The organism is Dictyobacter formicarum (assembly GCF_016587435.1).
Map to the genome: position 1 here is coordinate 1 of NZ_BNJJ01000020.1, position 173,917 is coordinate 173,917.

137 protein-coding genes, 5 tRNA genes and 3 pseudogenes are annotated in these 173,917 nt (G+C 51.0%); 75 read left to right on the top strand and 70 right to left on the bottom strand.

Annotated features, from left to right (window positions below; all coding sequences use genetic code 11):
- On the top strand, positions 1-497 hold a 497-nt coding region (locus JMI88_RS28735), incomplete at its 5' end, for a rhomboid family intramembrane serine protease (protein ID WP_201365394.1).
- 238 nt (positions 498-735) lie between these two features.
- On the opposite strand, the gene JMI88_RS28740 is transcribed toward JMI88_RS28735, so the two are convergent.
- Positions 736-1,425, bottom strand: coding sequence for a serine hydrolase (locus JMI88_RS28740; protein ID WP_373323986.1), 690 nt, complete (start codon positions 1,423-1,425; stop codon positions 736-738).
- Between the two features lie 373 nt (positions 1,426-1,798).
- On the opposite strand from JMI88_RS28740, the gene JMI88_RS28745 reads away from it, so the two are divergent.
- Together JMI88_RS28745 and JMI88_RS28750 are read left to right on the top strand one after the other, a co-directional pair.
- Positions 1,799-2,512, top strand: a complete 714-nt coding sequence (locus tag JMI88_RS28745; RefSeq protein WP_201365396.1) for an MBL fold metallo-hydrolase — start codon at positions 1,799-1,801, stop codon at positions 2,510-2,512.
- A gap of 10 nt (positions 2,513-2,522) precedes the next feature.
- Complete coding sequence (locus JMI88_RS28750; protein ID WP_201365397.1) at positions 2,523-2,900, top strand: DoxX family protein; 378 nt, start codon at positions 2,523-2,525, stop codon at positions 2,898-2,900.
- 122 nt (positions 2,901-3,022) lie between these two features.
- Here JMI88_RS28750 and JMI88_RS28755 read toward each other — a convergent pair whose 3' ends face one another.
- Positions 3,023-3,448, bottom strand: a complete 426-nt coding sequence (locus tag JMI88_RS28755) for a DUF4288 domain-containing protein (protein ID WP_201365398.1) — start codon at positions 3,446-3,448, stop codon at positions 3,023-3,025.
- Positions 3,449-3,604: 156 nt separating this feature from the next.
- Positions 3,605-5,077, bottom strand: a pseudogene (locus tag JMI88_RS28760) (phytoene desaturase family protein); the annotation flags it as partial.
- Between the two features lie 163 nt (positions 5,078-5,240).
- Between JMI88_RS28760 and JMI88_RS28765 the strand changes: the two are divergent.
- Positions 5,241-5,993 (top strand): lysophospholipid acyltransferase family protein, encoded by a 753-nt coding sequence (locus JMI88_RS28765; RefSeq protein WP_201365399.1) that lies wholly within the window; start codon positions 5,241-5,243, stop codon positions 5,991-5,993.
- 29 nt (positions 5,994-6,022) lie between these two features.
- Positions 6,023-7,204 carry a glycosyltransferase family 2 protein gene (locus JMI88_RS28770; protein ID WP_201365400.1) on the top strand — a complete coding sequence of 394 codons (1,182 nt, stop codon included), beginning with the start codon at positions 6,023-6,025 and terminating at the stop codon, positions 7,202-7,204.
- A gap of 42 nt (positions 7,205-7,246) precedes the next feature.
- Here JMI88_RS28770 and JMI88_RS28775 read toward each other — a convergent pair whose 3' ends face one another.
- From JMI88_RS28775 to JMI88_RS28785, 3 genes are read right to left on the bottom strand one after another with little or no spacing between them, the layout of a single operon-like run.
- Positions 7,247-8,107 (bottom strand): carotenoid biosynthesis protein, encoded by an 861-nt coding sequence (locus tag JMI88_RS28775; RefSeq protein WP_201365401.1) that lies wholly within the window; start codon positions 8,105-8,107, stop codon positions 7,247-7,249.
- 9 nt (positions 8,108-8,116) lie between these two features.
- Positions 8,117-9,433: a TolB-like translocation protein gene (locus JMI88_RS28780; protein WP_201365402.1), complete on the bottom strand. Its 1,317-nt coding sequence runs from the start codon at positions 9,431-9,433 to the stop codon at positions 8,117-8,119.
- Positions 9,434-9,492: 59 nt separating this feature from the next.
- Entirely contained in the window at positions 9,493-10,320 is an 828-nt protein-coding gene (locus tag JMI88_RS28785) for an alpha/beta hydrolase (RefSeq protein WP_201365403.1), read from the bottom strand.
- A 340-nt stretch (positions 10,321-10,660) separates the two neighbouring features.
- On the opposite strand from JMI88_RS28785, the gene JMI88_RS28790 reads away from it, so the two are divergent.
- The 4 genes from JMI88_RS28790 to rnhB all read left to right on the top strand — a co-directional run bounded on the left by JMI88_RS28790 (position 10,661) and on the right by rnhB (position 13,555).
- A complete protein-coding gene (locus tag JMI88_RS28790; RefSeq protein ID WP_201365404.1) occupies positions 10,661-11,797 on the top strand; it encodes a cystathionine gamma-synthase in 1,137 nt (378 codons plus the stop codon).
- Positions 11,798-12,106: 309 nt separating this feature from the next.
- On the top strand, positions 12,107-12,376 hold the full coding sequence (gene rpsT / locus JMI88_RS28795) for a 30S ribosomal protein S20 (RefSeq protein WP_201365405.1): 270 nt from the start codon (positions 12,107-12,109) through the stop codon (positions 12,374-12,376).
- A 68-nt stretch (positions 12,377-12,444) separates the two neighbouring features.
- A complete protein-coding gene (gene rplS / locus JMI88_RS28800; RefSeq protein WP_201365406.1) occupies positions 12,445-12,879 on the top strand; it encodes a 50S ribosomal protein L19 in 435 nt (144 codons plus the stop codon).
- Positions 12,866-13,555, top strand: coding sequence for a ribonuclease HII (gene rnhB / locus JMI88_RS28805; RefSeq protein ID WP_201365531.1), 690 nt, complete (start codon positions 12,866-12,868; stop codon positions 13,553-13,555). The genes rplS and rnhB overlap by 14 nt, the downstream gene beginning before the upstream one ends.
- A gap of 47 nt (positions 13,556-13,602) precedes the next feature.
- On the opposite strand, the gene JMI88_RS28810 is transcribed toward rnhB, so the two are convergent.
- Entirely contained in the window at positions 13,603-14,322 is a 720-nt protein-coding gene (locus JMI88_RS28810) for a phytanoyl-CoA dioxygenase family protein (RefSeq protein WP_201365407.1), read from the bottom strand.
- Positions 14,323-14,436: 114 nt separating this feature from the next.
- Positions 14,437-15,279, bottom strand: a complete 843-nt coding sequence (locus tag JMI88_RS28815) for a helix-turn-helix domain-containing protein (protein ID WP_201365408.1) — start codon at positions 15,277-15,279, stop codon at positions 14,437-14,439.
- 176 nt (positions 15,280-15,455) lie between these two features.
- Here JMI88_RS28815 and JMI88_RS28820 point away from each other — a divergent pair.
- Positions 15,456-15,541: transfer RNA gene (locus JMI88_RS28820), tRNA-Ser, on the top strand.
- 7 nt (positions 15,542-15,548) lie between these two features.
- Positions 15,549-15,634 (top strand) — tRNA-Ser (locus tag JMI88_RS28825).
- A gap of 516 nt (positions 15,635-16,150) precedes the next feature.
- On the opposite strand, the gene JMI88_RS28830 is transcribed toward JMI88_RS28825, so the two are convergent.
- A complete protein-coding gene (locus JMI88_RS28830) occupies positions 16,151-16,588 on the bottom strand; it encodes a transposase (protein ID WP_201365409.1) in 438 nt (145 codons plus the stop codon).
- Between the two features lie 353 nt (positions 16,589-16,941).
- On the opposite strand from JMI88_RS28830, the gene JMI88_RS28835 reads away from it, so the two are divergent.
- The 3 genes from JMI88_RS28835 (at position 16,942) to JMI88_RS28845 (ending at position 21,273) form a co-directional block, all read left to right on the top strand.
- Positions 16,942-20,382, top strand: coding sequence for a phage tail protein (locus JMI88_RS28835; RefSeq protein ID WP_201365410.1), 3,441 nt, complete (start codon positions 16,942-16,944; stop codon positions 20,380-20,382).
- Between the two features lie 84 nt (positions 20,383-20,466).
- Positions 20,467-20,706: a hypothetical protein gene (locus tag JMI88_RS28840; protein WP_201365411.1), complete on the top strand. Its 240-nt coding sequence runs from the start codon at positions 20,467-20,469 to the stop codon at positions 20,704-20,706.
- 57 nt (positions 20,707-20,763) lie between these two features.
- Positions 20,764-21,273, top strand: coding sequence for a hypothetical protein (locus JMI88_RS28845; RefSeq protein WP_201365412.1), 510 nt, complete (start codon positions 20,764-20,766; stop codon positions 21,271-21,273).
- A gap of 199 nt (positions 21,274-21,472) precedes the next feature.
- Here JMI88_RS28845 and JMI88_RS28850 read toward each other — a convergent pair whose 3' ends face one another.
- The 7 genes from JMI88_RS28850 to JMI88_RS28880 form a co-directional block, all read right to left on the bottom strand.
- Positions 21,473-22,099 carry a hypothetical protein gene (locus JMI88_RS28850; RefSeq protein WP_201365413.1) on the bottom strand — a complete coding sequence of 209 codons (627 nt, stop codon included), beginning with the start codon at positions 22,097-22,099 and terminating at the stop codon, positions 21,473-21,475.
- 49 nt (positions 22,100-22,148) lie between these two features.
- Positions 22,149-23,192 carry a hypothetical protein gene (locus JMI88_RS28855; RefSeq protein WP_201365414.1) on the bottom strand — a complete coding sequence of 348 codons (1,044 nt, stop codon included), beginning with the start codon at positions 23,190-23,192 and terminating at the stop codon, positions 22,149-22,151.
- A 451-nt stretch (positions 23,193-23,643) separates the two neighbouring features.
- The gene (locus tag JMI88_RS28860; protein WP_201365415.1) at positions 23,644-24,300 is read right to left on the bottom strand and encodes a hypothetical protein; all 657 of its coding nucleotides are present in this window, start codon (positions 24,298-24,300) and stop codon (positions 23,644-23,646) included.
- Between the two features lie 607 nt (positions 24,301-24,907).
- Positions 24,908-26,026 (bottom strand): hypothetical protein, encoded by a 1,119-nt coding sequence (locus JMI88_RS28865; protein ID WP_201365416.1) that lies wholly within the window; start codon positions 26,024-26,026, stop codon positions 24,908-24,910.
- Between the two features lie 131 nt (positions 26,027-26,157).
- Positions 26,158-28,590, bottom strand: coding sequence for a DUF4129 domain-containing transglutaminase family protein (locus tag JMI88_RS28870; protein ID WP_201365417.1), 2,433 nt, complete (start codon positions 28,588-28,590; stop codon positions 26,158-26,160).
- Between the two features lie 175 nt (positions 28,591-28,765).
- On the bottom strand, positions 28,766-29,419 hold the full coding sequence (locus tag JMI88_RS28875) for a histidine phosphatase family protein (RefSeq protein WP_201365418.1): 654 nt from the start codon (positions 29,417-29,419) through the stop codon (positions 28,766-28,768).
- Between the two features lie 123 nt (positions 29,420-29,542).
- Entirely contained in the window at positions 29,543-30,862 is a 1,320-nt protein-coding gene (locus tag JMI88_RS28880) for an MFS transporter (protein ID WP_201365419.1), read from the bottom strand.
- Between the two features lie 261 nt (positions 30,863-31,123).
- Here JMI88_RS28880 and JMI88_RS28885 point away from each other — a divergent pair, with 261 nt between their 5' ends.
- From JMI88_RS28885 to JMI88_RS28905, 5 genes are all read left to right on the top strand, one after another.
- Positions 31,124-32,419, top strand: coding sequence for an efflux RND transporter periplasmic adaptor subunit (locus JMI88_RS28885; RefSeq protein WP_201365420.1), 1,296 nt, complete (start codon positions 31,124-31,126; stop codon positions 32,417-32,419).
- Positions 32,416-33,198 carry an ABC transporter ATP-binding protein gene (locus tag JMI88_RS28890; RefSeq protein ID WP_201365421.1) on the top strand — a complete coding sequence of 261 codons (783 nt, stop codon included), beginning with the start codon at positions 32,416-32,418 and terminating at the stop codon, positions 33,196-33,198. Before JMI88_RS28885 ends, JMI88_RS28890 begins: the two co-directional genes overlap by 4 nt.
- Positions 33,195-34,511: an ABC transporter permease gene (locus tag JMI88_RS28895; protein ID WP_201365422.1), complete on the top strand. Its 1,317-nt coding sequence runs from the start codon at positions 33,195-33,197 to the stop codon at positions 34,509-34,511. The genes JMI88_RS28890 and JMI88_RS28895 overlap by 4 nt, the downstream gene beginning before the upstream one ends.
- Before the next feature lie 287 nt (positions 34,512-34,798).
- Complete coding sequence (locus JMI88_RS28900; RefSeq protein ID WP_201365423.1) at positions 34,799-35,098, top strand: GlsB/YeaQ/YmgE family stress response membrane protein; 300 nt, start codon at positions 34,799-34,801, stop codon at positions 35,096-35,098.
- Positions 35,099-35,199: 101 nt separating this feature from the next.
- Positions 35,200-35,490, top strand: a complete 291-nt coding sequence (locus JMI88_RS28905; RefSeq protein WP_201365424.1) for a Dabb family protein — start codon at positions 35,200-35,202, stop codon at positions 35,488-35,490.
- Between the two features lie 126 nt (positions 35,491-35,616).
- Here the strand turns inward: JMI88_RS28905 and JMI88_RS28910 are convergent, their stop codons facing one another.
- Positions 35,617-36,429 carry an anti-sigma factor gene (locus JMI88_RS28910; RefSeq protein WP_201365425.1) on the bottom strand — a complete coding sequence of 271 codons (813 nt, stop codon included), beginning with the start codon at positions 36,427-36,429 and terminating at the stop codon, positions 35,617-35,619.
- 149 nt (positions 36,430-36,578) lie between these two features.
- Entirely contained in the window at positions 36,579-37,277 is a 699-nt protein-coding gene (locus JMI88_RS28915; protein ID WP_201365426.1) for a sigma-70 RNA polymerase sigma factor region 4 domain-containing protein, read from the bottom strand.
- A 602-nt stretch (positions 37,278-37,879) separates the two neighbouring features.
- Here JMI88_RS28915 and JMI88_RS28920 point away from each other — a divergent pair.
- A complete protein-coding gene (locus JMI88_RS28920; RefSeq protein WP_201365427.1) occupies positions 37,880-38,599 on the top strand; it encodes a universal stress protein in 720 nt (239 codons plus the stop codon).
- A 35-nt stretch (positions 38,600-38,634) separates the two neighbouring features.
- On the opposite strand, the gene JMI88_RS28925 is transcribed toward JMI88_RS28920, so the two are convergent.
- Positions 38,635-40,758, bottom strand: coding sequence for a thioredoxin domain-containing protein (locus JMI88_RS28925; protein ID WP_201365428.1), 2,124 nt, complete (start codon positions 40,756-40,758; stop codon positions 38,635-38,637).
- Between the two features lie 210 nt (positions 40,759-40,968).
- On the opposite strand from JMI88_RS28925, the gene JMI88_RS28930 reads away from it, so the two are divergent.
- On the top strand, positions 40,969-41,706 hold the full coding sequence (locus tag JMI88_RS28930) for a TetR/AcrR family transcriptional regulator (RefSeq protein ID WP_201365429.1): 738 nt from the start codon (positions 40,969-40,971) through the stop codon (positions 41,704-41,706).
- A gap of 48 nt (positions 41,707-41,754) precedes the next feature.
- Here the strand turns inward: JMI88_RS28930 and JMI88_RS28935 are convergent, their stop codons facing one another.
- From JMI88_RS28935 to JMI88_RS28945, 3 genes are all read right to left on the bottom strand, one after another.
- The gene (locus tag JMI88_RS28935) at positions 41,755-42,681 is read right to left on the bottom strand and encodes a serine/threonine-protein kinase (protein WP_201365430.1); all 927 of its coding nucleotides are present in this window, start codon (positions 42,679-42,681) and stop codon (positions 41,755-41,757) included.
- A 23-nt stretch (positions 42,682-42,704) separates the two neighbouring features.
- The gene (locus tag JMI88_RS28940) at positions 42,705-43,460 is read right to left on the bottom strand and encodes a protein phosphatase 2C domain-containing protein (RefSeq protein ID WP_268906034.1); all 756 of its coding nucleotides are present in this window, start codon (positions 43,458-43,460) and stop codon (positions 42,705-42,707) included.
- Positions 43,461-43,580: 120 nt separating this feature from the next.
- Positions 43,581-44,348: a vWA domain-containing protein gene (locus JMI88_RS28945; RefSeq protein ID WP_201365432.1), complete on the bottom strand. Its 768-nt coding sequence runs from the start codon at positions 44,346-44,348 to the stop codon at positions 43,581-43,583.
- Positions 44,349-44,972: 624 nt separating this feature from the next.
- Between JMI88_RS28945 and JMI88_RS28950 the strand changes: the two genes are divergently transcribed.
- The 14 genes and pseudogenes from JMI88_RS28950 to JMI88_RS29015 all read left to right on the top strand — a co-directional run bounded on the left by JMI88_RS28950 (position 44,973) and on the right by JMI88_RS29015 (position 64,247).
- On the top strand, positions 44,973-46,511 hold the full coding sequence (locus JMI88_RS28950; RefSeq protein WP_201365433.1) for a TIR domain-containing protein: 1,539 nt from the start codon (positions 44,973-44,975) through the stop codon (positions 46,509-46,511).
- Positions 46,512-46,693: 182 nt separating this feature from the next.
- Positions 46,694-47,032, top strand: a complete 339-nt coding sequence (locus tag JMI88_RS28955; RefSeq protein ID WP_201365434.1) for a hypothetical protein — start codon at positions 46,694-46,696, stop codon at positions 47,030-47,032.
- 15 nt (positions 47,033-47,047) lie between these two features.
- Positions 47,048-48,757, top strand: a complete 1,710-nt coding sequence (locus JMI88_RS28960; protein ID WP_201365435.1) for a hypothetical protein — start codon at positions 47,048-47,050, stop codon at positions 48,755-48,757.
- A gap of 539 nt (positions 48,758-49,296) precedes the next feature.
- Positions 49,297-49,662: a hypothetical protein gene (locus tag JMI88_RS28965; protein WP_201365436.1), complete on the top strand. Its 366-nt coding sequence runs from the start codon at positions 49,297-49,299 to the stop codon at positions 49,660-49,662.
- A 62-nt stretch (positions 49,663-49,724) separates the two neighbouring features.
- Positions 49,725-51,194 carry a hypothetical protein gene (locus JMI88_RS28970; RefSeq protein WP_201365437.1) on the top strand — a complete coding sequence of 490 codons (1,470 nt, stop codon included), beginning with the start codon at positions 49,725-49,727 and terminating at the stop codon, positions 51,192-51,194.
- Between the two features lie 505 nt (positions 51,195-51,699).
- Positions 51,700-51,990 carry a WXG100 family type VII secretion target gene (locus tag JMI88_RS28975; RefSeq protein WP_201365438.1) on the top strand — a complete coding sequence of 97 codons (291 nt, stop codon included), beginning with the start codon at positions 51,700-51,702 and terminating at the stop codon, positions 51,988-51,990.
- Between the two features lie 96 nt (positions 51,991-52,086).
- Entirely contained in the window at positions 52,087-52,452 is a 366-nt protein-coding gene (locus tag JMI88_RS28980) for an EsaB/YukD family protein (RefSeq protein WP_201365439.1), read from the top strand.
- Positions 52,453-52,513: 61 nt separating this feature from the next.
- Positions 52,514-56,605: a type VII secretion protein EccCa gene (eccCa, locus tag JMI88_RS28985; RefSeq protein WP_201365440.1), complete on the top strand. Its 4,092-nt coding sequence runs from the start codon at positions 52,514-52,516 to the stop codon at positions 56,603-56,605.
- Positions 56,606-56,625: 20 nt separating this feature from the next.
- Entirely contained in the window at positions 56,626-58,386 is a 1,761-nt protein-coding gene (locus tag JMI88_RS28990; protein WP_201365441.1) for a serine/threonine protein kinase, read from the top strand.
- A gap of 52 nt (positions 58,387-58,438) precedes the next feature.
- Positions 58,439-60,070, top strand: a complete 1,632-nt coding sequence (locus JMI88_RS28995) for a serine/threonine-protein kinase (protein WP_201365442.1) — start codon at positions 58,439-58,441, stop codon at positions 60,068-60,070.
- A 128-nt stretch (positions 60,071-60,198) separates the two neighbouring features.
- On the top strand, positions 60,199-60,861 hold the full coding sequence (locus tag JMI88_RS29000) for a DNA-3-methyladenine glycosylase family protein (protein WP_201365443.1): 663 nt from the start codon (positions 60,199-60,201) through the stop codon (positions 60,859-60,861).
- A 322-nt stretch (positions 60,862-61,183) separates the two neighbouring features.
- Positions 61,184-61,381 (top strand): annotated as a pseudogene (locus tag JMI88_RS40925) (DnaJ domain-containing protein); the annotation flags it as partial.
- Between the two features lie 1,697 nt (positions 61,382-63,078).
- The gene (locus JMI88_RS29010; RefSeq protein ID WP_201365445.1) at positions 63,079-63,333 is read left to right on the top strand and encodes a hypothetical protein; all 255 of its coding nucleotides are present in this window, start codon (positions 63,079-63,081) and stop codon (positions 63,331-63,333) included.
- Positions 63,334-63,350: 17 nt separating this feature from the next.
- Positions 63,351-64,247 carry a zinc-ribbon domain-containing protein gene (locus JMI88_RS29015; RefSeq protein WP_201365446.1) on the top strand — a complete coding sequence of 299 codons (897 nt, stop codon included), beginning with the start codon at positions 63,351-63,353 and terminating at the stop codon, positions 64,245-64,247.
- Positions 64,248-64,340: 93 nt separating this feature from the next.
- Here the strand turns inward: JMI88_RS29015 and groL are convergent, their stop codons facing one another.
- Positions 64,341-65,966 carry a chaperonin GroEL gene (gene groL / locus JMI88_RS29020; RefSeq protein WP_201365447.1) on the bottom strand — a complete coding sequence of 542 codons (1,626 nt, stop codon included), beginning with the start codon at positions 65,964-65,966 and terminating at the stop codon, positions 64,341-64,343.
- A 94-nt stretch (positions 65,967-66,060) separates the two neighbouring features.
- Entirely contained in the window at positions 66,061-66,351 is a 291-nt protein-coding gene (groES, locus tag JMI88_RS29025; protein ID WP_201365448.1) for a co-chaperone GroES, read from the bottom strand.
- A gap of 650 nt (positions 66,352-67,001) precedes the next feature.
- Here groES and JMI88_RS29030 point away from each other — a divergent pair.
- The 4 genes from JMI88_RS29030 to JMI88_RS29045 all read left to right on the top strand — a co-directional run bounded on the left by JMI88_RS29030 (position 67,002) and on the right by JMI88_RS29045 (position 71,025).
- Entirely contained in the window at positions 67,002-67,565 is a 564-nt protein-coding gene (locus JMI88_RS29030; RefSeq protein WP_201365449.1) for an acyl-CoA carboxylase biotin carboxyl carrier protein subunit, read from the top strand.
- Between the two features lie 69 nt (positions 67,566-67,634).
- Positions 67,635-69,305 (top strand): acyl-CoA mutase large subunit family protein, encoded by a 1,671-nt coding sequence (locus tag JMI88_RS29035; RefSeq protein WP_201365450.1) that lies wholly within the window; start codon positions 67,635-67,637, stop codon positions 69,303-69,305.
- Positions 69,306-69,375: 70 nt separating this feature from the next.
- A complete protein-coding gene (gene murI / locus JMI88_RS29040) occupies positions 69,376-70,278 on the top strand; it encodes a glutamate racemase (RefSeq protein WP_201365451.1) in 903 nt (300 codons plus the stop codon).
- Positions 70,279-70,392: 114 nt separating this feature from the next.
- Positions 70,393-71,025: a phosphatase PAP2 family protein gene (locus JMI88_RS29045; RefSeq protein WP_201365453.1), complete on the top strand. Its 633-nt coding sequence runs from the start codon at positions 70,393-70,395 to the stop codon at positions 71,023-71,025.
- Between the two features lie 95 nt (positions 71,026-71,120).
- Here JMI88_RS29045 and JMI88_RS29050 read toward each other — a convergent pair whose 3' ends face one another.
- The 11 genes from JMI88_RS29050 to hisD form a co-directional block, all read right to left on the bottom strand.
- Positions 71,121-72,914, bottom strand: a complete 1,794-nt coding sequence (locus JMI88_RS29050) for an ABC transporter ATP-binding protein (protein ID WP_201365454.1) — start codon at positions 72,912-72,914, stop codon at positions 71,121-71,123.
- A complete protein-coding gene (locus tag JMI88_RS29055; RefSeq protein ID WP_201365455.1) occupies positions 72,911-74,656 on the bottom strand; it encodes an ABC transporter ATP-binding protein in 1,746 nt (581 codons plus the stop codon). The genes JMI88_RS29050 and JMI88_RS29055 overlap by 4 nt, the downstream gene beginning before the upstream one ends.
- 321 nt (positions 74,657-74,977) lie before the next feature.
- Positions 74,978-75,487, bottom strand: coding sequence for a flavoprotein (locus tag JMI88_RS29060; protein WP_201365456.1), 510 nt, complete (start codon positions 75,485-75,487; stop codon positions 74,978-74,980).
- A 109-nt stretch (positions 75,488-75,596) separates the two neighbouring features.
- On the bottom strand, positions 75,597-77,000 hold the full coding sequence (locus JMI88_RS29065; protein WP_201365457.1) for a complex I subunit 1/NuoH family protein: 1,404 nt from the start codon (positions 76,998-77,000) through the stop codon (positions 75,597-75,599).
- Positions 77,001-77,075: 75 nt separating this feature from the next.
- Positions 77,076-78,227, bottom strand: coding sequence for an NADH-quinone oxidoreductase subunit D (locus JMI88_RS29070; RefSeq protein ID WP_201365458.1), 1,152 nt, complete (start codon positions 78,225-78,227; stop codon positions 77,076-77,078).
- Between the two features lie 18 nt (positions 78,228-78,245).
- Positions 78,246-78,413: a hypothetical protein gene (locus tag JMI88_RS29075; RefSeq protein ID WP_201365459.1), complete on the bottom strand. Its 168-nt coding sequence runs from the start codon at positions 78,411-78,413 to the stop codon at positions 78,246-78,248.
- Positions 78,414-78,572: 159 nt separating this feature from the next.
- On the bottom strand, positions 78,573-79,325 hold the full coding sequence (locus JMI88_RS29080) for an NADH-quinone oxidoreductase subunit C (RefSeq protein ID WP_201365460.1): 753 nt from the start codon (positions 79,323-79,325) through the stop codon (positions 78,573-78,575).
- On the bottom strand, positions 79,316-79,684 hold the full coding sequence (locus JMI88_RS29085; protein WP_201365462.1) for an NADH-quinone oxidoreductase subunit A: 369 nt from the start codon (positions 79,682-79,684) through the stop codon (positions 79,316-79,318). Before JMI88_RS29085 ends, JMI88_RS29080 begins: the two co-directional genes overlap by 10 nt.
- A gap of 95 nt (positions 79,685-79,779) precedes the next feature.
- Positions 79,780-82,371, bottom strand: coding sequence for a protein phosphatase 2C domain-containing protein (locus tag JMI88_RS29090; RefSeq protein ID WP_201365463.1), 2,592 nt, complete (start codon positions 82,369-82,371; stop codon positions 79,780-79,782).
- Between the two features lie 48 nt (positions 82,372-82,419).
- Positions 82,420-84,261 (bottom strand): serine/threonine-protein kinase, encoded by a 1,842-nt coding sequence (locus tag JMI88_RS29095; protein WP_201365464.1) that lies wholly within the window; start codon positions 84,259-84,261, stop codon positions 82,420-82,422.
- A 515-nt stretch (positions 84,262-84,776) separates the two neighbouring features.
- Positions 84,777-86,081: a histidinol dehydrogenase gene (hisD, locus tag JMI88_RS29100; RefSeq protein WP_201365465.1), complete on the bottom strand. Its 1,305-nt coding sequence runs from the start codon at positions 86,079-86,081 to the stop codon at positions 84,777-84,779.
- Positions 86,082-86,789: 708 nt separating this feature from the next.
- Between hisD and JMI88_RS29105 the strand changes: the two genes are divergently transcribed.
- Positions 86,790-87,341, top strand: a complete 552-nt coding sequence (locus JMI88_RS29105; protein ID WP_201365466.1) for a hypothetical protein — start codon at positions 86,790-86,792, stop codon at positions 87,339-87,341.
- A 15-nt stretch (positions 87,342-87,356) separates the two neighbouring features.
- Here JMI88_RS29105 and recO read toward each other — a convergent pair whose 3' ends face one another.
- The 6 genes from recO to JMI88_RS29135 form a co-directional block, all read right to left on the bottom strand.
- On the bottom strand, positions 87,357-88,169 hold the full coding sequence (gene recO / locus JMI88_RS29110; protein WP_201365467.1) for a DNA repair protein RecO: 813 nt from the start codon (positions 88,167-88,169) through the stop codon (positions 87,357-87,359).
- A 58-nt stretch (positions 88,170-88,227) separates the two neighbouring features.
- Positions 88,228-88,301, bottom strand: a tRNA-Cys gene (locus JMI88_RS29115).
- A gap of 11 nt (positions 88,302-88,312) precedes the next feature.
- A tRNA-Gly gene (locus JMI88_RS29120) sits at positions 88,313-88,384 on the bottom strand.
- Between the two features lie 77 nt (positions 88,385-88,461).
- On the bottom strand, positions 88,462-88,608 hold the full coding sequence (locus tag JMI88_RS29125; RefSeq protein WP_201365468.1) for a hypothetical protein: 147 nt from the start codon (positions 88,606-88,608) through the stop codon (positions 88,462-88,464).
- 8 nt (positions 88,609-88,616) lie between these two features.
- Entirely contained in the window at positions 88,617-90,884 is a 2,268-nt protein-coding gene (locus JMI88_RS29130; protein WP_201365469.1) for a helicase-associated domain-containing protein, read from the bottom strand.
- Positions 90,871-93,282, bottom strand: coding sequence for a helicase-associated domain-containing protein (locus JMI88_RS29135; protein ID WP_201365470.1), 2,412 nt, complete (start codon positions 93,280-93,282; stop codon positions 90,871-90,873). Before JMI88_RS29135 ends, JMI88_RS29130 begins: the two co-directional genes overlap by 14 nt.
- A gap of 267 nt (positions 93,283-93,549) precedes the next feature.
- Here JMI88_RS29135 and prmA point away from each other — a divergent pair, with 267 nt between their 5' ends.
- Positions 93,550-94,470, top strand: coding sequence for a 50S ribosomal protein L11 methyltransferase (gene prmA, locus JMI88_RS29140; protein ID WP_201365471.1), 921 nt, complete (start codon positions 93,550-93,552; stop codon positions 94,468-94,470).
- A gap of 4 nt (positions 94,471-94,474) precedes the next feature.
- On the top strand, positions 94,475-95,275 hold the full coding sequence (locus JMI88_RS29145) for a 16S rRNA (uracil(1498)-N(3))-methyltransferase (RefSeq protein WP_201365472.1): 801 nt from the start codon (positions 94,475-94,477) through the stop codon (positions 95,273-95,275).
- Between the two features lie 82 nt (positions 95,276-95,357).
- Here JMI88_RS29145 and JMI88_RS29150 read toward each other — a convergent pair whose 3' ends face one another.
- The 6 genes from JMI88_RS29150 to JMI88_RS29175 all read right to left on the bottom strand — a co-directional run bounded on the left by JMI88_RS29150 (position 95,358) and on the right by JMI88_RS29175 (position 101,545).
- Positions 95,358-95,603, bottom strand: a complete 246-nt coding sequence (locus tag JMI88_RS29150; protein WP_201365473.1) for a hypothetical protein — start codon at positions 95,601-95,603, stop codon at positions 95,358-95,360.
- Between the two features lie 136 nt (positions 95,604-95,739).
- Entirely contained in the window at positions 95,740-96,636 is an 897-nt protein-coding gene (locus JMI88_RS29155) for a GNAT family N-acetyltransferase (RefSeq protein WP_201365474.1), read from the bottom strand.
- A 108-nt stretch (positions 96,637-96,744) separates the two neighbouring features.
- A complete protein-coding gene (locus JMI88_RS29160) occupies positions 96,745-98,478 on the bottom strand; it encodes an acyl-CoA mutase large subunit family protein (RefSeq protein WP_201365475.1) in 1,734 nt (577 codons plus the stop codon).
- 34 nt (positions 98,479-98,512) lie between these two features.
- Complete coding sequence (locus JMI88_RS29165; RefSeq protein WP_201365476.1) at positions 98,513-99,697, bottom strand: acetyl-CoA C-acetyltransferase; 1,185 nt, start codon at positions 99,695-99,697, stop codon at positions 98,513-98,515.
- 110 nt (positions 99,698-99,807) lie between these two features.
- Complete coding sequence (locus JMI88_RS29170; protein ID WP_201365477.1) at positions 99,808-100,836, bottom strand: hypothetical protein; 1,029 nt, start codon at positions 100,834-100,836, stop codon at positions 99,808-99,810.
- Between the two features lies 1 nt (position 100,837).
- Positions 100,838-101,545 carry an RNA polymerase sigma factor gene (locus tag JMI88_RS29175; protein WP_201365478.1) on the bottom strand — a complete coding sequence of 236 codons (708 nt, stop codon included), beginning with the start codon at positions 101,543-101,545 and terminating at the stop codon, positions 100,838-100,840.
- A gap of 273 nt (positions 101,546-101,818) precedes the next feature.
- Between JMI88_RS29175 and JMI88_RS29180 the strand changes: the two genes are divergently transcribed.
- On the top strand, positions 101,819-103,696 hold the full coding sequence (locus tag JMI88_RS29180; protein WP_201365479.1) for a S53 family peptidase: 1,878 nt from the start codon (positions 101,819-101,821) through the stop codon (positions 103,694-103,696).
- Between the two features lie 111 nt (positions 103,697-103,807).
- Here JMI88_RS29180 and JMI88_RS29185 read toward each other — a convergent pair whose 3' ends face one another.
- A complete protein-coding gene (locus JMI88_RS29185; RefSeq protein WP_201365480.1) occupies positions 103,808-104,866 on the bottom strand; it encodes a hypothetical protein in 1,059 nt (352 codons plus the stop codon).
- Positions 104,867-105,419: 553 nt separating this feature from the next.
- Between JMI88_RS29185 and JMI88_RS29190 the strand changes: the two genes are divergently transcribed.
- The 11 genes and pseudogenes from JMI88_RS29190 (at position 105,420) to nfi (ending at position 117,627) form a co-directional block, all read left to right on the top strand.
- Positions 105,420-105,986, top strand: a complete 567-nt coding sequence (locus tag JMI88_RS29190; RefSeq protein ID WP_201365481.1) for a HEPN domain-containing protein — start codon at positions 105,420-105,422, stop codon at positions 105,984-105,986.
- 89 nt (positions 105,987-106,075) lie between these two features.
- On the top strand, positions 106,076-108,856 hold the full coding sequence (gene ppdK / locus JMI88_RS29195) for a pyruvate, phosphate dikinase (RefSeq protein WP_201365482.1): 2,781 nt from the start codon (positions 106,076-106,078) through the stop codon (positions 108,854-108,856).
- 415 nt (positions 108,857-109,271) lie between these two features.
- On the top strand, positions 109,272-109,850 hold the full coding sequence (locus JMI88_RS29200; RefSeq protein WP_201365483.1) for an HdeD family acid-resistance protein: 579 nt from the start codon (positions 109,272-109,274) through the stop codon (positions 109,848-109,850).
- A gap of 209 nt (positions 109,851-110,059) precedes the next feature.
- Positions 110,060-111,244, top strand: a complete 1,185-nt coding sequence (locus tag JMI88_RS29205; RefSeq protein WP_201365484.1) for a hypothetical protein — start codon at positions 110,060-110,062, stop codon at positions 111,242-111,244.
- Positions 111,245-111,272: 28 nt separating this feature from the next.
- Positions 111,273-113,564, top strand: coding sequence for a formate dehydrogenase subunit alpha (gene fdhF, locus JMI88_RS29210; RefSeq protein ID WP_201365485.1), 2,292 nt, complete (start codon positions 111,273-111,275; stop codon positions 113,562-113,564).
- Between the two features lie 15 nt (positions 113,565-113,579).
- A pseudogene (locus JMI88_RS29215) lies at positions 113,580-114,101 on the top strand (4Fe-4S dicluster domain-containing protein); the annotation flags it as partial.
- Between the two features lie 275 nt (positions 114,102-114,376).
- Entirely contained in the window at positions 114,377-114,919 is a 543-nt protein-coding gene (locus tag JMI88_RS29220; RefSeq protein ID WP_201365487.1) for a QcrA and Rieske domain-containing protein, read from the top strand.
- Complete coding sequence (locus tag JMI88_RS29225; RefSeq protein ID WP_201365488.1) at positions 114,916-115,239, top strand: hypothetical protein; 324 nt, start codon at positions 114,916-114,918, stop codon at positions 115,237-115,239. The genes JMI88_RS29220 and JMI88_RS29225 overlap by 4 nt, the downstream gene beginning before the upstream one ends.
- A gap of 47 nt (positions 115,240-115,286) precedes the next feature.
- Positions 115,287-116,003: an HPP family protein gene (locus JMI88_RS29230; protein ID WP_201365489.1), complete on the top strand. Its 717-nt coding sequence runs from the start codon at positions 115,287-115,289 to the stop codon at positions 116,001-116,003.
- Positions 116,004-116,112: 109 nt separating this feature from the next.
- On the top strand, positions 116,113-116,874 hold the full coding sequence (locus JMI88_RS29235; RefSeq protein ID WP_201365490.1) for a class I SAM-dependent methyltransferase: 762 nt from the start codon (positions 116,113-116,115) through the stop codon (positions 116,872-116,874).
- Positions 116,875-116,907: 33 nt separating this feature from the next.
- A complete protein-coding gene (gene nfi / locus JMI88_RS29240) occupies positions 116,908-117,627 on the top strand; it encodes a deoxyribonuclease V (protein WP_201365491.1) in 720 nt (239 codons plus the stop codon).
- 29 nt (positions 117,628-117,656) lie between these two features.
- Here the strand turns inward: nfi and JMI88_RS29245 are convergent, their stop codons facing one another.
- The 3 genes from JMI88_RS29245 to mnmG all read right to left on the bottom strand — a co-directional run bounded on the left by JMI88_RS29245 (position 117,657) and on the right by mnmG (position 121,920).
- A complete protein-coding gene (locus JMI88_RS29245) occupies positions 117,657-118,868 on the bottom strand; it encodes a sensor histidine kinase (RefSeq protein ID WP_201365492.1) in 1,212 nt (403 codons plus the stop codon).
- A 20-nt stretch (positions 118,869-118,888) separates the two neighbouring features.
- A complete protein-coding gene (locus JMI88_RS29250) occupies positions 118,889-119,572 on the bottom strand; it encodes a response regulator transcription factor (RefSeq protein ID WP_201365493.1) in 684 nt (227 codons plus the stop codon).
- Between the two features lie 281 nt (positions 119,573-119,853).
- Entirely contained in the window at positions 119,854-121,920 is a 2,067-nt protein-coding gene (gene mnmG / locus JMI88_RS29255; RefSeq protein WP_236023115.1) for a tRNA uridine-5-carboxymethylaminomethyl(34) synthesis enzyme MnmG, read from the bottom strand.
- Positions 121,921-122,221: 301 nt separating this feature from the next.
- On the opposite strand from mnmG, the gene JMI88_RS29260 reads away from it, so the two are divergent.
- The 5 genes from JMI88_RS29260 (at position 122,222) to rlmD (ending at position 126,851) form a co-directional block, all read left to right on the top strand.
- Positions 122,222-122,304, top strand: a tRNA-Leu gene (locus JMI88_RS29260).
- Between the two features lie 610 nt (positions 122,305-122,914).
- A complete protein-coding gene (locus JMI88_RS29265; RefSeq protein ID WP_201365494.1) occupies positions 122,915-123,685 on the top strand; it encodes an RNA polymerase sigma factor in 771 nt (256 codons plus the stop codon).
- The gene (locus tag JMI88_RS29270; protein WP_201365495.1) at positions 123,666-124,253 is read left to right on the top strand and encodes an anti-sigma factor family protein; all 588 of its coding nucleotides are present in this window, start codon (positions 123,666-123,668) and stop codon (positions 124,251-124,253) included. Before JMI88_RS29265 ends, JMI88_RS29270 begins: the two co-directional genes overlap by 20 nt.
- A 47-nt stretch (positions 124,254-124,300) precedes the next feature.
- Complete coding sequence (locus tag JMI88_RS29275; RefSeq protein ID WP_201365496.1) at positions 124,301-125,299, top strand: DUF8173 domain-containing protein; 999 nt, start codon at positions 124,301-124,303, stop codon at positions 125,297-125,299.
- A 190-nt stretch (positions 125,300-125,489) separates the two neighbouring features.
- Positions 125,490-126,851, top strand: a complete 1,362-nt coding sequence (gene rlmD, locus JMI88_RS29280) for a 23S rRNA (uracil(1939)-C(5))-methyltransferase RlmD (RefSeq protein ID WP_201365497.1) — start codon at positions 125,490-125,492, stop codon at positions 126,849-126,851.
- 138 nt (positions 126,852-126,989) lie between these two features.
- Here the strand turns inward: rlmD and JMI88_RS29285 are convergent, their stop codons facing one another.
- Positions 126,990-128,597, bottom strand: coding sequence for a PH domain-containing protein (locus JMI88_RS29285; RefSeq protein WP_201365498.1), 1,608 nt, complete (start codon positions 128,595-128,597; stop codon positions 126,990-126,992).
- A 44-nt stretch (positions 128,598-128,641) separates the two neighbouring features.
- On the bottom strand, positions 128,642-129,196 hold the full coding sequence (locus JMI88_RS29290; protein WP_201365499.1) for a hypothetical protein: 555 nt from the start codon (positions 129,194-129,196) through the stop codon (positions 128,642-128,644).
- Positions 129,197-129,711: 515 nt separating this feature from the next.
- Between JMI88_RS29290 and gyrA the strand changes: the two genes are divergently transcribed.
- Positions 129,712-132,306: a DNA gyrase subunit A gene (gene gyrA / locus JMI88_RS29295; protein WP_201365500.1), complete on the top strand. Its 2,595-nt coding sequence runs from the start codon at positions 129,712-129,714 to the stop codon at positions 132,304-132,306.
- A 193-nt stretch (positions 132,307-132,499) separates the two neighbouring features.
- Here the strand turns inward: gyrA and JMI88_RS29300 are convergent, their stop codons facing one another.
- The 3 genes from JMI88_RS29300 to JMI88_RS29310 all read right to left on the bottom strand — a co-directional run bounded on the left by JMI88_RS29300 (position 132,500) and on the right by JMI88_RS29310 (position 136,573).
- Entirely contained in the window at positions 132,500-134,236 is a 1,737-nt protein-coding gene (locus JMI88_RS29300; protein WP_201365501.1) for an MptA/MptB family glycosyltransferase, read from the bottom strand.
- 62 nt (positions 134,237-134,298) lie between these two features.
- Positions 134,299-134,673, bottom strand: a complete 375-nt coding sequence (locus tag JMI88_RS29305) for a hypothetical protein (RefSeq protein WP_201365502.1) — start codon at positions 134,671-134,673, stop codon at positions 134,299-134,301.
- Between the two features lie 205 nt (positions 134,674-134,878).
- Entirely contained in the window at positions 134,879-136,573 is a 1,695-nt protein-coding gene (locus JMI88_RS29310) for a glycosyltransferase family 39 protein (RefSeq protein ID WP_201365503.1), read from the bottom strand.
- A gap of 921 nt (positions 136,574-137,494) precedes the next feature.
- Here JMI88_RS29310 and JMI88_RS29315 point away from each other — a divergent pair.
- Positions 137,495-139,042: an MptA/MptB family glycosyltransferase gene (locus JMI88_RS29315; protein ID WP_505712015.1), complete on the top strand. Its 1,548-nt coding sequence runs from the start codon at positions 137,495-137,497 to the stop codon at positions 139,040-139,042.
- An 87-nt stretch (positions 139,043-139,129) separates the two neighbouring features.
- On the opposite strand, the gene JMI88_RS29320 is transcribed toward JMI88_RS29315, so the two are convergent.
- On the bottom strand, positions 139,130-140,659 hold the full coding sequence (locus JMI88_RS29320; protein WP_201365505.1) for a hypothetical protein: 1,530 nt from the start codon (positions 140,657-140,659) through the stop codon (positions 139,130-139,132).
- Between the two features lie 403 nt (positions 140,660-141,062).
- Positions 141,063-142,250, bottom strand: a complete 1,188-nt coding sequence (locus tag JMI88_RS29325) for a M24 family metallopeptidase (RefSeq protein WP_201365506.1) — start codon at positions 142,248-142,250, stop codon at positions 141,063-141,065.
- 308 nt (positions 142,251-142,558) lie between these two features.
- Between JMI88_RS29325 and JMI88_RS29330 the strand changes: the two genes are divergently transcribed.
- The gene (locus JMI88_RS29330; protein ID WP_201365507.1) at positions 142,559-144,157 is read left to right on the top strand and encodes an LCP family protein; all 1,599 of its coding nucleotides are present in this window, start codon (positions 142,559-142,561) and stop codon (positions 144,155-144,157) included.
- Between the two features lie 135 nt (positions 144,158-144,292).
- Positions 144,293-145,201 (top strand): peptidoglycan editing factor PgeF, encoded by a 909-nt coding sequence (gene pgeF / locus JMI88_RS29335; protein ID WP_201365508.1) that lies wholly within the window; start codon positions 144,293-144,295, stop codon positions 145,199-145,201.
- Positions 145,202-145,384: 183 nt separating this feature from the next.
- Here the strand turns inward: pgeF and JMI88_RS29340 are convergent, their stop codons facing one another.
- From JMI88_RS29340 to JMI88_RS29360, 5 genes are all read right to left on the bottom strand, one after another.
- The gene (locus JMI88_RS29340) at positions 145,385-146,884 is read right to left on the bottom strand and encodes an acyl-CoA carboxylase subunit beta (RefSeq protein ID WP_373323987.1); all 1,500 of its coding nucleotides are present in this window, start codon (positions 146,882-146,884) and stop codon (positions 145,385-145,387) included.
- Between the two features lie 300 nt (positions 146,885-147,184).
- Positions 147,185-147,637 (bottom strand): hypothetical protein, encoded by a 453-nt coding sequence (locus tag JMI88_RS29345; protein ID WP_126551303.1) that lies wholly within the window; start codon positions 147,635-147,637, stop codon positions 147,185-147,187.
- A 15-nt stretch (positions 147,638-147,652) separates the two neighbouring features.
- Positions 147,653-147,892 carry a hypothetical protein gene (locus JMI88_RS29350; RefSeq protein ID WP_236023117.1) on the bottom strand — a complete coding sequence of 80 codons (240 nt, stop codon included), beginning with the start codon at positions 147,890-147,892 and terminating at the stop codon, positions 147,653-147,655.
- 211 nt (positions 147,893-148,103) lie between these two features.
- A complete protein-coding gene (locus JMI88_RS29355; protein WP_201365511.1) occupies positions 148,104-149,738 on the bottom strand; it encodes a GAF domain-containing sensor histidine kinase in 1,635 nt (544 codons plus the stop codon).
- 452 nt (positions 149,739-150,190) lie between these two features.
- Complete coding sequence (locus JMI88_RS29360) at positions 150,191-151,582, bottom strand: TolB-like translocation protein (protein WP_201365512.1); 1,392 nt, start codon at positions 151,580-151,582, stop codon at positions 150,191-150,193.
- 590 nt (positions 151,583-152,172) lie between these two features.
- Here JMI88_RS29360 and JMI88_RS29365 point away from each other — a divergent pair.
- The gene (locus JMI88_RS29365; RefSeq protein ID WP_201365513.1) at positions 152,173-152,871 is read left to right on the top strand and encodes a TPR end-of-group domain-containing protein; all 699 of its coding nucleotides are present in this window, start codon (positions 152,173-152,175) and stop codon (positions 152,869-152,871) included.
- Between the two features lie 43 nt (positions 152,872-152,914).
- Here JMI88_RS29365 and JMI88_RS29370 read toward each other — a convergent pair whose 3' ends face one another.
- Both JMI88_RS29370 and JMI88_RS29375 read right to left on the bottom strand, forming a co-directional pair.
- The gene (locus JMI88_RS29370; RefSeq protein ID WP_201365514.1) at positions 152,915-154,582 is read right to left on the bottom strand and encodes a sensor histidine kinase; all 1,668 of its coding nucleotides are present in this window, start codon (positions 154,580-154,582) and stop codon (positions 152,915-152,917) included.
- 10 nt (positions 154,583-154,592) lie between these two features.
- A complete protein-coding gene (locus JMI88_RS29375; RefSeq protein WP_201365515.1) occupies positions 154,593-155,342 on the bottom strand; it encodes a response regulator transcription factor in 750 nt (249 codons plus the stop codon).
- A 251-nt stretch (positions 155,343-155,593) separates the two neighbouring features.
- On the opposite strand from JMI88_RS29375, the gene JMI88_RS29380 reads away from it, so the two are divergent.
- The 8 genes from JMI88_RS29380 to JMI88_RS29415 all read left to right on the top strand — a co-directional run bounded on the left by JMI88_RS29380 (position 155,594) and on the right by JMI88_RS29415 (position 165,590).
- On the top strand, positions 155,594-156,286 hold the full coding sequence (locus tag JMI88_RS29380) for a hypothetical protein (RefSeq protein ID WP_201365516.1): 693 nt from the start codon (positions 155,594-155,596) through the stop codon (positions 156,284-156,286).
- 517 nt (positions 156,287-156,803) lie between these two features.
- On the top strand, positions 156,804-158,201 hold the full coding sequence (locus tag JMI88_RS29385) for a hemolysin family protein (RefSeq protein WP_201365517.1): 1,398 nt from the start codon (positions 156,804-156,806) through the stop codon (positions 158,199-158,201).
- 233 nt (positions 158,202-158,434) lie between these two features.
- Entirely contained in the window at positions 158,435-160,858 is a 2,424-nt protein-coding gene (locus tag JMI88_RS29390; RefSeq protein WP_201365518.1) for an FtsK/SpoIIIE domain-containing protein, read from the top strand.
- 3 nt (positions 160,859-160,861) lie between these two features.
- The gene (locus JMI88_RS29395; protein ID WP_201365519.1) at positions 160,862-161,992 is read left to right on the top strand and encodes an FtsK/SpoIIIE domain-containing protein; all 1,131 of its coding nucleotides are present in this window, start codon (positions 160,862-160,864) and stop codon (positions 161,990-161,992) included.
- A gap of 96 nt (positions 161,993-162,088) precedes the next feature.
- Positions 162,089-162,853: a 2-phosphosulfolactate phosphatase gene (locus tag JMI88_RS29400; RefSeq protein ID WP_201365520.1), complete on the top strand. Its 765-nt coding sequence runs from the start codon at positions 162,089-162,091 to the stop codon at positions 162,851-162,853.
- A 244-nt stretch (positions 162,854-163,097) separates the two neighbouring features.
- A complete protein-coding gene (locus tag JMI88_RS29405; protein ID WP_201365521.1) occupies positions 163,098-163,910 on the top strand; it encodes a hypothetical protein in 813 nt (270 codons plus the stop codon).
- 327 nt (positions 163,911-164,237) lie between these two features.
- Complete coding sequence (locus JMI88_RS29410; protein ID WP_201365522.1) at positions 164,238-164,984, top strand: hypothetical protein; 747 nt, start codon at positions 164,238-164,240, stop codon at positions 164,982-164,984.
- 66 nt (positions 164,985-165,050) lie between these two features.
- A complete protein-coding gene (locus JMI88_RS29415; protein WP_201365523.1) occupies positions 165,051-165,590 on the top strand; it encodes a hypothetical protein in 540 nt (179 codons plus the stop codon).
- Between the two features lie 115 nt (positions 165,591-165,705).
- Here the strand turns inward: JMI88_RS29415 and JMI88_RS29420 are convergent, their stop codons facing one another.
- The 4 genes from JMI88_RS29420 to JMI88_RS29435 all read right to left on the bottom strand — a co-directional run bounded on the left by JMI88_RS29420 (position 165,706) and on the right by JMI88_RS29435 (position 168,337).
- Positions 165,706-166,686, bottom strand: coding sequence for an NAD(P)H-quinone oxidoreductase (locus JMI88_RS29420; RefSeq protein ID WP_201365524.1), 981 nt, complete (start codon positions 166,684-166,686; stop codon positions 165,706-165,708).
- Positions 166,687-166,904: 218 nt separating this feature from the next.
- Positions 166,905-167,429 (bottom strand): YceI family protein, encoded by a 525-nt coding sequence (locus tag JMI88_RS29425; protein ID WP_201365525.1) that lies wholly within the window; start codon positions 167,427-167,429, stop codon positions 166,905-166,907.
- Positions 167,430-167,795: 366 nt separating this feature from the next.
- The gene (rpsU, locus tag JMI88_RS29430) at positions 167,796-167,981 is read right to left on the bottom strand and encodes a 30S ribosomal protein S21 (protein WP_126551285.1); all 186 of its coding nucleotides are present in this window, start codon (positions 167,979-167,981) and stop codon (positions 167,796-167,798) included.
- A 5-nt stretch (positions 167,982-167,986) separates the two neighbouring features.
- Entirely contained in the window at positions 167,987-168,337 is a 351-nt protein-coding gene (locus JMI88_RS29435) for a zinc-ribbon domain containing protein (RefSeq protein ID WP_126551284.1), read from the bottom strand.
- Between the two features lie 387 nt (positions 168,338-168,724).
- Between JMI88_RS29435 and JMI88_RS29440 the strand changes: the two genes are divergently transcribed.
- The 3 genes from JMI88_RS29440 to JMI88_RS29450 are packed head-to-tail and all read left to right on the top strand — an operon-like array spanning position 168,725 to position 172,406.
- A complete protein-coding gene (locus JMI88_RS29440) occupies positions 168,725-170,152 on the top strand; it encodes a UDP-N-acetylmuramoyl-tripeptide--D-alanyl-D-alanine ligase (protein ID WP_201365526.1) in 1,428 nt (475 codons plus the stop codon).
- A 28-nt stretch (positions 170,153-170,180) separates the two neighbouring features.
- Positions 170,181-171,308, top strand: coding sequence for a D-alanine--D-alanine ligase (locus JMI88_RS29445; protein WP_201365527.1), 1,128 nt, complete (start codon positions 170,181-170,183; stop codon positions 171,306-171,308).
- Positions 171,309-171,332: 24 nt separating this feature from the next.
- Positions 171,333-172,406, top strand: coding sequence for a dipeptide epimerase (locus JMI88_RS29450; RefSeq protein WP_201365528.1), 1,074 nt, complete (start codon positions 171,333-171,335; stop codon positions 172,404-172,406).
- Positions 172,407-172,481: 75 nt separating this feature from the next.
- On the opposite strand, the gene JMI88_RS29455 is transcribed toward JMI88_RS29450, so the two are convergent.
- On the bottom strand, positions 172,482-173,917 hold a 1,436-nt coding region (locus JMI88_RS29455), incomplete at its 5' end, for an ABC transporter ATP-binding protein (protein ID WP_201365529.1).

The window sequence follows — 173,917 nt, forward strand, 5'->3', positions numbered from 1 at the left end:
ATTATGGCGCGCAGGCAAATCCTTTGATCATCAATAACGGCCAATACTGGCGTCTCTTCACCGCCATGTTCCTGCATGATCCCTACAGCATCTACCATATTGCGCTGAATATGCTCTCGCTCTACTTCGTAGGTCGAGGCGTCGAGATCATCTATGGAAAGTGGCGCTACCTGGTCATCTACCTTGTGTCAGGTCTGCTGGGCAGTATTACCTTCCTCGTGCTGGACCCCAATGCCGTCGCGGTCGGAGCCTCGGGCGCCATCTTTGGCATCTTCGGAGCCATTGGCATGTTCTATCTGCTCAATCGGCGCGCGCTGGGAGCAGCTGGCACCGGAGCCATCGGCCAGTGGTTATTCTGGCTGGTGCTCAACCTGATCTTCGGCTTTGCCCCGGGCTCAGGTATCGCCATCTGGGCACACGTCGGCGGCTTGATTGGCGGCATGATCCTGGCTTACATTTTGATGCCTCGCTCACGCCGTGGCCGAATATTCTTTTAAGCCACTTTTTCCGCAATAATACGAAAACAAGAAGTAAACAGTTCTAATGCTGCCTGCTTCTTGTTTTCTTAATTACACTAAAAATAGGGAGTCGGGCTTGCAATCTCGCTGTGACCCGGCTGAGTCACATTGATCCTATCAATGTACCGTTACTATCACCACGGCACAAAGACAGGGTGATCCTATCCATGCCCTTTACCCCCCTGCTTGACTCCCTTACTCCTTCAACCATATCTTATCAGTGGTCTTTTCTCAGCTCTACCCAGTAGCTGAGCGCCATTCCAAGACGTTTTCCAGGCGTTCTCTCCCTGATGGGGATAACAATTATCGCCCCGGTGAGCATCTCGTCACGCTGTTTGAGGTCCAGGCAGAGATGATGAAGGTAGCGGCTCGCATCTGATGTATGAATGTTTCCCATCATTATGCCTTCAAAGAACTGCTCCTTGAATCGCGCCTTGTTGACCAGGGTCTTTAATTGCGTCCCAAGCGGGGCATGGACATCGCCGCTCTCTTTGAACCAGAGCGTGAGCGGGATATCGCCTTCGTAGGTGTGTACATGCCCATTCCACTGTCCCAGGAGGTGGGCATCAGGTTTGAAATCCGCTTCAGACTTGTCTGTTTGTTCCTGCTCCTGTTGCTCTATCTCCCTGGCATGTTTCTCCGCATAGGTAGGCAGCAGAACAGACAGAATATCCGCTACGACCTGCTCCTCAAGATCTCTATTGCCATTGGTATTGGTCAAGATAGCCACTGCTATCCCGGCCGCTGGCACTAACTTCAGCAGCGTGTTGACTCCGTCCATGCCTCCGCTATGTCCAATTATGAAATGATCCTCTACCCCGTCGTATATTCTCCAACCAACACCATATCTTGCGAGGGCGCTCTGACGGGCACTCGGAGCATGCATCTCATCCAGCGTTTCCTCTATATTCTCGCTGGCTGAGAGTGCGTCTGAAAGCCATAGGGGTCGCGCCTTCGGCCCCTGGCGCTACGCGCCTTCGGAGCTCAAAACAGTTTTATGATGTCGTGCCAGACCTGCGCTAAGCGCAGGTCTGGCACGACATCATAAAACTGCTCGGGCGCGGATGCGCCCGTCCGCAAGGGAGCGCTTTACTTCCCATCGTAATGGACTTCAGACACTTTCTGAGATGGAAGAAGAAAATAAACACCGCTTGTATGTTTATCTAAGCTCTGCTATAATTTTGTTTGAAAATATAAAGAACCCCCCTTTGTTATTGTTTCAGCGAGAAAATTGCACGTATTATGCCCCCTGCATCGCAGGAGAAAGAGATTTGTGCATTATGAAAGTAAGATCGCATGGAGAGCACTTATTTCAACTCAGTCATCTTGGTTTCGTAAACTGCTACCTGGTTCGTGAAGAGGATGGTTTCACACTGGTTGACACAGCCATGAGCGGCTGCGGGAAACCGATCGTTCAAGCGGCCCAACAGCTTGGTCACCCCATTGTCCGTATTTTGCTCACGCATGCCCACGTTGATCATGTCGGTGCGCTCGACGAGCTCCATGAGCTGTTACCCGAGGCAAAAGTTTTGATCACCAGCCGCAGCGCACGTTTCCTGGCCGGCGATATGAGCCTGGATCCTGATGAGCCCCAGGATAAACTGCGCGGGGGCTGGCCTCCCTGCAAAACCCGCCCCTCGCAGGTTCTCGAAGAAGGCGACCATGTGGGATCGCTCAGTGTGATCGCGACTCCGGGGCATACGCCCGGACATGCCTCGTTCCTTGATACACGCGATAAGACGCTGATCGCGGGCGACGCCTTTCAAACACTGGGAGGCGTAGCCGTCTCGGGCAAATTCCAGCCTCTCTTCCCTCTCCCTGCGCTGGCCACCTGGCATAAACCAAGCAGCCTGGAGAGCGCGCGTAAGCTCCGGGCCCTGGAGCCGACACGACTCGCAGTAGGACACGGTCGTGTTCTGGAACAGCCACTGACCGCGATGGATCGCGCGATTGAGGCGCTAGCCAAAGATCTGGCCCGAAAAGCACAGAAGTAGAGGCCGGCGCATGTTTCTAATTGGTCTCATCGCACAAATCATCCTTGGCCTCTTTTTCACGCCCGAAGGCGTGATCAAGTGGACGCACATCGGACCCTCTGCGGCACGCTTTGAGCATTTCCGCTATCCCCGCTGGTTCCGCTATCTGACGGGCGTGTGTGAGTTGCTGGCGGGCATCGGCCTGCTGATTGGTCTCTGGTTTCCGCTGTTAGCGGTCCTTGCAACCTTGCTCTTATGCATCGTCATGATAGGTGCCCTCTACTCGCATGCCATCCGCGGCAAAGATCCTCTATCCGATCTGCTTCCAGCCACGGTATTCCTTATCCTGGCATGCATCGTGCTTGTAGCCCACGGGGGATATATCGTAACGCTCCTTGGAGGTCGGTAAATAGACGGTTTTCATAGCAGGTACACATAAAACGCGACCGGGTGAGTGTAAAAGTCACCCGGTCGCGTAATTTTCATAAACCACTGGCTGATTTAGCCATATGCCCCATGTGGTGGATGAGATTATTGATTATGTTCGGAGTTGCGGATGATGCGCATGGCTTCTTCCAGGATATAGGGAGTGTCGGATTCGTCGGTCTGGAAGACGCCCAGTTGGTCTTTTTCAGGCAGCATCTCCTCGATTTCGTCTTCGGAGACGCCAGTCATCTCCTCGTAGGCGATTTCAGCCCCGTCTTCGAGCTCGTCCAGGATAGCGTTCAGGTCGCTGAGACCACGAAAAGTGACCTTTACCTGCTTGCCATCGGGACTTTCATAGACGTCATTGAGCTCTTCACCTTTGGCCAATGCTTTACGATATGCCTCCTCAGGTGAGTCTGCGCGGATCAGAATGAGATTGTTGTGGACCACATTCTCGCTCTCACCTTCAATCTTAATCTCTTCAACCAGTTCGGCCAGATACCATTTTACATTGTCGGGAATATTCGCCATGAGGAGGCTCCTCTCTATCTCATACCTTATACATAGCCCATAATCTACCAGATCTTTTCCTGCATTTTTTAAGCAAGCGGTTGTGCAAGCATTCTAACACGAACCCAAAGACAAGTATATACTTTGGTCAAACCAAAACTTGAAGCACACTGTTAGCTATCCATAGTCTTCGGCGATCAGATGGGCGACGATCTTACCGGACAGCATCACCAGGGGAACGCCACCGCCGGGATGGGTGCTGCCACCTACAAAATAGAGTCCCTGTATATCTGAGGCCCGGTTGCCGGGCCGCGTAAAGGGAGCCATACGGTCATTCGAGGACAGTCCATAGATAGAGCCTGCGTTGGCTCCGTAATTACGCTGAAAATCCTCGGGCGTCAGCATGTGCTCATAAACAAGGTGCTCTCGGATGTCGCTCAGATCAACCTGGGGATAGCGGGCCAGCGCATCCAGGACCAGGTCGCGGTACGCAGGTGCATCTCGCTGCCAGTTAGAGTGAGAGGTCAAATAAGGGGCGTTGACCAGGATAAACAGATTTTCATGCCCAGCCGGGGCCTGGCTGGCGTCGGTCTGCGTGGTGGCGCAGACATAGATCGTGGGGTTGCGCAAGGGAAGTTTGCGCTCAAACAGGTCGACAAACTCGGCCGGGTAGTCATCGGAGAAGAAGATATTATGGTGGGACAGCGCGGGATATTGCTTGCGCGTGCCCAGTAGCAGCACAAAGCCGGAGCTGGATGGTTCCAGCTGCTCTAAACGCTGCGCATAGCGCGGCTGGCGCACGGACGGCGAGAGCAGTTCGCGATACGTCGTCACCACGTCGCTATTCGCCACCACCAGATCGCTGCGCAGGACGCGGCCATCGCTCAACACGACACCGCTGGCATTGCCGCGCTCAACCAGGATACGGCGCACCTCGCAGCTGGTCTCGATATGCACACCCAGTTCCCTGGTCAGCTTCTCCAGCGCCCGGGCCAGCGCATAGATGCCACCACGAGGATACCAACCGCCATCCGCCATCTCGACATAGGGGATAATGCTATACACCGAGACAACATGATAAGGAGAAGAGCCATTGTAGGTAGCGTAACGATCAAACAGCTGACGAATATGGGCATCTTCAAAGAAGGTGCTGATATGCTGGTCTAAGGTAGTGGGAGAGAGCGCCGTCAGCACGGCCTTGACACGCCCGGGCAGGGAGACCTGCCCCCCTGTTGCCATGCCAGAATGTCCCTGCCAGACAAAGCGTAGGAAGGTCTGAACCACATCCAGTGGACTGCCCAGACTGTTGTAGAGGAAAGGATCGGCCGAGGCCGCAAATAGCGTGCGGGCGGCATTGAAGAAGCGCCAGAAGGCCTCGCTATCGTGTTGACTGAAGCGGGCAATCTCCTGAGCAAAGCGCTGCTGATCGCGCCAGGCATGCAGAATGGCACCATCGCGATAGAAATAGCGGCAAGTCTCATCCAGGGGCAGTAAATCCAGATAATCCTCAAGGCGACAACCAGCTGTCTGAAAGAGCTCGCGCAGCACATAGGGCATCGTAATCAGCGACGGACCGGTATCAAAACTAAAGCCATCCTGCTCGATCAGGTTCAGTTTGCCGCCTACGCGTGGCTGGCGTTCCAGCAGCGAAACAGCGTGCCCCTAAGCGGCCAGGTGAATAGCGGCCGACAACCCTCCAATACCCGCTCCAACAATTAAGATCTTTTTATATACAGACATACTCATACCTCGCTATAATATTCTCAAAGAAGATGTTAGCATCAAGCCTTGATGGGTAAGGAGACAGCCATAAATGATACTTGCTCATAAGTTTCCGTTGGGCGAGAAACTGGTCTGGCTATTAATATATACATCGTTACGCAGGCATTTTGACCGGGTCTTTTTTCGCATGCACAATACGCTCTCAGAAGAGCAGCGCCAGTTCCCCATCATTATATGCGCCAACCATTCCAGCTGGTGGGACGGCTATGTGGCGGCACTGGTCGAGCGGCACTTACACCTGGACGGCTATTTGATGATGGAGGAAGCGCAGCTTAAACGCTATTTCTTTTTCCGTTGGATCGGCTGCTTCTCGGTTGACCGCCACAATGTGCGCTCAGCCATGCAAACCATCAACTATGCAGGCAAGCTGCTCAAACAGCGACGGGGACGCATGGTATGGCTCTTTCCGCAGGGCGAAATCTCCCCCAATGACTACCGGCCACTCACCTTTTTCAGTGGAACCGCCCATATCGCCAGGGTGGCAGCCCCCGCACTGATATATCCAACAGCTATTCGCATTGAATACCTGGCCGAGCAGAGACCCGACCTCTATATCAGTATGGGCGAACCGCTGATGATCGGCGAAACGGAACTGCAGACGCGCGGCTTCTTAAAGCACTACACCGCATGTCTACAAGAAAAAGTTACCGCCGAACTGGATCAGTTACATAAAGACGTCACTTATAGCAACTATAGCGGGTTTACCCAGATCTTGCGCGGCCGCGCATCAACCAATAGAGTATTTGACGCGATGCTCTTGCGCAAGCAAATACAGCACCAATAGAGGTAAACATGGCCCCTATAGAGCAATTTATGTCTGTCGCCATCCAAGGTCTGGTCGGTATTCTCTTATTTATTTTACTCATCAACTTTAGCATCTTACTGGTCAATCTATGCACATTTATGCGCCTGCGTGTTCCACAGGAAACCACGGCGGACGGCGAGGAACCGCTGATCTCGGTTCTGATTCCGGCGCGCAATGAGGAAGCTAACATCGAGGCGTGCATCCGTTCGTTGCTCAAGCAACAGTATCAGCAGCTCGAAATACTTGTACTGGATGATCAGAGCAGCGATCAGACGGCGGCGATTGTGCAGCGCCTGATGGCCGGGCTCGCGCTCCACCAGGCAAACCGCCTGCGCCTGCTCCAGGGCACCGCCCTTCCCCAGGGATGGATAGGCAAGAATTTTGCCTGCCATCAACTGGCCCGACAGGCACAGGGCGAGTATATCCTCTTTACCGACGCGGATACCATCCATCAGCCGAACATGGTAAAGGCGGTGATCGGGCAGATGCAACGCCTCAAAGTTCAGTTGCTCACGGCGCAGCCGCAACAAATTCTGGGAGGCCTGGGCGAACAATTGGTCATTCCATTGCTCAACTTTACGATCATGACCATGCTACCAGTAGCTTTGATATACCTGCGCCGCGAGCCCAGCCTGGCGACCGGAAATGGGCAGATGCTCTGCTTTCAGCGTAGCGCCTACCAGGCGATTGGCGGCCACGCCTCAGTCAAAGGATGCGTTCTGGAAGATGTCTTGCTGGCGCGCTCCATCAAGGCGGCTGGCTATCGCATGGCCTATGCTGATGCCATGGAGCTGATTCGGTGCCACATGTATCACTCAATGGCTGAGGTCTGGTCGGGCTTCTCAAAAAATCTGTTTGCCTTTTATAACTATTCGCTGCCCTTTGCCCTGGGCGCTCTGCTTCTCAACCTGCTCCTCTTTGTCGCGCCCCCGTTTATTCTCGCCGCCAGCCTGCTGCTGGCGGCAAGCCCGCTTCTCAACGTCCTGGCTCTGCTGCCAACGCTGCTGCCCATCGTGATGCGCATGTTGCTGGCCCTGCGCTTCAATCGACAGGCCCGAGGCCGGGCCCTGCTGCTCAGCCTGCTCCATGCCCTATCGATCATGCTGGAATGCCTGATCTTACTCAACTCGATCCGCTGGTACTATCGCAAATCGGGCACTACCTGGAAAGGGAGATATTATCCCGCATAATCGGAGGCAAGAAGATCATGCTCCCAGCATGCTCGTCCGAACCTATGTGTGATGGAACGCGAGGGGGAAGCGATAGAGGAGGATAATCAATAAGCCGGCGCAGAGGGAGCTGACGGTACCCCAGTAGTAGCCATGGGTAAGATCTATGAGGCCAAACATAAGCAAGCTGCAGCTAAATAGTATGCAGGGGACCAGCATTGCCAGTCGCTCAACTTTTCCCATCTTCTGCACATTCGTCCAGACCACCCGTTCGTCTTGAGAAAACTGTAGAGCATTTCTCCCTGGTTGCAATATCACATCCATCACGACCACAAGCACGAACGCGACTACAAACCATGCCACAAAATTCATCAACGGCACCCCATAGTAGTCCATTTGGCCTCGCGCCATCCACTGCCAGTACAACACAACATGAGCCGCTACAGGTTCAATCGCCAGATCCAACAGCGTCGCCAGTATCGCGCCAGACAATGCCCCCCCTACATTTATGTCACGTTTAGAAGGTAGACGGCGTTTCACAATGCCATAACCACCCAAAACAATAAGTATCCAGGCAAACATCACAGCCAGAGGAACACCACCGGGCAGGCGAGGAAATAGAACCGGCGTGTAGTGATAGACGCCAAAGGGAAAACCTGTATTGACGCCCAGGGTTTCAACCAGGTATGAAAGCACAATGATAGCTGCTCCAGCACATAAGGCGCGCACAAAGCCATAGCACAACATGGCGGCCAGCACCAAAATGCTGCCCTCTAAAAAGAGCAGAAAGCTGCCCGCCCAATCCAGGGAAAAAGGTGGCCTGACGTCAAAAGCTACCCCGATGACCGCAAAAGGATAACAGAAACAAAAAAGCCCTATCAGTACAACAAATAGGGCCCCCAAACCTGTCGAGATATGCTTCACAATCGCCTCTTATATCGCCGCAATAATATCAGCATACGCTCCGGTGGCTGTGATGCGCGCAACACTGTGCTGCTGGATATCCAGAGCGTAGAGCGCATTGTCGGCATAGAAAGTGATGGTGTGGTCATCCAGCCAGCTCCCTGTCTCCACATAATGGGCCGTCGAGGTCGCCAGGAGCTGTGGTTTCGCCCCGCCAGCGCCATGCAGGTCAACCGTATACAGGGCATATTGACGCGGAAAATGCTTCAGACTGCTCACAGAAAACTCAGTATAGGTCAGTTTCTGAGCATCGGGACTGAACTGTGGAGTTGACACCCAACGATATGCAGCAGCATTTTCCAGATCACCTTGCTCAGGCAGGATCGTCTGAGCGTTGCCAGGCCACGCCTGCGCTCCATCAATAGACGCTACAGACAGGCTATTCGCGTAACTCAGCGATGAAATATCATTGGGAGCATTCTCTTCTTGCAGCGGAACGTAGCCCTGGAAAGTGGAGTAGAGCAGGTTGTTGCCCTGCGGTGCCAGCGCCAGCGGCCCCTGCTGGTTGGCGTCGCTCAAGTAGGGCTGGGGCCGCGACGACGTGCCCTGGCCAAGGTTGAACTTCCAGAGGCCATAGCGCGCCCTGCGGTGGTCGCCGCGATCATTGGTAAGCAGGAGGGTATGGGTATCGTTGTTCGGGAAAGCAAAGGCCCGGTAGCAAGGACATTTATCGGCGGGCTGTTGGTAGACCCGGCTGGTCTGATCCAGTTTGCCGGCGTACAGTGAGATCGTGCCGCTACCATCTTTTGGCGCGCTACTCCAGGCCAGCGTACTCCCATCAGAACTAACTACCATCGATGTGATCACCTGGTCGGACGGCAGAGAAGCGATCTGTGTGGCGGCTCCTCCCGACAGGTTCATGCGCCAGATGCCATCACCGCTGTAAAGCAGCTCTTTCTGGGCGGTCACCACGGCAGGAACAGCTCGATTATAGATATAGCCAGGTGTCTGAAGGGCATGCGAGGCTCCTCCACCGGTAGCGATTGTATAAATATGATCGGCTTGCTCATAGAGCAACGTGCGCCCCGCAGGTAACTGGAGCGAAGAGAGACCATCACCATTGGGAGTCTGCACTGGCGCAGCAGCGGCACTGGATACCTCCAACCCGGGAGTACTACTGGTCGCTGGCCAGCCGCGCCAGATCTGCCGCCCACTGATGGCGAGCACCACGCACAACATAAGAAGAAAAAGAGCGGCACCGCCTCTGGAGATAAATGTCGATTGCCATGTTCGTTTCTGTTTAGTCTCTGGCTCTGATGTTGGTGGATTACTAACATGTGGTTTCAAGGTAGTCTCTAGCTCCAAAATACTATACAGGTATACCAGCAAATTATAAGGAAGAGGAATCACACTTCAGCGGGTAAATGCCGCTGAATAAAAGCCAGTGTGCGCGCAAACACCTCGTCGCGATCGTGATCCTTCATGATAACATGGTATGATCGGTGAAACGTTACCAGTTGCTTTTCCTGCGAGCCAATCAAGCGGTAAATGGTTCTCCCATCACGTGCTGGTACAACATGATCATGAATGGCCGTCATAATGAGAATCGGCGCTGTCACATTGGGCAACTCAGCCCGTAACAACGGTAAGTATTGTAGCATACTTTCAACCGGTGCCATAGGTGTATGGCGATAAACTCCCCTGGTGTATTTGCGCCGGGCCTGGCGATTGCGTACATCTTCGCGCACAGTAGGCAACCAGGGCGTAAAGCGCTTGATCACACGTACCGCGGTCAACATACCTGGATACATGGAGATCGGCGCGCACATACTCACCAGGCCAGTTACCTGCTCGGAGGCGGCTACATGCAGGCAGAGCGCGCCACCCAGAGAATGTCCAATCAAGAAGACATGTTCGCAGCGCTCCTGCAACGCATGCAGCGCAGAACGTACCGCCTGCGCCCATTCCGGCCAGCCAATCGGCAGCATATCCCGCACATCAGTACCATGACCGGGCAGCAAAATCACCTCCGTGCACAATCCCTGTGCCTGCAGCAACTCGCCCAGTTCCTCCATATCGCTCTTTCCCCCATTGAGTCCATGCACCAGCAACACTCCCACTCGATCAGGACAGGGGGGCATAACAAGCTGATCGGTCAGTATCTCGACCAGATTAGTAATAGAAGGATGATGACTTCTATTGTGCTCTACCGAAGGTAATTTATGAGCATCCATATATTTAATCCCTGCATTTCACGAGCAGCTTTATTATTATAGGAACGATATACACATCTTCTATAAATAGGACGAATCTCCTGCTAAGCGGGTTGCAGGAATATTTATGTGCTTATCGTTGTAATCATCTATAGATGCCTGACGTGACATCATTTGTCAGGTGTATACATAGCTAGCCTTCAGGCCCATCCACAAATGAAGAACTGTATGACCTTACGTTCTGTGAGATATTACCTACATCAATTGTGCTTTCGGGGCTATGATGATATAGTTGATCAAGATTATGCGGCGGTCCCACATATCCGATGTATGCGGGGAGGCTGTTTGGGGAGTAAAACCAATGAAGTTTTCAACAAAAGCAATTCACGCGGGGCAAGAGCCAGATCCATCCACAGGCGCAATTATGACCCCGATTTTTCAAACATCAACCTATGCCCAGCATGGACTGGGTGGGCATAAGGGTTACGAATATTCGCGCTCTGGGAATCCTACGCGTACCGCCCTGGAAGACTGTATCGCTGCGCTGGAAAATAGCGAGTATGGCCTGGCCTTTGCCTCTGGCCTGGCTGCAGAACAAGCAATATTGAGCCTGCTTAAAACAGGCGATCACATGGTCTCTTGCGATGACCTGTATGGTGGCACCTATCGTATCTTTGAGCGCATCTTATCGCGCTATCAGATCGAGACCAGCTATGTGTCGGCCGCTTCAACGGCGGACTATGAAAAAGCCATTCGCCCGAACACGAAATTGATCTGGTTGGAAACCCCTACGAATCCACTGTTGCGCCTGGTAGATATTGAGGCGATCGCCAAAATTGCCCACCGCCACAACACCCTGGTGGTGGTAGACAATACGTTCTCCAGCCCATACTTCCAGCAGCCGCTGGATCTGGGGGCGGATATCGTGCTGCACAGCACCACCAAATATATCAATGGCCATAGCGACGTTGTTGGCGGGGCCGCTGTTTTTAAGGATAAAGAGGTCTACGAAACCGTCAAATTCTATCAGAATGCGGCCGGCGGCGTCCCGGGTCCCTTCGACTCCTGGTTGACTCTGCGTGGTATCAAAACCCTGGCCGTACGCATGCGCCAGCATGAAGAGAACGCCTATGCCGTGGCCCGCTTCCTCTCAGAGCATCCACGTGTTGAGAAAGTATACTATCCGGGCCTGCCCTCTCATCCCGATCATGAACTGGCCAAACGCCAGATGAAGGGCTTCGGAGGCATGGTCTCGTTCCAATTTACGGGCACGCTCAAGGATGTCGATCAGGTCGTACGGCGCTTAGAGGTCATCACCTTCGCCGAAAGCCTGGGCGGCGTCGAGTCACTGATTTGCCATCCAGCCAGCATGACCCATGGCTCGATCCCACGAGAGATTCGCGAGTCGCGCGGACTCACAGACACGCTGCTGCGCCTTTCGGTCGGCATCGAGGACGCCGAAGACATCATACGCGACCTGGAACAGGCGCTGCGTTAACCATACTCGTAGGTGCGGACCCTTGCGATCGCTTGGAGCCTCCAGGCGACCCCGTTGCCCCACGCATCGCGGGCTCTCGAAGAGAAGCGCGGCCGGGCACGGGGGCAAGCCGGGGCAAGCCCGGCACCTACGACGACGATGGTCGCGCTTGCAAAAATAGGACGGACACTCGACGTGTCTCTCTCGTTTGACATTGTAAAGAGACTTCTGCTATAATCTACGGGCACTCAGTCCGACAGATATGTCGGCATTTTTATAGTGAGAAAGCCCGCGCGAAGGGGCAGATGTTCCGGGGAGGATTGATTCTACATGCCCAATAATGCAGCTGCAGAAAAGCGCATGCGTCAGGAACAGAGACGCCGTGCATTCAATCGCAGCACAAAATCGATTGTAAAAACACAGGTTACCAAAGCTCGTCAGGCAATCAGCATCGAAGATGCTAATTCGGCAGAAGCCGTACGCCTGGCCGTCAGCGAGTTGGATAAAGCCGCCAAAAAAGGTGTCATCCACAAGAATAATGCGGCACGCCGCAAATCGCGCCTGATGAAACAGCTCAATGCTATTAACGCAGAAAAGTAAATGAAAGCGCCCAATGCTCTGCCACCCAGCAATTCATGTCGAGCACTGGCGCATAGGAGGTCTTAGGGATGGCTGACAAACAAGTCGTAACAAAGCCAGCAGGGCGGGCGTTACTTACCGCTGTCGAAAGTGCTCAGTTACGGAAAGATGTACCTGAACTGAAGTCGGGCGATACCGTCCGCTTGCAAGTTAAAGTAGTTGAGGGGAACCGCGAACGCTTACAGCCGTTTGAAGGTGTGGTCATGCGCCTGCGCGGTAGCAGCGTCAATCGTAATTTCACCGTACGTCGTATTACCAACGGTGTTGGTGTCGAACGTACATTCCTGGTCAACTCTCCTCGTATTGAGAAGATTGAAGTGCTTCGTCACGCGCGCGTACGCCGCAAACAACTCTACTATCTGCGCGGCCTGACTGGCAAAGCTGCTCGCTTGAAAGAGATTCGTCCATTGAGTGCCAAGCAGGTTGCAGCTAAAGAAGCCGCCAAGAATGATGCAAACGCGTAAGAAACAAAGTCCTACACTTGAGGAGGAAATGGCCCTGTTTGAACGGGGCCATTCCTTTATAGCCGGACTCGATGAGGCTGGCAGAGGTTGCCTGGCAGGTCCGGTCGTTGCGGGAGCTGTTATTTTACCTCTCTCAGACAATACCCTGGAACTTTTTGCGGGTATCAATGATTCCAAACAGCTCTCAGCAGCCGCACGTGATCGTTTTTACGATCACATTATGCAGCACGCGCTGGCGGTCGGCGTCGGTGTTGTTTCAGTCGCTGTCATCGATACGCGCAATATTTTACAGGCCACCAAATATGCCATGGAGCTGGCACTGCAACAACTCTCGCCAACCCCAGATGCCCTCCTGCTCGATGCCATTTATTTACCCAAAGTAGCGCTGCCCCAACGCTCGATTATCAAAGGTGATGCCCGCAGCCTCTCTATCGCGGCCGCCTCAATTATTGCCAAAGTTACCCGCGATCGCCTGATGGTAGAGCTGCATAAAGAATATCCCCATTATGGCTTTGATCAGCATAAAGGCTATGGGACCGCCGCTCACGTGGCCGCACTACATACCTATGGAGTAACACCGCACCATCGCCGCAGTTTCTCCCCGATCAGCGAAATGTTCGGGCTTTTCGCCTCTATTGACAGCGTAGATGTATCCACCGATCTAAGCGAGCAATAACATTAGGAGAGGAAGGCGGTCGATACGCACCCTCCTCTCTACTCACATCAGACCAGCGTCGGCTGGCCACCACGTGCGACTACCACTCGATTAAATGGCTCACCGGTCACGCCATGACGGGCATGTGCCACTGAATACTGGATCACATAGCCTTTGCGCACAGTAGAGCTGACGTTGGGTCCACTGCGATGAAAGAGCAGCGAATTAAAGACGACCATGCCACCTTTTTGTAGTGGCACCGGAACACCAGGGTCGTCTCCAAAATAGCACTGTTTGCCAATGTCGGTATCGGTGTGTTCAATTACTCCCTGCTTATGGCTGCCAGGAATAACCCAGACACAACCATTCTCTAGAGTCACATCATCCAATGCCAACCAGCAAGTTATATATACAGCTGGATCGGTTAGCGTATAACCTGTATCCTGGTGCCAGGGAAAATCTCGCTTAGCCTCTGGCTTTTTGTAGACCGACTGATCCCAGTACAGTGAAACGTCGTCGTGCAACAGGTCAAAGGTAATCTGAGCAAACTTCTCCTGGGCCACAAACTTCATAATCTCCGGATCCTGAGCCGCCAGATGGGCCGTAAACGAAATCTCTTTAGGCCGACTGATGCCTTCTCTACCATGCTCCAGCATTTGCTGCTCATGAGTGGCTGCAAAACGATCGATGCGCCCACACAGCGCATCAATCTCATCGGCCGCAAAAAAGTTGGGCAAAAGAAAGAAACCCTGTTCATCAAACTGTCGTTGCTGCTCTGCCGTAACCATACCAATGCCTCCTTACAAAAATACTCTGTATGAATAAATAACTAGCCATGGCTGGTTCAGAAACCGCGACACCAGCAATAGCATGATGACAGTGTACATAATATCTCTTGCCACCTACAATGGACGCATATAACTCTCCTTTGCACTTTTTGCACTTTCCCGATAATTGCCAGGAGGTTGGCCATAATATTGGCGAAAAACACGACTAAAGTAACCTGCATCACCCAGGCCGCATTGCAGGGCGATGGCATGCAATGATAGGTTAGTTGTCTCCAACAGGCGCTGCGCCTGCTGCAAACGAAGGTCGCGCAGCATCTGCATTGGAGAAACGCCGTAGATACTTCTAAAAGCACGATCAAAATAACCAGGGTGTAAGTAGACCAGAGCCGCCAGGTCATCGCGAGTCAATTTTTGCTCTAGATGCTGTGACATGTAGCCAATAACATCCGTAAAACGATCGCTTGGCGTGAGCAAGGCAGCAGGACGTGGAGGGCTTCCCTGTTGCTGCCAGGCCTCTAAAACTATACTACACAGTTGTAAAGTATAGGCCGAAATCTGGATATGACGAAAAGGAAGGCTTATATCGGTCCAGCAAGTAAGCAAGCGCCCAAAGACAGCAGAAAAGGAGGTAGTAGCCCTCAGTGAAATCACCGGCGAAACTGGATAGAGGCGAAAAAGATCAATATGGCGAGACGTCACGGCATCGAGCAGCAACCACTGGTGCGTCCCTGGACCCGCGGCCTGCTCGGAAAACGGGAGTTGAGGAGGATGTATCATCACATCGCCAGCCCGAGCTCTCCAGGATTCACCACAGCAGCTAGTAATGACATCTCCGCACACCACATAACTAATTACCCAATGCGGATAGACCTGATCAACGATATCTAATGAAGCGTACGACGCATGCTCCGCCATATATAGTGACAGCTGTAGTTGTTCATGAACAGTCTCGGACATCAAGCCATCCTCCCTCACAGGTATCCTGCATCTATATCATAAAAATCCAGCTTATTATACATACACACAGCCCGCAGAAGAAAGTACGTCGAATTTTGAGGGAGAGAGCCAGAAAACTCAAATTTTGAGCAATTTAGTTCTTGCCACATCCACAGAGATGTGTTATAGTAGTCCGCGGAGAGATGTCAGAGTGGTCGAATGTGCCGCTCTCGAAAAGCGGTAGGGTTAACAGCCCTCGAGGGTTCGAATCCCTCTCTCTCCGCTTTCCTGGAGGAGTCTCATAGTGGTCTAGTGAGCACGACTGGAAATCGTGTAAGGTGAATAGCCTTCGTGGGTTCGAATCCCACCTCCTCCGCCCCATGCCCCAACCTGCTTCTAGCCTGACTTCTTGAAAACCCACAACTCATTTGACAGCAAAACTAGTTCTCCATCAAGTTTCGTGATTCAGAAATTGCAGAGCACAGCATCTCGCCAAAGAAAGGCCTTCAGAGCGGATACGCATTTTTTCGTTGCCTTGCTGATGGGCTTGGATCACCAAAGTTGACGGCCCAGTGCTACGTAAGGTGATACCAGCCACCATGTTCTCTTTGATTGCTGTTATCAACCCCTTATCAGGAGGTCATCCATATATCAAAGTATGATCATCAGTAAATCTATTAATACTTTATATTTCCTTAACTCGAATTTTAAATTCATAATCGTCCTTTAACCACATCTCAACTTACAAGCAACCCCCTTTCTCCTACAATAATCTTATTGATCGTATAACATCTTATACTTTCAATAATCCATTCCAATTGGTATTCCTCTTTTGTCGTCTCTCTCAGGTAATTTTGTTGGTTTGTATTTTAAGTATTAGTGTGTGTCGGAGTTACGAAGCCAGGGAACGGAAAGAAGTCAAGCGAGTCGAAAAAGATTTTTTTTCGCCATCGAAGCCGCGTTTGCTGCCTCGCACCGGACTGGTTTTGATGGATTGGCTATCGATGATGGCCGCGCCAGGTTCCTCCTCGCGCTTCATCTGGGTTTGTACGCGCTTGCGCAGGGTCGTCATGGCCTTTTCCCAGGTCCCGTCCCGTTTCCAGCGACGGAAGTAATGGTACACGGTTTTGCCGTTGGGCAAATCATGAGGTATCTGTCTCCACGAACAGCCTGTTCGCAGCACGTAGAAGATGCCATTGACGATTTCTCGTCGTGCGATCGGCTCACGGGGCGAGAACGCTCCTGGTTCTGGGATCAATGGGGCCAGGATTTTCCACTGGGCATCGGTCAAATCCGATGGGTATGGCTTTCGGGTCGGCTGATTGGTCATCTCAACTGATCCTTTCTGGTTGCTTGATGATCTCCTTTCCTTTTTTCTATCGGCTGGTTTCTCAGTTCCGACACTCTCTTAGAAAAAACAGTGATGCAAAGTTTCTTAGGCGAAAACGGGTCCATATTAGCATTCAGGCATCTTGCTTCTGCCCATTCTTGGCTCAATGTTTCTGCTCACTACTGTAGCGATAGTTTGTTGATTTGGGAATTTTGCTCGATTGAGGACAGCCGTCTGTGTTGCCTCTGACCTTATAGAGCCAGGTGTCATCGGCCATCTGAAAATGAGCGAGGATACGGCATTTCCCGAGTCTACAAACTACCGGTAAATTGCTGTAAACAAGGAGATACAATATGCACGCTCTGACGCCCCCCCCGGTTAGCAAGACCCCTGGTTCACCCCCTCCATCTTCAACTGGCAAAAGAGGGAAGGCACAGTCCCTCATCATTTCGTTTATCATCATTGCCCTGTTGCTCTCTGTCGGTGCTGGAACCTTTGTGACAACTAAGCTGAAGCAAGGGAGCATAGCGTATGCGGCCCCAGCCAACACAGCGGTGACAACCTACAAAAATGACATTTTACGCACGGGGCAGAATCGCAATGAAACGATTCTCAATACCAGCAACGTCAATCAGAACCAGTTTGGCAAGCGAATTGAGTATACAGTCGATGGACAGGTGTATGCTCAGCCGCTCTACCTCCCGAATGTGAACATCGCAGGGACGGTCCACAACGTGGTCTTCGTGGCGACCGAGCATGATAGCCTCTATGCCTTTGATGCTGATCAGATCAGTTCCACACCCATATCGACCTTTCTCTGGCATCGCAGCTTCATCAATCCGCCAGCGGTCACCACAGTCTCCAGTAGCAATGTGGGTTGCGGTGACATCAATCCAGAATACGGCATCACCGGTACCCCGGTGATCGATCCCTCGACGAACACGCTCTATGTCGTCGCCAATACCCTTGAAAATGGGGTGAACACCTACCGACTCCACGCCATCGATCTAACCACGGGCAATGACAAGCCCGGCAGCCCGACGCTGATCCAGGCGTCCGTCCAGGGAAGCACGGGCACGGTTACCTTCAATTCTGTCATACAGATGAATCGACCTGGTCTGCTCTTGCTCAATGGAGTCGTATATATCGGTTGGGGCTCACACTGTGACAACGATATTGCACATTACCACGGCTGGCTCATGGGCTACAGCGCCTCGACATACCAGCAGGTGACGATCTACAATGACACCCTCAATGGCAAGGGGGGGGCAATATGGCAGTCAGGGCAGGGCATAGCCGCCGACAGCAGCGGCAATATCTATGTCATGACCGGTAACGGGACCTTCGATGTCAATACCGGTGGAGTTGATCTGGGTGATAGTTTCATTAAGCTGAGCACGCTTGGTGGTCTCAAGAAAGTAGACTATTTCACTCCGTTCAACCAGTCATGTCTGAGCGCGGGGGATATCGACCTGGGCTCCGGTGGACCTGTGTTGCTGCCAACCTCGAATGAGATGGTGGGAGCTGGCAAGGAGGGACGCGTCTATGTGGTTAGCCAGGCTAACCTGGGCCAGTACACTCCGGACCCGAACTTGAACTGCGGTACCTCTGAAAAAAACCGAACCGATATCGATAAGATTGTGCAGGAGCTGCCCCCGAATACGGCTAGTGGTGGTGTCTTTGGGTCACCATCGTACTGGAATAGCCCGGCTGGAGAGTTCGTGTACCTTGTGGGAATACACGATCACGTGAAGGCGTTCCGGCTAAACAACGGGCTGCTCTCGACCTCGGCGTCCTCACAGTCACCCGAAAGCTTCAACTACCCCGGCGGCGATGTCGCTATCTCCAGTAACGGGAACACAGCAAGCTCGGGCATAGCGTGGACGATTGGACCCAATGCCGTTCTCTACGCCTACGATGCCACTAATCTAGCAAAGGAACTCTACAACACGAGCCAGAACAGCAGCCGTGATGGGCTGCCCAGCTACACGAAATTCAGCGTGCCAACCATTGCCAATGGCGAAGTCTTTGTGGGAACCCACAGCACCCTGAATATCTATAGCCTACTTTCTACACCACCACCTACTAGCTGCCCCACGAACTGGAGCTGTGCAGATATCGGCCAGCCAGCCCTTGCGGGAAGCCAATCGCTGAGTGGAGGCACCTGGACGATCCAGGGAGGTGGCAACGATATCTGGAGCGGGTCAGATCAGTTCCACTTCGTGTGGCAATCGCTGGCGGCTGATGGCAGCGCGAGCGCGCATGTCCTCTCGCAGACCGTCACCAGTGACTGGGCCAAAGCAGGTGTCATGCTGCGGCAGAGCAGCGATCCTGGCTCGGCATACTACCTGGTTATAGTGACACCGAACCACGGCATCAATGTGCAGTACCGGACGGCTCAGGGCGCTGGTGCTCAACAGCTTGTTGCTGTGGCAGGTACAGTGCCAGCCTACCTGAAGGCGGCCCGCTCTGGCACGACCTACACCGCGTACACCTCTAGCGATGGCAACAGCTGGACGGCAATCAGCGGGTCGAGCATCACGCTGAACATGAGCGGCTCGATCCTGGCAGGCCTGGCCGTCACCTCTCATAACTCGAATGCTTTGAGTACCGCCACTTTTGATACCGTCAGTATCAGTACGACAACACCACCATCTAGCTGCCCCACGAACTGGAGCTGCGCGGATATCGGCCAGCCAGCCCTTGCGGGGAGCCAATCGCTGAGTGGAGGCACCTGGACGATCCAGGGAGCCGGCAACGATATCTGGAGCGGGTCAGATCAGTTCCACTTCGTGTGGCAATCGCTGGCGGCTGATGGCAGCGCGAGCGCGCATGTCCTCTCGCAGACCGTTACCAGTGACTGGGCCAAAGCAGGTGTCATGCTGCGGCAGAGCAGCAATCCTGGCTCGGCATACTACCTGGTTGCAATGACACCGAATCACGGCATCAATGTGCAGTACCGGACGGCTCAGGGCGCTGGTGCTCAACAGCTTGTTGCTGTGGCAGGTACAGTGCCAGCCTACCTGAAGGCGGCCCGCTCTGGCACGACCTACACCGCGTACACCTCTAGCGATGGCAACAGCTGGACGGCAATCAGCGGGTCAAGCATCACGCTGAACATGAGCGGCTCGATCCTGGCAGGCCTGGCCGTCACCTCTCATAACTCGAATGCTTTGAGTACCGCCACTTTTGATACCGTCAGTATCAGCACGACAACACCGCCATCTAGCTGCCCCACAAACTGGAGCTGCGCGGATATCGGCCATCCAGCCCTTGCGGGGAGCCAATCGCTGAGTGGAGGCACCTGGACGATCCAGGGAGGTGGCAACGATATCTGGAGCGGGTCAGATCAGTTCCACTTCGTGTGGCAATCGCTGGCGGCTGATGGCAGCGCGAGCGCGCATGTCCTCTCGCAGACCGTTACCAATGACTGGGCCAAAGCAGGTGTCATGCTGCGGCAGAGCAGCGATCCTGGCTCGGCATACTACCTGGTTATAGTGACACCGAACCACGGCATCAATGTGCAGTACCGGACAGCTCAGGGCGCTGGTGCTCAACAGCTTGTTGCTGTGGCAGGCACAGTGCCAGCCTACCTGAAGGTGGCCCGCTCTGGCACGACCTACACCGCGTACACCTCTAGCGATGGCAACAGCTGGACGGCAATCAGCGGGTCAAGCATCACGCTGAACATGAGTGGCTCGATCCTGGCAGGCCTGGCCGTCACCTCTCATAACTCGAATGCTTTGAGTACCGCCACTTTTGATACCGTCAGTATCAGTACAACGGTGCCGTAGTGTTGTGCATAAAAATTCGGTGACAAGGAACTGGCAGAAGTTAAGGCAGCTCTACCATTTCTTAACCGTAATACCACCGCACAGGTGTTTAAACCTGAGCTGCGGCGCCTGGCAGGCTGCGGCGAAAGCTACTCGGCTCAAGCCCTCCTGCAAGCGCCGCCACACATCGCCCCTGGCAATGCCGTCGTGGTCAACGGCGTGACGCTCACGTGGCCCAATGTCGCGGCTGGGTCCCAGGATAACTACAAGACGAAAGGTCAAACTGTTCCGGTGACGCCAGTGAATGGCGCAACCACCCAGGCATTTCTAGAAGGGAGCTCTTAACATGATGTTATATACTACATGCATTGCAGGGGCCTTACGTCTAGGAAGGAAAAGAGCATGCTTCGATACCGGCTGATGCTGTTCGTTCTCTTGATTATGGCGATCTTGAGTAGTTGCGAGGATACCCCTCAACCGACACCACCGACTACTTACGTGACACCGTCCTCAACCAGCGCACTGACGCTCACATCGACCACGGCACCCGATCATTTCCCGACTGGTGCTCTGGCCGCGTTGATGGCACCGCCGGCACCACCAGGTACGGCAGAAGTTATGGCTAAGAGTTACTACCAGGCCCTCAAAGATCATCAATACATTGCGGCCTATGCCGACCTGGACGCCAACGCAACCGACACCACCACAGGGCAGAAGCTTACCCTACAGGTATTCATTCAAATTGCCCAGGATAGTGAGAACGCTGGAGGTCCTATCAGCAGCTTTAGCGTGGCGGCACATCCACCGCTGGTGGTTATGACGGTTTCACGCAGTGGAGGACCCTATCATGTGCATCTTCAGGTCAAGCAAGAGGGTAGCGCTTGGAAAATAACCTCGCTGGATAGGATTTAGAACCTAAAGAGCTCTATAGGGAGTTACAGTAATATCTGGGGCAACACATACGTTAAGGGTGGCGGTGAGTCAAGATGAGTAGGATATTTCGTGTGAAAGCGGCGGAAAATACTTTATGTGGTGCCGGGAAAGTGTGTCTTAAGAGCCCTCGATTCGTCTCGGATCTCTTAAGACACACTTTAAAGCGCTACAGCCTGGCTTAGTGGAACTGATGGGTTACGAGGTTAAAGGTCAGTTGAGTACCGTTCTGGCTGCGCAAGAGCAAGAGATTGCCGTTGGTCGCAGTGATGGTCAGAGTTGTAGTTCCATTGGGGGCCAGGAAAGTCTTCAGTGGGTGCAGGTCAAATGCGCCCTGCGCATTGACCGTCTCGGTATAGAGCACAATCCCGCCTGTTCCAGGTGTGCTGTCAGGATTCGTTTTCGCTCCCGCATAGGCCAGCACCCAGTCGCTACCTACTGGCCCCTGCCACATGTTGCGCACAGTGAAGACGCTCGCGGGGAAAGGGCCCTGACGCATACTGACGATCCCGGCCTGACGAGTCGGTGCAGGTTGAGCCGCTGGAGCTTGATTCTGGGACCCTCCCTTTTGATGCATATGCGCACGTCCAGCATCGATTAACTTCTGAACATTTTGCTCTTTGATCCTTGCTGCTCCTGGTCCGCCGCTCATCTGAGCAGCGCTAGCTATTCCGATGAAGCAGATAAAAGCAACAACGCTAATAGCGCAAATAGCCACCCATTTGATCTTGCTGCGCGAATGTATCTGTGGTGCACGGAATCTATCCGCGCGGTACTTTGTAGAGGGAACACGCGTGCCTTTTTTCATGATTATTCCTCCTGAACGATAAACCTGTAAGAACGATCTCGTGCCCTTGCTATTCCTGGTGGATTTCCAGCGAGAAAGGCATATTCTGTGCCGTGGCAGAATTGTTGTTGAGATCGGTCCAGAGATTAGACCAGGCCTGCGCCGGGGTCAAGGTTGAGGTGTCCAGGTCGTATTCATCCAACGGCCCTTGCATTTGAACTGCACTTCCCTGGGATTGCGCTCCGTACAGGCTGATCATCGCCCACTGGCGTGCCATTGAGGAATAGTAGATTTCTGGCGCAACGATGGCTGGCGGCGATCCCCAGCTCACATACCACTCATCATATTGATTCCATCCATTGTTACAGGAGCCGTTGCCTGTACTATATTGAGGGCAACCGTCAGCCGAACCATAGTTAAGATAAAGATAACCGCTAACGCTGGCAAAACCTTGCGACCAGGAGATTGTCGAAGAAGCGCTACCAAAGCCAGGTTCCATGTCATTGGCACCCATCATAACAACCTGGGAGTCGTATCCCTTCGAATGGTCATAGGCTTGCGCCGCCGCTACCACATTCACCCAGGTCTGTCCTCCGCCATAACTGACATCGTAGTATGAGTTATTCGTCCCAATGCCTAGCTTGAGAACCGAAGTTGTATCGTTTAAGCCGGTACAGTCCCAGTAGCCATGAGCAAACTCTTCTGCTACTGCTTCAATCTGGGCATTGCTAATAGTGATACCATTGATCATCAGTGTACCACTACCATTGCTCAATTGGCCGCCAAAATCTAACACCACTTCACTGTTAATGACAGGCGAATGACTGGCATCAGCCTTACCCATGTTACAACCCCAGTTATAGGAACTGCTGGTACTGGTTGAGTTTACATAAAAACTCCAATCCGTTGGCGGCTGCGCCTGCATAGCGAATGCCTTTGGAGTCCCATACGCCATAGTCACGGCACCTAACAGGGCACATATACCCACCAGTGCCAGGATTCTTGTACGAAAAATAAAGGCTCTCGTACTAAAGAACATACGTACAGGCTTCATCACGCAAATATCCCATGTGTCAGAAAATACCCGAACGGGACGCAATAAATATTGCAACATACATGCTCCTTCCTTTAAGCATGAGCGATAAGAACGGCAAAGGCTACCTGGTCAGATCGCTAAAAAAGACCCTTCCCTGGTCTTTTCCCGTGGGATGCAATCCCAATTTTTGCATGGCTCCTCCATGGTCAGCTTGCGCGTCACTTCATAATGTGACTTGTGCGCCATTTCCTGAAATTTACCATTATAGCCACGAAAAATCCATCTACCGACATTATGTGATGGATATTACTCTAATATATATACAACACTAACCACTATTAAAGCAATACCTTGATCAATTACGGTAAGAGCATAAAAGGGGCCAGCAGTTAAAAAAATTGCGATGGTCGTGAAATTAGCTCTCGATCCATTGACAAAAGTAAATACAAATACAAAGAAAAAAGTATGAGAGCGTCTTTATTCTTTCTCATACTTTTTTCTGTGATGGGCCCCGAATTGATTATTTTTCTTACCAGGAGGCGCAAATGGAACTGCTACTGGCGGGGGCTGCGGTTATAGATGGCGTCGGACATGGCGGGCATGGCGATTCAGGGACGCTGGTGGCAGTTGTCAGCGGAGCTGGCAACGGGGTAGCGGGCGCGGTAGTTGGCGCTGGTACCACCGGGGCAGCCGTCGGCGTTGTGTCAGGAATGGGCAGCGGCGTTACGGTCGGTACCACAGTGGCAGCAGATTCCGTCGGAGGGACCAACGGGGGTGTCAGGCCCGCCGGAGGCGTCGGCGGAATTGTAAGATTCCGCGATGGACCGCGATGTATTGTGATATGAATATGGTGTATGCGTGGCTGAGGATGATAGAAGAAAGGTGGGGGTGGAGGTGGCAGCAGACCGGGTAACGTAAATTGGGGAGGGCCAGGGATACGTTGCATCGTCTGATCGTTGGTAGGTGTCACCCATGGCGTCGGCAGCGACGTTGGCGATGGGGGCGGCACTTCTGGTGGTGTAACCTCCGCCGATCTGGTATGCGATTGGGTCAGGACAACGTCATTATTCTGCTCTGCCTCAGATGAGGACATTATCAGTTCCGATGAACGTGAGAACGCCGGTAGTCCGATAAATGCCAGTAAGCAGACCAGGCCAATACTTATACCAAGAGATGTCGCAAGCATTTTTCTGATTCTACTCCGACAAATGATATTCCATAAAGCCATTAGAGTATCTACAAACATACAAATTCTTCCCTTTCCTTACACTTCCACTACTTCTAACAGCGTGTCTGATTCCCACGCCCATCGTGGTCTCTTTGCCTCACACTACGCTCCTGCGGAGCTCAAAAGAGGTTTTTATGTTGGTGCAAAACGTGCGCTGTGCGCACGTTTTGCACCAACATAAAAAAGAGATTGGGGACGCCTGCATTCCCCAGGCCCAGGGACGCTCTGACTCCCAACATATTGGGAATCAGACACTCTCTAAGAAAGTGTCAGATTCCCGTGGCATCCGCATGCACTATGCATGGGTTTGCACACCTCCCGTGCTCAGGATATCCTTTCATGACTGGTGCAGCAGGTGCGCGAATGCGCGCCTGCTGCACCAGTCATGAAAAAGAGAGTGGGGACGCCTGCGTTCCCCAGGCCCAGGGGCGCTCTGATTCCCAATATGTTGGGAGTCTGACACTCTCTAAACGAGTAAACACAATCGAGACAGCGCTAGTAAGCGCAGCTACCTTATGCATTGCTACCCCTTAGATGTAAGTTCATCTCTGGGAATAGAGTGGGCTCAGCATTCCAGGCGGCCACACTCACTGCATACAGGCAAAACCGGCAACTGCACGGTTTCTCTTTTCCTCAACGCTTGCTGCGCGCGCAAAGATTGTGTACTGGCTGGCAGCAAATACTGGCTGGCAGCAGGCAGGATTTTATCCTGAAAATGCCGCCAGATATGCTCCAGGTACATCGCACATTCCAGAGGTCGGCGCATAACAAAAAATTGCTGTCGGCGCCAATAGGTAGTAGATACCATAACCGCTCCTGGCACATGTGAGTATTGGAGCATATGTTCATAGCCCAGCGTAATATGGCGTTGCTGACCCAGGTAGATCAGACGGAGATTGGTCAGGATAAGCCTGCCCTGATCTTTAACCTTTGCTCTGGCCCGCTTACCGTCACCCGGTGGATCATCACACAGTCTGGCCTCGGTACAATAGTGAGCACATTCACCATCCAGTAGTACTGCGGGCACCGCAATCTGCGGCAATGGCTCGGTCTGTAAACTTTTAGCCAGTGCTTCCACATCGAAGCCATAAAAACGTACTTCGCGCTCTCTTTGGAGACGCTGCCGGCGCTGCAGATGTTCTCGATGGCGCTCATCGGTCCATGGCCACGACGTAACGGCATCCAGCGTTAATGGTACCATTGGTGACGTCATGCCAGAAGACGCGATAGTCTCCGCCTCCCCATCTACCACAGCATCAAAGGGTCCAGCCGCTACAGTCGGCTGGTCATGAGCATCATATTCCCAGAAACGCTCCTGCTCTCCCTCTGAGAGCACCAATGGCTGTGGCGTACGTGCAACAGCCGTGGCACGCGCTGGAAGCTCAGGCGTAACATGGACCTCTTCAACGGAATAGCGTAAATGTACCCCACTCCATGTATGCAAATAGGCAATCACTTTTAAAGCCAGGGATATGTCGGCTATACCACGGATCACCACGATACCGGAGATAAATTGCAGTTCCAGGCGCATTGAAGGGACGCCCATAATACGGCGATAGACAGGCTTAAAATTAATCAAGTCATGTAACGAGTATGAGGTTCCCTGGATATCCACATGATCAGGATAAAGCTGTAGTATCTGCCCCCACCCATAGACACATTCCACAATTGGCTCACCAAACATTGCTCACTTACTCTCCCCAACAACCCAACGACTATCCATATCCACTCATAACTAGAAAACGAGATGCCATAGGGAGAGTAACGAGCATTGATACATCCGTGCATGATCACATGATCATATATAGCTCTGTCCTATTTTCCTTTGCGGAAGAGCAGCAGGCGCAGCAGGCGTGCACGCAACGCAGGCCAGGAACGTTTCAGCGAGATCGCTTCTTGCTCGCCCGGCGCATGCGGGGTGGCACCCCAGCGCTCACGAACAAAGAGGTCAGTTAATTGCCAGAGCGAGGCATCTTTTTGCGGTAAATGGTAGCTCAACATCTCGGTATACTCGTAAGGGGTCTGCCAGGACTTCGGTCCCAGTCCAGCCCAACTGGCTACCCGGCAGGCACGCCAGAATAAACTAGAGACAGCCGGACGCGTCGCATCCAGCAACCGGCGGCGCCTGACAATGATGGCGCAAGCAAAAAAGATGATGGCACAAAGCAATAAGCCCAGAGCCAACCATAGCGTCAGCTGTGAACCTGAGTCTTTAGGCTGTGCAGCTTGCTGGTACGTCTGATCTGGTTGCTGCTTCTGTGATGTATGGGTTGGCACAGACTTCAGAGTTGGGGTTGGCTTAAGCGCAGGTTGTGTCGCAACAGGAGTAGGAGCATGATTAGTCGCAAGCTGGGATTGAGTTGAATAACCTGGCGTCGGCTCAAAATCCAACCAGCCATAGCCAGGGAAATAAGCCTGTACCCAGCTATGAGCATCACTACCCGACACAGACCAGACGCCGCGCGTGGGATCATACTTACCAGAGCTAAATCCTGTCACCAGGCGCGTCGGAATATGGAGCAGACGACCCATCACGGCCATCGCACTGGCATAGTAGGTACAATAGCCTGTATGCGTTTCCAACAACCAATCTACCACATCTTTATTGGGTGGAATAGGCGCATTATCGACCGAATACGTAAACACATGGGGATTGTTAAGATGAGATTCAATACGCTTCAAAGCATCATAGGCATTAGTAGCACCAGCTGTCCACTGAGCCGCAGTCTGCGCAACGCGTGAAGAGAGATCCTGCGGCTTTTGTAAATAAGAGATACTCAGCCAATAATAGTAAGCATCTGATTGCCAGAAGTTTGTATCATCATCTGGTAACGGTACGTCATTCACTGTTCCTTGATGGGGAAGAGAGGAAACAACGCGATAGCTCTCATTCTGCTTCAACGGATCAAGTTGCGTCCAGGCACTGGCCGTACTCCCACCACTGCCACCACTGGCATAAATCTGAGTCGGAACGCTGAAGATAATCGGTTGGGCAGGCGCAAACAGATAGTTCTTAGAACCACCAATGGGCTGCGTCAGAGTGACTGTCGTCGACACTATATTACTTGAACTATGCCCACTATCCAGCGGTAACCGCATATTAGCCGCGAATTCCTGTTGCCCAGTATCCCGAGGAGAGGTGGTCCAGGTATTATTGTTAAACTGACTAAGTGTAGAGCTCTCCAGATAATGCGATTTTTTATCAGAGCTCACATAAACCATTACTTCACTGTCAGACAAATGGATGCTATTGGAGATCGCTAATTGATTACCAAAATAGTTGGTGGTATCTGGTGTTGAAGAGGCCAATGTACTTAGAGTATTCCAGGACAGGTCGCCGCTCATCGCCGTATTCCAGATCAGATTAATCCGATCCCAGAGCACTTTACCACTCTCAGGCTGACTCTGTACGGGTAACAACCAGCCTAGAGGCAAGGTCAACAGCAAGATCAGGCAGCTGGCCTGCATACAACGCCCGGTTATTTTACGTAACCAGGCGCGGTCGGTGTATAGACCTTCATTGGTCCACTGCGCAAGTCGAGCGGCTAACTGAATACGAGCAATTAACAGAATCAATGGCGCCAGCATCACTAATAGCAGGTAGTTATAATTGCTCTTAACGTAATTTAAGTTCACCAGCATGATAGAGCAATAGACCAGCGCCACCAGCCAGGGCAAACGAGCCCGATAGACCAGCCAGCTCCCAAAATAGCCTAAAAAGAAACACAGAAAGGCCAGATAAAAAAAGAAGACCATCTCGCTCATCACGCTAGATTCATAAGCCATATGTCCGCTGAAGGCCGCTTGAAGACCCACAAGCACAACCTGAGCTGGCGCGTGAAACGCATAGACGCTAGTGACCCATACAGCCAGCACGTGGCCAATCATGCAGGCCAACAGGTGCAATAAAGCCTGTGGCACATATGGAAGTTTGGATACCACCAGCCCAACAAACAGGCCAACGATAGGACAGATATACAGATAATAGCTAAAATGTACCCACTCGGCGCTGACAATCACGACAACGACACTATAAAGGGCGATAGCAAGTAAGAGAAATGCCAGCCAGCCTTCTTGTGGAACAAGAAAGCGTGTAATAGTGCTCCAAGGGGATGCAGCTGTGCTGGTCGCTCGATGCGGAAATGGAGGCTGCAACGATGAATGGTAGGGAACCTGGTTACGTAGTTCTTGTTGTTTAGATTCAATTTCACTCGGGGCTCGCTGGCTATCAATAAGACTCGAACGCATCGAATACTCCTCTATACGACAAAAAGCCTCCACACATACTACTAGCACTAAATTATGATTATACATTGAGAAGCTGACAAAAACAGTAACTTACTCCACAAAGTAGGACCAAATATTCATATCAACCCATAAATATACACTCTTTGCTTATCAAGACCAATATGCATCAGAAAGCTTAAATGGTAGTCAATTGTAACCAACGTGCCTGTTCCCAGCCGGGATGGGCGTGACTATTCACCAGGCGAACGATAGGCGAGCTTTTCCAATCGATGACGCTAATCGTGGCTGGATCCAAAAAGATGCGGGACAGTGAGGTCAATGGCGCATCCAGTGCCTGGCATAAAAATGCCTTGATCGGACCCACGTGCGAGACCAATACCAGAGTCTGACCCGGGTGGCGCTGCACCAGTTGGGTAACAGCAGCACAAACACGTTCCTGCACCATCACAAAGCTCTCACCCTGGGGAGGAGCCAGCGCTGGATCGCGCTCCCAGGCCAATAACTGCTGCTCATCCTGAGGGCTGCGCGCCAGCACTTCCGCCCGGCTCAAACCTTCCCAGGCGCCAAAGTTCCCCTCACATAACTCATCGACCACCTGCACGGAAAGTTTATGCTGATTGGCAATCGGCACGGCTGTCTGGTAGGCCCGCTGTAAAGGACTGCTATAGATAGCATGTACCTGCACTGCAGCCAGGGTTTGCGCCAATTGCAGCGCCTGCGTTGAACCATGCTCAGAAAGAGCATCATCTCGTACACCAATATAGCGAAATTCGCGATTAGCCAGGGTTTCGCCATGGCGCACAAATAGTAAACGTGTGGCAGCCACCATCGAAATTCTCTCTATCTTTTCCTGTGCAAACAATGAAAACAAGTGCATAAGATCAGCCAGTGCTCATCCCTTATTATCGCACATGCCAAACCCAATGAGAGGAATCTAGAGAGTAATTACCGCTCATCCCTCTACTCCTTGGGTAACGCCAGCATTTTTGCGGCCAAAGAAGATGAGCAGGAAGGTGGGTGCCAACAAGAGGCAGACAGCACCATAGACAAAAGAGGCGGATAAACTGATGCTGGTTTGTAGCCAGCCAGCGATCGCTGGCCCAACGCTGAAACCGATGCTCCAGGTAACCGAGTAGAGACCAGCCAGGGTCGCACGCTGGCGATTTGAAACCTGCTCCATCGCGAAAGCGGCGTAGACTGGCTCGATCAGTGTGCGCATGAAGGAGCGTGCATATTCACCCGTAATGGCCAGCGGCAACGTGGGGGCGAAGCCAATCAAGACCATCAGCGGCGCGCTAAGGTACTGGACCGTGGTGACGAGGCGCAGTTTACTCCAACGCCTGACAAACAGAGGTGCTGTCAATGAGAAGATGCCGCCCGCCAGACCCGAGATAGTAAAAATGATACCCAGGGGTCCGGGAAGCAGGTTGAAGCGCAGTACAAAGTAAACCTGAATCAGGGCCACCACAGCACCTTCACCCATAGTAAATACGAGATCAGGAATCAACAGCTTGAGGAAAAGTCCCACCGAACGACTTTTTTGTACAGGGGCTGGCTCTATTCCCTCTGCTGCTAAGGCTTCGGCTGGCTCAGTTGTGCGCGTATGCCGGGGCTCCTGCAAAAACCAGAGTGGCAGTCCAAAGATAAACGTAAAAGAGGCGGCCGCAAAAACGCCATAGCGCAGAGCCAGCGTACTGGCCGCGGAAACATGCAGTAGTCCGCCGACGAACTCTGGAATAAAGCCACCAAGCAGATTGCCCAACGATCCGATACCCAGCAGCAAAAAGCTATTCAAGGCCAACACACCCACACGCTGCTTTTCGGTTGTGCTCTCGGTCAACAGGGGTAAGTTCGTCACCCAATAGGCAGTCGAGACAAATCCTTGCAAGAGATTAATGATGATCAACCAGGGAGCTGAGGTAGCCAGGGCCAGCACGGACAGTGTCAACGGAGATAAAAGGGCGGTCAGCAGTAAAACAGGTTTGCGACCCCAGCGATCTGCCAGTATGCCCACGGGCACCGCCCCGATCATCGCCCCAATCGCCGCCATAGCACTAAAGATACCAATAAAATCAGGCAGATAGCCCAGACTATGAACGTAATAATTAAGCGTGAGCGCTGCAATACTAAGCTGGAAGCCTTTCCCCAGGGTAAAAAATAGCAAGAGATAGACATTGCGAGGCAGGTACCAGAACTCTTTCAGTCCTGTAAGTATTAACTTTGTCTGTTTATCAGCAACAGATGGCGTCGAGGGATCAGAAACCGAGGACATAACAACTCCTAATTGACAATCGCAGATCTACAGAGGTAGCCTATCACACTCCTTGCCTCTCGACAATGAACAAAAGGACAGTCAAGGGGTTCATTTCGATGGTTATTTCTTGAGGTTTTTTTTACATTTCGGCCAATTTCATCATTTTTTTCTTTACAAATTTCACGCTTTTTCTTGAGTTCTAAATGTTAAACTAGCGATACAAATCCTTGAATAGTCATGTATAGAATTTTTAAAATTTAACCAAAGTAGGAATGAGCAATGGCTGAAAATGTAGAGATACAATCCCAACCTCTTTTCGATGAACCAGAAGAAGAGGATGCCTTCACCTTTGAAGAGTTTCAACACCAGCAGAAACGCAAACGTCCCAAAACGTTATTGACCATCTTGATTATTTTGTTAGTGATTGTCCTGGCAGCTGGTGGTTTGCTGTACTGGCGCACTACCCAAAAAGCCAGTATCAGCTATACCCAGGCATATGTGACTACAGGCAACATCGCCCAACAAATCTCTGCAACCGGCCCGGTACAGGCTAAAGCAACGTATAATCTGAATTTCACGACCAGCGGCCAGATTAATCAGATCAATGTAAAAGTAGGGGACCAGGTTAAAGCTGGTCAGCAACTGGCCACCATCACCCCTACAAATCCGCAGCAAAATAGCGCGTCTCTGACCACGTTGACCGCACCGGCCAATGCCACGGTAGCAGCCATCAACGGCTACGTCGGCACCACGGTTGGCAGCGGCAGCAATAACAACTCCAATAGCTCCAACAGTTCCGGCAGCTCCAATGCATTGATAGTGCTGACGGACACCAGTGCGCTACAGATTGTGGCCCAGGTCAACGAGTCAGACATCGGCAACGTCAAAGTTGGCCAGTCGGCTCAGTTTACCGTTGCTGCCTATCCCAACAACACGTTCCAGGCGACTGTCGCCTCAATTAATACCGTTGGACAGTCCAGCTCTGGTGTAGTGACCTACCCGGTCACCCTCAGCGTCACTATGAGCTCACTGAATAACATCCATCTGCTGCCATTGATGACCGCTACTGCCAATATCACCACCGAGCAGCAGACCAATGTGCTCCGTGTACCAGCCGCTGCGCTCACCTTTGCGACCACAGCCATACAAAATGGTTATATCAGTCGGACAGCGTTGCGTAGTCTGCGTAACGGTGGTGCGAACCAGCAGGGCAACGGTGGCGCGAGCCAACAAGGAAACGGCAGTTCATCCGCAACCACAGGTAAGCCGGGGATGGTGCTCGAATTACAAAATGGCGTGTTGACACCCGTTATGGTAACCACAGGCTTGAGCAATGGACAATACACCCAGATCCTCTCAGGCTTGAATGAAGGAGACCAGGTAGTAACCAATGCCACCGGAGGCAGCGCAACACAGAACAACACAACGGGTCAGCAGCGTAATGGTGGCTTTGGTGGTGGCTTCGGTGGTAATGGTGGCTTCGGCGGCGGGGGCGGTGGCTTCCGCAATGGCGGTGGGGGCGGTGGCTTCCGCAATGGCGGTGGCGGCGGCAACGGTGGAGGTCAAGGTCAATGATAGAGGCCGATTCACAAGAGATGCATAAAAAAGTCGCCACGCGCATCCAGATCCGCTCTTTGTACAAATACTATACAATGGGGCGAACCGTGGTGCCGGCCTTGCGTGGGGTAAATCTGGAAATCAAGCATGGTGAGTTCGTTGCCATCATGGGCCCGTCTGGCTCCGGGAAATCGACTTTCATGAACATCCTGGGTTGCCTGGATAGGCCAACGCGAGGCGAGTATAACCTGGATGGAGTGTCGGTCGGGCAGATGAGCAATACGGAGCTTGCGGACGTACGCAACCAGAAAATTGGCTTCATCTTCCAGAGCTTTAACCTGCTGCGCTGGATGTCTACCCAGGCCAATGTAGAGTTACCACTGGTGTATGCAGGTATCTCCAAAGAAGAGCGAGAGGCACGATCCAGGCGCGCCCTCTCGCTGGTCGGGCTGACGTCACGAGCCAATCATCGTCCCATGGAGTTGTCAGGAGGCCAACAGCAACGCGTGGCGATTGCCCGCTCGTTGGTAACCTCTCCCTCCCTGATCCTGGCTGACGAACCAACCGGCAACCTGGATTCACATACAAGCCTGGAAATTATGCGCATTATGCAGGAATTAAATGCTCGCGGCATGACCATCGTGCTGGTCACCCATGAACAGGAGATCTCTGACTACTGCCAGCGAAAAGTCATTTTTCGGGATGGGCGCGTGGTTGATGATCTGGTCAATCCGCAGCCTCTGAATGCCAGGGAACAACTCTCCGCGCATATATCGACAGAGCAGGTGCAACCATGAGCATATCAAAACAACAGCGTCAGCCAGAGAGTCTTCGCAGGCCATCAGCTAAAGAGCCGATCATGCCTCCCATCAAACGGACACAGCGGCGACGTGGTCGGAGCAGTTATGCGCTGGTACAGAGCATCAGTAGCGCAATGGAAGCCTTGCGCGCCAATAAGCTGCGTTCACTACTGACGTCTCTGGGCATCATCATCGGCGTCGCGGCCGTCATTATGATGGTCGCTACCAGCGAAGGCAACGCCGCCACCATCAACGGGCGTCTCTCAACCTTGAATCCCAATCAATTAAATATTCGTGGTGGTGCTGCCGCCACCGGTGGTGTCCGGCAGGGCGCAGGTACCCAACAGGTACTTACGCAGAGCGATGCTGATGACCTGGCCAGCCAGGTACCGGGTCTGGCCGCCGTCAGCCCCATAGTCAACGTTAATGGACAGGTAATTTACCAGAACCAGAACTGGTCCACCAGCGTGCAGGGTGTCTATCCCAATTATCAGCAAATCGGGAGCTGGCAACTGCAAGAAGGCAATTTCTTCACCAGCGCGGATGAACAAAGCAATGCCTCCGTGGCCGTATTGGGACAAACAGTGGTGGATAATCTGTTTACCGCCCAGGGTATCGATCCATTGGGCCGCCAGGTACGCATTGGCTCATCGACCTTCACCGTGGTTGGGGTTCTGGCCACGAAAGGTGCGAATGGCGCGACCAATGCCGACGATGTCATCTATATCCCATTCAGTACGGCCATCAACCGCCTTGGAGGCAGCCAGAGGCCGCTCGCGATCACGGTGCTGGTCAGTCAAGGCCAAAACGTCACAGATGTACAGGCTAATGTACAACAATTTCTACAGGGACGGCATGATGCCAGCGAATTTACCATCCAGAATCAGGGTCAGCTACTGCAAACCGTACAAACAGCCGCCCAATCCCTGACCATTCTGCTGATCAGTGTGGCAGCCATTTCCTTGCTGGTCGGTGGCATTGGCATCATGAACATCATGCTGGTATCGGTGACCGAGCGCACGCGTGAGATCGGCATTCGCATCGCCCTGGGAGCCTATCCCAGCGACGTGATGGCTCAGTTTCTCATTGAAGCACTGATACTCAGTGCCCTTGGAGGTATCGTGGGCATCGCGCTGGGCGTGCTGGGAGCCTTCGTTGCTTCACAGCTGACCGCGCAACCACTGGTTATCGATCCATTGGCCATCTTACTCTCCTTTGCCTTTGCGGCAGTGGTAGGTATCGTCTTTGGCTTCTATCCTGCGCAACGCGCCGCCCGGATGGATCCCATTAACGCACTTAGAACCGAGTAAACCAGATCCGCAGGACAGCAAGCGGCTTCCCAGCGGCAGGTACAGCTACAGGTATGTGAGACTTGAGCACCATGCTATGGGAAGCCCCTCCTGGCAACAAATCCACCGTATCACCTTCCCTCTTCGCGTCTGGCTATTTTCTGTAACTCCTGGCCTTTTTCTACGTATACACCACAGTATTGAAGATAAGCATCTGCCTATGCCTGCTGCTATCTGGATGTTTTTTAGATAGTATTCATATCCATGTTTTTGTGGAATCGGCAGCGAAGATGCGGGAGGAAATTAACATGAACATTTCTTTTCACACCATACATGTTACCGAGATATTACAACCCGGCAATTTGATTGCCTGGATACTCGTAGGATTGATTGCCGGTGCACTGGCAGGTACGGTCGTGCGCGGTCGGGGTTATGGGTGCATCGGCAATATCATCGTAGGACTGGTTGGTTCCGTCATTGGGAGCATCCTGGCAAGCGCGTTGGACCTGGGCACGTTCCATTTCTGTGGCAGCATCTTCATTTCCTTCATCGGGGCCGCCATTTTTGTCGCCATACTACAGCTACTCTCAGGAGGCGATCGCAGATAACGAGCAGACCGAACCACCATTTGTCCATCAGGTACCCCCATCAAACGTAATAAGATAGGGCTTGCATAGCCTGCAGTTTATGGAGGACGGAGGAACAACCGATGATCACACATATCGTTTTGATTCAACCCAAGGCAGAAACATCAACTGAACAGCTACAAACCGTTCTTGAGCAAATAAAAGCGCTCAAGCAGCTCATTCCTGGCATTCACGATGTTCAGGTTGGAAAAAACCTCGGTCAAAATACACAGGGATATACCTATGGCATGGTCATGCATCTGGAAAGTATGGATCACTTGAAAACTTACCTGTCGCATCCCGCCCACCTGACGGTGGCCAAAGAACTTACGCAGATCAGTCAGAACCTGATCGTGTTCGACCTGGCCCAGTAAAAGCATGCGTTTCGTGCCTTCGGCCCCTGACACTACGCTCCTGCGGCGCTCAAAAGAGGTTTGTTACATTGGTGCAAAAAGTGCGCTGTGCGCACTTTTTGCACCAATGTAACACTTTATCGCCGATTAGCGCACTTCGATATGTAATCTTTCGATTACCAGCGCCGTCTCAGGCAAATAGATAATCATAAGATATTCTCCACCCGGCACCGCCCCAAATACAATGGTCCCTTGGTCATCAACCTGCGCAGAAAATAGTGGCTGATCCATATAGGTGGGCAATTGCTCAATATGGACAGCATATTCGCCTATGTTCTCCTCCATACTGCTGGGTGGCATAGCACGATATAATTCAACCTTGATACCTGCGAAGACAGAACAACCATCTCCACCATTCTTAGAGAACAGAGAGCCAGTGAGAACAATGCTATCTTGATAATCTTGCTTCGCCTGTAATGAGAGAGTCACCGTATCAGTTTGATGGAAATAGGGCCAGACCCGTATGCGCGATGCGGGTGGCTGTAGAGCAACCGGTGAGCACCAGTTCGCCAGCTCACTGATATTATCCTGCTGGGCGGGTAAGGAGGAAGAAAGGAGGTTGGGCTCGACAAAGGGTACCGGCGAAGCCAGAAAACTATGTGTTTCAGCTACGTTGACAGCACAGAGGGGACACGCTCTCACATGTGCTCTAATCTTCTCCTCCTCATGCGCAGACAACATCCCGACGCAATACTGGCTTAAGGTTGTCATATCGGGACACTGGTAGCGGTAGAGATGGGTAAGCAAAAAGTCATTGGCAGTTGCATACCTGTTCAGGCGCTGCTGACAAATAGCGCAATCCGCCAGGTGTTCCTTTGCTGTCGGTGACAAAGCTTCCCCATCAAGCGCATATCGCAACAAATCCTCGTCTTTCGGTGCAACCACGCACAGACAATCCATTATTCCCGGTCCTTCATATAAAGTTATTCCATTTAATGAGTTTTTTCAATTGCAATTTAGGCTTTCGCTGTATAAAACGCTGGATAACATATTTTTTGTAGCATCATTTCGAAATTGCCCAATAAAAGCCCCAGGATTGAGCATGCTCGTCAGGCAAGCATGCTCCCATCTAGTTTCCAGCGAATCTTATCTGCATTGCGCAGAATACGTTCCATAATGTTGCGCTTGAGACGATAAATCTCTTCCTCACATTGGAACTCACCAGGACAGTAACGAATGATTTCTCGTGGTTTGAGATTACAGTGAAAATGTAAATAGGCAACACGCTGCTCGCGCTCTCCCGGTAAGATGCTTTTAATCGTTTCCCAGAGCTCATTCTCGTGGTAGCGATCCTCAACCTGTGGCTCATCTGGATGCCCGTAATCAGGCATGCGCTCTATATTGGCACGCGCAAAGGCGCGTAACGTGTCCATGATGGCGCAGTGCAGGCAGAGCCGTAAGTAGCTTAGCGCGCTGGCAACCGTTGAAAAGGTTAGAGATTGATCGCTGACCGCCTGCCAGAAACGTCGAAATGCATCATCGACATAGGTCTGTTCGGCCTCATAGCGCAAAGCCAGTTCGCGATGCGAATGACCGCCCAGCCACAGACGTACATTGTCACTAAATTGCCGCTGTAATACAATCCATGCCTCGTTATCCCGCAGTTGGACCGCGCGCCGAAAAATTTCCAGGCAATAACTATCGTCGCAGGGTTCCTTCCGGCGATACTTACTCATCTCACGTATACAGCATTCTGTCAGGGCCGTCAGAGTCATCTCGCCGAGTGGCTTTTCTATCTCAATACTCATTGCTTTAATCTATTCCCTTCCAGCTGTAGCTGAAACACGATACACTATTTCATTTTCTGCTATATTAGTAGACGCAACTTTTTGCACTTTATCAAATCCATCACCCTCTATATCCTACATATGCTCTATATGTGAAATCCCTTTTTTATATTTGAAGCCGGGATAAATCTTTTCTACAAGTAAAGTCCATATACCAGGCTACAAACTGGCTCGAAAGCAGGATATCAGGTAGATGCACGTCGATATATAGAGTTTACTTTCTGTAATGGCTGACCACCGCAACCTACCAACAGATGCTCCACAACTATTGATATCCGCAATCCTTATGCGCTTTTAGGCTTTAAAAGCATAATTTGCTTTAGCGGCAAAAATCTTTTAAGCCTGACGGAGTGGGCAGATAAAACAGTACTTGTCCACTTGCCAATCAGTATAGATGACTTCAATGGCAAAGAAGATATGTCATTTGTCCCATTTCTTGCCCCTTTTTTCCAAAGAAGGTATAATGAATATATACATAAGAGTACAGTTAAAGCACCATTCACACAATGTAGTACTCAACAGTAAAAAAGTGAACCGTCACACACAAAGGCGGTGGCGTTCCTATGAACAAGCGTATTTTGCTCGGGGTCGATACTAGCTTTTCCACCACTACGCAGTGTGCAATCTGCGCAGTAGGTGATCTATTTGAATCAAATACCTCCTTTGATATTTTTCTTCTTCATGCGATACAGAGCACTCACGTCATTACTGAATATCCCGGGCATTTTACTGAACAATACGCATTCATTCCGCCCACAAGTGAGCAGAAAAAGCACGCGGAAGAGGTACTCAAAAAGGCGCGTGCCACCCTGGAGCATCTGGGATTTGATCTTAAGCACATCGAGATGATGACCAGCATCGGTTCTCCGGCCGAAGAGATTGTGCGCGTGGCACGTGAACGGCACGTCAATCTCATTGTTGTGGGAAGTCGAGGGGATGGCTGGCGCGATCGCTTGCGCCGCATGCTATTAGGGAGTACCTCGCGCCGCGTTCTTCAGCTCGCAACCTGTCCTGTTATGGTTGTACTACCAACGCCGCCGCTGAAAACGCATGACCTTGTTCCCTGGTATGAACAGGCCATCCAGGGCTATCTCAATGAGCAAAACAGCTTCCTGACCGTCCTGACGGCCAAAGAGGTCGCGACCCTATTTCCACCGCCTCAAAAGAAATCCATTGGCACCCAGGAGATCAATGCAGCCGAAAAAGCCCTGGAGCAACTGGCCAGCAAAGGACTACTCTGCCGCCGCGAGATCCAGGGCGAAGTACACTATATTAACGATTAGTTAGCTTTAATAATACCGGTAGAATCGGTCAGGGTTTATAGCAATGCCGCTAGCTCGCCGGGCGTTGTCACGGGTGCCTGGCAGGCGAAATTCTGGCAGACATAGGCCGTGGCATGTTGCTCTTTAAGCGGCCGATCAGCCAGGAGAGGGATAGCCATACTGGCCTGCTGGTCTGCCGGTTGAGCGCAGGCCAGCACACTCTGCGGTAAATAGCGCGCATTAATACAATCCAATAATCTCTGCGTATCGGCAGCCTGGACCTCACCCACCACAGCCAGTTCTTTCACTGGCGAGAGGGAAAAATCTAAAGCACACAGCACCTGCCCAAAGGCCTGGGGATGTTGCACCATAATCTCTGCCAGCGTCTGTAGATAGCTGTCAGCGCGCTGCCGATAGCTATTATCGCCTGTAAAGGCCGCCAGGTGCAACAGTACATCTGCCGCCACGCTATTGCCTGCCGGAGTGGCGTTATCCATAATATCTTTTGGACGGCTAATCAGGGTCTCATGATCCGTGCCAGTATCAAAGAAGCCACCCTGTTCATCGGCGAAAAGCTGGATAGCCTGATCCATCAAGGTGCGGGCCTCGGTAAACCAGCGCGTCTCGAAACTGGCCTCATATAGGGCCAGCAGCCCATCAGCCAGGAAAGCATAATCTTCGAGATAGCCCTGTAGTCTGGCTCGACCATCCTTGAAGGTCCGCAATAGCCTGCCGTTCTGGCGCAGAGTATCCAACAGGAAGGTAGCATTTTTCTGGGCAACCTGGAGATAATCGGCACGTTTCAAGTAGCGGGCCGCCTCAGCAAAACTGCGTAGCATCAAGCCATTCCAGGAGGTAAGCACTTTTTCATCACGCCCTGGCTTGATGCGCTGCTCGCGCAGGCGAAACAGCGTGCTACGACCTCTTTGCAAAGCGGCCTGCAGAGTCGAAATATCGATCTGGGCTTGCTGGGCCGCCACCTGGTCGTCCTGCACGCGATTCAGAATATTTTTGCCCTCAAAATTGCCATGCCGGGTCACCCCATAATAGGCCATAAACAGGGCCGCATCCTTTGGCGACAGCGTGCGTTCAATCTCTTCCTGCGACCAGAGGAAGAACTTACCCTCCTCGCCCTCGCTATCAGCATCCTGCGTCGAATAAAAGCCACCTTCAGGTGAGGTCATTTCACGCACCACATAGTCCAGTGTCTCTTCCACCACACGCCGATAGAGGTCATTGCCGGTCACCAGGTATGCATGCAGATAAAGCTGGCTGAGCAGAGCATTATCATATAACATCTTCTCAAAATGCGGCACCAACCACTTCTCATCGACAGAATAGCGATGAAAACCACCCCCCAGTTGATCATAGATACCACCAGCCGCCATACGTTGCAGGGATGTCTCAACAACTTCCAGAGCCTCGGGCAGTCGCGCATCCCGTGTAGCCCCCACCTGTCCAGCTTGACGATGCAAATGCATGCGCAACAGAAATTCAAGCGCCATCGTATTGGGAAACTTGGGAGCCCTTCCAAAACCACCATAACGAGCGTCAAAATCCTCAACTAGTTGCTGCTCGGCGCCCAATAAACTATCCAGCAAAGGCGTGCCGCCCCCCTCCTCTCTCTGTGTCAACACGCTGCCACGACGGTTGAGATGTTCCACCACCTGCGTCGCTTGTTCCTCTAGTTCCGCCCGCTGATGCGCAAAAGCGTTGGCGATACTCATCAGGACACGCGGAAAACCGGGCATCACCTGTGGGCCATAACGTCGATCCTGGGGAGGGAAATAGGTTCCTCCATAGAAGGGACGACCATCAGGCATCAAGAACATGGTCATGGGCCAGCCCCCCTGGCCGGTCATGGCCTGAACGGCCTGCATATAGATGGCATCGATATCGGGTCGCTCCTCACGATCAACCTTCACCGGAACAAAATACATATTCATCAGGGCGGCAATTTGCTCATTCTCAAACGACTCGCGCTCCATCACATGGCACCAGTGGCAGGCCGAATAGCCCACACTCAATAGAATTGGCTTATCCTCTTGCCGCGCCTTCGTCAGGGCATCATCACCCCAGGGATACCAGTCAACTGGATTGTGAGCATGCTGTAATAAATATGGACTCGTCTCGTTAATGAGGCGGTTGGTATGCTTGTAGGAACTTTGACTCTCACTCATAAAAATACTCCTGTGGAATCAGACACAATTGCACCATGGTCATTGTACGACACAAACGATGAAATAAGAAGCACAAAACAGCGGTCACTTGCCAGCCCTTGATTTTTCGCAATTCATGGTTATATTCTTTAATAGAACCATATGACCGATTATCAATATTTAGTCATATGGTCACAAAGGCAAAAAAGCAGCATCTTGAGGAGGAGACAAGTGGCAGAGAACAGCGAAGCCGACCAGGCTGAACAAAACAAACAACAAGAGCGGGCTAATCGCATTCTGGATGCGGCATCAGAGCTCTTGCAGCGCTGGGGCTATAAAAAAACCACCATCGATGATATCGCCAGGCAGGCCGGGGTGGCCAAGGGCACCATCTACCTGCACTGGAAAACCAAGGAAGAGCTTTTCATGGCCTTGCTTATACGCGAAAAAATTGTTGAAAGTCGTAAAGCACAGGAGGCAATGCAGAATGATCTCGAGGGCATAACACTCTACAGCATGATCAAATATTCCCTGCTATGGTCCCTGCGCAATCCACTGATAAAAGCCATCATGCTCCGCGATACAGAAATGCTGGGGGATCTAGTCCATACCCAGCTGAGCCAAGAGAGTATCCAACAACAGATGGAGGGCTTCAACACCTACATGACATATATGCAGCAACAAGGATTGATTCGCAAAGATATTCCAGTTAAAACCCAGGTACATATGCTCGAAGCCATCGCGCTCGGTTTCTTAATAAGCGACCAGTTCCTGCCTGATGAATACCAGATCTCACTGGAAGAACGGGCCGAAATGGCGGCCGAGACCGTGCGCCGCACTTTTGAGCTACGTGGTCCTACCGAGGTCGAAAAACAGGAGGCCGCCAGTCGCTTCAATCAATTTATGAGTTCCGCAGAAGCATTTTTACAGAAGGAGATGGGGAATGAAGGACCTGTTTCAGGTCAATAACCTGGCGCATTTATCCTTTATGCTCGAAAAACAAACAATTTCTACGATTTAACCATCCCAACGTAACCGAAGGAGGCACATAACCCAGGAGCGGAAATCCGGACAGCGGGACAGATTGGATGAATACCAGGCCTGTTCAAAGAGCTCGTGCAGGCCTGGGTACATGCTTCGCAGAGTCTGGCGCACTGCTCTTAAACGCTGCGTCATCTCTTCGCGTGCTCCTGGATGCTTGAATTGGAAAAGAGACTCGCCATCGGTCAATGCACGGATGAGAGGATTCCACCAGGTCAACATTTCCACGAGCAAGATCGCGCCGGCGAAACGATCCCCAAGCAGATAACTCTGGCCTTGTCCATCAAGGCGCGGATGTTGATATCCAGCCCATCCCTTGCTCGGCTGCGCCACCGGCGGCGTCCCTTTCACATACATGCCCTCAAGATCTATCAATTCGACATGCTTGTAGTTCACAATTATTACATTATCTCCAGCGATATCTGTGTGAGCCAGGCCGTTTGTTTCCAGGCTCCATAAAACATATGCCATGGTAAGAGCTAATTCTTTTGCCCGCTCGAGGGAATACTGCGAGCAGAGTTCTCCATCATCCATAAAGCCTGCCCACGTTCTGCCCGAGATCCAGGGCATCAGAATGGCATATTCCAGGCTCGGATGGGTTGCAATCAGCTCTGGAAATACTGTTTTCAACAGACAAATGCGATTCGCGGCCGACAAACCAGGAAGATGTCCAAAGGAACTTTGCCTGGATACCTTTTGCTCAATGGACGGATCAACTGCCCCGGGATTCGGGACCTTTAAAGCCCAGAGAGTTTTATCTGCTTCTTTTTGTAGCTGATATGTTGTTGTATTTATGCGTACAATTTTATTTACTTCATCCGGGAGTACAGGATGTGGTAAAAAACGATAAGTGTCTCTTTTAATGATGAGTTTGGTTTGTATATCCGGGCAAAATGTATTCATGATCTTCTGTTTTCTTTATCTAGTTATGCTAACAGGTTATTCCAGCACAATTTAAGCAATGTCATATCATCATTCCTGGGCTGTTGTAATAAGAGCTGTATACGTGCTTTTAGCTCTTCGTCGCTCAGATAGATCAAGTCTGGTCCAATCGCGTCAAGTCCATCTGTGTGGATAATCAATGGATCAGGTCGATGTAGCGTGCTGGTACAAACAGTAATCTTCCCCTGGGTGCCTTGTTTTGTCGACCAGCGGTTTGTATCTTCGCCGTGATCTCCTAGCTCCCGATACTGATTCTGCCCACTGAAAGAATAGCCAGTCACGTTTCCCATCCAGCAAAAGAGCGCCGGCATATATTGTGGCGTAGCAGTTGCAGGTGCATAATCGATGCGACCAGCGAGAAACACGGTTCCACTGCCATAGAGATCGCGCTGCTCATTGATGATCTCACATTCCCAGGCAGATAGCCCGGCAGGAAGCTTCAAATGAGCAAGCGTAGTATGTGCACTCTCAGCCCATTGAGAAAAACTCGAACGCAGCGAGGGAAGCAAAATAAGAGGATCTTGCGGTATTTGCGGCAATATCTGCAACCACTTGACCAGGCGACGGGCAAAGTAGCGTGCCGCAAAATGCCCCTGATAGGAGCTACCTACGCCATCACAAACGCAGAAGCAGAGCGATGCTGTGCGCCATGAAATCACGAGCCTGACAAAGTCCTGATTGAAGGATCCTTCCAGTTGAGATTCAAGGCAGCGTGTTGAAAGGCAATGAATAGATAGCATAGGTTCACATGTAGTGCGTATGAAGGTGTCTGTGCGGAGTGCGGTTTCGATTACAGAATAATCATTCGTATGGTTGGCATACAGCACAGTATATACTCCTCTTCCAAGAATAAATCGAACTTATAACTGAGTCGCAGAGGAAGCGGCGATAGCTAATCGCATCAGTTCAGTTTGTGTGCCGGGAAAAAAGAGCGCCGCACCCTTCTGAAGTTGGTAGCCAGCGGACCTATTGATGTTCAGGCGGTAGTTTTCAGGTAAAGGTGACGATAGAGAAAATAAGAGCCTGGCATAATTATCAGCAATATCTTTTGCTCTTTGTACCCCTTCCCATTGTTGCCAGTTCGTCACTGGTTTGCGCAGCAGTTTTGCAGTCATAAGCACATTTTCTACCAGTACCGGACCATCATCCACTCGCATTTTCTGAATACGTTGCACAATGGGCGCTGGATCTTGTGTGGTGCGCAACGCGTCCGTAAGATGACAAACGAGTGGAGCAGGACTACCTTGATAGGTCTCCAGATGCTGTTGCAGAAGTTCTTCTACCGCGCTAAAGCCCGCAGCTGTATCTGTATCTTCTCCGCCCGCTACCAGTTCTGGTGGGCCACCAACACGCATTAGCTCCGGGAGGGTACGAATGCCTTGCAGAATATCAAGAACAGTTGTGCTATAGGCAAATATGGCAATATGATAACGTGGCTGCACTTTGTTATCTCTCATTGAACGCAAAACCATCGCTTTGATACCTTCGCGTAATGTTGCATTAACCAGATCGATTTTGCTCATCGTTGACCTGGGCCCACAAGGATCATTCATAGATGCACTTGCATCTATGAGATAGATCACCAGTGCAGGGGTAAGCCTCGTTGCTGGCTGTAGATACTGTTCCATAAATTCTCAATGCACTCCTCTTCATCAATCTCCTAAAAATAGCAAAAAATGTTCGCTTCTTTCTGGATAATGGAAGGTATACAATACTGTCCCAAAAACGCTATAGCACTTTTTGAACAGTATTGTATCAGTAATAGTACAGACGAGCAAGGGATTATCGCTACATTGGACATGCATCACTATACAATCTGCTTTCCGAACCATGTGATTGAAGATCCGAGTGACTAGCACAAAATCCAAAAGAAGTTTGCCAACCTGCTGCTCGCAAGAATGGAGGTGCTTACCAGACCCAAATTTACCAATCAATACAGGACTGTTCGCGATTATGTAGACAAATCCTCAGTTTATATACATAATTGAAGTTATATATAGACAATTGTCTTCGTCAATCATCTACATAACCTCAAGAAGGTCTAAGAGAAACGATGACATTCCTGTAAATGTTGCAGAAAAACAGCCTTCGACTTCTGAAGAGCCTTCCAGGAAGCACAAAGCTCCTGAGAAGCCTGTGACTTTAACCTTTGCGAAGTCGTCACACCTACGTACATATTTTTAAGCTGCATATATTGCTATATTCTTTCGTTTGAGTCAGAAAATACAGTATACCTATCTCAAGGAGCACATATGGCATCGACTCGTATCTTCGTTAGCTATGCGACAGCAAAATCATCTCGGAATGAGCGAGATATTGCAGCGCAATTTATCCTGGATCTCCAAGCTGCCAAAGCAGAGGTTATAACCGCCAGTGAAAGCATTTTTGATGAAAACTTTATGCAATTCCTCTATACAGAATTGCCTCAGTGCCAATACGTCATCCTGGTGCAGAATGCCGAAGCAATCCAATCATCACGAGTACAATCTACCATCAACCTTGCGCTAACCCTGGTTTCTCAAGGGCGCATACAGGAAGTATTACGCCTCGTTGTGGCACCTCCTTCACCAGATGGAGAACCTCGTGCGGTAGCTAAGCTTCGAGCATTCGACGCTACCCAGGATTACTTGAGAGCGAGAGATAGGCTATTACTGCACCTTAACTTGCTGACACTTGAGAAAGATCCAGATGAAACCTTCATTGCTTCACATGAAATGCGTAGGTCATTGAATGAAGCGGCCCCAATGGTCATAGATGGCTCAACCAACAAGGCCGCTTCATCTATGGTACCCACACATACCCAGAGAACTGTTGAGCCTTACCCGACAGACCTTTCTAATGAAAGAAATGGGCAGATATATCCCAATCTGAATGAGCAGCAAGCGCCACCACCTGTCGGGAAAGTCACACAGTCCACGCCACCTCCAGAGCGGAAAGGAAATTTTCTGTCCAGCAGACAGAAGCAAAGGCAGATAGATCGGCCCGTGCCACTACGAGAAAAGTATCAAATTGCGCCTGTCTGGATAATTATCTTTTCTGTTATCCAGGTACTCACCTTGATTTTTGCAATTGGAGTGCTCATCTGGGGTAGAACAACAACGACAATAACCCCGGTGGTAAAGGCAACACCGACTGCCGCCCCTTCTGCATTTACCAATCAACTTAACACTCAGATTCTCGCGGCAACGCAGTCGCAACAAAATCCTTATGGAAAATCTAATAAGCTGGTAGTCAACGACGCACTCGATAACAACTCCACTGCCAATGACTATGGCTGGGACAACCTCAATAATGATAAATCGATTAGCTGCCATTTTGCCAACCAGTCTTATCTACTCAGCGCCAATGGTCCTGGTAGCTGTCTGGCAACCAAGACGAGCTATAAGAATCTGACCTATCAGGCACAAATGACGATAGAGCAAGGGCAGGTTGGAGGACTCATCTTTCGCGCCAATATCGCACAACAGACTTATTTCAAGTTCGAAATTACAGTGAATGGGGACTATGTTATAGAGCGCAACGATCGCAATAACCTGGATTACCAGATACAAAGCGGTTTTAGTCCCGCCATTAAACAGGGACTCAACCAGACAAATCTTATTGGCATCAATGCCAATGGCCAGACATTGGACTTTTATGTGAACCTGCAGCATGTTGCCTCTATACAAGACAGCCATAATCAGGCACCTGGGAGTATCGGTGTTGTCGCCAGTGGGCCAAACGAAGATTTTCCAACGCAGGTTTCCTTCAAATATGCCAAGGTATGGAGTTCTGAAGAACCGAACAGTTAAAGCTGAGGACGAAACCTTTCCATACAACTAAAGTCTCGTAATAATACTAGTATTTATAAAAGGTAGTTAGTATCATTGTGAGCTATTACCTTTTTTTGACAAGATGTGCATGCTAAAATATCCATATATTTATTTTTTCTATATGGATCAGAAGTAGCAATTAAATCCAAGGAGAGAAGTCATTGGCACACGAAACCGATTTTCAGATTGATACGATCTCGGTCCAGGAACTGGGTACAAGTATTCTGAACGGTGCACAATCCGTGCAGGATTCTCCCGATCCAGTAGCACTTGATGCTTTCAAGAAAGATATAGCCACAGTCGTGCCTGAAATGCCGCAGATCCTTCAGGGAAAGCTTTCCCAATTCAATAACAATTTCCATCAGGCTTATACAGACGTCCTGACGCAGCGCAGTGATATTGGGCGTATTCTGCTTAACACCGCCACCGCCGCTGATAAGCAGGAGGTGAGCACGGTGAATGTATTCACCGATATCGCCCCCACGACACTTATCCCATAACAGAAGGAAGACACTATGACGAAGTTTGAGGACGTAATCCAGCCACTGCTCACCGGTCTAGAAGACCTGAGCAAGAAGAGCAGTACGGCTTCCAATCACTACAACACAACCACCAATCAGTTCCAAACCTATGTCTTAGACCATGTTGATGGCGCGACGGGCTCGATGCCCTTTCTCGGCAAAGGGGCCCAGGGCTGTAAAGATGCCGTTAACCGCAACGTTTCGCGTTCCCAACATGTAATCACCAAATTGCAAGATTTTCAACTGGCCTGCGACCAGACGCGCAAATCGCTTGAAGAGCTGTGCCCACCGTATGATCAGGACTCACGCTACTATCTTGCCACCAACGATCTATATGGCAGCATGGGTGGCAATGCGGATCGATACTCGACCTCGATCAGTCAGTTCTTTAACGAGGGCCAGGGCAATTCGCCATACAGCGGGGTTGACCCCGCTAGCGTCAGCGAAACCGTCGTCTGGCGCATTCGCGAAGACACCCTGCCGAGCCTGTGTGGGAATCTGGATCAACTACTCACTCCTGGCAAAGGACAGCAACTGATCGAAGATAACATCAACTATGCTGCTTCCTGTATTCAGAGTGATTTCCAGAACTATAAGTCTCAACAGAATAATTACCTGGACAGTGCATTGAGCAGTAAAGAGATCAATAAAGATGCGTGGAAGTACTATGACACGCAGCTCAACTTCAGCTATCAGACAGCACTGCACTACCTGACCACCATTGTCAACAAAGTGAAACTGGGCTATGGTGAGTGGTTGATGGAGTTCCAAACCATCGTCGGACAATTCCAGGTCGATGTCGATGCGGACTCAGCCATCAACGCTCCAAGCATTGGAGATCTGATCACCGATGTGACAGCGCCCGGCATGACCGGAAAGGTCTACCTATGGCAAACGCCCAATGGTCTGATGGTCGTCGTCAAATCGGGAACCAACCCTGCTGACGTCGAGAAGGCGATCAACCAGTATATCGCATCGCATGGTCTGTCAAAGGATACCGGCGTCACGCTGATTGGTTACAAAGATGGAGGTATCACCCAACAGATGGTTCTGGATGGTGAGAACAAGGGCGGCGAAAACTTTAAGGTGAACAACCTGGTCCTGGTCGGAGAAAAGCCCATGGAGACACTACCAGCAAACCTCAACGTCCTCTCATATACCAAGGTAGACAAAGAGACGCCGGAGCACGAGACGACATGGCTTGGCCTCAAACCTGACCAGATTATTATTCCTGTCTCGTCGGTAGCACTCGCATTCCTTACAGATGGGTTAGGGAATGTAGCGGAGGCCGGGTTGCTAGGAGCCGCAAGGGAGGCCGGGAAAGAGGCAGTCACCCAAGGAGCGAGAGATATCGCGAAAGAAACAATCATGGCCGAGATCTGGAATCACACCATTGGAGCGAGTCCAAGGGCAGGAACACCTGATCAGATGGGGTCATCCATGCCCTACAATATCTACTATGATCCAGGCGATGGAAGCGGAGTCCATAAACCAAGTGTTGAGGAGCTCACCGAGCTAGCTAATGGCAAGGCTTCGCCAAAAGCGAAGTTCTACATTAGCCAGTCATCAGCCGTTCCAGAGGAGAGTGGTGCCAACCTGGACAAATTCACCCACAGCTCCTACCTGAACTCGCAACTCGTACCCGATCCCAATCCTAAGGGTTATGATCATGGTGGCGTCGCCCCGGTCAATACGGGCAATTAAATAGAAAAATGCCGATCATTGCCTTGCGTAGGGCGATGAAAGGCTCATCACATAGGCGTCTTCGTCGATGAGCCACGCAAAAAGCTTTATCACTTTCCAGTCTTCCTGTTAGGGGGACTGGAAAGTGAAGATAACCCCAATCGATCTCAGCGATCCCAGGGATACAATCTGCATTTATTTGATTTATCAGGCCAGATTTCCCCCCTTCTTAAGAAGAAAAATCAGTCAAATCCGAGGTTGACTACCGATTTGTCAACGATTTGTTATATGAATCGCAACCATTTGTCATTCCCTTTGCGATCAATACCAGCTATCCTTATTCACATGTGCGAACGGTAAAGCACTTGCAATCAATGGGCAACATTGACACAATTCCCCGCCAGATCGAAATGGGAAAAGTCAATTTCGCTTTTGGGCAAAGATACGCATCAGAGAAATATATTTAAATTATCACAAGCTTCTACTAAATTTACGAACTTTAACAAATTCATATTACTCTGAATATATTAACGAGCATTTTTAGAGAAAGGACGCAAAAGATGAGCGACACTCCCTTTGCGATGAATACAAATACCACTGACAGCGTTGGTTCCCAGGTGGAAACAGCGGGCAAACAAGATCTCGCTCATGTCAACTGGCTTCAAGACCAGATTAACAACCACCAGGTGGAGATGCCTCTCATGCTGTATACCGCTTTTGAGCAATTTGGGACGAAGATTACCCAGGCTCGCACAGACCTCTTGGATAATCGCGTTGCTATTGGAAAAGCACTGCAAAATGGCTCCATAGCGACGGCGATGAATGAGGTACACCTCAAGGATTCCTTTAGTTCCCATACGACTAATAGCTCGGATGCCTTTCCGCCAGACGCTCCACCAGCCACGCCCCCTGTCACTAGTCCTTAGGGCTTTCTCTGTCCCCTTATTGGAACCCCTATCTTTCGAAGTAGAGAAGGAGCATGACAGCTATGGCAAATTTAACTAGTATCACCCAGGTATTTGTGGATTCACTCTCACAGGTCGCTTCAGCCGCTATGAACACACTCAATCAGGATACCTCCTCGGCACACACTTTCTATCAAACCTGTATGAGACTTGTAGGGAATGTGTCAGGAAACTGGACACAGGTCTACGAAAATAAATTTACCGTTAACAACGGACGCTCGGAACTCATCCAGGCCAAAATCTACGACTTTTACAGCGCCTCACATAGCCTTGGCTCTGATATTGAGTCGCTCTGCTCGCAGTATGATAACCTCTCCTCGCTTGTTGGGAGCGGGATCGACGACGGCATGGGGCAAGTCAATCTCGAACGCTTTCTCCCAGCAGGCGCATTGGAAGGGGTACTCGTTCCAGAACTGGACGCGTTTGCCAGTGAGGTCATCCTCGATTACGTGCTCGATCCAGCAGGCGTCGGTGCCAGCATCTCATCTGCGCTCACTGGCAAACAAAATGAGATCATCAACAATATTACCTCTACATACGACCAGTATATGCAGGATCATAAAAAGGATAAGCAGTTTCAAAAAGATCTGACCTGGTCCCATGAGAGTGCGTGCCAGGCAGTCAGAACACTCACCACACGCCTGCAGACGCACCTGAATGAATGGGCAAACAAGCTCTACCTCCTAGTCAAGGGTTACCAGACCGCGGTCGAGGAGGCCTCAAACATCGACAAGATCGACCTCTCTGATATTGCCTACGAGATCAAACTGAATCCTACGGCTCCGGTCCTGATCTGGCAACTGCCCAACGGGCATCTGGTGATCGCGGTGACAGGGGCGCAAAAAAGCACGGCGGACACGGTGATGCAGTGGATCAGACTCTATCTCCAGAATCACGGTCTGTCCGGGAAACGTCCCTCCGTTACGCTGTTGGGTTTCGATGGAGGAGTTGGAATCGCGCAACAGATCATTGGGGTTGCCTATCCCCAATTGGGCTCAGGGCCATTTTACAACTATTCCACACCCGCCGGCCCGCCTTTTGTGGATCATACTGGTGATCTCCCTTTCACGATCACCAATGCTCTCTTTGCTGGCCAGGGTCTCAACCTTCCTCCCACTGGCACACTCGGAAGTGGAGGGATTCCCTATCAGGCGGTCTCGATAGATCCAGAAACTCCTAACGAGGCAGGTAAGAGACCCTGGTGGAATCTCACTACAGAGCAGTGGACAACAATAGGGATTTTAGGGGCCCTGCAATTGGTGCCAGGAGTCGGCGAAGCTGGAGATGAAATCGCTGCAGGGGAGGTTCTTAATGCGGTGTCGGGACTGGGCAAAGACAAAATTCTCGAGTATGCGGTCTCTTTGGGCTGGAATGTCACGCATAAAGAGGGTGGAGAGGTAGATACGAACGCTGCCAAGGACTTCCTGATCCAGAAGCTCGAGGCCCAGATCCCGGTGGCATATGGTCCCATCTCATCGCCTTCCGGGGGTTAGTAGCCTCTATGTTACGTAAGCTGTCACGAAACGCAAAATAGCGGGCATTATCCGGTTTAACAAGTTTTGTTCATGGTCCTCCATTATTGCTAGATACTGAAACAACCTGTATAATGCAGCATCGTGAAATTCGCATAGGTTCTTCCCATCTTTTCGACTTTCTATAGTGAAAGGTACCATTCTAGTACCAAATTTACTAGAGGCGATTAGTACAAAATAGATTAAATTGTTTTTACGGAATTATATTGATATAATTCAATCTGGGATTCCTATGATACTCACCATTGCGCTCCTTAAAAAGACGTTGAAGAGCGGCGCGAAAGTGTGATACATAGGCTTTCCGAAGGCTCGTCAACGTTTGCAGGGAAGCGGAATTTTCAGCCTTCAGTGTTTTGTACATGAGGCTCACGTGAACAGGTCCCACTTCCCCTTTTTAATGAGGCGGGTTGAAATAGCAGAACATGCCTGCGAACTTCAACCATATATCACAAAAGAGGTGTTTACTATGCCAGAGATTCAGGCGAATACAGCAGGTATACAAAGTGGCGCATCAAAATTTTCCCAGCAGTCTGTAGAGTTAGGTGATCTTATCACCGCTGTTAATGGCACGATTGAAGAGCTGCAGGGGCTCTGGAAGGGCCCCGCGGCCGCTCAATTCGTCGATCTGATGAATGAGTGGCACAAAGATGTCAATGACATCAAGCAGGTACTTGAGACCATTTCACGTAAAGTCAACAGTGCTGGTCTGGGTTATGACGATCTGGATGGTCAGATCCAGCGTTCCTTCAGATTCTAAACCTTCGCTACTCGTTGTAGTCTCTTATAACGTGGGAGCCTGTTTTCTTCAGGCTCCTACGGCTGTATTTTTATCAATAGGTCAGTTTATAAAGCGATGCAAACATTACTTGTGACCATTATTGGATATGAACGCAGATTCGACATGCAGGTGCCGGCGGAGGTACCTGTAGGCAAGTTCATTCCTATGTTGCTCGAAATCTGTGACTTCAAACGCGCATCCATCTCACAACAAGGCAGGCCACAATGGACACTCTCCGTAGCCGACTCAGGTACAGCGTTGCCAGCTATGGCCTCACTGCTCGATGCCGGGGTGGTCGATGGCACTATTCTGCTCTTGCAGGATACGTCCTCAGCGGTACGTCCACGACAAACGTCAGCGCCTCAACAAACATTTCGGCCTGTGAATATCGCGCCCGGGGAAAACACTGGAAATATCGGGGTGAAATGGAATATTCAGTAACAGCTACCTTAGAATCGACCTGATAACATTGATGATGACTAGTGCGGAGTAGAGAGTTCTTATGGCAAAAACAACATTCTATCGACCCGTTAGAAATTATCCTGCATCATTATCTAGTGAGCCTATACAGATTGAAGCCCCTCCGCAATTACCTCAGGATCAAGGGGGTAAGTTAGCTTCAATTGTACAGTATCTCTATCCCGTCTCGGGTATGTTTATCATGCTTATTTCAATGATCTCATACCTGAGCTTTGAAAGGGGCTCACCCAATCCACTCATCATCATCGCCGAGGTCTGCATCATGCCCTTGTCCCTTGGCATCATGTTCCTTTCAACATATTTCCAACGCCGAGCCCAGAAGATACAACAAAAAGCCAGCAATGAGGCATATCGCGGTTACCTTGATAACATCCAGCGCAGACTGGCTGAGCTCAAAAAGCTCCAGGTGCAGCGCAATACGCGCCTCTATCCCGAACCATCCATATTGCCGGAGGTAGTCAGCGGACGACAGGCGCTATGGGAGCGCCGTCCGGCCGATGAGGATTTTCTCACCGTGCGTATCGGGGTCGCGCCGATCGCCCTCTGCTGTCCGATAACCTTTAAAGAAGATTACAAAGCCAGGGTAGAGCCTTCACTGCTGCAAGAAGCGCGCGACCTGGTCAATCATAACAGCCATATTGATGGCCAGCCCCTGGTCATCCCTTTAAGAAACCTGGGATCGATTTCAATTGTTGGACCAAATCCAGCGATACGTACTCTGGCACGAAGCCTGGTAGGTCAACTCGCCACGTTCCATACGCCCGAAGATATATCAGTTCTGGCATATTTTCCTCCCGCCGCCGCTCCCGAGTGGGGCTGGCTCAAGTGGCTACCCCATACACACCGCCTACGGCAGGTCAGTTTAGAACATCCAAATGATGCAGATCCCCTGTGCCTGTTAGCCGATACGGTTGATAATTTCCGGACCCTTTTTGATGCGCAGATCAAGCCAGAACTGGAGATGCGCTACAAACTGCTCAAAGAGAAGAGGCAGGATGGGCATGAACTGTTGATGAAGTTCAAGCACCTCATCTTTATCATCGATGGATTTACCCCTGGTGGTCTTCTTACGCAGATGCCAGAACTTGAGCAGATCATGCGCGACGCCGCCCAACTGGGCATCACAGTAATCAGCCTTGTGAACAGAATGGAGCAAGAACCGCCGGTTCTGCAGGCCCGCCTTTCGATCGCTACAACGTTTCATGATCTCTACCTTTCCTACCAGGAAACGTTCCCTGACGGCAAAGGCATCGAGTTCGTTGCTCTCGATAAGATGGAAATCGATCACTGCGAAAAGATTGCTCGCAGCATGGCGCCGCTCCATCTCGTTGATGGAGAAGCAAGCCTTGACTTCTCACAAAACGTCGGCCTCTTACAGTTGCATAACATTCAGGCCATCGAGACGCTCCAGGTGGCTGACCTCTGGCGCCGGCATCATAACCAGGATCTCTTACGCGTTCCCATTGGATTGCAGAAACACGGTCCCCTCTTGCTGGATATCAAAGAGATGGCGGCGGGCGGCTTTGGTCCTCACGGCCTGGTGATTGGCGCAACCGGATCGGGTAAAAGTGAATTGTTGCGTACGGTCGTCACCAGTCTCGCACTCACCCATGACCCTTACACCGTCAACTTTGTGCTGATAGACTTTAAAGCTGGCGCGGCCTTTGCCGAGTTCGCTGACCTACCACACGTAGCGGGAATCATCACAAATCTGGAAAACGATCCGCTCCTGATCAGTCGCATGTATTCCTCGCTGCTCGGTGAACAACAGCGACGCCAGAATATGCTCAGCCAGGTTGGTGTGCCCAACATCACCGAATATCATAAGCTGTGGCGCAAGAATCCTCACATGGAGCCAATGCCATACCTGATCATCATTGTTGACGAGTTCGCGCAATTGATCGCCAACTACGAAGATTTCCTGGCGCTGTTCACCAAATTTGGCCAGGTTGGACGTAGCCTGGGCATGCACATGATGCTGGCAACGCAGCGTATCGAGGAGGGGCGTATCAGGACGTTGGAAGGTCACCTGCGCTATCGCATCGCCTTGCGCACATTTAAAGCGGAAGAAAGTAGCGCGGTAATTGGAACGCACGATGCCTACTATCTACCGCCATCTCCCGGCAGCGGCTACTTTAAGGTGGATGAGGATATCTATACCAGTTTTAAGACCGCGCTTATTTCACTCCCCTATATACCAATCGAGCAACGCCAGGTTGATCCCATCACGCTCTTTCGTACATTTACAGATACAGGCAAGCTGCTTTCGCCTGATGGCAGGGAAAAGACACAGAGCATGCAAGCGCTAACGGCGCCACGTACAGAGATGCAGATGGTGATTGAGAAGGTTAAACAGGCGCCAGCGCCAGCCATTGGCTGGCGCGTACACGCGGTCTGGCAAGAGCCTTTAAAGGAAAAAATGTCGCTTGCTGATGTGCTGCAGCGCTGTGGGCAAGGCAAATTGGATGGTTCCTCGTTTGCCGCACGTGCGCCCTTTGGGCCACTGTGTGTTCCTATCGGTATGATGGACCGACCAGCGGAACAGGTGCAGGAGCCACTATACCTTGATTTCTCCGGACTGGGAGGCCACCTCGTCGCGGTAGGAGCGCCTCAATCGGGAAAAAGTACCTTGCTCCGTACCCTGATGACCTCACTGATCGTCACGCACACCCCACGCGAAGTGCAGATCTATGGCATCGATTTTGGTGGTGGCCTGTTGCGTGTCTTTGAGCACGCGCCTCACGTGGGCGCTATCTGTAGCCGGGCTGACAGAAATAAGCAGCAACGTGTCCTGCGGCGCATGCTACAGATCGTCGCGGACCGTGAAGCATTATTTGAGCAATACGAAATCGATGGCATGGCGAGCTATCGACACCTCAGACAGCAAGGGAAGTTTGCGCAAGAGCAGTATGGGGATGTATTTTTGTTCATTGACAACTTTGGCCAGTTCCAGAGTGAATGCGAGACAAATGATCCCGAGAGCATTGCCACAGTGACATCACTCATCGCCAGCGGTCTGACCTATGGTGTGCATGTTATTTTAACGGCCAATCAGTGGACAGATATCCGTACCAGATTGCGCAGCAACATTGGCACGCGCCTGGAGTTGCGGTTAAACGATACCAATGACTCGGAGTTTGATCGCAAAGCCGCTGCAATGATCCCAGCGGAAACGCCCGGGCGCGGCTTACTGCCAGAAAAATTGCTGTTCCAGACGGCGCTGCCCATTGTCGGCAACCATAGCTCTGATGATGTCTCGTCGTTTACGATGCAGAAGATACTGGAAGCGTTTATCCAAAAAGCTCATACCAGTTGGAAAGGGCCTGGCGCGCCCAAGATACGTATCCTGCCGCCCGAGGTGCGCTGGTCAGATATGCCCGGCTCGGTCGATGCGCCATCGCAGGGTATCCCTCTCGGCCTGGAAGAGGCCAATATCAGCCCGGTCTTTATCGATATGGTGAACGATGATCCGCACTTCTTAATCCTTGGTGATAGAGAATGTGGTAAAACAACATTGTTGCGGACATGGATTACCGGTATTCAACGCTATTACACACCAGAGCAAGCGCGGATTATCATTGTTGATTATCGTAAGTCGTTGTTTAGTCTAGCGGAAAGCAATCACGTGATTGCCTATGCCTCTACCCTGGATGAAATTAAGAGATGTGTTCAGTTCCTCAATGAAGAGTTTGAGCGGCGTCTGGCCAAAAACGCATCCAGCCCCGTAGAAACAGCAATGGGCGATAGAACGTGGAATGGAGCGCACTATTACCTCTTCGTCGACGACTACGAAATGGTTGCCACGCAAACTCCACAATCAGGGAATCCACTCAATCCTCTTGAGGCCTTGCTACAGCCAGCAAAAGAGGTCGGTATTCACCTGATTCTGGCACGCCGCGTCGTAGAAATCGGTCGCGCTAACTATGATCCTATCTATCGTGGCATCAAAAATATGGAAAGTCCTGGCCTCATCATGCGCGGTGATCCAATAGAAGGACGTCAGGTACTTCATAAACAGAGTGCATCTGATAAATTGCCCACAGGTCGTGGCTACCTTGTGCGCCGTGGGGCGCCAGCCATGCAGGCACAGATAACTAACACCGAAGCATTGTGAGAAGGAAAGAGTTTTAGCACATGACAGATTATGTTGGACAGCAATTTGGGCCTTACCGCTTGCTTCGTTTATTAGGACAGGGGGGCTTTGCAGATGTCTATCTGGGCGAGCATGTTCACGTGGGAAACACTGCCGCCATCAAAATTTTGTATGCACGCCTGATCGACGAATATCACGAGCGCTTCCTGAATGAAGCGCGTACGTTAGCGCGCCTTGCGCATCCCCATATTATCCGTATGCACGACTTTGGGATCGAAGACGGTATCCCGTTCCTGATCATGGAGTATGCTCCCCATGGAACCTTGCGGCAACGGCATCCTTCTAAAACGCAAGTACCGCTCTCCACGGTAGTGAATTATGTCAATCAGATCGCTGAAGGCTTGCAATATGCTCATGACCACAACTTGATTCATCGTGATCTCAAGCCGAGTAATGTGCTCATAGGCCAGAGAGATAACCTGTTACTCAGTGATTTTGGGGTCGCCTTGATCGCTCAGACAACCTATTCTCAGAGTGTAGAAAAGTCCGTTGTCGGAACTATCGCCTATGTCGCACCGGAGCAACTGCAAGGGAAACCACAGTTGGCGAGTGATCAATATTCATTGGGGGTCATTGTGTATGAATGGTTGTGTGGAACGCGACCTTTTCTGGGAACTGTCATTGAGATGTGGGCTCAACACCAGTCGGCCGCGCCGGCGCCATTGCGCCAATACGTTCCCGAGCTTTCGCCAGAAGTAGAACAGGTCGTGATGACCGCGCTATCCAAAGATCCCAGCCAACGCTTTACAAGTGTGCAGGCGTTTGCGACGGCCTTAGAAGCGGCCAGTCGGTCTGAACATATAGCAGTGACCCTTACTCACAACGGACCATCGACACAGGCGCAAACTGCGGATGAAAAGGTTGTCAGGATCAAGGCCGCCGATGGTGGACACACACCTCAATCAGCAGATATTACGGAGCCAGACGAATTAGGACAATCGCCTGACGTTATCTCGGATACGACGAATAAGGATTCCGCAGCCATTCAGCCTGTCACCACAGCTGCGCCTGCCCGGCAGGGACGAAAAAAGAGGATTGGAGCAGCAGTAATAATTGCATTAGTATTGCTGCTGATCACGAGTACGCTTGTATACTCCATGAATAGTGAATCTGCTAACAAACATCTATCCGCTGCCACATCTACAGCGATCCCCACAAATCAATTCGCGGATAAGAGTACGAGCGTTGTCAGAAGCATGCTTTCACCCACTGCCTCGCGTGGTCATGCCACATCTCCCAACGCAACCTTGACGCCTTCTGGCGCAACTTCGAAAAATCCGATAGCTATCAAACCCACTGCAACGTCAGCCGCGCCCACGCCTGTTCCGACCTCCCCACCGCAAAAGACCTTTGCCGTCGATGGCCAGAATCCAACAACCTACACAGTAGGCGGCCATACATGCGCGGCAACACAATCTAATTCAACACAGCAAAGTTTTAATGTGGGCGGTATAACAGGGACATTATATTTTCAGTTTAGTTACACGTGCCACGCAGCCTGGGCCAAAGTTGTATTTTCCAACCCCGTCCCAAAGAACTATGGAAATGCAAAAATTGTCCGTAATAACGACGGAAAATACTATACCTGTGCTAATGGAGGAAATGGGGTAGTAGCATCTGGTCAGACATCTTGCTATACAGGCATGGTCTATGATGGACCTGCCCAGACAGCCTCAGCCTATGCCTCTTTTACATTTTCAAATGGTCAAACAGATGTATCTTCACAATTAGGCCCTTACTAGAGAAGAAGCTTTCAGCTGAGCACAAACTAGAGAGGAAAAAGAGCTTTAGCATATGGCAGACTACACTGGACAGCAATTTGGTCATTATCGCCTGCTTCGCTTACTCGGTCAGGGAGGCTTTGCGGATGTCTATCTGGGTGAACATATTCACCTTGGAAGTTTTGCTGCTATCAAAATTTTGTATACACGCCTGATCGACGAGTATCACGAACGCTTTATCAACGAAGCGCGTACGTTGGCGCGCCTTTCACATCCCCACATTATCCGTCTGCTCGACTTTGGGATCGAAGACGGTATCCCGTTCCTGATCATGGAGTATGCTCCCCATGGAACCTTGCGGCAACGGCATCCTTCTAAAACGCAAGTACCGCTCTCCACAGTAGTGAATTATGTCAATCAGATCGCTGATGGTTTGCAATATGCTCATGAGCACAACTTGATTCATCGTGATCTCAAGCCGAGTAATGTACTCATAGGCCAGAAAAATAACCTGTTACTCAGTGATTTTGGGGTCGCCTTGATCGCTCAGACAACCTATTCTCAGAGTGTAGAAAAATCCCTGGTCGGAACTGTCGCCTATGTCGCACCGGAGCAACTGCAGGGGAAACCACAATTAGCGAGTGATCAATATTCATTGGGAATCATTGCGTATGAATGGTTGTGTGGAACGCGACCTTTTCAAGGAACGCTACTTGAGATGTGGGCTCAACACCAATCAGCCGCGCCGGCGCCACTGCGTCAATATACGCCCGAGCTTCCGCCAGAAGTAGAACAGGTCGTGATGACCGCGCTGGCCAAGGATCCCAGCCAACGCTTTGCGAGTGTGCAGGCGTTTGCGACGGCATTAGAAGCAGCGAGTGGGTCCGAACAGGTATCGGTAATATCATCTAATAGCATGCAGTCTACACAGGCACAAGCCACTGATAATAAGGTTGTCAGGATCAAGGCCACCGATGGTGGACACACGCCTCTACCAGCAGATATTACGGAGCCAGACGAATTGGCACAATCGCCTCACGTTATTTCGAATACAACGCATGAGAATTCCTCTGCCATTGAACCTCTAACCACGACTGCGCCTGCCCGGCAGGGGCGAAAAAAGAGGATTGGAGCAGCGGTGATCATTGCCCTGGCATTGCTGCTGATAGCCTGTTCGCTTGTATATGCTAGCAATAGTGGAAGTTTTGTTTCTACCCCTACAACACACAAAACTCCATCCAGCAATGGAAGTAAGATTGCGAGCAAGGGAACACTCTCACCCACAGCTACGCACATTGCCAAAGCAACTCCAACGCGTCATCCCCGGGTAACCACCACGCGTCATCCCCGGGTAACTCCCACAGTTCCCATAATCTTGCCTACGGCGGCTCCGGCTACCCCTCCTGCTCCAGCTACCCCTACTCCTACTCCAGCGCCACCACCACCGCCACCGCCCGCATGTCCTTCAACTATTCAATCAGGTTCTACAGGGTCATTAGTTAAGACGTTGCAAAATTCTCTCAATGCTCATTACAACGCTCATGATTTTCCTAACTCTCCGTACAACTTTTCACCCCCTCTTACGGTGGATGGAGACTTTGGATCATTAACACAGTCGGCTGTCAAAGATTATCAAAGCGCAAAAGGCCTGCAGGTTGACGGAGTGGTCGGTCCACAAACCTGGCACTCTCTGGGTTATTGCTAGCCCATAGGTGTGCCTACAAGGGGCGCACCTATGGGTCCACAATGATACTGGACAAATGTTCTTATCGCTTCTATACTACCAGCACAGGTTAATGTACAGCACAGACGGTAGAAGGAATTGTGAGATCAATGCAAATCTCATCATATACTGATGTTATCTCAGCAGCGACAGCTTATTTAAGCGATATAGACCCAATTATGAAGGATGTCATTAAACGTGTTGGACCATGCACATTGCAACCTGATCCAGATATCTTCAATGCCCTGGTTGATGCCATCGTTTCACAGCAAATTTCAGTTAAGGCGGCCGATGCGATTATGGCTCGTGTATGCGCGGCCATGCCAAACGGCAAAGTAACACCTGAAAATCTGTTGCCCTTTGATTTTGAGCAGTTGCGAGCACTGGGACTCTCTACCCAGAAGGCTCGCTATATTCTCAACCTTGTTGAGCACGTGTCCAGTGGTCAGTTGCAGCTAGAGAAACTTTTTGAACTTGAGGATGAAGAGATTATACGCCAGTTGACCGCGGTCAAAGGCATCGGACGTTGGACGGCGGAGATGTGTCTCATATTTGTACTCATGAGACCTGATGTACTGCCGGTAGACGATCTGGGTTTCCTTGAAGGTATACGCTTTGCTTATCAACTGCCTGAACGTCCAACCGGGAAAGAAGCGCTGGAACACGGCGAGCTATGGCGTCCCTATCGCACCTTCGCTACCTGGTATATGTGGGGCATCCGCCGCATTGCCGTGAAGAACGAACGTCCACGCACACGGATCGTTTCTCTCTAATTACGTCTCTTTTGAGTTGCAGTCCCCAAACACCATGAATATACGAAAAAGGGTACGAAAGGGCAAGAGCAAGTGAGAGAATATGGTAGAATCGAAGAGATATGCAGAAGTGGTCCACTTCATGCTACAATGTGGCTTTCAGCAAGCCTGCGCTGAACGTCAACTGGTGTGCATAACAGCGCGCACTCTACTATGGTATAGCAGTACAGCTAATATCCATATGTATTATGGATACCAAATATGCTTGTGATTATTGTTGTTTCTGGTAGGCTCAATCTGATCAAAAACGCTATCAGAGACTTGCTATGATACGATAAGAATGATGGATACACCAGAAAACTATTATGCCATTCTAGGCGTTCCCGTTGATGCAGATCATGATACAATCAAGCGCGCCTATCGACAATTAGCACGCCGCTTTCATCCCGACCTGGCAGGACCAGAGGGTGCGCTGGAGATGAAACGTATCAATCGGGCCTATTCGGTACTCAGCGAGGCTGAGAAACGTGAGCAATATGATGTCATTCTAGGTGGTGTGGTCGATCTGCGCAGCAGGGTTGCGCGCCAGCGCTCACGTCCACATGTGCCAGATAATCCAGAGGATGTAGAATTTTCGGGTCTGCATACTTTTAGTACGCGAGGACCTCTGCATGCAGGGCTGGTCATTAAGACCAGTCACGGTATTACATCGGCGGTCCATGGCCGGCGTACCGTCCACGGTATGCAACTGGCCGCTGGATCCCTCGACGGAGCAGGCACGATATGGGAGATCAGCCAGGATAAGGTGGTGGCGTCCGTTAAGTTTAGCAGTGATCCCGCTTTCACGGTTGAGGCGGTGCGCGCACTGCGTCTCTCACAAGCAGGGGCGCTCCTGGCTGGCTGGAATCGATTGGGGCTGCATGTCTGGGATGCCTATACGGGCAACCGCCTCTGGAGCTATCCTTTAACCGACCGGGCCGTCTCCAACCATTATTCGCTGGATGCCAGCCTGCAGGTCACAGCCGCCAACAAACGCGTTGCACGCCTGGCCCTACCCTATCTCAACGAAGATAGCCGCGCGCCGCGCTCGCAGGGAGTACGCAGCAGTGACATCATCAGCCATGAAATGGGGACGCCCGGCAACGCCGTGTTTGAGCGGCTCATCTGTACCGAAGAGGGCACCGACAGGCGCAGCTTCTGGGCCATTCGCATGCGCGCCCTCTCGCAGGATACCCATACGCTGGTCACGCTCTCCTGCGCCCAGATACCTCATGAACAACAACAAATGGCGATTATTCGCCGTTGGAATCTGCACCCGAAAAGTAAACTGGGAAGCAAAGCACCCCAGATCGAGTCCTCTATCCTCATGGGACGCTGTGAGGATTGCTCGCCGCCCTATGTCGCAACACCAGATGCTACCTGGCTGGCCTTTGTCTATGAGGGCGTTAAAATTCGGCTGTGCGATACCATTAACGGTACCTATAGCGAATTTGCCAGTGGCAACATGGGCAGTAGTGCACGCCTGGCTATCTCGCCCAATGCCGAGTGGCTGGCCGTTGCACGCGAAGATAGTGAGATAAACGAAGGTGTCATCGATCTATGGTCGATCACCACCGGCCAGATCGTCCAGAAGCTTTATCATCCCTGGCAGATTAGCGCCCTCAATTTCGCCGAGAATCAACTTATTGTCGCGCTTACCGATGGTACAATTCAACTCTGGCAATAAATGCTGACAATATGCCGATAGAATAGTATGAAGTCCTGACGGGGACTGCTTGAAAAGCAGGCTTTTTGTGCCTTCGGCCCCTGACACTACGCGCCTGCGGCGCTCAAAAAAATTTTGATGCAGTGGTGCAAGCCATGCGCCAAGCGCATGGCTTGCACCACTGCATCAAAACAAGAGTGGGGGTGTCAGCACCTTTACAGGTATAGATTTTTTTGGATTCGTGCCAGGAAAGCTGAATGCAAAGGGCGGCGAGCCCCTTGCCTGGGGGGTTTGGGGGGCTGCGCCCCCAGGCTGGCATTGTGCTATCCTCGCAAATAGAATGGTTGAACACTCCAAATGTACACTGAAGGGTCAGTATGTATCAAATAGTTGCAAATTCTCTCATTCTATTCGATAATTATAGCTAAAGAGGTTGACAATTGCCCGGCTGTTACTAATACTAGTAATCATATCTCTATTTTTGTGTCGATGGCAGAGGGCCACTGACCATCTCGTTCAGAGGAGCTTGAGACGTGATTCGGGAAGGTACATTACTGAGCAAAGAAGCAGGACTGCATACCATTTTTCAAGGTGAAGAGCATAATTATGTACATTGCGTCATTGCAGATAAAATAGACTCTGACCGTCAATTTGAGTGCCGCATACTGGACGAAACGGATATCCCCATCGCCATTGGGGAGCCTATAGCACTAGAGGTATTGAAAGTTGTAACAGAGCGCCAGAGTGGAGTTGTACGTTTTGATTGTCATCTGATACACACACCGTAACAACAGGGAGCGTGACTATGAAATGTTCTCAGTGCTCAGCCGAGCTTCCCAACACAACTACCTTCTGCCCACGCTGTGGAACCAGTATATATACGAGCCATACATCGAGATTCTCGTATTTACCTCCCGGGACTCCACCGTGGCCAAATAATGTTCCACAGCAACTGCCCAATGTCGTAAATACACAAAGCGCGCCAGCGACCTCGCTATCGACCAGCAAGAAATCGACAACCAGATCGGGCCGCAAAGTCGGCAGCGCTATTGGGGTAATTGCTGTTCTTGTGGTAGCACCTCTTATCGCTGCACTGATAACCGCTGCCACACTGTATAGTAACGGACAGCTAAACAGCCTGGCGGACAAACCAGTGAACAAGAGTAATCCAGCAGCGGTAACGCCTCAAGCCACAGCTAAAACGAACTCTCTACCCATCCCAACCTCTTTTAAAACCGCCAAAGACGCCAATCTAAATATATCGATAAAATATCCATCCGATTGGAGCCTCGGTTCGCCCCAGCAATCCACTGCGGCCACCTCGTTATCCATCAATTCGCAGGATCAAATTGGCATTTCCTTTGTTATTAATCGCCTATCCAACTCGGTCACAAGCTCGATCAGTGGGGTAGATGAGTTGAACCAGTCTACGGTGCAAAGCCTCCAGCAAATACAGGGCAGCCACGAGATTCAGACGGTGCAGGCCACTAATGCCAAACCAACCATCGGCGGAGAACAATGGACACAAAAAGATGCTACGCTGCTGGATGGTCAGAATACAAAAATTCACTTTACATCCATTGCGGATAAACATAGCAAGAGTTATTATGTCATCTACTTTTTAGTGCCGGATAGTATTTATCAGGAGGCACTACAGAAGTACCTGAATCCCATGCTGAACTCTGTAAAGTTTCTCTCCTGACACACTCAACGGCTGAGCGCGAGCAGATAAAAACGATCCCTCTGGAAATCTCCAGGAGGATCGTTTCTTTATATTATATTTGCCTGCTGAGAATTAGTATTCAGGAACTGCCGGGGCAGCTGGCTGAGCCTTCTCTGGCAGATCGGTGATCAAAGCCTCAGTGGTCAGGATCATAGCAGCAATGCTGGCAGCATTCTGCAGAGCTGAACGCGTCACTTTAGCAGGATCAGCGATACCAAACTCGAACATGTCACCATAGGCGTCGGTCAGCACGTTGTAACCAATGTGCATGTTGTTCTGCTCACGCTGCGCGCGGCGGACACCCTCAACGACAACCGAACCATCACGGCCACCATTAGCAGCCAGCTGGCGAACAGGCTCTTCGAGAGAGCGGCGCAGGATGCTGACACCGGTAGCGGCGTCACCTTCCAGTTTCAGGTTATCCAGAGCCTCAACAGCGGACAGCAAAGCAACACCACCGCCAGGAACCATGCCCTCTTCGACGCCAGCGCGGGTCGCTGACAGAGCATCCTCAACGCGGGTCTGGCGATACTTCATCTCAACCTCAGTACCAGCACCAACTTTGATTACAGCAACGCCACCGGACAGCTTGGCCAGGCGCTCCTGCAGCTTCTCACGGTCATAATCGCTGGTGGTCTCTTCAATCTGAGCTTTAATCTGGCGGATGCGAGCCTGAATCGCTTCAGGCGAGCCATGGCCCTCAACGATAGTAGTATCTTCTTTGTGGGAAGTAACCAGGCGAGCGCCACCCAGATCCTCAAGAGTGGCACTATCCAGACGGCGGCCCATCTCTTCGCTGATCACCTGACCACCGGTCAGCACAGCAATGTCAAGCAGCATCTCTTTACGGCGATCACCAAAGCCCGGAGCCTTGACAGCCAGAACATTCAGGATACCACGCAGTTTGTTCACAACCAGGGTAGCCAGAGCCTCACCATCGACATCCTCAGCGATGATCACCACTTCGCGGCGACCCTGCTGAACGATTTTCTCAATGACCGGCAGGATATCCTGAATGGCGCTGATCTTCCTGTCAGTGATCAAGATGTAAGGATTCTCCAGGCCAGCTTCCATCTTCTCCGGGTTGGTCACGAAGTAAGGTGAAATATAACCCTTGTCGATCTGCATACCTTCGACATACTCGGTCTCGAAGTTGATACCACGAGACTCTTCAACAGTAATCACACCATCTTTACCGACTTTTTCCATTACTTCAGCGATCAGCTCACCGATCTGCTCATCAGCAGCCGAAATAGAAGCGATCTGGGCAATTTCTTTCTTACTTTCGACTGGTACGGCCAGCTGGCGAATGTAAGAAACAACTGTCTCGGTACCTTTATCGATACCCTGCTTCAACTGCATAGGATTGGCGCCAGCAGCCAGGTTCTTCAAACCCTCGTTCACAATAGCCTGAGCCAGAACGGTCGCGGTCGTTGTGCCATCACCAGCCACATCGTTCGTCTTGGTAGCGGCCTCTTTCAACAGCTGAGCACCCATATTCTCAAATGGATCTTCCAGCTGAATCTCTTTCGCAACGGTTACGCCATCATGGGTAACGTTAGGAGCACCAAATTTTTTATCCAGAGCAACGTTGCGGCCCTTAGGACCAAGAGTAGTCTTTACGGCACCAGCGAGAATATCAATACCCTTTTTAAGAGACCGACGAGCCTCTTCATCAAATACGAGCTGTTTTGCCATGAGTAGATTCCTTCTCCTACATTATCCTCACGCATTCAGGTCAGCGACATGTCAACATACAGTTTGTCCATGTATAGCCTGATGCCAGGAATTACTAACCAACAATTGCAAGAATATCGTTCTCTTTGAGAACCAGGTACTCTTCGCCGTCCAGTTTGAACTCTGTGCCACCGTATTTCGCGAACAGCACACGATCACCCTCATGAACATCTATAGGTGCGCGATCACCATTATCCAACAAGCGACCATTACCAACAGCAACGACAACCCCTTCCTGGGGTTTCTCTTTAGCAGTGTCAGGGATAACGATACCGCTTTTAGTTACTTCTTCTTTTGCCGCGGGCTTTACTACCACACGATCTCCGACAGGACGAATTTTAGCCACGGTTTACACTTCCTTTCATCAATGAAGCTTTTAGTCAGAAGACTTTTTCAGTGCCTCTTCGTCTGGCTCATAATGAATTACACCTGAGATATTAACAGAATGATACAGCGAGTAGTCACAACAACATGGTCCACCGGCCGCGCAACCACTACAACAATAGGTTTGTCCATATTGCACAGTTGGTGGCCAGAGAATTTCAATATCACAGTTCGCACAACGTAACGGCTTCGGCGCATGCACAGAAGCCAATTGAGCAGATTCGCACTGCTTATGCTCACTGTCTTTATTATAGGAGTCCGTGAAATCCTCTTCTCTCTTCATTGTAGTACCTTTGATGTAGCTTCCTATAAAACGCCAATTTAAGAAGAAGCACTGATTTCTATTAGGAATCGATGCCAGGCGTCTTCTACATCATGCAACTTCTCGCATCTGTCATGTATCAATATCTAAGGTGCTGCGTTATTCTTTTCTCTGGCTAGGATTATGCCACAGCAAATGTTAGAACCACATAGGAGAAGTGTTAGAGGAATGTTAGAATTCGCCGCCGCCTTCCCGAAATATCTCTGTCTCGCCTCCTCACAACAGACATGATACAATGGCCTCGTGTACATCTGATAAGAGATGACTTTCAAAGTAGAAGGTAAAACGCCATGCCGTACATTGCAACCATAAAAAATCAAACCTATACGATCACAACCCGGACGCAAGATGACCAGACAGCGGTGACGCTGGATGGGGTAACGCATGCTCTCGACTGGCAACGCATTGCAGCCCTGGCCACTGATGAAAAAGGCAAACAGCCCGAAGGTGGCTACTATAGCCTGCTGATCGCTGGCAAATCCTACGAAGTATTTGTCCGCCGCGTTGTGCAAGATGACGAAAACAATAGCCAGACCTACGAAATTCAGCTAGCCGGACAGTACTTTCTGGTGAGAGTTGAAGATGAACGTACACGCTTGCTGGAAGGAATAGCGCGCACAAATGCCCAGAGTAGCGCCGCCAAAATTAAGGCCCCTATGCCTGGACTGGTGGTCAATACGCTGGCACAGCCTGGAGACACGGTTAACGCAGGACAAACAGTAATTGTGCTGGAGGCCATGAAAATGGAAAATGACCTGCCATCTCCGATTACTGGAATCGTCAAAGAGCTCAAAGTCCAGAAAGGGCAAACGGTAGACCAGGGCCAGTTGCTCGTCATTATAGAAGGTGAATAGCCGGGTTAGTCCGCTTTTGATCTTATGTTATAATTTTCCTGGCATTCATTAGGAGGAGCACGTGTGTCCATGGATATACATGTGAGTAAAAGTGCCGCAGAGTGGCGCAACACGACAGCACGCAAGGTAAGCGAAAAAGCAGCAGCGCGCAAAGCGAAATTCGTAACCAGCTCGGACATCGAGGTCCCGGACCTGTCTACTGAAGAAGATCTTGCTAACTGGGATACGCAAACGCAGCTGGGTTATCCTGGTGAGTTTCCATTTACCCGTGGCGTACGCCCAGGTATGTATCGCTCCAGACTCTGGACGATGCGCCAGTACGCTGGCTTTGCCAGCGCGGAAGAGTCTAACCGGCGCTACCACTATCTCTTGTCTCAAGGAACCACTGGTCTGTCGGTTGCCTTTGATCTCCCAACCCAGATGGGCTACGATGCCGATCATCCTTTCTCCGAGGGAGAGGTGGGTAAGGTAGGAGTGTCAATCTCAAGCCTGGAAGATATGGAAATATTGCTCCAGGACCTGCCCCTCGAACGCATCAGCACATCAATGACCATCAATGCCACCGCCAGTATCTTGCTAGCCCTGTATATCGCGGTCGCTAAAAAGCAAGGGGCCGACCTGCGCAAGCTTTCCGGAACGATCCAGAATGATCTGCTAAAAGAGTATACCGCGCGTGGCACCTATATTTATCCTCCACGCCACTCGATGCGCATTATTACCGATATTTTCAGCTATTGCGCTGAAGAATTACCGCAGTGGAACACGATTAGCATCAGTGGCTATCATATGCGCGAAGCAGGGTCTACGGCTGCTCAGGAGATCGCATTTACATTATCGAACGCGATTGCCTATGTCCAGGCTGCCCTGGACGCCGGCCTGGATGTGGATACATTCGCCGGCCAGCTCTCTTTCTTCTTCAATAGCCATAACAACCTGTTTGAAGAGGTAGCCAAGTTCAGGGCCGCCCGGCGCATGTGGGCGCATATCATGCGCGAACGCTTTCATGCCAAAGACCCACGCTCAATGATGCTACGCTTTCATACCCAGACCGCCGGCTCAACCCTGACCGCCCAGCAGCCTGACAATAATATAGTGCGCACCGCCTATCAGGCCCTGGCAGCGGTACTTGGTGGCACACAGTCCCTGCATACCAATGCCAAAGATGAGGCGCTCTCCCTTCCCACGGAAGAAACGGCACGCCTGGCCCTGCGTACCCAGCAGATCCTTGGCTATGAAACAGGGGTAGCTGATGTGGTTGATCCATTAGCCGGCTCGTATTATGTCGAAACCCTTACCAATGAGCTCGAAAAACAGGCCCTGACATATATCCAGCAGATCGACGAAATCGGGGGCAGCGTACGCGCCATCGAGACTGGCTATATGCAGTCTCAGATCGAGGAGGCGGCCTATCAGTATCAGCTTTCGTTGGAGAAGGAGCAGGCGGTTGTCGTTGGCGTTAACCGCTTTAAGCAGGCCGAGACAGAACATTTTGTCGGACACAAGGTTGATCCGCAGATTGGTGAGCGGCAGGCGCAGAAGCTTGCTGAATTACGGCAGAAGCGCGACAACGAACTGATCAAACAAAAGTTGCAGCAGCTACAACAGGCGGCCGCAGGTAATGATAATCTGATGCCCGCTATTATCGCAGCAGTCGAAGCATACGCGACACTAGGTGAGATCAGTGATACAATGCGACACGTTTTTGGTGAACAACACGAGTTTCGTAGTCTAGCAGAGTAGTAGTTGTAGAGTATAATAAAAATACATGATGAACATCAGGAGTTTAGATGATGGTGCAGGACAACACTCAGTGTTTCCTGCACACGATGCCGAGCGGAGTGAGCACATATTCCGCGACAATGGTCGCAGTGATCCACGTAGCTCCCTGCAAGGGCAGGATCATGAAAAAAAGAATAATATAGCGCTCGCACCGATTGGAGTTTTTGATTCAGGCGCCGGTGGCCTCACCATCTTGTCCGCCTTGCAAAAAGAGCTTCCCAACGAGCATTTCATTTACCTGGGAGACACCGCTAACTGCCCTTATGGTACACGTAGCGAAGAGGAAATTATTGAATTATCCTTGCAGGCCTGTCGTTTTTTAATCAATCAAGGTGTGAAACTGATTGTTGTGGCCTGCAATACCGCCTCGCAGGCAGCGTTAAGCGTACTACGCTCCACCTATTCGATCCCTTTCGTTGGTGTTGTCCCCGCGGTCAAGCCCGCGGCACGGGTCACACGCCGGGGTCGCATCGGTATTGCCGCTACCAATCAAGCCATCAAAGCGTCCTATCTACACCATCTTATTGATGATTTCGCCTCCGATGTTCAGGTCTATGCCGTTGGCTGTCCTGAATTGGTGACGCTGGTCGAGCATGGCGAACTGGATGGTCCCCATGTAGATACCGTCCTGCGCAATGCCTTGAAACCTTTAACCGATAAAGATGTCGATGTGCTTGTGCTTGGATGTACCCATTTTCCCGCGTTACGACCAGCGATCGAGCAGGTAATGGGAAAACATGTGCAGGTCATTGATAGCGGGTCCGCCATCGCCCGCCGCACACATTCCATCCTGGATACAGAAAGGCTGGCACGCCCTTTCGATGGGCAGGAAGGAAACGTATCTATCTGGTGTAGCGGTGAGGCTGAAGAATTCAGCAGGGTTGCCAGTGCCGTACTGGGCTATGAAGTCCAGGCCAGCCAGTCTACATTCTAGCTAGCTGGCCAACAGGTAATGGCGCTAAGAAGCAGAGTGGATTTTATGCTTCCTGGCGCGTTTATATAGACGGGTGCATTGATGCCTATCAAGGAAAGTAAGGAGAATCCCACAATGCTTGACAATATGGCTATTCAAGAAGGCGATGATACTGCGGTTGTCACCAAACCGCTGCACGTTCAAGGTGCGCGGCTCGTGTCAACGATACTATCACCCGCTGTAGTAGCCTTGCCCTTTATTTTATTGATGGCCTTTTCAGCCAACGATCAGAATCCATTTCTTTCTGCTATCATTACTATTTTCTTTCTCTGTGTTGGTCCGATGGCCTACATAACCTTTGGCGTGATTACCGGCAAATTCACCGATGTTGACGTCAGTGTGCGTTCTCAGCGTGTCGGCCCTTTCCTGTTCGGTATTGCATCGAGCCTGGTGGGCTTTTTGATTCTGCATGTAACCAATGGACAAAAAAATCTGGAGTCGGTGCTGCTGCTAGTCTCGATCAGTGGTGTAATCATGATGTTGATTACCTTCTGGTGGAAGATCAGCATGCATGCGTCGGCCCTGTCGGCCGCCGTCACTGCATTGAGCATGGTCTATGGACGCATCATTTTGCCAGCATTCTTGTTGGTTATTCTCGTCAGCTGGTCGCGCGTGATCCTGCGCCGCCACACGCTGGCCCAGGTTATCGCGGGCTCGCTGGTAGGCGTAGGCCTATCCTGGCTCCTGCTCAAAATCCAGGGGTTTTAAGGACTGCGGGCGCTGACGCGCCTGCAATTTTTATGGTGATATATAGAAAAAATACGCGAAAGCGTATTTTTTCTATATATCACCATAAAAATTGGTTAATCCTGCTTTTCTCTATGATCATTGCCGCCGACGAGGGCTGGCTCGCCGTGCCAGAGGCGTCGCATCTCTTCGCTGCTGGCCAGCACTTGCTCCAGTGTGCCTTCGGCTTCGATACGGCCGTCTTTTAGGACGATGATGTGATCAGCCTCACGTAGCGTCGCATGGCGATGCGATACCGCCAGCCGCGTTAGCTGCGGCGCGAAACGAGACCAGAGGAGCTGCTCGGTCTCTACATCCAGTGCGCTGGAAAGATCATCAACCACCAGAAAATCGGCAAAGCGCACAAACATACGCGCCGCCGCCACGCGCTGTACCTGTCCACCAGACAACTTTACCCCTCGCGGACCCACCATGGTGTCCAGTTGTTGCTCTAAGCCTGCGATATCGTTGTCAAGCACGGCGGAGTATAGCGCAGCAGACACGTCTACGGCATCCTCAGGCAGGCCAAGTAGGATATTCTCCTTGAGGGGCAGGCTAAACAGGCGCGGCACCTGCGGCGTGTATCCACAGCGCGGCGGCACAAAAAATGTACCGGGATCAGCAACAGGCTGGCCATTCCAGCAGATTTCTCCACTCTCCGCTGGCAACAAACCTAACAACGTTCGCAAGAGCGTGGTCTTACCTGCGCCGATGCGACCCGTGATCACCGTGAACGATCCTCTCGATAGATGCAAATGAATATCCTTTACTCCCCGCTCGCTGCCAGGATAGGTATAGGTCAGGCCTTTGACGTCCAGAGTCTCAAAACGATGTTGTGACCCTTTAGAAATGTAAGGGAGGGCCGGTGGCTCATGGGAGAGATAGAGTGGTTGATGGTCCACCAATCTCTCATGAGGAGCACCCTGGAGCAATGGAAACAGGCGATCCAGTGATACAACGGCCTGGCTATAGCGGGCGATGGAGGTACCCGACATACGAATAACCTGGGTCAGCCAGCTCAAGTAGGAGATGAACAGGGCCAGGTCACCAATAGTCAGGGTCTGGCTGCGCAGGGCCAGGGCTGCAATCAGCAATATCAGGCCGGTGCCAATATCAGCCGCATTGCTCGATAGCGCATCGATCAACTGGCTGAACAAAGTATCCTTCAAAGTAGCCCGGCGGCGCAGCTCTCCCAACTGGCGAAAGTGGGCCACTACCTGCTTTTCCCTTCCCAGCACTTTGAGCATCTGCACTGCCCCAAATACGTCTCCTAATAGTCCGGTCACCTCTCCTATCGATTCCTGCGTAGCCTTACGATAGCGCTCAATATAGCGGCGGAAACTATTGGCGATCAGCAGAACAGCCACAAGAGGCACAAATACCGCTAGGGTAATCAGCACCGAAACGCGCAAAAGAATGGTCAGTGCAATCAGCATAACAATGATCTGCCCCAACGGATCAAAGAGCCAGCACACAAAGGTTGAAACCTCCATCGTATCGTTGCGCAAACGGCTGATCGCCTCTCCCGGAGAAGAAGGGAGAGCATGGGCTCCTGGACGCTGTAGGATAGAGGCAAAGAGATTATGCCTGAGCAGGGCTTGCAGTGTCTCACCTACTGTGGTCTCGGCAATGATGGCCACAAAAGTACAGCTCATTCTTCCAAGCGCAACGCCAATCAGTAACGCCACCATCCACCAGAGAAGGGATGGCGTGAGGGTATGGCTGGACAATCCATCCAGTATGTATTGCGCTATCAGACCTGGAATCAGCGGAAAAAGATAGAACAGGACTCCATTGAAGATGCCGCTAAACAGGTAGAGCCAGGGTCGATAGTTAGCCAGGCGCCAGATATACCAGGATTTGCGTTTCATGCTAACGCCTCCTCTAAACCAATCCGCAATAGTTGCGCGAAACGCGATGCGGGATCGCGGACCAATTCCTGCCGTAAACCATACTCGCTGCACTCCCCCTGCTCTAAAATCATGATGTGATCTGCCCGCTGCACCGTTGATAGGCGATGTGCAATGATAATGCCGGTGCGCCCCTCCAGCAGTTTGTCGATAGCCTGCTCAAGTAAACGCTCAGTAGCCGGGTCCAGGCGCGATGATGCCTCATCAAGGATCACCAATCCTGGATCGCGCAAAAAGACACGTGCAAAGGCCAGCAGCTGCGCCTCCCCCGCCGAGAGACCGCTACCTCCTGGAGCCAGAACAGTATCCAATCCATCCGCCAGCGATTGATACCAACGGTGCAGGCCCAACGCTTCCAGGGCGACAAGCACCTGTGTATCCTTGATAGCACTATCAAACAAGGTCAGATTATTGCGCACACTGGTATGCAGGATATGTACCTCCTGGGTCACGATCCCGACACGCTCATGCAAGGTATCCAGACTTAATGTGCGAATGTCGATACCATTCAAACAGATGGTGCCAGCAATTGGATCGTACAGGCGCGCCAGCAGCTTCGTCAGCGTACTCTTGCCGCTACCAGTACGTCCCAGCAGCCCGAGCACACTACCGGGAGCCAGTTGCAGCTGAATATGCTGCAGAACCGGCACATTTTCCGCATAGCTAAAAGAGACATCCTCAAATGCCACAGCCAGCGCCGAGGCAGGCAAATCAGTCCTTGAGCCATCCACAATCGTACGTGGTACCTCAAGCAGAGTAGCGACGCGCTGAATGCTGCCCGCCGACTGCTGCAATTCGCGCAGCTGGTTAACGATCTGCTCAATCGGCGTTGTCATCGTGTTTGTATAAATAAAGATCAATAGCACCGTGCCAGAGCTAATGCCCGCGTACCAATACAGGTAGGCGCCAAGCAGCAAAGAAATCACCCTCCCCAACGCATTGACAAGAGTAACAGTCCCCCAGGTCGAAAAATTGACCATTATTGCCAGGCGCAGTTTGTGTAGATGCTTGCGCGCATGGCGCGATAAGCCCTGCAACATATAGAGTGTCGCCCCGCTTGAGCGCACATCTTCAGTGCCGGCCAGGCGCTCCTCCAGAAAACCAAACAATTCGGCGCTGGCCTGCCGCTCCGCCTCCCAATGAGGCGTTGCCAGGCCGCGTAAACGATTGATCACCAGAAAAGCACAGGCAGCAAAGATGGTCAGGGTCAGGCCAACGCGCCAATCCACCAGGAATAATAAAACGAGCACACCCAGCAATAAAAAGAGATTGCCAAAAAGGGTGATTACCATACGCGAAAAGAAATTGCTCAGCGCGCTAACGTCCCCATCAACACGCTCGATCAATTCACCAGGAGCATGGATAGTATGAAAAGTGGAATCCAATTGTAAGCAATGCAGCGTCAAATCAGCACGGAGCGCATTGGTAGCCAGCAGGGCCACATCGGTCGCCACGTAAGCCTCAGCAATCGCGATAACCTGACGCAGGACAGAAAGGATCAGGAAGAAAAGCGCGATAACGATCAAATTCGAGAGCGCGCTCTGTGAGCCAGCACCATCCACAAACGCCCGTAAAATCTGTGGGTTGATCAGAGATATACTAATAGTGCCCGCCAAGAGCAGGATCAGCACCAGGACGCGGGGCCATTGTGGCTTAAGATAGGTCAGCAATAATCGTCGATACGTATCCAGAGAAACAGGCATAGAAATATCCCCTCTATGGGTAGATAACAGCAATAATCGTTGCACTTTAGAAATCCAGAAATCCAGAAATCTAGAAATTCAGAAGCCCAGAAATCTAGCAATCTGGTACATAAAACAGCAAGCGCAGTCAATCGAAGATTGGCAGTAAGTGGTTAAAGAGATAGATAGAGGATAAGAACAAGCATGCGGCTAGCAACGTGGCGAAATCATGCATCGGACCTTTCTAATGTTAATAACGTCAATCCAAGAGTACACGATCTGCAATAGATTGTAAAGGTTTTTCGAGAGAAGATGGGATGTATTTTCAACAAATCAAGAAAATTACCCATTATCAGCTTTATGCAATGCTTGTAACTTTTTTAAAATATGCGCCCAGGGGATATTGTTGTTGGGAGGATAGAGATCAGGACGATAGTGTACCACCACGCCCTGTCTTTGCAGCCGGTTCAGGCTGGGAGTAAACTCGGGGTCCTGCGCTAATTCACCGCTAGCCCGCGGAAAAACCAGGATCGGAAAAGAGCCCTGTCGTGTCCAATCCAGTAGCAATGTTAGTGCATACGTATCGGCCACGTCCTGAGACCATTTTCGCAGGGTGTTAAAAGTGGCAGGAGCCACCACAACGGCCGAGAAACGGGGTAGAGGCAATGTAGGGGCATATACAATAACAGGACGGCCTGTAAGCCCTGTCAGGAGCGGCTGATCGATAAAAGCGCAGGCATTAGGGGTGGCGATAACCCAGACATCCCAGTTGTCTTGTTGTGCCAGTACAACGAAATCCTGCACCTGCCTGGCCGATAGGGCCGCACACACAACCAGTGCCAACGCATTCACAATTATCTCTCTCCTCTTGCATAGAACAACAGGGGCAGGTGAGTCAGCATATTTACTGACCACCCGCCCCTGTTAAAATTCTACTTAGCGCAGGTTTTTGTCCACGCTATTAATCGCGGTTACCAGCAGGCAGAGCAACACGACTCGGCACACCATCGCGCAACGCAGGAACTGGCGTCGCGGCCTTGGCACGCAACTGAGCACGAATAGCTGGAGCCTGGGCACGACGAGTAGTCGCGGTAGTGACACGACCCACCAGCCAGATGAAGCCGAAAACGCCCGCCCAGTTAACCACCGCCAGAATGATCAGGTAGGCCCAGATTGGCAGGCCAGAGGTCACAAAGTAGAGCACGCCAGTAACCAGAATATTGCCCAGTGTAACTGGCATCAAGATCAACCAGGCAAACTGCATCAACTGGTCGGCACGCAGACGTGGCAGCGTACCACGAACCCAGATGAAAACGGCACACAGGGCGTAAATCTTGAAGATAAAGTATCCAAGAGCCAGAATATTACCAACAAAGCCCCACAACAGAGAATGCTGAGCCGTCAACCAGCTCACGCCAGGGCCAGCAAAACCGCCCAGGAAGAGGTAGGAGGCCACGGCCGAAGCGATGGTCATATTACCATACTCACCCAGGAAGAACATAGCCCAACGCATACCACTATACTCGGTCATATAACCGGCGACCAGCTCGGACTCAGCCTCAGGCAGGTCGAAGGGAGCGCGGTTCGTCTCAGCCAGGGCACAGGTATAGTAGATGATCAACATCAAAGGCTGGAACAGGAAGAACCACGTCCAGGGAGTGAAGCCCTGGAAGATGAAGTCCAGTACCGGGATGCCCGTGTTTCTCCATGCTGCATTCTGGAACTGCATGATCTCGTAAGGAGCGATCGAACCAATACCAGGAGTATCATGATGAGGAAAACCAGGCTGGCCAGCCAGGACACTGGTCAGCATAATCACGCCGACAAAAGCCAGTACCAGAGGCAACTCATATGAGATCATCTGGGCGGCCGAACGCAGACCACCAATCAATGAATATTTGTTATTGGAGCCCCAACCAGCCATAATCACGCCGACAACGTCGATTGAGCTCATCGCTACCAGGAAGACCAAACCCGTAGTCAGGGCGCCACCCGGTAGCTGGATATAAGGAGAAAATGGTAGCGCCGCAAAAGTTGCGATAACCGGCGCCATAAAGACAGCCGGCGAAAGCAAGAACATCAGTTTATCAGAGTGCGAAACGTGGATATCCTCTTTAAGTAAGAGCTTACCGACATCCGCCACCGACTGCAGCAGACCCCAGGGGCCAGTGTGGAGAGGCCCCTGCCGGTCCTGCATCCAGGCCAATACTTTACGCTCGGCGAGAACCAGGATCGTGGCGCTGGTCAGAACAAAACCGAAAACGGTCAGGAAGGCAACCACAAACTGCAGGAAGTCCCAGGAAATAATCCCGTTCCACAGCTGTTGCCACCATTGAGCGCTATCGGCGACAATCATTGCAAACATATGAATAACTCCAAAGGTAAAGCAGCACACAGGAGAAAATAATGCTCAATCCTGCGCGCCCCTTCACAAACACTTTTACCGATCGACCTCGCCAAGTACGATATCAGTACTACCCAGAATCGCAATCGCGTCACTCATCTTGTGACCACGCATCAGCTCGGGCACAATCTGCAGATTGACAAACGAGGGTCCACGCAGCTTGGCACGCCATGGATACTCGCCACCATCACTGATCAGATAGACGCCCAGTTCACCTTTACTGCTCTCAACCCCAAAGTAGGTCTCACCACGAGGAGGACGAAGAGCGATCGGCGTACGGGTACTGATTGCTCCACCAGGCATTTTATCAATGGCCACCCGGCAGAGACGAATACTCTCATTAATTTCCTGTAAGCGCACATAATAGCGCGCGTAACAGTCACCTTCCTGGCGTACATAAGGATTGACAGGAACTTCGCGATAAGCCATATAAGGGCGGTTCACGCGCAGATCCCAGTTAACGCCACTGGCACGCAGCATCGGCCCGGTCAAACCATAGGCAAGTGCCTGCTGAGGATCAATATAACCAACACCCTGTGTGCGGGACATGAAGATTTCGTTGCCGCTCAGCAGCGCATCCATTTCCTTCATGTTCTCTTCTAAGCGATCCAGGAAAGCTGAACACTCATCCAGCCAGCCCTTAGGAAAATCATGCAGCACGCCGCCAACGCGCATATAGTTCACATTAAAGCGGCTACCACCCAGGGCCTCAAACAGGGAAAGGATACCTTCGCGATCGCGGAAGGCCCACAGAATAGGGGTCGTCGCACCCAGGTCCAGACCATATGTGCCGATACCGACCAGGTGGCTTGCAATACGCTGCATCTCATTGGTGAGCAAGCGAATATATTGCGCGCGCCGTGGTGGCTCAATTCCCATCAACTGCTCAACCGCACCGACATAAGCCGTCTCGTTCAACATGGGAGACAGGTAGTCCGCATTGTCCATATAGCGAATACCTCCCATATAGGGACGGTTTTCCAGGATTTTCTCTAACCCGCGGTGCAAATAGCCGATGACTGGGGTACAACTCGTGATAGTTTCGCCTTCCAGGGTCATAATCAAGCGCAGCACACCGTGAGTGCTGGGGTGTTGCGGACCCAGGTTCAGCAACATTTCCTGCGTCTTCGTACCCTCGGCCGAAATGCCAGACTGGGCTTGAAGATCAGTATCTTGGTTCGTAGCCATAAGCTTCCTCTAGTTTGTTTATCTTCTTCGTTGCCACTTTCGCAAACGAACGCAGAAGCTAATCGACCACATCAACGCAATCAGCGCCATCATGCCAGCAAAAAGATAACGATTGGGGCTCTCCAGCAGCGTAAAGGTATAGGCCATAAACCAGCATCCAACCGCCACCATCGCACCCATTGCCAATCTTATCGCTCCATCATTATGTGGTGGGACAACCCTTCTAGCAGACACTGCGCCAGATCTGTCCGGCGCGGGTCCTCTACCGCGGGCTCCTGTAGAAATCCTTTGCTGTTTTTTCGACTTTGGCATGATACTTACTCACACGTCCTGGTCGCAACTTCACTACGCGTTTTTATCAGACGACGGACTCGTTCCCGGCACAGACTGGCCAGGCTGCGACGATTCATGCACATTCGCTTCCGTCTGAGCGGCTTCGTTAGCATGGCCAAAGGTAGGAGTTCCTGGATGGAGGCGCTCCTCCTGTCCCTGACCCAGCTTCTTCTGCACGACACGCTCAAGGTTCTGCTGCTGATACTTACCGGAAACAGCCATATTCGGGTCAATCTGGGTTGTAGCACGAGGTTTCACCGTCATAGGAACCTGGTGGAAACTTTTTAAGAGAGGGTAACCCTCGAAATCATCATCGAGCAGCATACGACGCAAATCAGGATGACCAGCAAAACGAATACCATACATATCATAGGTCTCGCGTTCCAGCCAGTTTGCCGTTGACCAGACCGACACTACACTATCGACCTCAGGAGACTCAGAATTGAGGCGTACCTTCAACTGCAGCAATTGGGCGCGAGTCGTCGAGCGAACATGATAGACCGTCTCTAAATGATCTAACATATCGACACCCGAAATACTACTGAGCAGGTCAAAACCAAGTTGATCACGTAAAAAGCGGCAGACCGCCACCAGGTTCTCGTTCTCAACCTCGAGATTCAGGTAATCACCTTTCTGCACCTGAGGCACCACAGGTTTACCAGTAATCTGCGCAATCGGAGCCAGGTCGCGAGCCAGAGCAGCGTTTTGATCACGATAGCCGGTCGTGGCACTGGGAATATTTTTCGAACGTGGTACTAGATCCATCGAGTTACTCCCTTACGCCATGCATATACCAATCCAAGTGCAAGTACAGCAATAAAAAACACTATTTCACAAAAACCAAAAATGCTTAACTGTTCAAAAATTATAGCCCAGGAAATAATAAAAACGATATCTACATCAAAGGCCACAAACAACAAGGCGAAGATGTAAAACCCGAGTGGATACTGAACCCAGGCGGAGCCAATGGGAGTTTCACCAGACTCATAAGTTTGCAGTTTTTCTTTTGTTGCTTTATGTGGAGCAAGTATGTTTGCTGCAGTCGTTGCTACGAGCACAAACACAAATCCTGCAGCCAGCAAGATACCTGCATATAAATATCCAATATTAGCTAGTGTTGACACGAGCTTTTCCTCCCAACAAATACCTCCGCCAATTAGGAGCGGAGGTCAAGAAAATGCTGTCTAGATTATAGCACAGGGAAGAAGGAGCGACAATTTTACTGTAACTGGGGCATCTGTACTGAGTCTGGCTTCGCGATTAATTGGGTACGAGGCATTCCAGTTGTTTCAACTGGCTCAGTGATATGCACAACAATCACACTGACGTTATCTTCTCCGCCACCTTCAAGAGCAGCTTTGATCAAAGCATCGCTCACCATGGTCGGATCAGGATCGGGATTTTTGACCACCGCTTCGATTTTGGGGTCACGCACCATATCCCATAAGCCATCTGAGCAAAGCAATAATTTGTCACCCGGCTGTAAAACTTCTTTAAACGAATCGATCTCGATCACTGGCTTTTCGCCCAGGCTACGATAGATCTGATTGCGCTTTGGATGGGTGTAGATATCATCTGGCTTAATAATACCAGCATCCACCAGACTGGCTACCACCGAGTGATCGGTCGTCACTTTCCGCAGTCCAGTAGCTGGACGATACAGATAAGTACGGCTATCGCCGACATTTACAACATACACCGTGCTATCTACTACTAAGGCGGCAGTAATAGTAGTGCCCATATCACCATTCTGTTGCATATTATGCTGATGCACTGCCACATTGGCTTCCTGCGCACCTTCAGCCATGAGGCGCGCATAGCTCTCATCCTGGAGCAATCCCTGCTCCACGATTTTTGGCAACAGATAATTCACAATAGCCTGAATAGCAGTGCGGCTGGCATCCTCACCGTTCGCATGTCCACCCATACCATCGGCAACCACAAACAAGCCAAACATGGGCGGCTTCTGAGAGCCATTAATCAGGCCCTGCACGGCAAACAAACTATCTTCATTGGGTTTATATTTGCGCTTAATCCCCGGATCAGAACGGGCACCAGCCACGATACCCAGCCGTCGACCGCTTAACTGCCGCATAGCATATGGCACCGTCTTATCAGAGTCTAACTTAGCAGTCTTCTCACTGCCCGCGGGCATATCGACCGTCGGCTGCTCAGCAATTGAGCGACCAGGCACAATAGTCGGTTGCTCGGCGATGGCCCTGGCAGGTACAACTGTCGGTTGTTCGGCAGTCGAGCGTGATGGTGATGCCGGTACGGCAGATCCATAAGTGCCACCATTAGGTGAACCAGAACTGGCAGCCTGACTATGTGCCATAGAACCAGCATCTGCTGAGATCAGCGGTTGCTGGCAATGAGTACAGAAGTTATCTGCCGCCGTTACTTGATCGCCGCAGCGCGGGCAATGTAGCGTCTGTGATCCCAATGCTCCAGTCTTACGGACCGCTGGCTGCGCGACTAAAGGACCAGATTGACTTGTAACTCCCTTGCCCTGGGAAGCCTCCATCTCAGCCAGGCGAATACGCTGGGCCTCAATGGTTGCTCGTTGCTCGGCATCGGCCAGTTCTGAATCCAGGCGTTTCCGTTGCTGGACACGCCCACGCCAGAACCAAAAGAGAGCCAGCACCACCAGCACAAACAATATGCCCACCAGTAGCGCAATCTGCCAGTAGGGAACATTCACTCCAAAGAGAGAGAAACCATTGGCTGGCGCTGGCGCAGATGCCCCACCGGCTCGACTCTTCTCGACGGCAGGTCCTGTGCCCGCCAGAGCAAATTGTTGTGCAGCCTGAAACTTGCTATTAGCCGCATACGCATTTTTAAAATTCGTATGCGCTTTATCCAGCATTTGTTGATAATAAGCATCCATGCCTTTTTTCCAATTGTCATATACAGGACTGACAACAGAAGGATTGCTGACCTTTGGTAGGGTTGCATCCAGGAAAGGTTGCAGCGTATCAAGAGAAAATACGCTGCCGCTATGAGTGCTGCGCAAACCAACCAGCTCTCCCCCTGTATTCACAATTGGAGTGCCTACCTCAAGCGTCTTATCATCTTGTGGTTTGGTGATTGGCGTGCGATATTGCACTAACTGATTTACGTAGGTATCCGGTTGGGCAGAACCAACGGTAGATGTTTGTAAACCATCCAGCGAAGCATCACTTTTGGCCAATGTCAGCGCATGATTCTGCCCGCTGTTATTGGCGCTATTTCCCTGGTTCGCCGCCAGATCAACAAATGGCTGTGGTTCCTGAAGGCCACTGGTAAAAGAAAAGAGCGTTGGACCATCAATGCATGATTTCGAACCAGCAGGACAATGAACAGAGATATCGCCAGCCTTAACATCAAACTTAATGACCTGTTGTGAATTATAAAGACTGCTGGTATAAATAGAAATCTGAGACAATGTCGCCGCTGGCGCAGATGATAGGCAGGTAGCCTTCTTCTCATTATTAACTAATGTGCCATCAGTCAACACCCAGTTTTCATACTGATTAGGGTTTCCACTTTTCACCTGACTTCTGACCAGCACACCCAACCCGGTACACATGATATGTGAATTCGCCGCGGGCCCATTATTATCGGTACCCGTGTACGACATAAGAAGGCGAACAACAGAAACGCCAGCACGCGTAACATCTTGTGGAGGATTCGACGCCGAAGCCTGATGAGCCGCAGCCAGGGCAGTGGAGGAGATCCCCACTTGTAGGAAGATCATGAGCCAAGCGAGTACTGAGAAAACAAGCAGTCGAAAGCTCTTGCATCTCCTAGAGCTGAGACGATGCGTACTCATTGACACTTCCCCTTCATGCCAGATAGACAGTGCATAAAAGATTGCCTCTTACCGTCCTAAACGATTTTTCAAACTAAAAAATAGTTGTTGAACCGCGGGAGTACTTCCCAATGGTCCATTTATAACATAACTACATTCCCGGAAAGCGTCTTCCAGCTTTCCTTCACGCTCATACACCTGACTGAGTAAGAAGCGTGCTCGGGGCTCGGCTGCGTCTAAGATCAACACCTGTACAAATGCGTTCTCTGCTACAGACCATTGATTACTGCGCATAGCTAATTGGCCCAATGAAAAGTATAACCGTAAACGCAAAAGTTCGGGCTGCGCAGGGGCCAGGCGTAATGCCTCCTGATATTCACGAATGGCCGGCTCGATTTGATTGGTCTTCTCAAAGCATTGCCCCAGCCGATCGTGAGTCTCAAAATCCTGAGCATTAATACGGAGAGACTGGGTATAGGCAGAAATGGCCTGGAATGGGTTCTGCCGCAAGAAGTACCAGACATCACCAACCAGTTTATGGGTTTCTGCATCGCTGGGATTCAACTGCAGCGAGCGATTATATGCCTGTATCGCCAGGTCTGGTTGTGGCGGTGTACGTCGCGCGAAGACTTGCCCAAAAATTTTATGTACCGTCGCGTTTTGGGGCTCTAATGTATGAGCCCATTTGATGGCCTCATGAGCAGCCTCGATACGCGCCCCTGTAAGATGTCCCATTGCGGTCGTAATATGTTGCGCTGCAGGGCCGGTAGTCGGCGACGACACTGGCCTGACCGGTGTAAGGCTCGGAGAAGAGTTGATGCCCGGTGTCAGTGGCGCACCCTGTTTTTGGCCGCCGCTTCCAGCTTCATTTCCACGCCCCTGAACTGGATTGGCCAGGGGAGGAACAACCGTAATCGGTGGCAAATTTATCAGGGCACGCTCCAGGTCGGCTGCGCTAGCCCAGCGAAAATTCAACTGTGGTGCCAGAGACCACATGACAACTTGCTCAAATGCCGGCGAGATATCGGGACGCAACGTGCGCAATGCTGGAAATGCAAAGGCATTTGGCTTGTTATTGGCGGCGTCATGTCGCGTCAGCAAGCGATGCATGGTCGCGCCCAGAGCGTAAATGTCGCTTCGCGGCTCGGGCATCCCATGTAACTGCTCGGGAGGAGCATAGCCCAGGGTCATAATCACCGTTGCCTGGCGCTGTGACTGGAATGTACGAGCGATACCGAAATCGATCAATTTAACTTCATCACGGCCGGTCACCATAATATTAGAGGGCTTAAGATCCCGGAAGATAATCGGGGGTATCTGAGAGTGGAGATAGCTCAACACGCTACTGACCTGACGCATCCAACTGCGGGCCTGCGCCTCCGTCACGCCACGCGCTCCATTGACACCGATGACGTTTCCCTTTAGATCCAGAATTTCTGCCAATGTATGCCCATCAATAAAATCCATCACCAGGTAGTTCCGACCATTCTCCGCAAAGAAATCGCGCACACGTGGAATACAAGGATGATTCAGATCTAATAGCAAGGTCGCCTCACGCGAGAACCACTCTACCGCCTGAGCTCGCTCTGTTTCATTATTAAATTCGTCGAGCATTTCTTTGACAGCACATGGGCGATTAAAGCGCGTATCAATAGCACGATATACTGCACCCATACCACCGGAAGCAATTAACTTTTCAATCTTATAGCGGCCGCCCGAAAGTACTACGCCAGGAGCTAGCCTCCTTGGCATAGCCTTGCCCTCTGTTTCGGGCGCCGAAACACTAGAAGATGGCGGTGTGTCTACATGCTGTGCCTTATCTGGCATATTATTCTGCACCCCGGATTGACCGGGTTGTGAGCCACTTATTGGTAATACATGCTCGGAATCGGACGAATAATTATTTGACATACTTTATTTACACCGCGAACGAACTATTTGAACTCCTTTATCAATACAGTAAAAGCTGGATTATGTTAGAGTTCAAAATTATATGCGCTCCATATCTCAAATTCAGGCTTTTATAGGGGGCATTATAACACATCTTTCCTTTAGTGAGCAGGAATTGCATCCAGAGTCCTAGAACGCTGCCACGCTAAATAGCCATTGCAGCATTTCCCAATCAAAAAAGTGCACATAAGGAATTTTAGTATAGGGTGGTAACTCGTCAGGAAAAGATGTTCCCTACAAAGTAAACGTCTTTACAAAGTAAACGTCTTTTCTGACTTTTTTTATCTGTCAACTTCATTGGTTAATGACGCTATGCGTACGGTCACGGATGCAAAAGAGTGTTTGACAACCATGCCTTCGTGCCTTCGGCCTCTGAAAGTACGCACCTGTGGCGCTCAACAAGATCTAGGGTGAGTTGCACGATATGCGCTTGAACGCATATCGTGCAACTCACCCTAGATGAGAAATTGTAGCACTTAAAAGCGATCGCTGACAGCACGGGCGTGCGCGGGGAAACCCTCGAACTCGGCCAGGCGGCGCGTAGTTTCGCTCAACCCAGCGTATCCTTCAGGGGTAACGTAACCCAGTCCGGTACGCTTCAAGAAATCGAACACAGAGGTGCAGGAGAAGGTATGGGCAAAACCACCCGTTGGCAAGATAGCATTGGTACCCAGACTATAGTTGCCTAGCGGAGTTGGCGTATGCGCCCCCAGCAAGATTTCGCCAGCGTTGTTGAGCTGGGGCAAGATAGCAAAGGGATCACGCGTATGGACCTGCAGGTGTTCAGGAGCATATTCATTGGTGAAATCGATCGCCTCTTGCAAAGAAGTCGTTAACACCAGGCCTCCGGTACCTTTGTCGCTCTCAAAACCGGTGCGGCAGAAGGTCTGGCGCGGCTCTGGCAGCGCGGCGATTTTGGCTGGCAATAGTTCCTGTATAGCCTCGATCAAAGCGCGGCTATTGGTAACCAGCAGACTGGAGGAGTCTGGACCATGCTCAGCTTCAACCAGCAGATCACGCGCCACCAGTTCAGGATCAGCGCTATCGTCCGCGAGCAGGATAGATTCACTGGGGCCGGCAGGCAAGCCAACATCCAGTGTGCCATACAGCAACCGTTTGGCGGCCGATACATAAGGATTGCCGGGACCAGTTACTTTACGTACCTTTTCGATCGTCTCAGTGCCATAGGCCAGGGCCGCAATGGCTTGAGCGCCACCAATACGGTAGATCTCATGCACACCACAAAGATCCGCAGCCACCAGCGAGGCAGGATCAACTTCTCCGGTCGGAGCAGGCGGCGTACAGACCACAATACGTGGCACCCCTGCGATACTGGCAGGGGTCGCCAGCATATACATCACAGAAGGAAAAGCACCCTTGCCACGCGGCACATACAAACCTACACTGCTGATAGGCGTAATTTTTTCGCCCGCCATCACGCCCGGAGCCACCTGTGTAAACCACTGCTCATGGGGCATCTGGCACTCATGGAAGGTCCGTACATTTTGAATGGCATGCTGAATAGCCTGGTGAATATCTTTATCAAGCAGATCGTGAGCGCGATCAATCTCCGCACGGCTCACGCGCAGGTTATCGGACGACAACTGTACATGATCGAAGCGCTCCATAAACTCGAGCAGCGCTTCGTTACCACGCGTGCGCACCGCCTGTACAATGGGACGTACATATTCCAGCAAATCATCGATTGCAACTTCCGCACGGCGCAGTAGGCGGGCCCGTTGAGCTGCATCCAGGCTAGCCAATTCATAAAAATGGACCATGATCTATACTACTTCCTTTCATCCTGATCGCATCGCAGCAGGGTATAGGGCCGCTGGCAGCATATTCATCACCTGACAGGGCAACCCACACACAAACAGGGCAGTCCAGCACACACCTTACTGCCTGGTTCATCTTTTCTCATGATACGCGACCGGCAAGAGCATTGTCTATAGCCTCTATTGCAAAGCAAGTAGTGTTCTCGCGCCTTGGCCCCTGATGGTTCGCGCCGTCGACGCTCAAAAAGATTTCTAGTGAATTGCCCGCAGTGCGCCCGGCGCACTGCGGGCAATTCACTAGAAAGAAAGATACGGCCTACCAGCGCGCCAGTGAGGCGCTTCCCATGCCTGTGGCCATGAAACGCGTTCTCGGCACATATCTGCACATCACCATAATAAAAGAGGGGGGCGGGTCGCGCCCGCCTTACAGGTATAGGTTTTTTGGATTCACGCCAGGAAAGCGGGGATGCAAGGGGCGGCCAGCCCCTTGACTGGGGGTTTGGCGAGCATGCCGGGGGCATGATCAAGCTGTGCCCCCAACTCTTCCCTTCCCCGTGCCGCCCGCAGGGCGGCATCAGGGGCATCAGGGGCGTAGCCCCTGAAAAACCTACACCTGTAAGGTCGCGCCCGCCCCCTCGCAGGCTATATTTATATACTAAAACTATGATATGATTGCCAAAACCACAATGCCTAGTAAGGATGAGGTTATTTATGGCACATCAAGACCCTAAACAGGAAATAGTGAACCGGTTGACACGCTTACTGGTTCCACGCAGTAGCAAAGTTCCAGCCGGCAATCTGCATGAGAGCACGCAAGAATCAAAAAACAAAACCCTGCAATTTTTGAAAGAACGCTCCCTGCCCGGTCGTCGAGCCTATATCGCCGTTTTCGAGAATGAGCAGGGAAAAGAAGTATATTTCACCTGCTACGTTGAAGAGGACGCACATGGAAACTGGCAGTTCCGCGGAGCAGCCGGTGATGGCATCATGGGAACGAATCCAGGACCTATAGTCGAACGCGCCTGGGCCAATCTGGGCGGCGGCGGCATGCCCGATCATTTTTACGCCGGTGGCCTGGTCGCAGATCATGACCAGAATGTGGCCCGCGTGCGTCTGATCGCTAAAAACGGCACCGTTATTGAAGATGAAGTTGAGAACGGTATGGTGCTTTTCTTGTCTGGTCAGCGGATCGACCTGCCCATTCAGGCAGAGTTATACGATGCCGCGGGCAACCTTATTTATAGCCATAAAGTGCTGGGATAACGCCGCCAGCATCTGCTACCGCTGCACGTTCAACATTTCCAGGAAGCTCCAGGATTTCAAATCACGCTCCAGGTGGAAGCGGATCAAGCCATGCATAGCAGCTTCGATCTCCGCCTGGAGTCGGGCATCCAGGTGTAAGTTCGGCACCTTACTCCATTCGGTCCTCTGCAGCAGGCGTAAGACCTTCAAAGCATTCATTGAGAGGGATTGAGACCAGAGGTGCGAGCAATTAGGACACAGTGCTCCGCCCAGCGCTGGCGTAAAACCATTTTGCTCTGGTTTCAGCTCGGCCCGGCAGTGAGCACACTGGCGTAGCACTGGCTCATAACCGATATAGGAAAGAAGATAGATTTCGAAGTATCGCAATAGCAGGCGTGAGCGATCCTGATCGTGGGGCGAGGCCGCCTCGCCCTGCGCACGGCGTTGCTGAACCTGCGTCGCATCCGCCTCCAGGATACGTAAAGCCATCAACAACAGATTATAAACATCCTGCTGCTGAGTGTTATCTTCGACAAAACGATCGACTAACTCGGCCAGATAGAAGCCACAGGTCATATGCCAGAGCTCATTACGCAAATGGAAGAAGTTTTCTTTAGTCTGGGCCTGGGTAATGATATCGAAATTGCGGCCCATAGCCAGTTGAAGCTGGCTATAACAGAGCAACTCTAAATGACCAGCTTTCTTGCTGCCTGGGCGGCGTACCCCCTTGGCAAGGGAGCGAATTTTCCCTTTATAGGGGGTGAAAAGCGTCAATACCCGATCGGCTTCACCCAGATCGGTACGCTTCAGGATAATAGCTTCGGCGGAATAACTACGTTGCTCACGCATAGGTGAAAATCCAGGTAGGTGCTAAAAAAAAGAGACGTGGTAGCTACCACGTCTCACTTGGAGGCGACGAGCGGATTCGAACCGCTGGTGCAGCTTTTGCAGAGCCGTGCCTTACCACTTGGCGACGTCGCCGAAAAAGGGGGAGCGGGAGACGGGATTCGAACCCGCGACATCTTCCTTGGCAAGGAAGTGCTCTACCACTGAGCCACTCCCGCATCTGCGTTTCGTTAGGAACTGCAGTACGTTTGTAGGGATAAGATATCATACATGTTCTGGTTTGTCAACAGTTTTATTACATAGTTTTTCCGGCCTTTTCGCCGTCCTGGTTGGTGCTGGAGATGGTCATGAAGCCCCGCTGCTGCAGAAGCGTTAATATCTGGGGCAAATTCTGAGTGGATACGTGTACCAGGCGCTGACCATCCACGATCTCTGAGCCCAACAATGTCGCTATCTCCTGGTCGGCCTGCAGATCCTGCAAAACATCGGCCGGAAGCCGCAGCAGAGGCGCATGCTCAACATAGATCTGTTGTGTATCCGTGTAGCCTCCCCCCATAATTTCAGTCGGATCAACAGTGAGCCTGGAATACCCTCGCGGCAATAGTGCTGCAGAAAGCGCAAAATGTGTTCAAGGGTAATATTCTCTTCCAGGGCACGCTGTAACGATTGAGAGGTCACGCGCAGCCATCCGGTTGTTTCATCTTCTTCACAGAAACGGACAAACTCTGCCAGTACATAAAAATCAAGCACGGCATAGATGGGTTCAAGTCTGCCATCTTCATGCAAGGTCCATTGCGGATCATGTAGCGGCAAAGGAACGGTCTCGAGCAATCCCTGTTCGGGGGCGGCCGAGAAAGCAGGCAAGTAATCATCCTCCCAGAGGAGTTGCTGTACCGCCAATAACTGCTCAGGAACAACCTCGGCCAGCAGAGGCGTCAGACGGCGCTGGAAGAGCGCACGGTGCGCAGGGTCGGCAAAGAAACGATCCAGCACAGCGCTATCCTCAACCTCGATCAGCGTAGCCTGCGGCCAGATCTCGATTCGCCGCACCTGGCGCTCCCACTCCTCAAGTGAATAGCGCACATTCTGCGGTATATTTCCTTCCGCCGCCGATTCTAAAACCACCAGGATCGTTTCTGCTCGCTCCCCACGTTGAATCGCTCGCATGATACTACTCTTCGAGAGATGATACTGCGCGATATGCTCCAGGCTGATACGTTCAGCAAAACGATCCAGTTGCACCAGTAAACCTTCCGAGACCGGAGCCAGCACCAGCACATCAAAGTTTGGCTGGACGATCAAGCGGCTGGCGGGCAGCGCAGGTGGGGACAATGGAATATCGTGCATGATCACGACAGCATCGGCGGAAAACGCAAAGGCGGGCGCCCCTTTCTCGGACGCAAACTGCAACAGTCCCATCCATTGCAAGGGGCCAGCGAGCAGCGTGCGAATAAAACCACCTTCGACCATATGCCAGCCTTCCCGGTGCGTCAACCAGCCACGGCGCAGACGGAAATCCCAGCCATAAGGATTTGATCCCTGAGAGTAGCGTTCAGCACGCAGGCCATAGCGACGCGGGAAGAGTAGATAAGGCACGTGCAACTTTACACGCGCGATAAAGGCCGCCAGATCATGCCACTCGGTTGGCTCCTCGCATAAAACGCGCTCAATCACCTGGTGGCGCGCATGCACTATTTCTTCATGGGCTGGCAGCAATGGATCAGGCGCTGGCCGTATGTTGATATCAGATAGAGTAATCAACTCATTCCAGAAAGTTGTATCGACATAGACACGATAACAACGACGCGCTCGCTCGGCCACTGGCAGCGAAAAAAAAGCCTCGGCAGGCTCGGGCACCAGCATACCGCGCTTGATAGAAAGCAGGCCCAGTTGCATTAATAATAGTCGAATGAACAGCAATTGAGGATGATCGGTCTCCAAACGTAACTGATCCTGCTCAAACGGTAGCGCCATAAAATCCGCGATCTGGCGCAGGCTGGTACGCGATAGCAACCCATTGTTAACCAGCGAAAGGTTGCGGTGGGCCGCGACAAATGACCAGTAGAAATACAGGGTACGCTGAAAAGCCTGCAGGCGCCCATCCTCATCAGCAATCTGCGCCGATGCAGGCAAAGGGGCCGCCTGCTCAAAGCGCCAGCGCCGCCGCACCACGTTCACCAGCGTCTGGGGAACAATCAAGACCCCATCGTGCATACCACTGCTATAATCGCGACCAACAAAATGCGTCTGCCGGCCCCAGAATACCAATCCCAGCAACAGTAGGTGGCGTACCGCCAATTCAAAGGGACCATGTGGATGGGCAGTAGGATAATGAGGAGGCTGCAAAACACCATCGGCCATCACCGCCACGCCCATCAACTCTGATCCTCCTGGTTCGTCCTTCTTCTCAACCCCCGGTAGGCCCGAGCTATGAAAATACAGGGCCAGATCGCGACTATTAGCGCGCCCACCACAGGAAACCAGCTCGCGCAACAGCAGAATTTCCAGCTCGTTCAGCTCTTGTAACAAGTCGCCCAACGAAGTAGCATCCAACAGATAATGCGCCACTTCTAACACTACAGGTGTAGAAGCGGTCGCAGAAAGATCGGAAGGAGCACTGAACACATGGGGAGCCGCTGCAATCTGACGCGCCTTCAGCACTGCCTGCAGATGGTACAGAGGAACAGTCTGCAATAGCTCAAGATCATTCTGGTCCATATAAATCCTCATCATGTATGAGCGGCGATTGTCCACGGCGTTTGAGTTCATCGCTTAAACGCTCGGTCGCGGTTGGTTTCACTACTACGATAGTTGGATGCAGTGGGCGTATCACATACTCATCCAAAGATGTGGTGGCCATCAGTTCACGCATGACGGTCGTATCAATGGTCTCAACAACAGTGACACCGGTATAGATGCGCACGCGGCCATAACTGGCCAGCCAGCGTTCCAGGCGGGCCAGCAACTGCGCGCCGGATCCATCACTCTGTCCTGCACGTGCGACTGCCTGCCGCAACACCTCTAATAAACGCGTCATTTGATAGCCCTGGCTGAGTGCCTGGCTCAAAGCCTGGGGCGTAAAACGATAGCGCAATTGAGAACGCTCAACCCCTGTTGCCTCGGCACACTGCTCAAAGAGCTGAATGATGGGCCAGTAGCGCGCAGAGCAGGGCAACAGAACCTGCCCATCCTCCAGCACCTCCAGCGTTTCCTGGGTAAATTCCTGCACCTTATCCAGATCCAATGGCACGTCATGTAACAGCCAGCGCGCCAGGGCCGTCATACGAAAAGCCAGCAACCGTCCCTGACTGGAGAGCGCCACGTCGCAGAGTCCCCACCAATGGAAGGGGCCCGTGATCAAACGGGCTACATACAGCAACTCCGCACGCTGCCAATCCCCCAGATGTTGTGGTTTCAAGGCTTTGTCAGCATCGGCTTCCAGCCACCAATGGGGAGCGGGCAAGAGCCGCTGCCTGCGTTGTAGCAGCAAAGGATTCAAACGATAGACAAAACGACTAAAGGCAGTAAATTGCATCCATTGTCCGATTGGAGCCTGGGCCAGCAGGTCGGTCAGCGCCTGGCGCGCTTCCATATTCTCTTCAGCCAGTTCGCCAACGCGTAGTACAGGCACATTTAATGGCGTCATACGACAAAGCAGGCGTAACCCGTCTTCCTGTAAAGCAAATAGTTCGGTGGCCGAGGGCGATTGCAGCCAGAGTTTAAATAGATCCGATAATACATCAGCATGATTGGAACCCAGCAGGAGACGAGCCGCATCTGGCAGGATGCGCAGATAAGGCGTTTCGCGCTCGGGTCGCTGGACAATACCCGCCAGGAGCAAGATCTGTGTGGCAAAGCGTAGAAAAGAGGGCGCAAATGATACTTTTTTCTGTAGCGCCGTCAGTAAAGCGGCTGAAGGTAGCTCGTTGGGCTGAGACAACAGAGCGGTATGACCCATGCCCGGTGAGTTTACGTGCACAGTTGGAAACTCTGACTCCGCCATCATAGTCGGAAACCAGGAATCATCAGGCTCAACCTGCATACCATCTAATGCCCGGGCTACCAATAACAGATCGGCCAGAATACGCATTGGCGGCAAAGATTGGACGTGGGGCAAGACGGAGTGCTCATCAGGCTGCTCCGGATCAAAGGAGGTGACAGGCACAAAGATGCGCAAGGCTGTTCGTATCTCAGTGGGCACAAACCAGCCAATATCTAACAGGTTACTCGGACTGTTATTGCGCGCGAGCAGATCGGCATTGAAAGAATTGACCCGAAAAAGCAACGCCTTCCCCTGCAGTGCCAGCAGAGCCCGCTGTAACTGGGCCGCTTGCCCCAGCGAAAAACGCTCAAATAACCCGCGCAAATCATCATCATGAACCAGTCCACCAGCCAGAGACAAGGCGGCTAACAACTGGCGTTGCGGCTTCTCCAGAGTCGTAGCCACCCGGCGCACCACATCTGGCTGCTTGATCGCCTCAACAATTTGCTCGGCCAATTGTTGCTTGGACAAGCCGTTCGTGGTCAGATTATACTCGCGGGCGATGCTGCGCAGTTCTCCCAGACCTATCTGTACGAGAATATTTACCAGGTCGGGGCTATAGCGTATTGCGCTACTCACAGGAGGATTGGGTAGATTATCAGCTTTCAGCGTTTCGCGGACCAGCGGTGGCTTAGGTGCTGCCGGTGCTGGCCTGTTCGTTGGCTTCTCCTGAGGCGCAGGCGGTTTGATACGTGGCTCAAAGATAGCGGGCTGGGCCAGCCAGCGATACAATAGTGCGGCACCATGCGCGCATAGCAACTCTCCCGACTCACCACATGAACAGGAGTTTCGCCAGGAAGTCGCACTCGTCAGTTCAACTTCTACAGTATAGGAACGTGGAGTAGTCGTAATATCCTGTATTGCCACATCCTGCCCATCAACAGCCGACTCAAGTGGATCGATGCCCGGCGGAAGCTCCACAATACCATGCAACCGAGCCCCCTGGCGTTGCGTGCCTCGGATCGTGCCTGTACGATTATATTCTTGTCCGAGAGAAGCTGCGGTCAACCCCGCCATACGGAGGATATCAGCCGCTCGTAGACGCTGTAGTGCGCCAGGTACTCCATTTTCCATCAAAGACAAATTACTCGAAAAACCTATTTTGAACCAACTATATTCGGCTATGATAGCACGAAGTATCTGTTGTGGTCAATCTGACTCATCATATCACACCCTTCAGCAAGGAACAGGAGAGAGAGACCATTGGAACGATCAGTAGCACTTTTGGCTTCTCCAATTCTCTGGCCTACTGTGATATGCTAGAAAAACACAAAAGGCGATCGTTGGCAGCCAGAATACTGTCAGCAGACCTATTCATGCGAAAGGTAGAAAGTTGTTTTCATGCAGTGGTTGGAATTAACAGTACAGGTGCATCCCGAAGCGGTTGAGTCGGTCAGTGAATTATTGAGTAGTTATTCCCGTGATGGTGTCGTGATTGAAGAGCCCTATGAACTGAGTGACGATGGGCAGGAGTACCATATCCTGGTTGGTCAACCCGTTCAAGTGCACGCCTACCTGCCATTAGATGGTACTGAAGAGGAGAAGAAGCAGGAGATTGCTCGTGGGCTCTGGCATTTCTCTAGCCTGGGCGCACATTTTGTAGGTGAGCTACATTCTCGCGTGGTTGATGAGGAAGATTGGGCCAACGCCTGGAAAGATTATTATCACGTTACCCATATTGGGAAACGGCTGGTGATCCGCCCCTCCTGGCGTGAATATACGCCCAAAGAGGATGAGGTGGTGCTGACCCTTGATCCGGGGATGGCCTTTGGTACCGGCGTGCATCCGACCACCCGAATGTGCCTGGAACGGGTCGAACAACTAGTACAGCCAGGTATGCAGATCCTGGACGTAGGCACCGGCTCTGGCATCCTGGCCCTGGCTGCGGCTAAACTGGGAGCCAGCCATATCGATGCCATCGATAATAGCAGCGTTGCCGTCGAAAGCTCAAAAGCTAACGCTGAGATGAATGAGCTTCAATCGCAGATCGATGTAGTACTGGGCGTGCTGGGCGATGCCGAAGCCAGCCGCAAAGAGGGCCACTATGACCTGGTACTGGCCAACATCATCGCCCATATCATTGGCTCGATAGCACCACAACTGGCGCAGGTAGTGGCACCCCATGGCCTGCTGGTTGTCAGCGGCATCATCGAAGCCCGCCGTGCCGACGCTGAAGGTCCATTATTAGAGGCCGGTTTAGAACTGGTTGACGAGACCAGGATTGATGACTGGTTAGCCCTCACCTATCGAAAGCGAGCATAAGTCGATGCACCGCTTTTTTAGCGCTGATTCCAACTTTCATGCGGTTCAGCCCGGGGAGACCGTAACACTGCCCGATAAACTGGCCCACCAGGTCCGCGATGTGCTCCATATCACTGTCGGCGAACAACTCATTCTCTTCGACAATAGCGGCGAAGAATATGTCTGTAGCGTCACCCACAGTAGTCGCGCTGGCATCGAAATCCAGCTCGAAGAGAAGCGCGCAGGGAAAAAAGAGCCAGCGGTACATGTGGTCCTATGTCAGGGATTGCTCAAATCGGCCCGCTTCGAATTTATCCTGGAAAAGGGAACAGAGCTGGGCGTAACCAGCTTCGTTCCTACCCTCTGCCGCCGCTCAATGGCTGGCTTAGAAGAGGCCGGTCCCAAGAAACTACAGCGCTGGGAGCGCATCATTCAGGAAGCAACAGAACAGTGTGGTCGTTCCCGTGTTCCCGAGCTCCAAACCATACGGCCCTTAATGCATACCCTGAACGATATTCCAGCAGGGGCGCTGGCCATTATGCCCTGGGAAGAGGAGCATGCCCAGAGCCTCTATGAAACCCTGCAGCAGGCCCGGCAAAACTGGACCCAGGCAACTGAGCAGAAGCCCATCACCATCGTGATCTTCATAGGCCCAGAAGGTGGCCTGACCGCAGAGGAAATCACGCTGGCCAAACGCGCTGGTGTCAAAATTGTCACACTGGGAAGCCGTATACTGCGCGCGGAAACCGCGGCCCTGATGACCGTCGCCAACGTAATGTACGAATTAGAATCGCCAGCCGGGGGACGTCAGGGGCCGAAAGCATAAAACGCATCGCTCGCAGCACATTTTCAGCCTTCACAATAAAAAAGGAGCGGGCGCTGGCGCGCCCGCTCGCAAAGACGCACTACTAATTCTCGGGATCGGTGCCGTAGCCGTTGAGGACGGCATGGACATAATCTGCCACATAGTGGCGCTCATCCACACCATCGATAATCATACACTCGGCGACGGATACAATCTGGGGCGAAACTTCATGGAGAAAGCTTATAATCGAGCGGCTATTGCGGCGATCGGCATTGGGATCAGTCACAAAGGCATACAATTCATCGGTAAATGCTTCTTCGTCGTTGCGCAGGCGAAAAATGTTGAACATAGTCACGGTACCTTTCAAATGGTCTTCTCTATCTAAAACTTTCTGCGCTACATTTCTACAAAGACGGGGATTTAGTCCTCATTTACCATTAGTGTACGTAATTGAAAATTTACATGTCAAGGTCGAGCATTAAACATCACAGATCCAGTACGTAGTAATCATAGGTGGTATAAATGGTGAAGCCGCACGATTGATAGAGCTGCAGGGCACGGCTATTCTCAACATCTACATCCAGTACGATTCTTCTGTGTGGATCCTGACTATGCAGAATAAAAATGGCTTCCTCCAGCATCTGACGTCCATATCCCCTTCCTTGATAATCCGGGCGCACGCCAAGAGCATAGATACCGACAGCATTCTCAACCGTATCAAGACGAAAACTGCCGACAGGTTCACGGCAACCCACATCTTCGTCGCCAAAGACGGCCAGGTAATAAGGACGGGCAGGATTTTGCAGACAGTGAAGCACACGTCGCCTGGTTGCCTCTTCGCTATCACCAAAGCTTTCAGACTGCACCTTGATCAAGGCCTCAGCTTCACTGGCATCGGCCTTATGCACCTCCAGGTGCTCATCGAAGGCTTTGCGCTGTAGGACAGTGGTCAGCACCATTTCATGTTCAGACTCGCTCAAGGTGGCACCCAGTGCACGTAAAAAGGCGTGTCCCGAAGATGAGTTGCGCTCACAGACCAGTATCAACTGCTTCAGGCCCCGGGCCCGGCTTTCAACGACGGCGATGGTAAGCAATTGCCGAAAGATGCCCCTGCGCCGATACTCGGGATGCACCATCCCGACCACTTCATTCTGTTGCGCCCCCTGATCATCTATCGCTAAATAGCCGACCAGAGCGCCATTATCATAATATAAGAAATCTTTTACGATCAGGCCTGTGCGCTGCTGCAACATCTGCCATTCAATACGCATATGCAACGACTCATGACGCTCACACACGTCAGCCAGTTGCTTAAGCAGTTGAATATCGTTAGCTGATAGCGTCCGCTTTTCAATCAGGCCCTGTAATGGTTCACCAGGCATCTATGACTCCATTCCATACCCGCTGGTACCAATATAACTAAGAATGATAAAGCGGAGCAATCTCTAAAAGAGATGCTCCGCTCTTCATTATGCCACATATGCTACGGTTTAAAAGACGGCGGGCTCCAGATATTCGCCAAAGGCGGCTCGGAACACATCCATCATCTCACCCAGGGTTGCATAGGCTCTGGCTGCGTCCAGCAGAGCTGGCATGGTATTTTTATGCTCGTCGCAGGCACGACGCAAAGCGGACAGGGTACGTCGGACCTCGGCCTGGTTGCGCTCACGGCGCACGCGATTCAGGCGCTCGAGGTGTCTTTGCTGCCCTTCATAATCCACATACAAGGTCGGAACCTTCACAGATTCATCCACTGTATAAGCGTTGACGCCCACAATCTGGCGTTGTTGCTGATCAACTTCCTGCTGATAGCGATAGGCCGACTCGGCAATCTCATGCTGGAAAAAGCCATTCTGAATACAGGCCAGAACACCACCCAGCAGCTCAATGCGGTCCAGATACTGCTGGGCCGCCTGCTCGGTCTGATCAGTCAGGGCCTCAATGGCATAAGAACCGGCCAGGGGATCAACAGTATTGGTCACGCCACTTTCGTGGGCGATGATCTGCTGAGTACGCAGGGCGATCAAGGCCGCTTTTTCAGTCGGCAGGGCCAATGCTTCATCCAGAGAATTGGTATGCAATGAGTTAGTCCCACCCAGCACCGCGGCCAGCGCCTGAATAGTGGTACGCACGATATTATTCTCTGGTTGCTGGGCCGTAAGCGAGACACCAGCTGTCTGGGCATGACAGCGCATCATCCAGGAACGAGGATCTTTGGCACCATATTTCTCACGCATCAATTTCGCCCAGAGGCGTCTGCCAGCGCGGAACTTAGCAATTTCCTCTAGAAAATCATTGTGCACATCAAAGAAAAAGGAGAGTCGTGGCGCGAATTCATCGATCGACAACCCACGTGCGATGGCCGCATCTACATAGGTCAGGCCGTCAGCAATCGTAAAGGCAAGCTCTTGCACTGCCGTGGCTCCGGCCTCACGAATGTGATAGCCACTGATGCTGATAGTATTCCAGCGCGGCATCGAACGCGATCCAAACTCAATCGTGTCGATGACCAGGCCCAGCGAGGGCTCGGGTGGGAACAGGTACTCTTTCTGAGCGATATATTCTTTGAGTATATCGTTCTGCAGGGTGCCACCCAGTTTGGCCATTGGAAAACCGCGCTTTTCGGCATTAACGATATACATGGCCCAGATAGCGGCGGCTGGACTATTGATCGTCATCGAGGTCGTAATCTTATCAAGGGGTAAGTCGGCGAACAACACCTCCATATCAGCCAATGAAGAGATAGCAACACCGCACTTGCCAAACTCACCGGCGGCCATTGGATGATCGGTATCATAGCCGTAGAGCGTGGCCATATCAAAAGCCGTTGAGAGGCCCGTCTGCCCCTGCTGCAACAGATATTTGAAGCGGGCATTGGTATCTTCGGCCGTCCCAAAACCAGCGAACATACGCATAGTCCAGGGCTTGGCTCGATACATGGTCGGCTGCGCGCCGCGCGTATAAGGATATTCGCCAGGAAAACCAATGTCTTGCATATAATTCTGTCTGGACAGGTCTTGTGGCGTATATAGTCGTTGAACTGGCACACCCGATGTCGTTTCAAGCTGCTCGCGCTCAGGAATACGCTGCACAGATTGTTTTACAGTGGTCTCTTCCCACTGCCGCTGCGCTGTCTCAAGGCGAGCAAGCTCAGCAGCATCAAACAGGCTCCTTTGCTCAAGCGAGGGTCGTGTTGTTAGCTCTGAAAATTCTGGATCAGGCATAGGTATTGTGATTCTCCTCTATGAGTTGCAACGACTATACTTCAACGGACATGGCAACGGCACCACCGCCGCCCAGGCACAATGTAGCCAGGCCTCGGCCACCACCCCGGCGCCGCAATTCATAGATCAGTGTTGTCAGGACGCGGGAACCGCTGGAACCGATAGGATGTCCCAGAGCGATCGCGCCACCATTCACATTCACGCGTCCCCAGTCCCAATCCAGCTCTTTGCCGTTGGCCAGGGTCTGGGCGGCAAAGGCCTCGTTAACCTCGATCAGGTCAAAGTCTGAGATGCGCAGACCGGTACGCTCAAGCAAGCGATGAACCGCCCGGGGTGGGGCCGCAAAGATGTAGCGGGGAGTAATGGCGGCAGAAGCATAACCGGTGATGCGCGCCAGAACTGGCAGGCCACGCTCTTGCGCAAAGGCCTGATCAACCACGACAGTGGCCGATGCACCATCGCTCAAACCAGGCGCATTGCCCGCGGTAACCGTTCCGCCAGCCTGGAAGGCCGGCATCAGCTTTGCCAATGCATCCATCGAGGAATCGCCGCGAATGGGCTCATCTGTCTCGACCAGGATGGTATTTTTTTTCTGCTTTATCTCAACGGGCACAATCTCATCTTTAAAACGTCCGGCCGCCGTGGCTCCCGCCGCATGCTGATGACTTTGTAAAGAGAACTGATCCTGCTCTTCACGCGTAACGCCAAATTTCTCAGCGATAATTTCGGCTTCATTTCCCATATGAATATCTTCAAAGGCACACCAGAGGCCATCGTGTACAACACTATCGACCAGCTTGCCATCTCCCATACGGTAACCGGTGCGGGCATTAGGCAATAAATACGGGGCATTGCTCATACTCTCCATGCCGCCCGCCACAAACGCCTGCGCATCACCGGCACGAATGGCCTGGGCCGCCAGCATTACAGCTTTCAAGCCAGAGCCACAAACCTTGTTAATAGTAAAAGCGGGAATATCTTCAGGCAAACCAGCATGTAGAGCTGCCTGGCGAGCTGGAGCCTGTCCAACGCCGGCCGAAACCACATTGCCCATGATCACTTCGTCAATGGCCGTCGGGTCAATACCGGCACGACGCACCGCCTCTTTAATCGCAATCGCACCCAGTTGTGGTGCAGAGAAACTGGCAAGCGAGCTGAGAAATTTTCCGGTCGGCGTCCTCGCCGCCCCAACAATTACAGGATTATGATCAGGCATCATTCTTCTCCTCTTTATATTTTCACGTCGCTGTGAATAGAAAACTGGGGAAACCTCTTAAGTGTATACACACCGTTCACTTTATATTGTACCCTCAGAATGAGGAAGATGCATCATGGATAACCGGGTAATTGACCCATACGGAAATTACCTGGTACTTGCATATCCCACATCGAGGCTGAAACCTGCGAGGGCTGTAGCCATTGTATGGTATCATACATAGGCTCTTGCTTCCCATCAGCTTGAGGGAGGACATTTACTGGCATATAGTGCATATCGAGCAGCAGTACATGGCCATTCTGATAACGGATACGATAGACTTCTTTACCTTGAAAAGTTCCTTTACCCAGGTACGTAGCGCTCCCAACGCCCAAATCATGACGCAATTGAGCCAGGTCAAAAAGAGGCGGATCGTGCATCCACTCCTGGGCATCCCACTGAGCAACATGATGCATCATATCTAGTCCCAGGGCTTTCTGTTGATCGGCCACAACCACAACATCAATTTTACCGCTCATGACGGTCTCCACGTTCACCATGCGCTCGCTCATATTATGATAGGACATGACCTCATAGCGTTCACCGTGGGCATTAGTCATGGTCTGCTTTGAAAACAACACATAGTTGTCCCAGGATACATTGGCGGGTAATGTAAAAGCCTGCACATGCTGGCCTAGCAGCGTTGAGGCTGAGAAAGCGATGGCCAGGATAAGGATGGCAGCGGCAGCTAGGACACCAACCAGGCGCAGCGAAGAGCGCCGCTGACGGCTTTGAGATCTCGGAGTAGCGATGGCCGATAGCGGTGTTGTTTGCGGCCGGCTATTGTGACGGCCAGCGATCGCAGCCATGACGGCCTCATCGACCTGCGCACCGGGTTCTGAATCTGGCAGATGGCGCATCATCTTTGTCGTGCGGCTCATGATTTGCTGCTCTTTTTTACACAGATCGCAGGACTGTACATGGCGCGAAACGATCTCTCTCTGGGGAGGGGTCAGATCGTCCCACACTGCCAGGTATAAGCGTATAGTCGAGCAAGCCACGGGCCCACTACTTCCGATGAGGGGAAGCGGCGGTAAGCCCTGAGGATGATCGATTTTCGACATGCGCTTTTGTTGTGCTTTATTGTTGTTGGTGTTGCTCATATTATTTACTACTCCGCTTGCCAACACCATCTTTACTGACGCGCTGATACTGTTTCGCAAACATCTTCTTAGCGCGCGAAATACGCGTAGCCGCTGCATTGGGTGAAATGCCAACGATCTCCGCAATCTCCTGGTACGGTACCCCTTGAGCCGCGCTCAATGTCAACACCACCGCATACTCTTCAGGAAGAGCTGCCAGGGCCTGGCGAATCAATTCACGCTCAGCGACCTCGGGAATCCCCCCACTATCAGCGAGGAAAGAGATAAAGTCCTCTTGAAATACATTCTCACTGTCCGCATCAACCTGGCGAGAACGCAAACCAAAAGACCACCAGGAAATACGTTTGCGTTTTCTAAGGACATCAACACAGAGATTGGTCGCGATGCGGTACAGCCACGCAGAAAGGTTCTCGCGTTCATACAACCCATTCCAGGAGGTAAAGACGCGCACAAATACTTCTTGCGTAATATCGTCAGCATCCTCCCGGCTCCCGAGCAAGCGATAAATATAAGAATGGATAGGACGACGGAACTGCTCGTACAGCTGTACAAGGGCAGTTTCATCGGTTGAAGTACCAGTCAACGGCTGATTGGCCGATTTATCCACTGTCATGCTGGGGTGTACTTTCTCTCGTTCGCCAATATTCGATAAACCCACATCCACATTAGGTATGAGTAGTATACCAGCAATAACCAGGAAATTGAACATACCAGCCACTCCATCTTACAATGATATGCTACCTTTCATTTGAACGAATATATTGCGGTCCTTAAATACTCACGTAAATATGTCTTCATATTTTCAGTCAAAATAAGCGTTCTTTTGTGTTAGCTAGTACCATCATCCCAATTTCTTTCATCAAAAGCCCTTGAGCAGTATTATAATACAATGTGATATAAAATAAACTCAAAACGTTATTGATGCAGCATATCACATGCCAAAATTGATACCAGGGGTTGGGTTGTAAGGGAGGTTTTTCGCATGTTCCGTTATCCTCACAGGAGTGAGTATTATCCGTCGGATACTATACAATCTTATGGACATATCATTACTATTATTACACCATTGCTTACTTTAGTATGCGTTATGTGTATTATTTCATCTCAACTACTTTATCTATCGACCGCACAAGCTGAGAATACCAATCAGCTTATAGCTATTCCGGGTACGCTCTCTCCACTACTTAAAAACAGCCGCTTCATCGCTCACGCGGATACGCAGCAGCCAATCTGGCTCTCGCTAGGACTACGTCCACGCAATAGCGCTGCCCTCCAGCAAGCGCTGCAAGCAGTAATAAATCCCGTAGGACATCAACCACGCCTGGCTCTGAATACAGACGAGATAATTCGTCGTTTTAGTCCAACGCCTGCCAGCTATACGACGCTGATACGCTGGCTCCAGGCCGCAGGCTTTCACACCATACATACCTATAGGCATCGTTTGCTACTGGACTTTGAGGGTACGATAGGGCAGGCCCAACGCTACTTCCATCTACAGATCAACAAGTATAAAGCTCCTGATGGCACTTTCTACTATTCCAATAACAGAGCGCCTCTACTGCCGCAGGCCGTTGCCAGCCAGGTGATAAGCATCAATGGCTTAAATAACGCGACCAGTTGGACGCATACAGCGCTAGAACAGAAATCGCAACAGTCCTCCAATAATCATTCCTGTCGCGCAAATAATACCAAATCCGCTACCGGGGCGTCCGGCAGCTCAGCAGCGGCGACTGCCAGTCTTGCTGATCTCTATGGGACCCACTATACAGGCGTGGGACAGACGATCGCGCTCTTTGAACTGGGTAGGCCAGCCATAAGCGATCTCCATAGTTACGTAGCCTGCACAGGGCAAAAAGAAACTATGCTAGAGCAAATTGACGCCCCGACACCTGAATCAGCATTTATGCCAGTATCCTATGCCGCAACTATTGATGCAGAAGCCATTCTAGGCAGCGTTCCACAATTGCAAAGGCTCAAAATCTACTCTACCACTAACAATGAAAAAAGCTATCTCGATCAATGGGGACAAATTGTGCAGGATAATCCAGCGGTAGTTTCAACCAGTTGGGGACTCTGCGAGCAGCTGGCACCAGCACAACTGATCCAGCAGGAAGCGCTCTTTTTTCAGCTGGCCGCTCTGCAAGGTCAGAGCATTATAGCGGCCTCTTCGATCAGTTGTCCTATAATCTCCTCACCGGCAACAGCGTCACAACCCGCGGTAAGCGATCCTGCTTCCCAGCCATTTGTGACCGGCGTGGGCGCCACTGCGCTTATTTTTGACGCATCCCATAGCACCCATGATGGACTACAAACGGCTGGCAGGCCAGATCCAGCCAGCACCGAACTGCTCACAACGGGAGGTATCAGCCAGCTGTGGGCGATGCCAGCCTGGCAACACATTCAGGGCATACCCGACCAGGCTGCAAGCCAGCTACCGCAAGTCTGTCCACGCACCTCGACCGAGCATTACTGCCGTGAGGTGCCCGATGTCGCGCTCAATACCGACGCTCGCCATAGCTTCTGGGCCTACTGCAGCGAAGGATGTGCCAGTAACCATCCCTGGCTCAGCATCAACGGGAGCGCCCTGGCGGCTCCTCTCTGGGCCGCCTTTGTAACCCTCAGCAATCAACTATCTCAGCAGCACGGCGGCGGCAACCTGGGCTTTATCAATCCCTTGCTCTATCAACTGGCTAATAATCCAGTCAGCTACGCCAGTAGCTTCTATGATATCATTGCCACTGATGATCACAAGCCAGCCTCACCCGGCATAGGTTATGATCTGACCTCCGGGCTGGGAGAATATCGCGCCCAACACCTGGCGGAGGAGTTGCTAAAACTGATACAACCCGTATCAAAATGACAGCCGCGCTCAAAAGCATAAGCCAGAGAAGCTTTCTTGCAGCTAAATAACGGCCGCCTCTCCTACTAGATCTGGAGAGGCGGTCATTTAGTTATGGAGGGAACAAAATGTTTATGAGTGTGATTCGTCTGTATCAGAGGCCTGCTCATCTGCGCGATGATAAGAGGAGTCGTTAGCTCCAGCCGTGCCAGGAGTGGTTGTATCGGTGCCCGCATAGGCCGAGCGTACAGGCGCAGGTGCGGGTACCGCGCCATTGTATTCTGGCGTCGTCGTATCAGTGCCATACGCTGCCGCAGCGCCTGGATTTCGTCCAGGAGCACTCATATATACAGTATCCTCATCTTCAACTGACGAAGCGCCACCCTGCTCGTTCTCCAGACGACGCTCCTGCTCCTTCAATTCCTCAGGGCTCTTCTTCGTGCTGAACATCTCTGCGGAACCATAGGAACTACCCACCGTTTCATTGTTAGCTGTTGCATTGTTACCAGCGAGTGGATCGGTGGATGCGGGAGTAGCGGCAGGGAATGCTGCAGCCACGGGTAGCCCAGGATTCACGGTGCCAGCAGGACCATTAACGCCGGCCAGGCCAGCAGGATAGACTGCGGGTGGCACAGTATCGGCGGTAGAATTTGTGTAAGTGCTTCCAGCGCGATTATTATCTATCGCCGGAGCATTAGCGCTTACATTAGCATCGTAGGCGCCCGCCTGGTGCAGGATGCGTACAGCATCATCATAGCGTCCTGGTGCGTTGACCGTTACGACCGTACGTCCCTCGTTCAACTGGCCCTCATAGAAGCGGGCTTCATACTCAGGTACACCTAAATGCGTTAAAGAACCAACAAAACCACCAGCCAGCGCACCCAGAGCGACGCCTCCCAATGTCGCAGCGAGAATACCACCAGCGATAGCGGGTCCAAACCCCGGAATAAGTAACGAGGTAACTGCACCAATCACGCCACCAATCACACCTCCGCTGACAGCCCCGGTTGCCGTGGACGGAGCATTGCTAGCATCCTCAACACTATCAGATGGAGCAATATGGGGATCCCGGCTAATAAAGCCGATTTGCTCATCAGTAAAACCAGCGTTACGAAGTTGAGCCATTGCCTGCTCAGCTAACGCCGGCTCCGAAAAGACACCTACTGCGGTTGCTCGTTCTATAGTTAACATATTACGCTCCTCCTTGAATGACTGGAAAGTCCAACCATTTTTCATCAGTGTTAGCGTTATTTAAATCTTAATTATGAATACTACGCTTATACCTACTATCAATATTAAAATATGCTTATCATTATTTTCATTATTAAAATCACTTCAGTACTATTCAGTTTTTACACGAATCATGGCTGAGAACAGATGCACCCGTGCGTTAATATCATCAGATAAAGAAGCGGTGGTGCATTTATCATCAGCAATACTACTGCTTTATTCATCTTCCCCCACAAAGCATTTTAAATTTCTATAAACCTTTTCTATTCCTAAAATATAAGCTATCTATAGTTTTGCTTTCATGTTACAAAACGGCTATAGTGAGCTGAGACGAGCGACAAAAAGACGTAGCAATGCAATCACAGGCAGGAAAAAAATAGATAATCTACACACTTCAAAAGCATTGACACAACACTATAGTTAGGAATACTATGTGCAAGATAGCTGATTAGTGCTATGCAATACGAAACGCATTGGACCCATTTTACACAGCACGTAAAAGGATCACATTATCATGTCACAGATGCAGGATAGCAATCATGGATTGCCCGGTGAGCACACTGAGGATGATATAGAGCAGCAGCTCTTAAATGGTCTTTCATTAAGTTCACCATCTTCGAACTACTCAGGCGTCCATGAGGCAGAATTCCCGGTAGAAGCCGATGAGGAAGACCAGGCCGAGCACCTGGGTAGCGATACACAGGGTGCACTAGGGCTCTTCGCGGAGGCGGCCCAGGATATGGCCACCGCATCGGTCGAGCTTGGTCTTGGACGGCATTTTGCCTGTGTGGATTTCTGTAATCAGGCAGCAGAGAAGGCAGCACAAGCCGTAAGCTTGCTTCGCTTCGGTCGTCGCACCACCTACGATCACGATTTGCGCACCCTGGGCTCTCAAGTAGGTGCTCCAGACGACATTTTATCCGAGATGGAGCGGCTGACCCCCTTTCATCCCGAAGCATTTTATGCTGATACCCCTCCTGAAGAAGCCGATGAGGTCATCAATGCGGAACAGGCTGGCAGCTATGTACAAAGCGCACGCAAAACACTACGTTGGGCACGCTCAATTGTACTCAGCGTATGATTGTTAGTTATTTCTACAAATAACGGATGCAGGCACCTGAAGCCTGTATCCGTGTGTTAGCCCACAACATTAAGTTGGAGGAAGTTTTCATGACACAACAGATTACCCATTCTGAATTGGACGAGGCAGTTAAACGCTCTCCTCGCAAATGGGTCTACCTCTTTAGCGAAGGCAATGCTAGCATGCGCGAATTGCTGGGCGGCAAAGGCGCAGGTGTGGCTGAAATGACCAACGCCGGACTCCCGGTACCTCCAGGATTTACGATCACGACAGAAGCTTGTAACGGCTACTACGATAACAACCGACAATTTCCAGAAGGTGTCTGGGAGCAGGCGAAAGCCGCTCTGGCGATTGTAGAAAAACAGACCGGAAAAGGTTTCGGATCAAAAGAAAATCCATTGCTGGTATCTGTGCGCTCGGGCGCGAAATTCTCGATGCCTGGTATGATGGATACTGTCTTGAACCTTGGTATAAATGACGAGACTGTCCTGGGCCTGGTGGCATTGACAGGTGACGAGCGCTTCGCTTACGACGCCTATCGTCGCTTCATCCAAATGTTTAGCAAAATCGTGCTGGACACCAATCCCCAGGATTTTGAGGTTGTGCTGGAACGCTATAAGCACGAAGCTGGCGTCAAGACTGATGCAGAGATTCCTGCCGCTGACCTGAAGAAGATGGTCACCGAGTTTAAGCAGATCGCAGAGCGCGCCTCTGGTCAGCCTTTCCCCACCGATGTATACCAGCAGTTGCACAAAGCTATTGAGGCCGTATTCTCTTCCTGGAACAATAAACGTGCCATCGATTACCGTAACTTCAACAAGATTCCTCACAACCTTGGCACCGGTGTCAATGTCCAGAGCATGGTATTTGGCAACATGGGCAATAACAGTGGTACGGGCGTAGCCTTTACGCGTAACCCGGCCCATGGTGAAAAGAAGTTGTATGGTGAGTATTTGTTAAATGCTCAGGGTGAGGATGTGGTAGCTGGTATCCGTACACCATCGCCCATCAGCAAACTGGAACAGGATCTGCCCGACGTCTATCAGCAGTTCCTGGAAATCGCGCAACGCCTTGAGAAACACTATCGCGACATGCAGGATCTGGAGTTCACCGTTGAGCAGGGTAAGCTCTATATGCTGCAGACGCGCTCGGGCAAGCGTAACGCTGGTGCTGCGGTGAAGATCGCCGTCGATATGGTCGAAGAAGGTCTAATCACGCCAGAAGAGGCTGTCAAACGCGTTGAGCCTTCACAGGTCTATCAGCTGCTGCTGCCACGCTTCGATGAAGCTGAGAAGAGACGTGCGGAGCAGGAAGGCCGTCTGCTGGCCAAGGGTCTGAATGCCTCCCCGGGTGCAGCTTATGGTAAAGCCATCTTCGACGCTGACCGTGCCGAGGAGCTGGGTAAAGCTGGCACGCCCGTCGTACTGGTACGTCCAGAGACCAGTCCGGACGATGTGCATGGCATGCTGGTTGCTAAAGGTATCCTGACCGCTCGTGGTGGCGCCACCAGCCACGCCGCCGTCGTTGCACGTGGCCTGGGACTCCCCTGCGTCGCTGGCTGCGAAGGTATCCGTGTTAACGAGGAGCAGCATCTCTTCCGCGTGATTGGCTCCGATACAGTCATTAAAGAGGGCGATGACATCTCGATCGATGGTGCCACTGGAGAAGTTTTCGCGGGTATCATCAAAACCGTTGATGCTGATTTCGATAAAGAGACCGATCTAAAAAAACTGTTGAACTGGGCTGACGAGTTCCGTAAACTGGGTGTCTGGGCCAACGCTGACTATCCACGTGATGCCAAACGTGCCGTCACCTTTGGCGCCCAGGGCATTGGCCTCTGCCGCACCGAGCATATGTTCATGGAGCAGGAACGCCTGCCAATCGTGCAGAAAATGATCCTGTCCAAAACGAAAGAGGAGCGCGAGGCTGCACTTGATCAGTTGCTACCATTCCAGCAGAGCGACTTCAAGGGTATCTTCTCGGCTATGGTTGATCCCCAGACCAATGAGGGCTATCCTGTCGTTATTCGTCTGATCGATCCGCCACTGCACGAGTTCCTGCCTTCCTACGAGGAACTGCTGGTTGAAGTAACGCGCCTGGAAACACAGGGCGGCCACGAGGAAGAACTGGCAGAGAAACGCCAGATGCTCGAAGCCGTTGGCGCTATGCGTGAGATGAACCCCATGCTGGGTCTGCGCGGCTGCCGCCTGGGCCTGCTCTTCCCTGAGATCAACGTCATGCAGACCCGCGCCATTCTGGGTGCCGCCGCAGAGCTGGAAAAAGAAGGCAAAAAGCTGCATCCGAAGATCATGATTCCTCTGGTTGGCCATGTCAACGAATTGAAAGAGGTACGTCGCCAGTTGGAGGCCGTAGCTGCTGAGATCGCCAAGGACGCTGGTAAGCCAATTGACTACAAATTCGGTACGATGATCGAGCTGCCACGCGCTGCCCTGACCGCTGATCAGATCGCTTCGGTCGCCGACTTCTTCAGCTTTGGCACCAACGACCTGACCCAGACCACCTTCGGCTACAGCCGCGACGATGCTGAAGGCAAGTTCTTGCTCAAGTACGTTGAGGGCCTGGAAGAGCCTGGCTTGAAGGATAAAGTGAAAATTCTGCCCGTCAATCCGTTCCAGACGTTGGACCGCGATGGTGTTGGACAATTGGTAGCGATGGCCGTCGAAAAAGGCCGCAAGACCAATCCAGACATTGAGCTGGGTATCTGCGGCGAACACGGTGGCGATCCTGACAGTATCGAGTTCTGTAACGAAGTGGGACTCAACTATGTCAGCTGTTCACCATTCCGCGTCCCAGTTGCTCGCCTGGCTGCCGCGCAGGCTGCTCTGTCCCGAGCTGAGAAAGATCGCTAAAAAAGCGGTGGACTCCCATTTTATGGGAGTCCACGCGACGCGTCCGCATGCGTTTCGCACCCTCGGCGCTCAAAAATTTATTCAGTAGTGCAGAAATTGCGCCTTGCGCAATTTCTGCACTACTGAATAAAAAGGCTCGGCCACGCATGCGGACGTCCTCAAGGGACGCGTTGCTGAGATCATAAAATCCTCCTCCCTCTTCCGCCTTTTGGACGATCCTTGCCCAAGCATATATCAACTATTCTCTATTCAGGCTATGCATGGTAACGGCAAACTTAACGAATCTAGCTTCAGCACCACATCACATTCGCGGGTGTTCTAGAAGGCAGCTTTTTCTGGTCGCTACCCATAATGCATCATCATAGGTGAAGCATGCTTTCCAGCCTTCATTGTTTCAAAGCAAGGAGAAGTGATTATGGATACTCGACTCCCAGGCATATCACCAAGGATGTACACAGCTATCCCCTGGTGGATAGCGATGATGGAAGGTATCGCGTTAGTCATCATAGGTCTGTTGCTCTTAATCTCACCCACCATGACCACCCTGGTACTGGTACAGGTGCTAGGTTGGTACTGGCTGATAGGCGGCATACTAAGCTTCGTCAGTATCTTCGTGGATAGGACACAGTGGGGATGGAAACTGGCCATTGGCATATTAGGCGTCTTAGCCGGTCTGGCCGTCATCCGCGATCCATTGTGGAGCACCCTGATGGTCCCCACACTGATCGTTATCTTCCTGGCTGTACAGGCGCTGATTGTGGGTGCCATAGAACTGATCCAGGGATTCACTGGCGGTGGTGTTGCTGCTATAATGTTGGGTATTATTAATATTATCCTGGGCATTGTCCTTTTATTCTCGCCGTTAGCCGCAGCGATGGTTCTGCCACTGGTCCTCGGCATCTTCGCCCTGATTGGCGGCATCATTGCTCTGTATGGCGCATACCGCCTGCAAAAGCAACCTGAGCTAGCAGCGACACAGCCATCGGCAATTTAGCTCCAGCATATTCCGCTGCCCAATACGTCCGCCCCGTTTTTTTGAGCGGACGTATTGGGCTTCGTTATTATGACCACAAAAAATAGCGGTGGAAAAGGAGGTCTGACAAGCCCGGCAGCAAACAGGCAGAGCTTGTATAGTCTGTCAATGTCGTGCTACGATATTCGCAGGTGTTTTGTTGGTGTCTTTTGATGAGAGGATAACGAACCGTGGAACATTCTCTTCCTCATACCCAGGAACAAAGATCCACAGGGCAAGCACAACTGCCTCCACGAAAGCATATCAGGCGGCTGCGCGTGCTCTCAATTGGGGCCGGGGTGGTGGCTGCCCTTATACTGGTAGCGTTGATCGCATTGGGATCGCGTGGCTTTCACTGGTTTGATGCCGCCCTGATTGGTTACGCGGTAGCGACGATCTTTGCGACTGCTGCAGTGACTTATAAATACACATTCTGGCTGGCACGCCCACCAACGGGGCGCTACTGGCGTAGAAGCTGGCAACTTTTCCTATCCTACTCCAATTTCCGCCGCTATACGGCACTCATACCTGCGGCCATCGGCGATCTCTTCGCGCAAACATTTATTCGCAAGCGCGGCCTCTATCGCTGGATCACGCACCAGTGTATCTTCTGGGGCGTGTTGCTCTCATGCCTGATTACTTTTCCTTTAACCTTCGGCTGGCTCCGCTTTACTCAAAGCCCAACCGGCCTCTATCGTATCTGGTTCTTTGGCTTCGGCTTATTCGATTTTCCATCACATTCACTCTTTGGCTTCACGGTTATCCATGCGCTGGACTTTACAGCTGCGCTGCTATTTATCGGACTGGTACTGGCCTTTCACCGGCGCTTCCATGATCTGGCGGTAATAACAATACAGCGCTTTCGCTTTGATATAGTTCCGCTGGCTTTGTTAATGGCGATTGTTGTCACTGGCCTGGCGCTGACCGCCGATAGCACCTGGCTGGGTGGTGCATACTACTGGTACATTTCGCTGACCCACGAGACAGTGGTGGTACTCTGGCTCATTTCCTTGCCATTCGGTAAGTTTTTCCACCTGATCGAGCGCCCCGCTACAGTGGGCATCGAACTCTACTGGCGTACCGGCGAAAGCACAGCCCAACAACGCTGTGCACGCTGTGGTGAGGAATTTGCGCCAGCACGCTTCATTCAGGACCTCAAGCGTACGTTGAATGAGGTAGGCGAGAATTATAGTCTTAATAAACCTTTATCAGCGACCAACACAGTCAGCGATGAGCCGGTGGTCAAAAGTACACCAGAGCAAGAGCAAGCTATCAATATGCTCTGGTGGCAGGACATTTGTCCCTCATGTAAACGTGTGATGCGAGCACAGGCCAATCTGGCCGCGCTCGGACGTGAGGGCAATCAGTTTTTATAAGTTCAATCAGTGGGAAGGGAAAACAGCCATGAGTGTTGATAAAGGGATTTTCCGCCGTCGCCAGCGTCAGGCAGAGGTGTTTGATTACCACACTGGTGAACCGTCACCGACGCCCTGGAAATCAGATGAAGAGATTGATCGCTATGTGCCAACCCATTGCTGCTACTGCGGCGTGCAATGTGGAATGTATCTCAAAGTGGCGCGCGGCAAAGTGGTCGGAGTTGAACCGCGTACCGACTTCCCGCTCAATCACGGAATGCTGTGTCCCAAGGGATCAACCGCGTATCAGACAGTCAACCATCCCGATCGTCTGACCCATCCATTAATGCGCCGCCACGGCAAGGACAGTCCTCTGGAACGGGCCAGTTGGGATGAGGTGTTGGATACGATCGCGACGCGCTTCCGGGAGCTCCAGAATCAATATGACAAAGATACAGTGGCGATCTACAGCGGTTCCTCACTGACTAATGAGAAATGTTACCTGATGGGTAAGTTTGCCCGCGTAGCTGTAGGAACGCGCCACACTGACTATAATGGGCGGCTCTGTATGTCCTCAGCCACCGGAGCCAATGAGAGATCGCTGGGCATCGATCGGGCCGCCAATCCCATCAGCGATATGCTGCACGCCGATTGCATTTTTGTCATCGGGGCCAACGTTGGCGAATGCTTTCCGATCGTCACCAGCTATCTCTGGCAAGCCCGCGACAAAGGCTGCAAGCTCATTGTGGCCGATCCGCGCCAGACGCCAATCGCGCGCACAGCGGATGTCTTTCTTCCATTGCGTTCCGGCACCGATTCCGCGCTACTCAATGGTATGCTGCATGTGATTATCAAAGAAGGATTGATCGACGAAGATTTTATCCGTGAACGGACCGTGGGATGGGAAGAAACCAGGGCGCTGGTCGAGCAGTATCCACCTGAGCGCGTTGCCAGGGTGTGTGGACTGAAGTCAGAGGCGATAATTGAGGCCGCGCGCATGTACGGGCGCGCCAAAGCAGCCCTGATCTACACTGCACGTGGCTTAGAGCATCAGAGCAAAGGCGTTGATAACGGAGTTACAGCAGCAAACCTGGCCCTGGCCACTGGCAATTTTGGGCGACCCGGTGCTGGCTATGGCACTCTAACCGGACAGGGCAATGGACAGGGTGGACGCGAAATGGGTCAAAAAGCTTCGCAGTTACCCGGTTGTCGCGAGGTCGACAATCCTGAGGATCGTGCCTATATTAGCTCGGTCTGGGGCATTGAAGAGAAAGATCTGCCCCACTCAGGCTATCCCGCCACTCTGATGATTCCGGCCATGCTGCGCAAAGAGATTCGCGCCTGCTTTATGATCTGCTCGAATCCAATGGTTTCGCTGCCAGATCAACATACGGTTGAGCGAGCTCTGCGCGGACTCGACCTCTTCGTCGTGACTGATTTCTTCCTTTCGGAAACCGCGGAACTGGCCGATATCGTGCTGCCTGGAAGTAGCTGGGCCGAAGATGAAGGCACCACAACCAGCCTTGAGGGGCGCGTGATCAAATATAACAAGGCCGTTGAGCCTCCGGGAGAAGCCCGGCGCGACTGGGAGATTGTCTGCGATCTGGCACGCCGGTTGGGCAAGGGCCAGTACTTCGACTTCCATTCGCCGCGCGATATCTTTAATGAATTGCGCCTCTGCACGCGGGGAGCTAAATCGGACTACTGGGGCATCACGTATGAGAAGATCGATGCACAAAATGGCGTGTTCTGGCCCTGCCCGGATGCGGAACATCCAGGTACCCCACGCCTGTATCAGCAACGCTTCGGCTTCCCCGATGGGAAGGCGCGCTTCCATCCCATCACTTATGCACCACCTGCCGAGGAGCCGGACGAGGAATATCCGCTGGTGCTGACCACCGGACGCGTCATTTATCATTATCTGTCTGGCAATCAGACGCGGCGCGTCTCATTTCTCAAGGCACAGGCTCCCTATCCATGGGTGGAAATGCATGAGCAGACGGCGAACCGGCTGGGTGTGGTCGATGGGGACTGGGTGACGGTGCGCTCAAGGCGCGGTGAATTGACCGCTCCGGCACTGGTTGTGCGCTCGATCCGACCTGATACGCTGTTTATCCCATATCACTATGGACATACACAAGCCGCCAATCAGCTTACAAATCCGGTGCTGGAACCAATGATGAAGATACCCGAATACAAAGTTTGCGCGGCCTCAGCGACGCGCGCAGAGCAAAAACCAGCCTGGGCCAATGATGAAGATACACAGGCGCTGCTGGAAGCGGGGCGTAAGCGGCATGAGCTACCTGCGGCACAGGCACAAGCTAATCCAACCCTGCGCTAGAGAAAGGATGATAGCATGGCTGAATCGGTAAAGAGAATTTTTCTAGATCCTTCACGCTGCATTGGCTGTCGTTCATGTGTAGCTGCATGCCGCGAGTGCGATACCCACAAAGGCGAGAGCATGATCTATATCGATTATGTGGAGCGACACAACACGGTTGCCTCATCGCCAACGCTCTGCATGCACTGTGAAGATCCATTGGCCCCCTGCGCACAGGTCTGCCCTGCGCAGGCCATTCTGGTCAGCCCTGATGGGGTAGTGCAATCAGCAGACGAAACGCGCTGTATCTACTGTGAAAATTGTGGCTACGCCTGTCCTTTTGGCGTCCCCAAGTTTCATCGTGCCGGACACTATATGCAGAAATGCAACCTCTGCTATGACCGCACCAGCCAGGGAAAAGGTCCGATGTGCGCGACCGTCTGTCCAACGCAGGCTATTTTCTATGGTACCTATGAGGAGTGGTTGGCGGCAGGCCGGGGCCAGCAAGGCGCTAAACCGGTCAATACCTTCTATTTTGGACGGCAGCGCGTCCAGACACGCAACTATGTGACCATGCGTGAACAGGAGGATGAATTGGATCTGATGGCGCTGGTCGAGCAAGCCGATATGGGATTGCACGCGGATCTGCCAGCGGCGACGGCCAATCAATATGCCGAGTCCTGGGTTAATGCGGAGACCGCGGGCATTCCACAGCGCGAAACGCAACCTTCGCCGTGGACACCACTGCAGCCGCTCTCTCCTACGCCTGCCCCCTCACCAGTTCCAGCACAGAGTGAGAGCTAAATCATCTAAATGTCAAAAGGAGCATGTAAATGGTGAAAGAAATGGACCAGCCAGCCCGGACACCTGCTGACAATGCACTGCCGCCCAGTACACCTGAAGAGGAATGGCGCAAAGAGTTCCCTTATCCCTGGAACGAAGATGAAATTGTTACGAGACGCGATACGCTGCGCTTCCTCCTCGCAGGTTCAGGCGCACTATTCCTGGCCACGGGAGCGATTGCCATACTAGGAGCGCTCCCTAAAAATCCCAATGTAACGGCCATCCCCATCGCGAAAGAGGGCGAGCTTGCAGAGCATCAATGGAAGGTCTTTAACTATCCCGACGAGTACATGCAGGGTATCCTGATCAATCTGCCAGGGCATGGATTGGTCGCCTACAGCGATGTCTGCACACATCTTTCATGTGCGGTACTTTATCAGGGCGATGGCAAACTGCATTGTCCCTGTCATGAAGGCTTCTTCGATGCGGCCACCGGCAACGTGCTGGCGGGCCCACCAACACGCCCATTGCCATTAATACAGCTGGCCCGGCAAAATGGAACCATCTATGCCATCAAGGAGATAGAGCGATGAATACCCACAATTCAGTCCCGCGCGTCCGGAAAGCTAATCCAGATGATCCAACAGTGCGGCGACCTCCAATCGGGTCCCGTGGACCCATGCCGGGTCCAAATTTTCTGGGCCTGGAGGGACGGATCGCGATTGTACAGGCTCAAGTCTTCCTGCTGGCTATCATCGTGATTGCGCAGCTCTGGCTCGTCACCGATGCGTTATACGAACTCCTCTCCGGGCGCACCGCTAACCTGGGCTGGTTGACCATCGCCAGTGGTGTAACCTTTGCGCTGGCGCTGTTGATTACCTTCTGGCCACGGCGGCGCATTGAAGGTCATTAGTAGCATCAAAGAGGAGTGTCTACTTTATATGCAAATGGAGTGGAAATATGGAGCCGGAAACCGATAAGCCAGGAACTATAAGCAATCAAACTGGCGACCAGCTAGAAAAACAAGCGGCGGATCGACGTGACCAGCGCTATAGCCGTATAGATGCCGAACATCCCATCGGTGGTGAAATGGCGGACATTCTAAAGGGTCTGCTCGTGCGTCTGCGCCTGCCCTGGCTGGAACAACACTACGCTCAGGTCCGTGTGCTGGCATTGTTCAGCTTTATCAATGGCTGCATCAGCATTGGATTGATGTCGATCCTGGCGCTCATCACGAATTCGCCTTTTATTTTTCCCTCGCTCGGCCCCACCGCGTTTCTTTTCTTCTATACACCACGTGCGCCCAGTGCTTCGCCACGCAATACAATTATCGGACATGCCATCGGCGTGCTGGCAGGCTATTTCAGCCTGCTCGTTACTGGATTGACAATGGCGGGCCCCGCCCTGAGTGTAGGAATGACCTGGCCACGCGTCATTGCCGCCGCCCTTTCTCTAGGCCTGACGGCGGGCCTGATGGTACTCTTTAAGTCGCCACACCCTCCAGCAGGCGCAACGACGTTGATTATCTCGCTGGGTATTCTAACCAAACCCCCACAATTGATCCTACTCATGATCGCAGTTGGCTTGCTCACCCTGCAGGCGATCGCCATTAATCGCCTGGCGGGCATTCCCTACCCGCTCTGGAATCCACTCAAGGAAAATCCAGGTAATCCCTGACGTGGCCCAAGCACAGCCAGACTATAGCTTTTTGCAAGCAGGTGATATGATAAAGCGAACACAGTCGGTGGTTTCGTAACTGGCGCCACTATGGAATAGAGACAGATCAATGAACGCTGAATACGATCTTATTGCTCCTTTTTACGATATCGAGCATGCCCATTTTGATGAAGACCTGGATATGTATAATAACTTCGCGGAGCTCTGCGGAGGAAAAATCCTTGAACTGGCCTGCGGCAGTGGCCGCATCATGCTATCCCTGGCCGAGCAAGGCTATGAAGTGAGCGGGGTAGATAATTCGAGCAAGATGCTGGAGCTAGCACGTGAAGCCTTGCAGGAGGCTGGAGTCGCGGCACGCTGTACATTGGTAGAGCAGGATATCAGTGCGTTACAGCTCAAGCAGAAATTTCGCCTGGCCTTTATAGCCCTTGGTTCCTTTGCCCACATCACCACGCGCAAAGAGCAGCAAAAAGTGCTGGCGGCCGTGCGGTCCCATCTGAGTACTGGCGCTACATTCATTGTAGATATCAGCAACGCCGATGCGCGCTATATGGAAGAGCTAACCGGGCAGGTACTGCATCAGGGTAGCTGGCAACATGAAGATGGTAGCTATTTTACCCATTTTGTCAGTCCAGCTTCCGCTACCAAAAAGCATCAACTTGAACTCACGCATTTCTATGATCGGCATCAGCAGGGAGGCACGGTACAGCGCACAGTTGTTACCACCCATCTGTACCTGTTTGAACGAAGTGAGATGGAACTCTTGCTCGAACAAGCCGGCTTCGTCGTAAAAGATGTATACGGCGATCATGACTTGGGTCCATTCAACCTGGAAAGCCCACGCATGATTTTTATCGCCGAAGCCAGATAATATTCCGATACGGTAGAGAGAAGGATATCAAACATGCCGCGTCCCCCTTTACATAATTGGAACCTGAGCCCTGAAGAAGCGATTGCATTACAGCATGAGCTGGCTCAACATGTTGTATTGGAAGATCATATTGGAGAGATACACTATGTTGCCGGCGTAGACATGGCGATCAACGAAGAACACAACGCGGCCCGGGCTGCCGTTGTGCTCCTCAGTTATCCAGATCTGGAAATTATCGAGCGACACGTTTACGAAGAGCCGATCCGGATGCCTTATGTACCAGGGCTACTCTCTTTTCGTGAGGCCCCGAGCGTAATCGGCGCCTTTGAGCAATTGCGCCAGCGTCCCGATATAGTGATGGTGGATGGTCAGGGGATCGCCCACCCAAGACGCATCGGGATCGCTACTCACCTGGGACTCTGGCTAGAAATCCCAACAATAGGCTGCGCCAAGTCGTTACTGACCGGCAAGTACGATAAAGAAGCGCTGGGTGAAGAAGCGGGCTCCTGGGTTCCTCTCACATATCGCAAAGAGACGATTGGTGCCGTGGTACGCACACGCACGCGTGTCAATCCAATGTTTATTTCGCCTGGGCACCTGATCAGTCTGGAGACGAGCATTCGCTATGTACTGGCATGCGGCAAAGGCTATCGCCTGCCGGAACCAACACGCCAGGCCGACAAACTTTCAAAGGATAATACCTGGATCGAGCCGCCAGATGAGCAGGGGCAGCAGATGAGCCTCTGGTCATAGCTCTTCTTACCCACCCGGGCTGGACGACGCTAAAACTGCTCATGGTCACGATACAAAGGCACAGTAAAGTAGAAGGTGGTACCTTTGTTAACCACAGTATCAAAGCCAATGGTGCCACCATGCTGCTCTACAATCAGTTTCGCAATTGACAAGCCCAATCCATAGCCACCCATTTTAGATTGCTGGCTATGATTAGACTGATAAAAACGCTCGAACACATGATGGCTGTCCTCAAATGGTATCCCATAGCCAGTATCAGAGACAGAGATCATTTCAAAGTGATCATCGTGCTGGCGGGCGCTGATCGTAACCATACCACCGGGAGGCGTAAATTTAATAGCATTTGCCACCAGATTATTTAATACCTGCTTGATGCGTTGAGGATCAATATATAGCGCGGGCACATTCGAGTCGATATCCAGGCGTAAGGCCACCTCGGCCTTTAATGCCTGTGGCTGTAAACTGCGTGCCACCTGGCGCACCAGGCTCAGGAGGTGCACCTCCTGTTGCTTCACTTCAAACTGCCCCAGATCGGAGCGCGTCATAAACAGGATATCCTCAACAATCGAGATCAGCTGTTGCACCCCCTCCTGGGTATATCCCAGATACATGCGCTGCTCTTCATTTAATTCGCCCATATGACCCTGCAAAAGCAAATCAATAAAACCATGCACCGAGTTCAAAGGCGTGCGCAGCTCGTGTGAGACCATCGAAACGAAATTCGAGCGCACCCGATTGGCAACCTTTAACGCGGACATGTCGCGGGCAGAAAAAACGACATAAGAGGATTTATCGTCTAAAGTGATCGGATTGACGCTGGCAGATACCTCATACAGATGATTGGGATCTGTCCCCAAAATAAGTTCTTCGTTGGGTAGAGGACTTTTTTGCTCCAGCGCCCGCACCAGGGGACAACTTGAGGTGCCACATAGGGCCATACGATTGAGGTTCTTGCAGCCCAACACCTCTGTACAACGGCTCCCTACCGTATGCTCTACCGGTTCTTTAAGAGTAGCCGCCGCGGCAGGATTTAGATAAGCAATGTGGAAATCTGGCGTGAGTACAACAATAGCATCTGAAGTAGTAAGGATAGCAGCGTCTAGCACACGATGTCGCTGCTGCGCCAAAGTGCTGATCGCTTTACAATCATTACTTCCCACCACAGGCAAATCAGATGTCATCGGTAAAGATAGATCAGTTGTTTCTTCGACTTGTGCTTGTTTTTGAATACGCTTCCGCAACCTGGCCCCAACCTTTCCCCCTATTTCACAACAAACTTATATCCAATACCTCGCACTGATACAATGTATTGAGGCCGATCGGGATCAACCTCCAATTTCATACGTAAACGACGTATGTATACATCTACGATGTTACTATTATTTTCATTATCATTCCAGACATCAGCCAGTAACTGGTCCCTATTTACTACCTGACCAGAACTGGCCATCAAAACTCGTAACACCTGCATCTCAGTAGGAGTCAAAGTAATTGGGGCACGTCCCCCCACTACAACTTTCAGCTCAGCTGGAAACAGCTCGATCGCTCCCCCACGAATACTTTGATTACCCACTTTTCCATTTTTCTTGATACGCCGCATGACTGCCTGTACACGAGCCACCAGTTCCTGGTGATTATAAGGCTTACAGATATAGTCATCTGCACCAATATTAAACCCATGTAGCTTTGCTTCAATCGTATCCTGGGCGGTCATAAAAATAAGTGGAATTTCGTAACCTTCTGAGCGCAATTTTTCTGAAAACTCGAAGCCACTAATATAGGGCATAGTAACATCAAGTATCAGTAAATCCGGTTCACGTTTTTGAATCATTTGCATGGCTCCACGCGGGTTGTCGGCTGTTTCGACTTCGTATCCCTCTTTACTGAGTACGAACTGCACCAGCGTGTTCGCAAACCGATCGTCATCAACGACAAGAATGTACACAGTTTTCCCCTCTTCTTGATACCTCAGTTTGCCGTGCACCCCCTGTAGATTAACTCTCAATAGATGGTAAGGCCATGGAAATCAGCATTATAGAGAACCTACGGGCATCAGGCTTAACCCGATGTATGGTGCCTGCGAAGGCACCTGTACTTAACAGTTTATGAGCGTATAAGAACCATTGGTGTATGTAGGGGGGAAACACACACCTCTGGTTCTATTGCGTATTGATACATTATTAATGAGTAATATGTGTGTATGTTACACGTTCAATGCGTGTAGTGTCAAGATGAAACCTTTAATGCGCGTAATTTTTCCAATTGGATCATCAGGATGGCAATGTCCGCTGGTGTTACGCCCTCTACCCTCGAAGCCTGTCCCACAGTGCGAGGAAGGGTACGCATAAGCTTCTGGCGCGCCTCGGTACGTAGATGAGGAATGACCTGATAATCGATAGCGTCAGGGATACGCATCTCCTCCAGGCGTTGAGTGCGGCGTACCAGTTGCTCTTGCTTACGGATGTAGTTCTCGTATTTGACCTGCAAGTCTACCTCTTCAGCAGCGTCCACTTCGAGGAGTGGTAGTTGTGCGGATCCAACGAAAGCGGCAGGATCTTCGGCGCTGGCGGCCCGCTCCTGTTCGACGCGTTGCTCCAGCCTGGCAACCTGCTGGTAGCACACCTCCGGTCGACGTAGTAGTTCACGCCCACTCATCATCTGACCAAGTGGTGCAATACCAATCTCTTGCGCGCAGGTCTCAACCAGCCGAGAAGAAGTAAAGCTGACATTATCCAGGCGGGCAAGCGCACTGGCAATAGCGGCCTTTTTCTGCACCACCTGGAAGTAGCGCTCTTCATCAATCAGACCCAGACGATAGGCATGCTCGCTCAGGCGCAAGTCGGCGCTATCTGGACGCAGCAAGAGACGATGCTCGGCGCGCGAGGTATGCAGGCGATAGGGCTCGCTCATAGGTCGCGTCACCAGATCATCGATCAGCACCCCGATATAGGCCTCATGGCGTCCCAACACAAATGCCTCTTCACCAGCCGCAGCCAGCGCTGCATTGATGCCAGCCATAATACCCTGAGCCGCCGCCTCCTCATAGCCAGAAGTCCCATTGATCTGACCGGCCAGGAAAAGTCCTTTTACCGGTTTGGTCTGCATCGTCGGCAATAACTGATCGGGTGGCACATAATCATATTCAACCGCATACCCGACACGCATCATCTCGGCATGCTCCAGGCCGGGAATCGAATGCAACATATCCAACTGCACATCTTCTGGCAGGCTGGTATTCATTCCCTGCACATAGATCTCACCGGTGCGCCATCCCTCGGGCTCCAGAAAAATTTGGTGCGAAACTTTGTCCGCGAAGCGTACAATTTTGTCCTCGATCGAAGGGCAATAGCGGGGACCAATACCCTCGATCACACCCGTATAGAGGGGAGAACGATGCAAGTTATCGCGGATAACCTGGTGGGTCCGTTCGGTCGTGCGTACCAGGTAACAGGGCAACTGAGGCCGCCAGCCATGCAAATCTTCACCGGTCACGGGATAAACAGGATTCGGGCGTCCACCTGGTAGTTGAACATCTTCGTGAGCCGCACGGTCGCGCGAAAAGTAGAGTGGCACGCGGCTACCCGGCTGTGGCTCAGTCTTGCTATAGTCAACGGTCCGGGCATCGATACGCGGTGGAGTTCCGGTCTTAAAGCGCCGTACCTCCAACCCCAATGCCTGCAGGGAATTGGAGATACCCAGGGCCGGGCCCTCGCCAGCGCGGCCGCCTGGCTGTGTCTTTTCACCAACTACTAGCCGACCATTGATAAAGGTACCCGTCGTCAGAACGATTGAAGGAGCCTCGTAGCGCCAGCCATTATTGGTCACGACACCAGTCATCACCGGTCGACCATCGCTGCCGGTGTAGCTAAGCAGTTGTGCAATGGTTGCCTGTTTCAGCTCTAGATTGGGCTGGCTCTCTAACACAAACTTCATCGCCAGGCGATAAGCCTGTTTATCACATTGAGCACGCAGAGCTTGTACAGCGGGGCCCTTACTGGTATTTAGCATGCGTATTTGTATAAATGTGCGATCGGTATTGCGACCAATCTCGCCGCCCAGAGCGTCTATTTCTTTGATCAAATGGCCCTTGGCCGGACCGCCCATCGACGGATTGCAGGGCATCAAAGCCACACTGTCCAGATTCATGGTCAATAGCAGTGTCTTGCGACCCATACGAGCGCTGGCGAGTGCGGCTTCACAGCCAGCATGACCGGCTCCTACAACAATAACATCGTATCTACCCCGCACCAGCTGGTCGGGGAACATATTTTTGCTCTCTGTGCCGTTACTCATAGTGGTTATACCTGGTTGATTCCTTATATATGAACGATTTTTCACTCCTGCACGACTCGTATTATGCCCTAGATACCTGCCCTCGTCAATATTAGAGGCAAGAAACTAGTATCTTCTACTAGAAAGCCCAAAACCAAGAAGACAGGCACCACTATTTCTTGTGTTATCTAACAGGTAAAATAGAGCGAACGACCCGACAGGAAGAGGTAAAAAAACATAATGATCTTCAGAAACACCAAAACTCACGCCAAAAGTGATTGACGCGTAGGCTGAAGCATGGTACTATCAATATACCAAATTCGGGGCGATGGCGGAATGGTAGACGCCGGAGACTTAAAATCTCCTGTCCGCAAGGACGTGAGGGTTCGACTCCCTCTCGCCCCACTCTTCTCTACAAGCGCTTCACAACGTGCCTCAACCACAAAAATGTTCCCATCATGGCGCTACCGCCTCAGAGGTGTTTTTTCTGTTCCCGAAACGATATGTTTCGAGTGGTAAGGGACAAATTCGGGAAGAGTTTTTGTTATTATAATTTGATTGAGACAATTTATTACGTCTATACGATATAGGAAATAGAAATTGTTGTTTACTCCGATACAGATCTGCTAGAGAATGAGCAGTGGACAATCAGTTGTGATCTCAGGCGTAGTGCTGACGAAAAGAAGAAAGCCTCAGTAGTTCAGCCTATCGGTTAAAGCCATCAGGTCTTTTATGAACATAGTGCGCTTAAAAATGAATATATGTTCACAAAATAATGGTGTATTGGCTATAAGTGGCGTGATTCCCTGTGAAATAATGAAATTATTGTCACAAAAAAGGGTAAAAAAGACTGCATGAAGGTACTTTCCTCTTGCCACCAGTGACCTACTAGTGTTACACTTCAACAGAAGATTACAACTTTTTTAGTCGCTGCTCGTAAATGAGCATAGAAGACGCAGTATATTCGTCCTCTTATGATCTGAATCGAGTTTTAAGAATAAATGAGCGGTGACAAATGCTAGAATCAACTGTAAACGCTTCAAATATGCTGGGAGGGATGGGGGCTGGTTCGATCACGCAGCCGGCGCGTAAAACACGTCGTAGCCAGAGTAGTGGAACGCTAACAGGTGCAGCGGGTGTACAGGGTATTGCTAATACTAGTGTGGCCAGCACCAAGACGAAGTCGGGTGCCATTGTGGAATCGATGAGCGACGCAGCGCTCGTCGAACTGGTACTCAATGGCGAACATGACCTTTTCGCTACGCTTGTTGAGCGCTATAAAGATGCCGTACAGAATCTCGCGTATCGTATGCTCGGGAATGTCACGGAAGCTGAAGATGTGACGCAGGAAACGTTTGTGCGGGCCTATACACAGCTCGCTACATATAAATCTGCGCATAAGTTCAGTACATGGTTGCTTTCGATTGCTTCCCACCTGGCTATTGATCAACTGCGTCGACGACGCTTCCTGGCCTTACCACTCGAAGACGTACCTTTTTTAGAGTGGATTGTGGATGTAGGTGTCAGCCCTGAGCAATCAGCTTTACAGGGTGAGCAGCAGGACGAAATACAAACGTATTTGCAACGCCTGCCGAGTAAATACCGGGCAGTCATTGTGCTGCGTTACTGGTATGATTTTTCATATGAAGAGATCGCCAACGCGTTAAAATTAACGCCGGCTCTGGTAAAAGCGCGTTTACACCGTGCTCGCGAATTATTGGCCCGCTATATGCAACAAAAAACTTCCAATGAGGAGGGACCAATCGATGCGCTGCCGCGACGCTAAAAAATGGCTGAGCGCTCAGCGTGATGGCGAATTGGAAGCGTCGCACGCCAAAGCACTCCAGGAGCACCTCGCCCGATGTGCTTCTTGCTATGCTTTTGTGCAAGAGCAGCAACGCATAGATACCATGTTTGGTTCGTCAAGTCTTCGTGTTCGTCAATCCGAAACCTCATTGGTACGTCCGGCCAGCGTTTCAACCGATCAAATCATGCGAGCAATCCAGCAACAAAAGCAGATTACCCATCAGCTTGAGGATCTGCGCCAACGGCAGCAGTCGCGTGTGGCACGTATGCGCACTGCTGGCGCTGTTAGCGCTGCATTAGGCCTCCTCACATTGAGCAGCATTCCACTCTTGTTTCTGGTCATGACGATTCTTCAAACTGATCTTGCACTCAAAACACTTTCCCTCTTCAATGGTGTCATTGACGCAGGCATTGTGCTAGGTGAATATATCCAAACCGGGTTAACCCTCGTCACTCGCGATAACTTGCTGCTGTCAGGGCTTGCATTCGCAGTGGTCGTCATGATGGGGATGTGGCTTCGCCTGATGCGCTCTCCACAAGAAGCGTAAGCAGCGAAGGTCATGGTCAGATGGTGACCATGATAGGGGGTTCTAGTATGCGAAAGGTCTCTCGAAGACAACGATTCATGTTCTTGCTGCCGGGTCTTGTACTCTTAGCAGCATTCTTGATAAGCGGTGGAGTAGAGGCACTAACAACTGGCGTTCCTACGGCATCGGCACATGGGGCAAATGATCACCTGGTAGCACAGGCGGCTCAGCCTCAAGAGGACTGCATTGGGGAACAACGCAAACCCAGTTTCAGAAGTGCTGTAGTGGTGAGTAAAGGAGACGTGGTATGTGGAGATTTGACTTCATTCGGGGGTAATGTCACCATCCATGGTGAAGTCAAAGGCGACGTGATGGTCATTGGTGGAAATATGGTTATCGATGGTGGGGTCGACGGGAACGTGACCCTTTACGGTGGCAACCTCAGTTTTTCCCCTGGCGCACACGTCAATGGAGACATTCATGTTTGTGGAGGTCAACGGTACAAAGAAGCCAACTTACTTCTTCATGGAAGCTACTTTGGCTGTCCAACTGGCGTCGTTGACATGCTTGGAAGTGATGCGGGAGTTCAGTTTCGTTTCTGGTATATTGTGACATGGGTCTTGTTGGGGATGTTACTTACCACCTTGTTACCAGAACATGTCATGATGGTTCTAACGACGATAAAACATAAGGCGCGGCGAAGCTTCGCCCTGGGGCTGCTAAGCATTCTGCTTGCACCGGCTATTTTTGCTGTCTTGCTTGCACTTATCATTCCTATTCCGCTGGCAATTCTGGTCGCAGTCGGACTCATTGCAGCCTGGGCACTCGGATTGGTTGCCACTGGTTGGATTATCGGGAACTGGATCGTGCAGCGCATTCTTCCTCATTACGATACGCGCCTGGTGCAAATCGGCGTTGGTATGGCGATACTGGCTCTGTTTGGATCGTTGCCTTACATTGGCTGGGTCGTCAATATTGGAGTAGGGATTCTGGGGGTCGGGGCAGTCTTTTTAAGTCGCTTTGGGACGCGGCTCTATGGCTCTCCGAAACAACCGCTCTCCTGGTAAAATCAGGCACACATGCAAGGATGCTTCTGCTTGCTATGAGCTGATGCTCAATTATTTATCGGTATCCTTCAACATGCGAGACTCCATTGTTGGGGCTATGTAGTAGTAAGAATTGAAAGACACAAAAACGCTGGAAAGAGGGGGCGGACATTAACGACAGAACCTGTCGTCAGGTGCCGCCGAGGTGAACATGAGTATTGATGTTGAACTTACAGACCTTGCCTACGGAGGAGACGCCGTAGGCCGCTATGAGGGACGCGTCTTGTTTGTTCCTGGAGGAATTCCGGGTGAACGGGTACGCGTAGAGATTGTTGAGGAACGGCGCGGACATGCACGTGCAGAGCTCCTGGAAATCCTTCGCCCTGCTCCTGAGAGGGTCGAACCGGCTTATCCACAACTTACCGATAGTGGATGCCAGTGGCAACATATCGCGTATCCTGCACAGTTGACCTGGAAGGCTCATATTGTGCGTCAATTGCTGGTTCGCATTGGCAAACAGCCAGACGCACTTGTTCATCCAACCATTGGTATGCCAGCCAACGTTCCACCCTGGCATTATCGTAATTATGCTGTATTTACGGTGGGAACGGCGGGCGAGATCGGTTTTAAATTGACCGATAGCCATGATGTGCAGGACCTGGAAGAGTGTGGCCTATTGCATCCTGCATTGGACCAGGTCTATCAATTAGTACGCCGGAAACTGATCGATTATTTTGGTGACACTCTCGGTCAGATGCTGCAAAGCGTAACCATTCGCGGTGCCATTGGGGCGGTCAGCAATTCCGCCACGGGTATCGCACCCAACGCCGTCAAGGCAGTGCCAACCCTGCTCATTTTAAATGCACGCCCTGGCTCGATGATGGAGAACCCACATCAACTGGCGCAGGAGTTAATGACGATTGCACCGGGTATTGTGGGGGTGATTATTGAGCGCGTCGGTGGACGTTATGGACGCGTCTTTGTCGGACAGGAATTCTTGACGGATGTTGTGCTGGGAAGGCGTTTCCGTATTTCAGCGGATTCATTCTTCCAGGTCAATCCAATCCAGACATCGGTCCTGGTTGAGCGAGCAATGGCGGCTCTTGAGCCACAACGCCATGAGGTAGTGCTGGATGGTTACAGTGGCGTTGGACTCTTTTCAACCTTCCTGGCCTCGCAGTGCGCCCGCGTGATTGCCGTTGAGTCACAACCCAGTGCAGTCATGGATGCGCGCGCTGGCTGCGCTTTGAATAATCAGAATAACATTACGGCCCTGGAAGGAACGCTGGAGCGTATTCTTAATCAGTTGCACTATCGGCGCGAGCGTATCGATATTGCCCTGGTTGATCCTCCACGAGCTGGTTGCCATCCCAAGGCGCTGCAGGCACTACAAACCATGGCTCCACGCGCTATCTGCTATGTCTCGTGTGATCCCAGCACGCTGGCCCGCGATATCGCTACCCTGTGCTCTGGTGGACGCTATCGCCTGGTCTCAGCCCAGCCAGTAGATATGTTCCCTCAGACCTATCACATTGAGAGCGTCGCCCTGCTGGTGCGCGCAGGTAAGTGGTAGATGTGAGCACCAGAGGTGCGGAAACATAGTTACATTTATTGGCGCACCAAAGGTGCAAATATATGACTTATTCTATGGGGCAAAACGAGCGACATGTCGCTCGTTTTGCCCTATAGAAAAAAACAGCTCAGGCGCACATTAAATGGAATCTACCAGGGTTGGCCGTTTACTCAAAACGATCTCGATCTGACTTCCCTTCTCCATAACAGTACCGGGAGGGGGACTCTGCTGAATCACCAGCCCCGGCGGAATATTGGGACTATCAACCGCTTCGCCCCGCACAACCACATCCAGGCCATATTCTTTAGCACAGCCCATCGCATCGAATAGATCCAGGTTTTTTAGATTGGGGGCACCAACACGCTGATCGGTCTCCTCCAGTTTGCTAACCACAGTACTAAACCAGTTATATAAAACGTGCTTCTCTTCATTCTCCCGCTTCGCGGCATCAGCTTTTTCTTTGTGCGACTTGATGCCCAGCACCTCATCCTGTAACGTAAAAGGATGGTCCACATAGGAAAGTATCACGTCAGGATTGTTGCCGGGCGTTTCAATGTAGACGTGTCCCACATCAAAGAAACGAGCAAGCACACCAGGCACTTTCACGCGAATATCGCGAATACTCTTATATTCCACTTCCAGGCTGGTCTCGAAGAAAAGACCATAGTGGCGCTCAATATCGATAATGCGGCGATTAGTGAGAATATAGACGTCATCGACGAAATTGGTGTAAATCAGGAAGATAGCCACCAACAAGCCTAAGAGCACCATCCCCATGAAGGTCCACCAGTATTGCCAGATGGAATAGGGAATCAGGCCGGTTCCGGGAGCAAACAGGGTAACAGGAGCCAGCAGCACTAGCAAGCTCAGCGGTAGCGCCAGGTTGCGCCACAGCACATATTGTGAACGCTGGATATACATAACAGTATATTCGCCTGAAACATAGCGTACATCGCAAGGTAGGCGCAAAATGCCGCCAAAAGTGCGACGTGGTCCCAGGAAACGCCCATTGTCACCACGAATAGGCGGAAGATCCTCATCCGCATTGGGCAATTTGGGAACTTCTTTTCCTTTGGCCAGCGATTTGAGAACAGCCGCTAGCTGGGGATCGCGCGGCTCAGGGGGAGTTGGAGGCTTTGGCTTTTTCGCCTTGATCTCGGTCGATATACCCAGAATAGCATCACGGACGGCCTTGGGTCTCGGCACCTCGCGGATATATAGATCACCACCGGCCAGGTATACATGCACCGTGCCAAAGTTGAGCAGGTGACCGGGCATCGTGTCGATGCCAATACCAACCTGCTCAACCTTTTCAATGGGAGTCTGCTGGCGTGTAGGCTCTAATAAGCCGCGCGCATTGATGATGCGTCGATCAGTAATGATATAGGTCTCATACCACCAGCCAATCAGATGCCGATAAAGGAACCACACGCCAGTCACCAGCGTCGCCACAATAGCCATAATCTCCAGTATAATCCAGAGAGATGAAAAAGCAGGATAGGTCACAGCGGTAAAGCTAACCGCAATAATCGCCAGGGCGGAAAGCAAAAATGGCCACGCCGGCTGCATTAAAAACCACCAGTGTCTACGTACAACCATCAATACATTCTCGCCCGGCTGCTGCCCGGGAAATCGCCAGCGCCGATCAGATCCACGCCTTAATGGCGCCAAGCTAAAGCGACGTCGTACCGAACTTATGGGGTTTCCCAGCAGTGTCGTGGTCGTTTTTTTGGGTTTTTCAGCCATTCAGTCACCTCAACGGTCAGCATGGTGTTCGGAACACCATTCCTCTATTTTTTGGCAGCTGTCCTGCGTGAGGCAATCACCGCCACCACAATGGCAATTATTGCAATAAAGAAAATAATCGCCACGTAATTTAAGGGATCAGGTGATTGAACATCAACCGACACAGTTGAACGGCCACCAATTGTTTTAAAGTAATTACTTAAATAACCCAACACAAAAGCCCCCGAAATGACCGCGGGCACGATACCTATAAAACGTTCATGAGGACTGTATGGTCGAGGGAAAGCTTTATTTCCTATATAGTAGCCCAGGGCCACCATAGCAGCAAAAATAATCAAGGACCATAATGGTCCACCTAAAAAGCCTCCTACCGAGGTTGTCTGGGTCTGGCTGGTACCAGCAGCATAGCCAATTACAGCAGGCAAACGGCCTATGAAAGATCCAACGGCATTGCTGGTATCTTGATGGACGAGGAAGGTCGCTAATAAGATAAACACCAGTGAAACAAGCTCACGCCGCCAACCACGTTGAAATCCGGCGACAATAAAGATCAAGATAGCGACAAAGAAGCACTGTTGTTCCGTGAATGGTAATGACATATATTTCTAAATCTCCCCAATATCACCAGAATCGCAGGCGCTACACAACCGGAGAAAGCAACAGCGCTGAAATTTCCCCGTAAATTCCATTCCTGCATTTAATCATACCACAGGTTTTTTATAAAACATAGGGTCTTTGCAGGCAAAATCGTATGTTTGTACACCGCACTATCCATAGTAATATGCCAGCTAAAAAATTCACATACTGCTATAACAGCAATCGGAAACGCTGCTTGATCGCGACTCTCAATACCACCACTAACTCAACCATTCACAGTAATCAGTTTGCCTGAAAAAGAGGTGTCAACCAGGCAGCTTCGCCCATCCGATTGGGTCGGCATACCAGCTGAGAAGAACCTGCTAAAAGCCTATAAAAATTCGTAAATATGCGCCCAATGTGCTATAATAGAGCAGGTAGGATCAAATTTTCTAAGACCCCTCCAAGCAGCTTATATCAATGCTTCAACCCGATATCGCCTTCAGGCTATGTCTTACTTTTTGGTGAGGATGTTTTTATGGAACCGGGCAATGTAAAGCCAGTCAATATCGTTACAGAAATGACAGGAGCCTATCTCGACTACTCAATGAGTGTAATTGTGGCACGTGCGCTCCCAGATGTTCGAGACGGCCTGAAACCTGTTCATCGTCGTGTGCTCTATGCTATGGACCAGATGGGTCTGCAATCAACGAGACAATTTCGTAAGTGCGCAGGTACCGTTGGCGAGGTGTTGAAGAGTTACCACCCCCACGGCGATGCAGCCGTGTACGCTTCTCTTGTTCGTATGGCTCAGCCATGGGCGATGCGCTATCCTCTTGTTCTTGGCCAGGGCAACTTTGGCTCACAGGATGATGATCCAGCCGCCGCTATGCGTTATACCGAGGCTAAAATGGCCGCGATCGCGGACGAGCTGTTGAGCGATATTGAAAAAGATACCGTCGATTTTGAGCCCAATTATGATAACCAGACCACTGAACCTGTTGTTTTGCCAGCGCGCCTGCCCAACCTGCTCCTCAATGGTTCAACAGGTATTGCCGTTGGTATGGCTACCAATATTCCACCGCACAATCTCAATGAGGTCTGCGATGGCATCACCTATCTGATCGATAATCCAGAAGCCACCACCGAAGAACTGGCGCGCATTATTCGCGGTCCAGACTTCCCAACCGGCGGTATTATTCAGGGCCGCGAAGGTATCCGCAATACCTATGCCAATGGCCGCGGTCGCGTGGTGATTCGTGCGCGTACACACGCTGAAGAGACCGAGCGCGGTCGCATCAGTATCATTGTGACCGAGCTACCATATCAGGTCATCAAATCTGACCTGGTAAAGAAAATTGCCGAGATGGCCCGTGATAAAAAGATCGATGGCATCTCCGAGGTACGCGACGAGTCGGATCGCCAGGGCATGCGCATGGTAATTGACCTGAAGCGTGAAGCCAATATGGATAGTGTGCTGAATTCGCTGTTTAAATATACGGCCATGCAGACAGCCTTCAATACCAACATGCTGGCACTGGTAGAGCAACAGCCGCAGACGCTCACGCTAAAGAAGTTCCTGTACCACTATATCCGGCATCGTGAAACTGTGCTGACACGCCGCACGCGCTTTGAGCTGGCCAAGGCTGAGGCACGCAAACATATCCTGGAGGGCTTAAAGATCGCCCTGGATAACCTGGATGCCGTCATTAATATCATTCGCTCATCACGGTCCGCTTACGAGGATGGCCTGACCCAGTTGCGTGAACAATTTGGCCTGTCCGAAGAGCAAGCCAGAGCTATTCTGGATATGCGCCTGGCCCGTCTGGCTTCTATGGAGCGCCAGAAGATCGAAGACGAGCTCAAAGATGTCTTGCAGCACATCGACTACTACCATGTGCTGCTGAGCGATATCAATGAGATTCGCAAGCTGATCAAAAATGACCTGAAAGAGCTGAAAGAAAAATACGGCGATGAACGACGCACAGAGATCGATGCCAATGAAGTCGGAGACTTTAAGCATGAAGATCTGATTCCGAATGAGGAAGTGGTCGTCACTTTGACCGAGAAGGGCTATATCAAGCGCCTGCCTTCTAACACCTATCGCGCGCAACGCCGTGGTGGTCGTGGCGTGACCGGCATGGTCACCCGAGAAGATGATACCGTGCGTCACTTGCTGATCACTCATACTCATGACAGCCTGCTCTTCTTCACCGACCGGGGCCGTGTCTTCCAATTAAAAGCGTATGAGTTGCCAGATGTAAGCCGCACAGCCAGAGGTGAGCACCTGATCAATATGATCGCCATCGAGCAGCGTGAGCGCATTACCGCCATCGTCTCGGTACCTAAGGGTATCAATCGCGATGTGCTGATTGTGGCCACCAAAAAGGGCGAAGTCAAGAAGACCGCAATGAGCGAGTTTGAAGTCGTCCGACGCCAGGGCCTGATCGCGATGAATCTGGAAGAAGATGACGAGCTGATCGGAGCCAAAATGGCACGCACTGGAGACGATGTGCTCCTGATTACAGGCAAAGGCCAGGCGATTCGCTTCTGTGTCGATGATCTACGCCTGGCTTCACGTACCAGCGGCGGTGTCCGTGGTATCCGCCTGGACCAGGATGACAAGGTAGTCTCGTTGAACCTGGTAAAGGAAGATAGCGAGCTACTGATTGTCACGGAGTATGGCTACGGTAAACGCACGCCGGTTGAGGAGTATCCACGTCACAATCGTGGCGGTAGCGGCATCATCACCTCCAGGGTTTCAGAAAAAACTGGCCCGGTGGCAACTGCTCGCGTCGTAACGGAGCAGGACAGTGACTTGATGATCATCTCAGCCAGTGGTGTCGTTATTCGTACCGACGTCAGCACCATCAAAGTCAGTGGCCGTGCTACCCAGGGTGTCATTCTGATGCATGTCAATAAGCATGACTCCATTGTCGCGGTTGCCACCACCAATGGCAAGAAACCCTCTGAGCATGAGGAGGATGAAGTCGAGCCTGCTACAAATGAGGAAGGTGCCAGCAACGAACCAGTCGCGATCGGGGCCCCTGTAGAGAATGCGGAGGCGAATGAAGACGCAGATGTAGAGTCCATTAGCGCCGAGGATAACCCCTCAGAAGAGCCAGAGTTGTAGGTACGTCCCTTGCGGGCGCTTTTACCCTTCACGCTCAGAAAGAAAGAAACTCGTAGGCACACCTACGAGTTTCTTTCTTTCTGAGCACTTTTGCTTATCATCTTCGCCTAGATGAAAAAAATATATTGCCCTTACGGACGCATACGAGCCCGTAAGGGGCAATATATTTGCTATTCAGCGAAGCAATCAACGCTTATTCAACCAATGCGCTACTGGTCGTAGCAGGTGATGGCAGTGGGGTATCCTGGGCCTGCTCGGTACGCTTATTATAACGAGGCCAGAGGTACCAAACCACAATCAACACGACGATAGGTATCCCTAGTATACCGAGATTAAGCCAGATATTCCAGGTTAATGCCGGTGGTTTTAAGAGCAGCAGCATCCAACCGATCAGAGTTGTGTAGTAGGAAAAGAAGGCCGTAGCCGAAAAAGTCAGGGAGAAAGCCAGCAATGTATAGCTAATACGGTTCATTCTGGCTGCTACACAAAATGGCAACAAACCGACCAGCCAGATCAGATACCAGGAAAAGAACCAGGGGGTCGAGAGCAGAAAGCCCGCGAACGAAGCCAGGGTAACCAGCGCAATCGTGCGCGTATCAGGAGCTCGCCAAAGATAGAGGCAACCAACCACAATCGGCAACACCATCGCGAGGAAGTTGATGATATTCCACAGTAAACGGCTCTTGAATATGTTCAACACAGGAAGTAGAGCATGATATAGATTGTAGTTCTTGAAGGTAGACAGTACCGAGCTGATCGAGTCAGACGACGCTGGCAACGTAGTAAAACCAAGCACGATATCGTGAAAACTATGGCCAATCCAGAAGGGACCATAGCAGGCCAGCGTAATCACGCCAAAAACGACCGTCGAGATAATCCCGGATAGCAAGGCCCGTTTCCAGACTAGCTTGTCATTTTTACTATCTGCCTGTATCGTAGCGAAACAAACAGCCAGCACAAAGATGGGGAGCACGACGGCCGCGCTAAATTTTACCAGTACGGCAGCCGTAAAAGCGACCACGACCGGCAGGTAACCACGCCAATCTAAAAAGGTGCCTTTCTGCTGAGCGCGTGCACACAAGTAGAAGCCAAGCAACAGGAAAGTGACCATAAAAACGTCATTGTGTGCGCTAAAAGCTGTCTCCATGAGTACCAGGGGGTTCCAGGCATAGAGAAATGCTCCAAGCAGGACGTATCTGGGAGAACATTTTAGAGCACGCAGCGCCGCGATAATCAATACAATATTGGCCAGGTTAGACAATATCGCGAAACAGCGGAAAGTGACAATCAAATTAAACTGTGTTGAACTACCCACAATAGATAGCAAACTACAAACTGCGAGCCAGATAGGCCCATAAATGGAAACAGTATTATGCCAGTATAGCCACTGATATGTTATATCATGTGGAAAAGCCGATGGTGGAACAAAATAAGGGTTCGCATGATAAAGCATTAATAGACGGCCATAGCTGGCATAAGAATAGACATCTGAAGCCATCATGCCAGGAGTAAGCAGATAAACAACGCTCACAACCAGTACACCCAGCCAGAGCAACCCGAACAGAAATCTCAGTGAACCAGACCTGGCGCGCCGATTGATAAACCAGGCGCAAAAACCATAAGTCACAAACATGATACCCAGCAAAAGCATCATTTCCTTAAAGCCGGTCTTATGTTGGGTCAGGCGAGAATGCACACCAGTTGTCAGGTCCGTAGGAATCCAGCGACCAAACCAGGTTATTTTCTTGCTTATCCACACATTTGTCGAGAAACCAGATAGCGAGAACAGCACAGAATCATAAAATAAGGCGCTTAAAACGAATATGGCGGCCGCGATTAGCACAGGCCATAAAGCAAACGTCTTCTGTTGTTCAGATGCTTTAGCAGGTGATAGAGATGAATCTACCTTTTTTACAACATTTTCTAACAAGAATTACCATCTCCTACAAAGGCTGATCAGCCAACTCAAAATTATTCTAAAGCTATCTATTGTTAATTTACAGTGAGCGACTTTGCTCCTCTACGTATACGCTTCTTTTGACGCACCTGCTGGGCAGACATACGATCCTTTTGGGCTTCTAGCTTGACCAATGGAAAAGGACGATGAAATTGCTTATCAAAAGCTTCGGCCTTCTCATCGGTAAGTTCAGCGCGGCGCTCATAAGCGCGGGCAAAAATATCCCGTTTCATCTCATCTGGCGCATCAACTAACAATAAATGGGCAAGCGCAAAATCAGGCTTTCCTTGATCTGCATATGCATCCGCACATGCCAGCCCATCAACGCCCTGCTCCAATTGCTGCCTGGCACGCTCAAGAAAAACGGTATTGAGTATATTGCGATACAATTCATCAAATGAACTGGACATTTTCGGCTCCATATGTGTTGGCTTAACAACGAACCATTTACTGACACATAAATAAGTAATTTAAATAAAACGCAATCTTAATAGTATCATACATCCATATAGGAGACCGAAAACAAGTACTTCAGCGTATACCTTTAAGTACTGTATGCTTCAAGCCTGCAAATACCAGATATCCTCTGTCCAATGTTGCCGACAAACCTGCCGCTTATTTGTCAGAGCTACTATAAAAGCGTACCGTTACCGTATGCGTGACCACCTGGTCAACCAGATGGTAGTGCTGATCCAGCCAGTGCTGGGTATCCTTCACATGCGCTGCATCAGCTTGATTAGCGATCCGACCGGTGATCAGGAAAAAGCGTGTGTGCCGCCGGGCAAACGCGGATAAAGCGGCTGGCTGCAAAGCCAGGGCAGGATCGTTTTGCGGCTGTCCACTGCTAAATTTCTCCCACGAAAAGGCACCCGGCGAATCACTGGAAAAATGCGTCCCGTTGGGATAGGCATGCAGGTAATATTCGACCGCAATCTGACAGCCCTGCGTCGTTGTATTGTCGTAACAGACCAGGCCATCATTGGCCTGAGAGCGAGCCTGCAGCCAGTGCACAGCAGTATTCCAGTTTTCAACCTGGGCATTTTGATAGTAATGCGGCACCACCAGGAACGCCGAACCAAGCAGCACACAGATCACAAGGGCCTGCAGGATACTCCAGCGCCAGATAGCCACACCAAGGGCAGCCAGCAAACAGAATGGCGGCACAACAACTACCAGGTAGCGCGTAGAGAAGAGGCGCAGCGAACCCTGTGAGATCACATAGCTAATTACAATCGGCAAGGCAAACCAGCATAGCATCATCCAGGCAAACGGCCAGAGACGCTGTAAACGGTCCGGTCCCTGTACCATTTTCAGGCGCTGCACCATCCAATGCTGATAGCGCGTGTTGCGTCTCAGTAAGCTACCAGCGCCCACGATACTCAAGGCAAGCAGAATGCACAGACCCATCACCACCAGGTAGCGCGGATTACTGCCACTGATAATCGTAAAAAGCGATAAGAGCTCATGCAGATGCGGTACAAATAACCAGCCAGTTTTGGAGCCATGTAAGCTGACCATAAACATTGGGATGCTCAATATTCCAATTAGCACCAGGCTACCGATCCATAGCACCGCCTGCCGGCGAATATAAGCGCGCCAGCTAGCCGAGGCACAGTACAAACCGGCCAGCGCAATACATTGAGCTAGCAGCACAAAAGCGCTGAAAAGATGGCTATAGATGGCCAGCACGATGGTAGCAACGTACAGAGCCCACCGGCTCTTCCGCTGCGTCTCCTGCTGGATAGCGATCAACAAAACCAGCCAGGAGAGGCAGAGCAGCAACAATTGTAAAGCATACGCACGCGTCTGCTGAGCGTATACCAGCTGCAGATAATTAGTAGCAAAAAGAATCGCTCCCACAGCGGCTGCGATGGTACCCAGATACCTGCGCGCAAAGAGAAAGATCACGCCGGTACTTAACGCGGCACAGATGGCCGAAGGAAAACGCACCAGCCATTCAACAGGCGTCAACCCCAACCAACCAGTAACTCTGAGCCAGCCATGGAGCAGCAGATAATACAGCTCCATATTAGGCTCTGTCCCAAATATCGTATGCCAGAGCAGCGGCAGCGGTTGACGAGCCAGCTCAACGGAAAACGCTTCATCAAACCAGACACTGGGGCGCCCAAGATAAAGAATATTCAGGACAAAGCTGAACAGCAGCAAGGGCACACACAATAACCAGAGGGGGAGCGTAGTTAGCTTCCATTTCTGTATAACCAGGCTTGCAGCAAGGTCTTGATCACTATTATCTTGACCTCCTACGCTCTCTCCACGCTCATTCCTGATGCCACTACTTTCATACGCCATGTTCAACAATCCTTACAGTTATAACAAAGATTATATTCTGTTCATCAAGCGTTTTGTACATGCTTTATAAATATACACAGGCAAGATAATACAGTTAATAATGCTGATCTCTCTCAGATAGAGAATAGGCTCGTTACATAAAAACGAATGATGCTCTGTACAGTCACCATCCAGTATAGACGATAAGGTATATATACTAATCGCCATATGTTACAAAACAGATTTTAAATGAGCAGGCATCTCAAATCAACGCATCTCTACTTGCTATAAACAACTGTAGGTAGTATTTATCACTACCTGAATACTAAAATTTAAGCTGGTACTAAATCTTCTAAATCCATAATACTATTTTAGTACAGACTTGATTGACTTTTTAAACATCCGTATTTATACTTACGACTGATATGAGTTAGCAAAAGCGAATTATGTTAATCGTTTTTCTTTACATATTTCCTATCTAAGATAAGCTGTGCCTATTTAGAATGTGTCTAAAGCCTATCGCCATGGAAAGCAAAGCGCCCTTGGGCCTGGGGGGCACCGCAGGCGCGTAGTGTCAGGGGCCGAAGGCGCGAAAAGATGGCATTCAGATACACTCTTAGATAGAGATGATGATCGTGTATATTTACTTTTAAGCGGCATTATTCATGTATTGCACTGCCAGTGCTCAGTAAACTCTCCTACAAGAAGCGTTCCTGCGCCAGCAATGATAGAAAAAGAGAATGGCTGATACATATAAATGCCTGAAAAGTTTGGCCAATGATTACATCCATTAATGCAGCTAAGCCTATTCAGAGCGAAACAAAAAGTAGTAAGACGGTACAGCAGTGGTTACCTTTACTTCTATGTATAATTGGTTTTCTTTTTTGTTTTCTTTTTTGTGTCACGCCTCTCGCTCGAGCAGGACAGTTGCCATCAAAAGGTATGGCTCTTCCGCTCCATTTTAAACCTGTGCACGTGCCATTTTTGACAATTTGGGGAAAATGGCTACCTGCTAATCTCTCTCTAGCAAACAATCAAACCGACTCTCTCTATCTCACAGCCGATATAGAGCTCCTGCTATTTCTAGGATTAGCCTTTCTGATTTATATTACATTATGCTGGTGGTTATGGCGGCGTGCACAGCCAGCGCAAATGAAATTATTGCGCAGCTTGATATGGCCTGGTGCCATAATGATAGGATTAATACTGGTACTGACACCAGGTATGGCCTCAAAAGATCTCTTTGTATATGCGGACTATGGCAACACGCTAGGCGTTCATGGCGCAAATCCATATTTTATTTCGCCACATCAAGCAGCTCCACGGGATATATTGGCAAATATTGATGTTGGGTGGAGCAATGCCACCTCAGCTTATGGGCCTGTATGGAATCTCGTCATCGCATTTTTCGCGCTTCTATTTCGTGACCATCCCCTCCCATATTTTTATGCCTACCGCCTGTTAGGACTCGCCTGCCATCTTGTCTCTATAGGATTAATCGGATCTATACTACGTTCAGCTGGCCGTTCAGAGCGCACTATAACTCTTGGTATTTTCCTCTTTGCATGGAATCCCCTGACCCTGTTCGAGAATGCGTTGGGAGCGCACAACGACATCTTTATGGGTATGCTGCTATTGCTAGGCTTCGCCTGGTGTACATATGCCGAAAAAAAAGATTTTACCCGATTAAAAAACTATGGTCCTGCCCTGATCTTTTTTACACTGGCTACCATGATTAAATTTACATCGCTACCGGTGGTTATCTTTTTCTTTATGTTGCTGGCTGCCAGGACTCTCAATACCGCGCACGTCCCCTTAAAAAAGATGCAATGGATGCAGGCATTAAAAAATGTGGCACTGGCAGTTACAATTTTTATTGTACTTTCACTGCTCTTTTATGCACCCTTCTGGATTGGGCATAGCCTGAAGGACATTGCGCATAGTTTTGCTGCGCCTCCCTCCTCTACAGGATCAGAGAATTCTTTGATGCGTGTAGCAGTCAACTGGTTAAAAGATACTAGAAGTATGGTATCTTCTGACTCTCTAATCACGCGCGTAGCAACGATCCTCCAATCAAGGAATCTTTGGAACAAAATAGATACACTGGTGATGGCAACCTGTGTCCTTGTTGGAGCATGGCATCTCTGGCATCAGCCAACACTTAGAACCTTTACGGCTGTCAGCCTGGGCACTTTGAGCTGCATTATCCTGGTCACGCCATGGTTTTATTCCTGGTATATTATCTGGTTGCTTGCCCTTGCCCCTGTAATACTGGCGTTTCCTCCTCTCAAGCGCACCAATAAAGCTCTACTAGCATTCTGCATCGCATTCTCCATTACGGGATTCGCCACATACATTGATCTTTCCTTTTTACCTGTAAAGTATTTTGAGCTAGCCATACGCTACACCTTAACAGTGGCGCCACCCATTTTGCTATTTATGCTGGTTTATCTACGTGCAAAATCACAAAATATAAGGGTAGAAGACTAACTTATATACATAGTGAGCAATCAGGCATGCATAATAAAAAGACACAGCGGATAGGATTTGCTATCCACTGTGTCTTTTTGTCTATTCTTAATACGTGGAAGGTGGACGAGGCTCGGTCTCCTCCTCCTCATCATCCTCCTCTTTAACGATATAAGGAGGAACTTCAATAGGCACACGATAGCCGCCGCTGTAGTTATGGGCCGCAGAATCTGGCTGGTGATTCTCCTGTATTTGTCCAGGAGTACGCAGATCAGCTGTAATCGCCTTCACTAAACGCTCAATGCGATCCCAACGAGCCGGGAAACGATCAGAGTAGAATTTCTCGTTGCCTTCAGTATCATAGATATATAAAACATATTCTTGATCAGCAAAGCGATAACGTACCGCGGTATAAGGGATGCGTACCAGTTCAACCACCTGCAAGGTGGGGCGAGGAAACGCCTGTGGGTCCAGGCCCGGTTTATCGACAACTTTCCGCTCGGATTCCACCATTTCTACAGTGGTACGCCAGACATCAAACGGAACCATGTCGGGCGTCGCATCGAGATGCAGTGTTTCATTAATTTCAGCGCTATAGATCAGGTCACCCTGAGCCTTTTCTAGCTGCTGAGCTGGAATGACGCTATCGCCGATGAAGCGCGTCTGAGAGCGCAGGTCAAAGCGACGTGTAATCTCGCGGTGCCGCACAACCTTCCCCGTGCCGCCACAATTCGAACAAAGCGACATCTTGGCACCCTGGCAGGTACTACAGACACGTTTACCGTTGCCACAACTGCAATTAACCTCTCCGTTTACACAATCCGGGCAAGGGACAGTTGGCCCCTTGCTGGCAGGATCAGTGTCCACGGGATTTGGAATCGGCACGCCCTGCTGGCGAATATTTTCAAAGAGGTCGGAGAATTTGTTGCCCATCGAACTGGCCATATTCTCAGCCTGCTTCTTAAAGAACGGTTTTTTCTCGCCCGGCGTCCAGTCGGAAATGTAGCCCCGCCCACGACAGGTGGCGCAACGCTTTTTGGTGCGTCCCTTACAATCCGGGCAGACAATCCAACCACGTCCGTTACAGCCTGAGCAGAGCACATGGCCAGTGCTATTACAGGATGTACAGGAGACAACTTCATCCATCCCCTCCAAACGGGTACGCGTGGTAGGAGCTTTTAAGCCGGTAACCTCAGCAAGCTCATAGTCCCAGACAGGCGATAGTGGACGTGGACGATTGATCGAACGGCCAGTATATGGTTCGCTCACAATCTCCAGCGCACGCGTCTCCCAGCGCGTCTCTAAGGAAGCCTGCCAGATTTCGCTGATGCTGGTTGAAAGGATATCCATATAGGTCCCAAGCTCACGGGCTACGCGCCAGTTTTCATTACTCCAGTCATTTACCAGCTGGCGAAGACGTTGCTCTTCAACACTGGAAGCCTGGCGTGGAGCAGCAGGAGGTACCTGCACCTGCTGCCAGTAGTCGCCAGCCTTATCCATGACACGTTTCAGGCGCACCTGAGCCTCATTGGCTCCCTGAACAACCACACGCTTGATCTCTTTCAACTGCCTATCTATATCATCCTGACTCGGACCACGCATGTTATTATTTGGATTTTGATCCCATTGATCACCCATTTGAAACTTGCCTCCCCTGTACTCAAGAGAATATCTTACAATGAAGAAAACGCCCTGCTCCATTTCAGGACCAGCATTAATGCTTATTTTATTAATATGTACGTGAGACGGATATGAGGGTTGTAAGAGAGCGCTATTTAGTCTGGCGCATCGTGTGGATGCGCCAGACTAAATAGCGCTGAGTCTTTCGATGCCCGTCAGCCTGGGGGCGCTGACGCCCCTACTCTTTTTATCTATTGTGGATCATGAAAAATGCGCACATGCGCATTTTTCATGATCCACAATAGATATTTTTTGAGCGCCGCAGGCGCATGCCGTCAGGGGTCGAAGGTGCGACAACACATGCGCACGTCCGCAAAGGGACGGCGCGTATTCCCAGTGTACAGGGAATACGCACACTTTTTTAGAGCAGCGGCACAATCTCATTTTGAACGGGGGCACCTGTGACTTCGGCATCGTGCTCCAGAATCAACAGGTCGACTTCGCTGCGAATGCCGAATTCAGGCAGATAGATGCCTGGCTCAATCGAGTTACAGGTGTAGGGGAGCAAGGTGCGTTCGTCCTGCGTTTCGAAGTTATCAACGTTGGCGCCATTTCCATGCAGGACCGCCCCGATACTATGACCGGTGCGATGCACAAAGTAATCACCATAGCCCGCCTTGTTAATCACCTGGCGAGTGACATCATCGACTTCTCGACCCTCGACATAGCCACCTGCCGCCATGCGCTCACGCACAAAGGCAATGCCGCTGTCGCGGGCATTGCGCACTACCTCAAACACCTCGCGCTGCCGGGCCGGTATTTCATCGCGCGCGCCAGCAAAAGCCACCCAGGTATAATCGCCAAAGACTGCATCCGGGCGTGGCAATTTAGCCCAGAAATCAAACAGCACTAGATCGCCGCGCCGGATGGGGCTATGCTGTAGCGCGGTCGGCTCGTAGTGCGGATTGCCGCTGTTCGCATTCACCGCTACAATCGGCATCTCGTCCTCGGGTAACTCCAGTCCTGCCTGCCGAATCAAAGCGACAAAGCGCTGCTGGACCTCAAATTCATTGAGGTCGCGCCCCGCGCGTAGATCAGCTCCAAGCTGCGCAAATAGAATATCTTTGGCAGCAATTAATAGTCGGCCAGCTTCACGATGAGTATAAATCTGTTCCTCAGTAAGTTGGGCAATAAAGTGCTGGGCCAGATTGGCGGAGGTCACTACCTCGGCGCCAAAAGAGCGCACCAGTTCAATCGTACCTGCATCCACACGTGAGGCATATGGAATGGCATTCAGAGGCGAATACTCCATCGCTACGCTAGCTTGCGTCGGCAATATATTCCGTAAGTACGCGTGCATCTCCTGCCAGGTCCTGAAGAGGACGCGTTCGCCAGGCAGAGAACTCAAAATATGTGGCTCAACCGCGCTAATCAACGCGACCGGCGTTCCCTGGGCAGGAACAAAATAAAACCAGCGCCGCGTATACATCGCATCCACCGGTAGGTGCAGCACCTGGTAAGCAATCGGATTTGACTTACGAAAATCATAAAAAAGCCAGCCATCCAACTTTGCATCCTGCAAAACCCGTTGGATTTTTTCAATATTCATCAGACGACCTCCCAACAAAGTATATTCAATTCATCCGCCCTATCACTATATCATTTCTCCCAAAGGTGCCATATAATAATCTATTAAGATTAGTGAGACGATTCCTAATAGCAGTGCATTTGTATTAACACAACGTATGTATTCTCATCTGATTGCGTACCAGCTATACACTCTATATACGATTGTAGCGCAGATAACGTTATAATACATGTATTATAAGTATACTTTTATTTATATCCACGCAGCAGACACACCAATTCTCTATCCCTGACTGGCCTAAAAATAAAATGAAAAGAGATAGCTAAAGGATGACAACACCTTCTTCTGGAGAACACAATCATACTGAACCAGCTGTGCCCGAAACCCCACCACTACCAACACAACCTTCAGAGCCTGAGCAATCAGGACAGAAGGATCAGCCAGAATCAAGCACAGCCGCGTCGTCTGATCAAATCTCGGAAACAACCACAATGAACTTGCCTGCGACCTCATCTATCGCTGAAGCTTCCGAGGGAGCCGATGTCGCCAACCAACCCACTCAACCCGGCACGGCAGCCACCGCCGAAAACGATGTTGTCAATCAGCCCACACAGCCCACTCCTGCAACTGCCGAGGAAAACGACGTCGCCGACCAGCCTACTCAACTTATCACGACAGCCGCCAGGGAAAACGACGTCGCCAACCAGCCTACTCAGATCATCACGGCCGCCAGCACAGAAAACGATGTCGCCAACCAGCCTGATCAACTCAACGCGACTGAACAGTCACCCGCGCAGTCCACTACAGCAACTAAAGTAATACAAAGAAAAGTCCTGCCCAGGTTAGTTAAAGTACTTTTAATTGCGCTGGCCGCCTTACTGGTACTGGGAGGCGGGAGCGCCAGCGCGGCCTATTATTATTACAAAACGACGATCCAACAGCCATTGAAACAAATCATTCGTCCGGTAGCTCGTTCCAGCCAGGAACCAACGCCGCTGCCAACCACAACTATGAGTGGTTCCAGCGGTCTGGTAACGGGTAGAACCTGGAATATTTTATTGCTCGGCAGCGATAATGATCAAAAATATGTCTTCCCCAATGTCCTGACGCAGGTCATGATGGTGATACATGTCGACACCATTAAAAATACAGTAACCATGGTTTCAATCCCACGCGACTCCTGGGTCTCAGTGCCAGATGGAATGGGGATGCACAAAATTGATCAGGCTTTCTTATTGGGTGTCCAGGAAACTGGCAAGTTCGAGGACGGCGTACGCCTGGCACGACAAACGGTCGAGCAGGACTATGGTATCCATATTGATCGCTATGCCTGGGTCGGACTGGATGGCTTTGCCAAAGTTATTGATACATTGCATGGCATCGATATTAACGTTGACCATCCAGTCGTTGATGATGCCTATCCCAATGACGTTGGTGCCAGCAGCGATCCCAATGATCACAATGCCTACAAACGCCTCTATCTGACACCCGGGCCACAGCACCTCAACGGACAGGAAGCGCTGGAGTACGTACGCTCACGCCACTCAGATCTGGTGGGGGATATCGGGCGCACTCAGCGTCAGCAGCAAGTGCTAGAAGCCTTGAAATTGAAATTAAATGTCTCGACCTTGCTGCAAAATTTTTCGTCGCTGCTCAATGATCTCTCCGGCAGCGTCTATACCGACTTGAATGAAGATGAAATGCTGGCCTTTGCCAACTATGGTCGTACGCTCCTCAATAAGCCCATCAATCATCTGACGCTGGGCATTGGTCAGGGAGCAGAGAACTATGGCGAGCTAGCAACGATCTACGATCCCTCGGTCGGAGCCAACCAGGATGTAATCATCCCTCACTGTAACGCCATTCAGCCGGCCATCAACCACATCTTTGATCTGGGGAACACCCAGAGCTGCCACGTCAACAGCTAGCAGGAAAAGGGAAGGCAAAAGGCTGTGATACAATAGACACAGCCTTGCTAGCTAGGAAAAGCAACGTCGATGCCGCTCACTCATAACTGGCTGCGCACAGGCAATTGCAAAGCAAACAGTAAAAAAGGAGCAGCTTTGATCGAACAACAGTATGAAAATGTCCGCTATCTGCAGTTTAGCCATTACAGTCCTTTTCCTGAATTGATCCATGGAGTATTTACCCGCGTCGGCGGCTTTAGCGAAGCACCATATAGTAGTCTGAATACATCAGCCCCACCACGTGGGGGTGGAGATACATTTCCCAACGTTATTCGCAATCGACAGCTGGCCTTACAGGCCCTGCAACTCTCAGGAACGCCCAGCGCCACCCTCTGGCAGGTCCATGGAGCGGACGTGCTGACACTGGATCTGGCCAACGAGTGGCGCACCGATTGGGCCAATATGTCGTACTATGAGCGAGCCTGGACACCCTCCACCATTCGACAGGGCGATGCCTTAATCTCTCAGGAGCGAGAGGTAGCCATGGCGCTCTCATTCGCGGATTGTGTGCCCCTCACTTTTTATGATCCAATCCAACATGTAATGGGTATGGCACATGGCGGCTGGCGCGGCACAGCCCGTGGCATTGCTATGGCAACGGTAGAGGCGATGCAGGCAACATTCGGTTCTCGGCCCGAAGATATTTATGCTGGTATCGCCCCTGCCATCGGCCCATGCTGCTACGAGGTCTCACAGGAAGTACAGGAGCTCTTTTTGGGGCGACAAGAGTTTCCAACCATGCCCACCAATCCGGCCTATCGCGAACGCATCCAGGACTCAGCCATCTTCTCAACGATCCAATTACCGGATAGACCCAGTTTGCGCCTGGATTTACAGGAAACAAATCGACAACAGCTGCTCATGACCGGCCTGACGGCTGAACACATAGAGGTCATGCGCATCTGTACCAGTTGCCATACAGAGCAATTCTTCTCCCACCGCAAAGAAAACGGCCAAACCGGACGTTTCGTAGTCATCATGGCCCTGAATGCAGCCGCCCAGTAGATACGAATAATAAAAAAAGATGCTAGCAAGGCGGTCACAAACATTGCTAGCATCAAATGATGGGTATTATGGGTACGATTGGTCCCTATTACATCATACATGAGACACAAAATATAGCTATCAATATGGCATTAATGCCGCAAAAGGAGCTTCTCGCTCAACAGGTGAGGAGCTCCTTGCATACTATAATGGAATATTTCCATGTTTCTTGGGTGGATTCGTATCGCGCTTATTTCTCAACATTTCTAAAGCGTTGATCAATTTTACACGGGTATAGCGTGGCTCAATGACCTCATCAATATAGCCGCGGCTGGCAGTGATATAGGGGTTGGCGAACTTGGCGTTATATTCTGCAATTAGCTCTTTACGGCGCTGCTCCGGATCAACTGCGCGCTCAATCTCATCTTTGAATAGGATATTAACCGCGCCCTCGGCTCCCATGACAGCAATCTCTGCCGTCGGCCAGGCATAGTTGATATCGCCACGAATGTGTTTACTGCTCATCACATCATAGGCGCCACCATAAGCTTTGCGGGTAATGACCGTAATCTTTGGTACTGTTGCCTCACAATATGCATAGAGCAATTTAGCACCATGGCGAATAATACCGTTATGCTCCTGGCCCACGCCCGGCAAAAAGCCCGGCACATCTTCCAGCGTGATAATAGGAATATTAAAGCAATCGCAAAACCGCACAAAGCGAGCGGCCTTATCTGAAGCATTGATATCCAACACACCGGCCAGTACGCGCGGCTGCTGGGCCACAATACCGATGGAGCGCCCATTCAAGCGTGCAAAGCCAATAATAATGTTCTGGGCAAAGTGCTCCTGCACCTCAAAGAAATCGCCATCGTCGACTATATGATGGATAACCTCTCTCATATCATATGGTTTACCAGGATTATCAGGGATAATCTCGTTAAGCTCATCAATAATGCGGTTGGCCGTATCCTTTGGCGTTACCAGCGGGGGATCATCAACATTATTAGAAGGAAGGTAGCTCAGAAGGCGGCGAATCATCCCCAGGCATTCCGGCTCACCGGGACTGGCAAAGTGGGCCACGCCACTCGTGCTATTGTGTACCAGGGCGCCACCCAGATCCTCAAATGAGACATCTTCATGAGTAACAGCCTTCAACACATTGGGGCCTGTCACAAACATATAACTGGTCTCTTCAACCATAAAAATAAAATCAGTGATAGCAGGTGAGTAGACAGCGCCGCCCGCACAGGGTCCCATAATGGCAGAAATCTGTGGCACCACACCCGAGGCCAGTGTATTGCGCAAAAAGATATCGGCATAAGCTCCCAGGCTTACCACACCTTCTTGAATACGTGCACCACCCGAATCGTTTAAACCAATCACAGGCGCCCCATTGCGCGTGGCTAGGTCCATCACTTTACAGATCTTTTCAGCGTGCGCCTCCGATAGGGAGCCACCAAAGACCGTAAAATCCTGGGAAAACACATAGACGAGACGTCCATCAATTTTGCCGTAGCCTGTAACCACACCATCACCAGGAATCTTTTGATCGTCGAGGCCAAAATCACTGGCCCGATGGGTCACAAACATATCTAACTCATTAAAGCTACCAGGATCTAATAAGAGATCCAGGCGTTCGCGAGCTGTCAGCTTGCCTTTCTTATGTTGCGCGGCAATGCGTTTCTCGCCACCTCCACGCATCGCCTCTTCCTGCAAGGTCCGCAGCTCGGCGATTTTCTCTTGAGTACTTTTCAGTACTGACGTCTCCTGTGAACTTCGTTCTCCCGTAGTCATCTTCAACTCATCTCCATTGATCGATCATAGATACAGCATAACCACGAAGCGAAATAAAGCAACGTGTCACTATTAGAACGAGGGGAAAGAATATAGGGAACACTAACAAGAAAGGCCGCCCGAGATCAGCGAAATAAACGCAACCTCGATACGGCCCAACCAATTGTGTATACTGCCTGAAAGCCTGGGGTCCTGCGTAAGAATTTCTTACAGATGCTGGCAACGCAAAGAAATTATGCCGGGAGCGAAATGATTCGCCTTTTGCAAATACTCTTGCTCATTTGCCTCGATCATCAACTTATGCATGACCACAACATCGCCATCAGGTAATGGCTCTGCCGGCTGTAAGCATAATTCCATTACTGCGCAGCCACGTTCGTATACCTTTACTAATCCCCCTCCGCCAGGAATACGATACACCCGGTTATCGATTGTAGGACTTGGCACTTCAAGGTAACCAAACTTGATCAATTGCTGATATTGATTTTCGGAGAGCATCTCGCGCATGAGTGCTTTTGCCCGGCTCTCGGCAGAGAGGTGCTCACTCACAGACTCGCGCAATCGACCTACACTTCCATCTGGGGACTGCGATAGGTAATAAATCGCGAGCAGGAGAAACAACAACCAGATGCCGAGGAATAAACTCAGCGTCTCCAACATAGCGAATTACACTCCTCACCCGCCCACAACACGAGGTACGAGGACAATTTGCTCGGCAGTACGATCAAACTTGTCGATACGCTCTACAGTTTTACCTTGCTCTACTTTGAAGGCGGTGGCACCCTTTTTGCGCTCTTCTGTAAAAATGCGCTCTGCCTCTTTAATGGCCGCAACAGCTTCTGCGTCCTGGGCTTCCACTTTTTGTGCATCCCATATAATGCGATCATCGCCGCGGCGGGACATGACCCGTAGCATACCCACAGTCTTGTCTCCTTCTTTTGTACAAAAGCCTACATAATTACCTCGCCTTATTCCTGGCTTCTCAGCAGCAAGGAACATATTGGAATAATTTGAGCATAGCACGCATTCATAAGCGCGTCAAGGGCAAAGTATTATGCAGGCATAAATATAGCTGAGTAAATGTACGGGTTTAGGAACACGAAGATGGAGGTACCAGGCATTTTTCTTAATTTGACAGGCATGGTAAAAGACAGGTAAAGGTGCTTCCCTGGCCTGGCGCGCTTGATACAGTAACTGTTCCTCCATGTAATTCGACGATCATTTTAACGATCGCCAGGCCCAACCCTTGTCCTCCGGCACGACCAATACATTCGTTAGGGGCTTGAAAAAAGCGTTCAAAAATACGCTGGTGGAACTCGGGAGCGATCCCACAACCGGTATCGCGCACCTGGAGTTGTAACAACTGCTGTGGCTCGTCATCTTCTTCCTGCGAGGCGGACAAGCTGTGTCCTGCTTTGAGCAGGGAGGCTGAGATCGTGACCTCACCGCCCGCGGGGGTGAAATGCAGGGCATTGTTGATCAGGTTACGCAGCACCTGCTGTAGACGTACGGAGTCCGCATAGAGTCTGGGGAGGTTATTAGCGATATCCAGATGCATTCTAATTGCGTTGTCGACGGCCGTCAGCTCCAATTCCTCGACCGCATTATCAATTATCGCTGGCAAATGTATCAACTCGCGATTTAAACGCATCTGACCGGCATCGGCCCGCGAGATCAACAAAAGATCTTCGAGCAACGCATAAAGGTTCTCGCTTCCAGCCCGGGCACGGCGGGCGAAATCATGCTGCTCGCTCGTCAATTCGCCACCCACGCCGGTCAGCAAGAGTTCCAGATAGCCATTAATAGCATTCAATGGGGAGCGTAGCTCGTGGGTAATCATCGACAAGAATTTCGCTTTACTACGCACACCATCACGCACCGCCGTCATGTCACGCGCAATCACCAGGCAGACAGGCGCGTCTTTTAAGGCCACAGGTGTCACGCTTAACCCCAGGACACGCGAAGAGCCCTGGATATTGATATCGACTTCAGCGTACTCTAATGACTGCTCATGCTGTAAGGCGTGTTCAATCATGCATCCCTTCAAGCAGCAAGCTGGTTTCACTTCACCTCTACAGCCAAAGATATCGGCACACTGGTGATCCACCAGTTGGGCAGGCTCTAAAGAGAACATTCGCCCGAAGGCCGGATTGACCTCAATGAAGCGTCGCTGCTCTCCTACCATCGCGATCCCATCCGAGCTAGCCTGTAAGATGGCACGCAGATAACGCTGATCCTCCAGAATCCAGTGCTGGATAGAGTTGGCTTGCTGGACACTGACCAGCGAGAGCGCCGCCTGGTCGGCAAAAGCGCTCAGGATGCGCACAGTCTGGTCGTCAAATTCCCCTGGTTCGGATCGTGTTATCACCAGGGCGCCGATGCAAATATCAGCATCAACCAGAGGAGCTACGAGTAGAGAACGGCCATAGAAATGGGGAATTTCATGCGCGAGAGCAGTCTGTTCGGCGTCAGCGATAACCAGTGGCTGCCGCCGTTGCATCACCTGTCCCAGCATGCTACCTGAATAGTTAAAGGGGTGTTGGGCGATCTCCCCACCAGTCGTCTGATCGCTCGTATACGTCAGCAAAGTGGTACCTGAAGGATGCAAGAGCATGATAATACAGTTCGTGTCCGGAAATAGCATGCTCACATTGAGGACAACCTTATGTAGTGCAGACATCACATCGGGAGCATTGACATCAAAGGAGGGAACATTTTGCAAAAATTCGTGATCATGTAGAGATGTTACAGGTAAGGTCATCAGCGCTCTCTTCTACTTCTTTGTCAACTACAAAGCACAAGATACAGATGTTTATGGCGCACAGCAAGAGCAAAAAGGAATACATATACCAATTCCCCCTACCAGCATCCGAACAAATATATCTTTCTATATCGACAAAACAGGTAACTCATCTGAGACTGTAAGTCAAAGTATACCACGTCAATCAGGGAATTGGTAAATTCCCTGATTGATACGATCCGCCATTTTCAATGTGCAATCTCCTTGCAGGCGGGCGCTGACGCGCCCGCCTGCGTGTTTTTTATGGTGAAGTTGCGGGACCTGTGCAGTGGCACAGGTCCCGCAACTTCACCGATTGATTTTTTTGGTATCAGCCATCCGGGCATCAGTTGCGTGGCTAGACGGCGGTCCAGCCAACGCCGCGACTTCACCAGAGATTTTTTGGTGTCAGTCATCCGGGATAAGTTGCGTGGCTAGACGGCGGTCCAGCCAACAATGAATTCTGGAGTCTCGGTTGAGACGGTAGTTGGTGATCCTCCATTTAAATCGCCAATAACAAGTGTATTGGTACCGTCGTTGCTTCCCCTTCCCCTGATCACGTAATGTTTGCCATCGCGAGAAACATTTGTCCATGGCAGGTAACTATCAGGATCGTAAAAGTATTCGGATGCCTTTGAGCTCGCGAGCAGTTTCAGTCCTGTTCCATTGACATTGATCCTGTAGAGCTGCGAGACATGGGTGGGAATAGTATTTACGATGAAGAGAATTGTTTGTGCCCGTGGCGCACGCGCAAAGACCTGGCTGCCAGTTGGCGCAATGAAGATGGGATGCAATGATCCACCGCTAATGGACTCTACATTGACCGCTGGTGCCGTTGGATCGCCACCGAACATGGGATAGGAACTACAGATCAGTTGTCTATGATCAGGAGTGATATCATAGCTCTGGCAACCATCCTGTTTCAATAGAGCCGTGAGAGATTTCAGATTGGTACTCTGCTGATCAACAGGCTTTTTGATGTCGAGCAGCTGATAGAGCTGATGGGGCAGCGATCCACTACCTACAACAACAGGCACGCCCAGCAAGTAGAGGCTACTATTGCTAGCCCATTTGAGGGGGATATATGCAGTTATAGGAGCTGGCCCACCCTGTGGCATAAACAAGCTTGCATAGCGCATCTCACCTAGTGGCTGCTGCTGATTATTCGCCCGGACTGACAACCGATTGGGCGCTTGCTGCTGTGCGGACGCCCCAGGATAGCCAGGTTGCAGTGATGAAAGGATGGTCTGGATTTTTCCAGTGGTCATATCCAGAAGATTTAACGTATCGGTAAGCGTGTTCTGATTCTTCTCGTTAAAGACCAGGTAGTGCTGATTGGGCGAGATAATCACACCACTCAGGAAGTCACTACTCGATGAACAATACAGGGTCTGCGCATACGCACCATCTATGCGAACGAGCTGGATCACATACCCTCCGCCTTCTGCAGGTCTGTTAATGATAATCCAATGACCATCTGGCGAAACATTTGCTGCTGCATTGTTGTATGGGTTAGGAAATGTAAACAGATCCTTCTTATTGCCTGTTAGTGGATCGTATCTGCGCACGATCGCATTGGTGTTTTTCTGCCATAGGTAGACCACGCTCTGATGCTGTGGGGTAGTGAGCGCAGGCATCACCGCCGCACGTCCCTGCCCCTGTCCAGGACAGTTTTGCAATGTGGTCACCGAAGGCGGTTTTGTAGTAGCAGAGAGAAGGGTAGCACTCGCAGCACTCGTTGCCTGGAGGCCACATGCGGTCATCAGCAAAACAGTAAGTCCAAGGAAGCAATAGACAAGAAGGGAACGTATAGATTTATAATGCATAATTTTCTCCATTTTTACCGATATTTCTATCTGGCTTTTTCAAACTACGCAATTCGCTCAAAATCTCAAAGATTTTCGTTTCATCGGCCATGGCAAATCATATAAGATGGGTGGCAGCAATCGCTGATCAACATGAGAGCTCCCTTTAAGTATGAGCTGGATCGCCCGCTTTGCCCACATCATCTCCACATCATCTCCACATCATCTTCATGCTGTCTAGCTTTTTTTGTACACGAAAGGAGTTAGAAGCTTTGAAATTACGCTTGTCAGGAAATGCATAATCTGGTATATTTATTCCATGAAATGACGTTTCTCGGAAGCAAAAGGAGGTGCAGTTTATGAAAAATAATATGGTTTCAATGAGGCTCTGCACTTCACAAGCTAGAAGCGTATTCTGCTAATAATCACATATATGCATATCATTAACCTTGGAACAGGTTACAATTTCCACGCTTCTTTTAAAATATGCGGGGACGTTCCTCTCTTCGCGGTGCATTCCTCCAACAATCACTTTCATTAATGTTTTTTACAGGGTGTTTTATGCCCTGTGCTTTCCAATGTCACACCAAAAGAAGCGAGGATAACTATTCATGACTCAACATGCTTTTAAGCCGCTCCTGCTTGATCTCTTACAGCAGGCTCAGGTCGATCAGAATGCTTTTTTCCAGCAGTTGCCGCCAACCGAGTTGGAAATCATTGGCGAGCCAGATTACTGGTCGGCAAAAGACCATGTGGCCCATCTGACATTCTGGCGGCGGCGTCTCGTGTCCAAACTGCAAGCTCTTCTGCGCCAGGAAACTCCGACAGCATCTGAAGATTTTGAAAAGGTCAATCCTATTGTGTTCGCGGAGAATCGCTATCGTACGTGGCTGGATATTCTGGCCGAATCTGACCAGGTCTATGCAGAGTTGATAACCCTCACAGAGCAGTTACAGGAGGAGGATCTGACTGCCTTCAAGCGTTTCGACTGGATACACGAAGGGCTGCCACTCTACCTGCTCTACATGGGCAATTGCTACGAACATAGCCAGATACATCTGGGTTACTATCTGACTGAACGTCACGATCTCCAGCATGCCACTATGATTCATGAAGAGTGGACCAGCAGGGTGGTTGAGACAGAAGAGGCGCCCGCTGCATTGAAGGGCAATCTGCTCTATAACCTGGCCTGCTTTTACGCCACGCATGATCAGTTAGAGAAGGCAAAGGTTACATTGCAACAGGCCCTCGCGCTCTATCCTCAGAACGGTGAGTTCGCGCGCACCGATCCAGATCTGGCAGAGCTCTAACGCCAAATAATACCCTGGTGCGTGAAGCGCTCCGTAGAGCGCTTCACGCACCAGGGTAGACCTGGCTCTGGCTCAAACGATTTGTTACGATGGTTGGCTGATCCTCAATGGATGATAAAGGCATGGTAAAAGAGACACGTGCTCCCGCGCCTGGAATATTTTCCGCCCAGACTTTTCCACCATGGACAGAGACGATAGCCTGCACGATGGATAGGCCGAGGCCGCTACCTCCTGTTTTTGATTGCCTGGCATTGTCGGCCCGGTAAAAGCGCTCAAAGATACGTGGCAGTGCCTCCTCGGGAATACCGCTGCCGCTATCGGTCACGGCGATAATGGCCAGATTGGCATGCTGGCTGGCAGTAATAGTGATCGTGCCACCCGCTGGAGTGTAGTGCAGCGAATTATTGCAGAGGTTAGAGAGGATGCGCGTGAGCATATCTGGATCGGCCTGGATGGTGGGGAAACTATAAGGGATGGTATTGATGGGTTCGACCTGGTGGCGCTCAAACTCGGTTACCAGCACGGCAAAGGTCTCATCCACCAGCGCAGCCAGGCGTACATTTTTTTTCTTTGGCTGCAGTGCGCCCGCCTCCACCTTCGCCATCACATGCAGGTCCTGTACCAGGCGGCGCAAACGCAAGGTTTCGCGCACAATGATGCGTCCAGTTGCCTCGTAGTCCTCATGGCTCTGATTAATCCCATCGACCAGCGCCTCACCCAGGCCAGCGATGGCCGTCAAAGGGGTTGCCAGATCATGGGTAATATTCATAATCAACTCTCGTCGCCAGGCTTCCTGGCGATGCAGCTCATCCACATCTTTTTTGAGCTGGATCGCCATCTCATTAAAAGTATGTGCCAGTTCTCCCAGTTCTCCAGGACCATCGACGCTCACCTGGGCATCATAATCGCCTGAGGCAATCACTTTGGAGGCCGCGGTCAACTTTGCCAGTGGGCGAGTAATCGTCTGGGCATAGAACATGGCCAGCATGGCCACCAGGAACGCAATGATGGGAGTGGCAATCAGCACAGCAATGCCAACTGTGGAGACAAAGCCAGGCACAGCATTAGAAAATGGCGTCACAATAACTACGCCCACAATCTGGCTCGTTCTCGTAGTGTGGTTGCTTACCGTGATCGGCTCCACAAAAAAGGGCAGCGAGCTATCCACCGGCGTCTGCCTTCCAAAAACACCTCCCTGACCATGGCCCTTCACCGCGCTGGCAATCGCATTCTTCAACGTAGTTTGATCCGTGCTCATACGAGCAGTGTCCGATACACTGAGCAACGATTGAATGACTCCAAAAGCATTCCCACGTGGAAACGCCAGAGGATAGACAAGTTTTCCCTGCGCATTTAAAAACAGGTAGAGATGCTCAGGATCTGGCTCATTTCGTCTGGAGGAGACACTATAGACTTCCTTAATCGATGTCATCAGGAATACAGAGGGATTATTGGCGATTTTTTTCAGGCGGTTGCCGAAACTGGTGTCTGAATTATCCTCGACTAACGCCCGATTGTGCTCATAGACTATACTGACGCTTTGCGCCTTCTCCTGTGCCAGCGCGCTCAGCCTGGACTGCTGATCAACATTATAGTAGTAGCCAATGACCAGCATGGCGGTCAGGGCCAGCAGGCCCGCCGAGAGCAAGGCGGCGATTATCGAGCCCAGGGCCAGGCGCCAGCGAATATTGTTCCACCAACGTGTACGCATAACTATCCCTTTATGAATTCGCAGTAGAACGCGCTTTCGCCTCAAAACGATAACCTACACGCCAGACGGTCTTGATATAACGATGTTGTGGGTCGAACTCGATCTTTTTTCGCAGCGAACTGATATGTACGTCTATTGTATGCCCATCACCAAGGTAATCATAACCCCAAACCTTATTCATCAGTACTTCACGCGTAAACACCCGGTCAGGCGAGCGGGCCAGCAAGGCCAGTAAATCAAATTCGGTCGGGGTCAGGGCGACTTCGCGGCCCTGAACCTCAACGCGGCGCGCCAGCAGGTCAATGTCCAGATCGGGAAAATGTAAAGAGGACTCGCTATCAGGTCGCGCGGGTACCGAGGCTTTAGCAGTTTGCGCTTCGGCTGGCTCCTGGCTGCTACTCACGCGGCGTAGGATGGCGCGCACACGGCTTACTAATTCGCGAGGACTGAAGGGTTTGACCAGGTAATCGTCCGCCCCAATTTCCAGGCCAGCAATCCGATCATCCTCATCACCCCGAGCCGTTAGCATTAAGATCGGCGTTTTCGACCACGATCGAATGCGACGGCAAACCTCAAAGCCATCAATTGCAGGCAACATAATATCCAGAATAATCAGATCGGGATGCTCGCGCGCATGTAGAGCCAGACCGTCAGCCCCATCCCTGGCCACCATCACCTCATAACCTGCGTCTTTTAAATATAAATTGATCAGGTGAATAATACCTTCTTCATCCTCGATCACAAGAATTTTTTGGGCCATCGACTGCACTCCTCGGAAATTATGGATCATGTTACTTCATAGTAGCATATTGTTCGCTGAAAAACATGGGCTTTCTCAGGACAAAAAAAATCTTGACCAATTCTTGAATATTGTAAGAGATCTTCTATACCTTTAAGTAGTATGATAAGAGCGTCCTGATGGGCAGGAAGAACATGGATAGGTTCATGTTTCACAACAAGAATACATACATAAATTTACATAAATCTTAAAAATAAAGGAGCCTATTAAGAATGCAAGATTTTTTCAAACGCAAAAAAATCATGATCGCCGGTCTGGGCGGAGCTATTTTGATGCTGGCTGTACTGGCCGGCGCGCTCTTCTTGAGCCCTATGTTTGCCTCGGCCGCCTCTAATCCAGCCACACCCACAACTACGGCCGCTAAAAAGGGAACCGGCTATTGCGCTTTGTTTAATCAAAATCTGGCCAAACGCTTGCACATCTCGGTCGATACCCTGCAGCAGGACCGTAAAGGCGCAGCCAGCGACACGATTGATCAGCTGGTAAAAGATGGCAAAATGAAGCAGGCCCAGGCCGATAAACTGAAACAACGCATCGCCAAGAGCAATGGCAATGCCTGCCTGAAGTTACCGGCTACGCAAAAAGCTCGCCTGGCTGCCTTCCTGAAAAAATATGGTCAGGATGCCTATCAACAGCTGGCACAGGGCCTGCACCTGACAACGGATCAGCTCACCGCGCAGTTGAAGAGTGGAAAAAAACTGACAGATATCGCTAAAGCACAGAACGTTTCCAGCTCCAACCTGCAGACTCTAGTCAACAATATCGTGAGCTCCACTCTGAAGAAAGCTGTCAGTGCCGGCGATCTGACACAGAAGCGTGCCGATACTATCATGAACTCTATCAAAAAGCATCCACAGATTGTACAGCGGTTGCTGACAGCGCTGGTCAAAAAAGCACAGGCGTAAGTAAAAATAGCGACCAACCTGCTTGTTGATAAAACTGATCAGTACCTGCCTTAAAACGACAACCTCAACGACATTCCCTGGCACACAGGCTGCAGGGAATGTCTTTTTTTGCGCTTCTGCTTATTCTCATCAGAGTGTATCTGAAGGCCATACATTTCGCGCCTTCAAGCTGAGGCAAGAAGGAGGAGGAGGAGGAGGAGATCATGCCCCCGGCATGCTCGTCAGCACCTATGACGCTACGCGCCTTCGGCGCTCAAAAGATTGTATGTGGTGCGGAACAGGTGCGAAGCACCTGTTCCGCACCACATACTAAAAACAGTGCGGCCGCCGGCACGGGGGCGCTTTACTTCCCATCTTCATGGATTTCAGACACGTTCTCAGAGCTTGTCCTGCATCGACATATTGTGTAGGATATAACATATATAGCCAGTTAGCTGGTACAGATATCGTTGGAGTTGACCGCAGTTTTCACGTTCACTTTTCATAGTAACTATTTGGAGGAAAGGAAACTTATTCAGTGGATGTTAGCTCGATCTTTGGCGTGGTGGCGGTTCTCACGCTCGTGGCAGCCAATGGTTTCTTTGTAGCAGGAGAATTCGCGCTGGTCAAAATCCGCACAACCAGAATAAGCCAGTTGGTGGCCGAAGGAAATGTGACAGCAAAGGTTGTTCAAAAAGAGATTCAGCATCTGGACACTTTTATTGCAGCGACTCAGCTAGGCATTACGCTGGCCAGCCTGGCCTTGGGCTGGATTGGCGAACCATCGCTTGCTCATCTCATTGAACCAGTATTCCTCTGGGTTGGCGGCGCCGCCGCGGTAGCAATTTCTCATACGGTTGCAGTGGCTATCAGCTTTATACTCATCACCATCGTCCAGATTGTGCTGGGTGAGCTGGTGCCAAAATCCATTGCCCTTCAACGCAGTGAGGGAACGGCCTTCTTTGTCGCCCGGCCACTCTATCTGTTTGCGTATGTGTTCCGACCATTTATTGTGCTGATGAATAGCATGGGCAGCTTCTTCGTGCGCTTACTAGGATTAGAGGCCACGAGCGAACATGCGGCTGTCCATTCCGTAGAAGAACTGGAAATGCTGGTCGCCCAGAGCCGTGAAGCTGGCTTGTTGCAGCAGCAAGAAGAGACATTGTTGCGTCATGTGTTTGACTTCAGCGATAAAACCGCCCAGCAGGTGATGATCCCACGCAGCGAGGTAGTAGCGGTTCCAATTACAATTTCCCGCGAAGCCCTGATTCAGACCTTTTCGCGTGAAAACTACACACGCCTTCCAGTTTACGAAGGTACGCTGGATAACATCATCGGACTCATCCATATCAAGGATGTCTTTCAATACCATTCAAGTCAACAAAACCAGAAATTCAACCTGCGCAGCATGCTACGACCTGTACTCTATGTCACAGAAATGTCCTCGCTGGATGTGATCCTGGCTCAGATGCGCAGCCGACGTATCCATATGGCCGTTGTCATCGATGAATACGGGTCGACGGCTGGTATCATCACACTGGAAGATATTATAGAAGAGCTGGTGGGCGAGGTCCAGGATGAGTTCGATACCAGCGATCGAGGCGTAAGACACGAAATCGAAATGCTACCCGATGGCTCAATCTCGGTGGATGGCTTAATATCCCTTAGCAGCTTCGCCGACCAGTTTGGCGGTAATGAAGCAGAGCTAGAACATATCCATGCCAATACGCTTGCCGGCTATATTTTTGAAAAGCTAGACCGCCTACCGATGATTGGAGATACTGTCCCATTCGGGAACTATATTTTGCGCGTAGAAGAGATGGATGGTCGGCGCATTGCGCGTGTCAAAGTGACCAGGAGGACCAAAGCCGAGCCTGTGGATCCACATCTTACACTGGTCAAGCAGCAACACCCACCGCCAGAAAACAAAGCATAAGACAATAAGCCCGGTAATGTCTGCGACACCAGTGGTATGCTATAAACGTGTAAAACCTCTTGAATGTTTATTGCACACCATAAATAATCTAAGACAGAATTACTACACATTTGCTGTCTTTACTCTCGTATGCTAGGATAAAAAAAATCTTCTTTTCCACAACAGGTAAGATTTTTCATTAAAAAAAGAGCATGCATCTGCATATGGGAATGGATATGTTGAGAGGGGTCGCAATGTCTTACCAGCAATCGTCATCGATTATTACACGCAAAGCACGTGTATGGCCAGAGATAGCAGAAGATACAATTACACTACCCACACCTCCTACGCTGCCAAATCTACCACAATCCTCCACATTAATTACTATTTTTCTTAGCCTGGCTGGCATGGCAATCTATGGGTATGTATTCACTCACCTTGATACAGGCGAATCCAGCGTTTTGATCATCCCTTTTATCGCTATTAGCGGCTTAATGGCGGTCAGTTCTTTAATCATGTTTCTGGTACAGCTTATCAGCGTACAACGCCGCCGTAACTACTTGCTACGGCGTTACCATGAGCAACTGCAAGAAGTTGAGCAACAATTAAAGCTGCTGCATTGGCACGAACGTCAGGCATATATGGAGCTCAATCCCCCGCTGTCACGTTTCGAATATAAATCCAGCGTTTACAAAAATCTTGATGTCAAACCACTGCTCCAATACCCATACAATGATCAAAATATGAGCCTGTGGGCCCGCCAACCTGATGACCAGGACTTTATGCGAGTGCGGATTGGCATCGAGAAGCGTCCAGCTACCTATACGATACACGACCAACAATGTGAGGAGCGCATGGCTATAGCAACGCACCTGGATAGCTACAATGACTATGCGAAGTCGCTGATCAAAACATATGCACATGTGTTTGTACCTCTATGCGTTGATCTACGCCAGCAGAGCCCACTTTCGATCGTTGGGCCCGGCCATAAAATCGTACTGGCCCGTGAGCTGATGCATTCGATCGTGAGCCATGTTGCCTATCACCATTCGCCCGAAGATGTGCGCATCATCATCCTGGCCCCCTACTCTCAGGAAACAGCCTGGCAATGGATCAGTATCATTCCGCACACGCTGCGCTATGATGCCAGGCTATCCAGCACGCACATGGAAGAAACTTTCCAGGAGCATACCTGTGCGATTGGTACAGCGGCTGTGATGGATCAGTTGCCGGTTATCTCGCGCGAATTAGGACGGCGAGAGCTCTTGCTCGGGGACAACCGCCAGCAACAAAAAAGTTCACTCTTACCACACCTGCTGATTGTAGTTGATGCGTTTGATGGTCCTGGCGACCTGGATCCATCTACACCACCCCTACCAACTATGGCTGTTCCACCTTCACATCCCACTCAGTATCGCAGGACACGTCTCTCTGTTTCTCCAATCAAACGTCCAGAGATGGCCCTGGCATTAAATCGCGGCAACCAGCTCAGCGTTTCAGTACTCTGTCTGTGTACCAACCAGTCACAGATGCCGCAAACCAGCCAGCTACTCATTGATTTAGATGAAGAAAAGCCACCAAAAACCTTACTGTCCAATAGCGAAGAGGAAGAAGCCTCCAGCAAGAAGAAGCGCAAGAAGACAACCAAAGACGAAGATCAGCTTATAGCTGGCATCCAGGCACGCGTACACAGCCTGAATGAAAAACCGCAGCCAACCAGGCACTGTCTGCAACTCGACTCAGCGGGACTGGAAGATCTGCGCTCCTTTGCGCTCCGCCTGCAATCTCTACGCGCCCTGAACACCAAACAACTGGAAATGCGCACCCAGGTAGATCTCAGTACACTCTTTGATCCACCGCTAGACCTTAACACGTATGATCCCTTTGTGCTCTGGAACGATCCGCTCTTCCGTACGCCCAGACCGTTGCTCAGGATTCCCATTGGCTTGAAGATTGGGGACGAAGTACAGTACCTGGATCTTCACAAAGATGGTCCACACGGGCTGCTGGTCGGTCAGACCGGTTCTGGCAAAAGCGAGCTTCTGCAGACGATTATTCTGTCACTGGCTTTTTTGTATAAACCAACCGAAGTCAATTTCTTGTTGATTAACTATAAAGCGGGATTAGCATTGGAGTCCTTCTGTCGCCTCCCTCATACCATTGGTTGCTTCTCCAACGTCTCTTCTCCCGCACTGATCCAGCGCTTTGTTACCATGCTACGCGCCGAAGCAACCAGGCGCGAGGCCTTGCTGAAAGAAGGAAAAACAATGCCCAGCCTGTTCATCATCATCGATGAATTTGCAGAGATGGCTAAATGCGCAGAATCAGTGCTGGATGAACTTTTTACTATCATGCGGGTAGGACGCGAGATCGGGATGCATTTGTTACTGGCCGCCCAACGACCTGAAGGAATTATCGGCAGCCGGGTCAGGGATTACGTTCAATATCGCCTCTGTTTACGCTGTGCCTCGCCAGAGGATAGTCGTGAAGTGATACGGCGCACCGACGCGGCCGATCTGCCAGCCAGCATTCCTGGTCGTGGCTATTTGCTGTATGGGGATAACCAGCTGGACCTTTTCCAATCGGCGCGCGTGACCCTGCCTTTTATCCAGGATCAAATGGCCAACGCACAGTCGCAATTGAATTCGCTACTCTCACTACCATTCAAAGGAAAATAGAGAATGATACCAACGCCAACGATCTATAAAACGCCGCAAACCGGTGTGGGCCGCTCACGGGCATTGTTTGAAGCGGCCATTGAACGGATCAGAGTCGCCTACCCACAGGATCTGGCCAGGAAAGAAGGGATCTATTATTGGCCAGATCCTCTACCCACCCCCACACACCAGAGGCCAGATCCATTGGTCCTGTTTGTGCAGGCGGAAAGTGCCAGTAGCCGCACAGAAGTGGAACAGTCACAGACATACCAGGCCATTATTCCAATGACCAGACGCGAAGTGTTGGAGCGCCGGAACCGCGAACGTATTAAACCATCGATGCAGATACCGCTTGGGCTGATTGACAAGCCGGAGGAACAGCTGGTTGACACATTCCTGGTAGATCTACATGGAACAGCTGGAGCATTGACGGGAGGTCCTCTGTTGATTGCTGGCGCGCAACACAGTGGCAAAGCAACGGCGCTGCAAACCATGCTACTCTGGCTGACCACGCGTTTTCTCCCCGAACGACTACGCTGCGCCGTCATTGATCCCTTTGGAGAGCTAGATCATTTTCGCGAATTACCGCACTTCAATCATCCCAATGGCGAGACGCTCTGGACCGATGGAAGCTCAGATGAACAATTGACGCGCTTTATTAATACCATTACAACTGATATCCAGCAGCGCCGCGAGAAGTTTCCCAATCAGTATTGGAGCACGCAAACCCTATCACAGCTCTGGTCGCAGGGAGCCACAATACCGCAATTTTTACTGATAATCAGTAACTATCAGGCTTTTGCCGAGCGTATATCTGCCTTCACGGCTTTGAAAAAACTTGCTCAGGCCGTTATAGAGGCCCGTATGCAAGGAAACTATCTGGTAATCACGTCCGCCGAAACCGGAACCCGTTGCATCCCACCAGAAGTGATGAGTAAGTGCAGCACAAAAATCGGGCTTGCCTTGAATGAACAACAACGCAGTGAACTCTTTGGCAGAACTTCTTTTGCGCCCGAAACCATTCCCGGTCGTGGTTTGATCATGACTCCTGAACGCAAAGTACACCAGATTCAGCTAGCCTTACCTGTAGCTGGTAAGAGTGGTGGTTTGCGCGATGAGTATTTAAAGCAGGAGCTTGCCCAGGCGGTTCACTAGAAAATAGTACTTATATTGCTGTGGGCAAATTTTCGTAGCCGATGATAAAATATTCCCAGGAATAATGAGAGTGCGACAAATGTCAAGGATACATACGTGAAATTACATATTCATATGAGCCCTGCGGATGCTCTGGCGGCCCAACCGGCAGACGAGGATGTTTATATTGTTATTGACCTTATCAGGGCTACAACAGCCCTGACAACCATATTTGATCAAGGCGCAAAGCGCGTCTTTGCCGCTGATACTGTTGAGCAAGCCAGGGAGGCCGCTCAATTAAAGCCAGGTCGGCTCCTGTGTGGTGAGCGTCATGCACGAGCACTGCCTGGCTTTGACTATGGCAATTCGCCCGCCCAATTCTCACATAGCGATCTCAGCAATCAAGAACTTATTCTGACCACAACCAACGGTACCCGTGCCTTTTATGCCTGCCCCGAACACAGTGTGCGCCTGGCAGGCTGCTTTTACAATGCCCAGGCCGTCACCGCCTATGCACTGGCATATGCGCGCAGGCAGGATAGCAATATCTCTATCGTTTGTGCCGCCGAAAACGGCAATTTCGCGCTAGACGACACCGTTTGCGCTGGTTACCTGGCACAAGAAATTCAGCGCCAGCAGCCAGATATTATCCCCCATGAAAGCGTCACTGCGGCTCGTGGACTTTACCAGTTGTATCCGCCTCCGGGCCTGGCTGCCTATTGCCATTCAGCTCAGCAGGTAATTGACAGTGGGCTTGGCGCTGACATCGACTTCTGCATGCGACAGAATGCCAGTGGCAGCATCGCCCGCGTAGTTGGGAAAGAACCAGAGACAGGACTCTTAATCCTGGAACCGGCCCTAAAATTGCAGGCTGAGATCTAACAGAGTGCAAAAGACGAAATCCACCCGCAAACTCCATCCTTTGGAGGAAAGCTCATTTCAATATTTCATGCTATGCTCTCTCTAAAAAGGCGGTCCTATTTGCTCTGTCAATAGCACGGTCACGCCTGTTCATCGCCAGGGCACAGGTAGCGTGAGAAATTAACACTCGCCACCAGTGCATTCGCTACTTAGACGGTAATGCAAAGAGTGCTCATTCAAGCAGATAATTACAGGAGTCCAGTTCATGAGGATACAGGATGAACAAAAAGTGCAGCAATGTGCACTCGCGAACGCAGAGGCTTCTTTAACTCTAGTAACCGCGGGAACGCTATGCGTGTATGCAGGTTCAGACAAAATAGGGGCAGGCATTAATCTCATTGTAGAATCGGTGGCGGCCGCACAGATAGCACAGGCCTACAATAGTCTGATTACAGAGCTACAGCACGAGGATATGTACAATGTAGCGATGACTGAACCAATACGCCTGCAGCTCACACCTACAGAAGTAGACTTTGAAATTGTGCTACAGGATATGACCAAACATTTCCTCTATTTGCATTTGGCCTTGCGCAATTTACAACTCTCTTATGCACGCTACCAGGCGGCTAAACAGACGATGGATGCGATGTATCAAAATCCACAGAGTGAAATATTCCAGGATGCACAATTCTTTGCTACCTTACAGCGACAATCCATCTGGCGTCACCTGATGCTGTGTGCGCATCTCCATACCGATACGCTAATGAGTGCTTCGCGTGTTAACTTATTATGGCACAAATTTAAACAACAGCTCACCAATCAACAGATATTCTCGAATCATGAAATACATGCAACTGTCAATACCATCTGGCAAAAGAACGCCAAAGAGATTGCAGAATACAAACTATCAGCCTTTAGTATCGACAATCCATCGGCAATGTTGAATCTACTGACCGCTCAACCCAGGTTGCAACGCCCAATGCTATTACTAAACGACCACTGGCATAAAAGCATGTCTCAGCTCGAACAGACCTATCAACAAACCCTCGAAACATTCTACCAGGATGGAGAGGAGTAGACCTGCTCCTCTCCATTTTCATAATTTTCACACTACCTCTGCATGCCAGCTTCATCGCATTTTTCCTCTGTTTAAGAAAATACAATACATGTAAATGCAAAAATTTGACAAATAGAATTTAAAATGATATAAAAATGATATATTCTATAGATAGCCACGTCTAGCAATAATAAGTCGGCAATTACTATCAGAAAGTACATTAAGGTCAATTAGTCCTTTTCAAGGCATTGGGGTGCTCTGCGGTGAGGGGGCAAATAATGGGATGCATATGCGTTAAACGCAGAGCAAAGGGAATAGTGTGGGGGGAAACAGAAAGGAGACTAACACATGGCCAACCGCTCATATCGCACCACCCGGTCATCAATAGAGCCAGCTACCGCTTCAACCGGTAAACATATTACTGCCAGGCAAGCTATCTTAAAGGATATTGCTCGCAATGCTGTTATCGACGATGAAATATTGGCACCACTAAGCATGAATATCGAGGTAGATGATAAGGGAACAGTTATTGTTAAAGCGCTCGAACACGATGTTCAAACCACTATGACGACACATTGTCACCGCCGTGTGGTACGCGTCCCCCAGGAAAAAGCATATCAGCGCATTGTGGATGCCGCGCAAAGAAAACTTGGTTTGCTTGAACGACTCTATGAAGGGAGTCGCCAGGAGGCTCAGAACTGGTTTAACCGTAGCCTCATAACTGCTATCGCTGAAGCTATGATTATTGCTCTCTCGATCTTCCTACCCATTCTGTTGTATTCATTGCAGCTCAATACTCAACTTTTTCCTATTACCAGTTTTGTTATAGTTATTAATGTGATCAATGCCTGCATTACTGCCTGGGTCTTTTATCAAACAAGACAGGCACACGAGCGGGCCGATCTCTACCTCTGCAGCCTGAATGAAGTACGCAGTTTTGCAACAATTACTCACTTTATTGCCCAACTTAACATTGATGACCGACATAAACATCTGCTGCAAAAGACCCTGGTTTCAACATCATTAGGCCTCTCCGATCAGCAGATAGAAGTCGAGCCCGAACACTATCAAACCGAACCACTAGCAGAAGAATGAGCCCCCAGATGATGGGTGGGAATCTTAGCAATGTCCAGGATGGGCTAGGAGGGGTATGGGAGCACAATGGAAACGAGAAGCACAGCAGGATCGACGTCGAGGCGCCAGAACAACGAGTCATACCTCCCTAACGAGGGTATAGCTCTTGAGCAGATGTACCTGCAAAGTCGCTTTGAAGCCCAATGCTGGTTCTTCACCAGCCTGATTATCGCGGTTATCGGAACTATATTCATTTTAGGCACTATCTTACTCTTTCTCCTGTTTACCAATACCATCATTGTCAATAACAGTGAAAAATGGGCGCTCACCATCGCCAATGTTGTGACCGGTGTCACCCAACAATTGATCATCAGCCAGGCCCGCAGCGCCAATAAGCGCGCGGACTATTATGCAAAAGAACTGCGCCGTGAAGCCAATGAACTAAATGTCTATGAAATTATTCGCGTGATTTCTACTTCCTTACCCGAGGGTGATGAGCGCAATAATTTGATTGTGCGTACCATCACAGATGCATTGATGCACCGGCCCGCATATGAATTGCAGCTCCAGTCAACAGCGAAGAACACTCCATTTCGCCAATCTACATCTAAGCGGTCAAATATATAAAACACCGCACTACTTGCGAACCATTTATGTATCCAACTCGTACTACCAGCAAACAAGGAAGATAGTAAGGATGGTCTCATCATGCTATCCAGGCCCGATGAGACCATCAAACGGCTTAGTTGTCGATTTTGAGCACCAGTTTACCAAAATTGCGGTTGTCTGCCATGGTGCTATGAGCCTTCGCAATCTCATGCAAAGGAAAAACTTCTTCGACAATTGGTCTCACTTTGGCGCTGGCCAGCAATGGAACTACATGGGTGGCAAAGCGGCGCGTGACCGCCAGCTTCTCCTCCAGGGTACGAGAGCGCAAGGTACAGCCACGAATCTGTAACCGCTTGGTCATAACTACACCCAGATTGACATCGGCATGGGAGCCACCCATCGTGGCCAAAAAGACCAGGCGTCCCCAGGTGGTCAAAGCATCAAGATTCTGCTCCATGTATGCGCCACCGACAAAATCGAGCACCACATGGACACCCTCTCCCTTGGTCAGTTGCTTGATCTCTGGCGCAAAATTTGGATTGGTCAGGCCCACCTCTAATCCCAGATTTTTGGCCCGCTCCAGCTTGCTGGCGGTACGAGAGGTGCCATAGACCGTCGCCCCTGCGGCACTGGCCAGTTGAACTGCGGCAGTACCTACACCGCTACCAACGGCATGAACAAGCAGACGCTCGCCCATCTGTAAACCGGCCTGGGTAAACAAGGCGTCGTGCGCCGTCATAAAAACCTCGGGCACCGCCGCCGCCTGAATAAAATCCAGATTCTCGGGAATTTCGACCAGCATGCCTTCGTGTACCAGAATATACTCGGCCTGAGCGCCACCGCCAACAATACCCATCACCCGCTGTCCCGGCTTCCAACGTTGTACCAGAGGTCCGACAGCATCCACCTCACCCGCAAACTCCATACCTGGAATATCAGCGGGAGATCCCGGTGGGGCGGGATAAAAACCGGCACGCTGTGCCAGGTCGGCCCGGTTCACACCAGCGGCACGCACGCGCACACGCACCCAATCGCCCATGGGTTCGGGCTTCTCTCGATCCTGTATCTCTAATACTTCAGGCCCCCCTGGCCGTGTAATAATAGCAGCTCGCATCGCTTTTATATACTCCTTCATTTACCTGCGTAAGCACTACATCGTCAGAACGTTTCTACTCACCTTTATTGTATGCCATAGAAAGCAAGCCATATATATCACGTGCATGCGGCTGCTCACAGCCAAGCACATCGCATTAATAGACAAACAAAAAAGCAAGTCGCTGATAGATGACTATCAACTACTTGCTTTGCCAATGTATGAAAAATGGAGATGGATTACGCAGGCTGCTGTGTGGCCTCGAACTCCAGGTTCAATTTCACTTCATCGCTCACAACAGCGCCGCCGGTCTCCAGCAAAGAACCCCAGTTCAGACCGAAGTCTTTACGATTGATCTTAGCTTGAGCGGAGAAGCCAGCGCGATTCAGACCATAAGGATCTTTGACGAAACCGGAATACTCGACATCGAAGGTGATAGGTTTCGTGACTCCATGCATAGTCAGGTCGCCAGTAACTTTGAAGTCGCCAGAGTTACTTTCAACTTTGGTGCTCTTAAAGGTCAGTTTTGGAAACTTCTCAGCATCAAAGAAATCAGCCGAACGCAGGTGCGCATCGCGGTTAGCATCATGTGTATCGATGCTAGCAGTATCGGCCTCAGCCTCAACCCAGGAAGCTGCGGGATTGGCATCGTCAAACTCCAATGTGCCACGCACAGCATTAAACTGTCCGCGAACCGTGCTCACCACCATGTGACGAACAGAAAAGCCAATATGTGAATGCGCTGCATCAATTGTCCAGGCCATGAGAATAATCCTCCCAAATAGCAAACTAATATTAAATTAGTGGCTTAACTAATATTAGCATAAGGATAACACGGTCACTTTCCTTTGTCAAGTCACTAATTTAATATTAGTCAAATTTTCAAAGGTGTGAGCGCGAGTTTCATTGCCATAGACATGCAAATTGCCTCACTGGCGTGGGAGCGTCAGGGACAGAAGGCGCGTAGCGCGTGGTTTCAAACACTCGCACCGCCCTGTTATTATACTCTTAAACTCGTACAAAGGGATACAGATGGGCAAAGTAAAAGGCACATCCACTAGGCTTTTTCTATGGATGTGCCTTTTATTGACGTTGTATTACGTTAATTGCAGAATTCTGCGTACAGAAAATTAAAAACGTGAACGACGCTGTTTACGACGTGCAGCTTCAGCTTTCCGTTTGCGGCGGGACTGTGGGCTTTCGTAGTATCTGCGACGACGAGCCTCTGCAAGGATACCCGCATTTTGTACTTTGCGATTGAATCGTTTCAGCGCAAGTTCGAACGATTCACCGGCCTGGATAACAATCTCGCTCATGGATATTACCAGCGCGATCGGCGATCGCCGCCGCGGCTTGCGGTACGGGGCTGATAGCAATCGCTGCAATAAACTGGACGATCTTCGCGGGGTTGGAATGGAACCTGAGCTTCGTTACCACAACTTGCGCAGATCGCGGTATACATCTGGCGTGGTTCGCGATAGCCGCCATCATTGCCACCGCGAGATGAACGGGAGCGATCACCCATGCTGCTCTTGCGTGCGGCACGGCATGATGGGCAACGTGACGGATTATTTGTGAGTCCACGGCTAGCGTAAAATTCCTGTTCGCCAGCGGTAAAAGTGAATTCCTGATTGCAATCTCGGCAAACCAACGTCTGATCTGTGAATGACATAAATGCTTCTCAATTCTTGGGTCTAAATCCCATTATAGCTCTTCTTCTGCAGTACACAACTCTCACGGATCAGCCAGTGAAAGCTCTCTAAGTGCATACAGTGTCCTGAGATTATACCACACATTGGCTTTAAAAGCTATCGCTTGTAGGCCTTTTTTCCGGTAAGCGGATTTTTTTTCGCATTGAACGTGTTTCATTTCCCTATCCATGGCAATCGTCTCGCTGGCGCGCAGGCGGGCGCTGACGCGCCCACACCTTTATAATATCAGCGTGAGTTGCATGGTTTTCAAACACTCTCTTGCTTTTTTTTGATCTGCACAGTGATTTAGCTAGTCATGATATAATCAGCTCAAAGTACTGTAGAATTTGCAAAGGATAGAAAACAGCATGTTCACCCTCAATGACATACTGCAAGGTACCGCTGGTAAAGCTCGCGTGTTAAGTCGCACGGCACCAGATCCGCAACTTGTCTTTCGCTCAGCCCATCATGACAATCGCCAGATTGAACCCGGAGACCTGTTTATTGCCTTGAAAGGTGCCCGGGTCGATGGCCATCGTTTTATCCCGGCGGCCGCTCAGGCAGGAGCGATTGGGGCATTATGCACTGAGGAAATACCAGATATGCCTGCCGACTTTATCCAGATCGTTGTTCCAGATGTAGTTAAAGCCTTACATGCGACGGCCCGCAGTCGGACGCAGCATCAACCGGAAACAACCTATATCGGAATCACAGGTAGTAATGGCAAAACCAGCACGAAAGAGGCAATCGCGACTGTGCTGAGTCAGCTGGCCCCCACACTCAAAACCCAGGCTTCCTATAATACAGAGATTGGCTTCCCCCTGACATTGCTGCGGCTAGAACCACAGCATCGCTATGCAGTGCTGGAAATGGGGGCGCAATGGGTCGGAGAACTGGCCTGGCTCTGTACGATCACCAGACCAGACTGGTCGGTCATTACCAATGTAGGCTCCTCACACCTGGAGTTCTTCGGATCACAGGAGCGCATTGCACAGGCAAAAAGTGAACTGGTACAGGCTTTAACGCCCGAGGGAATTGCTATCCTCAATTACGATGACCCCAATGTACGTGCCATGAGTCAGAAAACGCAGGCCCACATTCTGTCTTATGGAACGGCTGAAGATGCCCTTGTACGTGCCAGCGAGATCGGAGGCGATATGCTGCGCGGGCAAACCTTCACGTTATCCTATCAAGGAGCCCGCAGCCGGGTGCAATTGCATATTCCTGGCGAACACGGTATTACGATTGCATTGGCCGCTGCAGCCGTCGGTCTGGCAGCGGGAATGCCACTGACGGAGGTCGCTGCGGCGCTCGAGCAATTGAAGGCCTTTAAGCGTCGAGGAGAAATCAAGGCAGGCCCCAATGGCAGTACACTGATAGATGATAGCTATAACGCAAACCGCCAGTCCATTCTGGCGATCGCCAAAACCATGCATCAGGCCCACATTGACGCCAATGGCAAGCGTTGGGTCGTTCTGGGAGATATCCTGGAACTGGGTAGCTATGCGCGCGATGAGCACTATAACACAGGTACCGAGCTGGCGCATCTGGTAGACTACGTCATCGCGATTGGCGACCAGGCACGCTTCTTTGTGGAAGGAGCCATCGCGGCAGGCATGCCCACCACTAATACCTTCTACTTCGCGGCCAACCTGGACAATCAATCCGAACTGGAGGCCGCCAAGCAAGCAGCAGCCAATATTTTGAGAGAGCGAGTAAAAAGCGCCGACCAGGTATTGCTCAAGGCATCGTTAGGCCTGGGAATGGACACGTTGCTTGCCATGCTGCAAGCGTAACGCTTGCGCACAATAGAAAGGATACACAATGACAAAAAAAAAGATCCGCGTAGGCATCATCTTTGGGGGTCGCTCTGGTGAGCACGAGGTCTCTCTGGCCTCAGCACAGGCGGTCATGAATAACCTGGACCCCGAGAAATATGAAGTAGTGCCAATCGGCATCACCAAATCCGGTCAATGGCTGCTGGGCACCGAGCCAGCCAAACTCATCGCAGCAGGACAATCCGTAGATCGTCAGGCCGAAGGGGCGGAGCAAACCTTTACCAGCGTAACCTTCACAGGTGATCCTACGGTGGGACAGCTCATCCCGCTCGAAGGCCAGCAAAAGCTCGGTGATGAAGGAAAGCTGGATGTTATCCTTCCGGTACTCCACGGAACCTATGGCGAAGATGGTACTCTCCAGGGTTTGCTAGAAATGGCGAACGTGCCCTATGTGGGTTGCGGCGTTCTCGGTGCGGCGGTGGGAATGGACAAAGAAAAAATGAAAATGATCTTTGAAAGCGCCCATCTTCCCAATGTTAAATACCTCGTTTTCCGCCGCAATCAATGGGAGCGCTCACCCGAAGCTATTTTAGATCAGATTGAAGCACAACTGGGTTATCCAAACTTCGTGAAACCGGTCAATCTGGGCTCCAGCGTCGGCATTAACAAAGTCCATAATCGCGAAGAGCTTGAGCACGCTATGCGGGTGGCAGCCGAATACGATCGCAAAATTATCATCGAACAGAACATCAACTGCCGTGAATTTGAATGTGCCGTCCTGGGCAATGACGAACCCCTGGCCTCAGTGATCGGCGAGGTTATTGCCAGCAACGAATTTTACGACTACAACGCGAAATATATCGATAATAAGTCTCAAGTAATCATACCAGCCGATATTCCTCAACAGACCGCCGAAGAGATGCGTCATTATGCCGTTGAAGCCTTCCTGGCCCTGGATCTAAGTGGACTCTCGCGTATAGACTTTTTCATCGATAAGGACAGCGGAAAAGTATACATCAATGAAGTAAATACGCTTCCAGGCTTCACCGAGATCAGCATGTATCCCAAGCTCTGGGAAGCCAGTGGCATTCCTTATGCAGAACTTCTGGATCGACTGATTGAACTGGCTTTGGAGCGTTACGAGGATCGTCAAAGGAACCGAACCAGTCTCTAAGCTTGAACCTGAGAAGGAGCGAGTATGACCCGCACCACTATCCGTTCAATGACAGTTGAACCGTTAAATATTCCCCTGCATGAGCCATTTGCAATCGCTACTGGCAGTGTAACGGAGGCGCGCAATGTACTGATTAAGCTGACATTGCAAGATGGGAGCATCGGATATGGAGAGTGTGCTCCTTTTCCACCCAGCACGGGAGAATCGCAGGGAACGGCACTGGCGGCGGCCAGCAATTGCATTGACATCTTAGTCGGGCAAGATGCAGCCCACTGGCGTAGACTCTCAAAACTTGTACATAGTCTCTATTTCGCCCAAATGACCGTTTGTGCTGGTATCGAGATGGCACTTCTGGATGCGCTGACACGCTCCTATGGTATTCCACTCTATGCATTCTTCGGGGGCGCCAGCACGCATGTCGAAACCGATATGAGCATACCCATGGTTACCTCGGAGCGAGGCTACCAGTTAGCGGAAGAAACTGTCAAGCTTGGTATCTCGACAATCAAGGTAAAAGTGGGAGGTGATCTACGCGAAGATGTCAATCGCGTAGAGGCTGTACGCAGCGGCGCACCCCACCTGAGCATTATTCTGGATGCCAATCAGGGCTATACGCCCAATGAAACCCTGCTCTGTCTGGAAGCCCTGGAAGATCGCGACATTCGTCCACTCTTAATGGAGCAACCGGTACATAAGGATGACCTGGCCGGGCTACGCTATGTCATGCAGCATACCAGCGTCCCGATCGCCGTCGATGAGAGTGCTGGTAGCCTGGCCACGGTCTCCAACATCATCGCAACCAGATCAGCTAACGTCGTCAATATCAAATTAATGAAAACTGGCATCATCGAGGCAATGGATATCGCGGCCCTCTGTCGGGCCGCGCATATGCAGTTGATGATCGGTGCCATGATCGAATCACGCCTCGCCATCAGTATGGCTGCCCACTTTGCCGCCGGACTGGGAGGTTTTCGCTTTATTGATCTGGACACGCCCATGCTCTTAACTGAAGATCCCTTTAACGGTGGCTATGAACAACATGGGGGCATCTATGACCTCTCGGACATCGAAAAAGGTCTGGGCATAACCCCACGTTAAACATTAGTTTTATTTGAATCTGGCCGTATCAATCTGGCAAATTGACACGGCCACACGGCTTAACTGGCCTATTAACTAGCGGTAGGCTTGCGCCTGCAGATTGAAGAGCTCTGCATAGCGACCATTCAGGGCTATCAATTCCTGATGCGAACCATATTCCACCATTACCCCATGTTCAATCACAATAATGCGATCAGCCAGGCGCACAGTGCTAAAGCGATGGCTTATAAAAATGGCCGTTTTTCCCTCCGTCAAATGTCGAAACCGCGTAAAGACATCGAACTCCGCCTGTGGATCAAGTGCACTTGTTGGCTCATCCAGAATTAAGATATGCGCGTCCCGCATGAAAGCACGAGCCAGGGCTACTTTTTGCCACTCGCCCCCGCTCAACTGTTTACCCTCTTCAAACCAGTGTCCCAGCATCGACTCGTATCCTTTATCAAGTCCTTCAACCACGGTATCCGCCCCACTTTTCCTGGCCGCATCCTTGACTTCATTCAGATTATCGATAGCGGTTACACGACCCAATCCGATATTTTCACGAGCCGTCATTTGATATTTCACAAAATCCTGGAAAATTACCCCCACATACTGACGTAACTCGACAAAATCATAATTGCGGATATTCTGGCCGCCGATTAGAATCTCACCCTCATCAGGATCATAAAGGCGTGTCAGCAACTTCACCAGGGTGGTTTTCCCTGCCCCATTGCGACCTACCAGTGCGATCGACTCTCCAGCCCGCACGGTAAAGCTGATATGGCTTAAAGCTGGCTCAGTCTTTCCGGGATAAGTAAAGCTAACATTGCGAAACTCAATATCCAGTCCGGTTGCGCTCCCAGATAAGGACACAGGCACAGGATGCTCGGGTGGCACAATAGCCGAGGTATATGCGAGGAATTCAAACAGCGTATTCACAAACAACGCATTTTCATAGACGTTCGAGATGCCATCTAGCAGGCTCTGAAAGCTTGAACCAGCTTGAATAGAAGCCTGGGTATACTTGGTCAACGCACCAAGCGATATACGCCCCTGTACGGCCTGCAGGGCCACATATAAATAGATGCCTGAGTTTGCTGCGATCGTCAATGAGGACCAGAGAAAATTATAGAACTGGCGCGGCACCAGAATCTTTTTGTTGTCTTCATAGAAGGTATTCATGAAGCCAATGTAGCGACCAACAAAGAAATTTCCCAGGTTAAATAACTTGATTTCTTTGTTGTAATCATCCACCGTCATCACATTGCTGATATATTGCATTTTGCGGCGAGCGGGCGCTTCATGACGCATCAAACGATAGCCATACCAGCTAAAGCGACTGCCAGCAATAAATGAAGGGATTGGTAAGGCAAAGGCTATGATAGCCAGCCACCAGGCCAACTGCAATAACAAAAAGAGCATCGAGATTAATGTAATCGCTGTACGTAGCAGGTCAAAGGTTTGTGAGATCATTGAGACAGGCTTATAATTTGCTTCATTGGTCGCCCGGCGCAACTTATCGTAAAAATCGG

What these genes read in the sequence shown, in the direction of transcription:
- JMI88_RS28745 (WP_201365396.1), top strand. Translation starts at nt 1,799, where the DNA reads ATGAAAGTAAGATCGCATGGAGAGCACTTATTTCAACTCAGTCATCTT.
- JMI88_RS28750 (WP_201365397.1), top strand. Translation starts at nt 2,523, where the DNA reads ATGTTTCTAATTGGTCTCATCGCACAAATCATCCTTGGCCTCTTTTTC.
- JMI88_RS28755 (WP_201365398.1), bottom strand. Translation starts at nt 3,448, where the DNA reads ATGGCGAATATTCCCGACAATGTAAAATGGTATCTGGCCGAACTGGTT.
- JMI88_RS28765 (WP_201365399.1), top strand. Translation starts at nt 5,241, where the DNA reads ATGATACTTGCTCATAAGTTTCCGTTGGGCGAGAAACTGGTCTGGCTA.
- JMI88_RS28770 (WP_201365400.1), top strand. Translation starts at nt 6,023, where the DNA reads ATGTCTGTCGCCATCCAAGGTCTGGTCGGTATTCTCTTATTTATTTTA.
- JMI88_RS28785 (WP_201365403.1), bottom strand. Translation starts at nt 10,320, where the DNA reads ATGGATGCTCATAAATTACCTTCGGTAGAGCACAATAGAAGTCATCAT.
- JMI88_RS28790 (WP_201365404.1), top strand. Translation starts at nt 10,661, where the DNA reads ATGAAGTTTTCAACAAAAGCAATTCACGCGGGGCAAGAGCCAGATCCA.
- rpsT (WP_201365405.1), top strand. Translation starts at nt 12,107, where the DNA reads ATGCCCAATAATGCAGCTGCAGAAAAGCGCATGCGTCAGGAACAGAGA.
- rplS (WP_201365406.1), top strand. Translation starts at nt 12,445, where the DNA reads ATGGCTGACAAACAAGTCGTAACAAAGCCAGCAGGGCGGGCGTTACTT.
- rnhB (WP_201365531.1), top strand. Translation starts at nt 12,866, where the DNA reads ATGCAAACGCGTAAGAAACAAAGTCCTACACTTGAGGAGGAAATGGCC.
- JMI88_RS28810 (WP_201365407.1), bottom strand. Translation starts at nt 14,322, where the DNA reads ATGGTTACGGCAGAGCAGCAACGACAGTTTGATGAACAGGGTTTCTTT.
- JMI88_RS28815 (WP_201365408.1), bottom strand. Translation starts at nt 15,279, where the DNA reads ATGTCCGAGACTGTTCATGAACAACTACAGCTGTCACTATATATGGCG.
- JMI88_RS28830 (WP_201365409.1), bottom strand. Translation starts at nt 16,588, where the DNA reads ATGACCAATCAGCCGACCCGAAAGCCATACCCATCGGATTTGACCGAT.
- JMI88_RS28835 (WP_201365410.1), top strand. Translation starts at nt 16,942, where the DNA reads ATGCACGCTCTGACGCCCCCCCCGGTTAGCAAGACCCCTGGTTCACCC.
- JMI88_RS28845 (WP_201365412.1), top strand. Translation starts at nt 20,764, where the DNA reads ATGCTTCGATACCGGCTGATGCTGTTCGTTCTCTTGATTATGGCGATC.
- JMI88_RS28850 (WP_201365413.1), bottom strand. Translation starts at nt 22,099, where the DNA reads ATGAAAAAAGGCACGCGTGTTCCCTCTACAAAGTACCGCGCGGATAGA.
- JMI88_RS28855 (WP_201365414.1), bottom strand. Translation starts at nt 23,192, where the DNA reads ATGTTGCAATATTTATTGCGTCCCGTTCGGGTATTTTCTGACACATGG.
- JMI88_RS28860 (WP_201365415.1), bottom strand. Translation starts at nt 24,300, where the DNA reads ATGCTTGCGACATCTCTTGGTATAAGTATTGGCCTGGTCTGCTTACTG.
- JMI88_RS28865 (WP_201365416.1), bottom strand. Translation starts at nt 26,026, where the DNA reads ATGTTTGGTGAGCCAATTGTGGAATGTGTCTATGGGTGGGGGCAGATA.
- JMI88_RS28870 (WP_201365417.1), bottom strand. Translation starts at nt 28,590, where the DNA reads ATGCGTTCGAGTCTTATTGATAGCCAGCGAGCCCCGAGTGAAATTGAA.
- JMI88_RS28875 (WP_201365418.1), bottom strand. Translation starts at nt 29,419, where the DNA reads ATGGTGGCTGCCACACGTTTACTATTTGTGCGCCATGGCGAAACCCTG.
- JMI88_RS28880 (WP_201365419.1), bottom strand. Translation starts at nt 30,862, where the DNA reads ATGTCCTCGGTTTCTGATCCCTCGACGCCATCTGTTGCTGATAAACAG.
- JMI88_RS28885 (WP_201365420.1), top strand. Translation starts at nt 31,124, where the DNA reads ATGGCTGAAAATGTAGAGATACAATCCCAACCTCTTTTCGATGAACCA.
- JMI88_RS28890 (WP_201365421.1), top strand. Translation starts at nt 32,416, where the DNA reads ATGATAGAGGCCGATTCACAAGAGATGCATAAAAAAGTCGCCACGCGC.
- JMI88_RS28895 (WP_201365422.1), top strand. Translation starts at nt 33,195, where the DNA reads ATGAGCATATCAAAACAACAGCGTCAGCCAGAGAGTCTTCGCAGGCCA.
- JMI88_RS28900 (WP_201365423.1), top strand. Translation starts at nt 34,799, where the DNA reads ATGAACATTTCTTTTCACACCATACATGTTACCGAGATATTACAACCC.
- JMI88_RS28905 (WP_201365424.1), top strand. Translation starts at nt 35,200, where the DNA reads ATGATCACACATATCGTTTTGATTCAACCCAAGGCAGAAACATCAACT.
- JMI88_RS28910 (WP_201365425.1), bottom strand. Translation starts at nt 36,429, where the DNA reads ATGGATTGTCTGTGCGTGGTTGCACCGAAAGACGAGGATTTGTTGCGA.
- JMI88_RS28915 (WP_201365426.1), bottom strand. Translation starts at nt 37,277, where the DNA reads ATGAGTATTGAGATAGAAAAGCCACTCGGCGAGATGACTCTGACGGCC.
- JMI88_RS28920 (WP_201365427.1), top strand. Translation starts at nt 37,880, where the DNA reads ATGAACAAGCGTATTTTGCTCGGGGTCGATACTAGCTTTTCCACCACT.
- JMI88_RS28925 (WP_201365428.1), bottom strand. Translation starts at nt 40,758, where the DNA reads ATGAGTGAGAGTCAAAGTTCCTACAAGCATACCAACCGCCTCATTAAC.
- JMI88_RS28935 (WP_201365430.1), bottom strand. Translation starts at nt 42,681, where the DNA reads ATGAATACATTTTGCCCGGATATACAAACCAAACTCATCATTAAAAGA.
- JMI88_RS28940 (WP_268906034.1), bottom strand. Translation starts at nt 43,460, where the DNA reads ATGCTATCTATTCATTGCCTTTCAACACGCTGCCTTGAATCTCAACTG.
- JMI88_RS28945 (WP_201365432.1), bottom strand. Translation starts at nt 44,348, where the DNA reads ATGGAACAGTATCTACAGCCAGCAACGAGGCTTACCCCTGCACTGGTG.
- JMI88_RS28950 (WP_201365433.1), top strand. Translation starts at nt 44,973, where the DNA reads ATGGCATCGACTCGTATCTTCGTTAGCTATGCGACAGCAAAATCATCT.
- JMI88_RS28960 (WP_201365435.1), top strand. Translation starts at nt 47,048, where the DNA reads ATGACGAAGTTTGAGGACGTAATCCAGCCACTGCTCACCGGTCTAGAA.
- JMI88_RS28965 (WP_201365436.1), top strand. Translation starts at nt 49,297, where the DNA reads ATGAGCGACACTCCCTTTGCGATGAATACAAATACCACTGACAGCGTT.
- JMI88_RS28970 (WP_201365437.1), top strand. Translation starts at nt 49,725, where the DNA reads ATGGCAAATTTAACTAGTATCACCCAGGTATTTGTGGATTCACTCTCA.
- JMI88_RS28975 (WP_201365438.1), top strand. Translation starts at nt 51,700, where the DNA reads ATGCCAGAGATTCAGGCGAATACAGCAGGTATACAAAGTGGCGCATCA.
- JMI88_RS28980 (WP_201365439.1), top strand. Translation starts at nt 52,087, where the DNA reads ATGCAAACATTACTTGTGACCATTATTGGATATGAACGCAGATTCGAC.
- eccCa (WP_201365440.1), top strand. Translation starts at nt 52,514, where the DNA reads ATGGCAAAAACAACATTCTATCGACCCGTTAGAAATTATCCTGCATCA.
- JMI88_RS28990 (WP_201365441.1), top strand. Translation starts at nt 56,626, where the DNA reads ATGACAGATTATGTTGGACAGCAATTTGGGCCTTACCGCTTGCTTCGT.
- JMI88_RS28995 (WP_201365442.1), top strand. Translation starts at nt 58,439, where the DNA reads ATGGCAGACTACACTGGACAGCAATTTGGTCATTATCGCCTGCTTCGC.
- JMI88_RS29000 (WP_201365443.1), top strand. Translation starts at nt 60,199, where the DNA reads ATGCAAATCTCATCATATACTGATGTTATCTCAGCAGCGACAGCTTAT.
- JMI88_RS29015 (WP_201365446.1), top strand. Translation starts at nt 63,351, where the DNA reads ATGAAATGTTCTCAGTGCTCAGCCGAGCTTCCCAACACAACTACCTTC.
- groL (WP_201365447.1), bottom strand. Translation starts at nt 65,966, where the DNA reads ATGGCAAAACAGCTCGTATTTGATGAAGAGGCTCGTCGGTCTCTTAAA.
- JMI88_RS29030 (WP_201365449.1), top strand. Translation starts at nt 67,002, where the DNA reads ATGCCGTACATTGCAACCATAAAAAATCAAACCTATACGATCACAACC.
- JMI88_RS29035 (WP_201365450.1), top strand. Translation starts at nt 67,635, where the DNA reads ATGGATATACATGTGAGTAAAAGTGCCGCAGAGTGGCGCAACACGACA.
- JMI88_RS29045 (WP_201365453.1), top strand. Translation starts at nt 70,393, where the DNA reads ATGCTTGACAATATGGCTATTCAAGAAGGCGATGATACTGCGGTTGTC.
- JMI88_RS29050 (WP_201365454.1), bottom strand. Translation starts at nt 72,914, where the DNA reads ATGAAACGCAAATCCTGGTATATCTGGCGCCTGGCTAACTATCGACCC.
- JMI88_RS29055 (WP_201365455.1), bottom strand. Translation starts at nt 74,656, where the DNA reads ATGCCTGTTTCTCTGGATACGTATCGACGATTATTGCTGACCTATCTT.
- JMI88_RS29065 (WP_201365457.1), bottom strand. Translation starts at nt 77,000, where the DNA reads ATGTTTGCAATGATTGTCGCCGATAGCGCTCAATGGTGGCAACAGCTG.
- JMI88_RS29070 (WP_201365458.1), bottom strand. Translation starts at nt 78,227, where the DNA reads ATGGCTACGAACCAAGATACTGATCTTCAAGCCCAGTCTGGCATTTCG.
- JMI88_RS29080 (WP_201365460.1), bottom strand. Translation starts at nt 79,325, where the DNA reads ATGGATCTAGTACCACGTTCGAAAAATATTCCCAGTGCCACGACCGGC.
- JMI88_RS29090 (WP_201365463.1), bottom strand. Translation starts at nt 82,371, where the DNA reads ATGAGTACGCATCGTCTCAGCTCTAGGAGATGCAAGAGCTTTCGACTG.
- JMI88_RS29095 (WP_201365464.1), bottom strand. Translation starts at nt 84,261, where the DNA reads ATGTCAAATAATTATTCGTCCGATTCCGAGCATGTATTACCAATAAGT.
- hisD (WP_201365465.1), bottom strand. Translation starts at nt 86,081, where the DNA reads ATGGTCCATTTTTATGAATTGGCTAGCCTGGATGCAGCTCAACGGGCC.
- JMI88_RS29105 (WP_201365466.1), top strand. Translation starts at nt 86,790, where the DNA reads ATGGCACATCAAGACCCTAAACAGGAAATAGTGAACCGGTTGACACGC.
- recO (WP_201365467.1), bottom strand. Translation starts at nt 88,169, where the DNA reads ATGCGTGAGCAACGTAGTTATTCCGCCGAAGCTATTATCCTGAAGCGT.
- JMI88_RS29130 (WP_201365469.1), bottom strand. Translation starts at nt 90,884, where the DNA reads ATGGACCAGAATGATCTTGAGCTATTGCAGACTGTTCCTCTGTACCAT.
- JMI88_RS29135 (WP_201365470.1), bottom strand. Translation starts at nt 93,282, where the DNA reads ATGGAAAATGGAGTACCTGGCGCACTACAGCGTCTACGAGCGGCTGAT.
- prmA (WP_201365471.1), top strand. Translation starts at nt 93,550, where the DNA reads ATGCAGTGGTTGGAATTAACAGTACAGGTGCATCCCGAAGCGGTTGAG.
- JMI88_RS29145 (WP_201365472.1), top strand. Translation starts at nt 94,475, where the DNA reads ATGCACCGCTTTTTTAGCGCTGATTCCAACTTTCATGCGGTTCAGCCC.
- JMI88_RS29150 (WP_201365473.1), bottom strand. Translation starts at nt 95,603, where the DNA reads ATGTTCAACATTTTTCGCCTGCGCAACGACGAAGAAGCATTTACCGAT.
- JMI88_RS29155 (WP_201365474.1), bottom strand. Translation starts at nt 96,636, where the DNA reads ATGCCTGGTGAACCATTACAGGGCCTGATTGAAAAGCGGACGCTATCA.
- JMI88_RS29160 (WP_201365475.1), bottom strand. Translation starts at nt 98,478, where the DNA reads ATGCCTGATCCAGAATTTTCAGAGCTAACAACACGACCCTCGCTTGAG.
- JMI88_RS29165 (WP_201365476.1), bottom strand. Translation starts at nt 99,697, where the DNA reads ATGATGCCTGATCATAATCCTGTAATTGTTGGGGCGGCGAGGACGCCG.
- JMI88_RS29170 (WP_201365477.1), bottom strand. Translation starts at nt 100,836, where the DNA reads ATGAGCAACACCAACAACAATAAAGCACAACAAAAGCGCATGTCGAAA.
- JMI88_RS29175 (WP_201365478.1), bottom strand. Translation starts at nt 101,545, where the DNA reads ATGTTCAATTTCCTGGTTATTGCTGGTATACTACTCATACCTAATGTG.
- JMI88_RS29180 (WP_201365479.1), top strand. Translation starts at nt 101,819, where the DNA reads ATGTTCCGTTATCCTCACAGGAGTGAGTATTATCCGTCGGATACTATA.
- JMI88_RS29185 (WP_201365480.1), bottom strand. Translation starts at nt 104,866, where the DNA reads ATGTTAACTATAGAACGAGCAACCGCAGTAGGTGTCTTTTCGGAGCCG.
- JMI88_RS29190 (WP_201365481.1), top strand. Translation starts at nt 105,420, where the DNA reads ATGTCACAGATGCAGGATAGCAATCATGGATTGCCCGGTGAGCACACT.
- ppdK (WP_201365482.1), top strand. Translation starts at nt 106,076, where the DNA reads ATGACACAACAGATTACCCATTCTGAATTGGACGAGGCAGTTAAACGC.
- JMI88_RS29200 (WP_201365483.1), top strand. Translation starts at nt 109,272, where the DNA reads ATGGATACTCGACTCCCAGGCATATCACCAAGGATGTACACAGCTATC.
- fdhF (WP_201365485.1), top strand. Translation starts at nt 111,273, where the DNA reads ATGAGTGTTGATAAAGGGATTTTCCGCCGTCGCCAGCGTCAGGCAGAG.
- JMI88_RS29220 (WP_201365487.1), top strand. Translation starts at nt 114,377, where the DNA reads ATGGTGAAAGAAATGGACCAGCCAGCCCGGACACCTGCTGACAATGCA.
- JMI88_RS29225 (WP_201365488.1), top strand. Translation starts at nt 114,916, where the DNA reads ATGAATACCCACAATTCAGTCCCGCGCGTCCGGAAAGCTAATCCAGAT.
- JMI88_RS29230 (WP_201365489.1), top strand. Translation starts at nt 115,287, where the DNA reads ATGGAGCCGGAAACCGATAAGCCAGGAACTATAAGCAATCAAACTGGC.
- JMI88_RS29235 (WP_201365490.1), top strand. Translation starts at nt 116,113, where the DNA reads ATGAACGCTGAATACGATCTTATTGCTCCTTTTTACGATATCGAGCAT.
- nfi (WP_201365491.1), top strand. Translation starts at nt 116,908, where the DNA reads ATGCCGCGTCCCCCTTTACATAATTGGAACCTGAGCCCTGAAGAAGCG.
- mnmG (WP_236023115.1), bottom strand. Translation starts at nt 121,920, where the DNA reads ATGAGTAACGGCACAGAGAGCAAAAATATGTTCCCCGACCAGCTGGTG.
- JMI88_RS29265 (WP_201365494.1), top strand. Translation starts at nt 122,915, where the DNA reads ATGCTAGAATCAACTGTAAACGCTTCAAATATGCTGGGAGGGATGGGG.
- JMI88_RS29270 (WP_201365495.1), top strand. Translation starts at nt 123,666, where the DNA reads ATGCGCTGCCGCGACGCTAAAAAATGGCTGAGCGCTCAGCGTGATGGC.
- JMI88_RS29275 (WP_201365496.1), top strand. Translation starts at nt 124,301, where the DNA reads ATGCGAAAGGTCTCTCGAAGACAACGATTCATGTTCTTGCTGCCGGGT.
- rlmD (WP_201365497.1), top strand. Translation starts at nt 125,490, where the DNA reads ATGAGTATTGATGTTGAACTTACAGACCTTGCCTACGGAGGAGACGCC.
- JMI88_RS29285 (WP_201365498.1), bottom strand. Translation starts at nt 128,597, where the DNA reads ATGGCTGAAAAACCCAAAAAAACGACCACGACACTGCTGGGAAACCCC.
- JMI88_RS29290 (WP_201365499.1), bottom strand. Translation starts at nt 129,196, where the DNA reads ATGTCATTACCATTCACGGAACAACAGTGCTTCTTTGTCGCTATCTTG.
- gyrA (WP_201365500.1), top strand. Translation starts at nt 129,712, where the DNA reads ATGGAACCGGGCAATGTAAAGCCAGTCAATATCGTTACAGAAATGACA.
- JMI88_RS29305 (WP_201365502.1), bottom strand. Translation starts at nt 134,673, where the DNA reads ATGTCCAGTTCATTTGATGAATTGTATCGCAATATACTCAATACCGTT.
- JMI88_RS29310 (WP_201365503.1), bottom strand. Translation starts at nt 136,573, where the DNA reads ATGGCGTATGAAAGTAGTGGCATCAGGAATGAGCGTGGAGAGAGCGTA.
- JMI88_RS29315 (WP_505712015.1), top strand. Translation starts at nt 137,495, where the DNA reads ATGGCTCTTCCGCTCCATTTTAAACCTGTGCACGTGCCATTTTTGACA.
- JMI88_RS29320 (WP_201365505.1), bottom strand. Translation starts at nt 140,659, where the DNA reads ATGGGTGATCAATGGGATCAAAATCCAAATAATAACATGCGTGGTCCG.
- JMI88_RS29325 (WP_201365506.1), bottom strand. Translation starts at nt 142,250, where the DNA reads ATGAATATTGAAAAAATCCAACGGGTTTTGCAGGATGCAAAGTTGGAT.
- JMI88_RS29330 (WP_201365507.1), top strand. Translation starts at nt 142,559, where the DNA reads ATGACAACACCTTCTTCTGGAGAACACAATCATACTGAACCAGCTGTG.
- JMI88_RS29340 (WP_373323987.1), bottom strand. Translation starts at nt 146,884, where the DNA reads ATGCGTGGAGGTGGCGAGAAACGCATTGCCGCGCAACATAAGAAAGGC.
- JMI88_RS29345 (WP_126551303.1), bottom strand. Translation starts at nt 147,637, where the DNA reads ATGTTGGAGACGCTGAGTTTATTCCTCGGCATCTGGTTGTTGTTTCTC.
- JMI88_RS29350 (WP_236023117.1), bottom strand. Translation starts at nt 147,892, where the DNA reads ATGCTACGGGTCATGTCCCGCCGCGGCGATGATCGCATTATATGGGAT.
- JMI88_RS29355 (WP_201365511.1), bottom strand. Translation starts at nt 149,738, where the DNA reads ATGACCTTACCTGTAACATCTCTACATGATCACGAATTTTTGCAAAAT.
- JMI88_RS29360 (WP_201365512.1), bottom strand. Translation starts at nt 151,582, where the DNA reads ATGCATTATAAATCTATACGTTCCCTTCTTGTCTATTGCTTCCTTGGA.
- JMI88_RS29365 (WP_201365513.1), top strand. Translation starts at nt 152,173, where the DNA reads ATGACTCAACATGCTTTTAAGCCGCTCCTGCTTGATCTCTTACAGCAG.
- JMI88_RS29370 (WP_201365514.1), bottom strand. Translation starts at nt 154,582, where the DNA reads ATGCGTACACGTTGGTGGAACAATATTCGCTGGCGCCTGGCCCTGGGC.
- JMI88_RS29375 (WP_201365515.1), bottom strand. Translation starts at nt 155,342, where the DNA reads ATGGCCCAAAAAATTCTTGTGATCGAGGATGAAGAAGGTATTATTCAC.
- JMI88_RS29380 (WP_201365516.1), top strand. Translation starts at nt 155,594, where the DNA reads ATGCAAGATTTTTTCAAACGCAAAAAAATCATGATCGCCGGTCTGGGC.
- JMI88_RS29390 (WP_201365518.1), top strand. Translation starts at nt 158,435, where the DNA reads ATGTCTTACCAGCAATCGTCATCGATTATTACACGCAAAGCACGTGTA.
- JMI88_RS29395 (WP_201365519.1), top strand. Translation starts at nt 160,862, where the DNA reads ATGATACCAACGCCAACGATCTATAAAACGCCGCAAACCGGTGTGGGC.
- JMI88_RS29405 (WP_201365521.1), top strand. Translation starts at nt 163,098, where the DNA reads ATGAGGATACAGGATGAACAAAAAGTGCAGCAATGTGCACTCGCGAAC.
- JMI88_RS29410 (WP_201365522.1), top strand. Translation starts at nt 164,238, where the DNA reads ATGGCCAACCGCTCATATCGCACCACCCGGTCATCAATAGAGCCAGCT.
- JMI88_RS29415 (WP_201365523.1), top strand. Translation starts at nt 165,051, where the DNA reads ATGGAAACGAGAAGCACAGCAGGATCGACGTCGAGGCGCCAGAACAAC.
- JMI88_RS29420 (WP_201365524.1), bottom strand. Translation starts at nt 166,686, where the DNA reads ATGCGAGCTGCTATTATTACACGGCCAGGGGGGCCTGAAGTATTAGAG.
- JMI88_RS29425 (WP_201365525.1), bottom strand. Translation starts at nt 167,429, where the DNA reads ATGGCCTGGACAATTGATGCAGCGCATTCACATATTGGCTTTTCTGTT.
- rpsU (WP_126551285.1), bottom strand. Translation starts at nt 167,981, where the DNA reads ATGAGCGAGATTGTTATCCAGGCCGGTGAATCGTTCGAACTTGCGCTG.
- JMI88_RS29435 (WP_126551284.1), bottom strand. Translation starts at nt 168,337, where the DNA reads ATGTCATTCACAGATCAGACGTTGGTTTGCCGAGATTGCAATCAGGAA.
- JMI88_RS29440 (WP_201365526.1), top strand. Translation starts at nt 168,725, where the DNA reads ATGTTCACCCTCAATGACATACTGCAAGGTACCGCTGGTAAAGCTCGC.
- JMI88_RS29445 (WP_201365527.1), top strand. Translation starts at nt 170,181, where the DNA reads ATGACAAAAAAAAAGATCCGCGTAGGCATCATCTTTGGGGGTCGCTCT.
- JMI88_RS29450 (WP_201365528.1), top strand. Translation starts at nt 171,333, where the DNA reads ATGACCCGCACCACTATCCGTTCAATGACAGTTGAACCGTTAAATATT.